The sequence below is a fragment of the Streptomyces sp. NPDC045021 genome, from assembly GCF_056432645.1.
The window spans coordinates 1-227897 of sequence record NZ_JBWKIQ010000012.1 but is presented as its reverse complement, the minus strand read 5'-3'; the positions used below and the strand labels follow the sequence as shown (position 1 = coordinate 227897).

At 68.5% G+C, this 227897-nt stretch carries 196 protein-coding genes and 25 pseudogenes (1 of these 221 running past the window's edge); 109 read left to right on the top strand and 112 right to left on the bottom strand.

Annotated features, from left to right (window positions below):
• The 3 genes from AC07DC_RS31665 to AC07DC_RS31655 all read left to right on the top strand — a co-directional run.
• Positions 1-335: the 3' portion of a flavin reductase family protein gene (locus tag AC07DC_RS31665; protein ID WP_478917918.1), read on the top strand. 151 nt of this gene lie to the left of the window's left edge; 335 of the gene's 486 nt are visible here — the last part of the coding sequence; the start codon falls outside the window, past its left edge; its stop codon occupies positions 333-335.
• A gap of 346 nt (positions 336-681) precedes the next feature.
• Positions 682-1686: an AI-2E family transporter gene (locus tag AC07DC_RS31660; protein WP_478917917.1), complete on the top strand. Its 1005-nt coding sequence runs from the start codon at positions 682-684 to the stop codon at positions 1684-1686.
• Between the two features lie 177 nt (positions 1687-1863).
• Complete coding sequence (locus AC07DC_RS31655; RefSeq protein WP_478917916.1) at positions 1864-2550, top strand: HAD family hydrolase; 687 nt, start codon at positions 1864-1866, stop codon at positions 2548-2550.
• A 70-nt stretch (positions 2551-2620) separates the two neighbouring features.
• Here the strand turns inward: AC07DC_RS31655 and AC07DC_RS31650 are convergent, their stop codons facing one another.
• The 3 genes from AC07DC_RS31650 to AC07DC_RS31640 are packed head-to-tail and all read right to left on the bottom strand — an operon-like array spanning position 2621 to position 6224.
• Positions 2621-4717, bottom strand: coding sequence for a xanthine dehydrogenase family protein molybdopterin-binding subunit (locus AC07DC_RS31650; protein WP_478917915.1), 2097 nt, complete (start codon positions 4715-4717; stop codon positions 2621-2623).
• 32 nt (positions 4718-4749) lie between these two features.
• Positions 4750-5733 carry an FAD binding domain-containing protein gene (locus tag AC07DC_RS31645; RefSeq protein WP_478917914.1) on the bottom strand — a complete coding sequence of 328 codons (984 nt, stop codon included), beginning with the start codon at positions 5731-5733 and terminating at the stop codon, positions 4750-4752.
• The gene (locus tag AC07DC_RS31640; protein ID WP_478917997.1) at positions 5730-6224 is read right to left on the bottom strand and encodes a 2Fe-2S iron-sulfur cluster-binding protein; all 495 of its coding nucleotides are present in this window, start codon (positions 6222-6224) and stop codon (positions 5730-5732) included. Before AC07DC_RS31640 ends, AC07DC_RS31645 begins: the two co-directional genes overlap by 4 nt.
• A 442-nt stretch (positions 6225-6666) precedes the next feature.
• Here AC07DC_RS31640 and AC07DC_RS31635 point away from each other — a divergent pair, with 442 nt between their 5' ends.
• The 5 genes from AC07DC_RS31635 (at position 6667) to AC07DC_RS31615 (ending at position 15253) form a co-directional block, all read left to right on the top strand.
• Positions 6667-7113, top strand: a complete 447-nt coding sequence (locus tag AC07DC_RS31635; RefSeq protein WP_478917913.1) for a hypothetical protein — start codon at positions 6667-6669, stop codon at positions 7111-7113.
• 356 nt (positions 7114-7469) lie between these two features.
• Positions 7470-8024 (top strand): type 1 glutamine amidotransferase domain-containing protein, encoded by a 555-nt coding sequence (locus AC07DC_RS31630; protein WP_478917912.1) that lies wholly within the window; start codon positions 7470-7472, stop codon positions 8022-8024.
• Positions 8025-8178: 154 nt separating this feature from the next.
• The gene (locus tag AC07DC_RS31625) at positions 8179-10071 is read left to right on the top strand and encodes a transketolase (RefSeq protein WP_478917911.1); all 1893 of its coding nucleotides are present in this window, start codon (positions 8179-8181) and stop codon (positions 10069-10071) included.
• A 200-nt stretch (positions 10072-10271) separates the two neighbouring features.
• Positions 10272-13355: an FAD-binding and (Fe-S)-binding domain-containing protein gene (locus AC07DC_RS31620; RefSeq protein WP_478917910.1), complete on the top strand. Its 3084-nt coding sequence runs from the start codon at positions 10272-10274 to the stop codon at positions 13353-13355.
• 83 nt (positions 13356-13438) lie between these two features.
• On the top strand, positions 13439-15253 hold the full coding sequence (locus tag AC07DC_RS31615) for a thiamine pyrophosphate-requiring protein (protein WP_478917909.1): 1815 nt from the start codon (positions 13439-13441) through the stop codon (positions 15251-15253).
• 609 nt (positions 15254-15862) lie between these two features.
• Here the strand turns inward: AC07DC_RS31615 and AC07DC_RS31610 are convergent.
• Entirely contained in the window at positions 15863-16138 is a 276-nt protein-coding gene (locus tag AC07DC_RS31610) for an isoamylase early set domain-containing protein (protein ID WP_478917908.1), read from the bottom strand.
• A 310-nt stretch (positions 16139-16448) separates the two neighbouring features.
• Between AC07DC_RS31610 and AC07DC_RS31605 the strand changes: the two genes are divergently transcribed.
• Positions 16449-17552, top strand: coding sequence for an enolase C-terminal domain-like protein (locus AC07DC_RS31605; RefSeq protein WP_478917907.1), 1104 nt, complete (start codon positions 16449-16451; stop codon positions 17550-17552).
• 96 nt (positions 17553-17648) lie between these two features.
• Here AC07DC_RS31605 and AC07DC_RS31600 read toward each other — a convergent pair whose 3' ends face one another.
• From AC07DC_RS31600 to AC07DC_RS31585, 4 genes are all read right to left on the bottom strand, one after another.
• Complete coding sequence (locus AC07DC_RS31600) at positions 17649-18641, bottom strand: SDR family NAD(P)-dependent oxidoreductase (protein WP_478917906.1); 993 nt, start codon at positions 18639-18641, stop codon at positions 17649-17651.
• A gap of 31 nt (positions 18642-18672) precedes the next feature.
• A complete protein-coding gene (locus AC07DC_RS31595) occupies positions 18673-19863 on the bottom strand; it encodes a zinc-dependent alcohol dehydrogenase (protein ID WP_478917905.1) in 1191 nt (396 codons plus the stop codon).
• A gap of 73 nt (positions 19864-19936) precedes the next feature.
• Complete coding sequence (locus AC07DC_RS31590) at positions 19937-20899, bottom strand: LLM class F420-dependent oxidoreductase (RefSeq protein WP_478917904.1); 963 nt, start codon at positions 20897-20899, stop codon at positions 19937-19939.
• Between the two features lie 195 nt (positions 20900-21094).
• Positions 21095-21700, bottom strand: a complete 606-nt coding sequence (locus tag AC07DC_RS31585) for a flavodoxin family protein (RefSeq protein ID WP_478917903.1) — start codon at positions 21698-21700, stop codon at positions 21095-21097.
• Between the two features lie 306 nt (positions 21701-22006).
• On the opposite strand from AC07DC_RS31585, the gene AC07DC_RS31580 reads away from it, so the two are divergent.
• From AC07DC_RS31580 to AC07DC_RS31560, 5 genes and pseudogenes are all read left to right on the top strand, one after another.
• Positions 22007-22561 carry a cysteine hydrolase family protein gene (locus AC07DC_RS31580; protein ID WP_478917902.1) on the top strand — a complete coding sequence of 185 codons (555 nt, stop codon included), beginning with the start codon at positions 22007-22009 and terminating at the stop codon, positions 22559-22561.
• A 332-nt stretch (positions 22562-22893) separates the two neighbouring features.
• Positions 22894-23952: an acyl-CoA dehydrogenase family protein gene (locus tag AC07DC_RS31575; RefSeq protein ID WP_478917901.1), complete on the top strand. Its 1059-nt coding sequence runs from the start codon at positions 22894-22896 to the stop codon at positions 23950-23952.
• Positions 23949-24710, top strand: a complete 762-nt coding sequence (locus AC07DC_RS31570) for a PIG-L deacetylase family protein (protein ID WP_478917900.1) — start codon at positions 23949-23951, stop codon at positions 24708-24710. Before AC07DC_RS31575 ends, AC07DC_RS31570 begins: the two co-directional genes overlap by 4 nt.
• A 26-nt stretch (positions 24711-24736) precedes the next feature.
• A pseudogene (locus AC07DC_RS31565) lies at positions 24737-25323 on the top strand (SAM-dependent methyltransferase).
• Positions 25320-26057 (top strand): glycosyltransferase family 2 protein, encoded by a 738-nt coding sequence (locus AC07DC_RS31560; protein ID WP_478917899.1) that lies wholly within the window; start codon positions 25320-25322, stop codon positions 26055-26057. The pseudogene AC07DC_RS31565 and the gene AC07DC_RS31560 overlap by 4 nt, the downstream one beginning before the upstream one ends.
• A gap of 110 nt (positions 26058-26167) precedes the next feature.
• On the opposite strand, the gene AC07DC_RS31555 is transcribed toward AC07DC_RS31560, so the two are convergent.
• Positions 26168-26518 carry a PRC-barrel domain-containing protein gene (locus AC07DC_RS31555; RefSeq protein ID WP_478917898.1) on the bottom strand — a complete coding sequence of 117 codons (351 nt, stop codon included), beginning with the start codon at positions 26516-26518 and terminating at the stop codon, positions 26168-26170.
• A 411-nt stretch (positions 26519-26929) separates the two neighbouring features.
• Here AC07DC_RS31555 and AC07DC_RS31550 point away from each other — a divergent pair, with 411 nt between their 5' ends.
• The 6 genes from AC07DC_RS31550 (at position 26930) to AC07DC_RS31525 (ending at position 31786) form a co-directional block, all read left to right on the top strand.
• On the top strand, positions 26930-27100 hold the full coding sequence (locus AC07DC_RS31550) for a hydrophobic protein (RefSeq protein WP_478917897.1): 171 nt from the start codon (positions 26930-26932) through the stop codon (positions 27098-27100).
• 486 nt (positions 27101-27586) lie between these two features.
• Positions 27587-28081 carry a DUF6328 family protein gene (locus AC07DC_RS31545; protein ID WP_478917896.1) on the top strand — a complete coding sequence of 165 codons (495 nt, stop codon included), beginning with the start codon at positions 27587-27589 and terminating at the stop codon, positions 28079-28081.
• A 66-nt stretch (positions 28082-28147) separates the two neighbouring features.
• Positions 28148-29434, top strand: coding sequence for a preATP grasp domain-containing protein (locus tag AC07DC_RS31540; RefSeq protein WP_478917895.1), 1287 nt, complete (start codon positions 28148-28150; stop codon positions 29432-29434).
• A 390-nt stretch (positions 29435-29824) separates the two neighbouring features.
• Positions 29825-30508: a HemK2/MTQ2 family protein methyltransferase gene (locus tag AC07DC_RS31535; RefSeq protein WP_478917894.1), complete on the top strand. Its 684-nt coding sequence runs from the start codon at positions 29825-29827 to the stop codon at positions 30506-30508.
• Entirely contained in the window at positions 30492-30758 is a 267-nt protein-coding gene (locus AC07DC_RS31530) for a CDGSH iron-sulfur domain-containing protein (protein WP_478917893.1), read from the top strand. Before AC07DC_RS31535 ends, AC07DC_RS31530 begins: the two co-directional genes overlap by 17 nt.
• Positions 30755-31786: an iron-containing redox enzyme family protein gene (locus tag AC07DC_RS31525; protein ID WP_478917892.1), complete on the top strand. Its 1032-nt coding sequence runs from the start codon at positions 30755-30757 to the stop codon at positions 31784-31786. Before AC07DC_RS31530 ends, AC07DC_RS31525 begins: the two co-directional genes overlap by 4 nt.
• 172 nt (positions 31787-31958) lie before the next feature.
• Here AC07DC_RS31525 and AC07DC_RS31520 read toward each other — a convergent pair whose 3' ends face one another.
• The 3 genes from AC07DC_RS31520 to AC07DC_RS31510 all read right to left on the bottom strand — a co-directional run bounded on the left by AC07DC_RS31520 (position 31959) and on the right by AC07DC_RS31510 (position 35534).
• On the bottom strand, positions 31959-32180 hold the full coding sequence (locus AC07DC_RS31520; RefSeq protein WP_478917891.1) for a DUF5133 domain-containing protein: 222 nt from the start codon (positions 32178-32180) through the stop codon (positions 31959-31961).
• A 376-nt stretch (positions 32181-32556) separates the two neighbouring features.
• Entirely contained in the window at positions 32557-33048 is a 492-nt protein-coding gene (locus tag AC07DC_RS31515; RefSeq protein ID WP_478917890.1) for a hypothetical protein, read from the bottom strand.
• Positions 33045-35534, bottom strand: a complete 2490-nt coding sequence (locus AC07DC_RS31510) for a molybdopterin oxidoreductase family protein (RefSeq protein ID WP_478917889.1) — start codon at positions 35532-35534, stop codon at positions 33045-33047. The genes AC07DC_RS31515 and AC07DC_RS31510 overlap by 4 nt, the downstream gene beginning before the upstream one ends.
• Before the next feature lie 658 nt (positions 35535-36192).
• On the opposite strand from AC07DC_RS31510, the pseudogene AC07DC_RS31505 reads away from it, so the two are divergent.
• Positions 36193-36339: pseudogene (locus AC07DC_RS31505) on the top strand (stage II sporulation protein E); the annotation flags it as partial.
• Positions 36340-36379: 40 nt separating this feature from the next.
• Here the strand turns inward: AC07DC_RS31505 and AC07DC_RS31500 are convergent.
• The 3 genes and pseudogenes from AC07DC_RS31500 to AC07DC_RS31490 form a co-directional block, all read right to left on the bottom strand.
• Positions 36380-36652 (bottom strand): annotated as a pseudogene (locus tag AC07DC_RS31500) (SRPBCC family protein); the annotation flags it as partial.
• Positions 36653-36941: 289 nt separating this feature from the next.
• Positions 36942-37277, bottom strand: a complete 336-nt coding sequence (locus tag AC07DC_RS31495; protein ID WP_478917888.1) for a DUF2795 domain-containing protein — start codon at positions 37275-37277, stop codon at positions 36942-36944.
• Between the two features lie 494 nt (positions 37278-37771).
• A complete protein-coding gene (locus AC07DC_RS31490; protein WP_478917887.1) occupies positions 37772-38158 on the bottom strand; it encodes a VOC family protein in 387 nt (128 codons plus the stop codon).
• Between the two features lie 745 nt (positions 38159-38903).
• Here AC07DC_RS31490 and AC07DC_RS31485 point away from each other — a divergent pair.
• Positions 38904-39242: a PRC-barrel domain containing protein gene (locus AC07DC_RS31485; protein WP_478917886.1), complete on the top strand. Its 339-nt coding sequence runs from the start codon at positions 38904-38906 to the stop codon at positions 39240-39242.
• Positions 39243-39399: 157 nt separating this feature from the next.
• Here the strand turns inward: AC07DC_RS31485 and AC07DC_RS31480 are convergent, their stop codons facing one another.
• From AC07DC_RS31480 to AC07DC_RS31470, 3 genes are all read right to left on the bottom strand, one after another.
• Entirely contained in the window at positions 39400-40158 is a 759-nt protein-coding gene (locus tag AC07DC_RS31480; protein ID WP_478917885.1) for a hypothetical protein, read from the bottom strand.
• 582 nt (positions 40159-40740) lie between these two features.
• Positions 40741-41403, bottom strand: a complete 663-nt coding sequence (locus AC07DC_RS31475; RefSeq protein WP_478917884.1) for a response regulator — start codon at positions 41401-41403, stop codon at positions 40741-40743.
• Positions 41400-42524, bottom strand: coding sequence for a sensor histidine kinase (locus tag AC07DC_RS31470; RefSeq protein ID WP_478917883.1), 1125 nt, complete (start codon positions 42522-42524; stop codon positions 41400-41402). The genes AC07DC_RS31475 and AC07DC_RS31470 overlap by 4 nt, the downstream gene beginning before the upstream one ends.
• Positions 42525-42755: 231 nt before the next feature.
• On the opposite strand from AC07DC_RS31470, the gene AC07DC_RS31465 reads away from it, so the two are divergent.
• Entirely contained in the window at positions 42756-43229 is a 474-nt protein-coding gene (locus AC07DC_RS31465) for a DUF6223 family protein (RefSeq protein ID WP_478917882.1), read from the top strand.
• Between the two features lie 149 nt (positions 43230-43378).
• Here AC07DC_RS31465 and AC07DC_RS31460 read toward each other — a convergent pair whose 3' ends face one another.
• The 5 genes from AC07DC_RS31460 to AC07DC_RS31440 all read right to left on the bottom strand — a co-directional run bounded on the left by AC07DC_RS31460 (position 43379) and on the right by AC07DC_RS31440 (position 49563).
• The gene (locus AC07DC_RS31460; protein ID WP_478917881.1) at positions 43379-43597 is read right to left on the bottom strand and encodes a hypothetical protein; all 219 of its coding nucleotides are present in this window, start codon (positions 43595-43597) and stop codon (positions 43379-43381) included.
• A 165-nt stretch (positions 43598-43762) separates the two neighbouring features.
• Positions 43763-44320 (bottom strand): hypothetical protein, encoded by a 558-nt coding sequence (locus tag AC07DC_RS31455; RefSeq protein ID WP_478917880.1) that lies wholly within the window; start codon positions 44318-44320, stop codon positions 43763-43765.
• 497 nt (positions 44321-44817) lie between these two features.
• Positions 44818-47280, bottom strand: coding sequence for a SpoIIE family protein phosphatase (locus AC07DC_RS31450; RefSeq protein ID WP_478917879.1), 2463 nt, complete (start codon positions 47278-47280; stop codon positions 44818-44820).
• Positions 47281-47845: 565 nt separating this feature from the next.
• Positions 47846-48901 carry a helix-turn-helix transcriptional regulator gene (locus AC07DC_RS31445; RefSeq protein WP_478917878.1) on the bottom strand — a complete coding sequence of 352 codons (1056 nt, stop codon included), beginning with the start codon at positions 48899-48901 and terminating at the stop codon, positions 47846-47848.
• A 239-nt stretch (positions 48902-49140) separates the two neighbouring features.
• Complete coding sequence (locus AC07DC_RS31440; RefSeq protein ID WP_478917877.1) at positions 49141-49563, bottom strand: ester cyclase; 423 nt, start codon at positions 49561-49563, stop codon at positions 49141-49143.
• A 127-nt stretch (positions 49564-49690) separates the two neighbouring features.
• On the opposite strand from AC07DC_RS31440, the pseudogene AC07DC_RS31435 reads away from it, so the two are divergent.
• Positions 49691-50071 (top strand): annotated as a pseudogene (locus AC07DC_RS31435) (DNA polymerase III subunit alpha); the annotation flags it as partial.
• A 214-nt stretch (positions 50072-50285) separates the two neighbouring features.
• Here the strand turns inward: AC07DC_RS31435 and AC07DC_RS31430 are convergent.
• The 3 genes from AC07DC_RS31430 to AC07DC_RS31420 all read right to left on the bottom strand — a co-directional run bounded on the left by AC07DC_RS31430 (position 50286) and on the right by AC07DC_RS31420 (position 52352).
• A complete protein-coding gene (locus AC07DC_RS31430) occupies positions 50286-51251 on the bottom strand; it encodes an LLM class F420-dependent oxidoreductase (protein WP_478917876.1) in 966 nt (321 codons plus the stop codon).
• Positions 51252-51643: 392 nt separating this feature from the next.
• The gene (locus tag AC07DC_RS31425; protein ID WP_478917875.1) at positions 51644-52036 is read right to left on the bottom strand and encodes a CBS domain-containing protein; all 393 of its coding nucleotides are present in this window, start codon (positions 52034-52036) and stop codon (positions 51644-51646) included.
• Between the two features lie 169 nt (positions 52037-52205).
• Positions 52206-52352, bottom strand: coding sequence for a hypothetical protein (locus tag AC07DC_RS31420; protein ID WP_478917874.1), 147 nt, complete (start codon positions 52350-52352; stop codon positions 52206-52208).
• 13 nt (positions 52353-52365) lie between these two features.
• On the opposite strand from AC07DC_RS31420, the gene AC07DC_RS31415 reads away from it, so the two are divergent.
• The 7 genes from AC07DC_RS31415 to AC07DC_RS31385 all read left to right on the top strand — a co-directional run bounded on the left by AC07DC_RS31415 (position 52366) and on the right by AC07DC_RS31385 (position 58832).
• Entirely contained in the window at positions 52366-52515 is a 150-nt protein-coding gene (locus AC07DC_RS31415; protein ID WP_478917873.1) for a hypothetical protein, read from the top strand.
• Positions 52516-53318: 803 nt separating this feature from the next.
• Positions 53319-53663, top strand: a complete 345-nt coding sequence (locus AC07DC_RS31410) for an STAS domain-containing protein (protein WP_478917872.1) — start codon at positions 53319-53321, stop codon at positions 53661-53663.
• A 32-nt stretch (positions 53664-53695) separates the two neighbouring features.
• Positions 53696-54346 (top strand): response regulator, encoded by a 651-nt coding sequence (locus AC07DC_RS31405; RefSeq protein WP_478917871.1) that lies wholly within the window; start codon positions 53696-53698, stop codon positions 54344-54346.
• 5 nt (positions 54347-54351) lie between these two features.
• Positions 54352-55485 (top strand): PAS domain-containing sensor histidine kinase, encoded by a 1134-nt coding sequence (locus AC07DC_RS31400; protein ID WP_478917870.1) that lies wholly within the window; start codon positions 54352-54354, stop codon positions 55483-55485.
• Positions 55482-55985: a response regulator gene (locus tag AC07DC_RS31395; protein WP_478917869.1), complete on the top strand. Its 504-nt coding sequence runs from the start codon at positions 55482-55484 to the stop codon at positions 55983-55985. The genes AC07DC_RS31400 and AC07DC_RS31395 overlap by 4 nt, the downstream gene beginning before the upstream one ends.
• A 555-nt stretch (positions 55986-56540) precedes the next feature.
• Positions 56541-58448 carry an arabinofuranosidase catalytic domain-containing protein gene (locus tag AC07DC_RS31390; RefSeq protein ID WP_478917868.1) on the top strand — a complete coding sequence of 636 codons (1908 nt, stop codon included), beginning with the start codon at positions 56541-56543 and terminating at the stop codon, positions 58446-58448.
• Between the two features lie 48 nt (positions 58449-58496).
• Positions 58497-58832 (top strand): hypothetical protein, encoded by a 336-nt coding sequence (locus AC07DC_RS31385; protein ID WP_478917996.1) that lies wholly within the window; start codon positions 58497-58499, stop codon positions 58830-58832.
• 355 nt (positions 58833-59187) lie between these two features.
• Here AC07DC_RS31385 and AC07DC_RS31380 read toward each other — a convergent pair whose 3' ends face one another.
• Positions 59188-59454, bottom strand: coding sequence for a hypothetical protein (locus AC07DC_RS31380; protein ID WP_478917867.1), 267 nt, complete (start codon positions 59452-59454; stop codon positions 59188-59190).
• A gap of 172 nt (positions 59455-59626) precedes the next feature.
• Between AC07DC_RS31380 and AC07DC_RS31375 the strand changes: the two genes are divergently transcribed.
• Together AC07DC_RS31375 and AC07DC_RS31370 are read left to right on the top strand one after the other, a co-directional pair.
• Positions 59627-60073, top strand: a complete 447-nt coding sequence (locus AC07DC_RS31375; RefSeq protein ID WP_478917866.1) for a LysM peptidoglycan-binding domain-containing protein — start codon at positions 59627-59629, stop codon at positions 60071-60073.
• A gap of 186 nt (positions 60074-60259) precedes the next feature.
• On the top strand, positions 60260-60382 hold the full coding sequence (locus AC07DC_RS31370; protein ID WP_478917865.1) for a hypothetical protein: 123 nt from the start codon (positions 60260-60262) through the stop codon (positions 60380-60382).
• Positions 60383-60882: 500 nt separating this feature from the next.
• Here AC07DC_RS31370 and AC07DC_RS31365 read toward each other — a convergent pair whose 3' ends face one another.
• Both AC07DC_RS31365 and AC07DC_RS31360 read right to left on the bottom strand, forming a co-directional pair.
• Complete coding sequence (locus AC07DC_RS31365) at positions 60883-61515, bottom strand: hypothetical protein (RefSeq protein WP_478917864.1); 633 nt, start codon at positions 61513-61515, stop codon at positions 60883-60885.
• Entirely contained in the window at positions 61516-62361 is an 846-nt protein-coding gene (locus AC07DC_RS31360) for a hypothetical protein (RefSeq protein ID WP_478917863.1), read from the bottom strand.
• A gap of 674 nt (positions 62362-63035) precedes the next feature.
• Between AC07DC_RS31360 and AC07DC_RS31355 the strand changes: the two genes are divergently transcribed.
• Positions 63036-63269 carry a hypothetical protein gene (locus AC07DC_RS31355; protein ID WP_478917995.1) on the top strand — a complete coding sequence of 78 codons (234 nt, stop codon included), beginning with the start codon at positions 63036-63038 and terminating at the stop codon, positions 63267-63269.
• On the opposite strand, the pseudogene AC07DC_RS31350 reads toward AC07DC_RS31355, so the two are convergent.
• Positions 63245-64409, bottom strand: a pseudogene (locus AC07DC_RS31350) (IS110 family RNA-guided transposase). The gene AC07DC_RS31355 and the pseudogene AC07DC_RS31350 overlap by 25 nt on opposite strands.
• Between AC07DC_RS31350 and AC07DC_RS31345 the strand changes: the two are divergent.
• Complete coding sequence (locus AC07DC_RS31345; RefSeq protein WP_478917994.1) at positions 64303-64860, top strand: GNAT family N-acetyltransferase; 558 nt, start codon at positions 64303-64305, stop codon at positions 64858-64860. The pseudogene AC07DC_RS31350 and the gene AC07DC_RS31345 sit on opposite strands and share 107 nt — an antisense overlap.
• Positions 64861-64881: 21 nt before the next feature.
• On the opposite strand, the gene AC07DC_RS31340 is transcribed toward AC07DC_RS31345, so the two are convergent.
• From AC07DC_RS31340 to AC07DC_RS31300, 9 genes and pseudogenes are all read right to left on the bottom strand, one after another.
• Complete coding sequence (locus AC07DC_RS31340; RefSeq protein WP_478917862.1) at positions 64882-65097, bottom strand: hypothetical protein; 216 nt, start codon at positions 65095-65097, stop codon at positions 64882-64884.
• A 93-nt stretch (positions 65098-65190) separates the two neighbouring features.
• Positions 65191-65688: a hypothetical protein gene (locus AC07DC_RS31335; RefSeq protein WP_478917861.1), complete on the bottom strand. Its 498-nt coding sequence runs from the start codon at positions 65686-65688 to the stop codon at positions 65191-65193.
• Between the two features lie 191 nt (positions 65689-65879).
• Positions 65880-66116: pseudogene (locus tag AC07DC_RS31330) on the bottom strand (lytic polysaccharide monooxygenase); the annotation flags it as partial.
• Positions 66117-66931: 815 nt separating this feature from the next.
• Positions 66932-67570 (bottom strand): nucleotidyltransferase domain-containing protein, encoded by a 639-nt coding sequence (locus AC07DC_RS31325; RefSeq protein ID WP_478917860.1) that lies wholly within the window; start codon positions 67568-67570, stop codon positions 66932-66934.
• Between the two features lie 514 nt (positions 67571-68084).
• On the bottom strand, positions 68085-70181 hold the full coding sequence (locus AC07DC_RS31320; protein WP_478917859.1) for a hypothetical protein: 2097 nt from the start codon (positions 70179-70181) through the stop codon (positions 68085-68087).
• A 289-nt stretch (positions 70182-70470) separates the two neighbouring features.
• Positions 70471-72390, bottom strand: a complete 1920-nt coding sequence (locus AC07DC_RS31315; RefSeq protein ID WP_478917858.1) for a TniQ family protein — start codon at positions 72388-72390, stop codon at positions 70471-70473.
• A gap of 3 nt (positions 72391-72393) precedes the next feature.
• Positions 72394-73677: an AAA family ATPase gene (locus AC07DC_RS31310; protein WP_478917857.1), complete on the bottom strand. Its 1284-nt coding sequence runs from the start codon at positions 73675-73677 to the stop codon at positions 72394-72396.
• Positions 73674-75857 (bottom strand): transposase, encoded by a 2184-nt coding sequence (locus AC07DC_RS31305; RefSeq protein WP_478917856.1) that lies wholly within the window; start codon positions 75855-75857, stop codon positions 73674-73676. Before AC07DC_RS31305 ends, AC07DC_RS31310 begins: the two co-directional genes overlap by 4 nt.
• Positions 75858-75916: 59 nt before the next feature.
• The gene (locus AC07DC_RS31300) at positions 75917-76738 is read right to left on the bottom strand and encodes a TnsA-like heteromeric transposase endonuclease subunit (RefSeq protein ID WP_478917855.1); all 822 of its coding nucleotides are present in this window, start codon (positions 76736-76738) and stop codon (positions 75917-75919) included.
• A gap of 278 nt (positions 76739-77016) precedes the next feature.
• Here AC07DC_RS31300 and AC07DC_RS31295 point away from each other — a divergent pair, with 278 nt between their 5' ends.
• Both AC07DC_RS31295 and AC07DC_RS31290 read left to right on the top strand, forming a co-directional pair.
• Positions 77017-80469 (top strand): DNA polymerase III subunit alpha, encoded by a 3453-nt coding sequence (locus AC07DC_RS31295; protein ID WP_478917854.1) that lies wholly within the window; start codon positions 77017-77019, stop codon positions 80467-80469.
• A gap of 5 nt (positions 80470-80474) precedes the next feature.
• Positions 80475-81485 carry a DNA polymerase Y family protein gene (locus AC07DC_RS31290; protein ID WP_478917853.1) on the top strand — a complete coding sequence of 337 codons (1011 nt, stop codon included), beginning with the start codon at positions 80475-80477 and terminating at the stop codon, positions 81483-81485.
• A 16-nt stretch (positions 81486-81501) separates the two neighbouring features.
• On the opposite strand, the gene AC07DC_RS31285 is transcribed toward AC07DC_RS31290, so the two are convergent.
• From AC07DC_RS31285 to AC07DC_RS31265, 5 genes are all read right to left on the bottom strand, one after another.
• The gene (locus tag AC07DC_RS31285) at positions 81502-82797 is read right to left on the bottom strand and encodes an MFS transporter (RefSeq protein WP_478917852.1); all 1296 of its coding nucleotides are present in this window, start codon (positions 82795-82797) and stop codon (positions 81502-81504) included.
• A complete protein-coding gene (locus tag AC07DC_RS31280; protein WP_478917851.1) occupies positions 82794-83330 on the bottom strand; it encodes an ArsR/SmtB family transcription factor in 537 nt (178 codons plus the stop codon). The genes AC07DC_RS31285 and AC07DC_RS31280 overlap by 4 nt, the downstream gene beginning before the upstream one ends.
• Before the next feature lie 363 nt (positions 83331-83693).
• On the bottom strand, positions 83694-83891 hold the full coding sequence (locus tag AC07DC_RS31275; RefSeq protein ID WP_478917850.1) for a hypothetical protein: 198 nt from the start codon (positions 83889-83891) through the stop codon (positions 83694-83696).
• A gap of 7 nt (positions 83892-83898) precedes the next feature.
• Positions 83899-84156 carry a hypothetical protein gene (locus AC07DC_RS31270; protein WP_478917849.1) on the bottom strand — a complete coding sequence of 86 codons (258 nt, stop codon included), beginning with the start codon at positions 84154-84156 and terminating at the stop codon, positions 83899-83901.
• A 19-nt stretch (positions 84157-84175) separates the two neighbouring features.
• A complete protein-coding gene (locus tag AC07DC_RS31265; protein WP_478917848.1) occupies positions 84176-84469 on the bottom strand; it encodes a hypothetical protein in 294 nt (97 codons plus the stop codon).
• Positions 84470-85089: 620 nt separating this feature from the next.
• Here AC07DC_RS31265 and AC07DC_RS31260 point away from each other — a divergent pair.
• The 7 genes from AC07DC_RS31260 to AC07DC_RS31230 all read left to right on the top strand — a co-directional run bounded on the left by AC07DC_RS31260 (position 85090) and on the right by AC07DC_RS31230 (position 90245).
• The gene (locus AC07DC_RS31260) at positions 85090-85581 is read left to right on the top strand and encodes a DUF2975 domain-containing protein (RefSeq protein WP_478917847.1); all 492 of its coding nucleotides are present in this window, start codon (positions 85090-85092) and stop codon (positions 85579-85581) included.
• Complete coding sequence (locus AC07DC_RS31255) at positions 85581-85802, top strand: helix-turn-helix domain-containing protein (RefSeq protein ID WP_478917846.1); 222 nt, start codon at positions 85581-85583, stop codon at positions 85800-85802. Before AC07DC_RS31260 ends, AC07DC_RS31255 begins: the two co-directional genes overlap by 1 nt.
• A 396-nt stretch (positions 85803-86198) precedes the next feature.
• A complete protein-coding gene (locus AC07DC_RS31250) occupies positions 86199-86483 on the top strand; it encodes a hypothetical protein (RefSeq protein ID WP_478917845.1) in 285 nt (94 codons plus the stop codon).
• Positions 86484-86669: 186 nt separating this feature from the next.
• Positions 86670-87485: a class I SAM-dependent methyltransferase gene (locus tag AC07DC_RS31245; RefSeq protein WP_478917993.1), complete on the top strand. Its 816-nt coding sequence runs from the start codon at positions 86670-86672 to the stop codon at positions 87483-87485.
• Between the two features lie 843 nt (positions 87486-88328).
• Positions 88329-89162 (top strand): PIG-L family deacetylase, encoded by an 834-nt coding sequence (locus AC07DC_RS31240; RefSeq protein ID WP_478917992.1) that lies wholly within the window; start codon positions 88329-88331, stop codon positions 89160-89162.
• Between the two features lie 238 nt (positions 89163-89400).
• Complete coding sequence (locus AC07DC_RS31235) at positions 89401-89640, top strand: hypothetical protein (protein WP_478917844.1); 240 nt, start codon at positions 89401-89403, stop codon at positions 89638-89640.
• A 227-nt stretch (positions 89641-89867) separates the two neighbouring features.
• Entirely contained in the window at positions 89868-90245 is a 378-nt protein-coding gene (locus AC07DC_RS31230; protein ID WP_478917843.1) for an RICIN domain-containing protein, read from the top strand.
• A gap of 21 nt (positions 90246-90266) precedes the next feature.
• Here the strand turns inward: AC07DC_RS31230 and AC07DC_RS31225 are convergent, their stop codons facing one another.
• From AC07DC_RS31225 to AC07DC_RS31215, 3 genes are all read right to left on the bottom strand, one after another.
• A complete protein-coding gene (locus AC07DC_RS31225) occupies positions 90267-91349 on the bottom strand; it encodes a LacI family DNA-binding transcriptional regulator (RefSeq protein WP_478917991.1) in 1083 nt (360 codons plus the stop codon).
• 640 nt (positions 91350-91989) lie between these two features.
• Positions 91990-94125 (bottom strand): beta-galactosidase, encoded by a 2136-nt coding sequence (locus AC07DC_RS31220; RefSeq protein ID WP_478917842.1) that lies wholly within the window; start codon positions 94123-94125, stop codon positions 91990-91992.
• 154 nt (positions 94126-94279) lie between these two features.
• Entirely contained in the window at positions 94280-97120 is a 2841-nt protein-coding gene (locus AC07DC_RS31215) for a glycoside hydrolase family 3 C-terminal domain-containing protein (RefSeq protein WP_478917841.1), read from the bottom strand.
• A gap of 286 nt (positions 97121-97406) precedes the next feature.
• On the opposite strand from AC07DC_RS31215, the gene AC07DC_RS31210 reads away from it, so the two are divergent.
• The 13 genes and pseudogenes from AC07DC_RS31210 (at position 97407) to AC07DC_RS31150 (ending at position 112852) form a co-directional block, all read left to right on the top strand.
• The gene (locus AC07DC_RS31210) at positions 97407-99089 is read left to right on the top strand and encodes a type 2 periplasmic-binding domain-containing protein (RefSeq protein ID WP_478917840.1); all 1683 of its coding nucleotides are present in this window, start codon (positions 97407-97409) and stop codon (positions 99087-99089) included.
• 31 nt (positions 99090-99120) lie between these two features.
• Positions 99121-100122: an ABC transporter permease gene (locus AC07DC_RS31205; protein ID WP_478917839.1), complete on the top strand. Its 1002-nt coding sequence runs from the start codon at positions 99121-99123 to the stop codon at positions 100120-100122.
• The gene (locus tag AC07DC_RS31200; protein WP_478917838.1) at positions 100119-101066 is read left to right on the top strand and encodes a carbohydrate ABC transporter permease; all 948 of its coding nucleotides are present in this window, start codon (positions 100119-100121) and stop codon (positions 101064-101066) included. The genes AC07DC_RS31205 and AC07DC_RS31200 overlap by 4 nt, the downstream gene beginning before the upstream one ends.
• Before the next feature lie 8 nt (positions 101067-101074).
• Positions 101075-101194 (top strand): annotated as a pseudogene (locus tag AC07DC_RS31195) (LacI family DNA-binding transcriptional regulator); the annotation flags it as partial.
• Between the two features lie 4 nt (positions 101195-101198).
• Positions 101199-101427: pseudogene (locus tag AC07DC_RS31190) on the top strand (hypothetical protein); the annotation flags it as partial.
• 104 nt (positions 101428-101531) lie between these two features.
• Positions 101532-102521 carry an acetylxylan esterase gene (locus AC07DC_RS31185; RefSeq protein ID WP_478917837.1) on the top strand — a complete coding sequence of 330 codons (990 nt, stop codon included), beginning with the start codon at positions 101532-101534 and terminating at the stop codon, positions 102519-102521.
• Between the two features lie 64 nt (positions 102522-102585).
• The gene (gene yicI / locus AC07DC_RS31180) at positions 102586-104868 is read left to right on the top strand and encodes an alpha-xylosidase (protein WP_478917836.1); all 2283 of its coding nucleotides are present in this window, start codon (positions 102586-102588) and stop codon (positions 104866-104868) included.
• Between the two features lie 50 nt (positions 104869-104918).
• Positions 104919-106949 (top strand): beta-galactosidase, encoded by a 2031-nt coding sequence (locus AC07DC_RS31175; protein WP_478917835.1) that lies wholly within the window; start codon positions 104919-104921, stop codon positions 106947-106949.
• Positions 106950-107046: 97 nt separating this feature from the next.
• A complete protein-coding gene (locus tag AC07DC_RS31170; RefSeq protein ID WP_478917834.1) occupies positions 107047-108546 on the top strand; it encodes a glycoside hydrolase family 43 protein in 1500 nt (499 codons plus the stop codon).
• A 152-nt stretch (positions 108547-108698) separates the two neighbouring features.
• Positions 108699-110453 carry a cellulase family glycosylhydrolase gene (locus AC07DC_RS31165; protein ID WP_478917833.1) on the top strand — a complete coding sequence of 585 codons (1755 nt, stop codon included), beginning with the start codon at positions 108699-108701 and terminating at the stop codon, positions 110451-110453.
• 515 nt (positions 110454-110968) lie between these two features.
• Positions 110969-111190, top strand: a complete 222-nt coding sequence (locus AC07DC_RS31160) for a hypothetical protein (RefSeq protein WP_478917832.1) — start codon at positions 110969-110971, stop codon at positions 111188-111190.
• A gap of 395 nt (positions 111191-111585) precedes the next feature.
• Positions 111586-111717: a hypothetical protein gene (locus tag AC07DC_RS31155; RefSeq protein WP_478917831.1), complete on the top strand. Its 132-nt coding sequence runs from the start codon at positions 111586-111588 to the stop codon at positions 111715-111717.
• A 286-nt stretch (positions 111718-112003) separates the two neighbouring features.
• The gene (locus AC07DC_RS31150) at positions 112004-112852 is read left to right on the top strand and encodes a hypothetical protein (protein WP_478917830.1); all 849 of its coding nucleotides are present in this window, start codon (positions 112004-112006) and stop codon (positions 112850-112852) included.
• Positions 112853-112856: 4 nt separating this feature from the next.
• Here AC07DC_RS31150 and AC07DC_RS31145 read toward each other — a convergent pair whose 3' ends face one another.
• Both AC07DC_RS31145 and AC07DC_RS31140 read right to left on the bottom strand, forming a co-directional pair.
• On the bottom strand, positions 112857-113477 hold the full coding sequence (locus tag AC07DC_RS31145; RefSeq protein ID WP_478917829.1) for a hypothetical protein: 621 nt from the start codon (positions 113475-113477) through the stop codon (positions 112857-112859).
• Positions 113478-113930: 453 nt separating this feature from the next.
• Complete coding sequence (locus AC07DC_RS31140; protein WP_478917828.1) at positions 113931-114533, bottom strand: TetR/AcrR family transcriptional regulator; 603 nt, start codon at positions 114531-114533, stop codon at positions 113931-113933.
• Positions 114534-114581: 48 nt separating this feature from the next.
• Between AC07DC_RS31140 and AC07DC_RS31135 the strand changes: the two genes are divergently transcribed.
• On the top strand, positions 114582-115301 hold the full coding sequence (locus tag AC07DC_RS31135) for an SDR family oxidoreductase (RefSeq protein ID WP_478917827.1): 720 nt from the start codon (positions 114582-114584) through the stop codon (positions 115299-115301).
• A gap of 422 nt (positions 115302-115723) precedes the next feature.
• Positions 115724-117112 carry a hypothetical protein gene (locus tag AC07DC_RS31130; protein WP_478917826.1) on the top strand — a complete coding sequence of 463 codons (1389 nt, stop codon included), beginning with the start codon at positions 115724-115726 and terminating at the stop codon, positions 117110-117112.
• A gap of 375 nt (positions 117113-117487) precedes the next feature.
• Here the strand turns inward: AC07DC_RS31130 and AC07DC_RS31125 are convergent, their stop codons facing one another.
• The 3 genes from AC07DC_RS31125 to AC07DC_RS31115 all read right to left on the bottom strand — a co-directional run bounded on the left by AC07DC_RS31125 (position 117488) and on the right by AC07DC_RS31115 (position 123222).
• Positions 117488-117928: a VOC family protein gene (locus tag AC07DC_RS31125; protein ID WP_478917825.1), complete on the bottom strand. Its 441-nt coding sequence runs from the start codon at positions 117926-117928 to the stop codon at positions 117488-117490.
• Positions 117929-118237: 309 nt separating this feature from the next.
• Entirely contained in the window at positions 118238-121960 is a 3723-nt protein-coding gene (locus AC07DC_RS31120) for a hypothetical protein (protein ID WP_478917824.1), read from the bottom strand.
• Positions 121957-123222: a P-loop NTPase family protein gene (locus tag AC07DC_RS31115; protein ID WP_478917823.1), complete on the bottom strand. Its 1266-nt coding sequence runs from the start codon at positions 123220-123222 to the stop codon at positions 121957-121959. Before AC07DC_RS31115 ends, AC07DC_RS31120 begins: the two co-directional genes overlap by 4 nt.
• Before the next feature lie 981 nt (positions 123223-124203).
• Between AC07DC_RS31115 and AC07DC_RS31110 the strand changes: the two genes are divergently transcribed.
• Positions 124204-124878, top strand: a complete 675-nt coding sequence (locus AC07DC_RS31110; RefSeq protein ID WP_478917822.1) for a DUF4232 domain-containing protein — start codon at positions 124204-124206, stop codon at positions 124876-124878.
• Positions 124879-125196: 318 nt separating this feature from the next.
• Entirely contained in the window at positions 125197-125847 is a 651-nt protein-coding gene (locus tag AC07DC_RS31105) for a helix-turn-helix transcriptional regulator (RefSeq protein ID WP_478917821.1), read from the top strand.
• A gap of 146 nt (positions 125848-125993) precedes the next feature.
• Here the strand turns inward: AC07DC_RS31105 and AC07DC_RS31100 are convergent, their stop codons facing one another.
• A complete protein-coding gene (locus tag AC07DC_RS31100; RefSeq protein WP_478917820.1) occupies positions 125994-126539 on the bottom strand; it encodes a hypothetical protein in 546 nt (181 codons plus the stop codon).
• Between the two features lie 655 nt (positions 126540-127194).
• Between AC07DC_RS31100 and AC07DC_RS31095 the strand changes: the two are divergent.
• A pseudogene (locus tag AC07DC_RS31095) lies at positions 127195-127866 on the top strand (ABC transporter permease); the annotation flags it as partial.
• A 268-nt stretch (positions 127867-128134) separates the two neighbouring features.
• Here AC07DC_RS31095 and AC07DC_RS31090 read toward each other — a convergent pair.
• Positions 128135-129340, bottom strand: coding sequence for a hypothetical protein (locus AC07DC_RS31090; RefSeq protein ID WP_478917819.1), 1206 nt, complete (start codon positions 129338-129340; stop codon positions 128135-128137).
• Between the two features lie 674 nt (positions 129341-130014).
• Between AC07DC_RS31090 and AC07DC_RS31085 the strand changes: the two genes are divergently transcribed.
• From AC07DC_RS31085 to AC07DC_RS31075, 3 genes are all read left to right on the top strand, one after another.
• Positions 130015-130545 (top strand): GNAT family N-acetyltransferase, encoded by a 531-nt coding sequence (locus tag AC07DC_RS31085; RefSeq protein WP_478917818.1) that lies wholly within the window; start codon positions 130015-130017, stop codon positions 130543-130545.
• Positions 130546-130686: 141 nt separating this feature from the next.
• A complete protein-coding gene (locus AC07DC_RS31080) occupies positions 130687-131379 on the top strand; it encodes a helix-turn-helix domain-containing protein (protein ID WP_478917817.1) in 693 nt (230 codons plus the stop codon).
• Entirely contained in the window at positions 131327-131665 is a 339-nt protein-coding gene (locus AC07DC_RS31075) for a transposase (RefSeq protein ID WP_478917816.1), read from the top strand. Before AC07DC_RS31080 ends, AC07DC_RS31075 begins: the two co-directional genes overlap by 53 nt.
• 152 nt (positions 131666-131817) lie before the next feature.
• On the opposite strand, the pseudogene AC07DC_RS31070 reads toward AC07DC_RS31075, so the two are convergent.
• Positions 131818-132373 (bottom strand): annotated as a pseudogene (locus tag AC07DC_RS31070) (IS5 family transposase); the annotation flags it as partial.
• Positions 132360-133028, bottom strand: coding sequence for an SDR family NAD(P)-dependent oxidoreductase (locus tag AC07DC_RS31065; RefSeq protein WP_478917815.1), 669 nt, complete (start codon positions 133026-133028; stop codon positions 132360-132362). The gene AC07DC_RS31065 and the pseudogene AC07DC_RS31070, both read right to left, overlap by 14 nt.
• Before the next feature lie 134 nt (positions 133029-133162).
• Here AC07DC_RS31065 and AC07DC_RS31060 point away from each other — a divergent pair, with 134 nt between their 5' ends.
• Positions 133163-134044: a LysR family transcriptional regulator gene (locus AC07DC_RS31060; RefSeq protein WP_478917814.1), complete on the top strand. Its 882-nt coding sequence runs from the start codon at positions 133163-133165 to the stop codon at positions 134042-134044.
• 277 nt (positions 134045-134321) lie between these two features.
• Here AC07DC_RS31060 and AC07DC_RS31055 read toward each other — a convergent pair whose 3' ends face one another.
• A complete protein-coding gene (locus AC07DC_RS31055; RefSeq protein ID WP_478917813.1) occupies positions 134322-134855 on the bottom strand; it encodes a hypothetical protein in 534 nt (177 codons plus the stop codon).
• Between the two features lie 179 nt (positions 134856-135034).
• On the opposite strand from AC07DC_RS31055, the pseudogene AC07DC_RS31050 reads away from it, so the two are divergent.
• Positions 135035-135599 (top strand): annotated as a pseudogene (locus tag AC07DC_RS31050) (transposase); the annotation flags it as partial.
• A 248-nt stretch (positions 135600-135847) separates the two neighbouring features.
• Here AC07DC_RS31050 and AC07DC_RS31045 read toward each other — a convergent pair.
• Positions 135848-136987, bottom strand: a complete 1140-nt coding sequence (locus AC07DC_RS31045; RefSeq protein ID WP_478917812.1) for a PucR family transcriptional regulator — start codon at positions 136985-136987, stop codon at positions 135848-135850.
• An 87-nt stretch (positions 136988-137074) separates the two neighbouring features.
• Here AC07DC_RS31045 and AC07DC_RS31040 point away from each other — a divergent pair, with 87 nt between their 5' ends.
• Together AC07DC_RS31040 and AC07DC_RS31035 are read left to right on the top strand one after the other, a co-directional pair.
• Positions 137075-138130, top strand: coding sequence for a ferredoxin reductase (locus tag AC07DC_RS31040; protein ID WP_478917811.1), 1056 nt, complete (start codon positions 137075-137077; stop codon positions 138128-138130).
• 7 nt (positions 138131-138137) lie between these two features.
• Positions 138138-139256, top strand: a complete 1119-nt coding sequence (locus AC07DC_RS31035) for a fatty acid desaturase family protein (protein WP_478917810.1) — start codon at positions 138138-138140, stop codon at positions 139254-139256.
• Between the two features lie 533 nt (positions 139257-139789).
• On the opposite strand, the gene AC07DC_RS31030 is transcribed toward AC07DC_RS31035, so the two are convergent.
• The gene (locus AC07DC_RS31030; RefSeq protein ID WP_478917809.1) at positions 139790-139996 is read right to left on the bottom strand and encodes a hypothetical protein; all 207 of its coding nucleotides are present in this window, start codon (positions 139994-139996) and stop codon (positions 139790-139792) included.
• Positions 139997-140294: 298 nt separating this feature from the next.
• Positions 140295-140813: a TetR/AcrR family transcriptional regulator gene (locus tag AC07DC_RS31025; protein ID WP_478917808.1), complete on the bottom strand. Its 519-nt coding sequence runs from the start codon at positions 140811-140813 to the stop codon at positions 140295-140297.
• A 445-nt stretch (positions 140814-141258) separates the two neighbouring features.
• Between AC07DC_RS31025 and AC07DC_RS31020 the strand changes: the two genes are divergently transcribed.
• The 4 genes from AC07DC_RS31020 to AC07DC_RS31005 all read left to right on the top strand — a co-directional run bounded on the left by AC07DC_RS31020 (position 141259) and on the right by AC07DC_RS31005 (position 146968).
• Positions 141259-142182, top strand: coding sequence for a TauD/TfdA dioxygenase family protein (locus AC07DC_RS31020; protein WP_478917807.1), 924 nt, complete (start codon positions 141259-141261; stop codon positions 142180-142182).
• A gap of 230 nt (positions 142183-142412) precedes the next feature.
• Positions 142413-143654 carry an MFS transporter gene (locus AC07DC_RS31015; RefSeq protein WP_478917806.1) on the top strand — a complete coding sequence of 414 codons (1242 nt, stop codon included), beginning with the start codon at positions 142413-142415 and terminating at the stop codon, positions 143652-143654.
• A gap of 54 nt (positions 143655-143708) precedes the next feature.
• Positions 143709-145412, top strand: coding sequence for an aldehyde dehydrogenase family protein (locus AC07DC_RS31010; protein ID WP_478917805.1), 1704 nt, complete (start codon positions 143709-143711; stop codon positions 145410-145412).
• A 68-nt stretch (positions 145413-145480) separates the two neighbouring features.
• Positions 145481-146968: a long-chain-fatty-acid--CoA ligase gene (locus AC07DC_RS31005; protein WP_478917804.1), complete on the top strand. Its 1488-nt coding sequence runs from the start codon at positions 145481-145483 to the stop codon at positions 146966-146968.
• 68 nt (positions 146969-147036) lie between these two features.
• Here the strand turns inward: AC07DC_RS31005 and AC07DC_RS31000 are convergent, their stop codons facing one another.
• Together AC07DC_RS31000 and AC07DC_RS30995 are read right to left on the bottom strand one after the other, a co-directional pair.
• The gene (locus AC07DC_RS31000) at positions 147037-149445 is read right to left on the bottom strand and encodes a SpoIIE family protein phosphatase (protein WP_478917803.1); all 2409 of its coding nucleotides are present in this window, start codon (positions 149443-149445) and stop codon (positions 147037-147039) included.
• 686 nt (positions 149446-150131) lie between these two features.
• A complete protein-coding gene (locus AC07DC_RS30995; protein WP_478917802.1) occupies positions 150132-150275 on the bottom strand; it encodes a hypothetical protein in 144 nt (47 codons plus the stop codon).
• Between the two features lie 401 nt (positions 150276-150676).
• On the opposite strand from AC07DC_RS30995, the gene AC07DC_RS30990 reads away from it, so the two are divergent.
• Complete coding sequence (locus AC07DC_RS30990) at positions 150677-151165, top strand: RICIN domain-containing protein (protein WP_478917801.1); 489 nt, start codon at positions 150677-150679, stop codon at positions 151163-151165.
• Positions 151166-151254: 89 nt separating this feature from the next.
• Here AC07DC_RS30990 and AC07DC_RS30985 read toward each other — a convergent pair whose 3' ends face one another.
• The 7 genes and pseudogenes from AC07DC_RS30985 to AC07DC_RS30955 all read right to left on the bottom strand — a co-directional run bounded on the left by AC07DC_RS30985 (position 151255) and on the right by AC07DC_RS30955 (position 157699).
• Positions 151255-152247, bottom strand: a complete 993-nt coding sequence (locus tag AC07DC_RS30985) for an AraC-like ligand-binding domain-containing protein (protein WP_478917990.1) — start codon at positions 152245-152247, stop codon at positions 151255-151257.
• A 311-nt stretch (positions 152248-152558) separates the two neighbouring features.
• Positions 152559-153938: pseudogene (locus tag AC07DC_RS30980) on the bottom strand (IS1380 family transposase).
• A 296-nt stretch (positions 153939-154234) separates the two neighbouring features.
• A complete protein-coding gene (locus tag AC07DC_RS30975) occupies positions 154235-154414 on the bottom strand; it encodes a hypothetical protein (protein WP_478917800.1) in 180 nt (59 codons plus the stop codon).
• A gap of 397 nt (positions 154415-154811) precedes the next feature.
• Positions 154812-155714 (bottom strand): helix-turn-helix transcriptional regulator, encoded by a 903-nt coding sequence (locus AC07DC_RS30970; protein WP_478917799.1) that lies wholly within the window; start codon positions 155712-155714, stop codon positions 154812-154814.
• A 42-nt stretch (positions 155715-155756) separates the two neighbouring features.
• Complete coding sequence (locus tag AC07DC_RS30965; protein ID WP_478917798.1) at positions 155757-156707, bottom strand: alpha/beta hydrolase; 951 nt, start codon at positions 156705-156707, stop codon at positions 155757-155759.
• Positions 156708-156776: 69 nt separating this feature from the next.
• Positions 156777-157244 (bottom strand): cupin domain-containing protein, encoded by a 468-nt coding sequence (locus AC07DC_RS30960; RefSeq protein WP_478917797.1) that lies wholly within the window; start codon positions 157242-157244, stop codon positions 156777-156779.
• Complete coding sequence (locus tag AC07DC_RS30955; protein ID WP_478917796.1) at positions 157241-157699, bottom strand: nitroreductase/quinone reductase family protein; 459 nt, start codon at positions 157697-157699, stop codon at positions 157241-157243. Before AC07DC_RS30955 ends, AC07DC_RS30960 begins: the two co-directional genes overlap by 4 nt.
• A 509-nt stretch (positions 157700-158208) precedes the next feature.
• Here AC07DC_RS30955 and AC07DC_RS30950 point away from each other — a divergent pair.
• A pseudogene (locus AC07DC_RS30950) lies at positions 158209-158919 on the top strand (ISAs1 family transposase); the annotation flags it as partial.
• Between the two features lie 380 nt (positions 158920-159299).
• On the opposite strand, the gene AC07DC_RS30945 reads toward AC07DC_RS30950, so the two are convergent.
• From AC07DC_RS30945 to AC07DC_RS30930, 4 genes and pseudogenes are all read right to left on the bottom strand, one after another.
• On the bottom strand, positions 159300-159992 hold the full coding sequence (locus tag AC07DC_RS30945) for a hypothetical protein (protein WP_478917795.1): 693 nt from the start codon (positions 159990-159992) through the stop codon (positions 159300-159302).
• Between the two features lie 343 nt (positions 159993-160335).
• A complete protein-coding gene (locus tag AC07DC_RS30940; protein ID WP_478917794.1) occupies positions 160336-162366 on the bottom strand; it encodes an alpha/beta fold hydrolase in 2031 nt (676 codons plus the stop codon).
• Between the two features lie 178 nt (positions 162367-162544).
• Positions 162545-163360, bottom strand: a pseudogene (locus tag AC07DC_RS30935) (HARBI1 family protein); the annotation flags it as partial.
• Between the two features lie 633 nt (positions 163361-163993).
• Positions 163994-164884, bottom strand: coding sequence for a LysR family transcriptional regulator (locus AC07DC_RS30930; protein WP_478917793.1), 891 nt, complete (start codon positions 164882-164884; stop codon positions 163994-163996).
• Between the two features lie 120 nt (positions 164885-165004).
• On the opposite strand from AC07DC_RS30930, the gene AC07DC_RS30925 reads away from it, so the two are divergent.
• Both AC07DC_RS30925 and AC07DC_RS30920 read left to right on the top strand, forming a co-directional pair.
• Positions 165005-165466 (top strand): carboxymuconolactone decarboxylase family protein, encoded by a 462-nt coding sequence (locus AC07DC_RS30925; RefSeq protein ID WP_478917792.1) that lies wholly within the window; start codon positions 165005-165007, stop codon positions 165464-165466.
• Between the two features lie 51 nt (positions 165467-165517).
• On the top strand, positions 165518-166159 hold the full coding sequence (locus tag AC07DC_RS30920; RefSeq protein WP_478917791.1) for a hemerythrin domain-containing protein: 642 nt from the start codon (positions 165518-165520) through the stop codon (positions 166157-166159).
• Between the two features lie 65 nt (positions 166160-166224).
• Here the strand turns inward: AC07DC_RS30920 and AC07DC_RS30915 are convergent, their stop codons facing one another.
• The gene (locus tag AC07DC_RS30915; RefSeq protein WP_478917790.1) at positions 166225-166824 is read right to left on the bottom strand and encodes a helix-turn-helix domain-containing protein; all 600 of its coding nucleotides are present in this window, start codon (positions 166822-166824) and stop codon (positions 166225-166227) included.
• Positions 166825-166901: 77 nt separating this feature from the next.
• Here AC07DC_RS30915 and AC07DC_RS30910 point away from each other — a divergent pair, with 77 nt between their 5' ends.
• Both AC07DC_RS30910 and AC07DC_RS30905 read left to right on the top strand, forming a co-directional pair.
• Positions 166902-167381, top strand: coding sequence for an SRPBCC family protein (locus AC07DC_RS30910; RefSeq protein WP_478917789.1), 480 nt, complete (start codon positions 166902-166904; stop codon positions 167379-167381).
• Between the two features lie 510 nt (positions 167382-167891).
• A complete protein-coding gene (locus AC07DC_RS30905; protein WP_478917788.1) occupies positions 167892-168122 on the top strand; it encodes a hypothetical protein in 231 nt (76 codons plus the stop codon).
• 147 nt (positions 168123-168269) lie between these two features.
• On the opposite strand, the gene AC07DC_RS30900 is transcribed toward AC07DC_RS30905, so the two are convergent.
• A complete protein-coding gene (locus AC07DC_RS30900; RefSeq protein ID WP_478917787.1) occupies positions 168270-169739 on the bottom strand; it encodes a competence protein CoiA family protein in 1470 nt (489 codons plus the stop codon).
• Positions 169740-169920: 181 nt separating this feature from the next.
• Between AC07DC_RS30900 and AC07DC_RS30895 the strand changes: the two are divergent.
• The 6 genes and pseudogenes from AC07DC_RS30895 to AC07DC_RS30870 all read left to right on the top strand — a co-directional run.
• Positions 169921-170080, top strand: a pseudogene (locus AC07DC_RS30895) (IS701 family transposase); the annotation flags it as partial.
• Positions 170081-170478: 398 nt separating this feature from the next.
• The gene (locus AC07DC_RS30890) at positions 170479-170631 is read left to right on the top strand and encodes a hypothetical protein (protein WP_478917786.1); all 153 of its coding nucleotides are present in this window, start codon (positions 170479-170481) and stop codon (positions 170629-170631) included.
• The gene (locus tag AC07DC_RS30885) at positions 170615-170779 is read left to right on the top strand and encodes a hypothetical protein (protein ID WP_478917785.1); all 165 of its coding nucleotides are present in this window, start codon (positions 170615-170617) and stop codon (positions 170777-170779) included. The genes AC07DC_RS30890 and AC07DC_RS30885 overlap by 17 nt, the downstream gene beginning before the upstream one ends.
• A 355-nt stretch (positions 170780-171134) precedes the next feature.
• Positions 171135-171902, top strand: a complete 768-nt coding sequence (locus tag AC07DC_RS30880) for a TetR/AcrR family transcriptional regulator (protein WP_478917784.1) — start codon at positions 171135-171137, stop codon at positions 171900-171902.
• A 105-nt stretch (positions 171903-172007) separates the two neighbouring features.
• Positions 172008-172334: a hypothetical protein gene (locus AC07DC_RS30875; protein ID WP_478917783.1), complete on the top strand. Its 327-nt coding sequence runs from the start codon at positions 172008-172010 to the stop codon at positions 172332-172334.
• Between the two features lie 15 nt (positions 172335-172349).
• A complete protein-coding gene (locus tag AC07DC_RS30870) occupies positions 172350-173426 on the top strand; it encodes a M14 family metallopeptidase (protein WP_478917782.1) in 1077 nt (358 codons plus the stop codon).
• Positions 173427-173576: 150 nt separating this feature from the next.
• Here the strand turns inward: AC07DC_RS30870 and AC07DC_RS30865 are convergent, their stop codons facing one another.
• The 4 genes from AC07DC_RS30865 to AC07DC_RS30850 form a co-directional block, all read right to left on the bottom strand.
• Positions 173577-174953: a hypothetical protein gene (locus tag AC07DC_RS30865; RefSeq protein ID WP_478917781.1), complete on the bottom strand. Its 1377-nt coding sequence runs from the start codon at positions 174951-174953 to the stop codon at positions 173577-173579.
• A 6-nt stretch (positions 174954-174959) separates the two neighbouring features.
• A complete protein-coding gene (locus AC07DC_RS30860; protein WP_478917780.1) occupies positions 174960-175733 on the bottom strand; it encodes a hypothetical protein in 774 nt (257 codons plus the stop codon).
• A gap of 15 nt (positions 175734-175748) precedes the next feature.
• Positions 175749-176012 (bottom strand): ABC transporter permease, encoded by a 264-nt coding sequence (locus AC07DC_RS30855; RefSeq protein WP_478917779.1) that lies wholly within the window; start codon positions 176010-176012, stop codon positions 175749-175751.
• A gap of 338 nt (positions 176013-176350) precedes the next feature.
• Entirely contained in the window at positions 176351-176509 is a 159-nt protein-coding gene (locus AC07DC_RS30850) for a hypothetical protein (RefSeq protein WP_478917778.1), read from the bottom strand.
• A 32-nt stretch (positions 176510-176541) separates the two neighbouring features.
• On the opposite strand from AC07DC_RS30850, the pseudogene AC07DC_RS30845 reads away from it, so the two are divergent.
• A pseudogene (locus AC07DC_RS30845) lies at positions 176542-176808 on the top strand (tetratricopeptide repeat protein); the annotation flags it as partial.
• Positions 176809-176843: 35 nt separating this feature from the next.
• On the opposite strand, the gene AC07DC_RS30840 reads toward AC07DC_RS30845, so the two are convergent.
• From AC07DC_RS30840 to AC07DC_RS30795, 10 genes are all read right to left on the bottom strand, one after another.
• The gene (locus AC07DC_RS30840) at positions 176844-177692 is read right to left on the bottom strand and encodes a hypothetical protein (protein ID WP_478918002.1); all 849 of its coding nucleotides are present in this window, start codon (positions 177690-177692) and stop codon (positions 176844-176846) included.
• A 76-nt stretch (positions 177693-177768) separates the two neighbouring features.
• Positions 177769-178200, bottom strand: a complete 432-nt coding sequence (locus AC07DC_RS30835; RefSeq protein WP_478917777.1) for an ester cyclase — start codon at positions 178198-178200, stop codon at positions 177769-177771.
• Positions 178201-178952: 752 nt separating this feature from the next.
• Positions 178953-179081: a hypothetical protein gene (locus tag AC07DC_RS30830; RefSeq protein WP_478917776.1), complete on the bottom strand. Its 129-nt coding sequence runs from the start codon at positions 179079-179081 to the stop codon at positions 178953-178955.
• Positions 179082-179274: 193 nt separating this feature from the next.
• On the bottom strand, positions 179275-179499 hold the full coding sequence (locus tag AC07DC_RS30825) for a hypothetical protein (RefSeq protein ID WP_478917775.1): 225 nt from the start codon (positions 179497-179499) through the stop codon (positions 179275-179277).
• Positions 179500-179679: 180 nt separating this feature from the next.
• Complete coding sequence (locus AC07DC_RS30820) at positions 179680-180792, bottom strand: alpha/beta hydrolase (protein WP_478917774.1); 1113 nt, start codon at positions 180790-180792, stop codon at positions 179680-179682.
• 213 nt (positions 180793-181005) lie between these two features.
• Positions 181006-181509 carry a macro domain-containing protein gene (locus AC07DC_RS30815; protein WP_478917773.1) on the bottom strand — a complete coding sequence of 168 codons (504 nt, stop codon included), beginning with the start codon at positions 181507-181509 and terminating at the stop codon, positions 181006-181008.
• Positions 181510-181955: 446 nt separating this feature from the next.
• The gene (locus AC07DC_RS30810; RefSeq protein WP_478917772.1) at positions 181956-182993 is read right to left on the bottom strand and encodes a hypothetical protein; all 1038 of its coding nucleotides are present in this window, start codon (positions 182991-182993) and stop codon (positions 181956-181958) included.
• Positions 182990-183505: a hypothetical protein gene (locus tag AC07DC_RS30805; protein WP_478917771.1), complete on the bottom strand. Its 516-nt coding sequence runs from the start codon at positions 183503-183505 to the stop codon at positions 182990-182992. Before AC07DC_RS30805 ends, AC07DC_RS30810 begins: the two co-directional genes overlap by 4 nt.
• Positions 183453-183842: a TniQ family protein gene (locus AC07DC_RS30800; RefSeq protein WP_478917770.1), complete on the bottom strand. Its 390-nt coding sequence runs from the start codon at positions 183840-183842 to the stop codon at positions 183453-183455. The genes AC07DC_RS30805 and AC07DC_RS30800 overlap by 53 nt, the downstream gene beginning before the upstream one ends.
• The gene (locus AC07DC_RS30795) at positions 183839-184015 is read right to left on the bottom strand and encodes a hypothetical protein (protein WP_478917769.1); all 177 of its coding nucleotides are present in this window, start codon (positions 184013-184015) and stop codon (positions 183839-183841) included. Before AC07DC_RS30795 ends, AC07DC_RS30800 begins: the two co-directional genes overlap by 4 nt.
• 392 nt (positions 184016-184407) lie before the next feature.
• Between AC07DC_RS30795 and AC07DC_RS30790 the strand changes: the two genes are divergently transcribed.
• Both AC07DC_RS30790 and AC07DC_RS30785 read left to right on the top strand, forming a co-directional pair.
• Positions 184408-185259: an IS5 family transposase gene (locus AC07DC_RS30790; RefSeq protein WP_478917989.1), complete on the top strand. Its 852-nt coding sequence runs from the start codon at positions 184408-184410 to the stop codon at positions 185257-185259.
• Positions 185260-185392: 133 nt separating this feature from the next.
• Positions 185393-185803 (top strand): hypothetical protein, encoded by a 411-nt coding sequence (locus AC07DC_RS30785; protein WP_478917768.1) that lies wholly within the window; start codon positions 185393-185395, stop codon positions 185801-185803.
• Between the two features lie 16 nt (positions 185804-185819).
• Here the strand turns inward: AC07DC_RS30785 and AC07DC_RS30780 are convergent.
• A pseudogene (locus AC07DC_RS30780) lies at positions 185820-186105 on the bottom strand (gamma carbonic anhydrase family protein); the annotation flags it as partial.
• Between the two features lie 311 nt (positions 186106-186416).
• Between AC07DC_RS30780 and AC07DC_RS30775 the strand changes: the two are divergent.
• Positions 186417-186572, top strand: a complete 156-nt coding sequence (locus AC07DC_RS30775; RefSeq protein ID WP_478917767.1) for an HNH endonuclease — start codon at positions 186417-186419, stop codon at positions 186570-186572.
• 172 nt (positions 186573-186744) lie between these two features.
• Here the strand turns inward: AC07DC_RS30775 and AC07DC_RS30770 are convergent.
• Both AC07DC_RS30770 and AC07DC_RS30765 read right to left on the bottom strand, forming a co-directional pair.
• Positions 186745-186840: pseudogene (locus tag AC07DC_RS30770) on the bottom strand (FHA domain-containing protein); the annotation flags it as partial.
• Positions 186841-187595: 755 nt separating this feature from the next.
• Positions 187596-188348 carry a hypothetical protein gene (locus AC07DC_RS30765; protein ID WP_478917766.1) on the bottom strand — a complete coding sequence of 251 codons (753 nt, stop codon included), beginning with the start codon at positions 188346-188348 and terminating at the stop codon, positions 187596-187598.
• Between the two features lie 177 nt (positions 188349-188525).
• On the opposite strand from AC07DC_RS30765, the gene AC07DC_RS30760 reads away from it, so the two are divergent.
• The 3 genes from AC07DC_RS30760 (at position 188526) to AC07DC_RS30750 (ending at position 190169) form a co-directional block, all read left to right on the top strand.
• Positions 188526-189185: an MSMEG_1061 family FMN-dependent PPOX-type flavoprotein gene (locus tag AC07DC_RS30760; protein ID WP_478917765.1), complete on the top strand. Its 660-nt coding sequence runs from the start codon at positions 188526-188528 to the stop codon at positions 189183-189185.
• 470 nt (positions 189186-189655) lie between these two features.
• Positions 189656-190018: a dihydrofolate reductase family protein gene (locus tag AC07DC_RS30755; protein ID WP_478917764.1), complete on the top strand. Its 363-nt coding sequence runs from the start codon at positions 189656-189658 to the stop codon at positions 190016-190018.
• 7 nt (positions 190019-190025) lie between these two features.
• Positions 190026-190169 (top strand): hypothetical protein, encoded by a 144-nt coding sequence (locus tag AC07DC_RS30750; protein ID WP_478917763.1) that lies wholly within the window; start codon positions 190026-190028, stop codon positions 190167-190169.
• A gap of 200 nt (positions 190170-190369) precedes the next feature.
• On the opposite strand, the gene AC07DC_RS30745 is transcribed toward AC07DC_RS30750, so the two are convergent.
• A complete protein-coding gene (locus AC07DC_RS30745; RefSeq protein WP_478917762.1) occupies positions 190370-190774 on the bottom strand; it encodes a hypothetical protein in 405 nt (134 codons plus the stop codon).
• 1035 nt (positions 190775-191809) lie between these two features.
• Between AC07DC_RS30745 and AC07DC_RS30740 the strand changes: the two genes are divergently transcribed.
• On the top strand, positions 191810-192136 hold the full coding sequence (locus tag AC07DC_RS30740; protein ID WP_478917761.1) for a MerR family transcriptional regulator: 327 nt from the start codon (positions 191810-191812) through the stop codon (positions 192134-192136).
• A 554-nt stretch (positions 192137-192690) separates the two neighbouring features.
• Positions 192691-192870, top strand: coding sequence for a hypothetical protein (locus AC07DC_RS30735; protein WP_478917760.1), 180 nt, complete (start codon positions 192691-192693; stop codon positions 192868-192870).
• A gap of 383 nt (positions 192871-193253) precedes the next feature.
• On the opposite strand, the gene AC07DC_RS30730 is transcribed toward AC07DC_RS30735, so the two are convergent.
• Together AC07DC_RS30730 and AC07DC_RS30725 are read right to left on the bottom strand one after the other, a co-directional pair.
• A complete protein-coding gene (locus tag AC07DC_RS30730) occupies positions 193254-193778 on the bottom strand; it encodes a F0F1 ATP synthase subunit B family protein (RefSeq protein WP_478917759.1) in 525 nt (174 codons plus the stop codon).
• Positions 193779-193996: 218 nt separating this feature from the next.
• Positions 193997-194485, bottom strand: a complete 489-nt coding sequence (locus AC07DC_RS30725; protein ID WP_478917758.1) for a DUF6882 domain-containing protein — start codon at positions 194483-194485, stop codon at positions 193997-193999.
• A 156-nt stretch (positions 194486-194641) separates the two neighbouring features.
• On the opposite strand from AC07DC_RS30725, the pseudogene AC07DC_RS30720 reads away from it, so the two are divergent.
• Positions 194642-195166 (top strand): annotated as a pseudogene (locus AC07DC_RS30720) (IS5 family transposase); the annotation flags it as partial.
• Between the two features lie 85 nt (positions 195167-195251).
• Here AC07DC_RS30720 and AC07DC_RS30715 read toward each other — a convergent pair.
• The 3 genes and pseudogenes from AC07DC_RS30715 to AC07DC_RS30705 form a co-directional block, all read right to left on the bottom strand.
• Complete coding sequence (locus AC07DC_RS30715; RefSeq protein WP_478917757.1) at positions 195252-196526, bottom strand: M23 family metallopeptidase; 1275 nt, start codon at positions 196524-196526, stop codon at positions 195252-195254.
• 435 nt (positions 196527-196961) lie between these two features.
• A pseudogene (locus AC07DC_RS30710) lies at positions 196962-197129 on the bottom strand (IS5-like element ISMra2 family transposase); the annotation flags it as partial.
• Between the two features lie 74 nt (positions 197130-197203).
• Positions 197204-197563: an Imm51 family immunity protein gene (locus AC07DC_RS30705; RefSeq protein WP_478917756.1), complete on the bottom strand. Its 360-nt coding sequence runs from the start codon at positions 197561-197563 to the stop codon at positions 197204-197206.
• Between the two features lie 177 nt (positions 197564-197740).
• Here AC07DC_RS30705 and AC07DC_RS30700 point away from each other — a divergent pair, with 177 nt between their 5' ends.
• A complete protein-coding gene (locus tag AC07DC_RS30700; protein WP_478917755.1) occupies positions 197741-197911 on the top strand; it encodes a hypothetical protein in 171 nt (56 codons plus the stop codon).
• Between the two features lie 292 nt (positions 197912-198203).
• Here the strand turns inward: AC07DC_RS30700 and AC07DC_RS30695 are convergent, their stop codons facing one another.
• Positions 198204-198437: a transposase gene (locus AC07DC_RS30695; protein WP_478917754.1), complete on the bottom strand. Its 234-nt coding sequence runs from the start codon at positions 198435-198437 to the stop codon at positions 198204-198206.
• A 457-nt stretch (positions 198438-198894) separates the two neighbouring features.
• Positions 198895-199182: a VOC family protein gene (locus AC07DC_RS30690; protein WP_478917753.1), complete on the bottom strand. Its 288-nt coding sequence runs from the start codon at positions 199180-199182 to the stop codon at positions 198895-198897.
• A gap of 85 nt (positions 199183-199267) precedes the next feature.
• Here AC07DC_RS30690 and AC07DC_RS30685 point away from each other — a divergent pair, with 85 nt between their 5' ends.
• The 4 genes from AC07DC_RS30685 (at position 199268) to AC07DC_RS30670 (ending at position 204092) form a co-directional block, all read left to right on the top strand.
• Complete coding sequence (locus tag AC07DC_RS30685) at positions 199268-199891, top strand: TetR/AcrR family transcriptional regulator (protein ID WP_385598651.1); 624 nt, start codon at positions 199268-199270, stop codon at positions 199889-199891.
• 18 nt (positions 199892-199909) lie between these two features.
• On the top strand, positions 199910-201616 hold the full coding sequence (locus AC07DC_RS30680) for a PEP-utilizing enzyme (RefSeq protein WP_478917752.1): 1707 nt from the start codon (positions 199910-199912) through the stop codon (positions 201614-201616).
• A complete protein-coding gene (locus tag AC07DC_RS30675) occupies positions 201613-202467 on the top strand; it encodes a PEP/pyruvate-binding domain-containing protein (RefSeq protein WP_478917751.1) in 855 nt (284 codons plus the stop codon). Before AC07DC_RS30680 ends, AC07DC_RS30675 begins: the two co-directional genes overlap by 4 nt.
• An 800-nt stretch (positions 202468-203267) precedes the next feature.
• Positions 203268-204092: an alpha/beta fold hydrolase gene (locus tag AC07DC_RS30670; RefSeq protein WP_478917750.1), complete on the top strand. Its 825-nt coding sequence runs from the start codon at positions 203268-203270 to the stop codon at positions 204090-204092.
• Between the two features lie 72 nt (positions 204093-204164).
• Here AC07DC_RS30670 and AC07DC_RS30665 read toward each other — a convergent pair.
• Together AC07DC_RS30665 and AC07DC_RS30660 are read right to left on the bottom strand one after the other, a co-directional pair.
• A pseudogene (locus AC07DC_RS30665) lies at positions 204165-204380 on the bottom strand (ISKra4 family transposase); the annotation flags it as partial.
• 243 nt (positions 204381-204623) lie between these two features.
• Entirely contained in the window at positions 204624-204815 is a 192-nt protein-coding gene (locus AC07DC_RS30660) for a hypothetical protein (protein WP_478917749.1), read from the bottom strand.
• Between the two features lie 533 nt (positions 204816-205348).
• Between AC07DC_RS30660 and AC07DC_RS30655 the strand changes: the two genes are divergently transcribed.
• The 6 genes from AC07DC_RS30655 to AC07DC_RS30630 all read left to right on the top strand — a co-directional run bounded on the left by AC07DC_RS30655 (position 205349) and on the right by AC07DC_RS30630 (position 211935).
• Positions 205349-206671 carry a lipase family protein gene (locus AC07DC_RS30655; protein ID WP_478917748.1) on the top strand — a complete coding sequence of 441 codons (1323 nt, stop codon included), beginning with the start codon at positions 205349-205351 and terminating at the stop codon, positions 206669-206671.
• A gap of 335 nt (positions 206672-207006) precedes the next feature.
• Positions 207007-207351, top strand: a complete 345-nt coding sequence (locus AC07DC_RS30650) for a hypothetical protein (RefSeq protein WP_478917747.1) — start codon at positions 207007-207009, stop codon at positions 207349-207351.
• Positions 207352-207577: 226 nt separating this feature from the next.
• Positions 207578-208588 carry a GlxA family transcriptional regulator gene (locus AC07DC_RS30645; protein ID WP_478917988.1) on the top strand — a complete coding sequence of 337 codons (1011 nt, stop codon included), beginning with the start codon at positions 207578-207580 and terminating at the stop codon, positions 208586-208588.
• Positions 208589-208596: 8 nt separating this feature from the next.
• Positions 208597-210297: a thiamine pyrophosphate-binding protein gene (locus tag AC07DC_RS30640; protein ID WP_478917746.1), complete on the top strand. Its 1701-nt coding sequence runs from the start codon at positions 208597-208599 to the stop codon at positions 210295-210297.
• Entirely contained in the window at positions 210269-210922 is a 654-nt protein-coding gene (locus AC07DC_RS30635; protein WP_478917745.1) for an SRPBCC family protein, read from the top strand. Before AC07DC_RS30640 ends, AC07DC_RS30635 begins: the two co-directional genes overlap by 29 nt.
• Complete coding sequence (locus tag AC07DC_RS30630; protein ID WP_478917744.1) at positions 210919-211935, top strand: 3-oxoacyl-ACP synthase III family protein; 1017 nt, start codon at positions 210919-210921, stop codon at positions 211933-211935. The genes AC07DC_RS30635 and AC07DC_RS30630 overlap by 4 nt, the downstream gene beginning before the upstream one ends.
• Positions 211936-212084: 149 nt before the next feature.
• On the opposite strand, the pseudogene AC07DC_RS30625 reads toward AC07DC_RS30630, so the two are convergent.
• Together AC07DC_RS30625 and AC07DC_RS30620 are read right to left on the bottom strand one after the other, a co-directional pair.
• A pseudogene (locus tag AC07DC_RS30625) lies at positions 212085-212297 on the bottom strand (integrase core domain-containing protein); the annotation flags it as partial.
• Between the two features lie 35 nt (positions 212298-212332).
• Positions 212333-212569, bottom strand: a pseudogene (locus AC07DC_RS30620) (transposase); the annotation flags it as partial.
• Between the two features lie 988 nt (positions 212570-213557).
• Between AC07DC_RS30620 and AC07DC_RS30615 the strand changes: the two are divergent.
• Together AC07DC_RS30615 and AC07DC_RS30610 are read left to right on the top strand one after the other, a co-directional pair.
• On the top strand, positions 213558-215315 hold the full coding sequence (locus AC07DC_RS30615; protein WP_478917743.1) for a cation:proton antiporter: 1758 nt from the start codon (positions 213558-213560) through the stop codon (positions 215313-215315).
• Positions 215312-216604 (top strand): DUF2254 domain-containing protein, encoded by a 1293-nt coding sequence (locus tag AC07DC_RS30610; protein WP_478917742.1) that lies wholly within the window; start codon positions 215312-215314, stop codon positions 216602-216604. The genes AC07DC_RS30615 and AC07DC_RS30610 overlap by 4 nt, the downstream gene beginning before the upstream one ends.
• A gap of 159 nt (positions 216605-216763) precedes the next feature.
• Here AC07DC_RS30610 and AC07DC_RS30605 read toward each other — a convergent pair whose 3' ends face one another.
• The 6 genes from AC07DC_RS30605 to AC07DC_RS30580 form a co-directional block, all read right to left on the bottom strand.
• Positions 216764-218587: a glycoside hydrolase family 15 protein gene (locus AC07DC_RS30605; RefSeq protein ID WP_478917741.1), complete on the bottom strand. Its 1824-nt coding sequence runs from the start codon at positions 218585-218587 to the stop codon at positions 216764-216766.
• Positions 218588-218608: 21 nt separating this feature from the next.
• A complete protein-coding gene (locus AC07DC_RS30600) occupies positions 218609-219340 on the bottom strand; it encodes a TnsA-like heteromeric transposase endonuclease subunit (RefSeq protein WP_478917740.1) in 732 nt (243 codons plus the stop codon).
• Between the two features lie 261 nt (positions 219341-219601).
• The gene (locus tag AC07DC_RS30595; protein ID WP_478917739.1) at positions 219602-220621 is read right to left on the bottom strand and encodes a methyltransferase; all 1020 of its coding nucleotides are present in this window, start codon (positions 220619-220621) and stop codon (positions 219602-219604) included.
• Between the two features lie 46 nt (positions 220622-220667).
• Positions 220668-221537: an alpha/beta hydrolase gene (locus tag AC07DC_RS30590; RefSeq protein ID WP_478917738.1), complete on the bottom strand. Its 870-nt coding sequence runs from the start codon at positions 221535-221537 to the stop codon at positions 220668-220670.
• 51 nt (positions 221538-221588) lie between these two features.
• The gene (locus AC07DC_RS30585) at positions 221589-222308 is read right to left on the bottom strand and encodes an alpha/beta fold hydrolase (RefSeq protein WP_478917737.1); all 720 of its coding nucleotides are present in this window, start codon (positions 222306-222308) and stop codon (positions 221589-221591) included.
• Between the two features lie 136 nt (positions 222309-222444).
• Positions 222445-225318 carry an ATP-binding protein gene (locus AC07DC_RS30580; protein ID WP_478917736.1) on the bottom strand — a complete coding sequence of 958 codons (2874 nt, stop codon included), beginning with the start codon at positions 225316-225318 and terminating at the stop codon, positions 222445-222447.
• Between the two features lie 293 nt (positions 225319-225611).
• Between AC07DC_RS30580 and AC07DC_RS30575 the strand changes: the two are divergent.
• Positions 225612-225758 (top strand): annotated as a pseudogene (locus AC07DC_RS30575) (transposase); the annotation flags it as partial.
• Between the two features lie 421 nt (positions 225759-226179).
• On the opposite strand, the gene AC07DC_RS30570 reads toward AC07DC_RS30575, so the two are convergent.
• Both AC07DC_RS30570 and AC07DC_RS30565 read right to left on the bottom strand, forming a co-directional pair.
• Positions 226180-226686, bottom strand: a complete 507-nt coding sequence (locus tag AC07DC_RS30570) for a hypothetical protein (protein ID WP_478917735.1) — start codon at positions 226684-226686, stop codon at positions 226180-226182.
• Between the two features lie 182 nt (positions 226687-226868).
• Positions 226869-227237: pseudogene (locus tag AC07DC_RS30565) on the bottom strand (helix-turn-helix domain-containing protein); the annotation flags it as partial.
• Positions 227238-227897: the final 660 nt, after the last annotated feature.

Here is a 227897-nt window from a genome sequence, read left to right as displayed (position 1 = left end):
CCAACCACACCTACCCGGTGGCAGAGCGTGCCACGTTTCTCGCGGTTCATCTGCTGGGTCGTGATCAGAGGGACCTGGCGGAGCTGTTCGGCGGTGAGACCGGTGATCAGGTGGACAAGTTCGATCAGGTCCGCTGGAGCCCCGGCCGGGACGGCGTCCCCGTGCTGACGGATGCCCGTGCCTGGTTCGTAGGACGTATCGGTGACCGTGCCGACTGGGGCGATCATGTCGGCTTTCTCGTCAGCCCTGTCGACGGCGACGCCCTGGCGATGCCGCGGGGCGCGCTGCTCCGGCTGAGCGATGTTCTCGACCTGTCGCCAGGGCATCCTGCCTGAGTCCCCTCGATGCCCGTCCCTGGTGTCGGCGAGAGGGAACCCCAGCCGAGCGCCTTTCGGTCTGCCGACCGAGTGACTCAGCATCGGGATGCGCCGCGCTCTGCTCATCTCGGGCGCCGCTTTCTTGAGTCTGGGTGCGGCGGCAGGGGGAAGGCGTCCTGGGGAAAGCGCCGTCGAAGGGCTACCGGTCACGGTGCGAGCGACCCGGTGACGGCACAGAGCGGAAGGGCATGACATGCCGGTTGAACCCGGAGATCAGGAGGATTCACTCGCCGCCTCCGCCGGTCGTCGCCGGTCACGGGCCCCCGTTGACGGAGGCGGTGGGTTGCGGCGCAGGTCATGGTTCGTGGTCGGTTTCGCGTTCACCCTCGGTGCCTTTCTGGCCTGGCAGGTGGCTCAGGCGGTTCTTCGCGCGAGCCAGGTACTGCTGCTGGTTTTGTTGGCGTTCCTCGTCGCGGTCAGCCTGGAGCCCTTGGTGGGGTGGCTCGTTGACCGGCGGATGCGCCGGGGGAGGGCGGTGCTGCTGGTGGTGACCGGGTTCCTGCTGGTCACCGTGGGCCTGTTGGCCGTGGTCGTTCCACCGGTCGCCACCGAGGTCAGCGCGTTGGTGCGGGCCGCTCCTGGGTGGCTGCAGCAACTCCATGACCATCATTCGACGCTGGGCCGGCTCGAGGACCGCTACCACCTGATCGACAAGGCCAAGAGCCAGCTCACCGCGAGGGGCGGTTCCAACCTGGTGGGCGGTCTCCTCGGGGCGGGCCTGTACGTGGTCAGCGCGATCACCGCGACGGTGGTGGTGGCCACCCTCACGGTGTACTTCATGGTCAGCATGCCCGGTATGAAGAAGTTCGCCTACCAACTGGTCCCTGGCAGCCGCCGTGAGCGGACTCGGGAGATCAGTGAGGAAGTCCTGCAACGCATCGGTCGGTTCATGCTGGGCAATGTCGCCACCTCCGCGATCGCCGGGGTGGCGACGTTCGCCTGGTGTGCGCCGATGGGTGTTCCCTATGCTGCGGCGCTCGGGGTCCTCACCGCGGTACTGGACATGATCCCGATGGTGGGGTCAACGATCGCGGGGGTGATTGTCAGCCTGGTGGCCTTGTCGGTCTCCTGGCCCGTCGCGGCCGCCACCGCGGGCTTCTACGTTGCTTTCCGGCTCCTGGAGGACTACCTGATCATGCCGAAGGCCATGCGCTTCGCCGTCGATGTCCATCCGGTGGTCACGGTGATCGCTGTGCTGGCCGGCGGTGCGCTGCTGGGCATCATCGGTGCGCTGGTGGCCGTGCCGGTCGCGGTGGCCATCGACCTCGTCCTTGACAAGATCGTCTTTCCGAAACTCGACGCTTCCTGATCGCGTGCGGCACCCGGACCGGGCTGCGGCCGAACTCGGGTGATCGCGGTAGCCGGTCGATTCGAGGACTGTCCGGGTGGTGTGGCGTTGTTGCCGTGAATGTGCGGCCACGGCCCGGGTACACGAGGGTGGGCGTCAGCGGGAAGCGCGCCCGGTTCGCCCACAACGGAGGTGGTCGTGGATCAGGTGCAGGCGCGGGGCGCCGTGCTGTTCGACGTGGACGGCACATTGATGGACACGGTGTACCTGCACACCGTGGCGTGGTGGGAAGCACTGCGCCAGAAGGGGCACCAGGTTCCCATGGCGTCGATCCACCGCTCGATCGGCATGGGCTCGGACCATTTGTTCGACCACTTGCTCGGGGAGGAACGGGACCAGGACGAGGACGAGGGACTGAGCGCCGCGCACGACGCGCTCTACGCCCAGTACTGGTCACGGTTGCCTCCGCTGGAAGGCGCGGCTGACCTGCTGCGCGCCTGCGCCGACCGGGGCTGGGCTGTGGTCCTGGCCAGTTCTGCCTCGGGTGCGGAGTTCCACGTCATGAAGGACGCACTGGGTGCGGACGACGCCATCGACGCGAGCACGAAAGCTGATGACGTGGACGCCAGCAAGCCATCGCCCGACCTGGTGCAGGTGGCTTTGGACCGCGCGGGCGTAGCGCCCGAGCGGGCTGTCTTCGTGGGTGACGCGGTCTGGGACGCACAGGCGGCACGACGGGCGGGAGTCCGCTGTCTCGGCGTCCTGTCCGGGGGGTTGTGCCGCCAGGAACTCCTGGACGCGGGAGCCGAGCAGGTCTACGAAGGCCCGGACGAACTGCTGGCGCGGATCGATGACAGCGTACTGAGCGATCCGACGAGGCTTTAGGAGCTGCCGTGAAGGCAGATGCCGGGTGAGGATCTGCAGCCTCGCCTTTTGTCGTCGATGAGTTGTGCGCTTAGATCAACCGCGAAAGGACCCGGTCCGGGGTCATGGGCAGTTCCCTCAGCCGGATGCCGGTGGCGTGGTGGAGGGCGTTTCCGATGGCGGCGGCGGTCCCGACCGTCCCGATCTCTCCGATGCCCTTGCTGCCCATGGGGTTGAGATGGCTGTCCTCCTCCTCGATCCAGTGCGCTTCGATGGCGGGTACGTCCGCGCAGGCCGGTACGTGGTAGGAAGCGAAGTCGTTCTCGGCGAAGTCCCCGAAGGTGGGGTCCAGGGTGCTGCCCTCCATCAGGGCCATGCCCAGGCCCATGGTCATCCCGCCGATGAACTGTGACCGCGCGGTGCGCGGGTTGAGGATTCGGCCGGCGGCGTAGACACCCAGGAGGCGTCGCACACGCACCTCACCCGAGGTGGTGTCGACCTGGACCTCGGCGAAGTGGGCTCCGAAGGCGTGCCGCGCGTACGGGGGCTCGGTCTCTGTTTCCTGCTCGGTGTCCGCGCGGACCGTCACCCCGGCTGGCGGCAGGTCGCCGGTCACCTCCTTCAGCCGGTCGATGAGGGCTCGACATGCTTTGTGGACCGCCCAGCCCCACGAGGCAGTGCCGGATGAGCCGCCGGCCAGCGGGGCGGGCGGCAGATCGCTGTTGCCGAGGTCGACGGTCACCGCCTCGATCGGCGCCTCCAGCGCGGCGGCGGCGATCTGGGCGAGGACGGTGCGGGCGCCGGTGCCGATGTCGGTGGCGTTGACGCGGATCCGGTAGGAGCCGTCGGCGGCCGCGTGCGCCGTGGCGCTGCTGGCGGAGACGAGGACCGGGTACGTGGCGGATGCGACGCCGGTGCCGAGAAGGAGTCTCCCCTTACGGCGGACCCCGGGTCGTGGGTCGCGTCGTGCCCAGTCGAAGCGGACCGCTCCCTCCCGCAGACACGCGATGAGGTTGCGGCTGCTGAAGGGATGGCCGCTGTCGGGCTCGGCGGACGGTTCGTTGCGCAGGCGCAGTTCGACGGGGTCCACGCCGGTAGCGAGGGCGAGTTCGTCCATCGCTGTCTCCAGCGCGTACATCCCGGGGGTTTCGCCCGGAGCCCGCATCCAGGAGGGGGTTGGCACGTCCAGGGCCGTGACCCGGTGGGTGGTCCGGCTGTTCGGCGATGTGTACATCGTGCGGGCGGGGACGGCGGCCTGCTCCACGAACTCCCTGACCGTCGAGGTCTGGGTGATCACGTCGTGTGCGAGAGCGGTGATGACACCGTTCTGGTCGGCACCCAGTCTGACCCGTTGCACGGTGGGCGCCCGATGTCCCACGACGGAAGCCAGATGGTGGCGGGGCAGGAAGAGTTTGACGGGCCGCCCGGTGTGCAGGGTGGCCATCGTGGCCAGTACCACCTGCGGGCGTGGCGTGCCCTTGGAGCCGAAGCCCCCTCCCACGTGCTCGGAGTACACGGTGACCTGCTCGGGCTCCAGCGCGAACATCGCCGTCAGGGTGTCGCGGACGGTGGTGGATCCCTGGCTCGAGTCGTGCACCGTCAGGTGGTCGTCGTGCCAGTGCGCGGTGGACGCGTGCGGCTCCATGGGGTGGTTGTGCAGCGCGCTGATCGTGAAGGTCGCGTCCACGCGGACCTCCGCCGCGGCGAAGGCGGCGTCGAAGTCGCCCCGCTCGCGGTGGGACGGGTGGCCGCCGTTGGCCGTGTCCGGTGTGTAGAGGCCGGGATGGTCCATGGTGAGCAGCACGTCGTGTGGGGAGATGGAGTACTCGACGGACACCGCGTCGGCGGCCGCGCGGGCGCCTTCGAGGGTGTCGGCGACGGCCAGAGCGACGTACCAGCCGCGGTGCGGGACGTGTGCGTCCTGAAGGACCGCGAGGGTCTCGTCGTCGGGCTTCTCCAGGCGCGGAGCATTCTCATGGGTGAGGACGGCGATGACCCCGGGCAGTGCCAACGCCTCACCGGTGTGGATGGCGACGACGCTGCCGCGCGCGATCGTCGCGGGAACCGGCCAGGCGTAGGCGCAGCGCGGCGGCGTGTGCTCGGCCGCGTACCGTGCGGCACCGGCGACCTTGTCGCGGCCCTCGCGGCGCACGGCGGGCGTGCCCAGCGGGGGGATCGAGTGGCTCATGGGCGGCTCCTCATGTCCTCGGGCGGGGGTACTCAGGAGCGGGCGGCGAGCTCGGCCAGCAGGCTCATGGTGAGGTTGCGGGCGAGTGGCACCTTGAAGCCGTTGTCACGTAGCGGCCGGGCGGCGGCGAGTTCGGCGTCGGCGGCCCGGGCGAACGTCTCCTCGGTGGCGGGTGCCCCGCGCAACACCGTTTCGGCCGTTCTGGCGCGCCACGGTTTGTGGGCCAGACCCCCGAAGGCCAGGGCGGCTTCGGTGATCGTGCCGTCGCGTACGTCGAGCACCGCGGCGATGGAGACCAGCGCGAAGGCGTAGGAGGCGCGGTCGCGGACCTTGCGGTAGGCGGAGTGGCCGGAGGGAGGCGGCGGGAGTTCCACACCCGTGATGAGCTCTCCGGGGCGGATCTCGCTGTCGCTGTCGGGACGGTCACCGGGCAGCCGGAGGAAGTCGGTGACCGGGACGGTGCGCTCGCCGTCCGGACCGAGCAGAAGGACAACGGCGTCCAGGGCGCTCAGTGCCACTGCCATGTCCGAGGGGTTGGTGGCCACGCACTGCTCCGAGTGCCCGAGTACCGCCAGGTCGCGGTGAACTCCTTCGCGGGCCGGGCAGCCGGTGCCCGGCGTGCGTTTGTTGCAGGGCTTGGAAACGTCCTGGAAGTACGTGCACCGGGTGCGTTGCAGCAGGTTCCCGCCGGTGGTCGCGGTGTTGCGCAGCTGCCCGGATGCGCCGGCGAGGATCGCATGGGACAGCACCGGATATCGGGTTCGTACCGTCGGGTGCGCGGCGAGGTCGCTGTTGCGTACCGTTGCTCCGATCCGCAGCCCGCCTCCGGGTTCGTCCTCGATCCGGTTCAGCGGCAGTCTGCCGACGTCAATGAGCGTGCCGGGGTTCTCCACGCCGCGTTTCATCAGGTCGACGAGGTTGGTTCCGCCGGCGAGATACCGGGCTCCGGGGTCCGCGGCGTAGGCGGCGATGGCTCCGGCGGCATCCGTGGGACGGTAGTAGGCGAAGGGTTTCACGGAGCCACGTCCTCGATCGCGTTGACGATGTTGGGATACGCGCCGCAACGGCAGAGATTGCCGCTCATCCGTTCGCGGATCTCCTCGCCGGTCAACTCCACCGCCTGTCCGGGAGGTTGATGGGGGTCGGTGACGTGGGAGGGGTGGCCTGCGGTCGCCTCCGCCAGGATGCCCACCGCCGAGCAGATCTGGCCCGGGGTGCAGTATCCGCACTGGAACGCGTCCCGCGCGAGGAATGCTTCCTGGACGGGGTGGAGCCGGTCGCCGTCGGACAGTCCTTCGACGGTGGTGATCGGGACACCGTCGAGGGTGACCGCCAGGAGCAGGCAAGTGTTGGTCGGCGAGCCCTCGACCAGTACGGTGCACGCACCGCACTGTCCGTGGTCACAGCCTTTCTTGGCGCCGGTGAGATCCAGGTGCTCACGCAGAGCGTCGAGCACGGTGGTGCGGTGGTCGAGCGTCAGCGCGCGCGAGGTTCCGTTGACCCGCATCGTGATCCGCGAGTGCGTCGCTGGCTCCTGGGCGCGTTCGGTTCTGCCCTCGTGGCCTGCCGTCGGCTCCACGTGTCGCACCCTTCATCCGCCGTTACGCGCTCGACCGCCGCCGCCTCGCGCACATATGGAGCCGAAGCTCCGCTCGCCCGGCCCGGGCCCGTCCGCCCAGTCTGCGCGGACGACCCCCCCGCCCGCGCACGGAGCACCCCCGACCGGGTGAAAGGGCGCCGGTGGTCGATGAACGGCTGATCACGACTTCTCCTTTCGTCCTGTCGGTGATCACTGATCCGGCCGACACGGTGTGGATCTGGGCTGCGTCCGAGGTGCCACCGTCGCAGGATTGTGGGTCGGCGTAGCGGGCAGATTCGCGAACGCAGGTAGTCGCGTCGTGGCCGAACGCCGGGAAGCGGAGCTCGCAGGCCCGGGGGAGGAGAACACCATGGGAATCGTCGGTCCGGTCGAGGTGTGCAGCGGGGCGGGCGAGTTCCTGGGAATCCGGGTCCGTGACCATACAGGGGCGCCGCCTCTGCGCGTGATCGCCGACGAGGCCCTCGACATCGAGGTGGACTACCTGCCGGTCACCAACCACGACCCGATACGTGTGACCGTGACGGCCGAGAGCGAAGAAGGCGATATCGAGGTGGCTTGCGCCGACGTCGGCTGTTTCGCGCTGGCCGAGGTGAAGGCTTCGGCGCGGCACCCCGTCGTCATTCCCCGCGTTCTCGCGGGCCGGCGAGTCACCCTGCGCGTCGAACTGGGTTCCGGCGGAGTGAAGGAGATCTGCGTCAAGATCCCCGCCGAGGTGACCTCCCCTGACTCGACCGTGCAACCGGCCGCATCCGCGTCCCCGGCCACAGGCGCTGGGTCCGAGCGGGCACAACCCTGAACCCCGTCGCGCCGGGGTGGCCGCGCGAGGTCACGCGGCCACCCGGGGCGACATCGGGTAATTCCAGCGGCGCCGCGTCTGGCCTGTACGCCGGCGACTTCATCTGAACTGGCCCCAGCCCATCGAGATTGGCGTCCGAGCGGAGCCCGTCGGCGGTCTGGACGCGCCGTGCCGTCACATCGGGCCTCGTTGCCACATCGCTGTCGGTGTGAGGCGGCTTCGCGCGCCGGCAGTCTCGTGAAGCGCGGGGCCGACGAGAGTGTGGAAGGCTTGATCCTGTTTGGGGCTGTGCGGCTGGGGGAGGCGCTTCGCTGAAGTTACCGCCGTACCGACACCGCACGAAGAGAGGTCGCCTCATGGTCACCTTGCGGGGCAAGACCATCGCGTTCCTGGTCGCACCCGAGGGCGTCGAGCAGGTGGAACTGACTGAGCCCTGGCAGGCGGTCCTGGAAGCCGGCGGTACGCCGCGTCTGGTATCCACTCAGAGTGGCAAAGCCCAGGCATTCAACCATTTGGACTACGGTGACACCTTCGACGTCGATGACGTGGTCGGCGATGTCTCCGCTGACGCGTACGACGCCCTGGTACTGCCGGGCGGCGTGGCCAATCCGGATGCGCTGCGGCTGGATTCCGCCGCGGTGGACTTCGTCGGATCCTTCTTCCACGCCGGGAAACCTGTCGCTGGTATCTGCCACGCACCCTGGATCTTGATCGAGGCCGACATGGTCCGCGGGCGCAGCCTCACCTCGTGGCCCAGCCTTCGCACCGACCTGATCAATGCCGGCGCGCAGTGGACCGACCAGCAGGTCCAGATCTGCACTGCCGGACCCAATGTCCTGGTCACCAGCCGTAAACCCGATGACCTGCCTGCCTTCGGCGAAGCACTGGTCTCGGTGTTCGCCGCGGCCTAGCGGGTAGCGGACCGTCATGGCCGATCACCTGCAGATCGAATCCCAGGACAACCACGAATACCTGGTCGACTTCGGGGCTGCCGAGAGTGACCTGGCCACAGGCTGCTGACCTGCCGCAACTGTCCGAGCAACCCTGAAGGGAGAGCCCGTCCCCATGGCCACGACTTCAGCTCCTCAGGTGAGTCCTACCTCCGATTTGGGTGACGTCTTCGAGCTCGCCCAGCAGCTGCGGGTGGACTCGGTGCGAGCCAGTACGGCCGCCGGATCCGGTCATCCGACCTCGAGCATGTCCGCCGCCGACCTCATGGCCGTCCTTATGGCCCGTCATCTGCGCTACGACTGGCACGACCCCGCGAACCTGGCCAACGACCATCTGGTCTTCTCCAAGGGCCACGCCTCCCCGCTGCTGTACGCGATGTTCACAGCAGCTGGGGCTGTTCCGGAGAAGGAACTGCTGACGACCTACCGGCGGGCGGGCGCCCGACTCCAGGGCCACCCCACTCCGGTCCTGCCCTGGGTGGATGTGGCCACCGGCTCGCTGGGTCAGGGCATCGCCTACGGCATCGGCATCGCACTGGCGGGCCGCGACCTGGAACACCAGCCCTACCGGGTTTGGGTCCTGTGCGGAGACAGTGAGATGGCCGAAGGCTCCGTCTGGGAGGCCCTGGACAAGGCCGGACAGAACCAGCTCGCGAACTTCACCGTCATTGTGGACGTCAACCGCCTCGGCCAGAGCGGCCCCACCGAATTGGGCTGGAACGTGGAGGCCTACGCCCGACGCATCGAAGCGTTCGGCTGCCGCGCCCTGATCGTCGACGGCCATGATCTGACCGCCATCGACGAAGCCCTGCGCGTTGCGGCGGACGGCCAGCGGCCGACCGTCATCGTGGCCCGCACCATCAAGGGCAAGGGCTTCAGCGAGGTGGAGGATGCCGAGGGCTGGCACGGAAAGCCCCTACCCTCCGAGATGGCGGACCGCGCCGTCGAGGAACTGGGCGGCATCCGGCACGCGACGGTACGCGGCCCGCGGCCCCCCGCGGGCCAGACGCCGGCCCAGCCACTGGACCCCGGCCCTGTGCTTCGGCCCCGGTTCGACATCGGCGAGGAGGTCGCCACGCGGTCCGCCTTTGGCCAGGCACTGGTGGCGCTGGGCGGGGCGCGCCCGCAGGTGGTCGCGCTCGACGCCGAGGTGGGCAACTCGACCCACTCCGAGGACTTCGCCAAGGCGTACCCGGACCGGTTCTTCCAGTCCTACATCGCCGAACAGCAGATGATCGCCACCGCCGTGGGTATGGCGGTGCGCGGGTTCCGCCCCTTCGCGACCACGTTCGCGGCCTTCCTCACCCGCGCCCACGACTTCATCCGGATGGCCGCCGTCTCCCAGGTCTCCATGGCGCTGTGCGGCACGCACTGCGGGGTGGAGATCGGACAGGACGGCCCGTCCCAGATGGGGCTGGAAGATCTGGCGATGATGCGAGCCGTGCACGGCTCCACCGTGCTGTATCCCAGCGACGCGACCAGCACCGCCGCCCTGACCATCGCCATGGCCGACCTGGACGGCATCTCCTACGTGCGTACCACTCGCGGCGCCTACCCCGTCCTGTACTCGGCGGACGAACAGTTCCCCATCGGCGGCTCCAAAACATTGCGCAGCAGCGGCGAAGCCGACCAGATCACCCTGGTGGGAGCAGGCGTCACCGTCCACGAGTGTCTGAAAGCGGCCGAGGACCTCGCGCAGCGGGGCATTGCTGCGCGTGTCATCGACCTGTACTCGGTCAAGCCGCTGGACGCCGAGACCCTGCTGCTCGCGGCCCGGGACACCGGCGCCCTGGTCGTGGCCGAGGACCATCACCCCCAGGGCGGAATCGGCGAAGCGGTCCTCTCTGCTCTGGCCGCCAGCGGTAGCTGCCCGGCGTTCGCGCATCTGGCCGTCCGCGACCTGCCTGCCTCCGGCACCCCGGCGGAACTTCTTGCCGCGGCGGGCATCGACGCGGAGAACATCGCCCGCGCGGCCAGGGGCCTGGCCGAAACGGCAAACAAGGGCTAGCCAACGGAAAGTGCGAATCGACGGGAGTCCCGGCAATTTTCTTGCAATCCTGCACACGTTTCCATCCGTGCGGAACGGGTTAGGCGATCGGGTGAGCGCAGGTCAGCCTCCTGCACGCGGGCCGAGTGTCTCCCGCACAGCTGGGCTTTGACGCTCATCGAGGTGGACTGTGGCAGGCCGCAGGAGAGGGATGAGGCTTTATGGAGACGGAGCCGCTTCCGCAGGCCGCCATCGGGAGCGCTACGGGTACGGCCCTGGACGTGGTCGGCTTGGAAAGGGCCCTGGGTCGCATCGACGCGGAGGTGCGCTTCGATGCGGGCAGCCGCGGTGCGTATTCCACGGATGGTTCGAACTACCGGCAGGTGCCGATCGGGGTGGTCATCCCGCGGACGGTCGAGGCCGGCGCGGAAGCGGTAGCGGTGTGCGCCCGGTTCGGGGCGCCGGTGTTGTCGCGGGGCGGGGGCACCAGTCTTGGCGGCCAGTGCACGAACGTCGCTGTCGTCATCGACTGGACCAAGTACTGCCACCGGCTGGTATCCGTTGATGCTGGGCGGAAAGTCTGTGTGGTGGAGCCCGGCATTGTGCTCGATGAGCTCAATCGACAGCTTGCCGGCCATGGCCTGAAGTTCGGCCCGAAGCCGTCCACCCACAGCCACTGCTCGCTGGGCGGCATGATCGGCAACAACTCCTGTGGCGGCTCTGCTCAGGCGTACGGCAAAACCGTTGACAACGTGCGCCGCCTGGAGATCCTCACCTACGACGGGACACGCTGCTGGGTCGGTCCCACCTCGAAGAAGGACTTCGAGGCCGTGATCGCCGCAGGCGGCCGACAGGCGGAGCTGTACCAGGGACTGCGGCAGATCATCGACACCTACCTCGGTGAGGTCAGGCGCGGTTTCCCCGACATCCCGCGACGTGTGTCCGGATACAACCTGGATTCCCTCCTGCCGGAGAAGGGCTTCGATGTGGCGCGGGCACTGGTGGGTAGCGAAGGCACGCTCGTCACGGTGCTGCGCGCCGAGCTCGACCTGGTGCCGGTCCCCGCCCACGAGGCCATGGTGGTGCTCGGCTACGACGACATCTGTGCTGCAGCCGATGACGTGCCGCGCCTGCTGAAGCACAGCGATCCAGAATTGTTGGAGGCCCTGGACGGGAGGATGGCGCAACTGATGCGCGAAGAGGGCTCCCACCTCGAATCGCTCGAGCAATTCCCCCAGGGCGAGAGCTGGCTGCTGGTGCAGTTCAGCGGCGATAGCCCGGAGAACGTGGATGAACAGGCACGCGGCCTGTTGCGGGCACTCGGCCGGGACGAGGACGATCCGTCGGTGTCGTTCTCGGACAACCCGGGACGTGAGCAGCAGATGCTCAAGGCCCGGGAAGCCGGCCTTGGAGTTACCGCCCGACCGCCGGACGAACGCGAGACCTGGGAGGGCTGGGAGGATTCCGCCGCCCCGCCGGAGAAACTCGGCGACTATCTGCGGGATCTGAAGAAGCTGTTCACCGAGTTCGGCTACGGCCACCCTTCGCTGTACGGGCACTTCGGCCAGGGGTGCGTACACACCCGCATTCCCTTCGCGTTGAGGACCGCGGAAGGGGTAGCGGAATTCCGTGCCTTCCTGTTCCGCGCCGCTGACCTGGTGACGTCGTACGGCGGCTCCCTGTCGGGGGAGCACGGCGATGGTCAGGCGCGGGGCGAGCTGCTGGAACGCATGTTCGGTGAGGCATTGGTCAGGGCGTTCGGCGAGGTCAAGGCGTTGTTCGATCCGGACAACCGGATGAACCCGGGCAAGGTCGTCTCCCCGTTCCGGGTCGATGAGAATCTGCGCTTGGGCCCGTTGTGGCGGCCGCACGCCCATGCGACGCACTTCGGGTACCCCGACGACGACCACTCCTTCAGCCAGGCGGTGATGCGCTGTGTGGGCATCGGCAACTGCCGTACTCACGAAGGTGGGGTGATGTGCCCTTCCTATCGGGCTACCGGCGAGGAGGAACATTCCACCCGCGGCCGGGCCCGGTTGCTTTTCGAGATGCTGGGCGGGCACGCGGATTCCCCGGTCACCGACAGTTGGCGCTCGACCGAAGTCAAGGAAGCTTTGGACTTGTGCCTGTCCTGCAAGGGATGCAAGTCCGACTGCCCGGTCGGGGTCGACATGGCCACCTACAAGGCCGAATTCCTCTCCCACCACTACGCGGGCCGCCCGCGTCCGGCGGCGCACTACTCCATGGGCTGGCTTCCCTTGTGGGCCCGCATGTCCCGGATCGCACCGCGCGTGATCAACGCAGCCCTGCGCGCCCCCGGACTGGCGGCCCTGGGTAAACGCGTGGCGGGCGTCGCCGCGCAGCGGCAAGCCCCGATCTTCGCGGAGGAATCCTTCCTCCAGTGGTGGCTCGCACGCGACCGACCCGAGCCCGACCCGGCCGATCCGCGGACCGTCGTGCTCTGGCCCGACACGTTCTCCACCTACTTCCACCCGCACGTCGCCAAATCTGCTGTACGGGTACTGGAGGACGCCGGCTTCCGTGTGGCCGTCCCCACGAAAGCGGTGTGCTGCGGCCTGACCTGGATCTCCACCGGTCAATTGAAGGCAGCCAAGCAGGTGCTGCGTCGAACCCTGGAGGTGCTGCGACCGTGGATCGAGGCCGGAACGCCCCTCGTGGGTCTGGAGCCCTCCTGCACCGCGGTCTTCCGTTCCGACGCGCCCGAACTGATGCCCGACGATCAGGACGTGCAGCGTCTGTCCCGGCAGTTCCGGACCTTCTCCGAACTCCTGCTCAACGACGCTCCCGAGGGATGGCAGCCACCCGTACTCGCCCGGGCGGCCACCGTGCAGACGCACTGCCACCAGCACGCGGTGATGAAGTACGACGCGGATCGCGAGCTCATGCGCTGGGCCGGACTCGACGCCAACGTCCTGGACGCCGGATGCTGCGGTCTCGCCGGGAACTTCGGGTTCGAACGCGGCCACTACGACCTGTCCATGGCCGTGGGCGAACAGGGCGTCCTGCCCGCCGTACGGGAAACCGCGCCCAGCGCGCTGGTGGTCGCGGACGGCTTCAGCTGTCGCACCCAGATCGAACAAGGAAACACCGGGCGCCAGGCCCTGCACTTGGCCGAAGCGCTGGCCCTCGGTCTCGACGACCACCCACCTGCCGACCATCCCGAAAAGCTCGCCGACCGCCCCGAACGCTCTCGTCGAGACGCCCGCCTCGTCACAATCGCGGTCCTGACCGCACTCGCAGCCACCGCAGCCGGCCTCTGTCAGAGGCACTGCCGCCGCAGATGAGGAGAGCAGCTGGTCCGCCGGATCTGCGCGTACCCGCGACCTCATCCATCGATCGGGCGGGCATCCCATCCACCCCCTACGCAATGAGAGGTATTTCCGTGTCGATCAAGGTCTCCGACTTCATCCTGCAGCGTTTGCGCGAATGGGACGTCGAGCACGTCTTCGCTTACGCGGGCGACGGCATCAATGGTCTCCTCGCCGCGTGGGGGCGCGCCGAGAACGATCCGATGTTCGTGCAAGCACGCCATGAGGAGATGGCGGCCTTCGAGGCCGTGGGTTACGCGAAGTTCTCCGGCAAGGTCGGCGTCTGTGCCGCGACCTCCGGGCCCGGTGCGATCCATCTCCTCAACGGCCTGTACGACGCGAAACTCGACCACGTCCCCGTCGTCGCGATCGTCGGACAGACCAACCGCAGCGCCATGGGCGGCTCCTACCAGCAGGAAGTAGACCTGCTCAGCCTGTACAAGGACGTCGCCTCCGACTTCTGCGAAATGGTCACCGTCCCGGAGCAACTGCCCAATGTCATCGACCGCGCTCTGCGCACCGCGTACGCCAAGCGCACGGTCACCGCGGTCATCATCCCCGCCGACGTGCAGGAGCTGGACTACTCCGCCCCCACGCACGCCTTCAAGATGGTGCCCTCCAGCCTCGGCATGTCCTCCTACGCCCCAGTACCGGCCGCCGCGGACATCACCCGGGCCGCGGAAGTGCTCAACGCGGGGGAGAAGGTCGCGATCCTGATCGGCCAGGGAGCGCGCGGCGCCCGGCCGCAGGTCGAACAGCTCGCCGAAGTCCTGGGCGCCGGAGTCGCCAAGGCCCTGCTGGGCAAGGACGCGCTGCCCGATGATCTGCCGTACGTGACGGGATCGATCGGCCTGCTGGGAACCAGGCCCTCCTACGAGCTGATGCAGGACTGCGACACCCTGCTCGTCGTGGGCTCCAGCTTCCCCTACACCCAGTTCCTCCCGAAGCTCGACCAGGCCCGAGCCGTACAGATCGACATCGACCCGAACTTGATCGGGTTGCGTTATCCCTTCGAGGTGAACTTGGTCGGCGACGCGCAGGAGACCCTCAAGGCGCTGCTGCCGCAGCTGAAGCCGAAGAAGCACGGCAAGTGGCGCGAGAAGATCGAGAAGGACGCCGCCCGCTGGTGGGAAGTCATGCAGCGCCGTGCCGCGGTGGAGGCCGACCCCATCAACCCCGAGTACGTCGTCCACGCTCTGGACGCGCTGCTGCCGGACAACGTGATCCTCGCCGCCGACTCCGGCTCCGCGGCCAATTGGTATGCCCGTCACTTGCGCATGCGCGGCACGATGCGCGGATCGCTGTCCGGCACCTTGGCCACCATGGGGCCCGGCGTGCCGTACGTCATCGGGGCGAAGTTCGCCCACCCCGACCGGCCGGCGATCGCCATCGTCGGCGACGGCGCCATGCAGATGAACGGCATGGCCGAACTGATCACCGCAGCCAAGTACTGGCAGCAGTGGCAGGACCCCCGGCTGATCGTGGCGGTGCTGAACAACCAGGACCTCAACCAGGTCACCTGGGAGATGCGTGCCATGTCCGGCGCCCCCCAGTTCCTGCCCTCCCAGGCGCTGCCGGATGTGCCCTATGCGGACTTCGCACGCTCCATCGGCCTCGCCGGCGTCCGGGTGGAGAAGCCGCACGAGGTGGAAGGCGCCTGGCGCCAGGCCCTGGCAGCCGACCGGCCGTACGTCATCGATTTCCGCACGGACCCCGCCGTGCCGCCGATTCCTCCGCACGCCAGCCTCGACCAGATCGAAGCGGCGGCGGCGTCGATCCTCAAGGGCGACAGCGACCGCGGCAGCATGATTCGCCAAGGACTGAAGGCGAAAGTACAGGAGATGCTCCCCGGCCACCCGGGCCGCGACGACTGACTCCGAGCGTGACCACGGCCGCAACTGGAGGCAGCCCGGCCGCAGGCGCGCCAGCCGGCGTCGGTACGTGACCAGTCCGCCCGGCGTTGTCCGTAGCCAGCCCTTGCGTCGAGAACGACCCGCACCACAGCATCGCCCTCCACCGCAATGATTCGGCGCAGGATCACTGCGTGGCGCCGGTCGCCGGGAAAGGCCAACGCCTCTCGGCATTCGATGATGCCGTCCTCGCCGACCCACCGGCTGTGCCAGATCAGGCTGCTGGCCTCGTAGTAGCCGCCCCAGACATACCGGTCCCCGGCAGGAGTGATCGCATACGTTCCGTCACCGCCGATGAAATCCGGCCTCGGCGGCGCACTATTCCCAGGCGTCTTGCAATCGGACAGATCAAGATGACCGAGCACCTCCCGCTTGCCGCTGCCTCCGGCATCGCGTTGAAGTCCACGGGACCAAGGGGGGCGTGTACCCCAATGCGATGGCCCCTATGCAGCTGCGCGACCTTGGCGCTCCTTGCGTTGGGGCGAGGGCTCAACGTGGACGCCGTAGGTGCCCCCGACCGCCGTCGGGGGCACCCGGCAACCCTCGCCGTCAGAGGGCGGCGGGAAGGGCGAGTCAGGTGTTCAGGTAGCTGTTGTGACCATCGTGACCATCGGCTTCGTCCTCGTCGAACCAGTAGTCGCCGTACGCGAGGTACCGGAAGTGGACGCGCCGGTCGGCGGGCAGGGCCAGGGTTAGGGAACGACTGCCGTCCTTCCGCGCCGTGAACGGATGAACGCCGGGCTGCCAGTCGTTGAAGTCGCCCACAACGCTGACCTCGCCGCACGGATGACCCGCAGGGAGGACGAAGGTAACCTCAGTGGCGTCCTTACGCCGGGTGCGCTGCAACATAGCTTTCCGCTCCTTGTGCAGGGAATGTTGAAACGAGCCTGGGCGCAGCGCAGCCGAAGTGCACGCCGAGCAGCCATCCGGGGTAATTCCGCCGATCGGGGCTGGGGAAGTGAACGGTCGAGGGGCAGTAGCGTACTGAGCTCGGTCACGGCCTCTTGAGAGGACGCGACGAACCAATATTTTGCTTGACGCAATAGTTTCGGTGTGAAGAGTTTTGGACGTCGCAGCATCGAGGGCCCGCGTGGGCGGACGCGCCGTCTCATGAACTGGTTCGGCGAGCTGAGCGTGGCCCACTGGAATGGAGGAGAGCGTGATCAATCAGCGGATCGACTCTGTTGCGGCCAGCACGTATGCCATCCCCACCGAAACCCCGGAGGCTGACGGCACCCTTCGTTGGGACTCCACCACCATGGTGCTGGTTCAGGCACGCGCCGGCGACATGGTGGGGATCGGGTGGACTTATGGGCCGGCCGCCTGCGCAAACGTGATCACCGACATGCTTGCCGGGGTCGTGACCGGTCGCGACGTGCTGGACGTAGGCGGCGCGTTCGCCGCCGTGGTCAAGGCGGTGCGCAACGCTGGGCGCCCCGGGGCGGTGGGATATGCGATTTCCGCTGTCGATGTGGCGCTTTGGGATCTCAAGGCGAGGTTGTTGGATCTCCCCTTGCACCGGTTGCTGGGCGCTGTGCGAAAGGAAGTGCCGGTCTACGGCAGTGGCGGATTCACCACTTACGATGAGCGGCAATTGCATGACCAGCTGGCGCATTGGACGTTCGAGCAGCGGATTCCCCGTGTAAAGATCAAGATCGGCGAGTCCTGGGGAACTGACATCGCACGCGACCTTGAGCGCATGCACCAGGCACGCACCCTCATCGGTGAAGACGTGGAACTGTTCGTCGACGCCAACGGCGCATATCAGCGCAAACAAGCGATCCGCGTCATGAACTCGGCGGCGGACCTGAACGTGCGCTGGTTCGAAGAGCCCGTCTCCTCCGACGATCTCGACGGGCTGCGTGAAGTCCGCGACGGGGTAGCGCCCGATGTGACCGCAGGCGAGTACGGGTACGACCTGACGTACTTCCGTCGCATGTGCCAGGCAGGCGCGGTCGACTGTCTGCAAGCGGACGTTTCCCGCTGCGGCGGTATCACCGAATGGATGCGGGTGGCTGCCGTCGCAGCCTCCTACGGCCTGGAAGTATCCGGGCACTGTGGCCCCCACCTGCACGCCCACGTGGCTGCCGCGACCCCCAATCTGCGCCACTTGGAATGGTTCCATGACCACGTGCGAATCGAGTCCATGTTCCTTGACGGCACCCTGGACCCAGCAGGCGGTTCCGTCCGGCCCGACCCTACGGCTCCGGGGCTCGGCCTTGCCTTGCGCCGTGCCGACGCCGAGCAGTACCGGATCGGATGAGCCGCAAATGAACACGCAGGGCGGGCCCGCACTGTCGGCGACCTCGTCCTCAAGGCCGGAGCCGAGCGGAGTTCCACTGCGAGGCGCAGTCCGCGCCTAACCGCGTGCGCCATCATCGCGTTCGTTGAAGCGGTCGGCTGCCCGCTCGTTGAGCCGGGTCCATCGCCTGCGCAGCCGTTCGCCCACGCCGGAGAGGCCGGCGCCTGCCATCGTGCCCTCGATCACCTGCCCGTTCTTCGAACGATTCTTTGGAAGCGCGCGCGCCAGGACTGCGTTCAGCCGTGTGGTCGTGACGGGCGCCGTTCCGTGCACAAAGCCGGCCGCGCGGGCCGCAGGGGTGAGGACGATTCGAGGCCGCCGCCGCTGGATGCCGGTCACGATGCGCTCGGCGGCTCGTTCGGCGTCCATCGACAGAACCGGCGTAGCGCCGAGTGTGGAGAACCAGGCGTACTCCTGAGCCGCGTCGCCACCGAACAGGGCGTGCAGGTGCGATCCGGTCCGCATCAGACCGGGATGCACTCCGGTGACGCTCACCCCCTGTGAGCGCTCCTCGGCGTACAACCCCTCTGCCAGAGCGGCTACCGCTGCCTTCGCGCACGAGTAGGGCAGAAGATGTGGCACGGCGAGAAGGCCGCCGACGGATCCGACGAGGGCCAGCCGCCCGCCGGCGGCGCTGCGCTTCAAATGCGGCAGGGCTTCCAGGGCGGTGTGCATCGCACCGGAGAAGATGGTGGCTATCGCGTCGTCGAACCGCTCGACACCAAGACCGTCCACCGGTCCCACTTGGATGATCCCGGCATTGCCGACGACGATATCGACACTGCCGACGCGCGCGGCCGTCCCGTCGAACAGCTCCTGCACCTGTTTGCGGTCGCGCACGTCGCATACCTGGGAATAGATCCTCCCAGGGGCGTGCGGGTCCAGGAGGGCAGCAGCCTCTTGGAGTTCTTCCGGGTCCCTCGCGGCGATGGTGACAGTGCATCCGCGGCGGCCGAGCTCACGGGCCAGCAGAAGGCCCAAGCCGCGCGAGCCGCCCGTGACGACCGCCGACAGGCCTGCGATGGACGGAGGGGCGCTCAGCAGTGCCATGGGATTCCCTTTCCGGAGGAGGGCTCGGTGATCACGGCTGGAACAGAACCTTGATCGCGCCGTCGGACTTCTTCTGGAACATCGTGTAGGCGTCGGCCGCGTTGTCGAGTGGCACGTGGTGGGTGGCGAACGCGTCGACTCCCAGCGGGTCGTCGTCGGTGAGCAGCGGTAGGATCTCGTCGCTCCAGCGGCGCACGTTGGCCTGGCCCATCCGGAACTGGAGCTGCTTGTCGAACATGGTGAGCATCGGCAGGGGGTCGGTCATGCCGCCGTAGACGCCGGAGATGGAGACGGTGCCGCCGCGCCGGACCATGGAGATTGCCAGGTGCAGGGCGCTCAGTCGGTCGACGCCGGCGTGTTCCATGAGCTTTTCCGCCCAGCGTGAGGGGAGGAGTCCGGCGGCCTGCTGGGCCAGCTTGCCGGCCGGGCTGCCATGGGCCTCGGTTCCGACGGCGTCGATGACGGCGTCGGGCCCGCGGCCGCCGGTCAGGTCTCGGACGGCTGTCAGCAGGTCGTCCTGGTTGTCGAAGGCATCGAGATCGAACACCTCGGCACCATCCCGACGGGCACGCTCCAGGCGCTCGGGCACGTGGTCGACGCCGATGACAGTCGCCGCGCCGCGATGCCGCGCGATGCGGCAGGCCATGGCGCCGATGGGCCCCAGCCCCAGGACCGCCACCGTGCTGCCGGGTTCGACGTCCGCGTAGGCGACGGCCTGCCAAGCGGTGGGCAACACGTCGGAGAGATACACGAAGCGGTCGTCCGCCGGCCCGTGCGGCACCTTGATGGGACCGAACTGGGCCTGCGGGACCCGCAGGTACTCGGCCTGCGCGCCCGGGACCTGGCCGTAGAGCTTGGTGTAGCCGAACAGGGCCGCGCCCATACCGTGTGCCCGGACCTGGGTGGTCTCGCACTGGGTCGGCAGGCCGGTACCGCACATGTGACAGCTGCCGCAGGCGATCTGGAAGGGCACTACGACCCGGTCCCCGGCTTTGAGGTTCGGCACGGCGGATCCGGTCTCCTCCACGATGCCGATGGGTTCATGACCAAGGATGTCGCCGGGTGTCATGAACGGCGTCAGCACTTCGTACAGATGCAGATCCGATCCGCACAGGCCGCTCGATGTGATCCGGACAATGGCGTCCGTCGGCTCCTGGATGACCGGATCGGGCACGTTCTCGACCCGCACATCGCGCTTGCCGCGCCACACGGTGGCTCGCATCAGAGATCACGTCCTTCGCATCGGGGGTTCCAGCGGCGGCGGGGGCGTGGGGCATGCCGTCGGCCGGCTGTTTTCAGCGGGCCTGGCGCAGGCTCGGGAGGATCTGGGTGCGGTAGAAGTCGAAGAACTGCTTCTGGTCGGGGCCGATCTGGTTGACGTACACCTCGTCGAACCCGGCGTCGGTGTAGGCCGTGAGGGCGGAGATGTGTTGTTCGGAGTCGTCCCCGCAGGTGGCGGCGTCCCGGACCATCTGCTCGGTGACCAGGGTGCTGGCTTGCTCGAAGTGTCGGGGGGTGGGGAGCACCTGCGCCAGCTCGCCCGGCAGCTGCTCGTTGGCCCACAGGCGGTGCACTGTTTTGACCGCTCGGTCACGGTCGGTGTCCCAGCAGACCTTCAAGCCCCCGATGACGGGCTTGTTCCCGCCTCCTGCGCGCCGGAACTGCCCGACCAGGTCCGCGTCGGGCGCCATGGTCACGAAGCCGTCCCCGATCCGGCCGGCCAGTGCGGCTGCCTGCGGTCCGAAACCGGAGACGTAGATCGGTACAGGGTGCTCGGGCAGGGTGTAGAGGCGGGCGTTCTGCACGGTGTAGTGGGCGCCTCGATGAGTGACCTGTTCACCTGTGAACATTTTCCTGATCACCTGGACGGCCTCTTCCAGCATCTCCATGCGCTGGGGCGCCTCCGGCCAGGCGTCGCCCAGGATGTGCTCGTTGAGGGCCTCACCGCTGCCGATGCCGAACCGGAAGTTGCCCTGGGTGAGGACGGCCGAGGTCGCTGCGGCCTGCGCGTTGACGGCGGGGTGCATACGAACCGTGGGGCACGTCACGAGCGTCGTCACGGGCAACGACGTCACCTGGGACAGCGCACCGATCATGGACCAGACGAACGCGCTCTGCCCCTGCTCGTCGTTCCAGGGATGAAAGTGATCGGAGATCGCCAAGGCCTCGAATCCTGCCTGCTCGGCCATCCTCGCCTGCTCCAGCAACTCAGACGGCGAGAACTCCTCCGAGGAGAGAAAGTATCCGTATGTGGTCATCCCTATCCGCCTCCTCCTAGGTGCAACTTCGAAGTCAGCCGTACCGACGAGAGCCGCCCGAGGCCTTGGGCAGCTACTGATGGTCGAGTGCTGCTCCATTCGGCTACCCGGACGATCTGCAGGCATGCTCCCCTTGGAGACCCCGTGAGCGCTTCGATGAATGCGAATCCTGGGAGGGACTTTCTGCGCGCCGGGTCACTCAGGTGGGGCCTGTAGAGGGTGGGCCGCCAACGCCTGCGCGACGGTGTGCAAATTCGCAGCCATAGTGCGGCCGGTCTTATGCGCCCAGTCGTGGCCGCGCTGATCTTCGAGGTAGTCCGGTCCCGGCCCCGGACCGAGGTGCCAATATGTCCACGCCTGGGCAGGGATGGTGTAGCCGATGTCGCCAAGGCCGCCGGCGATCTCGCTGATGACGTGATGTGCACCGTCCTCGTTACCGGTCACCACCACCCCGGCGACCCGGTTGTATGCCACCGGTCGGCCTTGCCCGTCGGTCTCCGAAATCAAGGCGCTGATCCGCTCAAGTACGCGTTGCGCGATGGAGGAGGGGTGACCCACCCAGGTGGGCGACGCGATGACGAGGATCTCGGAACTGAGAATCTGTTCACGCACGCGGGGCCAGTCGTCACCTGGACCCATATCGTTTTCCACACCTGGGAGAATGTTGAGATCGGCCGCCCGCACCGAGTCCACGCTAGCGCCACGAGCAACCAATTCGGCGGCGACTACCTCAGCCAGTGCTTCAGTGTTCGACGGTTCGGGCGACCGCTTGAGTGTGCAGTTGACAATCAGAGCTCGCATGATGGCACGCCTGCCCTACGAGGATCCTGGCCACACTTCCGTGTCGGTGCTGTCCCTCGAACGGCTCGCTCCTTCCACGACAGGTTCAACGCACCCCGAGCGGGTGAGTCGCAACCACCGCCACTCTGACGAAGCATCAGACCTATGGACTCCACCGGGGCCCGTGATCAGGACAAATGGAGAGCGACGACCGGAGTAGTAATCCGACCCGCGCCGACGAGTGGTTCGGATGCGATGGGGCCCGACCCACAGGACAATGGTGTGGGTGGCAGCGACTACTTGTGGGCTCTCGGTAAGGACGGTTCCATGCGCGACAACCCGAGCACTGCAGGCACCGCCGTCATCGTCATTGACATGATCAATACCTACGAGCATGAGGACGCGGACCGGCTCATCCCCGCAGTGCGTGAGGCTCTGCCAGGCATACGCGTCCTCATCGACCGGGCGCGCCAGGTCGGTGTGGACGTCATTTACGTCAATGACAACTTCGGTCGCTGGCGCTCGCACCATGACGAACTGCTGGACGTCGCACTGAGCGGCCGGCACGCGGACCTGGTGGAGCCGGTGCGCCCTGACGACGACTCGCTGTTCGTGGTCAAGGCGCGGCATTCAGTGTTCTATCAGACGCCGCTGGAATTCCTGCTGCGCCAACATGGTGTGGATCACATCGTGTTGTGCGGACAGGTGACTGAGCAGTGCATTCTGTACTCCGCCCTGGACGCCCACATCCGGCACCTCAAAGTTACCGTCGCCGAGGACGCCGTGGCCCACATCCACCCAGACCTGGCGGACGCCGCACTGCGCATGATGGAACGCAACATGGGGGCGACGGTGACACGCGCGGAAGGCGTCGCGCTGTAGGGGCATTCCGGGATGCTGAGAGGCCCTCCGTCTCGGCGCGTCTCGCATTTCGCGCGCGTGGCGCGGAATCTGCGGAGCTGTGCGGACGCTGACCGACGCCCGTTGGGAGCTGACAGCGACGCCTTGGGAGCGCTCCTGGGATGCAGCCGCCCGGCGGCCGGGTCAGAGTGGGACGGTACGACGGGACCGATCGGGCACAACCTCGGCCCGGGACCCCGTCGCGCTCGCCATGCCTGCTCGTGCCGCGCATCCGCTGCGGCGCGAGCGATTCGCCCTGCGCCGCACAGCCACCCACCGGCCGTCCGCGGCGTACAGCCGTCGAGGAGTTACTGATGCCGGAGACGACCTGCTCGGCGGCTGTGGCGCCGGCCGTCGCGGACCCGCAACCGCACGGTGAGACCCCTGCCGGATTCACTCCCCATGCCGCGCGCCAGGAGACGGCGGAGCGCTTCTCCCAGCTGGTCGAGTCACTCGCTGCGGGGGATCTTGAGTTTCCGTTGCCAGGATCGGGGCGCACCGGCGACCGCTTCGCCGCGCTCAGCTCCGTCGCCGAGCAGGATCTGTGCTTGGCACGGCTGGCGGAAGGACACGCCGACGCGCTGGCCATCCTCGCGGAGCTGGCCGGACCGGTGCCCGGTCCGGCCGAGCGGTGGGGAGTGTGGGCGGCGGAGCCGCCCGGTGGTGCTCTGACCGCAACCCGTGCGGCGGACCGCTGGGTGCTCGACGGGCTCAAGCAGTACTGCTCGGGTGCCCACAGCTGCACCCACGCGCTGGTGACGGCCGCGGCGGAGGACGGCCGCAGGCTTTTCGCGGTGAAAGTGCGGGCACCCGGCTGCGGCCCGGTGGAGGGCTCCTGGCCTGCCATCGGCATGGCCGGCAGCGACACCCCGGATGTGTGCTTCAGTGCGGTCCCCGCGGTGCCGGTCGGGGAGGTGGGAGCCTATCTGACGCGGCCGGGCTTCCAACACGGCGGCATCGGCGTGGCCGCCTGCTGGTACGGCGGCGCCCGCGCGGTGGCCGCCACGTTGCGCGAGTCGGCGGCCGGGCGTGGACCGGATCCGCACGCCGACGCCCACCTGGGTCACATCGACATGCAGTTGCACGCCGCGCAAACCGTCCTGGAGCGCGCCGCGGCCGAGATCGACCAGGACCCGCTGGACCTCGGCGGTGGGGCCCGGGTGCGCAGTCTGCGGGTACGAGCCCTGGTCGAGGCGGTCTGCACCGAGGTACTGACCCGAGTGGGACGGGCCACCGGAGCCGGCCCGCTCTGCCATGACGTACGCCATGCCCGCAACGTCGCCGACCTCACGGTGTACATCCGCCAGCATCACGCCGAGCGGAACCTGGCCGAACTGGGTGCGCTCATCGCACGCCCGGAGGAGTCCCGGTGACGCCGGCAGCAGGGGCGGCTGCGAACGCGATCGACGCGCCCGGGACCGATGAAGCGTTGTGGCGGTCCTGGCCCGCCCTGCGCTCCTTCCCCCGGGCGGACCTTCCGGAGCGGGGACGTGTCGTGGTCGTCGCGGCCCACCCGGACGACGAGGTGCTGGGTTTCGGAGGAGCAATCAGCCTGCTGGCAGCAGCTCACGTGGAACTGACGGTCGTGTCTGTCACGGACGGGGAGCGATCGCACCCGGACAGCCGGGTCGTCACCGCACCGTCGCTGGCCACGATCCGGGCCGCCGAGACCCGGCAGGCGCTGGCTGAACTGGGTGCGGACGCAGCCCAGGTGATCCGACTGGGAATACCCGACACCGAAGTGGCCGGCCATGAGGGCCGACTCGCCGCCGAACTCACCCATGTGCTGAACGGAGCGGCCCTGTGCGTGGCGCCGTGGACCGGCGACGTACACGCGGACCATGAGGCGGCAGGGCGCGCCTCGCTGCGCGCCGCGAATGCGGCAGGCGTGCCATGTCTGCTGTATCCGGTGTGGATGTGGCATTGGGCTCGGCCGGACGACACCCGGGTGCCCTGGGAGAACGCCGCTCGCATCGTCCTGCCGCCCGAGACCGTGGCCCGCAAGGCAGCCGCGGTCGAGCGGTTCGTCAGCCAGATCCGCCCCCTGGGACCGGGCCCGGGGGACAGGGCTGTCCTGCCACCGGAGGAGACCGCCCATCATCTGCGCGACGTGGAGGTGGTCTTCCGTTGAGTACGGCCGCGTCCTACTTCGATGACATGTACCGGGCCTCGGACGACCCGTGGAGTCTGAGGAGCCGCTGGTACGAGCAACGCAAGTACGACCTCACTGTCGCCGCCCTCCCGGCTCGGCGGTATCGATCGGCCTTCGAACCGGCCTGCTCCGTCGGCGAGTTGACCGCCCGGTTGGCCGAGCGATGTTCGGCACTGTTGGCCTGCGACCGGGTCGAGAGCGCGGTCGCGACTGCCGCTCTACGGACAGCGCACCTGGACCAGGTGACTGTCCGTCTCCTGGTCCTTCCCGAACAGTGGCCCGCCGGCAGCTCGACCTCATCGTGTTGTCCGAACTCCTCTACTACTTCGACATGCCTGACCTGACTCGGCTGCTGGACCGGGTGGTCGGAGCCCTGGAGGCGGGTGGCACGTTGGTGACCGTCCACTGGAACCATCCGGTGGCGGAGCACCTGCGAACCGGCGAGGAGCTGGCCCTGATCCTGGCCGGGATCCCGGAGCTGGCGCTCATGGCCGATCACCGTGAGGTCGATTTCGTGCTGCAGGTTTTCGGCCGTGTGGGCGCCGACGGCGTCCAGCCGGCGTCACCGGCCGCGCGGGAGGGCCTGCTGTGAACGTCGGGGCCATCGCCGTTGTCATCCCGGCGCACAACGAACAATTGCTGCTGCCCCGCGCCCTCAACGCACTGGAGGTGGCGTGCCGTCATTGTTCGGTCAGCGGTCTGCGGATGGTCACCGTGGTGGTGGCCGATTCCTGCCGGGACAGTACGGCCGCACTGGCCCGCGAGGCCGGTGTGGAGGTCGTGTCCATCAACGACCGTAGTCCCGGTGCGGCGCGTAGAGCGGGGGCAGCCCGCGCACTATTGAGCCTCGGGACACCGGCCGCGGAGACCTGGATCGCGACGACCGATGCCGACAGCGCAGTACCCCCCGACTGGCTCGCCCGACAGGCCGAATACGCGAACGAAGGGTGGGATGCGATGGCGGGCACCGTACGGGTGGAGAGCTGGCCACCGCACGCAGCCGCTGTCGGCGCCCGGTTCGAAGAGCTGTACGAGTCATCCCGGCCCGCTGACGGGCTGCCCTGGCGACATCCGCATGTGCACGGGGCCAACCTGGGTGTCGCCGCAGGCCCCTACCTGCGCGTCGGGGGGTTCTCCCCCCTGGCCGTGGGTGAGGACCGTGGTCTGGTCACCGCACTGGAACATGGCGGTCATCGGGTACTCAGAACGGCGGACTGCGCCGTTGTGACCTCGGCCCGCCTGCGTGCCCGAGCCAGAGGCGGGTTCGGCGACTACCTGATCGGGCTCTCGGCATCGGAGGCGGAAGGGGCCGAATCGGCCGGCTGAAACCCGACCCCGCCGGCAGTGGCGACTCTCAAGCCGCCACGCACGAGGCCCCGCCTCCCAAGATCTGAAACCTTGGGAGACGGGGCGCTCTGTGTACGGCGGAGCCGCGCTCAGCCGCGGTGAGTGCCGTAATAGCCCTCGACCTGCTGGTGATAGCCCAGATCGCCGGCGTGCTTGTCCTTGTCGAACTCCGGAGAGTCCTTGATCTCGTCCTTGGTGCGAGCGACGTAGATTTTCCGTTCCACGGTGTCGATGGACCGGACCGTCCCCGCAGGGAGCAGGACGTGCTTGCCGAAGATCCACACTCCGGTGTCGACAACGATGTACGCGGAGCCGACCTCATCGGAGTGCTTGTCGACCTTGCCGATACTGCCGTCGGTGGCCTCGACCTTGAACCCGGTCAGATCCGTTCCGGCCTGGTATCCCGACGCCGCCTCGTATCCCCACATGTTGTCAGTCACAAGAAGCCCTTCCGTCGTCGTTCGGTCGTGCGAGGGATCCCTTCCGGCTCTTCATTGGGGTAGCCCTCAAAACGCGCCTGCCCTACAACCTCGGGAGCACACTCGCTCACTTCGCCGCAGGACGACGTGGCTCGAAACCCCCGTCGTGGCGTGTCAGGTATGGGGCACACCGTGCGAGAGTCACGTCGCCCGTCGGCGACGCTTCTGCGGACCCGTCCTTCGCGTTCGGGACGCAGGTGGGCATGAGGTCTCCACCAAGATCGGTACGGTTGGTGCGTTCAGCCGCCAACCCACCCCCGCAGGATCGATGACGGCTTTAGCGGATCATCCATGGCTCCGCGCGGTAGCCGGGAATTTCGCGGGACTGAATGTTCCGCCCTGGGGCATCAGCTGGTCAGGAGGTTGATAGCCATGGGTCCGTTGCTTCTGGTTCTGCTGCTCGCCCTGATCCTCTTCGGCGCCGGCTTCGCGCTGAAGATCCTTTGGTGGGTCGCCGTCTTCGTTCTGGTGGTCTGGTTGCTCGGCTTCGTCATGCGGGGCACCGGTGCCTCCGGTAGCCGCGGTCGGTGGTACCGCTGGTAGGCCCTACTGCGACCGCTGGTGGGTCCTACCACCGCTCAGCATGCCCTGAGGCCCCGGAACCATCGGGGCCTCAGGCATGTCCGCCATGGTCGCCGCTGCACCTACTCTTACGGGCCAACGTAAGGCCCGTCTCGTTTCGTCTCACCTCACACGGGCAGGCGTGAGGCCGAAACAGGGGAAATAGAACTGGAGAAAAGGCTGTAGAGAGAGATGCGCCTCTCCTGTGGCTCCCGAAGGCATCGAGCAGGTCGAGCTGACCGAACCGTGGCATGCCGTCACCCATGCTGGCAGCAGGCCCCGGGCACCGATGGCCCCACACCCAGGTGACCAGCCGCAAGCCGGACGACCTCAAGGCGTTCAACGGGACCTTCCTGCCGTGTTCGGCGCCACCGCACCGCGGGACGGCGTCGACCGAATTTGCCCTGACCGTCGCGGTTGCGCGAGCTCCCCCCGAGGGGGCCGACGAAAGAGAGCGGGCGAGGACGGATGACTGTGCTCGGGGACAACGAGCCGACACGGCGCGGTGAGGACCCGGATCAGCGCGCGGACCGGCTCTGGATCGAGTTGCTGCAGGAGGTCCGGGTCGCCGAGACGGGTGTGCAGATCCTGCTGGGCTTCCTGCTGACCGTGGCGTTCACACCACGCTTCGCCGACCTGGACGGCCTCGACCGGAACATCTACCTCACGACGGTCCTGCTGGGCGCTGCCGCGACCGGCGCGCTCATCGCACCGGTCTCCCTGCACCGCATCGTCACCGGCCACCAGCTCAAGCCCGCAGCGGTGGTCTGGGGCTCCCGCTTCACCCTCGTCGGGCTGATTCTCCTGCTGGGCACCGTCGCCTCGGCACTCCTGCTGATCCTGCGCATCACCGCCTCCGGCACCACCGCCGCGGTGTGGGTCACCGTCATGGTGGCATGGTTCGCGATCTGCTGGTTCCTACCGGCCCTGTGGCTGCGCCACCCGGACCGCAGGAAATCGTGACGCGATGGCCCACCGCAGCGGCGAGTCGAGGGATTACCGGAGGCGGGGCAGAGGAAGGTCTGCGCCATGAATCCGACGCCTGTGGACGAAGGCCCCTTGATCATCCTTGCCAACTTCGCTTCTCCGGTGGCCGTGGATCTGAGGGAATACGACGTGGTGCGGAAGTGGGCCAGACAAGCGCCTCGCGAGATCTGGTTGGCCCACCCGGGTGACGTACTGATCACCCCGGTCCCGCTGTCCCATGCATTTGTGCGCTACGCCTGCGCATTGCTCGGCGTGCCTGACGACTCCATTCACATCATGGTCATCCCCGACGTTCCAGGTGTTCCGATGGCTGAGACAGTCCGAAGCAGTCCCCACGCGGGTCTGCTGCGGGACCTCGTCTCCCGCCGTACAGGAGCACGCTTGCTGCCCACTGCGATGGACAATTCGATGTTGGCTCTGGCGACTGACCTCGGCATCCCCGTTTCCCCTTACGGCCCCGGGCCGTGGAGACCCGGTTCGGACGCCATGCGGGCATCAGCGGTGGGCAATACGAAGTCGGGGTTCAGAAGAATTGCGGAAGGTCTCGGGATGCGCCTGCCGGACGGTCGGATCTGCCAGGGCCCGGAGCTTCCGGATGCCGCACGGGACCTGCTGAACTCTTACGGGCGCGTGGTCGTCAAACCGGACCGATCCGCCGGTGGTCACGGTCTGCGGATCGTTCCCCGCGCCCAACTGCCTCTCAGGCCGCATCCGGAGGAAACCTGGTGGGTAGTGGAGGAGTACGTCGAACACGCCCGGTCTATCAGTGCGCAGTTCCTCTCGACGAACTCCGGATCCCAATTCGTCTTCAACGGAGAGATGCACACCCGCCACGGCTCGTTCGACGGCTACCGTTCGCCCCTGCACGAAGTCGCCGGGGACACGTTGAAGGAGTTGGAGCGGTGGGGCCTGCAATTGGGTGACTATCTCTCCGCGCACGGATATCGGGGCCCGTACGACATTGATGCGGTCCTGACCCGCAGCGGAACGCTCTACGCGATCGAGAGCAACGTGCGGAGCACCGCCACGACCACGCCGCACGCAATGGTCGCGCGGCTCAGCGGGGCGACAGGAGATGCGATGCCGTCGTGGACGATCGGCACAGCGCTGACCCCTGCGCCCCGCACCTTCCCTGCGGTGTCCGAGCTCGTGGACGCGGCGGGTCTTGCCTACCGTCCCGCGCGCGGTGAGGGGGTGCTCCTGTACGCCGGTGAACCCGAGGACGGCGTCAGCTGGCGCTACGCGGTGATCGGAAAAGGAGCCGACCACCTTGCCGGTCTCCGAGCTGAGTTCCTCGCGGTTCTTGAGGTATCTGATCGGCTTCTCTAGTGCTGTGACTGCACAGGTTCACCGAACACCCACCACAGGGGAGGAGCACTGTCGAAGCTCGTGGAATCCTAGAAGGGGGAGTGGCCGATGGAGCGCCTGAGGATCTTTCCGGGGGTATGGATCTCGCTCCGTCGGGCAACCGACAGTCACAGCGGCTGCGAGGGCCGCGTCCTGGAGGGAGTCCGACATAGCGGCAGCCGAATCCGTAGTGCCCGGCATCCGGCGGAGCTGGTGTCCGTGGCCTCGCGCCGCATTGGCGCTTGCCCACTCCTGCTCGCAGCAGGGCGGTCACATTGCGTCATCGGTCGAGTGGTGGGGCGGACCGAACGCGCGGACAGTTGAATACGGCCCCTGTGTACCTGCGCGCCCTTCCCGAAGCGGAGGCGTCTCATGACCATCGGAATGCCGCTGCTGTCGAGTCCGGCCCATGTGGTGACTCTTCCCGGCGTGTACACACCCCAGTACGACACACAGTTCCTGCTCCGAGCGCTCAGCAGGGAGGGGGTCGGTCGCGGCACCGAGCTTCTCGACCTGGGCACCGGCAGCGGGGCACTGGCCATCCGCGCCGCACAACTGGGCGCCCGAGTCACCGCCGTGGACATCGCGTGGCGCGCCGTGCTGACCGCACGTCTGAACGCGTTCCTGTCCGGGCAGCGTATTGCGGTGCACCGCAGTGACCTGACTGCTTCCGTACCAGGCCGTTCCTACGATGTGGTAGTCAGCAACCCTCCGTATGTGCCCGCCCCTGAAGGTGCGCCACCGCGACGTGGGGCTGCCCGTTCCTGGGACGCGGGGACCGACGGGCGTGCTGTCGTCGACCGCATCTGTGATGCGGCCCCCGACGTGCTCCGCCCGCAAGGAGTGCTGCTCCTGGTGCACTCCGGCATCTGTGACAGCGACATCACACTGCGGCGGTTGTCCCAGGCCGGATTGCGAGCAACCGTGAGCGATCGGACACTCATCCCGTTCGGGCCCGTTCTGCGCTCCCGGCTGCCCTGGCTCCGCGCGCAGGGCCTGATGGACCACAGCCAGGACAAGGAAGAGCTGGTGATCATCCGTGCCGAACACGTCTGAACGACCGCGCCGCGTCACCATCGACCGAGAGGGTCCGCTCCTGGTGGAGGGCCCGGTGGAGGTGATCGGGGAGGACGGCACCGTCGTCACGTCGCATCGATTCGTCGTCGCGATCTGCACCTGCCGCCGCAGTCGGACCTACCCCTGGTGCGACACCAGTCATCGGCGGCGCGTCAGGCCGGACGAGGGGATCGACCAGACCAGTTCCTCGGATACCGGAGAAGATGAGGGGGACGGAGCCGCGAGATGACCTCCTATCGCGAAGCACGAACCGCGCGGCCGGCGCTTCCGACACCCCGCGGCGAGCTCTCCGCCGGAGTCGTCGCGGCGCTGGGGCTGCAGCGCCACCGTCTGCCGTCGCCGCAGGCGATCCTGGACGCTGCGCCCTACGGCGACGACCTCCAACTGGCGCTCTACATTCTGTACGAGATGCACTACCAGGGTTTCGACGGCGTAGACGACGATCTGGAGTGGGCCCCCGAACTACTGGGGTTCCGTCGTGCTCTCGAGCGACAATTCCTCGATGCCCTCCGTACAGACGTCCGACCCACGTCCGATACCGAGGAGGCGCTCGCCTCATTGTTGGTCGAACCCCTCCAAGACGATGACGCCGGCGTCAGCCATCACCTTCAGCGCCAAGGCTCGCTCGCGCAACTGCGGGAGTACGTAGCGCTGCGGTCCCTCTACCACCTCAAAGAGGCCGACCCTCACGCCTGGGTCCTCCCCCGCCTGTACGGCCGTGCCAAAGCCGCGATGGTTGCCGTCGAATTCGACGAATTCGGCGCGGGGCGCGCGGAAGAGATCCACGCCCGGCTCTTCGCCGACCTCATGGAGGACCTGGCCTTGGACACGTCGTACGGGCACTACCTCGACGCAGCTCCCGCTGAAGCGCTAGCGACCGTCAACCTGATGTCCCTGTTCGGACTTCACAGGGCCCTGCGCGGTGCCCTGGTCGGGCACTTCGCCGCTGTCGAGATCACCTCACCACCCGGATCCCGCCGACTGGCCCGTGCCATGCGCAGAACCGGAGCCGGGCCTGCGGCAGAGCGGTTCTACGACGAACACGTCGAAGCCGACGCCGTCCACGAGCAGGTGGTACGTCGCGACGTGATCGGCGGTCTCCTCGCCGACGAACCTCACCTCGAACCCGACATCGCCTTCGGAATCGAGGCCACCGGATTCCTTGAGGAACGCTTGGGGGCTCATCTCCTCCAGGCTTGGCGGAGCGACCGCAGTGCCTTGCGCAACCCCGTCGCGCAGCAACCTACCCAAGCCTGAGCCGGAAACACGGGAGCGACCACCTGTCACCCTGCTCGAATCCGGGGTGGGGCGCGCGAGGTCTCGGCTACGAGAGAACGCTGCCAACGCTTGGAAGCGCATATCTACTTTACTGCCGATAGATTTTGGTGCCGCAGCAGGTCAGGTATGCCATCCTTGATCCAGCAGCGCTTCAGGCCGCGGAGTCCGCTTCGTGGGTGGAAACAACGTGGCGGCGCGCGATGATCAGTGCTTCGGCGATGTCCCGGGTGCCCGTCGAGACGCACAGCGTGTACACGGCGTCCTCCAGCCGGCGGCGCTGTTCGGGAGTCGCGGCCCCAGTATCTTCAAGCGCTGCCAGCTCCTCGTAGTGGTCAATGAGTTGCTGCAGTGTGGCGGGGTGGGGCATCAGCATGGCGGTGTCTCCTTCACGCCAAATGCGAGTGCGGGTGATCAAGGTGTGTACTGCCCGACCGCTGCGCGACAACCCCGGTCAGCGGTCCCCATTCCGCAGGCGGTGACAAAGATGGTAGCCGCGTGATTCACGATTGTCTATCGCCGCCACTACAGATTTTATGCGCCATGGGAACAGGCTCTGGTCACGGGCCTTCGGCCCGCATGCAGGGCATTGGTGGGCCATGAGGCTACGGGCCCGCACTTCTGCCGGGAAAGACAAAGCAGTCCCGCGTCCGCGGGCTCCCGAATCGGAGGGTCTGGGTATGAGCGATGACGATCACCTACGGTCCGGGTGTGACCTGAGATCGTGACACGGCCGCGCCGCGCTCTGGCGTTCACAGGCTGGTCAGTATCTGCGGGCACAAGTCTTTGATCATGGTGTTGGTCCACCGCATCTGTCGCAGAGTCTGCGGATGGCAGGACGAGGCGAGCGTGAGGAGTCGCTGGTCCTTTGCCGCTTGCGCGGTCTGGGCCAACATCTCCCAGTGCACCGAGTTCTCCGTTGCTGCGAGGTGCAGGTCGCGCAGGTCGCGCAGTAGCAGCAGTCCGGGCTCCGGTCGGTGGCCGAGGGCTTCGGCCGTTCTTTCGCGGAGCGTTGAGAACAGGCCGGTGTGGAGCATGTCAGGAGCATCACCCGAGCTCACGCCGTAGTGGACTCCCACGTCCGCCAGGAGCTGGACGTGAGCAGCGGACCAGCGGGCCAAGTCGATGGCGACATGGTGCACTTCGTGTTCCGTCCGATGGCGTTCGGCGACGGCGAGGAGTTCCTTCGCAAGACAGTCTTCGCCGTGATGGAGTGCGCGCAGCGTCAAGGCGATGCCTTTCATCGGTGGCCCTCCTTCTGGCCGTTCCCGCCGTCATCGGCGGACTGTGTGGCGTGAGCCGAGGGGCCGCCCGCCGTGGCGGGAATGCTGCCCTGCTGTGCCGGAGCGGATGCTCCTGTGGTGGGCGCGGGGGAGTGCTGACCGTTGCCACGTTCGATCAGTGTGAGTGCTGCCGAAGCGCTCTTGAACAGGGGTTGTTTGGATGCCGGATCCCAGTCGGTGATGGTCGCCTCGTTGGCTGCCCGCCCCGGAGTGTTCCCGTCCGGTCCGCTTCCGGCTGCGGTGTCCCAGTAGCCGTAGTGGAAGGGCACGAACAACAGGCCCTGGCGGATGTCGGTGATGCGCAGCCGTCCTCGCAGAGCACCGCGCGGGGAGGACACCTCCACCAGATCTCCCTCACGCAGATCTCGTTCGGCCGCGTCGGTGACTGACGCTTCGACCCATACGTCGGGGGCGGCGACGTTCAGCTGCGGGGCACGTCCGGTCTTCGTCCGCGTGTGGAAGTGGTAGATCGTGCGTCCGGTGGTGAGTTGGAAGGGGTGGTCCTCGCTGGGCGGCTCGTGTGGTGGCAGGTAGGTGGCGGCTTTGATCATGGCCTTGCCGTCCGGGTTCAGCGAGCGGTACTCCACCACGTCGTCCGACGCGCCGGTCTCCAAGTCCTTGCCGTACGTCTCACAGACATCGGGATGAGCCCAACTGATGCCTTCGGTGTACAGGCGCGCGGTGCCCTCAGGCGCTTCCTCGTTGCAAGGCCACTGGATCCCGCTGGGCCCGCGCAGTTTGCCGTAGGTAAGGCCGGAGTAGTCGCAGGGACGGCCGGCACTGCACCGTTTCCATGCCTCGAACGCCGACTCCGGATCGTGCCAGTGGACCAGGGGGCCGCCGTCCTTGTCGCGGAAATCCATGCGGGCGGCATAGGCGAGGAAGATGTCCAGGTCCGGCTTCGCTTCCCCCGGAGGTTCGACGGCCTTGTCCGACAGGTGCACTGTGCGGTCGGCATTGGTGAAGGTGCCGGTCTTCTCGCCCCATGTCGCGGCGGGCAGGACGACGTCGGCCAACTGGGCCGTCTCTGTGAGGAACAGGTCCTGCACCACGACGAACAGACGTTCCTGGGTGAGAATGGATCGGACGCGGGACAGTTCGGGCAGCGAGACGGCCGGGTTGGTGCCACTGATCCACAGCAGGCGCAGCGAACCCTGTTCGGCATAGCGGAACATCTGCATGGCGTGGGTCGACGGGGCGAAGTGGGGAATCTGCTCGGGTTCGACGTTCCACACCGCGGCCAGGTCGGCCACGTGCTGGTCGTTCTGCCAGTTGCGGAAGCCCGGCAGATCCCCGTTGGCGCCACACTCACGCGTGTTCTGCGCCGTGGGCTGGCCGTTCATCTGCAGGACGCCGGCCCCCGGTCGACCGAGCATGCCGCGGATGAGGTGGAGGTTGTTGACTTGTACAGCGGCGGCGGTGGCTTGGTGGGACTGGTAGACGCCCTGCAGGACCGTGGACAACAACCGCTCGGCCCGTCCCAGGACTTCTGCCGCCTCCTCGATTCGGGCGGCCGGGACGTCGCAGATCGTCGCGGCCCACGCCGGCGTGCAGTCCTTGATCCGTGACCGCAGCTCGTCGAAGCCGACAGTGTGCGCTGCGAGGTAGTCGTGGTCAATGCGGTCGGTGCGGATGATCTCGTGCAGGAGCGCGTTGAGGAGTGCGACATTCGTGCCCCCGCGCGGCGCCAAGTGCACCGTGGAACTGCGGGCGACCGGTGTGGGGCGCGGATCGACACAGACCAGGCGAGGCGGGTCACTGCCTTCAAGGCGGTCCAGGATGCGCATCCACTGCACCGGCTGCGTCTCGGCGATGTTGTGACCGAAGAGTGCGATCACGTCGGCGTGGTCGATGTCGTCGTACGTGCCGGGCTGGCCGTCGCACCCGAAGGACTCCTTCAACGCCTCAGCCGCGGTCGACGTGCACAGGCGGGTGTTGCCGTCCAGGTGGTTCGTCCCGATGCCCGCCCGTGCCAGGACCGCGAGCGTGTAGTACTCCTCCAAGTACAACTGGCCGCTGGTGTAGAAACCGATTGCACCGGGGCCGCGCTCGCGGAGGAGTTGCTGGGAGTGGGAGACGATCCGGTCCATCGCGGTCGCCCAGTCGGCCTCGACCAGGCGTCCTCCTTCGCGGACCAGTGGCTGGGTCAGCCGGTCGGGGGAACCGTTGGCCTGCCAGCCGAAAAGGTCCTTCGGCCCCAGGCGGCCGTGGTTCGCGTGATCGCCCGTCCGTCCCCGAACACCGGCCATTCGGCCGTCCACGACGGCGATGTCCATGGCGTCCCCGTCGGAGTGCAGGATCGAGGCCGCCTGCACCCACCGCTGTACATCGCCCTCGCTGACGCCGTCGGCAAGAAAGGAATCGGTCCGTGCCGGCCAATGCTCGTGGCGACCGTAGGGAGTACGCGTGCCCCATGGTTGTGCGATGCGGTCCACTGAAGCTTCCACGCTGCGCTCCTCTATGACAAGCACCGACCGGCGGGAACGAGAGTCGTAGATTCCGGCTACCCACGAAGGTGGCCCGGACACGCCTGACGTGTGGCCAGCCGTCTCCGGAGTGTGTGGACGCAGTCCGCGGCTGCAAGGAGCGGCCATCCTCCGCCCCTGGTACTGCGGTGACGGCCTCACCTGGCCGGCTGGGTGGCGGAAAGGCTCAGCGCGCGTGCGATCGACGAAGAACGGCCGAGCCGAATGGGACGCGAAAATGCGAATGACGGCCGCCCAGCCCTACCACCGGCGCAAAAACACGTCTATGTGTTGGGGTGCCCGTGCCCGCAAAAAAGGATCACCCGAGGTGATTCTCGGGGTGGGCCTCGTTCTTCAGCGACCAGGAGGCTCCTGGGCAGCCAGTCGGCGGAGGCGGAAAGCGGTGCCCCTTCACGTCCGTGCTCCAATGATGGCCGGCTCCGCAATCGCACTCGTAGATTCCGCTGGCGGGCACGATCTCGCCCGGACGCCATGAAGACTTTTCCTCGCTCATGAATCCAGGTTTACAACGCCGTCCCTCGGACCGCGACCCGGATCCGCACGGTCCTTGCCGGGCTGGTTGCCGCTCGCGGCGGCGAGCGGAGGCCCCTGGATTGTCCAACCTGCCCCCGAGAAGGCTTTGGGGCTCGCCGAAACCCTCCGCCGCCTCATGCACGCCGTCCTGGATCGTCACCAGGGACGACTCGAGGAGGATGCCACCGTGCTGTTCTGCGAGTGGCACGGCGGTCGTGCCGGCCGTCGGCAGGCTGAGTACAAGGCAACGTAGGAAGCACTGTGCTGTCGTCCTTTCCCCACGGCCGGACCTCCAGCGCGATCCTCGACGTACCGAGAGGACCACGGTCCGCCTCCAGCTCCAGCCGGTTCGGCGCCTCGCAACGCCGGACGACGGTGCGTCCGTGGCCCTTCCACGGACCGAGCACCACCTCGTAGCTGAGGTCCGAACCGACTACCGGCCACTCGCCCCGGCCAGGCGCGGAGGCCTCTACGCCGACTACCCACTCGTCAAAACGCGTCGGATCGGCCAGCACAGCCCACACCTGCTGCGGAGGCCGTTCGATCAGTTGGTGCCGAACCGCCATCGCTCCTCCTGGAGCTTCCGTTTAGTGCGCAGGCTTCATGCCAGGATTTTGCCGAGGACCCACGGCGTCCCCGCGCGCCGCTCCTCTTCGCCATCATGAATGCCGGGGGCCGGGACCGCACAGTGTCATCTGCCGCAGACGGTGACAGCGAGCGCTACCGCCGGGAGAGCCTTGGTGGCGGGAGGTCCTGAGTGCGGCGGCACCGTTACGACGACCATGGGCTCGAGTCGAAACCGGGTAACTGCTCACCGCCATAGTCGTTGCACGAGCACCGTGGTGACTTCGGCGCTCAGACTCGGCGGTCTTCTACTCCGTAGCCGAGCGTTCGCATGACGTCCTGCACGTTCGTGTACTTCTCGTCAGCGGGCAGATTGCGTACGAGGTCGACGAGCGCGTCCGGTGCCTGGTGCCTCCGGAGCGCCATCAGCAGCCCGTCCCGGTCGGTGGGGAAGATGCTTCGTTCCAAATGACGGGCGAGCTCACTTCGGACGTCCACGTCCTGCGGCGTCATGCCAGGGGGCACACCGCCCTCCGGTCCGGCGGGAGGCTCCGCCATGAGCCGGTCCTCGCCGGCCGGCTCCGGCGCGTACGCCTCCTCGGGCCGCAGGGCTCGGGACGCTTTCAACGCGTTTTGCATCTCGCGCTTGAGCTCGTCATCCCGGGCAGACCCTGTTTTGTTGCTCCCCTGATCAGCCATGGCGTGTGCCCTTCTGCTGGTCGGTCAGTGTCGTAATGTCTGCCACTAACGCGTACCCGTCCGATCTCGTGACAATCCATGCCAAAGCCCCGCCCAAAGCGGGCGCAAAACCCGATCCGCCGGGCGGGAGCCTTCATTCTGCGGGCGGAGAGCCGACGCGCGTGCGCTGCCGCCCTTCGCAGCGGGCGCAGAAGGCCGCGGTCGACGGGCACCCCTGGCGGGTCGGTCAGGTGGTGCTGATCCGGCAGCCCGTCCGGCCGGGCAGCGCACGACCCGGTCTTGCGCGGGCGGGGGCGCAGTAATGGGTGAAACGGCAGGTCGATGCACCCCTTTGTGGATCAGGTGAGCTGGCTCGGCCGCGACTCCGCATGCGTCGGCCATGACCGAGAGGGACTCAGTCGCCTTCCGCCTCGCCCCGGAATTCAGGGGGTGGCGAAGAGACAGAAGAGGTTTCCGGCGGGATCCCGGTGTACCCGGACGTCGTCCTGAGGTTGGTGGTCGGTCGGCGTGGCGCCCAGACTCTGGGCGTAGGCGGAGGCGGAATCCAGATCGTCGACCAGAATGTCCAGATGAGCGGTCATCTGCTGGCTGCCGGGACGCGGCGGCCACACGGGCGGCGCATAGAGCTCCTCGCTCTGAAATGACAGGCACGTTCCACCGCCAGGAGGACGCAGCCGGGCCCATCCTGGGTCCTCCTCCGCGATCTCCCAGCCCAGGAGCCGCTGGTAGAACCACGCCAGGTCTTTGGCGTCCGGCGCCCCCAGTACGACTGCCCGCAACGACATCTGTGGCATGGGGTCCCGCTCCATCCCTGCCTCCTTGAGCGCGCAACGTGGTGAGAATCATCTGCCCCCAGCAGTGCTCAGGACACGCGCCGCTGCTGAGGCCGCCGGGACCACTGCCCTGGTTCAAACGGAAAGGCTGCTGATCGGTGCATTTGGCGTAGCTCCAGCCTGCGACGGCCTTGAATGGCGTGCACGTCGTGGCCGCGCTTACGGGCGTAGTTACCGGGATTGACCGGACCGAGTCGGCCCCGGGCTTCGCCTCCCGGGGCCGGCTCATCCACTTCGTATGGCCCCGCGGGCAATGCGCAAAGCCGCCACGGCGTCCCGGGCGCCCGCATCAGCCGGTTGCCGCGTGGACGCGCCCCCGGTCCGGGCTGTTCGGGTGAAGGGCGCCGCATGCCGCCGCTCCTGCGTGTTTTTCGGGGAATCCAGATCGGGTCTCGCCACCCACCACCTGGAGGAGCTGCGTCATGTTGGAGCGCACCCGGACAAAGGACACCACCACGGTCACCTTCGTTCTGCCCGCCGATCATCCGCACGAGCAGATCAGTGTCGTGGGGACTTCAACGACTGGCAGCCCGGCGCCCACTCGCTGGCGGCCCGTACGGACGGCACGCGCGCGGTGAGCATCGCGACGCCCGCCGAGCGGTGCTTTGGCTTTCGCCACCGCGCTGAGGGTGACTGATGGTTCGACGGCGAGCACGCCGACAGCCACGACGGCTACCTGCACATCTGACGCCCACCACCACCGAAACGGAACGTGACACGCATGAGCATGTGGGACTACACCGCCGCCGCGCAGTACACCTACGGCACGGATCTGACCGGTTACAAGGTCGAGGCCACCGACGGCCACATCGGCAAGGTCGACGAGGCCACCGACCAGGTCGGCGCCGCGTACATCGTCGTCAACTGCAAGCCCTGGCTCATCGGCAAGCACGTCATGATGCCCGCCGGCGTTATCACCCGCGTCGACCACGACGACGAGACCATCCACGTCGGCCGTACCAAGGACCAGATCAAGGACGCGCCCGAGTACGACCCGGACACCATGGCCGGCAGCGCCGACTACCGCAGCAGCCTCGGCACGTACTACGGCGGCCGGTGAATCACCCGGTGGGGGTGGGGTGGTCGTGCTGCCCCGCCCCCTTGGGACGGTTGTTGCGGATGGCCCCGGCCGCGCCGGCCCGTGTCGCAGTACGAGGGGAATCAAGGCCAATGATTCGCAGCGGCACAGGCACGGCAGTGGGACGCAATGGCTCGGGTCAGCGGCGCTGATGGCTCCGGCGGCGGGCAGTGAGAACGCCGACTCCGCCGACGAGCATGAGTGCTGCGGAGATCGTCGCGGGCATCACCGGGGACGCCCCGGTCCCAGCCAGCTCCTTGTCCGTGCCGCCCTGTGGCGCCGTGCTCGGCGCCACCGTCGGCTTCGCCGCCACGCTGGGGTTTGCCGTGGGCTTGGGGGTCGGCTTGGTCGTGCCGGTCGGGACGGGCGTCGGCTTCGTCGATCCCTCGACGACCTTGAAGCGGACGTCAGTGGTCCCCCGAAACTGAAGGCACCCGTGTTCCTTTTCCCGGGCCGGATCGGCGACGACTTCGGAACCGCCGGATGCGACCGCCACGTAGGTGCCGACCGTCGCCTTCTTGGTGGCGGTGACGCGGAGGTTGAACGTCACCTTCTGGCCCTTGTCGAATTGCAGGGTGGGCAGGTTGATGTCCTTGTTGGCGCCGAACCTCGCGGGTACCCACCCCGTCGGCGTCTGGAGCTCCACGGTCAGGCCGACGACTTTCCACCGGCCCATGTCGGCGTCGATGTACAGGAAGGTCTGGTAGTTCTTCACCTGCAGGCCGGAAGTGTTGTCAAAGGTGATCGCGACAGTCTGGGTGGCACCCCCGGCGGCCAGCCTGGCCTGAGGCAGGCCGGTGAACGTGACCTTCAGGGGGACGCCCTGCACGCCGCCATTGCACCTCAGGTCCTTACCAGGGGCTGCGGACGCCGTGGCAGCCGCGCCGAGCAGTGCCATGCTGCCCAGTGCCGCGACGGTGGCCGCTGCCAGGGCGCGAGGAATCCGTTTCACTGTGCACCTCAGTTGTTGTCAAGAGGGCAGAGAATGCCCCAGAGGGGCGACGCTAGTTGCCTGTAGGGATGCCGTGAAAGGGGTCGCGGGTCATAAAATTTGGCAGGTGATTCTCACCAGATCTGTACAACCAAATCCTGAATCCCGAATTCGACGACAGGAATCCGGGCCGTCCTCCCTCTCCATCTCGCGGGGTCGCGCTGAAGCCGGGCGCTGAGGCCGGTACAGACTCGACCGCGGGCATCGGGAGCGCACCGTTGGCGGCTGCCCAGGAAGAGCGGTGGGTGAGTTTGGGATGCAGCCGGTCCCAGGCGCGGGCCTTGGCAGTGCCGTAGAGATGTGTGTCGGTGACAGCCTCGGCGACCGTGATTGCCCATCATTCCCCGCGGTTTGCCGCCAGATCGGGGAAGCGAGGGAAACGCCGACTCGTTCGATGCCAGCTTGTGGCGGGACGGTCGCCGAGGTGACTTCGGTTGGTCTGCCCGCTGTCGGGCGGCGGAGTTTGATGGCGGCTGCCGGCCGTACGATTCAGCGGTTGCGTGGGGTGACCAGGCCGGATTCATAGGCGAGTACCACGAGTTGAGCTCGGTCGCGGGCGTGGAGCTTGGCCATGGCTCGGTTGATATGGGTTTTGGCGGTCAGTGGGCTGATCACCATGCGGTCGGCGATCTGGTCGTTGGACAGGCCCTGCGCGACCTGGGCGACGGCCTCGCGTTCGCGGTTGGTCAGCTCTTCCAACTCCCTGGCGATGCCGGGTTTGAGTGGCTGGGTGACGAATCGGTTGATGAGTTTGCGGGTGATCGAGGGCGCGAGCAGAGCGTCGCCGCGCGCTGCGACGCGTACGGCGTGGAGGAAGTCTTCCGGCACGATGTCTTTGACGAGGAATCCAGCAGCGCCGGCGCGCAGCGCGTCGAAGACGTATTCGTCCAAGCCGTAGTTGGTCAGGATGACGACGTGCACCCCGGCCAGGGTCGGGTCCGCGGCAATGAGTCGGGTCGCCTCGATGCCGTCGACGACCGGCATCTGGATGTCGATGAGCGCGATGTCGGGCAGGTGTTGCCTGGCGAGGGTCAGGCCCTCGCGACCGTCGGCGGCCTCGGCCACCACTTCGATGTCGTCTTCGAGGTCGAGGAGCGCGCGGAATCCGCTGCGCAGGAGCGGCTGGTCGTCGACCAACAGGACGCGGATCATGATGTTCCGTCCGCGGGGAGTTCAGCGTGGACGGTGAAGCCGCCCTCGCTGCGCGGCTCCGCGTGCAGTCGACCTCCGAGGGCGGTGACGCGTTCGCGCATGCCGAGCAGTCCGATGCCGGGCGTCGGGGTGGTGTCCGGCGTGGCCTCGCCGTCGTCAGCGACTCGTATGGTCAGGGCGTCCGGGCGGTAGCCGATGTAGACCGATGCGGTAGTGGCGGCGGCGTGTCGTGCGATGTTGGTGAGTGACTCCTGCACGATCCGGTAGGCGGTCCGGCCCACCGCAGCCGAAACGTCGTATCGTTGTCCGTCGATCGTCAGCGTCGTGTCCAGAGCGGTCGTACGGGACCGTTCCACCAGTTCCGGGACGTGTTCGAGCCCCGGCGGCGGGGTCTTGTCGTCGTCGCGCAGCACCTCCAGGGTGGCCCGCAACTCCCTGGACGCCTCACGGCCGGCCTCCCGAATCGCCAGCAACGCCTCCGGTACCTCGTCGCCACGCTTGCGGGCCACGTGGACGGCGGCTTCGGACTGCACCTTGATCACCGAGATCTGGTGGGTCAGCGAATCGTGCAGCTCCCGTGCGATGTGCAGCCGCTCCTCATCGGCGCGGCGCCGCGCGGTTTCCTCGCGGGTGCGCTCGGCCTCGTCCGCCCGCCGCTCGGCCTGCCGCAGCGCTTCCCCCGCGGCACCGGCTGCGATCAGCCAGGCGATCTCCAGTGCGCCCCGGGCCTGCGCGAACGCATCGCTCGTGTCGTGCAGGGCCGCCAGGGCCGCGAGGGGGAGAGTGGCCAGCAGGGTGACGGACGCGGCCACCGTGATGAGATGGTGTCCCGCCCGCATGGCGGCGTACACCGCGAACAGGTAGCCAACGGCCGGCACGTCGAAGCCCGCCGCCTGGTAGCCCAACGCGGACAGCCCGGTGACGGCCAGAACGACAACCGGAGCCCGGCTGCGCGCGGCCAACGCCAGACCGCCGACCGCCAGCAACGCGTAGCCGAGCAGATCGAGCCCCGTGGCGGAGTGTTCCTCGGACAACCCGGTGACCAGCAGCGCCGCCGCCACACCAACGGCGATCGCCCAGTCTCTGACATCGGCCCGAACACCGAACCGTCCTGTGGTCATACGCGGACCCTAGCCGGACGGCACTGCGGGCGAGTCCCGCTCGCGGATGAGCAGCCGACTACTGCGCACACAGTACTTTCGCGCCGCACCTGCGGCGTCCACGGCAGCCGGATGCACCATCGGCGGCAGCGCGAAGTGCCTGCGCCTGCTGGACGACCGGCGGCGCACCCGGCGACATGATCAGGCGACATCCAAACCTTGGAAGCGCGACACAGGAAAGAGGAGAAAGACATGAGCTCATCAGGAGCCCTGGGGCTGGTCCGACGTGTGCTTGCCGTGGTCGGAGCCGCCCTGCTCGGGGTGTTCGTGCTGGCCGCCCCAGCGACCGCACACGTCTCCGGCCAGCCCTACGCCGCCAATGTTTACACCATGAGCGCCGGGCGGCTCGGCGCCAGCTCGGCCGCCGTACTGGGGCTGATCGGCGTGGTCATCGGCGGGCTGGCTCTGGCCCGTCCCACGGGTCGTTTCGGCATCGACAACGGGCGGCTCGGAGCCAACGTGGCCTTGGCGGCGGGGCTGATCGCCATGGCCCTTGGCGGGCTGGTTGTAGCCACCTCCGACGGCGGTCTCGGCACGGGCAACGGGCTGGGCGGAGCCATCGTGGCCCTGATGGTGGGGCTGATCGCCATGGTCCTTGGCGGGCGGGCTCTAGCCCGCTTCCGCCGCAGCGGCCGGAGCCATGACGATCCGCAGCAGGCCCGGTAGCCGTCCTTCTCCAGACTTCGCTGTGTCTCATGAGACAGCTGCCGGTCGCTGCTCCCGTTCGGGAGGTGTGCTGCGGCGAGCCGCCGCCGGTTCAGGATGTCTCCGACCCCGGACCCAGCTCCGCCGGTTAAGCGAGGGATGCCGTCCTTTCAGTCGTCCTCGGACGTCGTCTCCGGTTCATCGTCGGCGCGGGACCGTTCTGAATCGTCCTCTTCGTCCACCAGATCGGCTTGGTCCGGAGGATCGCTGTTCCACGCGACGGGCGGCGTCGGTGCCGAGATCGTCTGCGGTTCATTGGAGTCCGGGTGCGTGCTCGGCTGGGAGCCGGGCGCGTGGGGTGCCTTCGTTTCGTCGTCGGAATTCGTCATGATCTACGTGTTCCCGATATTTCTCGTCTAAACGCTCCATAGCGCCCCATCCCGGTAAGGGTGGCAGGACGGCCCCGCAATCGGAACCGTGCGCTGGGAACGCGTGGCCGTCACGTGCGCCGGCACCGGCCGCGGCGAGTGAGCAGCCGACAGCGGAGCGGGCGCTCAGCCCGGCCTTCGGCCGGTGTCCGCACTGCCCGATCCGCGCAGGTAGTGCGTACGGAATCGGGCCCCGATGGCTGCGGTTTGCGCGCCGCGGCCGGATGAGGCCGGATTGAGCAGGGTGGCGAGTATCCCGGTGGCCTGCTGGAGTGCTGCTTCCACGGCGGCGGGGGAGCACAGGGTGCCGCTGTTGTAGGGCGGCACGAGCCATCGCAGGGAGCCGGTTGCCCGCTGAGGCGCCGGGACGGCAATCCATGCCCCGCGGCCGGCGTAGCGGATGCCGTCGCCGACCCAGCGACTGCGCGGATTCGGCGGGAGGAAGAAGCCCACGCGGTGGGCGGCGAAGTCGGCGAGGGTGGGGCCGGGTTCGTGCCGAGGGGAGCGCAGTAGCACGTCGAGGGCGAACAGGCCCAGGTCCTCCGGCACGCTCAGCACGTCCCAGAACCTGCCGGCAGCCAGTAATGCGGTGCCGGCATCCGATTGCCATTCCTTCTTGCAGGCCCGGGGGTCGATTGCGGCGGCGGCGAGCCATTCGACTGCTTGCTGGGCGTGATTTCTCAACTGCTCTCCTCTGCGGGGACGGTGGCAGGTGGACCGGAACCTGTGACAGAGCGCAAGATTGTACGAATTTCCGGTGGTGTGGTCGGATTCGCGTGCTCATGTTGGTGCATATTCCTACGTGGCGGAAGGGGTGGCGCGCCGTGGCGCTTTGCGCTGGCGCGACCGACTGCCGGGTGTCGGCGCGCCTGGCCACGGGGAGAGGCAGGCCCGGTGACGAAGTGCGCGGTCCACCGATGGCTTGGTCGGCTCCGCGTGCGGAGGCGCCGTCGTGGCCGGTGTGGATGGCGCGCTGCGGGTGGCCCACCGGCGTCGTTGGTGGAGTCGGCGCACCGCCTTGACTACGGGGCAGGCTGGTTCGGCACGCTGGATGACGATGACGATGACGATGACGATGACGATGACGATGACGATGACGGGTGGCCGTGAGCGCCACGCGCGATGTGGGAACGCACACCAGCCGTCGCGGGGCTCGTCAGGCGGAAGGCGTGGCCGACAGGTCAGTGGATGTACTGGGTGAGCAGCAGTGCGATGTCGTCCCTGCGGTTCGCCGCCTGGCGCGCGTCTCGCAGGAGGCTGTCGGCGAGGTCATCGAGGGAGTCGGTGGCGGTGTGGGCCAGGTGGGTGCGCAGCCGGTCGATGCCGACGCTGATGTCGGTGCCGCGGGTCTCGATCAGTCCGTCGGTGTACAGGGCGAGGAGGGAACCGGGCGGCAGGTGCAGCTGCGATTGCGGGTAGCCGGCGGTGCGTTCGACGCCGAGGAGCAGGCCGCCGGACAGGTCCAGGACCTCGCAGTCGCCGTCGGGCCGGAGCAGCAGGGGCGGGCAGTGGCCGGCGTTTACCATGTGCGCGGTGCCCGATTCCGGGTCGAGCTGGAGGTAGCAGCAGCTGGCGAGCAGGCCGGGGCCGAGGTCGATCAGCAGCCGGTTGGTTCCGGCGATCACCTCGCTGGGAGGGAGGCCGGCGGTGGCGAAAGCCCGCACCGCGCTGCGCAGTTGACCCATGGTGGCCGCAGCGGCGACGTTGTGGCCCTCGACGTCACCGATGACCAGCGCGAGGCCCTGCTCGGTGGGGATGGCGTCGTACCAGTCGCCGCCGATGTCCATCCAGCGGGTGCCGGGCAGGTAGCGACCGGTGACCAAAACGCCCGGACAGGTGGGCAGCCGGTTGGGGAGCAGGGCGTTCTGCAGGCCGTGGGCGAGGGCGGACTTGGCGTCGTAGAGCCGGGCCCGCTCCAGTGCCTGGGCGATCAGACCGCTCAGCGCGGTCAGCAGGCTGCGCTCCTCGCCGGGGAAGCGGTGCGGCTGGTCGAAGCCGATCACGCAGGCACCCACCGGGCGGCTGGAGGCGATCAGCGGCAGGAACACGAACGAACGGGAATCCGATCGGAGTTCGGGGTAGGCGCGCGCGAACTCTTCTTGTGTCTCGATGAACAGCGGGGCCCTGGAGGCCAGCGCCCCGGTCACCGGTCCCCAGGCGTGCTGCAGCGGTAGGCCCTCGAACCGGTCCAGAAAGCTCTCGCGGTAGCCGCGCTGCACCAGCAGGCGCACCCGCCCCTCGCGTACCACGTAGATCGCCACGCGGTCGCCGCCGAAGGCGGGCAGCAGCTGGTCGGCGACCACCCCGCACACCTCGCGCGCCGTGACCGCCTCGGTCAGCGCGCTGCTCATCTCCAGGACCCGATACAGCGCGCTCACATTGGTGGGCGCCGGCTGCAGGGCAACAGCAGCGGACACCTCGGGCGCAAAAGGCGCGGCTGCAGGCTCGGCTGTGGCGCCATGTGACTCTTCGGCCGGGGTCACCCATCCGGTCATGCCCTGGGCGTCCGGGCACAGGCGGAACACCAGCCCAGGGTCAGGGTGCGGGCCCGGGGCAAGGAAGGAGCCGGGCTGCTGTGAAACCTGGGCGGCGCGGAACCGGTCCTCGTAGGCGGGATCGGCCAGCTGGGGCAGCACGTCCCAGGGCCGGCGGCCCACCAGCTCACCCCGGCGCACGTGCACCAGCCGCACGAGACGGTGGTTGGCGTAGATGATCCGCCCCTCCCAGTCGAGCGCGAAGAATCCCTCCGCGAGCCGCTCCAGCGCCGCCACGGCGGCCATCCCGGATCCCAGTTCGAAAACCCCGCCCACCAGATGGGATGGTTCCTCCCGGCCGTCGCCCCCGTCCGGCACCCGACCCCACAGCTCGACGGTGCGGTACCCGCCGCCCGTCTCAGGGATGCGCAGGCAGCGGGCCAGGGGCCGGCCTTCCTGCACCGCGGTGCGGGCGGCGGCCCGCAGACCGGGACGGTCCGCCGGGTGTACTTGGGCCGCGAGCGTGGCCGCCCGTCCGTCGTACGCGTCCGAGGCCAGGCCGAAGATCTGGCACGCCGCGGCATCCGCGTCGAGTGCCCCGGTGGCCACGTTCCAGTCGAACAGGCCGACCCGCACCGCGGAGGCGGCCGGGATCGCCACCTCCACCGGCTGAGCATCCGCCTGGCTGCCCACTCCGGCGCCGAGTTCCTGCAGCCGGGCCAGCGAGGTCCCCAGACGGCTGGCGGTGGTGCGCAGGTGCCGCCGCTGCGCCTTGGACAGCCCTTGCCCATCAGGCCGGGCAGCCCAGACCACGGCCATTGCCCCGAGGCTCCGGTGTCCCGCCCTGACCGGAACGGAAGCCGAGCCGAAGGGGTAGGGCAGAGCCACGGCGAGCTGGGGAAAGCGCCGCATGGTCGCTTCGACGTCTGCCAGATGGACCGTCCGCCCCAAGCGGTGTGCCTCCGCCACCGGAATAGCGCTGCTTACCGCGATCCGCCGCCAGCCGCCCAGCAGAGAGGGCGGCATCCCGGCCGCCGCGGCCAGCACCAACGTACTGCCGTCGGGCGAGGCCAGGAACACACTCCCGGCATGGGCACCGGTCACCTCGACGGCCCTGAGCACGGCATCCACCAGCACATCGTCACGCTCCGCAGCGCCTTCGACGCTCATAGCACCGAAGGGATGCGCATCCAAGCCGGCACCGGTGGACGCCATGCTGACCCCGATCACTGCACTTCGCGGCGTGACACGCGTATCTGAGGTGTTCATCCAAGTTTACCCATCGGCCCCTTCACGTCACGGCTGGACCTCTTGCCACGACCGGCGAGCACGAACGGTCGCGCGTCTTCTGCGAGCACATCGGCTCTGCGCCGTATGGAGGGGTGCAACAGGCGCACGGCATCAGGCGGTCCGGCTGCCGGGCAGGGAGGTGAGCGGATCGGTGATGCGGGCGTCAACCTCGTCGCGGATGCCGCGTACGACGGCGATCGGGGCTCCTCGCGATCGACGACGAGCCAGTCCTGATAACGGCGGGACGGGCATGACGGGCAGGCATCGCCGCAGCCCATCGTGCCCACGACGTCGGCGGCCTGCAGGTCAGCGGCGTGGGGAGGCATCGGTGAGATCGACACGGCCGGCGTTGTGGCTGCCCATCGCATGGATCTTCATCCGCATCCGCCCAACGGAAGGATGAGTCCCATACTTTGTGCCGGCAGTAGGGCGGTGCGGATCCCGGTCAGGGCGGTCCGGTGAGCACGGAGGCGACGAGTTCACGCCGGCTGCGTACGCCGAGCTTGTCGAAGGCCGCGGTCAGATGCTCCTGGACGGTGTTGGCGGAGATGTGCAGCTCCTGGACGATCTGGCGAGTGGAATGCCCCCGGACGACCAGGCCGGCGACGCGGGTCTGTGCGTCGGTCAAGCCGTACGCGCTGAGCAGCAGGGAGCCGATGTGCGTGGGCGGGGCGGGTTCGACCACGACCCCGATCTGGGGTGTGGGCGGGCCGTGCAGGCGGGTGGCGTGCAGGGCGAGCCAGTGCCCTGACCGGCTGCGGAGCCGGACGGTGGGCGGTGGCAGCGGACCAGGAGGGGCCTGTTCGATGCGGGTCAGCCGGGCGGCCACCGCGTAGACAGCCAGCGGCAGTTCACTCGATCCCGGCCATTGGGTGTGGTCGGTCTCCGCCAGCCACTGCTGAGCCTCCGGGCTCATCGAAACGACGGTCAGGTCCGCGTCGAGGACGATGATGCCGGGTGCCCCGGGCTCCGGAGCGGCCTCCGCGACCGGGCCGAGAGTGACCGCGCGCCGCAGCCCCTCGGCCATGTGCGGGGCAATGCGCCGGATCAATCCGAGTTCCTGCTCGTCGAAGCCGTAGGAGGAGTCCTCTCGGTGCAGGCACATCACGCCCCAGCAGCCCCTCCCCGTGATGAGCGCGGCGCGCAGCTCGTCGCCGAGCCCGAGCGGGGCCATGATTTCCCGGTAGCGGGCACTGGCGGACCGGTCTTCGCGGGTGGCCCGGTCGAGCGAGCTGACCGGATCGGCGGACTCCGCCAACGCGGCGAATTTGTTGACGTCCTCGCGGCCGAATTCGTTGTCGAGGAACTGCGCTGTCACGGCGCCGAGCGGTTCGTCGGTGACCGCCGAGGTGAACAGCAGCGTCATCGGGTCGACGGTGGCGAAGAACGCGGCGTCCACCGGCACCAAGCGACGCAGCCGGCCGAGCACGTCCTCGCCCAGAGCGGTGGCGTCCAGCCCGGCGTAGCAGCGCCCGATGAGGCTGGCGACGTGACGTTCCATTACTGCTCCCGCCATAGGAACGACGCTACTCCTGCCCGTGGGCGAGTGCGCTGTGGTGCCGGGCGGCGCGTGCGGACGGCCGCATCGTGGTGGATGTGCTGAGGTGGCTCGGGCGCGCCGGGCGGAGCGCGAAGCGCCCGCTGGTGTCTGCGGCTTCCACTGTCACCAGCAGCGGCGGCGGCTCGCTCCGAAACCGGCGTCGGGGCCTGTTTCCCACATGAGGCCGTTGAGTACTCCGATCACGGGAGGGTCACCAGACCGAGCTGACGCAGCAGGCCGAGGTCGTCGAGACGGCCCCAGCGCTCGACGATGCGGCCGTCGCGCACACGGAAGATGTTGATCCCGGGAAGGCTGACCGTACGCCCCGTGGCGGGCACGCCGAAGATCTCGCCGTGCTGTGTGCCGCTGGCGGTGAAGTGCTCGACGACCAGGTCGGCCTCACCGATGAGGAGATCGGCGTCGCTGTGCCAGTCGGGGAAGGCGGCGCGGAACATCGCGCCCGCCCCGCGCATGCCTTCGCGGTCGGCCACCGCCCCAAACGGCGGGTCGTGGTCGACGAAGTCTGCGGAGAGGTAGTCGTCGACCGCGCCGAGGTCGCCCTTGGTGAACAGGGCTTCGATGAACGCGGATACAGTGCTCTTGTTCTGATCGATGGTGTTCATGACTCCAGTCTTCGACGGCCCGAAGGCATGCGGTACCCCAACAATGTGGGGTTTCCAGTGCCCGCGGGCGACGAAGCGCACGCAATATCTGCGCCCGGCCCGGAAGTGACCGGTGCGACGACCGGGTGGCGAGGGGCGCATCGCGGTCACCGGCGTGCCGGAGACGTACCGGACCCGCCACGCCTGCGCGACACCGCGATGGCCCTGGGCATCGTCCCGCACGTGGTGGACCGCATTGCGTAGTCCTTTCCGCACATCAGGGCTTGCGACATACTCAGCGATGGCCGAGCTGCCGGACTGCGGGAGTTGGCCGCGATGGCGGGCCAGTTCGGGCCGTTGCGGGAGCTCGCCGAAGGTCTGGACGCGCTGCTCCGCCGCATGGCGATGCACCCGTGCGGAGTCATCGTCAGCAAGGCCACGCCTCCCGGACCGCTTGTCGGTGCAGCCCACGCGCGGCGGATATCCGATGGTGCAGGCCGACAAGGAGGACGTCGATTCTCTGGGGGTCGAGGCTGTTGCCGTGGGATCAGGCCGCCCTTGCAGGAGATAACTGGTGGTTGCCATTCCCGGACCCGCCACCAGTGCGGGGCGGTGTCTCCGCCGGCGGGAGCGCCGCCGCCCGCAGGGCTTCGCGCCTGCGGGAGGATTTCCAGTCGCCGGGCCGTAACCGTGCTGAAAGTACTCCCGCCTCCGCCACCCCCTCGGCCGCGTCGAAGGATGGTTCAGAGTGCGCGCAGGGCCGGCAGCAACTCGCGCTCGGCCCACTCCAGGAAGGGCAGTTGCTGGTCGCCTCCAATCTGGACCAAGGCGATCTCGGTGAACCCGGCGTCCGCGTAGGGGCGGACGGCGTCGACGAACGCCTCGACGTCGTTCCCGCACGGGATGGACCCGGCGACGTCGTCGGGGCGGACGAACTGGGTGGCCGCGGCGAAGCCGCTGGTACCGGGCAGTTCAGCGTTGACCTTCCAGCCGCCCCCGAACCAGCGGAACTGGTCATGGGCGCGCTTGACCGCCGCAGATCGGTCGGGGTCGTAGCAGACCGGCAGCTGACCTACGCGTGGCTTGCCCGCCCCACCGAGCCGGTCGAAGGCTTCCAGCAGGTCCGCCTTCGGTTCGACGGCGATCACCAGGTCGGCCAGGTCGCCGGCAAGGGCGCACGACTGAAGACCTGAGACGGCGATGCCGATGGGGGGCGCCTGCTCGGGCACGTCCCACAGCTTGGCGGACTCGACGTCGAAGTGCGTGCCCCGATGGTTGACGTATCCGCCGGCGAACAGGGACCGGATGATTCCTACGGCTTCGGCGAGCATCTCCTGCCGTACATCGGCGGCGGGCCAGCCGCCGCCGATGACGTGCTCGTTGAGGTTTTCGCCCGACCCCAGGCCGAGCCGAAACCGGCCCTGTGACAACAGCTGCATCGTGGCGGCCTTCTGCGCGATCACGGCCGGGTGGTAGCGCATCGTCGGGCACGTCACATACGTCATCAGGGGGATGCGTGAGGTCGCCTGGGCGGCCGCTCCCAGCACACTCCACGCGTACGGGGCGTGCCCCTGCGAGTCGAGCCAAGGGGAGTAATGGTCGGAGATGACGGAGAAATCGAAACCCACCTGTTCCGCTCGCACCACATGCTGGATGAGGTCCCGGGGGCCGGCCTGCTCGGTCATCATCGTGTAGCCGATTTGCACCATGTCTTACCGGGTTCCCGCGGAGTGCACCGGATAACGCCCGCCTCTGGCAGTCACCCATTCGACCGAGGGGCCTGCCGCACGCGGCACGGCCCTTCGTGGGCCCCAGTCCATCGCGACGGAGTGCTGCCGTGCAGCAGGCGGAGTCACGCTGGGTGCCCTGCGGACCCAGGGGCCACCGGGCTGCCGTTGAGGTTCCTGCGCCTGACCGCAGTAGCCGCTGCGGCCCCTCGGACCCATACGGTGTCCATCGTGGGCAGGAGCCCGCCGGGAGCAGGCAACAGGCGGCAACCGCGCCGGGCCCCGTGCACGTCAGACACGAGGCCTGCGCGAGGCGGCGAAAAGCGCCGAAGACGGCCGGGGTGATCCGGGGCCATCGAGGGCTGCCGATCGCCTCAGTCCCGGGACAACGCGTCCAAAAGCTGGCCGACTTGGGAATGGGGCAAGGCGCGGGCCACATCGGCCAGGGCGACGATGCCGATCAGCCGGGTCCCGTCGATGACCGGCAGGCGGCGGACCTTGTGGGCGGTCATGGTGCGCAGGATGTGGTCGGTGTCGTCGTCCGCCCCGATGGTGACCACGTCGCCCTGGGCGAGCTCTCCGGCCAGGGTGACCGCGGGGTTTTTGCCCCGGGCCAGGGCTGCGACGATGTCACGGTCGGTAAGCATGCCCCGTACACGCCCGTCCCCGCTACAGATGGGCAGTGCGCCCACACGCATGTCGATCATCCGTCGCGCCGCGCGCAGCACGGTCTCGTCCTCGCCGATCCCGTGGGCGCCGGGCGTCATGAGCTGACGGGCAGTCCGATGCCCCGAAGGCTTGGGCAGATGCTGCGGGTTTGGCGTCATTTCGTACCCCGTCCGGTGTGGAAATCGCGGACCTGTTCTACCGGGCCCGCACTGGGGGCCAGGAGTTCGTCATCGGGTGGAGGTCCCGGTGCGGTGGGCTGCGGGTGGGTCAGAGGTGTCGTCTTCGCGCTGCGGAACTCACCAGTCCGTCGAAGCCCGGGTCGTCGGCCGCCAGGTGCGACAGGGCCGTCAGGAGTTCCTCGACCTTTCGGTGGTAGGCCGTCAGTTCCGTGATGACATCTGCGCCGTGACTCATCGAGCCTCTCGAGATGGACATGCTTTCCGAAGTTGCACACGCCGATGTCGACGACGAGGCAGGCGGCGTTGAGCTCATCCGCGTGCTTGTCGACCTTGCCGATACGTCCGTCTGTGACCGCGACCTTGTAGCTGCCCAGGTCGACTCCTGCCCCGTGGCCTGAGGCGGGCCCATAGCCCCACATGCTGTCCTTCATCGCGAACCTTTCGTGGCCCCACCGGCGCCGGGAGGTAGAGCGAGTGAAGGATGTCGCGGCTTTGGCTGAGCCGGGCCGATGACACGCGGCCGTGCCCCCTTTCGGCGGTGAAACCCCACCCGTTCGCCCCTCCGGTGGCAGGGGCGGTCCCGCGACCGCCCCTGGTGTTGGTCGCGATGCAGGTCAGCCGCAGTCCGTCGAGATCGGCGAAGCGCTCAACTGGGCGCCGGGTGGGGCCTGGAAGTCCGTGTGGACGGTTTTTGCCGTCGTGGTGGGGGATGACGTGCACGTCGCAGGCCAGGCTCTGGATCAGGGGCCATCCGCGACCGCCGGTCGGGACGGGAGTGCGGCGGCCGGGGGTATTCCCTTCCGCCGTGTGCTTCACCGATCGGGCGGCCCCCGCTGCCCGTCACCCACCGTGCCAACGGATGACCCCGCGACCCCGTCGCGCTGCCGGATCCTGGTTCTGTGAGCGTTCCCTCGCAGGACGTACGCAGCCCGTTCGTGCCGTTCACGTGTTCGCGTTGCCCTGCCGTCAAGGGCTTGTGCCCGCCTCGATTCCCCCTCGCGCGCCGACGTGTGGTGGCCCCCGTGCGCTGTGCGCCGATCCACCTGCTCGGCGGACTGATCCTTCCAGGCATTTTCGGCGATTCATCCCTGCTGGGTGAAGTCCCGTTGGGCGGAGCGGGTTTGCTTCTAGTGCAAATTCACTATCCTGTAGTGGTGTCTGTTGCCCAGTCAGGAGGTGGTCGTATGAGGAGGGACCTACCGTGACAGGCCCGTTGTTTCAGGTCAGCACCGTGCTCGATTCCGATGTATGTGCCTTGCGGTTGGTCGGTGCGTTGGACATGGATGGGACCGCGCAGTTGCGTGCCGCCCTCGCCGATTGCTTTGCGCGGCGGCCGGACCGTGTCGTGCTCGACCTGCGGAGCCTGCACTTTTGCGACTGCGCGGGACTGAACGTGCTGCTGGAGGCCCTGGCCACGGCCGGTAGGCTGGGCAGCGAGCTGTGCGTGGAGGGCGCCGGCGCGCAGGTGGCGCGTCTGTTCGCCCTTGCGAGCGTCGACGAGGTGCTCGCCGACACCGCGCCGCGACTACCCCCGAGGACCGTGTGATGCCGTCGAGCCCCCACAGCGCACCGGGCACCGTGCCACGTACCGCCGGTGGTCGTATCAGCATTCTGCTGGTCGAGGACCACGACATGGTGGCCGAGGCAATCCGGCTCGCGATGGACCGCACCGACGATCTGGAGGTGGTCGGCCGCAGCCTGTCGGTCCAGGACGCGCTGGCCGATGCCGCCCGGCTACGTCCTGCTGTGGTGGTGCTGGACCGGCGTCTGCCCGACGGTGACGGGATAGCCGCGATCAGCCCGCTCAAGGCCGCAGCCCCCGGCACCCGGGTGTTGGTGCTGACGGGGGAGGCGAGCCCATCCGTGGCCGCGCGCGTGGTTGAGGCCGGTGGGTCGGGACTCATCCTCAAGGTCGGTAACTTGGGTGAACTGCAGGACGGCGTGCGCCGGGTAGCGGCGGGCGACGTGGCTTTCAGCGAGGGTCTGCTCGGCGGGGCACTGGATCGGTTGACCGGTCGGACCGCCGATGTGGGCGCCACTCTCACCCCGCGCGAGCGGGAGACTCTCGGCCTGTTGGGCGAGGGTCTGGGCGCCGCGGAGATCAGCCGGCGGCTCGGCGTGGCTGTCAATACCGCCAGGAACCATGTGCAGCGGGTCCTGGAAAAGCTCGGTGTCCGCTCCCAATTGGAAGCGGTCGCCGTGGCCCGTCGGGAGGGTCTGCTGCGGTGAGTGGAATGAGCCCCGCCGAACACGGCGGCACCCTGGCCCCGACGGAGACGGCGTTCACGTTGCTGGTCACCAGCGTCCTGGACTACGGCATCTTCATGCTGGACCCCGGGGGACACGTGTCCACCTGGAACGCGGGCGCCGAACGCATCAAGGGTTACCGTGCCACGGACATCATCGGCCAGCACTTCTCAGTCTTCTACCCGCCCGAGGACATCGCCGCCCGCAAACCCCAATGGGAGTTGGAAGCGGCCATCGAGGAGGGCCGGCTGGAGGACGAGGGATGGCGTATCCGCAAGGACGGGTCCCGTTTCTGGGCCAACGTGGTGATCACCCCCCTGTTCGACGCCACCGGCGAACTGCGCGGCTTCGGCAAGGTCACTCGGGACATGACCGAGCGCCGCGCCGCGGAGCAGGCGCTCACCGAACGCCGCCGCCTGTTCGCTCACTTGGTACAAGCACAAGAGATGGAACGCCGCCGTATCGCCTGGGACGTGCACGACGACTCCATCCAGGCCATGGTCGCGGTCGGCATGCGACTGCAGCTCCTGGCCGAACGGGCCGGGGAGCCGCATGCCGGTGAACTCCTCGAACTCGACGCGTCGGTAGGCGAGGCGGTGGGCCGCCTGCGCAACCTCACCTTCCGGCTCCAGCCGCCCGGCATCGACCGGCACGGGCTGATCGAGTCCCTGTCGCAACACCTCAACGATGTTGTGGTCGGCAGCTGGGGCCTGGAGCCGTCTCTCGAGCACACCCTGGCTAACGAGCCGGCCCCCGAAACCGCGATCACCATCTTCCGCATCGTGCAAGAAGCGCTGCTCAACGTGCGCAAGCATGCCCGAGCGCGCACCGTACGCGTCAGCGTCGCCACCAAAAATGAGGGCCTGCTCGTGCGAGTCGTCGACGACGGCACCGGGCACGCGGCGATCACGCACCGGCGAAACGAGCACTTCGGGCTGATGGAGATGCGTGAGCGGGCCGAGACCGCCGGCGGCTGGTGGTTCTTGCGCAGTGAGCCGGGCACCGGCACCACCGTGGAGTTCTGGGTGCCCGACCTGCCCACCGCTGCGCTGGACGAACCGCTGCCCGGCGCACCCACCAAGAGCTTCGACGCCACCACCACCCCCCACGCGCCCTCATGACCCAGCTCACCACAACCCCGCACCCGTTGCGGGTATTGATCTGCGACGACAACGACATGTTGCGCGCGGTCCTGGCCGACGTCGTCCGCGCCCAGCACGACCTCACCTTGGTCGGCACCGCGGCCGATGCCGACGAGGCGATCGCTCTCGCCAGCGCCCACCGCCCGCACGTGGTGGTCCTCGACGTACGCTTCCCCGGCGGGGGCCCGTACACCGCCCAGCAGATCGTCCGTAGCGTCCCCGGCGTGCGCATTGTGGTGTTCTCGGCCTACGGCGACCAGGGCCCGCGCAATGAGATGGCTGCCGCCGGCGTCGCGGGATACCTCGTCAAGGGCATCCCCAACGCCCGGCTGCTGGCCGAGATCCGAACCCTGGGAGCCCAGGCTCTAGCCTCCCCGGCCTTCGCGGCCGAAGGGGCGGCTGGCATGCAAGAAGGGCTTCCAACAGGGAACCGACGCGGGCAAAAAGGCTCACCTGGTACGCCGCTTCCCCCACCATGATCTCGGCACTGCCGGACTGGCCGCACTTTGAGCTGTACAAAGATGTAGAAATGCTCGGGAGAATGAGCATCCGAGCTCCGTGAAGGCTCAGGGGCCGCGTTGTCGGGCGCCTGGTGCCCCGGTTCGCGGCACTGGAAATTGACGTTTGCACTACGGTGCATCCTCGGCGGGCCATACCGGGTTTGTGCCGGTAGGGCCAGGTCACGACAGCGGGCCCCTCGGTCATTCGTTCGGACGGCGCGCGGCCAACTGCTGTGCTGCGGCAGTCAGTCAGCGCTGTCGTAGGTATGGACACGCCCCGGGTGCTGTGCTGTCATTTGGCTGCTCGGTATTTACATCGTTGAACAGAGCCACTGCGATCACGACCATATGTCGGCCGACGGCCGGTCCAGTCCACGTTCGGCGGGTGATGTCCGCGGCACATCCCGCCGCCGACCTACCGGCGTGTCCTGACCGGCAGATACGCCGTCCTCTCCGGATCGGAGACCGAACGAGGGCCCAACGGTCGGCATTCGATCGAGCACAGCTCCCTTCCCCACTTCTCAGGAGCGTGACATGCAAAGACGCAGAAAAGCCGGCGCAGGTGCCATGGACGGCGCGACGGCACGCCCGCGCCCGGCTGCGCAGGGGGCCCATCGGTTCAAGAACGCCGTACAGTTCGCCCTGGTGAGCGTCGGCCTGCTGTTGGGCGTGCTGATCAGCCTGCCGGGCACGGCGCAGGCCGCCGGCTCCGCGCCGTGCGACATCTACGCGGCCGCCGGTACTCCCTGCGTCGCCGCACACAGCACGACCCGCGCGCTGTTCACCTCGTACAACGGCTCGCTATACCAGGTCACGCGATCCTCGGATGGTGCCAGGAGCGACATCGGCCTGCTGTCCGCGGGCGGCTACGCCAACGCCGGCCGGCAGGACGCCTTCTGTGCGAACACCACCTGCAGCATCAGCAAGGTCTACGATCAGTCGCCGCAGCACAATGACCTCAATCCCGGTCCGGCCGGCACCGCGGGTGCCGCTGACCGCGGCGCCGACGCGAGTGAACTGGCCGTCACCGCCGGCGGTCACAAGGTCTACGGGATCTGGGTCTCTCCGGGAGTCGGCTACCGCTCCAGCGGCGCAGCGAGGGGTGTGGCGGTGAACGGGCAGGCCGAGGGTGCCTACATGGTGGCCAGCGGTACCCACGTCGGCTCCGACTGCTGCTTCGACTACGGCAACGCCGAGAGTACGCCGGCCGACACGGGCAACGGCCACATGGACGCCGTGTCCATCGCCACCACCTGTTACTTTCAGCCGTGCTCCGGTTCGGGCCCGTGGGTCGAGGCCGACCTGGAGAACGGTATGTTCCAGGGCGACAACGGCTCCAACACGGCCAACAAGGGCAACGGCAGCGCCTTCGTCACCGCCGTGCTGAAGAACAACGGGCAGACGACGTACGCCCTCAAGGGCGGCAACTCGCAGTCCGGCGGGCTGTCCACCTGGTGGAACGGCGCACTGCCGACCAGAGGCGGCTACCGGCCGATGCAGCAGGAGGGCGGCATCATCCTGGGTACCGGCGGCGACAACAGCAACCGGAACATGGGTACGTTCTTCGAAGGAGTGATGGTTGCCGGCTACCCCTCCGACGCAGCCGAGAACGCCGTCCAGGCGAACATCGTCTCGGTCGGTTACAACGGCGAGACGAATGTCCCCAACGGCCCCCAGGGGACCATTGCCGGGCCCGGCAACCAGTGCGTCGACGTCGCCGCCGACGACACCGGCGCCAACGGCGCGGCCGTCGAGCTCTGGAACTGCCAGTCCTACGCGGAAGACCAGCACTGGACACACAACGCCAACGGCTCGCTCAGCACCCTTGGCAGGTGCCTGGACATCAACGGCAACGGCACCGCCAACGGCACGCAGGTAGAGCTGTGGGACTGCAACGGCGTCGGTGGCCAGGTCTGGAACCAGCAGTCGGACGGCGCGCTGTTCAACCCGCAGTCCGGCCGCTGCCTGGACTCACCCAACGGTGCCACGGCCAACGGCACTCGCCTGCAGATCTGGGACTGCAACGGCACCGTGGCACAGAAGTTCGCAGTGTCCGGCGGTGCTCCGATAGCGGGGCCCGGTGCCAAATGCGTGGACGTGGCGGCCGACGACATCGGGGGCAACACCGCGGCCGTCCAACTGTGGGACTGCCAGAGCTGGGCGGTCGACCAGCACTGGCGCCACAACGCCAACGGCTCGCTCAGCACCCTTGGCAGATGCCTGGACATCAACGGCAACGGCACCGCCAACGGCACCCAGGTGGAGTTGTGGGACTGCAACGGCGTCGGTGGCCAGGTCTGGAACCAGCAGTCGGACGGTGCGCTGTTCAACCCGCAGTCCGGCCGCTGCCTCGATGACCCCAGCGGGAACACCGCCAACGGCACCCGCCTGCAGATCTGGGACTGCAACGGCAGCGCGGCCCAGAAGTTCGCACTGAGCTGATCCGCGAGGTCCCAGGAAAGTCACAGCCGTGAAAGGGGCGGGGAAGGCATCCTTCCCCGCCCCACCCTGTCGCGGGAGGACCGCAGCGCGGCTACCGAGTCCGGCTCGGGACTTCCGCAGGGCGCCTTTCAGCTCGCAAATTCCGTCAGGATGAAGTGCTACGTCGGCGCCGGGCCGCCAAAGGGCCACGGGAGACACCGCTGCGTCTTCGCGGTCCTCGCCCTCGACACCGGGAGAGTCGAGATCGACAGGGAATCGACGCCCGCCTTGCTGATGTTCAACCTGTTCGGACAGGGCTGCACTCTTGGCCGCGCCTTCCTCACGGGCTGGTACGAGAGGTGGGCCCTGCTTTCGGCAACTCCGCAGTGTCACGGCCGACTATGACTGGCTCGGGATCCTCGCGCCATCCCGCCCTCGTCATCATCTCTCTTGAGGGCAACAACGCCGGCTTCTCCACCGTCGGTGCGGCGTGCCTCGATTTTGGCGACCGTCACACCCAGGAGTCCTTGTTCACAGGCAACCATGCATTCAAGGAGGCGTTGGTGAGGCCGGCGCAAGAGGTGGCCATCGCTCACCCGAAGAACTCGTGTGCAGACGCCTAGAGAGGTTGCGGCGCCGGCCCTGATCGAATCGCCTTGCCGCTCGAAGTCGCCGCCCGCTCGAAAAGGCCCGCTGAGCTCTTTGCCCGCGCTGCTTCCGTCGGTGACTCGGAATTCCTCATGCGTCGTCAGAAGACTGTTCAACCCTTGGTCGATTCGGCACTGTTGGACATCGCGCGGAGCCCGAAATACGCTGTGGTCATCGTGCTCACGGCGGTGAACGCGCTGGTGAGTATGGCAACGGACTGGGTGCCGTCCGTGCTGCTCACCCCCCATATGGCGGCAATCGCGATGGAGAGATCACCCAAAACGACGACCAGGAGGCCGGCCCAGGAGCGGGTTTTCTGTACGCTCGCCGTAGTTCGGTTGCCCGTTGAACCAACCGTCGGATTCTCTGTGTTCGCCATCAGTCCTCCACCTCTGACGACTGCCCTGATTCCAGTGTATGACGGCAATATCGCCCGAGCATGCCGGTGCGGAGAGCGTGGAGCGGCCGGGTGATATCGGGGCCTTCTCTCGTGTCTGCCGCGCCAGTTCGAGCACATGCGAGCCTCGCTGGATTCCCCTAGCATAGAAGGCATGAGCACACAAGAGAGAACGCAGGACATGTACTACACCGTCGTGGGAGGCGACACGCTTTCCACCATCGCAGCACGGTACGGAACCACCGTCGATCAGTTGCAGATCTGGAACCACATTCCGGATGCGAACATCATCAAGATCGGGCAAAGGCTCCTCGTGCGGAAAGGTGAGATGGGAGAAGGGCGATTCCTTGAGTTCCCGGGCAAGGATTTCTTCCTGAGCGGGCCGAACAGCCCCATCATCGGAATGATGGGCTATCGCCTGATCCAGGTGGGGTGTTCGTGTTACGGGCCGGACGGCCCCCAGACGCAGTGGAATGAGGAACACCGCGAGTCCTACGCCATGTGGCAGCGAACACTCGGTTACCGCGGCGCGGACGCCGATGGCATCCCGGGGCCCACATCGTGGGACCGGCTTGAAGTTCCCTACCCTGGCACGGACTGAGTCCGAGACCGCCGAGGTCCTGAAACCGAATTCCACCTCGGTTCACGCGCACGATGCATCACGCGTCGACAACGGTCGTTGGGTGGGCGATGAGGTGCCGCCAGACAGGCGGTCTCCTCCGCCTCGACGTCAGCGGCCAGCGGTCTCGGGCCGAAGCTGAGTTGAGCCGCAACCGTTGGAACGGTCATGACCGGCGCAGCGGATCGGCGAGCCGGCACGGGCAACTCGGTCGCCCTGTGCCTGTCGGATGGGATCCGAGCGATGCTCTTCCACACCGGCGCGCTGCTGACGCTGTGTGAGACCGGGTAGCCGGCTTGGCTGGCGCTGGTGGCCGGCGTCTTGAGGGATCGATCTTCACGGCGCGCATGGCTGCGCAGTGGGACGCGGTAACGGCCGGAAGGCGATGCCTCCCGGCCGTTACCGGGACCTGGTACTTGAACCCCCCTTGGCTCGCTCTCTCGCAGCACACGATCGATCTGCCGGCCGTGCTGTGGGGTTTCGTCCTGCCAGGGGGCAGAGCAGGATCGCAGCTGCCCACCGGCACCATCTCTTCGGTCGGACGACGCTGTCATCAACGCGAGGCACTCCCAGACGCGAGGCACTCCCAGAGCGGAGCACTGTGACGTCTCGAAGGCGGATGCGTGTGACTGCCAGATCGGCGGAATTGCGCACCCGGACATCGAGTTGGCGGTGGCCGAATCGAACGTCCTCAGCCATCCGCCCTTGCTGTCGCCGGCAGTCCTGCGCATCCCGCCCGGGGACTGGACCTTTCCGGGTGTCGTCTCGGGCAATGCACCAGGCGCGCCGTCCTAGGCCCGACGGGCGGACCTGGCGGGCCGCGCCTGCGTCTCCCCGGCGGGGAGGAGAGGCAGACCGGCCCCGAGCCCGAGCGCGCCGGGGAGATCCACCCGGCAGCGCCGGTGGGCCACGACAGACTCCTCCAGCGCGAGGCTCCCGGTCGCCGTGCACGTACCGCACCGCAGTGAGGCCAGCCGGGCCTGCCGGACGACGGCCACGAGCCCTTCGATGTCGAAGGCGACGGTGAGCGCCACGTTGAGGACGCCGACCCTGACGCCGTCCACGCAGAGGTCCACCGACGGACGGTGGCTCGACGTGATGCGGTGGGTTGCCAGGGCGACGAGCTCCTCGCTCCCGGGTGAGGCAAGGGTGCGACGAGCGGCCGCGGTCATCGCGGCGTGCTTGGACCAGCCGGCCACCGCGAGGTCGATCAGGTCGAGGCTCAGGAAGCCGTTCACGACCGTGGCCACCTCGCTCTCGACGGCCTTCCCGGCCGCGCCGGTGAGCCCGTGGACCTGATGCGCGATCATGGCGGCCACGCCACGGTCACGGAGCGACCCGGTGAGCGTGTCCTCCGCGCCGATCTCGTCTGCGCCGAACAACAGTTCGCGCACGGAGGCGGGTTGTGGCAGGACGTCGGTCATTCACTCCACCTCCTCGATGGTCTGCTTGCCCGGGTCTGACCGGGGCTCCACGCGCACCGTCCAGGTCGGCCCGGAACCACCGCCCGCCTCCTGCACTCCGACCCAGGCGGCGCCGGGTCGCAGAACGGGACGCACATGATCACGAGCCCAGTGAGGTCCCCGTCTGAAGCGGCCTCCGTAGACGAGCAGACCGACTAGGAGCAGGCCACCGAGCACCGCGACCCCGGCCGCCCACACGACACCCGGGGAAGAGCCCCCTCCGGAGGCCGGAACCGTCAATCCGGCCGGCAGTGACGAGGAGTCGGTCACGACGGGTTGATCGGACTGCGCGGGCTGTTCCGAATCGGGTGTCGCGGGGGGCGGCGGATCGGTCACCGCGGGCGCCGGCGAGGCGGGACTCACCACCGTGAAGGGCTTGGAGTCGTAGGCCTCGCCGTTGCAGTCCGCCCCCGCCTCGTGTTGCCCGACGGACGCGTCCGTCGGGACGGCCAGCCGGATGCTGAAGGCGCCGGCCGCATCGACCGGCGCGTATGCCGACTGGACGCCGTCCCAGGAGAGCGAGACCCCCGACGCCGCGCACGGGCCGAAACCCGTGCCGGACACGACGACCGCTGTTCCCGGGATCCCTGTGTCGGGTGCCAGAGACAGCACCGGCTGGGAGCGCGCGGTCGGGCTGGGGAGGGAGGTGGAGGTGGAGGTGGAGGTGGGCGTGGGGGTAGGGATGGGGGTGGGGCTCCCGCTCTGCGCGCGGCTCGGCGACGCACAGAGCATGAGCACCAGGGACGCGAGGGCGGCCAGAAGCCCCACCGGCCCGGCCAGCCTGTTCGACCACAGTTCCTCGGACATCGCCGCCCCGCTCACGGCACATGCTCCCGGGGTGGGAGCACATGCCCGATTGTCACCTTCGACCCAGTGGGCGCACCTCTCCGGCGCACCGACCCCCCTTGTCTCCACGGTCACACGAAGCACCGGACCCAGCTATCCGCAAGCGGCTGAACGGGTGAAATTGCCCAAGGTTCAGTGCAGGTCCGCGCGCCGCGCGGTGACCCCGGTTGATGGCAGCGGTGAAGGCCGTCCGATCGAGTCGACCCGAGGTCGGCATCGCCGACGGGGCGGGTGCCTTCTGCGAAGCCACCGTCGCTGCCGCGATGCCGCCCGCGCTGGGGCCAGCCTCTACATCCGGTACATCCGGTACATCCAGCGGACCGGCGTCACGAATGTCCAGTTCCACGAGCCGACCTGTGACAGGCCGCCGCGGTCATCATCGTGCTGCGGAGCTGGTCTTCGGGACGTCATTCCTTCTACGTGACACTGCCGGCGAGTGGCTCGAACCAGAGCTGGAGTCGACGTTGGTGAGCCAGCCCACCCAACGCATCGGATCAACCGCCGACTGCCGGCGACCAACTCCGACGGTCGATGAGGATCGCGATGCGTTGTGGGGGTGCCCCTACGTGTTTGGTCAAGGTCGAAGGCCAGTAGTTTCGTGTGGTCGAGAGTGGAGCCGAACCGTGGAGGTGTGCATGTGTGATAGCCAGGTGACGATCAAGCTCACGAGTGACGAGGCACTGGTGCTGTCGCACTGGCTGGAGGAACTCCAGATGACGGATCTCAGTCGGGTTGTAGATGATCCGGCGGTCTGGGCGCCGATCCATCGGATCTCCGGAACGCTCGACAAGGCGCTTCCCGAACTGTTCGCATCCGATTATGACCAGCGGCTCGAGGCCGCTCGTCAGAGGCTTCGGCCGGAGGACTGAACGAGCGGTCTGGACTCCTCACCTGGCCGCGGCGGGCTGGGTTCGTAAAGGGTTCCGTCGCGGAGCATGGCGAACAGGACATCGGCCCGACGCCTGGTCAGGCAGAGCAGAGCCTGGGTGTGGTGCTTGCCTTGCGCGGTCTTCTTGTCGTAGTAGGCCCGAGATGCCGGGTCGGCCAGGGCAGCGAACGCGGAGAGGAAGAAAGCTCGTTTGAGTGCTTGTTTCCCTTCCGGGAAGGCTGTTCGCCGCGGATCGAGGAGCCCGAGCTCCGGGTGGCCGGGGCGAGACCCGCGTAGGCGGGGAGGTGGCCAGCGGTCGGGAATGTGCTGCCATCACCGACCTCGATCAGGATCCTGGCACCGGTCCTGACGCCGACTCCCGGCATCGACGTCAGGACCTTGGAAAGAGGGTGAGCCTCTAGGAGTTCCTCGATCCGCCCGGCCAGCAGCTTGCGCTGGTCGAGGACGGCCGTCAGCGAGGCGGCCAGGCTCGGGACGATCAGGGCGGCCGCCTCAGTGCCCGGGATCGTCACGGTCTGCTCGTCCAGGGCGGCGAAGATCTCCTCGGTCACGCTCGGCCATCTGGCGCGCCTTCGGCCGAAGCAGGGTGACCAGCCGCCGTCGGCCGGCCTTGCGTATCTGGGCCGGTGAGCCGAACCGTTCCAGCAGGGTGAGGACGGCCGGGTGATGCAACCGTGGTCCCAGCACCCGTTCCAGCGACGGATGGATCTGGGTCAGCAGGCCGTGGAGCCGGTTCGCGACCCTGGTCGCTTCGCCAGCCAGGTCGTCGTCGAACCCGACGACCATCTCTAGCTTGGCGATTGTCTCGTCCTTCGCCGTCGATCGCCCGCAGCGTGTGCGGCATCGCGCGGGCCGTATCGGCGATGATGAACGCGTCTTTCGCGTCCGTCTTGGCCTCACCGGATCTGCTACCGCCGTCTTGCCAGGCAGATGGCCCCACCAGTCGTACCATATCCCGTTGCAGTGAGCCGTTCTGCGGGATATTCATGGCCGCTATGGGGCGGCCGAGACAGATCATCGAGTGCGGGGACTTCGCCCTGCGACGCTGGCGGGGACAGGGCGATCTCGAGGCGGCGTTCAGGTTGATCGAGGAGTCTTTGGACCACCTACGCCCTTGGATGCCGTGGGCGGCACGTCACAGCCAGGAGAGCACCCGAGACTTCCTTGCGAGGTCCCATGCGAAGTGGGACCGCGGTGACGCGTACAACTACGCCATCGCCAAGAACGACACGCTCATCGGCATGTGCTCAACCCGCCGGGCGGCCGAACCTCAGGGCCGGATCATGGGGTACTGGCTGCACCCCGCCGCCACCGGCCAGGGAATCGCCACGAGAGCGACAGCGGCCATGATCACCGAGGCATTCTCACTACCGGACGTGGAGTACCTGGAAATCGCGCACGACCTGGCCAACACCTCCAGCGGCGCGATACCGCAACGGCTGGGCTTCACCGAAGTCAGGCGCGAACAGGTAACGCCGCCCGCAGCCCCCTCAGACAGCGGGATCGACGTGGTCTGGCGGCTGAACCGCCCACGTCACCCCTCAACGGCACTGCCAGCCCTGAATACCTGAACCGATCGAGCCCAACTCCCATCACTTCAGCACCAAACGAGGCGACCTCTTAGCATCACCGCTTGTCCGCCCGGGCGACGGCGCGGCCGAGGCGCGCTCGCCGGCGAGCTGCTCGGCGAAGGCGAGTTCGTCCCGCTCGACCCACACCTCCGCCAGTCGCTTGGCCAGCTGTTTCGAGTTCGTCCAGTTCCACGCGCCGCGGGTGATCCGTTCCAGCAATTCGGGATCCAGATGCACCGGATCGTAGAGGCTTGACGAGCCGCAGCGAGTAAGAACCGGACAGTTCAGCTCCCTGCTTCTGCTGTCGGCCGCTTGCGCAGGGCCCGATCGCTACGAAAGTCGATTGTGCCCGGGCGGGTCGTACGCCAGACGCCGCGCTTCGGCCGTGACCTCGGCATCGAGCTGGGCCAACGTCCTGTTTCCGTACTCGACGATGTCGTACTCGTCATCGAGCTCGGCAAGACGTTCGGCCAGGTGCAGTTGATGACCGAACCGGTGGTGGATACGCAAGGCAAGCTCTCGCGGCGTCACCTTGCCCGCCAGCAGTTGGTGCGCGAGCGCCCGCACGGCAGCTTCCTGCACGGCCTCGCCGTCGCGCGGGTAGAACACAAGGTCCAGCTCATCGAGTACGACGGGAAGCAGTTCGGGTACGTCGTACTCCGCCTCGGCGCGGGTGCATCCGGCCAGAATGCGGAGTGTGGAGCCGTCGAGTCCGGCAACGAGTGCTGCGCAGGCGGCCTCAACGACATCGTGCGCGCGGGCCTCGCCAATACTCCAGAGAACGGCGAGGTCCTGCAGGTCATTGGCGGCTGCTTCGATCGGTGACACCCACACATGATCCCTTGCACGAGATGATCCTGCTCTTGCACATTTCGACCTAGGCGCGACCGTGCTGACGAACGATCTTCCCCGCGGACTCCCGCCGACGAGCAGCACGAGTACCCCAAGCACCGGTCACACCAGCCCTGCAGCCCAGAACCGGGCCAGGTCGAGAGGGGCATCGCTGTAGACGTCAGGTCGAGCTCGCCGCGGGTCAGGACTTGGAGGTTGTCCCAGTGGGTGTTGGTGAGGTAGGCGGCGACCCTGCGGATCTTGACTCCGCCGAACTGCAACTCAACGGTCAGCGGCTGGCCGCTGGTCACCGGGGTGGTGGGCCACTCGTTGCCGTACTCGTCCCGGATCCCGTCGAGCTTGGAAGCGAAGGGGTTGCTCGCGCTCGCCAGCTGTCCGTCTTGGGGAGACTCACGGTTGACGATGTCACTCGGCGCATCTCGGTCGCTGACTCCTCCGCTCTTCTCCGCGATGAACTTGCCGCCCGCACGCTGCTGACCTGGCTCGGCATGAGGTACCTCGCCTGCCGCGACTCCGGATTGATGAACGTCCGACCCTGACCCTCATAGATCTCCATGACGTCTCCTTCAGCAGATGCCATCCGACCTGCCGAGCAACCGTTCTTACAGGCCAGGTCGCCGCTCTTCCTGACGGACGGTAGCGATCAGACAACACACCGCACACCGCGATATGCGGATCTCGGCCAGACGGCAGCAGTCCCAGGCCGGAAACCGGCCCACCCGCACGCCACACACAAGTCGGACCAGGCAGCGCATCGGCGCTCGGCGGCCGCCCCGATGGCATGGAGGTTGTGTTCTTCGCCTCTGCTCGCCTCGCGCGCAGTCACGTGCTGTGGCTGAGCGCGACGCTTCGCCAGTGCGGCAACTCTGCGCTCCTTCGCCAACCGTCCAGCCCGGCCACAGCTGTGACCGTTCGCGGTTGTTGGCGATTGAGGCGGGGTGGCTTCGCTGCTCGCGCGGTTTCTGTTCACGCGGGTTGGCGGGTCTTGTTCGCGATAGCTGGCGGAGGAAGGGGCTTCTTGGGTCACGGAAAGTGTTTGGTCACGGAAAGTGTTGGATGCTCTTCCAGGGTGACCAAGGGCGATCAAGCCATGAGGCCGTATCCGTCCGGCCCGCTCGCACACATCGGCCTGACTTGTGACGGCGCGGCCACGTTGGATCGATCGGCCCCGCAGCACGATCAGGACGAGCTCGGCCACCCAGCTGGCGGCCCGTGCCACTCATCCCGCCAGCTCCGCCAGCCACGGATGCCCGGGATGCACGAGCTCCAGCCACCCACTAAGGACTTCCCGCCGCGCTCGGCCGAGCAGCGGCAGCACCCCGTGGAAGTCCGCCTGATCCTTGGGTCGTGGCGCCTGTGCTTTAAACAGCAGTACCAACTCCGGTACCAGGTACGGAACCCCGTCCGCCGTTCGCTCAATGATCGCGCCGTACGGTAGCCGCAGCCTCTCGTCCCGCCGGCAGATCCACGTCTCGCTCTCGTGCGGCTCGCGGAAGACGTCAAACAGGAACTGACCGCTCGCCGGATCCCGCAGCCAGGTCTGGTGCGTGGCCGCTAGCTCCTCAGCTCCCGCCCCCGGCCAGACCCGTCCCGACCCCACCGCGTCAAACACGTACTCGGGGAAGCGGTGCCGAATCTCCGGGAATCCCGCCGCAGGCACCGCGATCTCCAGATCACCGTGCGGCCGCGACTGTTTCCCGCGGAATAGATCCAGCGCCCACCCCGCAGCGATGAACCAGGGCGCATCGACCCCATCCAACCGCTCCGCGACTTGTTCCGGACGCCAGGCGTCCGCCCAGCGGGCCTCCAGTTCGTCCACATCGAGCACAGCGCCGCCCGGCGGCAGGGATTCGGTCATCGGCACAACTTACTGCCGCAACCTGACCCGGGTACGGCCTTTTGTAGGCACCGGAGCCAGGCCCACTACCACGACGGATACGACTTCGTTGCTTGATGGGTGCAGATCTTTTGAGGGTGTCTGGCGCGAGCGTGACCTGCGGGTTCTTGACGCACCACGGCTACACCACGTCAGTGGCGCCGGGCCATACGGTGCCGACACAGCCGAATGAGTGCCGGGGAGACAGGCGGGCCGGTCGGCCGCGACGGCTCCGGCGCAGCGATGGACTCAATCCGTACAAAATCGCAGGTGGATCAAACCCTCAAAGGATCTGCACCCCTGTACACCAACCGGTGATCGAGATGCGGCCGGAGCCCGCGGCAGTGCGGCTCCCTGGCTGCCTCAGGCCCTGGCTGGCCTCGTGCCTGTGGCACCGCCCGTGGCGCCCCGCTGTATATCGCGTTGAGCGCCGGGCTTGAGCGGGTGCTTAGGGGTGAAGCCGTGGATGCCGAGGTAGGCATGCTGAGCTACCGTGTCATTCCCTATGAACGAGACCGGTGTAACCGATGACGATGAGGGTTGTCAGCATGTAGCCCAGACCGGTGGCAATCCACACGCCGCTGACGTACAGCCAGCCATACGAGGTGGCTCCGTTGGGACGCCAGTTCTCCACCTGGCGCACATTTATGACAGGAACGAGCAGATCGGCGGCGTAAGCCGCCGGGTAGAAGCATGCATAGTCCTTGGTGCACTTCGACGCGGTAGGCGCAGGCGACAGCCTCGCGGTGTCCTTTGCGGGGACGATTGCGGTGTCGTAGTGCTGGGCCACCAACGAACCAAGAAGCACGAGAACGTAGACAGCAGCAAGCCCGGCAACCGCGCGCCATGTCTCGTAGCCGTACTTGATGGTTTTGTCCATCAGCCAGTTGAAGACCCGGCGGAGTAGGGTGAGGTCGCCGTACTTCCGCAAGTCTTGGCGACGGGCGATGGCGATATCGCGGGCATCATTGTCCTGCCCGGTCTGCCGGTAAACACGGGAAAGCTGCTCGTAGGGCTGGGAGGCGAAGCTCGCTGGCTTCAGTTGGCTGGCCGTCTCGTGGTTGCAGCGAATCCATTCCAGGCGCTGCTTCCCGCTTGCCGCAGAGGGGCCACCGAAGGTCTCATATGTGAAAGCAACCAGGCGCAGTTTTCCACGTGGTGGCCAGTGGGCGTTGGGGTGATCACCGTCCCAACAGTCCACAAGTCGGTGCACCGAGGCCCGTTCCAGATCGACCAGACCGGTCACCTGCGTTGCTGGCTTCCACCGAAATTCGTGGCTGACGTGCATCCCGGGGGCCACCAACGCATTCGCAGCGCTTAGTTCAGCGGGTTCTAGTAGGATGTGGCCATTAATTCTTGCCCCAGAGAGTTTCACGGTGCCCAGGGCTTTGAAGCCGTCATTGAATAGAACATGCCCACCGACAGTGATTCCGTCGGCAACGAGAGAATAGCTCTCAGCGTCCATGCCCGTGATCTCGGCGCGGGAACAGACTAGTTGACCGGTGATGTCAGCATCCTGAAGCCGCACCGCACCGGCAGCTTTGAACCCTCCGTGGAGGAAGACGTCGCCCCCGACCTTGATCCCGTCGGCTTCCAGAGCGTTGCCTTTGGTAGTGGATCCCGTGAGCTGGGCGCCGGAGAGGCTCAACTGCCCATCGATCACCGCGCCGTTCAAATGGACGGCGCCGCCGGCCTTGAAGTTCTCGTTGAGCAGTAGGTGACCGCGCACGTGGACGAGTTCGGCGACAAGTGCGCAATGCTCGGCATCCGTACCGTTGAGCTGGGCGCTAGAGCAGTTAAATTGGCCGGCGATGTCCGCGCCAGTAAACCGGACTGCGCCTGCCGCCGTGAAGTCTTTGTGGAGGAAGACGTCGCTGCCAACCTTCACACCCTCCGCGACGAGAGTGTTCCGGTCGATGTCTACACCCATCTGGGCACCAGAGCAGTTTAACTGCCCCCCGATAACTGCACCTCGCAGATTCACACCGCCGGTCGATGTGAAGTCATCATCGAGGAGGACATCGCCACCTACCGTCATCAGTTCGGCAAACAGCGCGTTCCCGCGGTCGTCAGTAGCCCGGACATCGGCCCCAGAGCAGGTCAGTCGACCGGCAATGCGCGCACCGCAAAGCCGCACAACGCCGGTGAGAAACCATGATCCAGAAAGATCGAATGATGTCGTGACGACGAGCATGTCGCCGGTAAGCCCCGCCAGGTTGCACCGGACAAAGCTCAGTTGAGAAGCAGTGGCGAACTTAAGATTGAGTGGTTCGGAGCAGCCCAGATAGCAGTCTTCCAGGACCAGGGGACAACGAAGGATGGCGGACTCGAGGTCGAGAGAGCCGTCGATGCGTGCCCCACGCAGCCGCACACCCTTAGCGTGTACAGGCTCTTGCTGTACGTTGACCAACAGGTCCCGCAGCACCGCTGCAGACACGGTTCGCTCAGGCCCCCAGGTATGCATGTCTCGCCTGTCCACCGCATTCCCCGGCTCGAGGTCGAACATCTCCCCGGACGCCGCGTGCCTACGCAGTTCTTCTTCCAGCGACGACCCTGAGACCCCATCATCGCCGCCGGGTGGGTTTTGCGTCATGAGCTGACGGTATGTCCAAGATGCCTGAGTCGCGAGTGGGATCCCGCATCGCCCACGTACTGCCCTCTGAGTGCACCAAGGCCACTGCTGTCGGAGAGGCGCGCTCTGCGTCCACCTGCGATTTTGTACGGATTGAGTCCATCGCTGCGCCGGAGCCGTCGCGGCCGACCGGCCCGCCTGTCTCCCCGGCACTCATTCGGCTGTGTCGGCACCGTATGGCCCGGCGCCACTGACGTGGTGTAGCCGTGGTGCGTCAAGAACCCGCAGGTCACGCTCGCGCCAGACACCCTCAAAAGACTTGCACCCTTGCTTGATCGCCTTGGTCACTCTGGAAGAGCCGCACCCGAAAGTGTTTGGCAGGGTTGCCTTCCTTGGCTGCGAGCCCGGTTGCGTACTCATCCAGGCGTGCTCCGAGGGACCGGACGTAGGGGTCCCGCCGGGCAAGGAGCCTCGTCATCGTCTCGCCCACTGGACTTCGACGGGCGAGCGCTGCTGCGGCGCCGACCGTGAGCGGGTCGATGGTGGGGGCGAGACGCCACTCACTGCCGGTCAGTTTCGACCAAACGAGTGCAGACGCGCACTCCTCCAGCCGGCTCCGAGTCTCGCTGAGGCCTCGGTGGGGCTTCGCCCCAGGCAGACCGCTGATCAGGTCCGCCCAGTCTTCGCGGGGCAGAGACCAGGACGCGAACCGCTCGCGAAGTTGCTTGTAGTCGACCGGATCAGGGGCCTGGCTGATATGCGAGGCGAGAGCTTCAAAGGCCCTGGTCAGATTGAAGGGGCCGGTGCGGAGATCCATGTTCAGCGGGGGCAGTTGTTGGCGTGGCTGGCCGTTGAACCAGGCGCCGGGGATCTGCAGGAAGCCGGCCGCTTCGGCCATCGACTGGCCGGTGGCGATTTGGACGAGTTGGACCGCGGCGATGCGGCGGAGCTTGAGACTTCGTGGGAGGGAGCGAGGAGTGGAGGCTTCGCGGAGGACGGCGAACCACTCCTCGGGCAGGTCTTGCGGAATGTGTTCTGGAAGGTAGCCGCGTGGCCGGGGAGCAATGACCGGCTCGTCGCCGGTAGGCATCCGTGGCTGCTGGGATTGGAATGCCTGCTTGATCTCGTATTCGATGATCGGCGAGTGCTTGCGGGACAGTAGGTTCCAGGTCCTGCCCCAGGCCGGATCCAGATTTGAGGGAGCGTGTTTGGCCAGGTCCTGGAGTTCTTTCCGCAGCTCTCGCAGGGGCAGTTTCAGCAGCTGGGTGGCGATGCTCAGCACCGCTGCCGTTGCTGGGGCAGAGGGCGGGGCGGAGTCCCAGCGGTGCTGGCCGGTCCTGCTGTCGGGCCCGAGCTGGGCCGGATGGCGAAGGTCCGTGGAGAGTGCCCTGGCCACGGCTGGCGAGAGGTCGCCGCGCCGGCTGTGGGGCCAGGTCGCGCAGATGATCGCTGACAGGTGACGCAGGTCTGACAGTCGGCCCAGGCTTCGGCTCGGATCGGTGGTGTCTTCCAGGAGAGCGAGAAGTTCGGGCTGGAGTCGTTCCAGCTCGGGCGGGAGTTCGATGCGGGGCGGGTCGAAGGAGTCCAGTCGGTGCTGGCAGACCGGGGCGTGGCGCGCTTCGATGGTCTTGCTTCTGCACTGGGCCGGGTGGAGTCCGGAGGTGCCGGGGCTGGCGATGAGCCGCGTGTTGATGCGGCGGTCGAGGCTGTCGCCGCGCTGGCGGCAGGCCGGGCAGCCGTGCTGCAGGAAGACCCGATGTTCCAGGCAGGCGAACACGATCGGCAGGTGCCATTGGAGTTTCCAGGCGCCGCCGTGTCGGCGTTGGATCCCGCTGCCGTCTCCGGCCAGGCACTTTGGGCAGTGGCGCGGGTTGGCGAACAGCAGCCACGTTGGCGGGATGAACCGTTGCCGCGGGTTCTGGCCGGGGTGGGCTATGGCCTCAGCGGTGGATGGGAGGGTGGCGAAGTAGGGCCGGAGGGTGAGCTGGTCGACGGTCTCGGGGTCCAGGCGAGTGGCGGCGGCGAATCTCTGCTGTTCGTTGGGGTCGAGCATGAGTAACAGCCGTTTCGGGGCGATACCGATAGATCGCCTGCCCGGAGTCAGGCCGGTGCGCCAGAGGATGTGGCCCGGTGCTTGGCCCAGGCGATGAGAAAGCCGCAGGATCAGCCCGTGCAGGCTCTCGCCGGGCAGTGGGATCAGGCTCCTGGGCAGCGGTTCGATCGGGGACATCGCTCAACTTGCGGCTTCATCGGAGTGCTGCGGACCGTGGTCGTCGAAGACTGTGTTCCTGCCGGCCTTGCGGGGCCTCGTCCGGTTGGTCGTCGGCCTGGGGGCTTCGGGTTCACCGGTGTCGTCCGGGGCTTGGCCGATCCCGTGGGCGGGATTCTCACGGCCGATGATGATCCCCTCGAGGAGTGCCTCGTCGATCTTCTCCTTGCCGCTCTGCATGGCTGCGATGGCGGCGTCCCTGACCAGGCGGCCGAGGATGCCGACGACGCCCCCGCATCGGCCGTAGAGGTACTCGGGCATGCTGCCTGAGGTGAGCATGCCGGGTTTGGCCTTCATCAGCCGCAAGTGGTCCTCGATCCCCTTGAGGTGGTTGACGAAGTGCTGCATTTCTGCGGGGGTTCCGTAGGGGAAGCGGTCCAGTTCGACCAGGTCGAAGCGGCGCTCGGTCTGGGTGACCTCCAGTCCGTGGACGCGGTGGGTCTCCAGCGGCGGAAGGACCCACTGCTTGGTCTTGCGGTCGTAGGTAGCCTCGCGCAGCAGGCCGGTGCCGGGGATGTTGACGCCAGACAGGATCAGGGTGATCCCGCAGCCCATCAGGGCCCGGATCATGTCCAGGACGTCCTGGTCGTCCGAGCGGTGCATGCGGAGCCGGTTGATGTCGTCCAGGATCAGGACCATGACGCCGTGGTCCCTCAACGAGTCGGCGACCTGCCGCAGCAGTTGTGGCAGCGTCATCTTGCGGATGTCGGGGCCGAAGAAGTTCAGGATCGACTCGCAGAGGCTCTTGGGGGTCGCGGTGACCGGCGTCGAGACGTAGGCGACGGGCGCGTGCAGATCCCAGGTGCCCTCGACTGACGCGGGATCGAGGTGGCCGTGCAGGTCCAGCCAGTAGTCCTCAAACGCGGCGGCCAGCGCGCAGACGGCGGCGGTCTTGCCGTGGTTTCCAAAGCCGCTGACCATGACCCCGGGCAGGGTGGCGTCGTCCTGGATGAACGGGTTGCTCAGCAGACGCCGGTCGATCACTTCGTTGACCTTGGTCAGCATCGGTGTCTGCTGGAGCGGCAGGTTCACGTTCGTCACCTGCCGGTAGAGGTCGTAGTCAGACCCGCGATCCAGGGGGATCGCCCTCAACTGGGCCGCTGTCAGCATCGGCGCGGGCACCAGCAGGCCGCGGGTGAGGCGGTAGTGCTCCCAGCCGGCGAACGTGTTGCGGTGCGGGTGCTTGCGCAGGATGAGCTCGGCGATCCGGCTCCGCGACGGCAGGCCAGCCAAAGGGTCCTTGCTCATCCGTGCTCCTCCGACCTGTCATCGCCGTCCCCGTTGGGCCTGTCTGGCAGCAGCAACAGGCGGCGGTGCCGCAGGGAGTCCACCAGCAGCGGCGGCGCGACGGGCTCGCCAAGCTGGGCTGCCTCCCGCCGCTGGCGCCGGGAGGCGTCGACGGCCTTCGCGACCGTCCGGGACTGCTCGCTCCAGGCCGCGGGCTCGGCGGCCCGATGCCCGGCCCGGTCTGCGGCGGCGGCCTGCGCGCGGCTGCTTTCGCGCGACCGCGCGGCGCGCTCCCGCTTCTGCGGCTGTGTCGGCCACTGGGAGACCGGTGTCGCGGAATTGAGGATCTGCAGCAGCACCGGCAGCAGGTCCTTGTCCGAGCGCGGCCCGAGCTTGTGCTCCTTGACATAGGCCAGCAGATTCGCGGCAGTCGTGTCCGAGAAGGCCGGGATCTCGCCCTCGGGCGGCAGACCGTTCCAGCGCAGGACATGCCAGGTGTCGTGGACGACGGGATCTTGGAAGAAGACCTGGCGCCGGTCCCTTCGGTCACTGCGGACCACCCACTTGCCCGCGTGTTTTCCGCCTCGGTCGGACGGGAGCTGGTAACGGGGCTCGTCGAGTACGTCTGCGTGATACCAGAGTCCGAGGATCTTGACCCCGCGACGCGGATGGATCTTCACGTGATGCTTGCGCAGGACCTTGTAGTAGAGCTCCGGCTCGGGGATCTGCAGGGAGAAGCCGCCCTGGAGCATCGACGCGGCGAACAGCGAGTTGGGACTGTGGTCCTCACCCGGCCCCCAGGCCGGCGCGTACTCTCCGAGTTTGCGGTTTTGCCAGATCTGGACGATCCAGCTCGCGATCAGGTGTTCCATCCTGGCCAGGGTGAAGACCGCATCGCCTTCCGGGTCTGCCCCGCGGTCGGCGACGTCGGTTCCGGTGAACCCGAGCAGGTGCTCGAACAGCAGCGTCTTGATCGAGGAGAAGGCGCGCTCGACGGCGAATTTGTCGCTGGCGCGAAGGGTGCGGGCGGGCAGGATGTTGCAGCCCAGCGCGCGTTCCGCGTCCACCAGGTCGTGGTTTTTGTAGGGGCTTCCGTGGTCGGTGGTCACGGTCTCCGGCGCGAAGAACGGCAGGGCCGCAACCCCACAGCCGGTGAACTCGGCGATGATGTCGGCCGGGACCCCGGGGTAGGGCCATTGCATCTCCTCGCCCCAGCCCTCACGCATGGGCAGGGGCAGCATCACGTCCCGCAGCAGCATCGCGACGTCCACCGAGGTGTCCGACTGCAGCGTCAGACGAAAGGCCGGCAAGGAGTGCGAATAGAGGTCCAAAGCCAGGGTCAGCGTCGCAGTGACCGCGTCCCCGAATACCGTTTCGCGTAGTTTCACCGGTATCGGAGTCGAGTCGAGGGCCAGCACCTGGCCCGGCCGGTGCACCACCACCCGCCCGGCGACGCCGGCCTCCTCAGCCTCATCCGCGGACCGCTCATAGCGCTGCCTGCCGCCTCCGGGACCGAACCACTCGTGCCAGACCCGCCACAAAGTCGGCCGCGACGGGATCTTCTCGGTCGGGAACTGCGGGAACTTCTCCTTCATGTACTGGTGCAGAAGGCGATGCTTGGCCGCCATGCCGATGCGGGCGCGGTCCTTGCACTCCTTCTTCACCGCGAAGATCGCCTCGCGGACCTCTTCGGTGATGCTTCGGTGGCCGCCGCTCCGGCGGGTCCACCGTCCGTCCGCGCAGGCCAACAGCAAGCTCTCGCCGGTCGCGGTTGACAAGCGCTCCAGCGTCCGCAGGCTCATGAAGCGCAGTCCCAGCATGTCCGCCTCCTGCGGAGGCATCGCCTTCAACTCGGCGACCTTCACAAGCCGGCGCTCGGTCAGATTCGTCCGGTCGGGGTCATAGGCTGGCCTCGGCTCGCCGGGCTGAGCCCGCGAGGGGTGGCCGCCGCGGAATCCCGTCATTGCTTCCAGGACGTGTTCAGCCCTGATCTGGGCGCGACTGTGTTGTTCCAGGGTGAGATCGGCCACGGCGCGAGGTTGGGTGCCGTGCCCTGAACCGACTGCCTTCACCTCCTTCGCCATCCGGGCGTCGGGATGATTGATCAGCCAGCGGATCGAGCGCGACTTGACCTGTCCGTCAGCATGGGACAGGACGAAGCGTCCGAGCTGTGGCTCGACCGACTCGACGGTCCACTCCACTGCGTTCAGCAGGATCCGGCAGCCTGGCGCCAGGCCCAGGAGCCCCCGTCCGGCCCCCACTACCCGCACTCCAGCGTGGCAGAGCCTGGCCAGACCAGCGAACGGTCTCCCAGCGGACAACCTAGGTCAGTCGCGAGCCGGCGATGCCAGAGCATGTGCGTGACGTGCGCGCGAGCCACCACCGGAAGGCTGGTCGACGCCGCCAGTTCCGCGAACGTCACCGGACCCGAGCCGATCACCCCCTCCACCTGCTGCTGCAGCCCGAGGGGGTCCTTCAAGGGTCGGCGCTGGGACGACAGATGATCCAGAACGCTGTGGACATGAGGGCGCCACTCGGTAACGACTGAGTAGTGCCAGCCGCAGGCTGCCGCCGCCTCCCTGGCGGCCGCGAACTTCAGCGCGTCAGATTCCTTGATCAGATTCCCCGGGCGGACGTCGAACAGCCACAGGCTGCCGTCGGGCAGTACCGCCAGGAAGTCCGGGATGTGCTGGCTGCGGCCCTGCCTATGCTCGAAGTCCAGGCAGAACGGCTGCGGCAGCACGTCCGATACCCCCAGGAAGTCCAACGCGAGCAGCAGCCTCTGTTCCTCCAGGGACTCGAACCCGTGATGCCGCCCCGTGCAGACCATGAACTGCAGCCCCGGACGGTGCCCCTGCCGAGCCCGCCACGTGAACTGCCGCACCGGCTGCGACGAAGACACCGGCACGGACCCCATGTCACGGACCGGCCATGACACCTCACCCTCACCAACCAGCCACGTCCCACTCCACCGGCGCGGCCACCCATCCCCGAGCACCAGCCGGTCACGAATGCAACCTTCGTCATAGGCCGCGATCAACTGCTCCAGCCCGCATGAGTCCGATCGGATCTTCGCCTTCATCACTCCGCGCATGGGTCAACAGGAGCACCGCCGTACCCGACGCTGGTGCAGATCACCACATCTGCTCGTTACTCAGCGCGACGTGATCGCTTGCGGCAAGAACTCGCCAACTTCGATGAACAACCGCCAACAAGCCTGGACGGTCACAACAGCCACCTCGACGCGAAAGCGACGACGGAGAGTATCAATCGAACGAATGTACGGGCCGGGGGTTATGGTGGAGATGCGACGGAGTGCATCCGGTGGGGAGGGCGTGTGGGTGAGGACTGGAGGTGCGGATGTCGTCGTTTACGCACCTCCACGCCATGTCGGGCTATTCGGCCCGCTACGGGGCCGCGCACGTCGATCACCTCGTGCGCCGGGCGGCGGAGCGCGGCATGAGTGCCTTGGCGCTCACTGACCGTGACAATGTGACCGGCGCCGTACGCTTCGCCAAGGCCTGCGACACCCACGGCATCCGCCCGATCTTCGGCGTCGACATCGCCGTCGCACCCCAGCACGAGGCCCCCACCGAGGCACGGCTTCGTAGTCGGACCCCCGTGCGCGGTGGTGCCCACGTAGTGGAGGCGCCCTTGCGGGTGACGCTGCTGGCGCAGCACGTCGACGGGTGGGCGCGCCTGTGCCGTCTGATCTCCACCGCGTACGCCGAGACGGTCGAGGGCTTGCCGGTGGTGTCCTGGTCGGCTCTGGCCCAGTACGCGGGGGAGGGGCTGACGGTTGTGCTGGGCCCGGTCTCCGAACCTGTCCGAGCCCTGACCGCAGGCCGTGAGGACCTGGCCGAGCAGCTCCTCGCCCCGTGGCGGGACCTGGCCGGTGACAACCTGCGAATGGAAGTGGTGTGGTTCGGTCTGCAGGGCACCGGTCCCGGTTCTCTGCGGTTGGCCGGCCGCACCCTGGCCCTGGCCGACCGGCTCACCATTCCTACCGTGCTCACCAACGCCGTCCGCTACGCCGACCGCGACCAGCACCGGCTCGCCGACGTCCTGGACGCCGCCCGCCTGCTGCGCCCCATCGACCGCCGGCACCTCGACACCGGGGAGCGCTGGCTGAAAGACACCGCATCGATGACCGCGGCCGCCGACCGCATCGCCGAAGCCGCGGGCGCCGGGCCGCAGCGTGCGCAGCGGCTGATGGCGGAGACCGCCCGCACGGCGGCGCAGTGCCGGGTCGATCCGGTGGCTGATCTGGGGCTGGGCACCCCGCACTTTCCCGAGCCGGCCGTGGTGGGCGCCGGGGCGGGCCCGGGGGAGGCGGCGGCGTTGCTGCGGGAGCGGTGTGAGGCGGGCATGGTCCGGCGCGGCCTGGACCGTGACCCGGCCGCGGTGCAGAGGCTTGAGGAGGAGCTCGCGGTCATCGCGGGCTTGCAGTACGACACGTACTTCCTGACCGTGGCGGCCGTGGTGGCCGATGTGCGGGAGATGGGCATTCGGGTGGCCGCACGTGGTTCGGGGGCCGGGTCGATGGTCAACCACGCCCTGTACATCGCTACGGCCAACCCGCTGGAACACCACCTGCTGTTCGAACGATTCCTCAACCCCCGACGTACCTCGCTGCCGGATATCGACATCGATGTGGAGTCCGCCCGCCGCCTGGATGTCTACGACCGCATCATCGAACGCTTCGGCACCGACCGCGTCGCGGTCACCGGCATGCCCGAGACCTACCGGGCCCGCCACGCGCTCCGCGACACCGGGATGGCTCTGGGTATCGCCCCGCACGTGGTGGATCGCATCGCGAAGTCCTTTCCGCACATCCGGGCCTGCGACATCACCTCAGCGATGGCCGAGCTGCCAGAACTGCGGGAATTGGCCGCGGTGGCGGGCCAGTTCGGGCCGCTGTGGGAGCTCGCCGAGGGCCTGGACGCGCTGCCGCGGGGGATGGCGATGCACCCGTGCGGCGTCATCGTCAGCAACGCCACCCTCCTGAACCGACTCCCCGTGCAACCCACCCCGGGCGGCTACCCGATGGTGCAGGCCGACAAGGAGGACGTCGAAGACCTCGGCCTGATCAAACTGGATGTGTTGGGGGTGCGGATGCAGTCCGCGATGGCGCACGCCGTCACCGAGATCCAACGCACCACCGGCCAACACATCGACCTCGATGACAACCAGCAGGTGCCGCTGGATGACTTCTTTGCGTTCAAGCTGATCCAGGCCTCCGACACCATCGGTCTGTTCCAGCTGGAGAGCCCCGGCCAGCAAGATCTTCTGGCCCGGCTGCAGCCCCGTGACCCGCAGGACGTCATCGCCGACATCAGCCTCTTCCGTCCGGGCCCGGTGGCCGGCGGCATGCCCGCCCAGTACATCGCCGCACGCCATGGCGCCGCTCCCCAATACCCGCACCCAGACCTCGAGCCGGTGCTCGCCGACACGTATGGGGTGACGATCTGGCACGAGCAGATCATCGACATGCTCGCGATCCTCACCGGCTGCGACCGCTCCCTGGCGGAGGTCGCACGCCGCGCCCTGGGCGACAAGAGCCGGCTGCCGAAACTTCGCGATTGGTTCCTGCGGGAGGCCGGAGCCCGCGGGTACACCCCGGCGGTGCTGGACGAGGTGTGGGAGATCATCGAGTCGTTCGGCGCCTACGGGTTCTGCCGCGCCCACGCCGTCGCCTTCGCGGTGCCGGCGCTGCAGTCCGCGTGGCTCAAGGCGCATCATCCGGCCGCCCTGTACGCCGGGCTGCTGGAGCACGACCCGGGGATGTGGCCGAAGCGGGTGATCGTCGCGGATGCCCGCCGCCACAACGTTCCTGTCCTCGGCGTCGACGTCAACCACTCCGGGGCCACCCACACCGTGGAGAAGACCGACAACGACATCTGGGGTGTGCGGCTGGCGTTCTCCGCGGTCAAGGGCATCAGTGACGATCAGGTGGCCCGGCTGGTGTCTGCCCAGCCCTATGCCTCGCTGCAGGACCTGTGGCAGCGCGCCCGCCCGGCACGGCCGACCGCGGAACGCCTCGCGGAAGTCGGCGCCCTGGACACCCTGCGCGGGTCGCTGACCCGCCGGGATCTGCTCCTGCAGATCGCCGAGCTCCACCGCCACGCCCGCGGCCACCAGGGCGACGGTCAGCTGCCGCTGCAGGACATCAGCACCAGCTCCACCCCCAGCGGCCTGCCCGAGATGACCGGCCGCGAAGCCCTCGGCGCGGAGCTGGAAACCCTCAGCATCGACGTCAGCCAGCACCTGATGGACTACCACCACCGGCTGCTGCGCGAAGTCGGCGCCACCGACGCCGCCCACCTGGGCGCCCTCGAATCCGGCCAGACCGTCCTCGTCGCCGGGGTACGCGCCTCGACCCAGACCCCACCCATCGCCTCCGGCAAGCGCATCATCTTCGTCACCCTCGAAGACGGCTCCGGACTCGTCGACCTGGCCTTCTTCGAAGACTCCCACCCCGCCTGCGCCCACACCATCTTCCACAGCGGCCTGCTCCTGGTCCGCGGCACCGTCCAACGCAGAGGACCGCGCCGCACCGTGGTCGGCACCCGCGTCTGGGACCTCGAAGCCCTCGCCGCCGCCCGCCGCGACCACGGCCCCGAAGCCGTCCTGCGCCTCCTGGGCGACACCACCCGACCCGAACCCACCCCCGCCCAGCCCCCGCAGCGCACCCTCGCCAACGGAACCAGCGGCGCCGCCCTGCACCCGTGGGCCGACCTGCAGCCCGCCGGCACCCGCTCCGCGAACCTCACCAAACTCGGCCACACCAGCCAGGGAAGCGCAGGCGGGTGACCCTCATGCAGCCAGTACAGCGCCACATCCTGCACGCGCACTTCCATGGCCGCACGCGTGACGACCCCGAGCTGTACCAACACCTCCTGGACCTCCTGCAGGACATCAGCCCTCGCGTGCAGGCCCTGGAACCCGACGGTGCACAGATGGATCTGACCGGTGCCCTGCGGTATTTCGACCGCAGCCCCCGCGACATTGCGGAACTGATCCGCCTACGGGTCGTGGCCCTGCACGGGGTTCAGGTGACGCTCGCCATCGCGGGCAATCGGCTGCTGGCCGGCATGGCCGCCGCCGTGACGCCGCCCGGCGACATCACCGTCATCAGCCACGATCCGCACGAGATCGCCATGTTCCTGCGCCCGCAACCCGTCAGTGCCCTGCCCGGCGTCGGGCCGGCCACCGCGAAGATATTGACCCGGCACGGTCTGCACCGCATCGCAGACCTCGCCGATGCGCCGCTGCTCACGACCCAGCGGCTGCTGGGAGCGACCACGGGCCGGGCCCTGTACGACCTCGCCCACGGCCGCGACCCCCGCCCCGTCACCCCACAACCGGTCGCCCGCTCCCTCACCGCCGACCACCACTTCGACCGCGACGAACTCGACCCCGACCAACACCGACACGTCCTCCTCCGCCTCAGTGACCAACTCGGCGCCCGCCTACGCTCCCAGGCCCAGATCGCCGGCGCCCTGTCCCTCACCGCCCGCTACGCCGACCGATCGACCACCACGAGAACCCGATCCCTACCTGAAGCCTCAGCCCATGGAGATGATCTTCGGGTGGCCGTGTACGGGCTGTACACCGCGCTCGGACTGCAGCGCGCCCGCGTGCGATCCCTCACCGTGCGCGCCGAGCAACTCCGCCCCGCCCACACCGCGACGCAGGAGATGAGCCTGGACCAGGTCCGGGAGAACCGCCTCGCCATCGAACCGGCCATCGACCGCGCCAACGCCCGCTTTGGCCCCGGCGCCGTACGCCCGGCCAGCCTGGCGCCCTCCCGGTATGGAGAGGGGTGACGCCTTGCGCGAAGCGTCACAACAACTCGGGTGCACGCTCCCGAACGGCATGCTCGGAATCCGGGTGAGCTGGGCAACCGGGCGCGGCAGCGCCGCGCAGTGCCGCATCGACTCGGCGGTTACTGGTCATGGTCGCCGTGACGACGGTCATGGTGAGGAGGAGGCCGGCGGCAGCGTAGAGCGGAGTGCGTAGGTCGTAGGTGGTGGCCAGCCAGCCGCCGAGGAAGGCGCCGAACGGGGCGGCGCACATGGCCAGCATGCGGGAGGTGGAGGCGACCCGGCCCATCAGGTGGCCGGGGACGATGGACTGCCGGAGGGAGGGCCCGAGCACCATGGTGGCGCCCATGCCGGCCCCGCAGACGGCGAGCGCGAGCCCGGCCACGTACGGGTTCGGGGCGGCGGCCAGCCCCAGGATGGCAAGTCCCTCGATCGCGGCCGTGCACGTCAGTGCGGTGCCGGTGCCGAGTCGTCGGCCGAGGAAAGTGGCGATGCCCGCGCCGAGCAGGCCTCCGGTGGCTTCCGCTGTGAGGAGCAGGCCGAAGCCGTAGGTGTCGATGCCGAGGCGGTCGTGCGCGAAGAGGGCGAGGACGGTCTCCACAGCGAGGAAGGCGATGTTCCCGAGCGCCGGGCGGAGCGCCAGCCCGAGCAGCAACCGGTCCCGGAAGACGTACGAGGCGCCGGCCCGCGCCTGCCGAAGCAGCGACTCGCGGACCTCCGGCACGGGCCGGGGCATGGCGGGCAGCGCGCGGACGAGCAGTGCGGAGAGCGCGAACGACACGGCGTCGGCGAGCAGCGGAATTGCCCGCCCGAGTGCGAGCAGCGCACTGCCTGCGGGCGGTCCCGCGAAGCCGGACGCGGCGGTCTGGCTGCCGCGCAGGCGGGAGTTGGCGCGCTCCAGGAGTGCGGGGTCGCGGCCGAGCAGATCCGGCAGATAGGCCGTGGCGGCCGTGTCGAAGAAGAGTCCGCCGAGGCCGAGCAGGAAGGCGACGGCCGCGAGCAGTGGAATGCTCAGCGCGTCGAGCGCGGCCGCGGCCGCGGGTATCGCGAGCAGCACCGCACGTGCCGTGTCCGCGACCCACATGGTGCGCCGGCGGTCCCAGCGGTCCACCAGCGCACCGCCGAGCACTCCGAAGAGCAGCCACGGCAGCGTTCCGGCGGCCGTGACGACCGCGAGCGCCATCGGGTCCTGCGTCAGCGTCAACGCGATCAGCGGCAGTGCGGCATGCGTCACCCCGTCACCGAGCGAGGAGATCGTCTGCGCGGTCCACAGCCGTCCGAACCCGGTCGGCAACGTCGGAACGTCTGAGGTCACTTGGCGCCCCCTTCGACCTGCTCGCGCGGTGTCGGGTGGAACAGTGCGAAGACGAGTGACGCGTCCGGCAGCGATGGATCGGACAGCTCCCGGTACTCGTCCGCCAGCGCCTCCAGCCGCGCCCCCAGCTGCGCGAACTGCTCCTCAGTGAGCCGCAGATGCGCCATCCGCACGTGCCGCTCCTGCACCGGCGACGCCTCCAGGTCCGCCACCGCATGGCGCATCAGCACATCCGGCCCTCCCTCGCCCGGATCCGGCAGCGCGATCGCCCGCGCGGCCATCGCGTAGTACCGCTCGGTGACACCCCGCACCTTCCGCGTCCGCACCACCTTCACCAGGCCGGCCCGCTCCAGCAGCCGCACGTGATAGCTGGAACTCCCCTTCGCGAGCCCCAGCCGCTCGGCGATCTGCGTGATCGTCGCCGGCTCGAAGCGGAGCACGGCCATGATCCGGTGGCGCGTGAGACTGGAGACGGCGCGTAGCTGCTCGTCCGTCGTGACGTGAAACGTCTCGGGAAGATCATCGGTAGGCATGAGCGCAATGGTCAAGGATTCTTGACCATTGCGCAAGGGAATGTGGCACCGAACATGACCGTGACCTCAATGCGGCTCGTGTGATCCTCGCCGCCGGACAGGCGGAGAGGCTAAACGCCCCCGGAGGGCCTGTCAGACCGGAAGCGGCAATCCCGCGCCCGGCAGGGCCCGTCGAACGGGGAACCCACCGGAAAGCCCAGCCGGTACTCACCGGCAGCCAACCGGGAATCTCCGCCCTTTAGGGCGGGGAGGATGTCAAGAAAAGCCGCCGGTGCGGCCGCAAGGGGGGAATGCGGTGACCGCACCGGCGGCTTCGTGCCGTCCGGCCCCACGGGGGGAGGGCCCGGACGGGGGATCGGGCCCCTACGCGGGGCGTTCGACGGCGAGCGCGGCGCCCGCGTGCACACGGTAGGAGCCGCCGTCGGTGAAGACCAGGACGATACGGGGTGCTGCGGGGCAGGAGAAGTCGTCGCGGACATTGTCGACCACGCGCTGTCGGCCGTCGAGGGTCACGACGTCGTTCTTCTTCACGGTGCACGCGGTGTGCGGCGCGGCGGCCACGGCGCCCTCACCTCCCCGGCGCCTGCAGAGCGTCGGCCGCGAGGTTGATGACCTCGGCGAGCCGGGACGCCAGTGACGCGCTGCAACCGCCCAAGGCGACATAACCGGTCCCATCGACCGGCATCCCGCTGTGCAGCGACGGCAAGACCAGGTCGACCCGGGCGAGCGCCGCCTTGAGGGCAGCTACGGCCGCATCTCCGGTCGCGCTCGCATGCTGGTCCCGCTTCGCGCGGGCGGCCTTGTCCTGGGCGGTGCGGGTAGTCATCGAATCTCCTTCGAGGATGTCAAGAGGCAGCTCTTTCGTGTGTGGCGGTGAGGGCGAGCAGGTGATGCGTGAGGCGGCGGACATCGACCAGGCGCAGTGGATCCGTGGTTCGAGGGGCGCTGATCCAGTGCGCCGAGACGCTGCGGTGGCCGGTGATGGGTATCAGCAGGTACCGGCCGGCGGACAGCACCCCAACGCCCGGGACCTCGGCGGAGGCCGGGCCGGTGCCTGGCGCGAGCATCACGTACAGCACATCCCGCAGCAGGTCGGCCAGGACCGGGTAGCCGCTGCGGGTGCGGACCCGCATCGCCACCAGCGCGTCCAGGCCGAGGGTGCATGGATCAATAGCTACCGCGTCCCACCGCCGGCCACACTCCGCCCAACCGGTGGCATCGGTGATCGGGATCGTTGAATCTGGCTCTGACCGCGTTTCCATGAATGATCTTGTCGCCGCCGTCACCGGCTCAGCAGCAGGTCCCGGACCGCGGCGGGCTGGGACAGGAACGGGTGGTGGCCGGCGTCGAGTGCGACGACGCTGCCGGCGGGGCGGGCGAACTCGCGCTGCAGGCGCGGCGGGGTACCGGTCCCGGGCGCAGACGAGGTACGTCGAGGGCACCTGCTGCCATGCGGCCGCCCCGACCGGCTGCCCGGTCACCTGCACGCCCTGCCGGGCGAGGTGGTCCGCCGCCTGACGCCCGCGGCGGCTTCCGCGGTGCCGATGCCCCCGTAGTTGTGGGCGACCACACGGTCGGCTCGTCGCTGTCCAGCAGCGCCTGCCGGTGATTTCCGGTGGTCGAGGCAGGAGAGCAGGGCCTCCTGTACGCGGCGGCGTCCCGCCACGGTGCGAAACCGCCGCCCATCCTCCGTTCCAGCCCTTGCCTAACCTATCGAAAATCGATAGATTCCCATCGCAACTCGATGGAGGGATGGGTCATGGGAAAGCTGGCAGTGGGTGCGCTGCGCGCCGTGCTCGTGGTGGTGCTCGCCGGCACCGTGCTGGTACAGGCGTTGATGGTGTGGACGCTGGTCAGCGGGAACGACCCGGAGGACGGGTCGGTCCCGCTGACCTCGCTGCGCGTGATCACGATCCTGGGGATGGTGTCGGCCCAGGTCGCCCTGGTCTGCGTATGGCGGCTGGTGGCGATGGTGCGACGCGGAACCGTGTTCTCCCACGCCGCCTTCCGGTACGTGGACGGCGTGATCGGCGCGATCGTGGCCGCTGCCCTCGTGTGGTTCGCAATCACGGCCGTCAATGCGCCGGGCCAGCGAGACGACCCGGGCGTCACCGTGATCATGGGCGGGATCGGCCTGGCCATCCTGGGGGTCGCGCTCATCGTGCTCGTGCTGCGAATGCTGCTCGCCCAGGCCGTGGTGCGCGAGGTCGAAGCGGCACAGATGCAGGCCGAGTTGGACGAGGTGATCTGATGGCGATCGCCGTCGACATCGACGTGATGCTGGCCAGGCGGAAGATGACCGTGGGCGAGCTCGCGGACCGCGTAGGGATCACTCCCGCCAACCTGGCGGTACTCAAGAACGGCCGCGCCAAGGCGGTACGCTTCGCGACGCTCGCCGCACTCTGCGAGGTGCTCAAGTGTCAGCCGGGCGACCTGCTGCGCTGGGAGGCCGAGGACGCCGCGGACGGATGACGTGCCCCAGGGCGGGCGTGAAAACGTTCGGCACCACAGGCCCGTGCCGCGGCATGTGGACCGCTTGACATCCTCACCCGCCCTCTAAAGGGCGAGGATTCCCGGCTGGTTGCCGGTGAGTACCGGCTGGGCCTTGCGGTGGGTTCCCCGTTCGACGGGCCCTGCCGGGCGCGGGATTGCCGCTTCCGGTCTGACAGGCCCTCCAGGGGCGTTTAGCCTCTCCGCCTGTCCGGCGGCGAGGATCACACGAGCCGCATTGAGGTCACGGTCTGTTCGGTGCCACAGCCACCGCAGGTCCACCCGCCGACGCGATGTCGGCGAGCAGGTGGACAGCACCCTGCTGCCGCGCTGGGCGGCACGGTCCGCCACCGCCGGCTGGACGCTGGGGACCGCGCGGTGCTGTTGCAGGTCGCCCTGCAACTGCGCTGGATCCAGGGCGACAGTGACACCGCCCAGCAGCTGCTGCTGCTCATCGAGTGCGGGGCCGCCTCGGTCGTCGCCGTCTCCGCACGGATCCCGTTCGGCGAGAGCGAGCGGACCACCGGCCACTGGCTGCCGCTGCTGCTTCTCGGCGCGGCCCTGCTGCTGAGCGGAGCCGCCGTCGGCGCCCTGATGCTCGGAGCCGTGGCCGCGCCGTTGCCGGCGGCGGGCTGGAGGCGCTGCGCAATGTCGCCGGCCTAGCGGGTGTCGGGATGCTCACCGCCGCGGCGCTCGGCGGCGCACTCGCCTGGGCCGGATCACTGGCCTACACCGTGGAGCCGAGTTCGCACTGTTCGAGGGCTGGAAAACCCCGCGGAGGGCCCCTTGGAAGCGATCATCTAGGCTGGCGCGGTGACTGAGGAGCAGGAGCCGGTGCAGCCGTCGGGAGTGTGGGCCACGGCGGTGGGGGTGGCCAGGGTGCGGGCGCTGGAGACCGAGCGGGAGAACGCGCTGTTCCGCGACCCACTGGCACAGGCCTTCGCCGCCGCCGGCGGCCTGTGGCCCTCCTCGCCGCCGCTGCCCGATGACGAGGCCGCGCGACACCGCCGGCTGGCCGTTTCGTTCTCCATCGTCATCAGGACGAAGTTCCTCGACGACCTGTTGCAGCAGGCCTCCGCGTCCGGGGTCCGGCAGGTCGTGCTGCTCGGCGCCGGTATGGACAGCCGGGCCTTCCGGATGGACTGGCCCGAGGGCACCCGGCTGTTCGAGGTCGACACCGCCGCGCCACTGGACTTCAAGGCCTCGGTGCTGCGCCAGGAGCGGGCCGTCGCGCGCTGCGAGCGGATCACCGTCGCGGTGGATCTGCGTGAGGACTGGCCAGGCGCGCTGGCCGCCGCAGGGCACGACCCGGCCGTGCCGACCGTGTGGATCGCCGAAGGACTACTGATCTATCTGCCCGAGGATGCGGTGGAGCTACTGCTGGCCCGGATCAGCACGCAGTCGGCGGCAGGCAGTCGGCTGGGGCTGACATTGGGCTCGCGCGGCGTGATCGAGCGCTTCGGCGCGGACGCCGCGCCGGGATCGGCGGCGTCCCTGTGGATCTCGGAGATGCCCGACGACCCGGTGGGCTGGCTGGCCGGGCACGGCTGGGAGGCCGACAGCCACACCCTGCGCGAGCGCGCTGCCGCCTACGGTCGCCCGATCAGCACCCCGCCGCAGCGCGAGGAGCAGCCCGGCGGACTGATCTCGGCCGTCCGCCGGTAGAGCGTCTCCCGGCTCCCTGGATGATCGATTCCAAGGGGGCCTGATGAGGGGAGCCATGTTCATGCGCGGCCAGCCAGTCATGCGCGCACTGACCGCCTACGACCACTAAACGGTGGCGAAAGAGTGGAGGCCGGGAGGTTCCTCGGCCCGCATGCTGACAACCCAGTCCCTCAGATGCTGGCCGGTGCGGGTTGTGAGGATGGCAGTGAAGCTGTGGACGAGACGGTGGGCCTCCGCGAGCTCCGGGCAACGGGTAAGGACCTCGGCCAGCTGTTTTCCCTCACTCTCCGAGAGCCGGTCAGGGTGACGCGTGATCCACATCGGTGATGTGTCGGAGTCCTGGTGGCGCGGGCTCGACCACGCGGATACGGCGTTGGCGTCGTGGCCGCAGACTGTCGCTGATGATCTGGTAGCGGCCGCGGTAGCCGAGGTCCTGGAGTTCGGAGCGGAGCTGGATCGCGTTGGTGAATCCTAGAGTCGCGGCCTGGGGCGGCGGCCGGCCAGTGAGGGCGTCTTGCTCGGGGGTCGCCGCATGCTCGACTACGCGGTGACTGGAGTCGGGGGCCCGAGCGACGACTACCGCGAGGAGCGCGCCGACGCCCTCGCATGGCGGTGCAAACGAACCGGCGGTAGCAACCCAACTGACCGGTCAGAGCCAGGAGACGGGGCCAGGTGGCCGCGCCGGGAACATCCAGTCCGGCCGGCATGGTTGCATCGACCGAGGGACCGGCGCCGCATGGGCGGGGAACACGGAGACCACAAGGTCACCCGCCCCGCCGGGATCCGGGCCCCGGGATCGCGGCATGCCTGCCGCGCACTCTATTTCTGGAGGAGGACTGTTTAATGACTGATCGGCCCTTGACGCTGATGGCAGTACACGCCCACCCCGACGACGAGGCCACCGGAACCGGAGGGGTCCTCGCGCGGTACGCGGCGGAAGGCATCCGCACGGTTCTTGTGACGTGTACCGACGGTGGTTGCGGTGACGGACCGGGGGGTGTCAAGCCGGGCGATGCCGGGCATGATCCGGCGGCCGTTGTCGTGATGCGCCGTCAAGAACTCGAGGCGAGCTGTGAGGTGTTGAAGGTCAGCGATCTGGAGGTGCTGGACTATGCCGACTCCGGGATGATGGGCTGGCCGAGCAACAAGGCCCCCGGGTCCTTCTGGCAGACCCCCGTGGAGGAAGGCGCCGCCCGGCTTGCGGAACTCATGCGGCACTACCAACCGGATGTGGTCGTCACCTATGACGAGAACGGCTTCTACGGCCACCCCGACCACATCCAGGCCCACCGCATCACGATGGCGGCGCTGGAGATGACCGCGCTGACACCGAAGGTGTACTGGACGACGATGCCCCGCTCGATGATGCAGCGGTTCGGCGAGATCATGCGCGAGTTTCATGAGGACATGCCGGAGCCGGATCCTGCCGAGGCTGCCGCGATGGCCGAGATCGGCCTCCCGGACGATGAGATCTCCACGTGGGTGGACGCCACCGCGTTCAGCGGTCAGAAGTTCGATGCGCTGGCCGCGCACGCCAGTCAGGGCGAGAACATCTTCTTCCTCAAGATGGGCAAGGAGAGGTTCGGCGAATTGATGGGCATGGAGACCTTTGTACGGGTCAAGGACGCCACCGGCGCGGCCGTACCCGAGAACGATCTCTTCGCCGGATTGCGCTGATCCGCCCGTACGACCGAGACCCAGGAGAGCTCATCGGGCTGCACGACGGGATCGAGCGGGTAACACACCCGGGGGCTTGTCCGCGCGAGTTTCGCTCGGGCAGCCCTCGTCCAGGCTGAGGCCGTCTGGTCCCCTATCGGCCAAAGTAGGTGGGGGAACCGGGCAGTCAGTTCCGAGTCGCGCGCGTCTTCGTGACCCGGGCCTGATGATCTGCGGCCGCAGCCCTGGGCCCCCGCCTGTGGCCAACCTGGCCGGACGTCGGCTCCAGTGGAACGCATACCACCGCGACGAGTTCATGGACTTCGCGGACTACCACTTCGCCGGCCAGACCTCTTCATGGGTCAGCGGCTCAGCTTTTGAGGTCTTGGTCTGGGACAGCACCGTTCACCGCCTGTGGACCGATGCGCCGAATTCCCTGTCCGCCTACGTCGGATTCAACAACAACGACCAGGACCGCTTCTTCGAAGCCTGCGCCTGACCCGTACGAGAAGGACGGGTGCCCCGGGACGGATCCACCCTCCCGGGGCACCCCGCCGTCACGGCCGTCGGCTCGTCTCTTCCGTGAAGCCCCAAACAGGCGCTCACCGCAGGAGAGCAAGGACGGTGCGGTGAGACCGAGCTTGACAGCGTTCCTCGTGAGCACTTGCGCGTGGCCTGACCCAGCAATCTGGCTGGGACCAGTCGTTCGGACGATGCTGCAACCCGATGGACTCGGACACCACGGAGGCCGCCGTCGTGCAGGCCACTATCGTCCAGGCCGGATACGGCAACAGCAGCGGAGGCTCGGGTGGTGCCGGTTCGGGCGCTCTGCACGCGGTCGGTGCGGGCCGCTGGCTGGACGACCCGAACTCCTCGGTTACCGGCGGGGCTCGGCAGCAGATCCGGGACTGCAGCGGGCAGCCGAACCAGACGTGGACGCTGGACGCCGACGGCACCGTCGTCGGTGTGCAGTCCGGACTGTGCCTGGACGTCACCAACGGCGCGACCGCCAACTACACCCGGTCGAACTGTGGACCTGCAACGGGCGGAGCAACCAGCAGTGGAGTCTCAGCTGACCAGCTGACCAGCGGCGCCGACGGGTGAAACGCACCCGTCGGCACCAGGCTACTTCGGCGCCGACTTACCCGTCCGGGGTGTGCCGCGCTTCGGCGGAGCCGTGCTCCCGCGGACCGTGAGGGTGGTGGCGATTTCGACTCCGGCCTGCGACACCTCCTCGCCGCGGCCCAGCGTGAGCGCCAGCTCTGCGGCGGCGACAGCCATCTCGGTCAGCGGTTGGTGCACGGTGGTCAGCGGCGGCTCGACCCAGGCGACGATCGGCAGGTCGTCGAAGCCGACCACGCTCAGGTCGTCGGGAACGGAAAGACCAAGTTCCCTGGCGGCCTGGTAGACGCCCAGCGCCTGCATGTCGTTGGTGGTGAAGATCGCCGTGGGCCGGTCGCTGCGGGCCAGGAGCTCCAGCGCGGCGGCATGCCCATGCTCACGGAGCAGAAAGGCCTGGACCAGTAGCGTCGGGTCGGCGGTCACGCCGGCCTCCGCCAACGCGGAGAGGTAGCCGGCCTTGCGGGTCAGGCAGACGGGGTGGTCCGGGCCGGTGATCATGGCGATGCGGCGGTGCCCCAGCTCCAGCAGATGCCGGGTCGCGGTGTGGCCGCCTCGAAAGTTGGTGGTGCCGACAAAGGGAACGTCGTCGGGGAGTTCGTCCACCGGGTCGAAGACGATCAGGGGAATCCCCTTGGCGTGCAGCTGCGCGCGTTCGGCCGGCGTCAGTTGGGCGACCGACACCACGCAGTTGGGGCGACGGTTGATGGTGTCGTCCAGGGTCGTGGCCTGGGCGTCGCGGGCGGCGAGCTCGGTGACCGTCAGACCGAAGCGGTGCTTGCGGGCCACCCGTTCCACGCCTCGGATGACCTCGGTCGCCCACATGCTCTCCAGCTCGCGGAACAGCAGCTCCACCGTATTGCTGCGATTGGCGATCGGCTTGCGGTAGCCGTGGAGGGTGATGAGCTCTTCAACCCGGGCGCGGGTCTGGTCGGACACCCCCGTGCGCCGGTTGAGCACCTTCGACACGGTGGGGATGGAGACGCCTGCGGCTTCCGCGATGTGGGCGATCGTGACCGAGCCGGACCCTTCTCCTTGCGAGCGCTGTTCGTCAGCCGCCGGTTCGCCCGCTCGGTAGTCCGTAGTCACGTTCACCCTTCCAGATTCCCTTGCGCCGCCGGGCTGCCCGGGGCCCGTCAGTCACGATGTCCCGGTGGCGCTCTTGGGGCGGCCATTGTGGCATCCCTGACCCGACCCGGGACTCCCGGTCACGGCCGACGCGAGTGGTGTCCGAAGCGTTGACCGTCCCATGACGGGAGACATCTTTCCAGGGAAACGAAAGGGAAGCAATATGGAAACTTTCTCTGAGGCCCCGCTGTGTGACCCCGGACCGGAGGTGACTCTGCGCGCATCTTGTATCATATGGGCTCAATCCGGTCATGGTCGGGCGGGTATCTCAGCTGAGGGAACCGGGGCTCAAGCTCACGCCCGGGCGTGAACGGGAGATGCCGCCCAGCATCGACACGGTTGCCAGCTTGGAGACGACTGCCTACGGCAGCAGGGTGTCCGTCGCGTCCGTGTCCACGGCGGAAGTCGAAGCGCAGTCGTCGCTCAGAGAGAAGGGTGTTCGCTTCCTGCGGTCAGGAGCCTTCCTGGAGGGACACGAGCACACCGCGAAACGACCCCCGCTCAGACCTCCACAGCCAGGGGGGCCGTATCCGAATTGAAGGCGGTGCTCTGGCCATGCACCGGGGCCGCCAACCAGCAGCGGACGCTGCTTGGCGGTCCGTCATTCCGCGGCGAACACCCGTACATCCCATGGCCCCAGCTCGACCGGCGCCCCTGCGGGGAGCGCTGCCTTCGCTGCCGGGTCGGAACCGTCGGCGAGGAGGTCCACCAGTGCGCAGGGGGCGGAGGCGACGGCCGGCTCCCAGCTCCAGTTGTGCACGATATGGACGCGGCGTCCGTCCGGAGCGGTGCCGGTCAGGGCGGTGACCGAGGCGGGCAGCTGCTGCCAGCCGCCGCGTGGCTCCGGGGCCAGCCACTGGGCCAGGGCGCGGGCGGTGTCCGAGTTGGGGACGGTGCCGACATAGGTCACCCGGCCCCGGCCGTGGGCGCGGCTGGTCATCGCAGGCCAGCGGCCGTAGTGCGGGTGCCGGTACTCGGCCAGCACCGTGGCATCGGACGGCATCAGCGAGTCCGCCCAGCGGGTGGCCCGGGCCTCGGCCGGCAGAGTCAGGGGGCTGCCGGCCGGGGTGTGCAGGGTGAGTTCGCCGGAGAGGTTGCTGAACTCCTCGTAACTGACCCCGGCCGCGCCGGTGAGCCTGGCCGGGGCGGGTTCGGGCCTTGCCCGGGCTTCCTCGTCGGCGTAGCCGGTGCGGGGGCCGAGCACCAGGTGGCCGCCCGCCTCGGCGTAGGCGTTGAGCCAGTCCAGGATGCCGTCCTCGGCCAGGTAGAGTCCGGCGGCGATCAGCACCGGGTGGCGCTGCGCGACCAGTTCGGGGCTCAGTCCAGCCGACGGGTCGGCCGGGTCGTGCAGTTGGCCGGCGTGCAGAATCCGCACCTGCCGCCGGGACTCGACCGCGCCTCGGTAGAAGGGGTCGAACAGTCCGTGGTACGAGCCGCCGTCGGGACCGCCGTCGGCGCCGGCCAGTGGCGGGTACTTCTGCATCAGCCACTTGCTGGGCAGCGAGTACACCATGGCGATGTCACAGTCGGGCTCCACTCCGGCGACGGCCTCCCCGGCCGCCGCGAACTCCGCTCCCAGGCGGGCGATCTCGGCGTAGGCACGGCCGGGTCGGCCGCTGTGCGGCAGCACGCCGCCCCAGTAGGTCTCAGCGCCGAAGTGCAGGGTGTGCCAGTGCCAGTACTCCACCATGCGCGCGCCGCGCGCCACCATCGCCCAGGCCGCCTGGCGCCACTGGCCGTCGAAGGGCGGGACGGTGTCGTAGGTGCCGCCGACGCTCTGCGCGTTGGTCTCGGTGACCAGGAAGGGTTCCTGGCGCGTGGCCCAGGCCCGGTCCGCCCCTTGGAGCAGCCCCCAGACCCCGCCGGCCAGCCAGGAGTGCGAGGGCCGGTCCAGGTCGGCGGGCAGGGTGAGCGCGTCCTGCATCTCGTAGTAGGGGTTGGCTGCGATCACGTCCAGGCTCTGCGCCAGCTGCTGGTCGTCCAGGGCCGCGTGGTTGTAGTGAAGGCAGGTGGTGACGAACTGGTCAGGGCGGGCGTACTCCCGGGCGATGTCGGCCTGCCAGGCGATGAACTCGCTGGTCTGCCGGGCCTGGAAGGCACGCCAAGCCACGTCGTACTGGGGCTGGGCGTTGCCGTCGGGCGTCCACAGGTCGGCCCAGTCGGTCAGCCGGTGCGACCAGTAGACCAGGCCCCACGCGCGGTTGAGCGTCTCCACGTCACCGTAGCGGGAGCGCAGGTCGTCGACGAAGCGCTGGAAGACGCCGGTGTTGTGCGGCAGTCGGCATCCTGGCTCGTTGTCGAGCTGGTAGCCGATCACCGCAGGGTGGTCGGCGTAGCGGGCCAGGAGGCGCCGGATCACGCGTTCGGCGTGGAAGCGGAAGGCGGGGTGGGTGAAGTCCATATCCTGGCGACCGCCCCAGTTGGCACGGCGGCCGGTGGCATCCTCGGCGGCGATCTCCGGGTACTGCCGGGCCAGCCACGGCGGGACGGCGTAGGTGGGGGTGCCCAGCACCACCGAGATGCCGCGGATCCGGGCGGAGTCCAGGGTCGGCTCCAGCCAGTCCAGGTCGAAGCGTCCGTTCTCGGGCTCCCAGGTGGACCACACCGACTCGCCGACGCGGATGAGGTTGAAGCCCGCCTCGGCCATCAGGTCGAGATCGGCCTCGACCCGGTCCATGCGATGGTATTCGGGGTAGTAGGCGGCGCCGAACAGGACGCGGGGCGGCAGTGCGGGCATCGGAGGGCCTCCGTGGACGCGGACGCGCGGGGGATTGTTTGAAGGGGGAGGCAACTCCGGTGCGGAGCCAGGGGAGTGGCTCCGCACCGGAGAGGTCAGGGGCTGCAGGTGGCGGACCGGCCTCGCCTCACCGGAGGTCGGGCCGCCACCGGCCTCAGGGGGCGAAGGACAGCGTGGTCAGACGCTGCTCTCCGGTGAGCACGATCCGCAGGTCGTGCACACCCTCGGCCTGCTCGGTGAGGGGCGACGTCACGGTGGTCCAGGCGTACCGCTCTCCAGTCGAGGGCACGGTGAAGGCGGTCAGCAGTCGCTCACCGGACCAGAGTTCGAGCATCGCGGTGCCGCCGGCGGTGCGGGACACCTCGGCGGTGACCGTCTGGGCGCCGCTCAGGTCGACAGTGCGGAACAGCAGCTCGCCGCGGGTGTCGTCGGGGGTGACGGCGTCGCCGTCGATGCGATCGGCGTCGGTCAGGACGATGTCCTGGCAATCGTCGAAATCAACCGCGCGCAGCGGACGTCCGAGCACCTCGCGCGGCTTGGGGGCCGGGCCGGTGACGGTCAGTCGGGCGCTGCCGACCGGGTTGGCAGCGGACCGGGCGACGAGCAGGTCGTAGTGTCCCGGGTCGACGGTGAACACGCCGGTGGTCACGTCCCAGTGGCTGAGCGCTTCCGCGGTGGGGAGCCGGAACTCCACCTCGGTGGTCTCCCCGGCGGCCAGCCGCACCTTCTGGAAGGCGATCAGCTTCAGCCGCGGCGCCGCGTAGCGGGCGCCGAGGGCCCTGGCGTAGAGCTGGACGGTCTCCACGCCGGCCCGCGTGCCGCTGTTGGTCAGGCTGACGGTCGCGGCGATCTCCCCGTCCTGGCCCAGTTCGCTTGCGACGGTCTTGAGCTCGCCGTATTCGAAGGAGGTGTAGGAGAGCCCGTGGCCGAAGGGGTAGAGCGGCGCGGCATGGTGGTACTGGTAGGTCCAGCCGGCCTTGATGATGTCGTAGTCGAGGCGCCCGGGCAGTTCGTCGTCGCCGCGGTACCAGGTCTGCGGCAGTCGTCCGGAGGCGTCGGCCTCGCCACGGAGCACCCGGGCCAGCGCGCGGCCGGTCTCCTGGCCGCCGTGCGAGGTCCACAGGACCGCTGGCAGATGGGCGTCGGCCCAGTCCACGGCGTAGGGGTAGCTGGACATGACGACCAGGACGGTGTCCGGCCGTACCGCGGCGACGGCGCGCAGCAGTCGCTCCTGGGCCGGGGGCAGCCGCAGTGAGGCCCGGTCCTCGGTCTCGCGGCCGTTGATGTGCGGGTCGTTGCCGAGGACGACCACCGCGACGTCGGCGGCACGGGCAGCCGCGACCGCGGCGGCCGTGCCGTCGACGACGACGCTGCGAGTGAACCGCAGTGCCTGGTCGGCGCTGTCCGCGGTCATGGTGATGACGCCGGTCCTGGCGTCGGCCTGCGCCCAGCGGCCGGTGAGCACGCTGCGCAGCAGTTCGCCTCCGCCCTCGGCGCGGTCCAGGGCGAAGGTCTCGTGGACGAACCACCCGCCCGGCTGGTCGCGGTCGGCGGCCACGCCCTGGTCCGCGCCGCGCAGTGAGACGTGTCGGCCGGTGGCGGCCGAGCGCAGGGTGAGCACCTCCTGGTCCCAGTCGAAGAGGTCGAACTGAGCGGTGAGGTCCTGGAGCTGGGCATCCGTCAGGGTGAGCAGGCCGTCCGTGCCGACCGCGGTGAGGGTGCGCCCGTCCTGGGTGTGCAGGGCGATCCGGTCCACGCCCTCGACGCTCTCGACGCCGAGTCCGTCGGCGACGGTGATCCGGTAGGGGTGGTTGCCGCTGTACCAGTCCTCGTAGAGGGTGCTGGCCAGCGGCCCGACGACGGTCACGCGGCGTTCGGCGACCAGTGGCAGCAGCCCCTCGTTCTTGAGCAGGACGACCGACTCGGTGGCGGCGCGCAGGGCGAGGTCCTGGTGGGTGGGAGAGTTGACGGCCTCCCAGGCGATGTCGGCGTATGGGTCGCGTTCCGGGTCGAACTCGCCGAGGCGGAAGCGGATCGACAGTTGCCGGCGGACCGCGCGGTCCACGTCGTCCATGGTGAGCAGGCCCCGATCGAGGGCGGTGCTGATGCGCTGGAACGTGGTCAGGGTGTCCGCATCGTTGTCGGTGAAGGAGTCGATGCCGGCCTTGAGGGCCGCGGCGTGGGATTCGGCGTGGTCGTCGAAGTAGTGCTCGGGATCGACGAGATTGGAGGGCGCCTGGGCGTCGGAGACCACGAAGAGGTCATGCCCCGTGGGCTCGGCCCAGCGGCGCAGCTGCTGCTCGATCAGCGGGCTGACGTGGCAGGGGCGGCCGTTGACCAGGTTGTACGCGGCCATCACGCCGGTGGCGGCACCGGTGGCGATGGCGAGCCGGAAGGCGGCCAGGTCGTACTCGTGCAGCACCCGGGGGCGCACACCGGAGGAGGTGGTGCAACGGTCGTCCTCGTTGTTGTAGGCGAGGAAGTGCTTGAGGACCGGTGCGGTGCGCAGGTACTCGGGGTGGTCGCCGGACATCCCGCGGCAGAAGGCGTTGCCGAGTCGGGCGGAGAGCAGGGCGTCCTCGGAGTAGCCCTCCTCGTTGCGACCCCAGCGCGGGTCGCGCAGGAGGTTCACCACCGGGGCCCAGCCCTGCAGGCTGATGCGGCCCGTTCCGATGGCCGGCGAGCGGTGGTGGTGGAAGGCCCGCTGTTCGACCGAGATGGCCTCGGCGACCGCGTGGATCAGCCCTTCGTCCCAGGTCGCGCCCAGGCCGACGGCCTGCGGGAAGGTGGTGGCCCGGCCCAACCAGGCGATGCCGTGCAGGGTCTCGGAGCCGGTGCGGAACTCCTCGACGCCCAGGCGGGGGATCGCCGGCGCGTACTGGTGCAGCAGCGCGATCCGCTCCTTGGGCGTGAGTCGGGAGAGCAGGTCCTCGACGCGTTCGCCCAGGGGGAGCCCGGTATCGCGGTAGGGCAGCGTGGGGGCAGCGGTACTCACAAGTAGTAGTCCCTTGCAGATCTCGGCAGACGGGGAATCAGCGTTGAAGCGCTTCGACGCTGGCATGGGAGCAGGACGCTGTCAAGCGAAACTTTCTAAGAAAAGTAACCCAAATTTCAGCCCGGCGTTTCCTGCCGCGTCTCTTGCGCCGGATGCGAGACGGCCCTTAACCTCTCGGCAATATTGAAGCGCTTCGACAACTCGGCCGGAACGAAACATCGTTCCCGAGCACCCCATCGGAACCGCCGCCCTACACATCACCTCAACCGGCGAAGGGTTGCCCACCATGAGCACCGAAATGAACCGCAGAACTTTCGTGAGCGGCGCCGCCGCCGTGGCCGGGGCAGCCGCCCTGACCCCGCTGCTGACCGCCTGCGGCGGCAGCGACACCACCGGCAGCAAGGGCGGAACCAGCAGCGAGAAAGGCCTGAAGGCCGCCCTGCCGACTTATGTGGCGGGCAGCGCGGCCAAGCCGGACATCCCCTCGGTGAACGGCGCAGTCGGGACGGTGACCGCTCCCGGCTACCTCACCTACCCGGCCAATCCGGTCAAGACGGTCTCCGGAGTCCCCGGCAAGGGAGGCAGCTACACAGCGATCACCCCGCTGTTCGGCTCGATGCCGGACCCGGGCAACTCCTTCTACCAGGCGATGAACCAGGCCCTGGGCGTCAACCTGAAGATGAAGCCCGTCGACGGCATCAACTACGGCACCATCATCCCGACCATGACGGCGGCCAAGAAGCTCCCGGACTGGATCCAACTGCCCACCTGGTACGCCAGCATCAACGTGGGCGGCCTGGTCGGCACCCAGCTGGCCGACCTGACGCCCTATCTGTCGGGCGACAAGATCAAGCAGTACCCCAACCTCGCAGCCATCCCCACCGGGGGCTGGACCGACGGGGCCTGGCAGGACAAGATCTACGGCATCCCCTGCTTCTCCAACGGCTTCGCGCTCCCCGGGGCCACCTTCTACCGTCAGGACATCCTCGACGCCAAGGGCATCACCGCAGACCAGGTGAAGTCCGCCGACGACCTCTACAACCTGGGTAAAGAGCTGACCGACGCCAAGGGCGGCGTCTGGGCCTTCGACGACATCTGGACCTATGCCAGCCCGCTCTGGGGCGTGCCCTACAAGTTCACCGTCACCGACGGCAAGCTGGTCCACAAGTACGAGATGGACCAGCTCCTGGAGGCACTGGACTGGCACTACAAGCTGTCCAAGTCCGGCCTCATGCACCCCGACGCGCTGGCGGGCAACAACGGCAGCGGCAAAACCCGCTTCTACGCGGGCCACACCCTGATCGCAGGGGACGGCCTCGGCGCGTGGAACCTCGGTGATGCCCAGACCGGGACCGCGGCCAGCAAGGGCTACCGCCGCGGCGCCTTCAACATCTTCGCGGCCGACGGCAAGTCCACGCCCAGCACCTTCCTCGGCGCCACCACCACCTTGGCCAGCTACCTGAACGCCAAGCTCTCCAAGGTCCAGATCCTGGAGCTGCTGGAGGTGGCCAACTACCTCGCGGCACCCTTCGGCTCGGCCGAGTACACCATGGTCAACTACGGCGTCGAAGGCACCCACTACACCATGGCGAACGGTGTCCCCACCGCCAACGAAGCCGGCAAGAAGTACGTTGCGAACTCGGGCTACTCGGCTCTGGCCAGCCCCTCCTCGGTCATCAGCAACCAGGGAGCGGACCAGGTCACCAAGGACATCTGCGCCTGGAATGCCGCCGCCGCCCAGCATGCGTACAAGCCGGTGTTCCTCAACATGAACATCGCCGTCCCGACGCGCTTCGCCGTCGCCAACGCCGGCCAGGCCGTCGAGGACGCCATCAAGGACTGCTACCACGGCATCAAAAAGGTGTCCGACGTGCAGGCCGCGATCTCCTCCTGGAAGTCCAGCGGCGGGACCCAGATGATCCAGTGGTACTCGGACAACGTCCTGGCCAAGTTGGGCACCGGGCAGTAGTCGACCGACCCGGCGAGGAGAGGAAGAAGCAGTGGCAGTATCACTCGCCACCGAGCCCGGCGCGGCCGAGCCGCGCAGGGGCAGGCGCAAGACAGCGCCGGACGGCACCGGGGCGGTGTCCGCCAAAATGCCCTGGCGGACCAGACTGCGCCGGGACAAGTCCCTGATCCTGATGACCGTTCCGGCCGTGGTGCTGCTGCTGGTCTTCAACTACGTCCCGCTGTTCGGCCTGGTCACCGCCTTCCAGTACTACGACCCGCTGGTCGGCGTCATGCACAGCAGTTGGGCGGGTCTCGACCAGTTCCAGATGCTGTTCCAGGACCCGATGTTCTGGGCGTCGATGCGCAACACGCTGTATCTCAGCCTGGTCCAGCTGGTGCTGTTCTTCCCCATCCCGATCCTGCTGGCGTTGCTGCTCAACACGGTGATCAAGGAACGGCTGCGCAACTTCATCCAGTCCGTGGTCTACCTGCCGCACTTCTTCTCCTGGGTACTGACCATCACGATCTTCCAGCAGATGATTGGCGGCGCGGGCATCCTCAACCAGTTCCTCCGCCAGCACGATGTGGGCACCTGGGACTTCATGACGAACCCGCACACCTTCGCGCTGCTGATCACCTCCCAGGCGGTGTGGAAGGAGGCCGGCTGGGGGATCATCGTCTTCCTGGCGGCGCTGGCCGCCATCGACACCAACCTCTACGAGGCCTCGGCCGTCGATGGGGCCGGGCGCTGGCGCCGGATGTGGCACATCACCCTGCCAGGGCTGCGCGGAGTGATCGTGCTGATGCTGGTGTTGCGGCTCGGCAACGCACTGAGCGTCGGTTTCGAGCAGTTCCTCATCCAGCGCAACGCGGTCGGCCACAGTGCGGCCGACGTGCTGGACACCTTCTCCTTCTACTACGGCATCGCCACCAACAACTTCAGCTACGGCACGGCGGCAGGGCTCTTCAAGAGCGTCATCTCGCTGCTGATGATCCTGGGCGCGAACAAGCTGGCGCACGTTTTCGGCGAAGACGGGTTGTACCGCAAATGAGCATGGCGACGACACTGCGGCTGCGCCGCAACCCCGCAGTGAGGACCTCCGGGCGCGCTCCGTGGGAGGAGCCGCCCAGCACGGTCGGACTGGTCGGCAAGGGCACGGTCATCTTCCTGATGCTCGCCGCGGTCCTGGTGCCGCTGTGGGTGGTGGTGCTGACCAGCTTCTCCACCGCCGGCGCCATCGGCCGGGCCGGCGGCCTGGTGATCTGGCCGGACGGCCTCACCCTGGACGCCTACACGCAGATGCTGACCAACTCGCAGATCGTCAAGTCCCTGGTGGTGAGCCTGCTGGTCACCGTGATCGGCACCGCCGTCTCCATGGTGGTCTCGGTGCTCTGCGCGTACGGACTGTCCCGGTCCGGGTCACTGGGCCACCGGCTGATCCTGCTGGTACTGATCCTGACCATGTTCCTCAGCGGCGGCATGATCCCCACTTATCTGGTGGTCACCGGGCTGGGCGGCTACGGCCAGTACTGGGCGCTGATCCTGCCGAGCGCGATATCGGTGTTCAACATCCTGGTGCTGCGCAACTTCTACGCCGGCACCTCGGCCGAGCTCATCGACGCCGCCAAGATCGACGGCGCAGGGGACTGGCGCACCCTGTGGTCGGTGGTCCTGCCCACCTCAAAGGCGGTCACCGCGGTGATCACCCTGTTCTACGCGGTCGGTTACTGGAACTCCTTCTTCAACGTCATGCTCTACATGCCGGTGGACAGCGAGAAGTGGCCACTGCAGTACGTGCTGCTGCAGTACGTGTCCCAGGGGATGGGAATGCCGGGCTCGGTCGACAACGGCGCCTCCGCCGGGCACGCCCAGGCCGCGCCGCTGTCCCTGCAGATGGCCGTGGTGGTACTGACGCTGGTGCCCATCCTGATGGTCTATCCGTTCATGCAGAAGCACTTCAGGGCCGGTGTGCTCACCGGTGCCGTCAAGGGCTGACCGGCAGGGTGACACTGGCCCAGGTGGCCGAGGTTGCGGGCGTCTCGCCGAGCACGGTGAGCTATGTGCTCAGCGGCAAGCGGGCGATCTCTCCGCCCACCCGGGAGCGGGTGGAACAGGCGATCGAACCCGGATGCCCGCGTCGTCGGCTGGTCGCGCTACGACGGCACCGGCGACACCTCGCCGACCACCGGCGACAGCGATGTGCCCCCCCTACGTCACGGGCACAGACGCGCTGCGGGACGGCTGGCGGCTGTTCCAGGCGTCGCAACTGCTACCGCCCTGCCCGGGCCATGAGTACGACGTCTCCTTCCTCAAGCACGAGTTCCTCTTCGAGAAGATCGCGCAGGTTGCCGGATAGGCAACCCCTCTGCCCCGTGTGGCCGTCGACCAGGCAACCTGACCCGTCGGGCTCGACGGCCACGCGGACCCGTCCCACCACAAACCCCGTCCTGGAGCAGACCCATGCCGCCGACAGACTTCGGACTTGATGAACTCGTCGACTACCGGCCGCAGTCGGTGGCGCCCGGCGACTTCGACTCGTTCTGGGAACACACCCTCGCCGACTCCCGGGCACGGGCCGGAGAAGTGCGGGTGCAGCGGGTGACCGAGCAGTTCCGGCTGCGGACCGTCGACGTGGACGACGTCCGTTTCCCCGGCTGGAACGGTGAACCGGTGGCCGGGTGGCTGCTGCGCCCGCGCGGGGCGGAGGGCCCGCTGCCGGTCGTGGTCACCTACCTCGGCTACAGCAGTGGCCGGGGACTGCCCACTGAGCACCTCTTCTGGTCGTCGGTCGGCTATGCCCAGCTGATCGTCGACAGCCGTGGCCAGGGCCACGACACCCCGGACCGAGGCGCGGGCGCGAGTGAAGGCACCCACTGGGTTGAGGGTCTGATGACCCGCGGCATCGAAGCGCCTGAGACCTACTACTACCGCCGCCTGATCACCGACTGTGTCCTGGCGGTGGACGCGGTGGTGGAGCTCCCCGGCCTCGACCCCGCCAGGATCGTGCTGGCCGGCGGCAGCCAGGGCGGCGGGCTGGCCCTGGCCGCGGCCGGGCTCTGCGGGGACAGCGTCGCGGCGGCCATGCCCGATGTGCCGTTCCTGTGCCACTTCCGCAGTGCCGTCCAGATCAGCGGTGAGGGCCCCTATGTGGAGGTCGCCAAGTACCTGCGCTGGCACAGCCGGCACCGGGTCGAATCGGCCTTCGCCACCCTCGACTACTTCGACGGCGTCCACTTCGCCCAGCGAGCCACCGCACCGGCCCTGTTCAGCGTCGGCCTGATGGACCCGGTCTGCCCGCCGTCCACGGTCTATGCCGCCTTCAACCACTACGCCGGCGAGGACCGCGGCATCACCGTCTGGCCCTTCGGCGACCACGGCGGCGGCTACGGATCCAACCCGCCCGCGCAATGGGGGTGGCTGGACGGGCTCGGGCTGACCCCGAAGCCCTGACCCCGAAGTCCTCCCCTCCGCTCTCCCCGATCACCGCACCGACCGCGAACGTGAGGAACCTGCCGTGAAGTTCACCGACGGCCACTGGCTGATGCGCCCCGGCTGCACCGCGCGCCATGCCGCCGAGGTTGCGGACCATCGCGCCGAGGAGCACCGGCTGACGCTCTATGCGCCGGTGAAGAACGTCCGCGGCCGCGGCGACACCCTGAACAGCCCGTTGCTGACAGTCGAGTGCTGGTCCCCGGCCGAGGGCGTCATCGGCGTGCGGACCACCCACCATGCGGGATCGCTGCGCCGCGGACCGGACTTCATCCTGCCCGGCGCGAGCGGGGCAGTCGGCAAGGTGCACCGCGACGGCGAGGTGCTGGAACTCAGCTCGGGCGAACTGACCCTGCGGGTGGACACCTCGCGGCCCTGGCGGCTGGAGTTCGCCGCAGAGGGGCGGGTGCTGACCACCGTCGGGGAGCGCGGCACCGGCTTTGTCACGGACGCCGAGGGGCGCCACCACATGGTCGGCCAACACGCCCTGGCAGTGGGGGAGATGGTGTACGGGCTCGGTGAACGGTTCACCCCGTTCATCCGCAACGGCCAGACCGTGGACATCTGGCAGGCCGACGGCGGGACCAGTAGCGAACTGGCCTACAAGAACATTCCGTTCCACCTGACCAACCAGGGCTACGGCGTCTTCGTCAACCACCCCGGCAAGGTCAGCTATGAGGTCGGCTCCGAGGCCGTCGGCCAGGTGCAGTTCAGCGTCGAGGACCAATCGTTGGAGTACTTCATCGTCTACGGGCCCACGCCCAAGGAGATCCTCACCCGCTACACCGCACTGACCGGACGCCCGGCGCTGCCCCCGGCCTGGGCGCTGGGCCTGTGGCTGACGACCTCCTTCACCACCGACTACGACGAGGCCACCGTCAACCGCTTCGTCGACGGCATGGCCGAACGCGGGATCCCGCTCAGCGTCTTCCACTTCGACTGCTTCTGGATGCGCGAGTACCAGTGGTCCGACTTCGCCTGGGACGCCCATACCTTCCCCGACCCGGTCGGCATGCTGTCCCGGCTCAGGGAACGGGGCCTGCGGGTCTGCGCCTGGATCAACCCCTACATCGCCCAGAAGTCGCACCTGTTCGACGAGGGCCTGCGCGAGGGCCACCTGGTGCGCCGCGCCGACGGCAGCATCTGGCAGTGGGACCTGTGGCAGCCCGGCATGGCGCTGGTGGACTTCACCAAGCCCGCCGCGCGTGACTGGTTCATCGGCCACCTGCGCGTCCTGCTCGACCAGGGAGTGGACTGCTTCAAGACCGACTTCGGCGAGCGCATCCCCACCGACGTGGTCTGGCACGACGGTTCCGACCCGGAACGGATGCACAACTACTACACCCACCTCTACAACCAGGCCGTCTTCGACCTGCTGCGCGAGGAGCGCGGCGAGGGCGAGGCCATGCTGTTCGCCCGTTCCGCCACGGCCGGCGGCCAGCAGTACCCGGTGCACTGGGGCGGTGACTGCGAATCGCACGCCAACGCCATGGCCGAGTCGCTGCGCGGCGGCCTCTCCCTGGGCCTGTCCGGTTTCGGCTTCTGGAGCCACGACATCGGCGGCTTCGAGGGCACCCCCACCCCGACCGTGTTCAAGCGCTGGGTGCAGTTCGGCCTGCTCTCCTCGCACAGCCGGCTGCACGGCAGCAAGTCCTACCGCGTCCCCTGGGACTACGGCGAGGAGGCCGTCGCGGTCACCCGCGAGTTCACCCTGCTCAAGCACCGTCTCGCCCCCTACCTCCAGCGGGCCGCCCAGCAGGCGCACCTCACCGGTATCCCGGTGATGCGCGCCATGGTGCTGGAATTCCCCGACGACCCCGCAGCGGCCACCCTGGACCGGCAGTACCTGCTCGGCGACGACCTGCTGGTCGCCCCGGTCTTCACCGAGGAAGGCACTGTCGACTACTACGTCCCCGCCGGCACCTGGACCAACATCCTGACCGGTGACCAGGTCACCGGACCGCGCTGGGTGCGGGAACTGCACGACTTCCACACCCTGCCGCTGCTCGCCCGCCCCGACGCGGTGATCCCCTTCGCCGCCGACGACCAGCGCCCCGTCTCGGTCTGGGCCGACGCGGTGGAACTGCACGTCCACGCTTTCGCCGACGGCGCGGAACGCACCGTGGTGATCCCGGACCCGGCCGGCCTGGGCGAGTCCGCCCGCTTCCGGCTCCGCCGCGAGGGCGACCGGCTCCAGGTCACCACCGACAGCTGCCTGCCCTGGAGCCTGCGTGTCGGCGGACCGGAAGGCACCCTCCACGTCAATCCGGCCGACACCAGCCGGATCGACCTGCCCTACCCGGCCTGACCGAACCCGTCCTGAACCGACCACTGACGCCCTGACCGGAGGACCGGACCATGACCACCCGCTCGCAGGCTTCCCGCTCACAAAGCGCCCGCCCGTCGGCCGCCGATGCGCTGACGGACCGTCTCGGCGGTCTCGCCTTCGGCGGTGACTACAACCCCGAGCAGTGGACCGAGGAGGTCTGGAAGCAGGACGACGAGCTGATGCGCACGGCCAGGGTCAACCTGGCCACCGTCGGGGTCTTCTCCTGGGCCCTTCTCCAACCGGAGGAGGGCCGCTACGACTTCGCCTGGCTGGACGCCCACATCGACCGCCTGCACGCCAACGGCGTCGCTGTGGACCTGGCCACCCCGACCGCCTCCCCACCGCCGTGGTTCTCGCTCGCGCACCCCGACGCCCTGCCGGTCCAGGTGGACGGGACCCGGTTCACCCACGGCAGTCGCGACACCTACTGCCTGGCCGCGCCCGCCTACCGCGCTGCTGCCCGGCGCATAGCCGGTGCACTGGCCGAGCGCTACGGCGACCACCCCGCGCTGGCGCTGTGGCACGTCCACAACGAATACGCGTCAGTGTGCTGGTGCGACCACACCGCCGAGGCGTTCCGGCTCTGGCTCCAGGCCCGGTACGGGTCCCTGGAAGCCCTCAACGAGTCCTGGGGGACGGCCTTCTGGAGCCAGCGCTACGGCGCCTGGCAGGAGATCCTGCCGCCCCGAGCCACGCAGTGGCACAAGAACCCCGGGCAGGCGCTCGACTTCCGCCGCTTCTGGTCCGACGAGACCTTGGCAGCTTTCCGTGAGCAGCGCGACGCGATCCGCGCCGCAAGCGACCGCCCGGTGACCACCAACCTGATGCTGCCCGGCTACCAGACCATCGACCTGTGGGCCTTCGGCCGCGAGGTCGACATCGTCAGCATCGACCACTACCCCGTCGCGCCGGGCCTGGACGCCGCCGCCGACACCGCCTTCGGCGCAGACAGGGCCCGCTCCTTCGCAGGGGGCGCCCCCTGGCTTCTGATGGAGCAGGGCACCAACACCGTCTACGCCGGCGACCGGATCCTGGGCAAGGAGCCCGGTGAGATCCTGCGCCACAGCCTGGGCCATATCGCCAGGGGCTCCGAGGGTGCGCTGTTCTTCCAGTGGCGCCAGTCCAGTGCGGGCGCCGAGCAGTGGCACTCGGCGATGGTGCCGCACGCCGGCCCCGACAGCCGGATCTTCCGCGAGGTCACCGGGACCGGCGAGGCCGTCGCCCGGCTCGGCGAACTCGCCGGCTCCACCGTCCACGCCGATGTCGCCGTGCTGCACGACTCCGACGCATGGTGGGCCATGGACGCCGACGGGCTGCCCTCCGCCGAACTCGACTACCACGGCACACTGCGCCGGGCCCACCGGGCGCTGTGGGACGCCGGTGTCACCGTCGACTTCGCGCATCCCATGCAGGAGCTGGACCGATACCGGCTGGTCGTGGCCCCGGCGCTGTTCCTGCTCTCCGACGCCGCAGCCGCCAACCTGCGCCGCTACGTCGAGGGCGGCGGCACCCTGCTGGTCCAGTACGCCTGCGCCTACGTGGACGACCGGATGCAGGGCCGCCTCGGCGGCTACCCCGCACAGCCGCTGCGCGAGGCGCTGGGCATCCGGGTCGAGGAGTACCGCCCGCTGGGACACGGCGGGCTGATCCAGCTGTCCGATGGCTCGCAGGCCACCGCCTGGAGCGAACTACTGCACACCGAGGGTGCCGAGACGCTCGCCGCATACACCGACGGCCTGCTCGACGCCAGTCCGGCGCTGACCCGCCACCGCCTCGGCAGCGGGCAGGGGTGGTATCTCTCCACACGCCTGGAGGACGCCGACTACAGCGCTTTGGTGCGCCAGTTGCTCGACGAGGCCGGAGTCACGCCCGACCTTCCCGGTCTGCCGGCCGGCGTGGAAGCCGTCACCCGGCACGCGCCCGACGGCCGCAGCTGGCAGATCCTGATCAACCACAGCACGGATGCCGTACGCCTGCCGAACCCGGCCCACGATCTGCTCACCGACACCATCGCCCACGAACTGCTCCCCGGCGGTTGCGCAGTGCTGCGCAGCTCGTGACTCCGCAAGTGCCCCGACCGGCCGAACCGCGCGCCGCCAGGCCTGACCGGCGCGCCCTTCCGCTGCGCATCTCCGCTACCCGAAAGGACCTCGTGGCGTGTCAGACACCCGCCCCACCAATCCCGTGATCCCCGGCTTCCACCCCGACCCGAGCATCTGCCGCGTCGGTGACGACTACTACCTGGTCTGCTCCAGCTTCGAGTACTTCCCCGGCATCCCCGTTTACCACAGCCGCGACCTGGCTCACTGGACGCAGATCGGCAACGCCCTCGACCGGCCGAGCCAGTTGAGTCTGCCGGCCGACATGCCGTCATCCGCCGGGACCTACGCCCCCACACTGCGTCACCACGACGGACGCTTCTGGCTGATCGTCACCAATGTGCGCGAGGGCGTAGGCAATATCGTCGTCTCCGCCACCGACCCCGCCGGTCCCTGGTCGGATCCCGTCCGGCTCCCCGGCGTACCCGGGATCGACCCCGACCTGGCCTGGGACGAGGACGGCACCTGCTGGTGCACCGTCGCCGGGGTCGCGCAGGTCAGGATCGACCTGGAGACCGGGGAGACGTTCGGGCCGCCGAGGAAGCTGTGGTCGGGCGCGCCTGGCGCCAAGGCCCCGGAGGCGCCGCACCTGTACCACATCGGGGAGTACTGGTACCTGCTCATCGCCGTGGGCGGCACCGAGCGCGGCCACGGCGTGGCGATCGCCCGAAGCCAAGCGCCCAGCGGCCCGTTCGAGCCGTGCCCCACCAACCCGATCCTCACCCATCGCGGCACCGACCACCCCGTGCAGAACACCGGGCACGCGGACCTGGTACAAGCCCCCGACGGATCCTGGTGGATGGTCATGCTCGGGGTACGACCGGGCGGTGGCACCCCCGGCTGGCACGTGCTCGGCCGGGAGACCTTCCTGGCGTCCGTGACCTGGGTGGACGGCTGGCCGGTCGTCGATGAAGTCGCCCTGGATCTACCGGAGTTCCCGTGGCCGCTGCTCCCAGGCCCCGTGGAGGAGCAGCGGGACGACTTCGAGCTGAGCGAACTGCGCCCGCTGTGGATCTCGCTGCGCGACCGCCCGGCCGATCACTTCACCACCAAGGAACGCCCGGGCTGGCTGACGCTCCGCGCCCGGGGCGCCTCCCTGGATGAGGCCGACGTCATTTTCGCCGGCCGGCGTCAGCAGCACCTGGCGTGCCGCGCGCGCACCCTCATCGACGCCTCGCAGGGATGCGGCGGTCTGGCCGTACGGCTGGACGAGCGGCACCACTATGCGATCGAGGCGTCCGACACCGAGGTGCGGGTCATCGCGCGTGTCGGCACCTTGCGCAACGTCGTGGCCGCGGAGCCCCTGCCCGAGGGGTCGGTCGTCCTGGGCATCACGATCACCGACCCGCCGCCTCCGCACGACGCCCGCACCGGACCCGACGCCGTCTCTCTCGGCTTCGAACGGCCCGACGGCACCTTCACCACGCTCGCCACCCTCGACGGCCGCTACCTGTCGACCGAGGTCGCGGGCGGCTTCACCGGCCGCGTCATCGGCATGTACGCGGCGAGCGGCACCACCCACTTCGACTGGTTCGACTACGAGCCCAACGGCCGCTGAACCAGTCGCTTGAGGGCGATCCCGCCGAGGGACGAGGCGGCTCCTCCCTCGGCGGGATCGTTCAGGACCGCACGTCACACTACGGCGGCCCCGCCGCACCATGAGCACCGTTCCGACCAGCATCCGCACGAGTGAGCGAAAGGTACGAACGCGTGAAGGACATACGGAAACCGGAGTACCACCGCGGCCGTCGCCGCGGGCGCCTGGCTGCCCTGCTGATGACGCTGCTCGTCGTCGTGGGCCTGTCCAGCAGCACCGCGATGGCCACAGTCAACAGCCCGTCGCACCAGGTCCAGTCCAAGGTGAGAGTTCCCGCCAACCCCATTTACGCCGTCGCCGCGATGCAGCCCAGCTGGAACCTGGGCAACACTCTGGACGCCTTTCCCGAGGAGACGTCCTGGGGCAATCCGCCGACCACCAAAGCGCTGTTCGACACCATCCGCCCGCAGGGTTACCGCAGCGTACGCATCCCGGTGACCTGGACCGACCACCAGTCGGCCACCGCCCCATACACCATCGACGCCGCGTACATGGCCCGGGTGAAGCAGGTGGTGGACTGGGCGCTCGCCGACGGCCTGTACGTCGTGCTCAACGTCCACCACGACTCGTGGCAGTGGATCAGCAAGATGTCCACCGACCACGACAACGTGGTCGCACGCTTCAATGCCTCCTGGACTCAGATCTCCTCGGCGTTCCGCGACGAGCCGCGCACCCTGCTCTTCGAGAGCGTCAACGAGCCACAGTTCGACAACGCCACTGACGCACAGAAGACCCAGTTCCTGAACGAGCTCAACACTTCCTTCCACCGAATCGTCCGCGCCTCGGGCGGCGGGAACACCAACCGTCTGCTCGTCCTGCCCACGCAGTACTGCACGCCCGACCAGAAGCCCATGGACGACCTGAACGCCACGATAAGCGCGCTGCACGACAGCAACCTGGTGGCCACCGTGCACTTCTACGGTTGGTACCCGTTCAGTGTGAACGTCGCGGGCGGCACTCTCTACGACGCCGTCGCCCAGAAGGACCTGGCCGACTCCTTCGCCCGCATGCACGACTCGTTCGTCGCCAAGGGAATCCCCGTCTACCTCGGTGAGTACGGGCTGCTGAGCTGGCCGGACGACAACCATCCCCCGCGCGTCGAGCGGGGTGAGGCGCTGAAGTACTTCGAGGAGGTCACCAACGCGGCGCGCACCGCCGGAGTCACGACCGCCCTGTGGGATCCCTTCTCCTACCTGAACCGCGCCACCATGCAGTGGCGCGACCCGGCCCTGTTCGCCTGGATCAAGTCGAGCTGGACCACCCGTTCGGGAACCGCATCCTTCGATAAGGTCTACGTACCGAAGTCGAGCCCCATCGCGGCCCAGACGCTCACGCTGAACCTGAACGGCACAGCCTTCCGGGGCCTGTGGCAAGGCGGCACCCAGCTCGTCGCGGGACGCGACTACACGCTCTCCGGCAACCGCCTCACCCTCACGGCCAGGGCGCTGACCCGACTGACCGGCAACCGCGACTATGGGGTCAACTCGACGCTCCAGGCGCGGTTCTCCCGCGGACTGCCCTGGAACATCGACATCGTCACCTACGACACGCCGGTGCTCTCCAACTCCACGGGAACGGCCGACGCGTTCACCATTCCCACGCAGTACCGCGGTGACGCACTGGCGACCATGGAGGCCACGTACGCCGACGGCAGCAACGCCGGCCAGACCTCCTGGACCCCGTATCAGGAGTTCAACCAGGCGTTCTCGCCCGACTATCCGGGCCGCACGATCATCCTCACCTCCGCCTTCCTGGCCGCGCTGCACGACAACGCACCGGTGAAACTGACCTTCCACTACTACAGCGGCGCCACCGTCATCTACCACGTGACCAAGTCCGGCGGTTCGGTAACCGGCACGACATCCTGACCGAACGGCCCCTCGCCCTGGTTGCCCGGCTCCACCGGGCAACCAGGCCATTTCCACGCCCGAAACGTTGCAGCGAAACAGATAATTGGATGGTGAAACACGGCAACCTCCGGTTGGGTCGGCGGCAACTTCACCAGGAGACACCGCCTGATCTTCCGGAACGGATGAGCAATGAAGAACCGGCGGGCCCCACAGCACCGCCGCCGCAGACTGCGGTGACCGTGGGAGGGCCGCTGGCGCGGGTCCCCGCGAGCACGCTGAACCTGGGCAACAGCCTCGACGCCGTCCGCCGCCCCCGCACTGTGGAGACGACCTCTGATCTGCTTAAACACTGTCGGGATGACAGGAATTGAACCTGGGACCTTTGACGCCAGCGTTCATTCAAGCCTGACGGACTGTAACCGCTGGTCCGGCGCAAGTGGCTGGATGGCAGGTCCGAGGGCGGCTTCACCCGGGCGCTGACGGGCGGAGGGGGTGCGGAGCTGCACAGTGAGGAGGCGAAGGCGTCCGAGGAATTGACGTACTGGCGCACCGTCATCGCCCAGGCCGAGGCCGACGGATTCAAGGTCTGGGGCAAGGCCGATTTCACCAAGGGTGATTGCGCCCGCTCCCGCGGGCGCTGGTACGAGGTCTTGCGCGTCAACACCAAGTCCCTGACCGTGCCCGGCGGACCGGACATCCAGCCCGTCATTGCGCCTACTGCCTGCGCCACCGCGACGGCCGTCAGGTGCGCCTGACAGCGAACCCCGACACGACCGGCGCGGAGTTGCGGGCGGCTCTTCCCCACCGGGCTCCTGCCGGAGAACCCGGATGACGTCGTGCCCTACACGACGGACATCCGGGCCGGGCGCATCACGATGGCCGGTACGAAGACCGCCCAGCAGATCGCAACCGACGTCACCCGCCGCCTGCTGCCGATCCTCACGACCGCGCACGCCATCTGGCACAGCAAGGTGAGGCGCCTGCGCGCCCATGAGGCGTCCGCAAGGCCGTCGCCGGGCAGTTCGCCGCGGTACCCGGCATGTCCGCCGCATCACGCAGCCGTTCGCACAACCGCTCACAGTTCGCGTGGCGCCTGGGATGGGAAGGCACGGACCGCGCACCGCGAGGAAACTCAGGGCGCGGCGCCACCGTGCCGCGCGCCCGGGTCGAAGTCGACGCCGCCGATGACGGCGAGTACACCAGGATCGAGTTGTCCGGGCTGTCCGGCGCCCAGGCGGAACGCGTGCTGCGCGCCCTGGTCGAGCAGGCGGCGGCGGGATGATGTCGAGCCGGGCTCGGAGGCCCAGATCGACTACGGCTTCCTGGGCAGTGGATCAACCCGACTACCGGGAACGGCACCGGATCGTTCGGCGGCAAGCCCCGCCCGGGCGGAAAGCATTCAGCTCCGCATGCCTACCGCACACGTTTCGTACGCCGTTCGTGCGCCTCAGCCGAGCGGCATGCCACCAGGTGCAGAGGAGGCTGGCGGCGGTGACACTGGGGGCATGTCCACCCCGCCGGAGCCGCCACCCAGCCCGGAGCCCGCGCGTTCGCCGGCGGTGACTCTCATGAGGAAGACGGCGTACATCGCCGCCCCGGGGACCATCGTCTTCGCGTTGCTCTACTACTTCGGCAGCCTCTACATCAAGGCGTACTACACCACTCTCGGCGTCTTCCCCGAGGATCTCGGGTTCTCGATCCAGGGCACCGTCGCCAACAGCACGGACGTGATCTTCCTGCCTCTGTGCATGTTCCTGATCGGTGGCCTGATCTCGTTTCTGGCGCTCGGCTGGCTGGCACAGCGGCTGGACGGTCCGAGGCGTGCTGCTCGTCGCCGCACGGCGATCAGCTGGCTGCTCGCCCTCGGGGTGGGGGTGGTACTGGTGGGTGTCGGGGCCTTCGTCTGGGAAGTCCTCCCGACGCAACGGGCACAGCAGTTCGTGCCGGCCCTGACGGTGGCCGTGGGGGCGACACTGGCCGTCTTCGCCGTCCACCTGCGCCTGACCACGAACGCAGGTGCCCGGAACCGGCCCCCGCCCGGCGACCGGATGTGGCTGGCGGGCGGCACACTCCTCCTGGCCCTGCTCACGCTGAGCCTGTTCTACGACATGACGCAGTACGTGGCGGCGGTCGGCCGCGGCGACGCGAGGTCGAAGACCGACGGGGGCTACCAGGGCACCCAGTGGGTGGTGGTCCACTCGCGGGTGCCCCTGGCCCACTATGCGCCGGGCATCACCCCCAGGGACCGCGGCCCCGGACTCGGCCCCTATCGCTACGAGTACCAGGGCTTCCGCATCATCGCGAAGGCACCGAACCGCTTCTACCTGGTCTCCCACACATCCCGATGGAACGACCGCGTCGTCGTCGCGCTGCCCGATGACGGCACCGTGTGGGTGGAGATCCGCGGCGTGATGTAAGGGCCTACGGCGTCGGTGTGTCGTCCTCGGTGGGAGGCGGCGGCGTGGTCGGGGGTTCGGAGGGGGTAGGTGACGCCGTCGTTGTGGGGCTCTCAGGGGTGGAGGTCTCAGAAGTGGGGGACTGCGTGGTCGAGGCCGTGTCACCGACCGCGAAACCGACCACGGGGTAGGTCGCGGTGGTGCCGTCCGCGTCCGTGATGACCAGTTCTCCGGAGTACGACCCCGGATGCTCCGGTGTGTGCTCGATGGTCGCCGCGCACGGGTTCGGCGGATGCGGGCCCAGGCAGTCCGTGCCCTTCATCTCCCCCTGCCCGTTGCTGTGGGCACTGTAGGCGAGGTCCTGCAGCGGCGAGGGCTGATCGCCGCCCCGCACCTTGATCGACACGTTGCCCGTGGCCGGCTGGTTCACCCTCGCCTGCGACATGTGGATCGTCGGCCCGGAGCCACCCTCGGCGTCACTGCCCGGGAAGACTGAGGCGAGCGTCTGTGCCGCCTCCGGCGTCCCCGTGGCGTTTCCGGTCTCCTGGCCACCGTCCGAACCCGAGTCCTCCTTGCAGCCCGCCGTTGCCGCCAACGCGGCGACCAGCACGGCGGCGGCAAGGCAACGGATCCCCGCTGAAGTCATGGCGTCGGCCCCTCCGCTCGCGGTCAGATCGGCCCTCAACCTCGCACACCCACCGCCCGACTCCCCCGCACCACCGTTCGACCACACCGCACCTTCACTCGAATGGCACCCGTTTCAACGCCGCGGCAAGTGCCCAGCCGAAGCCGCGCACGACCGGGTGGTCCGGCGCGACGGGCGCGAGCGGATGGGCTAGGTACAGGCGTACCCGTCGTGGCCTGGTCTGGTGGTGGCCTCGTCCAGATCAGGAAGGCGCACTACGCGTTCACTGTGAAGAAGAACCAGAAGGGCCTGCACGAGCAGCTTCGGACCCTGCCCTGGGATGAGGCGACGGCGAAGTTCTACGACCGATCCACCGCTCATGGATGCCTGGAGACCCGCGTGGTGCAGGCCCTGACCGTCACCGACTTCGGCGTCGACTTCGCACACGCCGCCCAGCAGATGTGTGGCGGGCGGTCAGGGGTGTGCGGTCTGGGTGAGGGTGGCCGTGAGCTCCTCGACGAGGTCGTCGTCCAGGGGGCGGCGGGTGGCCAGGAGGCGGTACCACAGGGCGCCGAACACGATGTCCAGGACGGTGGACGGGGCAGGGCGGGGCGGCAGGTCGCCTCGTGTCAGGGCCCGGTCGAGGACGACCTGGAGCGCGTCGCGCCGACGCTGCAGAAAGGTGTCGCGGAAAAGCCGGCCGAACTCCTCATTGATCTGGGCCTCCGCCATCAGGGCGCGCAGGATGTCGGTGACGGCCGGCCGGCCGCCGAGCCGGAAGGTGTCCTGCAGGAAGGCCCGCAGGTCGTCGGGGTAGGAGCCGTGGTCGGTGTTCGTGACGTACAGGTCGGCCTTCACCGCGAGCGCTTCGAGGAGGACGGCGGCTTTGGAGGGCCACCAGCGGTAGATCGTCTGTTTGCCGCATCCCGCGCGCTGGGCGATCCCTTCGATGGTCAGCCTCGCATAGGCGACCTCGCCGATCAGTTCGAACGCCGCGACCAGGATGGCCATCCGGCTGTGCTCGCTGCGCTTGCGCCCCGGGCGTGACTCTGAAGGAGGTTGCTCGTCCATGACCATGGGGCTTAGTGTAATACGAGACGCGACGGTTCGAATTGAGGAGACGCCATGTCCCAGCGCACTGCCCTCATCGTCGGGGGAACGTCCGGTATCGGGCTCGCAACGGCCCGCCTGCTCCAGGCGCGTGGAGCCACGGTGCACGTCACCGGCCGCACCAAGGAACGCCTCGACGAACTCGCCGGCACCGACGTCGGACTGATCGGGCACCAGGCCGACGCCGGGAGCCCTGATCAGATGACAGCACTCGCCGAGGCGATCGGCCGGGTCGACTGGCTGGTCCTGGCGGCCAGCGGGGGCGAAGGCATTGGGCCGGTGTCGGAGCTGGACCTGACGGCGCTGCGGCGGGCGTTCGAGGCCAAGTTCTGGCCGCACATCACCACCATCCAGGCGGTCCTACCGCACCTCGCGCAGGACGGCTCCATCACCCTGCTCAGCGCCATCACCGCGCGCACCGGCATGCCAGGCACCGCCGGCGTCGCCGCTCTCAACGGCGCGGTCGAGGCCCTGGTCAAGCCGCTGGCCGCGGAGCTCGCTCCGATACGGGTGAACGCCGTCTCCCCGGGGCTCGTCGACACGCCCTGGTGGAACGGCCTGCCGGAAGACGCCAAGCGGGAGTACTTCGCCCAGGTCGCGGCCGTTCTGCCGGTCCGTCACATCGCCTCCGCCCAGGAGGTCGCCGAAGTGGTGGCCCTGGCCGCCACCAACGGGAACCTCACCGGAACGGTCATCGAAAGCGACGGGGGAGCACGTCTGGTCTCGCTCGGCTGACCCGCGCCGCACCCCGCTGGCGGTGTCCGCGGCCCCGCCTCATCTCGTGCAGGTCGCGGACGAACCGTCGTCGGCGGGGGCGGGGTCGACGGGGACTGAGGTGGTTGCGGGTGCCGGCGACCGAGGCGCCAACCGGCTCCAGCGATGGCACGGCCTGGCCGTGCGAACGGACAAGCCTGCCATCGCCTACCCGGCCCGAGGCGTCCCCGGAACGTGGCCGGAGACCCCGATCAGCGGCCCCGAGGCCACCACGGCGTCGCCGAAGGCGCCTGCGCCCCCAGCCTCATGGACCTGATGGAAGCCCTGTGCCGGACCCTGGAACGCGGCAGGCCACCGGCCGGCGCTGGACCCCTGACTAACCCCTGCACTTTGCTGGGCTCGGGCAATGGTCCCTTGTCGGACGGTGTGGAAGCATCCTGCCCATGCGATGGGGACGCACGTCACGGGACCAGAATTCCAACGACGCACTGAGGGCGCAGGTGGCACTGCTGGAGGAACAGGCGCTCACCTTGTTTCAGCAGGGCCGCACGGGCGAGGCCGTGCCGCTGCAGGAACGGGCCGTCGAGCTTGTCCACGCGATCATCGATGCCCAGGCCGGGCCCACCCCCGACGACCTGGTGATGCTGGGCTCACTGCAGTACGGGCTGGGTTCGAGTCTGCGTGCGGTGGACCGTCCCGACGACGCACTGGCCGCGCTCGATGCGGCCGAGGAGGCCTACGGCGACGTGCTCGACGCCGGCAGGCGGGACATGGTGCAGCGGATTACGGATGTGCAGGTGCGCCGTGCCAGAACGTTCCAGGAGCTGGGCCGGGTGACGGACTCGATCCTCGAGATGGACGGTGTGGTCCGGGCGTCTGTGCTGGCGGGTCCGGACGGCGATGTGTTCGAGTTCGAGCTGGGGCTCAGCCGGCTGCTGTACACCAACGCCCTGGTGCTGGGCCAGTACGGCGACCCGGATCTGATCCTGAGCTCGGCGGACACCGTGGTGCGGCTGATCACCTCGAACGGCCTGAAGGTCAACACGCTCGAGGGCGATCGCGACTACTACATCGATGTGCTGCGCAGCGCCGCCACGATCGCCATGCGCGAGCACGCCGGGCAGGGGCGCGCCGAAATAGCCGCGTCGGCCGGGCGGATCGCGGTCGATACCTGGACCGAGGTCGAGCGGTCACAGTTTCCGCAGCTGATCCGCGACATGCGCGAGATGCCGTCCATGTACCGCGTCTCGATCGTCCGGGCCGCGGCGTACTACGGCAAGCTCACCGAGGCGCTCGGCCAGCAGGAACTGTCGCAGCGCTATCGCCACTTCGCGCGCGGCGTGGACGCCGACGTCGCCGGCCGCGCCGAGCAGAACTGGCTCGGGATCGGGATCGGACCGATGACCATGGGCACGGCACTGCACCAGGCGCGCAAGCTGCTCGGCGTCGGGCAGGTGCCGGACGAGGTCCTGCTGCTCGGTGGCCCGGACAACGCACGCAGCAGGTTCACCACCAACCAGCGCTGCCCGCAGTCGCAGTGGGCCGCTTCGGCCAAGGAACTGGCCCGGATCGTGGCACCGCTGGAGCGGCATCCGCAGCTGGTGGCCACGCTCGGGCTGGAGGCGCACCTGCTGTACGCGTCCTCACTGGCTCTCGCCGAGGACGTCACGGCGTGGCACGTGGCCAACTCACGCCATTGGATGTACCTGATCCGGGACCTGGTCAAGGCGTTCGAGCAGGCAGGCGACCAGGCCATGTGCCAGGAGCTGAAGCGCTGGATGGACGTCACCTGCGAGGTCATCAACCCCTTCCACGACCCCCACGGCCACTGACCGAACTGGAGGGTCCGCGGGGCGAACTTCGCCCACGAGACCAGGTGGTCGGCAGTGGGGAAGACGTGCATGTCCGGTCCGAGCCCAGCCAGCAGCACCTGGGCGGTCCGTAAGCCGACCCCGGAGAACCGATTTTCACGTCGGCGAGGCGTCCCGTCAGGGACATGGTGGACTGTTTGAGATGTCTCGTCTATGCCGGTTCGGGTGGTGTGGACAGTGAGGCTGTGACTCCCGCGCGGGCCAGCTCGTCGGTGATGATGCAGATCACTGTGCGGGCCATGGCCGGCAGGATGGCGTCCTTGCAGTTCAGTTGGCTGATCGGGCGGTTGAGAACCTCGATGATCTTGTTCGGCTGTATGGTTCGGTTCTTTGTTCTCAGCGCAGTTGCTCGGCCAGTCCGACGATGATGCCTTCCGGGCCGCGGAGGTAGCAGAGCAGATAGCTGTCCTCGAACCGGGCGATCTCGCCGACGAGTTCAGCGCCGTGGGGGCGCAGGCGGGCCACGGTGTCCTCGAGGTCGTCGACGGCGAACATGACGCGGTGCGTGCCGAGAATGTTGTGCGGCCGGTTGCGCGGCCCGGCGCTGATCGCCGCGGGGCTGCGGTATTTCGCCAGCTCGAGCCGGCTGTGACCGTCCGGGGTCCGGACCATGGCGATGTCACAGCGGACGCCGTCGAGTCCGGTGCACTGGTCGGCGACGGGGCCTTCGACCTGCGCCCTGCCCTCCAGCTCCATACCGAGTTCCACGAAGAACGCGATGGCGGCGTCCATGTCCTCGACGACGATGCCGACGTTGTCCATCCGCTGAATCGCCATGCTGGTTTCTCCTTCTTCCTCGCGCGGCCGGTGGTGGCCGCTGATGTCCCTGGGACGGAGCCGGTGGCACGTTCTCGACATCCGCAGACCGCCGAACTCCGAAAAATCTGGATCGCACCTCAGCACCGCTACGGCAGACCCGCGAGCCAGGCACCACCACCGAGGGTGAGTGCGGCGCAGGTGGCCGCCCCCATGAAGACCATCAGCCGCAGCTTACCGTCCCCGCTTTTCCATGCTTCCTCAACGACGCGCAGCGTGCGCGAGCGCGGCCGACGGCAACACCCACTTTCCGTGTGCACAGGTCGCGATTTACCGCACGTCCGGTGCGCTGTCGGTCCACTCCTTGGAGCACAGCAGGAGATGGTCCTCGTCGCCGGCCAGCGGCAGGTCCGTGCCCGTGAGTGCGGCGTGCACGAGATCTTCGATCGCGGTGGTCGGTGTGATGTCGAAGATCGACTTTCGACGCGGCCGGTCATCCGGAACGTGATCGAGCGTACGGAGCCGCGAGGGGGTCAGCAGCTCGAGGGCTTCGCGTTGAGCGGTGTCCGTCAGGATGCTGAAGATCCTCGCGACCTGACCCAAGTTGCTCCAGCCGACGTGGTCGAGGAGGCTGGGATGCAGGGCGACTGCCGGGTCGTTGGCCGGCTGGACGCGCAGTGCGACCAGCGGCCAGGGGCCTGTGGGCAATGCGACCAGCACCACCACTCGCGCGTACGCAGCCTCGAACGCCCCGCCGATGTTGTTAGGGTGATCCCGGGCGAGTTTCCACGCTGCGGTCCCTGACGCCGTACCGTCGCGCCGGATCGTCTTGCTTGCGGCCGGCCACAGCAGCCGGTGCGCCATCTCCTTCGGGAGGTACACGGTGTCCGGGATGGCGCTGTCGTTGGGCACCACCCTTGCTGCCCCGCTGTAGGCGACGTTCCGGGTCATGAGATGGTCGCGCAGGGATTCATGACGGGAGCGGGGGATCAGGCCGTCGGCGACAGACGCTGGTGCGCCGTCGGCTGGGGAGCCGACTTCCCCCAGGGGTTCGGAACCGAACAGGCTGTTCGCGGTCCGCTGGAACGAGCCACACCATTCCAGGCGGAATTTCTCGATGCCGAAGAATCCGGCTTTCCGCATGCTCGGGATCCTGCCGATGCGCTGAAGAACGGCGTTGTACCTCGCGTTCGCACCGGTCAGCGGCCCGTGATTGTACGGCCGCAGCCCGGCCGGGAGAACGGGGAGCGTACGGATGACGATCTGGGCGTTCGCCAGACCGACGGCGCTGGACGGATCAGCCCGGCGCGAAATGTCCAGAAGTGTCTCCACGGCCTCGCCGCCGGTCGGCAGCCGTGCCGAATCGTCGCCGTCATCGACGCGTACGTCCTCCGTCGGAAGGATCCGGCCGCGAAGAACCCCGAAATCTCTGCGGTCGGTGGCGACATACGCTTCGCACGCCACGACCGCTGCGAGCTCCTCGGGCGTGACACCGAGCCGTGTGGCCAGCTCCGCTCCGATGCCGCCGTGGAGCAACCAGGGGTGGACGATCGGAACGGGAAGGTCGATGTGGCCCAGCCTGGACATGCGCTCGGAGGCGGCGATGACCTTCTCGCCGCACCCCGTACACGTGCTCCCGATGGACCAACTGAACCCCCGCCTCCCGCACGCGCACTCATCACGTTCCGGGCCGAACACCCGCTTGTCGAAGAGGGGCTCGATGGGCGCTTGCGAGGGTAGCGGCGGACTCAGCGCACCGTGCGAGGCGGCGCGGACCTGCTCGTCGGTCATCAGATGCAGGCCGATTCCGGCCGGGCCGACACGTGCCCGGATTCTGGCGCCGGCAAGGAGCCGGTCCATACGGCGTATCGCCTGAGACGGGGAGTCGGACAGGCCACTCCATTCCTTGAGCGGAAGCCCGCTGGTGGGGAACGTGATTTCCCGGCTGTCGGACAGGATCGACTGGTAGAGCTCCACGCCCCACGGTGCCTCGCTTCGCGGCCCGTACAGCTCCAGGGCCAGCCATCGCGCACCGGTGGCGACGAGCCAGCGCAGCTGCCGGGCGGTGAGCGTCTGCGCCCCCTCCGTGAACTCGGTGGCAGCCATCGGCTGCCCGGTGAGCAGTGAGTGGGGGCCGGGGACAAGTGAGGGCGTGCCGTGGCCGGTCGGAGCGTACTTGTCGATGCGGACCGTGATGCGGCGGGTACCGCGCTCGCCGGGTGCCGGTGCCCACGGGTGATCGGACGCGACCACGACATCCGGTTCGTCGTCGAGCAACGTGGTGTTCCGCAGCGTCCAGCCGCTGCGGACCGCGCACACGACGACGGAGCCCTCCGTTTCTGCGGCGTAGATCGTGTCCCCGACCGACAGCGGGCGGTCAACGGCGACGGTCATGCTGATTCCGGTGCCGTACATACCGGTCCTGTCGATGCGACGACCGGGCGCGGGTTCGATGGAGCCCTCATCCTCAGCGCCGCCGGAAAGCGTGACACGCTGCGCAAGCACTCGCCCGCTGGAACGTCCGGCCATGCGCAGCGACTCGTCGCGCACCATCTCCTTCTCCGGGAAAATGGCACGCCGTAGCCGCTCTTCGTGGGACTGGTCGTCACTGTCGGTGAGGACGCGTTCGATGCCGGCGAGGACCTGGCCCGGTTCGGCCCTCGACCCCAGGCGTATCAGGCCGCCGCCGTCCAGCATCCGTCCACCGATGCCGGCGGGGGTCGGGGTGAGGCGTGATCCTGGAGTCACCGTGGTGTTGACATCCACCAGACGCGGAACGTTCACGGTCGCCGAGCCGGCGAACCGGCTGGACACCCAGGCGGCGTCGCCGCGAAGCGATGCGCTCGCGGCGACCGTGCACTCGGTGGTGGGGTCGATGAAGCGGAGCAAGTCGTTCGTTCTGCTGCCGCCGACGAGCCTGCTGCCGATGCGCAACTGGAAGGTCCGAGTGAGGTGGAAGTCGGCACGACGGACGGATCGGTGGTGGATCCGCCGGCGGAGGTAGTTGTGGAACCCGCGGTAGCTGTTTCGGCTGTCGACGCCTAGCAGCACCCGGCGGAACATCGACTCCAGCGCTCCGCGGGCCTCGGTCTGCCGGTCGTAGGCGATGGTGTCGGTCAGACTGAGAAAGCCCCCGGGGACATCGAAACCGTCGGCCGGCGGGATGTCCTCGAACCAGAACACGGCTGGAGCGCCGAAGACGATGGTGCCGTCACGGTCCCTGACGCCCAGCGGTATCGGGAGCAGCATGAGGGGCAGCGTGTGCCCGGTGCGGGTGCCGGATTCCTCGAGGAGGAGGTGGAGGGTGAGCGGGATCTGCAGGACTGACGGGTGGCCCTCGCCGTCGCGCAGCCGCCACAGGTTCTCCAGAGTGACGCGCTCACGGCACGAAGGGCACGTCCGGTACGTCGGAGGCTCTCCGCAGGATGGGCACGACGCAGAGTCGGGGGCGATCCTGCCAGTGCCATTCGCCGCCGCGCAGGCACAGGCGAAGCGATACCGTTCCTCCAGCCCGGTGAGGGCTCCGCAGGCGCAGCGCCACGTTCCCAACTCGTAGCCGTCCAGGGTGATCTGGGCGCGGCTGTCGGCTGACGAAGGTGGCAGCGCCGTGAAGAGACGTTGGAGAACCTTGTGGAGGCCGGCGGGCTGCCGCTCGTCGGGGGGCACGTCCAACTGCAGGAAGTCGGCCAGTCCCTGGCAGTGCTGCCGTTGGGTCGCCATCAGATCCGCATCGGTGGCCTCTTGCTCAGCCAACAGGATCTGCACGTATCGCAGCAGGTCCGGAGAGCGGGTGCTGAAGTAGTCGAGCCCGGTGCGGATGTCGGCGCGCAGCTCGTCGGTGCTGGAGGCTCTGCGCCGCAGGTCTCGGAAGTCCTCGTCCAGCAGGGTCGTGACGAGGTCGTGCCCCCGGCCGTCAGCGGCAGCGTCGCTGACGGCGTGGGAGACGGCGTACGAGGTGCGGACCTGCTTCCAGTTGCGGGAGTGTTCCCGCAGACGTGTGCGGGGGCGGCCGCTGGTCCAGAACGCCGCCACTTCCTCGCTGACCGATGTCACGCCCTGCACCGACCTGCTGCTTTGGCGCGAAAGTACTCTCGGAAGCGGCTGTGGCAGAAGCGGAAGTGCCCGTCGTGGACAAGGAGAAACCGCTGGATACCGGAGATCGTGTCGTCGAAGCTGAAGCCGTCCAGCCCGTCGACCAGCGCTATGAGGTCCTCGCGGGACAGCGCCTCGGCCTCCAGGAGGTAGCCGAGCATCTGCACGTGCTCGGGCCTGTGGCTGCTGCGCCGTAACTGCTCGAACTGACTGTCGAGGTATGCGGCCAGCCCTGAGGGCGTCTGTTCGACGTTGCCCGCGGTCAGGATGCCAGCCCCCACATCCTCCACCAGGAAGCGGAGGTAGAACGGGTCCCCACCGGATACGCCCACCAGCGTCTGCAGGAATTCGGGCCGGCCGGCCAGGCGGGCGGCGCCAGCCATCCGCAGCAGCGCTCCGACGGCGGGCTCGTCCAGTCCGGCGAGAGTCACTCTCAACGCCATGTCCCCGGGAGTCAGCCCGATGTCGCCGAGGTAGGTTCCGTCGCCACGAGTCCTGGCCGACAGGACGACGACCAGTCCCGACGGAAGCCGCTTCGGCAGCAGCCCATGGAGCTTGTCGTCCGGGCCGAGCTCGTCGATGCCGTCGAGCAGCACCACGGTCCTGATCTTGCGGGGCTTCTGGATGAGGCTGACGAATTCCTCCTCCAGGCTTCGCATATCAGTGCCGCGGATGTGCTCCGGGTTCAGTTGCTCGCACAGACTGTCCAGGATGTCGGCGCGGCGTGTGGAGTCGAAGCCGGCGCCGGGCCGCCGGTATGCCTGGCTGATGAAGTGGTAACGGAATTCACGGTTTCGCCTGGCCAGCTCGGCCATCAAGGAGGTCTTTCCGTATCCGGACAGTGCCTCGACGAACATGTATCCGGAGCTGTTGCCGGTGGCGAAGTCGAGAATCTGCGCCAACTCGGCGTCGCGGCCTGCGAAGAGGTGTGTGTGAGCGTCGATGAGGTGGCTGAAGAAGGCTCGGACGCCGCCTTCGCTCGTCATCCCGCGGGCACGCCGCCACACCTCCAGGTAGGGGACGGCATCGGCGTCGGAAAGGCCGGTCGCGTGGAGCAGGATCCGCAGTTTCGGCTCCGAAATGGTGCACCGGTCGCCGAAGAAGTCGCTGAGCGTGCCGCGTTCGAGGACGTCCCCGGCAGCCTGAGCAGCCCTGGTCAAATCCGCTTTCGACAGGTGCCGGCGTTCAGCCAGCTTCGCGACGGCGTCGCGTAACTCTGCCATGGTCTCAACGGTCGACACATCGGCCACGTCAGGCTCCGTCACTCCGGACCGCCCATCCGGACATCCCGGCGGGCGTAGCCATGGTGCCACGCAAAGCCGCGGACCATGCCCGTGACCGGGGTTGTCATGACGACGCCGATGGATCAGAGTCCGGATCCGCCTCCCGCCGTATCCGCCCTCTCGGGTTCGGCGGTTTCGTCGAGGTGCAGGGCGGGGCCGCGTGGCGCCCCGTCGTCGTCGACGAAGGGACATGTCATGGAAATCATCAGCGAAGTCGCCCCAGTGATCAGCGGAGCACTCCAACTGGCTTTGGCGCTGCTGAGGGTATGGGCTGACTACCGCAATCAACGACGCCCGCTCGGGGAGCACGACGGGCCCAGCGACCGAGAGCCGGCGACGCGGCGCACGTCCTGCCTGCGACGAGCCGCGCACGCGGATGCGGCTGAGCAAGGCCGTTGACGTGGACGTGGCAACGGCGGCGTACCGCGCCCCGTGCCACGGCTGGCTGGGCCAGGGCTCGGATCTGCTGGGGCGTGTGGTCGGCTCCTTCTATCGGTGCGGCAGCTCGCATCGCCTGATGAACCGAGCTGATCTGCTTGACAGCCCTTTGCGCTGGTCCAGGGACGTCCGGCCGGCGGGCGATTCAATCGCGCCGGCGCAGGTGGGCGTGATCACGTAGATCGGGCCGACGTCCGGGCAGGCGGCTCTTCTCACCCCAGCAGGAGCCGGCGGTCGGCTTCACTGAGCCGAACCGGGATGGCTGCCACAAGGCAAGCCTGTTGTTGCCAGGGCGCCGAACGGGGCGTACCGGGATGACCGTTATGCCCTTGCGCCGTGACGATGTCACCCGTCTGCTACAGCGGTGTCGTGGAACGACGCCGTCGGGATCCCCACGGTTCACAGCCCCCTCATAGTGATCAAGCAAGTACCGAGGAGCTGATAGTGCTTCGGCTTCAACTACTGGATACCAAGGGGTCTTACATGTTCGGCAACCGTCGCAAGGCGTTTCTCGTCTCAGCAGCCCTCGTCGGCGGCGCCATGTTGATGACGGCGTGCCAGGGCACGGACTCGGGCGCCGCGCAGAGCAGTTCGTCTGCCACTCCAGTCGACAAGACGGTCACCCCGTCGGGTTCGTCGACCGCGGGCAGCAATCAGGGCGGTGGGACGGACTCGACCGGGAAGGACTCCGGTGGGCAGGGCACGGCCGCCGGGACCGGTTCCAGCGAGAACGGCACGGTCGGAAAGTGCCGCACTGATGACCTGAAGATCACGGCGACGGACAACACCATCTCCGGCGACCCCGATGGCACCGTCACGGTGCAGCTGAAGAACAGCGGCGGCCGGGACTGTGCGATAACCGGGTACGCGGGCGTCGACCTGAAGACCAACTCGGGGTCGCTGTCCGCCAAGCGCAGTGGTGAGAAGGTCAACCCGATCATCCTCAAGAGCGGGAAGTCGGTGGCCTTCGGCGTCAACTACCCGGTCAACAGGTCGGGCGGCTCCGGCGTCCGTGTCACGGCGCTGCTGGTGACCCCGCCGAACGAGACCAAGACGGTCACCCTCCGATGGCCGGGCGCCGGCACGCTGCCCGTCACGGAGGACGGCGGCTCTCCGATGAAGGTCGGTCCGGTTGGAAGCGCCGGTCAGGGCGGATGATCTGCACGCCTTGGGCACTTGGCGAAAAGCGCGGCACTGATCACCACACCTGGACCTGCCCGGGAACCGTTCCGCCGGATCCTGCCGGCGTTGACCGGCGTGCTGGACACCTGCCGGGTCGGGCCTTCCAGGCCGACTTCGTCAGCTGGGGCTTCCATCCCGCGTCGCCCTGGCGCAACTACTGGCACCGGCATTCGTTCTATGACGTCTGTCTCGCCTACAGCAGGGCCGGACGGTTCCGTGTCTCCGCGGGAAGCCACGGCGTCGGTACCGGTGACGTCTTCCTGACCCGGCCCGGCCCGGCCCGGGCAGGTGCACGTGCACGAGATCGAGTCGAGTCACACCGACCCCCTCGGCATCGCCCACCAGGGCTTCACCCTGGGGACCGTGAACGAGGGCCCGCTCCCCGGGGAGCGGGGCTGGTGGTCCGGGCTCACCGACACCACCAGGCCGGTGGTGTCGCGGCGTATCGGATCGCTGGCGTCCCTCGTCTCCGCACTCGCTGACCACGCGGCCCCCGTCCAGTCGGGCTGCGAGACCGGATCGGCCGGCCTCGGGGCCGCACTCGTGGTGGACACCGGGCGAGCCTTCGCGGCCGACGACGACCTGGGCACGCAAGCGCCCGCGGCGCGCGGGCTCTCGCTCGCGGTGACGACGATGCAGCGGCACCTGGCCGACAACCTGTCCCAGCTCATGACGGTTCGGGACGTGGCGGCAGCCGTCCACCTGTCGGCACGGCATGCCGTGCGGCTGTTCCGGGAGGAGACCGGTGCCTCGTTAAGGGCTACGCTGCGCCACATGCGGCTCGACCTGGCCGCAGCCCTGCTCCTCGGCACCACCATCACGGTGATGGAAGTGGCCCGTTCCTGCGGCTATCTCGACGTCCGTGCCTTCAGCACCGCCTTCCGCCGCCGGCACGGCCACTCACCACTTGCGTACCGCGCTCTCAACGGCACGCCGCAGTTGTGACGACACCGCTGTTGCCTGATGCGGAGGTTGCCGGGACCCAGCGGGCGCGACGCCGTGGCGGCTGGTTCATCCCCGGAGGGGCCGTCTGTGAACGGACCGTCACCACCCGTGCGCTTTGCTAACGGGACGGCCCTTGGGCCGGATCCTCAGCGGCAGGGCAGATAGATGCAGTAGTGCTCGCTGGCTTCGTAGAAGCAGTAGACGGCGCCGTTCTCGAAGATCTCCACATCATTGCAGCCGCGATCGGCACTGCGAGTGGTAGGACGTGCTTCCTGGCAGGGGCTGCCCTCATTCGCAGAACGCCCCGCGTCCGAGCGACGCCTCACGATGACCGGCAGAGGTGCCGCGGGCTGCGAGAGACCGGCGAGGCTTGAGGCGTCGGAGGCTTTGACGCTACGGAAGGACTCGACGACCACCGACGCTTCCGCATCGATCGCGAACTCGATGAGATCGTCGCCGCTGGTGGTCCGCCGACCCGTCGCGGTACGGCCGCGGACCGCGGATTCGTCCACCCAGATGATCGGGTGGTCGTCGCAGGGGCACGGATCGGTCACACACACGCAGACCTGGATCGGCAGATTGCCGGCCTGTCGGAGCGGATAGTCGGCGGACACCTCGAGCGGTACGCCGGTGATGGCGGTGGTCGTGGCCTTGGCGAATGCCTGGGTCTTGGCGCTGTCGTAACTGGCCATAGTCACTCCCAGCTGAATTCGGAGCGGATTGCCAGCTCTGTGGGCCGGTCGGCCCTCAGCAGAGCGAGGCCGAAATGATGTGGAGAACCGCATCGCAACTGGGCCCGCGACGGGATCACCAATTCAGGCTAGCGCAGGGCCACGGCACCCGCCTGTCCGTACCGCGTCCCGGACTTCCTACCCGTCGACCAGGCCGCCGGCCCCACCCTCCTGACGGTGCAGCGGCGCACCGTCCCATGGGTGCCGCCCTCTGCCTGGTACCAAGGCCAGGGCAACCTCCGACCTGGTAGCAGTCTCGTCCGGAGCCGATCGGGTCCGGACGAGACTGCCGACCTCTTCGCCCCCCACATCTTCCTGCTCCTCCCGGAAGGCATGGGCCTGCGCATGATCGCGACCCGCGTACACCCCCGGCGTGCCCGAATGGGTGTCGCAGGCCTCGCTTGCGCGCTGCTGGCTCTCACCGCGTGCTCCAGCTCCAGTGGCGGATCACCGTCCAGCAGCGCGCCGGCTTCCCAATCCGCGGGTGGGGCGGCTCAGATCGTCATCAAGGACTTCCTGTTCAGCCCGGCCACGCTGACCGTCGCACCAGGTGCGGTCGTCACTTCAAGAAGGAGGACCAGACCACCCACACCGCAACAGCCACCGGATTCAAGGCGACGCAGTCCTGATGCCCGTCGTCTTCACCCTGCTCTTCGTGTACGTCTTCGACGGCGCCATCGGCCAGTCCCTCGGCGGCGGCCACCACCCGTACGTGCAGTACGTGATCCCCGGCAGACTCGCCATGACGAGCATGACCATCGCCCAGGGCGTGGGTACCGGCTTCAACGAGGACTTTCACAACGGCATCATGGACCGCTTCCGGACGATGCCCATCGGGCGCTCCTCCGTTTTGAACGCCAAGATCTCGGTGGAACTCCTGCGGATGCTGGTCGCCACCACCATGCTGATGATCGTCGCCGCCCTGGTTGACTTCGAGTTCACCAACTGGGCCGGCCTGTTTGTCGCCGTCGGGCTGGCCGGCCTGTTCGGCTCGGCCACGATGTGGATCTTCCTGGTGCTGGGCGTCACCCTGAAGAACGCCCAGTATGTGCAAGCCATGGGTTTCCTGGTCATGATGCCGCTGCAGTTCGGCTCCTCCATCTTCGCCCCGACCCGGTCGACGCCCGGATGGCTGCGCAACTTCACTGAGTACAACCCGATGTCGGGCCTGGCCGACGCGGCCCGCGGCCTGATGATCGGCGTCCCGATCGCCCAAGGCCTGGTGATCACGCTCGCCTGGACCGCCGGGCTCACGGTGCTCATGGCGCCCATCGCCATCCACAGGTTCACGGACCAAGAGCTGACGCGTGTCCTACACGGCTTCCCTGCCCGCAGATTGATGCCAGGTCGCGACGGATCTTTCCCGGAATTTCCGCGGCCTGGATAGTGAGGCCATCACTACCGGATCGCTGGAGGCCAGGGCCGCCCAGCACGAAGTGCCCGGTCTCGGGGGGACGTTCGTCCAGTAGCTCTCGGCGTCCCTGCCCTGGTCCCCGCCCGCACCTACGCTTGTGCCCCCTGCGGTCGTCAGGACCGCTGGGGGCACGGCGGCCGCGTCAGGGGTGGGTGCTCAGCAGCAATGGCCGGGGGAACTGCTCCTGCGGTGAGGAGACGGAGCCACTGACCGTCACATCACGCCCGGCGGTGGAGATTTTCCACGGCGAGTACCTCGTCCCGTCCGCTCCTGCGGGGAATCCCAGCGATGTCACGCGGGTGCCGGTGACCTGCAGTGCGTAGCCGTTGTCGCGGTCGTGGGTCATGCCGACGGCGACGATGCCGTCACGGGTGGCGGCCGCGCCGGTCAGTGGGCCGGCGTCGGCGGGCCGGTCCAGGAGTGTCCATGTCCGGCCGTTCCAGTGCATGATCAGTGCGTGGCCGCGGTCGTCCTCGTCCAGGAGGGTGCGGCCCACCGCCCACACATCGTGCGGGCCTTTGGCGATGACGTCGTTGAACTCGCCGTACAGGCCGCCGTACGGCGGTGTCGGCAGTGCGGTCCAGGAACGCCCGTCGTAGTGCAGGACGACCGGCCGGTCGTCGTCGCCGTAGCCGCTGCCGACCGCCCAGACGTCCTTCGGGCCGGATGCCGCGATCGCGTTGAGCCCCCAGTTCGCGTACTGCTTGGGCAGGGGCACACGGTGCCAGGCGTGTCCGTCCCAGTGCTCGACGAGGCCCTCGGAATGGTCGATGATCTGGGTCGGGCCGCCGTCCGGATCGGGGATCCGTTCGTCGAGGACCTGGGCCCAGCCCGCCGCCCACACGTTGTCCGGCGTGAGCGCGTCGACGCCCAGCAGGCCACCGCTGATCGAGTCCTGGGGCATGGGCGCCGGTTCGACGCGCCAGGTGTGGCCGTTCCAGTGCTGTGTCATGACGGGATCGCCCTCGCGGTCGGCGTCGCCGACCAGCCACCCGTCGCGGGCCGAGGTCGCCGCCAGGGCGTTGACCCGGCCGACTGCTTCGGGCGCGGTCGGCATCGCGGTCCAGGGCCCATTGGTGCGGTCGTCGTGCGTGTAGACGACCGGCTGGAACGAGCCGCTGCCGTCCTCGTCGCCCAGATGGAAGCCGGCCGTCCACGTGGTGTGTGCGTCAGGTCGGATCGAACCGCTCAGGACGGTGTCGCCGTCCGGCAGTTCGGCCGCACTCCAGCGCGGCGCGGCCGCGGCGGTCGCGGGGGCCGCTTCCGCGGTTGCGGGCAGCCCCCCGCCGATGACGAGCGCGGATACCGCGCCGATGAGCAGAGTTCCGACTCGTATGCCGACAGCCACGTCGTATCCCCCAGGCTCGGGGTGCGGCACCCCGTCCCTCTTATGACGCGCTGGCCGGCGGCGGATGTTACATCCTGCGTCGAGTCGTCGCCCGAGTGACGCGGAAGCGGGGCCTGCCGGACGACCGTCCGGCAGGCCCCGCTGCGTGTCGGGCGCCATGCCAGTGTGCCGGTGGGCAGTTAGGCACGGAGCTTACGACCCTCAGCACATCTTCCCGATCTCCAATGCTCGCGCCCGCTCTCCGATGTTCTGGGCGGATTCGCTCGGCCAGGCAGTGCCGGTGGGAGATGACGGTGTGGCTACCGGGACCGTCGTTGCTCCGCGAGTCCAGGACGAGGGCGTCTCCGCCTGGGCTCAGCGCGAACTGTTCGCCACGGAAGTCGCAGCCCCAGGCCAGCGACTCCAAGTCGGCAGGTCGGATGCTGAGCCGCACTGATACCGGCGGATGCCAGCGGTGGATTTGCTCAATCACGGCATCGATCTGTGAACCGATGGGTGGACCCCGGGTGGGCTTACGGCTCGGTCCGCGATTGACGGTGAGAGGAGCTCCGTCTCGGGGGCAGCCGATCTGGGGTGTGCGAGGACCGTTGACCAGCCCGGGGGTGTTGTGATGGGCGGTGCTCTGTCGGGATATTCGATGGTCGCCGCCTGTTGATGGTGGTCATACTGCCGCGATGGATCCAGTGACTCTCGAGACCGACCGTCTGCTGCTGCGGGCCTTCACGCCTGCCGACGTGGATGCGGTGTACGAAGCCTGCCAGGACGAAGACATCCAGTTCTACACCCCGGTGCCGGTGCCGTACCGGCGTGCGGACGCGGAGAAGCTCGTCGGCGAGAAGCTGCCCGTCCAGTGGGCCGAGGACAAGGACTACACCCTCGGCGCGTTCCGCAAGGAGACCGGCGCCCTGGTCGGCTCGTACTGCCTGACCCTCATCAGCCGCGGCGTCTGGGAGCTCGGTTACTGGGCGGTCAAGGATCAGCGCGGACGCGGGTACTCGGTTGAGGCCGCTCGGGCCCTGTGCGACTGGGGCTGGGCCACGCTCGATGTGCACCGCATCGAGTGGTGGGCCATGGCCGGGAACACCGGCTCGCGTGCCGTCGCCGAGAAACTCGGCTTCACCGTCGAAGGGACACTGCGCAATCGCAGCATCGCCAACGATGGCAAGCCGCACGACTGGTGGGTGGGCGGACTGCTGAGGCCCTGATGCTCGGGCCGATGCTTCGCCGGCTGCGTTTGCTCTTCTGCAGGGAAGTTCCCAGCTCGGACAGTTCCCGCTGAAGAGCCACACCCATTGATCATCGGCGGGCAGCCGTGACGTGGCAGTGGCCGCACGGATTCTTCGAGTGTGACCAAGAAGTGGGCCCGTGCGGCCTTGACCCATCCTGCCTTCTGCGGCGTCTCGCGTGCACATCTCGCCGATGTGATCGAAGCGTTGGCCGATGTGTGGCTCGCCCGGCGCGAGTCGGAGCTTCGTGAGCGGCGCGGTGCCGAGCGGCACCGGGAGGCCGGTACCGGCCCGAAGCACGACCTGGTCTTCACCGACCGCCTGCTCGTCACCCTGGTCCACCTACGCACCGGGCTCCCGCACGTCGCGCTCGCCGAGCTGTACGGAATCGCCCGCTCCACGATCTCCCGCGCCATCGGGGAGATTCGCCCGTTGCTGGCCGTGCGTGGCTTCGCAGTCCCCGACGACTCCGGCGTGCGACTTCGGACCCTGGCGGACGTGTTCGCCTACGCCGAGGCCGCGGGGATCCGGTTGCGGATCGACGGCGCCGAGACCCAGGTTCGCCGCCCGAAGGCAGGCAGGCCCGGGCGGCGGGCCTTCGTCTCCGGCAAGAAGGAGCAGAACATCATCAAGACCACCACTATCAGCGACGGCCAGGGCCGTCTGCTGTGGTCGGGTGCGGACCGCCCGGGGCCGCATGCACGACCAGACCGCGATGCGCACCGAGGGTATCGCCGAGCAGTTCCGGCTCCACTCGAAGGTGACGGCCGAGGTCGGCGAGGGCTACCGGGGGCTGGCCAACGAGTTCCCTGACCAGATCAGCGCCCCTCCGAAGAAGCCGAAGGGCGACGCGCCGCTCGGCGAGCAGTACGCCTGGCGGGAGATGCGCCGACGGCAGTCCTCGGAGCGGATCTGCGTCGAGCACGCCAACGCCGAATTGCGGCAGTGGTGCCCGCTCCAGCGCTACACCGGCTCACGCGAGGACTACGCCGCGACCCACCGGGCGATCGCTTCATTGGTTTCGGACCGTTCGGCTCGCCGACCGACCCGTCGCAAGCCGAGCACCGAGCTCGTGCTCGCCCGGCAGGCCGCCTGCTGATAAACCACCAGCCGACCCGCCAGGCCAGCACGCCCAAACCTCAACCGCGGACCAAGTCGTTAGGTGGGGCTATGCGTGGTATGCCGAGGTCGATCGCAATACCGCCGGGAGTTCGTCAGCGCTTGAGCGGCGCCCGTTTGGCTCGGGATGGGGTAGGCCTTGTCGGCCAGGACCCGGTCGGATGTGGTCCGGGGCGGCCTGCCCTTTCCCGTCCGGGGGATGCGGATGGTGTCTCAGGACCGCCTCGAGAGTGGTGGCGTCGTGGGCGTTGCCGGCGCTCAGCACGATCGACAGGGGCAGGCCGTGGCCGTCGACAGCAAGATGGATCTTGGTGGTCTGTCCGCCTTGGGACCGGCCGAGGACCTGCCGCGTCGCTGAGCGTTCCGGATCTTGCAGTTTATCCCCGCTGGTGTCGCCTCTTTTGCGGGCCTCGGCGGCGTGCTGGTGGGCCCGGTTGGCCGTGGAGCCGACCGATGCTGTCCATGCGATCCGGCGTGCCGCGTCGTCGCGTATCTGGACGTGCTCCAGCAGCCTGGCTCAGGTCCGGTCCGTTTCCCAGCGGGCGAACCGCTCTTCGGCGGTCTGCCAGGGACTGTACCGCTCGGGCAGGTTGCGCCATGGATCCCCGGTGAGCAGCCGCCACAGCACCCCGTTCACCACCTGGCGGTGATCCCGCCACGGACGACCCCGCCCGTCAACCCCCGGCAGGACGACTCTGTCGACTCATACGTTCCACTCTGGATCGCTGCGCCTGCGGATGGCTGAACAGCCAGGTGGTTCGGTCGGTGTGGACGGTGCCGGGTTCGACCGTGTTGATGGTGATCCCGTGCGGGCCGACCTGGTTGGCGAGGTTGCGGCCCAGCGTGGCCAGCGCCGCCTTGGACATCGAGTACGCCAGCTCGCCCGGGACCGAGATGCGGGTCACGCCGGAACCGATGTTGATGATCCGGCCGCCCTCCCCCATCAGCGGGAGCGCGCGCCGGATGAGGAAGTACGGCGCCCTGACGTTCACCGCGAAAAGGCGGTCGAAGGCTTCGGGGGTCTCGCCGTCACCGCCTTCGTCGACGGCCGCGTTGTTCACCAGGATGTCGAGTCGGTCGCTTCCCGTACGTTCCTGAAGCCCCGCCACGACCGCCTCGACGAGGGTGTCCGCGTCGCCGGGCACGCCGAGTTCGGCCCGCACCGCGAACGCCTGCCCACCCGAGGCCTCGATCGCGGCCACGGTCTCCTTCGCGGCGCCCTCGTCCCGTCCGTAGTGCACGGCCACCAGGGCACCGTCGGCGGCCAGGCGCTGGGCGATGCCCCGCCCGATGCCCCGCGACGCACCAGTGACCAGCGCGGCCTTGCCCGTGAGTACTGCCATCGGTCCCACTCCCCTCGGTTTGCCTCCGCGGTGTCGCGGCGCAGCCTCAGAATCCGCCGTCCGGCCTATGGCCATCAATGGCCGTCTCGGTACCGTTTCGTTAACCGAACGGTTCACAATCCAGGGGCGGGCACATGGAGTTGCGAGACATTGAGATCTTCCTGGCTCTGGCCGAGGAGTTGCATTTCGGGCGCACCGCCGAGCGGCTGCACGTCACCCAGGCCCGGGTCAGCCAGTCCGTGAAGAAGCAGGAACGGCGCATCGGCGCCTCACTGTTCGAGCGGACCACGCGCACCGTGCGGCTGACGCCGCTCGGCGAGCAGCTCCACCGCGATCTGTCCTCCGGCTACCGGCAGATCATGGAGGGGATCCACAGCGCGACCGCCGCCGCGGGCGGGGTGTGCGGCACGCTGTCGCTGGGCGTCATGGGATCCGAGACGCTGATGATCGGCCATGTCCTCGAACCGTTCCGGGCCCGTCACCCTGCCGTCGAACTGCACTACCGCGAGATCCAACCCACCACCCCCTTCGATGAGTTGCGCGCAGGAAAGGTGGACGCGGCGCTGGTCTGGCTGCCGGTCGACGAGGACGATCTGACCGTCGGACCCGTCACCCATATCTCTCCTGTGGTCCTGATGGTCAGCACCGGACATCCGCTCGCCGCCCGTGCCTCGGTCTGCCTGGAGGACCTGGGCGACTGCACCGTCCTGGCCTCGCCCTCACTCCCGTCCGGCATGGAGGAGGCCTTCCATCCCCGGCGCACACCGTCGGGGCGTCCCATCCGGCGTGGGCCCACTGCGTCGAGCTGGCACGAGCAGATGTCCCTTGTCGCCGGTGGGAACACCGTTTGCGCGGTGGTGGCCGAGGCCGCCCGCTTCTACCCCTGGCCCACCATCGCGTATCTGCCCATCCGTGACGCGCCACACTGCCAGTGGGCCCTGGTCTGGCGCACCACCGGCCACACGCCCGTCATCCGCGCTCTGGCCCGCACAGCCGCCGACGAGACGCCACAGTGAGCCAAAGGGCCCTCGCAGGACTCCAGGAGCGTCTGCGGGGGTCATACAGCGGGTTCGGCTTGACTCTCCGGTCGGTCGACAGGTCGTCGTGCGTTCAGGTTCGGTCTCGCTGGTGAGCAGGTGAGCAGGTGAGAGCCTGTTCGGTGGACAGGCGGTGGACAGACGCCTTTGTACGGGGCAGCACGGGGCGGCATGATCTGCCCGGGTGCACCCATTCTGATCAGCGGAGACGTCACTGTGCGGCAGGGCGCGGCACCGGGCGGGTCGATGATCGGGCTCATGACCCGGCGTCTGGGCCAGCCCCACCCTGCGCGAGCGTGAACCGGCCCGGACCGGCCTCGACCAGCCAGCCCCGCGCGACCAGGCGTTTCGCCTTCGAACGCAGGGCCTCCACCCGCGCCGGCACCACGTCCATCCCGAAGGCCGCGACCATCTCCTGGCAGGTCAGCGGCCCTTGATGGAGCCGGTGCCGGTCCGCGAGGGCCTGCACGATGCGCTGGTAGTCCACCGACAGCACCGACCGGGCAAGGCCTTCACGCCATACCGGGACCTGCGACCTGGGCTGGACCCCAGCCGCGGGCGGCGACGGCACATCCGCGCCCGGCAGATCCGAGGTGACCTCCGTATCGGCGGTGCCGGCGCCAGGAGCCAGTACCGCATCAACCCGTCTACGGGCGACCGTCCACTCCCGCCATTCCTCCTCGGCCGCGGCCAGCTCGGCCTGGATGCGGTCAACCTCCTCCCGCAGCCCATCGACACGACGACGAGCAGCAAGCTCGCGCTGTTCCAGCAGTCCGACAACCGATGGCATCCAGGCCTCCCCGGCGAGTGACAACCCGACAGGCCACACCTCCCACCGAACCACCGACCCCATGCCTGACCAGCGCAAACAACGCCCCCAAGTTCGGAACGACAACAGCGACTACGGTTTTGTTCTGGAATGCATCTCTGGCGAAGGCGGCGGCCAGCTGTGTTTTGCCCACCCCGCCCGGGGTCCAGCTCGTCGTCTCCGACGCCCACGCCGGCCTGGTCGAGGCGATCGGCGCCGCCCTGCCCGGCACCAGCTGGCAGCGCTGCCGCACCCACTACGCCCGCAACCTGCTGAGCAAGGTCCCGAAGTCCGCCCAGCCGTGGGTGGCCACGCTGTTGCGGACGGTCTTCGAACAACCCGACGCCGACGCCGTCCGCCACCAGATGGCCACCGTCATCACCACCCTCGACGACAAGTTCCCTGCCGCAGCAGAGCACTTGGACGCCGCCCGCGAGGACCCTCCTGGCGTTCACCGCGTTCCCGGGGGTGGTCTGGAAGTCGATCTGGTCGAACAACCCGCAAGAGCTGCTGAACAAGGAAATCCGACGCCGCACCGATGTCGTGGGCATCTTCCCCGACCGGCCCGCGATCCTGCGGCTGATCGGCGCGGTCCTGGCCGAGCAGACCGACGAATGGATCGAGGCCCGCCGCTACATCGGCAGCGAGATCCTCGCCCGCTGCCGCCTCCACCCGATCGAGGGAGAAGCCACCGACGAGATCAGCACGACAGCCCTGACCGCCTAACCTCAAAACGAATCACCGATTGGCCGTCGATACACCACGCCAACGGACGTGACCTCAGGGGCAGCGCGTCCCACCGGCGGCCGGTCTCACCGCGGGTGATCGCGATCTATTGGGGGAGTGTATCGACGGTGGGTGCGGATCCACCTGCGAAGCCACGCACGGCCAGCAACGGGCGAATCTCTCGCACCAGGGCGAGGCACGATTCCTGGACCGTTCGAGGACGCGGTCATGGACGGTCGAAGAGCCCGTCAGCCCACCCGGAGACCGACCGCCAGCGTCAGTTCGAGGACCCGGTGCGGGGACCCGAGGTCGGGAAACAGCTCCCGCACCTGTGACATCCGGTACCGGACGGTCTGGGGATGGACGAACAGCGCCGCCGCCACCTCGTCCCGCCTGCCCTGGTGCAGCAGCCACTCCCGCAACGTCTCCTCAAGGCGTCGCGCGGTCGCGGCAGGCAAGGTCAGCAACGGTGCGAGGGCTCGGGCACGCAGGTCTGCGAACGCGTCCGCGTCGGCGCTCAGTACCAGCTCGGGCAGGTGGTCCTCGGTGTCGCGGATGTCGGAGGAGAGCGAGCGCGCGCGTACGGCTCGTGCGTACGAGGCGGACGCACGCGTCCATGGCCGGGCCGGGCCGACCACGACGGTGCGGTCGGGCAGCTGCCTCAGGAGATGTGCTCGGTCGGCATCGGGGACGAGCAGCACGCCGGAGGCGTCCGGCAGATCGTCGAGGACGAGGGTGCCCGGGTCGAGCGCGCGGTAGGCGGGCCGGGCCTGGGCGGCGGGCAGCAGGACTGCGGTCAGCGAAACCGGCGGCTGCCACCCGGCCCGCCCGGCAGCGGCAAGGAGCGCGTCCGGGCTCGCGCCGGCGAGGAGGTCGCGGGCCAGTTGTTCAAGGTGGCGCTCGTGGGCGCGGCCCCGGGCGGCCAGTTCGTCGGCGTGGCCCGCGGCGCTCGCGGCGGAGAGCTCGTCGATGTAGGCGAAGGTCAGCTCGGCGAACTTGGCGACCTCGGCGGCGGGCAGACCTGCGGGCACGGCACCTGCGGCCAGGCCTCGCCAGGCCACGCGGGCGCCGACCCGGTAGGCGCTGAGCAGGGCGTCCATTGAACGGCCGTCGCGGACCTCGCCGCGGCCCAGCTCGTAGGCTGCGTCGCTGGCGTCGCCGCCCGTGGCGTTCCCGCTCGCGAGGTCCAGGTAGAGGCCCAGGGCGGTGCGGACGGCTCGGCGGATGGTGGAGCCCATGCGGCCCGAAAGGGCGTTGGCGTAGGGAGGGACCTCGTCGATGATCGCCTGGACGACCTCGTCGGCGGTGGTCCTCAGCGCGGCCCGAAGCGCGGTGACCGTCGTCTCGTCGAGGACCAGTTCGCTGGCCCTCCGGATTGCGTGACTCATGTTTTTGTTCCCTGCGAACAATTCAGCCGGCAAGATTCACATCCTACGGACAGGACTTTACCCCCAGGGGTGCATCAAGCTGGGGTCATGACGAGTGCAGCCCTCCGCAGTAGGGCGTGGAAACTGCTGGAGATGCTCACGACGCCGCTGCTGCCGTCGGACTACCTCGACCTGGTCAGCCCGCTGCGTGCGGGTGCCGACCTGCGGGGGCGCATCGAGGCCGTGCACCCCGAGACGGGTGACGCCGCGACCGTCGTGATCAGGCCGGGAAGGGGCTGGCGCGGCCACACAGCCGGTCAGTACGTGCGGATCGGGGTCGACGTCGACGGGGTGCGCCTGTGGCGTGCCTACTCGGTAACCTCGCCGACGGACCGCCGGGACGGCCGGATCACGATCACCGTGAAGGCGATCCCGGACGGCAAGGTCAGCAATCACCTGGTTCGCAGGGCGAAACCGGGCACGCTGATCCAGCTCGACCAGGCCACCGGTGACTTCGTGCTGCCGGAGGCCAAGCCCGCCAAGGTGCTCTACCTGACGGCCGGCAGCGGCATCACGCCGGTGATGGGCATGCTGCGCGACATCGAGTTCGACGACGTCGTCATGGTCCACTCCGCACCACAGCCGCACGACGTGATCTTCCGCAACGACCTGCACGACCTGGTCGCGGACAAGAAGCTGCGGCTCACCGAGCTGCACACCGACACGGACGGCATGCTCGACATCGCCCGTCTCGACGAACTCGTGCCGGACTGGGCCGAGCGCGAGACCTGGGCATGCGGGCCCGCTGGCCTGCTCGACGCCGCCGAAGAGCGCTGGACCGCGCACGGCGTCCCAGAGCGCCTGCACACCGAACGCTTCCGCCCCAGCATCGTCGTCGCCGGCGACGGTGGCGAGGTCACGTTCGGTACCACTGGCAAGACCGTCGACGCGGACGGCGCCACGCCGTTGCTGGACGTCGGCGAGGAGGCCGGCGTGCTCATGCCGTCCGGGTGCCGCATGGGCATCTGCTTCGGCTGCGTCACGCCGCTCACGGCGGGCGCCGTCCGCGACCTGCGCACCGGCGAGATCACCGAAGCCGAGCCGGGCGTCCTCATCCAGACCTGCGTGTCCGCCGCGGCGGGCCCCTGCGACATCGAACGGTAGGAGCGCCTTGACCGCCATCGACCCCACCGCCCACCTGACCGCGGAGCAAATCGAGGAGCTCGGCCGCGAGCTGGACGCGATCCGCGACGAGGTGATCTCCAGCCGCGGCGAGAAGGACGCCGCCTACATCCGCAAGGTCATCTCGGCGCAGCGCAAACTCGAACTGGTCAGCAGGGGCGTCCTGCTGTTCTCGATCTTCCCGCCCGCGTGGCTGATCGGCACCGCCGGCCTGTCCGTGGCGAAGATCATGGACAACATGGAGATCGGCCACAACATCCTGCACGGCCAGTGGGACTGGATGCGGGACCCGAAGATCCACTCCACCACCTGGGACTGGGATCACGTCTCGCCGGCCGAGCAGTGGAAGCACTCGCACAACGAGCTGCACCACACGTACACCAACGTGATCGGCAAGGACAACGACCTCGGCTACGGCATCATGCGCGTCGACGAGGACCAGAAGTGGTACCCGTTCCACCTCGGCCAGCCGCTGTGGAACTTCATCAACGCCTGCTTCTTCGAGTACGGCATCGCCGCCTACGACCTGGAACTCGGCAAGAACCTGGACAAGCGCCGCCGCAAGGACCCGGAGTTCCGCGCGCGGGCCAGGGCCGTGGGCCGCAAGATCCGCAAGCAGGTGCTCAAGGACTACGTGATCCACCCGCTCATTTCGGGCCCGTCGTTCCTCACCACGCTCGCCGCCACGTTCACCGCGAACCTGGTCCGCAACATCTGGTCCCACTCGGTGATCATGTGCGGGCACTTCCCCGAGGGCGTGCAGGTCTTCGAGCGCCGGTCGATCAAGGGCGAGACGCGCGGCCAGTGGTACCTGCGCCAGATGATGGGCTCGGCGAACATCAGCGGCAGCAAGGCCATGCACTTCATGACCGGCAACCTGTCGCACCAGATCGAGCACCACCTGTTCCCGGACCTGCCGAGCAACCGGTACGCCGAGGTCGCGGTGAAGGTGCGCGCGTTGTTCGAGAAGTACGAGCTGAAGTACGTCACCGGGCCGCTACCCAAGCAGGTGTACTCCGCGTGGCACAAGGTCTTGCGGCTCTCGCTGCCGAACAAGAAGCCCAAGGTCACGACTCCGGACCGTGAGCAGGAGCTCGTCGCGGCCTGACTCCCGGTACCGGTTCGGGCATCAGAAGTCGGAGCTTCACGGTGTGGAGAGACCTGCGCTGACGGCGGCGAAGGTACCTCGCAGGTCGGCGACCAGCGAGTGGAGGGCTGAGAGGTCGTCTGCAAGAACTCGCTCCATCCAGCGACGAATCGCGGAGATCCTGCCGCGCTGCGGAGGGACGCCGATCTCACGCAGGCGGACCGGGAGACTGACCGGGTTCATGGGCGCTTCCGGCTGGCGGCCGGGGAAGAGCCACTCGTCATGATGGCCGTGCAGCAGGCGAGGCTGGGACGGCGGGAACGCCGTGGCCGCCGTCGAGCGGCCTGGAGCGGGCGAGAAGTCCGAAGTGCGCTGGCCGCCATTGCCCGCCGGCCGAAGCTCGGCAAGCGCCCGAGCCGTTCCTTCCCGGCCGTGACGGTGTGAATCGGCCCCTGTCTCACGGTCCCAGGGGGCTCAACTGGCGGCTGCGCCGTCGGTTCGGCGCAGGCAGCCGACGCCTGTGCCGCCGTCGTTGTCGCACGCTGCAGGAGGCGTCACTGGGAGTCGGCCGCCTGCGGCGACAAGGAGAACAGCACCTCGGCAGCGCGCGCGATCAAAGCCCGCCCGGCTCCCACGGCACCGTCTTTGTACTGGTCGAGGCCGTCACCGGCCTCGTTTTCGATCGCGGCGGGCACAGCTTCGAGGTCTTGCGGCCAACCGCGCAGGCGAATGGCCTCGGGGAGGTCGAGGATGCGCAGCATCCAGGGATGCCACGCCTCGGCTGTGGGCCGGTAGCGGTGGAGGTCAACAGCCGGTGGACCGAAACGAGCCCACTACGCCGCGCTGCCCTAGTGCTGAATTCCTCAATTCGTGTGTATATAGGCACCGTTGGGGAGGGCATTAGCCTGTTTCGCCGACATCGGACATTTCGCGGCCCGCGGGCGTTTCGCGGACGGGGCGCCGTGGAGCCCGAGCAGCCGTCAGGGTGGTACTCATCGAACAGGGCCTGACCTGGGTGATCGGGACCGCGAGCCAGGTCGGTCGTGGAGGCTGCCCTGTTCAGACCTGGTGGGCGACGGCCCGGACGATGAACTCCACCATGTCGTCCACGAAGCGTGTGTCGAGCGGCTCGCGTTCCGCCAATAGGCGGTAGACCAGCGGCGCCGCCACGAGCGTGGCCGCGGACCTGATGTCGACGTCCGGCCTCACCTCACCGCGGGCCATCCCGCGCTCGAGAATGCTCCGGGTCTGGCTCATCACTCGATCGGTGTACGCGCTGTACTCCGCCGACGTGTCACTGTCCGCCGTGGCCGCACTGATCAGCTCGGCCAGCAGCCGGTCTGTCCCCGGCAGTCGGTACGACGCCAACCGCGCGGTGAACACTTCGCGCAGCTCGGCCCGGAGATCGCCGTAGTCCGGCACTGAGAGCGGTCCGACGCGGGTCTCGGCCGCCGCGACGATCAGGGCCTGTTTGGAGGGCCAGCGGCGATAGATCGCGGGCTTGCTCACGCCGGCACGCGCAGCGACCGCGTCCATCGTGACGGCATCGACGCCTTGCTCGGTTATCAGCTCGATCACTGCGTTCAGGGCAGCGCTCGTGACCCGTGTCTCCCTAGGACGCCCCGGTCCCCGCTCGGCTCTCCGCGCCGGTGTGCCAACCATGCTCCGAGCTTAAGGTCTGGTGCAGACACGGCAGCACCAGGAGTATCTATCGCTCGTGAGCGCCCGACGGTGGTCTGCCGTCCTGGCAGGGCGCAGGAATCGCTCCCTTGACCGGCCGACGGGTCCCGGCGGTCTGGGCCGGCAGCCCCAACTGGGCAGACCTCAGGCACAGTTCCGGTGTCGGCCGTAGTCAGCGGTGATCCGGGGCGAAGGGGCAATGCAGGCGGCCGTACGCCTCACGGGTTTCCGGGCGTGTGCATTGTGTGAGGGACGAAATTGAACCCCGCAGACCCTTGCCCGGGTGCCCGGCAATATCGATACTACCGGTAACGAATAAGTGATCGCCTCCTGGAGGTACTCCATGGCCACATCTGCTGCCGCGACCGCGTCCATCCTGGACAAGCCGCTGATCCACTTCGGGCGCCGTGTGCTGGACCGCACCGCGCTGGGCACCCCGAAGACCGTGTACCGGATCCTGGATGTCTCGCCGCTCACCCCGCACATCGGTGCCGAGGTCGCCGGTGTCGACCTGTCCCAGCAGATCGGTGAGGATCTCGCCGGGGAACTGCGAGCAGCGCTGCTCGAGTGGAAGGTGATCTTCTTCCGCGACCAGCACGACTTCGGACCGGAGCACCACCTGGCGCTCGCCGGTGTCTGGGGCGAGCCGGAGGCGAACCCCTTCTTCCCCAAGGCCGAGACCGCAGGCGTGTCCCGTCTGGCCAAGGACGAGATGGCTGTCGGCAACGAGAACATCTGGCACAGTGACCACTCCTTCATGGCCGCGCCCGCTCTGGGTTCCGTCCTGCGCGCCGTCGAGGTGCCCGCAGCCGGCGGCGACACCATGTGGGCGGACATGGCGGTCGCGTACGACAACCTCAGCGAGGAGATGAAGGCTCGAATAGCGGGGCTCACCGCGGAGCACGACTGGGTGCCCACCTGGGGTTCGTTCATGACGGTGGAGCAGATCGCCGCGCTCCGGACGAGCCTTCCGCCCGTGCAGCACCCGGTGGTCGTCCGCCACCCGCAGTCCGGACGGAAGGTGCTGTACGTCAACGAGCCGTTCACCACGCGGATCGTCGGCCTCTCCGACGCCGAGAGCCAGGATCTGCTCCACGAGCTCGTCCTGCAGGCCCGTATCCCCGAGTTCCAGGTGCGCTTCCGCTGGCAGCCTGACTCCGTCGCGATCTGGGACAACATCGCGGTTCAGCACTACGCGATCAACGACTACTACCCGCAGCGCCGCGTCATGGAGCGCATCGCGATCGCGGGAGTCCCGCTGTCCTGAGGTCACGAGCTCCACGGTGGCCCGGCAGCCGTGTCCAGAGCCGGGCCGCTGCGGCCCCGGTGCCATCCGACCCGCGGGCCGTCCGGCCCGCCGCGCGTGCTCCTCCCGCGTTGTCCACACCCCTGCCCAGCATCCTTCGGAGGACTCCAGTGACCGCCGCGGAAACCCCTGCCAGACCCTTCAGCGCAGCCCCAGCAGCGGATCGGGGATCAGGCGCTCGCGCCTGGCTCGTGACCGGACTGCTCGTGGCCTTCATGATGGTCAACTTCGCGGACAAGTCCGTGTTCGGACTCGCGGCCGACGAGATCCGTGCGGACATGGGACTGTCCGCCACTCAGTTCGGGCTCGCCAACAGCGCCTTCTTCCTGCTGTTCTCGGTTGCGGCCGTCGCTGTGGGACTGCTGTCCGACCGGGTGCGCCCGAAGTGGCTGCTGCTGTTCATGGCTGTGCTCTGGTCGGTGGCGCAGACGCCGGCGGCGCTGGGCGGCGGTCTGGCCGTGCTGGTCGGCTCGCGGATCCTGCTCGGGGCCGCCGAGGGCCCCGCTTTCCCGGTCGCCCAGCAGACGGCGCTGTCCTTCTTCCCCAACCACCGCCGGAACCTGCCCTCGGCCTTGGTGACTCTGGGTGTCACGCTCGGCGTGATCACCGCCGCCCCCGGCCTGACCTGGGTCATCGGACACCACGGCTGGCGTGCCGCGCTCTGGGTGGTCACGGCCGCCGGTGCGGTCTGGGCCCTGGCGTGGGCGCTGCTGGGCTCCGATGCCAAGCACCGGACCGACACCCCGGAACCACCTTCCGCCGAGTCCGCCCGATCCGTTGAGTCCGGTGAGTCCGCGGCGAAGCCCGCTTACCGCCGCATCTTCGGCAGCCGCACCTGGATCGGCGCCACCGCCGCGTACTTCACCAGCTACTGGTGCATCGCCCTGATGCTCGTCTGGATGCCGTCCTATCTGCGCGACGGTCTCGGCCACTCCGCCGCCGCCTCCGGAAAGCTGGTCGCTCTGCCCTGGGCGCTGGGCGCCGTCGTGCTGCTCGGCCAGGCGGCCCTCGCCGGCCGGCTGATGCGCCGGGGCGTCTGCAGCCGCTGGGCGCGCGGCCGGGTCGGCGCCGGCCTGCTGCTGCTTGGAGCCGCTGCCTGCCTGGCCCTACCTCTCGTGGACGGCGCCGTGGCGAAGACCGCGCTGCTGGTCGTCGGCTTCGGCCTGGGCGGGTCCTTCCCGACCATCGCGGCCACCACCATCGCCGAACTGGCCCCGCCCGCCCGGCGTGGAGGTGCCCTGGGCACGATGAATGCCGTGGTCACCACCGCGGGCCTGATCGCCCCGGCCGTCGTCGGAAAGCTGGTCGACAGCCAGGGCGTGACGGGTTATCAGACCGCCGTCCTGGCCTCGGGTGTTCTCCTGCTGGTGGGCGCTGTCGCGGCCTTCACCCTGATTGACCCGGCTCGCGACATCACTCGCCTGCACTGCTGAACCCCTGAACCGCCGCACCTGCCTCGACCACCCTGCTGCCCTAGGAGCGAACCCGTGACGGCCCCTGCCCTCGCCACCGAACTGCTGGACCGTGCCGTCGCCGAGCTGCGGGAAGGCGCCGGATCGTGGACCGCCACCCCGATCGGCGAGCGGATCGTGCTGCTCGAGCGGCTGATGCCGCGCATCGTCGACGGCGCCGAGCAGATGGCCGCCGCCGGCGCCCGGGCCAAGGGCTACGCCCCCGACTCCGCCTGGGCGGCCGAGGACTGGATCGGCGCTCCCTGGGCGCTCGCCCAGAACGTCAGCGCCTATCTGCATGTGCTCCGCCGGATCGCCACGGGCAAGGAGCCGGTCGAGCCCGGGGCGGTGCGCGAGGGCGACGGGCGCACCCGGGTCGACGTCTTCCCCGCCACCGGTTGGGACACCCTGCTCCTCAACGGCTTCAAGGCCCAGGTGTGGATACGCGCGGGCGTCAACGCGCGGCAGGTGCGGGACCGGGCCGCCGGCGAGTACCGCGGGCGGCCCGGACTCCCGGCCGTCGCGCTGGTGCTGGGCGCGGGCAACGTCGCGGCCATTACCGCCCTGGACATCCTGCACAAGCTCTATGTCGAGGGCCAGGTCGTCATCGTCAAGATGAACCCCGTCAACGCCTACCTCCGGCCGCACTTCGAGCAGGTCTTCGCCGACTTCATCACGCACGGCTGGGTGCGGTTCGTCGACGGTGGTGCAGCCGAGGGCGGCTATCTCACCGCGCACCAGGGCGTGGACGCCATCCACGTCACCGGCAGCAACCGCACCCACGACGCCATCGTGTGGGGGACCGACGAGCTTGCCGCGCAGCGCCGCCGCGAGGACACACCACTCATCGGCAAGCCGTTCAGCAGCGAACTGGGCGGCGTCAGCCCGTGCATCGTGGCACCGGGCCCCTGGAGCAAGGCGGACTTCCGCTTTCAGGCCGAGCACATCGTCAGCAGCAAGATGAACAACTCCGGCCACAACTGCATCGCCAGCCAGATCCTGGTCCTGCCTCGGGCCTGGGACGGCACCGAGCGGCTGCTCGCCGAGATCCGGGCGGTGCTGTGTGAGCTGCCGCCACGTACCGACTACTACCCCGGCGCCGACCAGCGCCTTGCTTCCGTGCTCACGGCCCACCCGGACGCCGAGAACCGCGGTGGCTGCCGGATTGTCGTCCCCGACATCACCGACCACGACGACGTGATGATCACCGCCGAGGTCTTCGCCAGCGCACTCGGCGTGGTACGCCTGCCGGGCGATACCCCGGAGGAGTTCCTGCGCCACGCCGTCGACTTCGCCAATGACACCCTCCCCGGCACCCTCGGCGCCACTCTGATCGTCCACCCGCGGACCGAGCGGAACCACCGCGCCGCGGTGGAAGCGGCCATGGCCGCGCTGCGTTACGGCACCCTCGGCGTCAACTGCTGGTCCGCGCTCGGCTTCCTGCTCGGCTACACCCCCTGGGGCGCCCACCCCGGACACAGCCGGCAGGACATCGGGAGCGGGATCGGCTTCGTCCACAACGCCTTCATGCTCGAGGACGTCGAGAAGACCGTGCTGCGCGCGCCGTTCGCGCCCGCCCCACGTGGACTGTTCACCGGTTCGCCTTCGCTGTCCCCCCGCCCGCCGTACTTCGTCACCAACCGCACCGCCCGGAGCACCGTCGAACGCCTCGTCCGCTTCACCGCCGCCCCCGGCATCGCTAAGCTGCCGGCCATCTTCGCCCTCGCCCTACGCGGCTGACCCCGCCGCCTGCACGCCGCACCTGCACCCCGTCCTCTGAGCCACCACCAGAAAAGGAGAGGCCGAAGGTGAACCTCGCCGAACTCCTCAGCCGTACCGCCACCACGCACGGGTCCCGTATCGCCGTCGAGCTCGGCGACCAGTCACTGAGCTACGCCGAACTCGACGTTCTCGCCGGCCGCGTGGCCGCGCTGCTCGCCGCCCGCGGCGTCGCTCCCGGCGACCGGGTCGGTGTGATGCTGCCCAACCTGCTGGAGTTCCCGGCCCTGTACTACGGCACACTGCGAGCGGGCGCCATCGTCGTCCCGATGAACCCGCTCCTCAAGGCGCGCGAGATCGCCCACTACCTGCGCGACTCCGGTGCCGTGCTGCTCTTCGCCCACGAGTCGTCCACACGCGAGGCGGCCGCCGGGTCTGAGAACACCGCCATCGTCCCCGTCGGACCGGGCTCGCTCACCGAGCTGCTCGCCGATTACCCCGAGCCCGCGACCGCGCGGACCGCCCAGGAGCAGGACACCGCGGTCATCCTCTACACCTCCGGCACCACCGGAGTGCCCAAGGGCGCCGAGCTCACCCACGCCAACCTGGTCCGCAATGCCGAGATCATCACGAAGTCGCTGTTCCGGCTCAGACCGGAGGACATCCTGCTGGGCTGCTTGCCGCTGTTCCACACCTTCGGCCAGACCTGCGCCATGAACGCCGCCGTGACCGCCGGCGCCCGCCTCACCCTGATGCCCCGCTTCGACCCCGCCCTGGCCCTGCAGACCATCCAGCGGCGGCAGGTCACCGTCTTCGAGGGCGTGCCGACGATGTATGCGGCCATGCTCGCCGCACACGCACAGCAGCCGGGTACCTACGACGCCTCCTCGCTACGACTGTGCGCGTCCGGCGGCGCCTCGCTGCCCGTGGAGGTCCTGCACGGCTTCGAGGCTGCCTTCGGCTGTCCCGTACTGGAGGGCTTCGGCATGTCCGAAACCTCACCCGTGGCCTCCTTCAACCACCCCGACCGCCCCCGCAAGCCCGGATCCATCGGCACCCCGATCGAGGGCGTCGAACTGCGCCTGGCCGACGAGAAGGACGGCGTCGGTGAACTCTGCGTGCGCGGCCACAACGTGATGAAGGGGTACTGGGGCCGCCCCGAGGCCACCGCCGACACCATCCTCGACGGCTGGCTCCGCACCGGCGACCTCGCCACCGTCGACGAGGACGGCTACTACTACATCGTCGACCGCAAGAAGGACCTGATCATCCGTGGCGGCTTCAACGTCTACCCCCGCGAGATCGAAGAGGTCCTCTACGAGCACCCCGCCGTCGCCGAGGCCGCGGTGATCGGCATCCCCCACCCGGCTCTCGGCCAGGAGGTCGCCGCCGCCGTGGCCCTGCTCCCGGGGGCCGAGGCCACCCCTGACGACCTGCGGGAGTTTGTACGGGCACAGGTCGCCCCCTACAAGTACCCCCGCCAGATCTGGCTGGTCGAAGCACTCCCCAAGGGCGCCACCGGGAAGATCCTCAAGCGCGAGATCCTCACCCCGACCCCGGGCGACCCCCGGCCCTGACAACGTTGGGGGTCAAGGACCCGGCAACGCCGACCGGTGCGAACGGGCAGCGGAGCACTTCGGGCGGCTCAGTTCTCAGGGAGGGCCTGTTCTGCCCAGATGGTCTTGCCACGGGCACTGAAGCGGGTGCCCCAGCGCTGGGTCAGTTGGGCGATGAGATAAAGGCCGCGGCCGCCCTCGTCGGCGAGATCCGCGTGGCGCAGGTGGGGGGCGGTGCTGCTGCCGTCGGTGACTTCGCAGATGAGGGTGCGGTCCAGGATCAGGCGCTGCTGGATGGGACCGGTGGCGTAGCGGATGGCGTTGGTGACCAGTTCGCTCACCACGAGCTGGGTGGTGAAGTCGAGGTCCTGCAGTCCCCAGGTGGTCAGTTGCCTACTGGTGAGGGCGCGGGCGGTGGTGACGACGGCAGGGTCGTTGGGGAGGGTCCAGGACGCGACCTGGTCGGTGTCGAGGGTGCGGGTGCGGGCCAGGAGCAGGACGATGCCGTCGTCGGGCGAGCTGGGATGCTGTGCGCCGACGGCGGCGTCGCAGGTGTCCTGCAGGACGGGGAGCGGGTTGGCCAGGAGGCGGCGAAGTCGGTCCAGACCGTCCTGGGAGGCGCCGTCGTGACGGTCGGTCAGGCTGGCGGAGAACATGGCGAGGGTGCTGCCCTCGGCCAGTTCCAGCTCGATCGGCTCGTGGGGTGGCTGACCGCTTCCCAGGGGCGGTCCGAGCGGGATGTCGGGGATGTGCACTGCTCCGTGGGGGGAGGCGATGACGGGGGACGGGTGGCCGGCGCGTGCCAGCGTGCAGCGCCCGGTGATCGGGTCGTAGACCGCGTAGACGCAGGTCGCGCCGACCGCATTTTCGTTCGGGCCCTGGGTGCCGGGGGCGGGTGGTCCGCTTCTGCCGGGGCCGGTGACCAGGTCGTCGAGAGCCGCGAGGAGTTCGTCGGGGGCCAGGTCCTGGGCGGCCAGGGTGTTGATGGCGGTACGCAGTCGGCCCATGGCCGCGGCGGCGTGCATGCCGTGTCCCGGTACGTGGCCGACCACGAGGGCCACGCGTGCCCCGGACAGCGGGATCACGTCGTACCAGTCTCCCGTGGCGGCGGAGGACACGTGGCGCTCGGCGACCTCGACGGCGCTCTGGTCGGGCAGCGTCTGCGGCAGCAGGCTGGACTGCAGGATGAGTGCGGCGGCGCGTTCACGGGTGTACCGGCGTGCGTTGTCGATGCACACGGACGCCCGTGCGCAGAGTTCCGCCGCGAGGGCGAGACTGTTCTCGTCGAACGGCTGTTGTGCCGCGGTCCGGTAGAAGCCGGCCAGGCCGAGGACGCTCCCGCGGGCGGTCAGCGGTACGAGCATGAGTGAGTGGGCCCCCAACCGGCGGATCAACTCGGCGCGCCGGGCGTCGTGGGTGACCCACTCGCTGTCGATCTCCAGATGCTGCACCAGCCGGGGCTGCAGATCGGCCAGGCACTCCCGGAAGGACCGGGGGTAGGAGACGTCGACCTCGCCCACACGGTAGGCGCCTTCCATAGGCGCTCCTTCGGCGGACTGGAACGCCGCACGCCGCAGGAGCGTGTGGGAGCTCACCGGGCCCAGGGGAAGGGCGTGTCCTTGGAGCACGTCGTCGAGGATGTCCACCACGGCGATGTCGGCCAGCTGGGGGACTGCTGCTGCGGCCAGTTCCCCGCAGGTCGTCGTGACGTCCAGCGTGGTGCCGATGCGCGTGCCCGCGTCGAGGAGCAGATCCAGGTCCGCGAGGGCGCGGTGCCGCTCGGAGACGTCGGTCGACGCCACCATCAGGCCGAGCACGCGCCCCACGGCGTCCTGGAGGCGGAAGAGCGAGACGGAGTAGACGTGCTCGTGTTCGGGATCGGACGGCGGCCGGCCCGCGTGCTCGAGGTCGACGACGGGTCGGCCCGTGTCCAGGACCTCCCGCATCTTCTGCTCCATCGCGTCGTCGAGCAGGCCCGGCGCCACCTCGCGTGCCGGTCGGCCGACGACCTCGTCGCGCGGCAGTCCCCGCAGGCCGGGCGCGGCGGTGTTGAACCACATGACCCGCAGGTCGGGATCAAGGACCTGCAGGCCGAGCGGGGACTGCGTCAGCAGCGCCCGCAATACCGCGTCGTCGAGGTCCGGCGGACCGGATCCGTCCGTCGGGGTCAACAGCATGGACCACACCATGCCGCCGCCCTCACCCACGGTGGGACGCACCTGGACTCCCACGTCCAGCCGGTGGCTGGAGCAATGGCGAGTCACCGCTCCAGCGGAGGGTGCCTCCGCTCCCGCAGAGTGCGCAGGCGTTTGCTCGTCGATTCCGGTCAGCAGGACCGTCACCGGTCGTCCCAGCACTTCCTCTGCTGAGTAGCCGAGCAGCGCCTCCGACTGCGGGCTCCACTCGACCACGATCCCGCGGCTGTCCACGGCCAGCCGGGCCCCTGGCGCTGGGTCCGCGCTGAGTGGGCGGGCGGCGCCGTCATTGCCAGTGCTCATCCGTGCCTCCTCGGGACCACTCCGAGCGGGACGACCCCAGGTGCACTGCCCCACACGTGTTCCGCGGCCCGTCGACCGTCGGCCCGATCCGCGGGGGAGCGGGTTCCTGCAGGTAGCGGCCGGGCGGAGCCAAGCCACCCCGGCCCGGGTTCACACCGGAACGGCCGCTACCGCGCGCCCGCAGCGGTTCCGGGCAGCCCACCAGGCTGGCGCGGCGGTCTCCGAGAGCACAGGATGGGTTCCGCCGGAGAACCGCGAAACGCCTATGACTTCCACTATGCACCGCCGCTGTGTTCCGCGCGGCGCAGCCGAAAGCAGCCCCGCTTCGCTCCGGTCGGCGCAGGCATCTGCCCTGCCGACTGCGCCGCCAGGGCCGCAGGCCCGACCCCGTGCCAACGGGCCGTGCTCGTCTCGGTGGCCTGCCGGTGGCCGGACGCCTTACAAGACAGCACGAACCAGCCGGCCGCACACTCTCTGATCAGGCACGAACTCACTCCGCGACACGAGGCGGCACCATGCCACATGGTCACTGACGGTCTCGAAGATGCGTAGGTCTCGGCTTCGAATCCCGAGGCGGCCGATGGTGAACTCCAGGTCTGGCCTCTGGCGCGTAAATAGATGCAGGTCAGGGTGGGGGTGGGTAGTACTGGGTGGCCGTTGGGTCACCAGGTGGTCGGGGCTGTTGGTCAGAGGGCGTCTTCCCGTGGGTTGAGAGTGACGGCGTAGCCAAGCTGGTTGAGTGCGTTGATGGCCCGGCGGGTGGCGCGTTCAGGGTCGCGCTGGGCGGAGTAGGCCCCGCCGAGCTCGTGGTAGGTGTTCTCGGTGAGCATGTGCCAGATCGCGGTGATGATCGAGTGCTCGACAGCGACCAGGGCCCGCAGTGGGCCTTGGCGAGCGGTCAGCCGCTTGTAGGGGGCCTGTAGATAGGTGTCCTTGGTTCTCGCCGCGCCGAACGCCGCCAGCCCGAGGGCGCCCTTTGAGATACGGATTGCCCGGGCGGACCGTGGTGTTCTTGGTGCGGCCGCCGGACTCGTGGTGTCCGGGGCAGACCCCTAAACCTCTTTGCACGCATCGTCAAGAAACCGTGCACGCAGGGCAAACCCGCGGGGACTTGCCCGGTTCTAGGCTCCGGACTCGAAGGTCAGATATCGATCATCCATCGGCGCGACACATACTCAAGAGGAATCCGGCAGACATGCACATAGCCCGAAAGTCCCCCTACCGAATCTTGTTGGCGCTGCTCGCCAGCGTTGGGATCACCTTGCTGACCCCGCTCACCTCGGCGTCAGCATATGAGTATGAGTCCGCCCACTTCGTCCTGACGAACCAGGTCAGCGGCATGTGCCTGGACGTGCCCGGCAACACGGGGGTGTGGGGTACCCAGCTCGTCCAGTGGCCTTGTAACGGCGGCGCCAACCAGACGTTCTACTTCGCCTACGTCAACAACACCCCTGTGCTGCGCAACGAGGCCACCGGGCTGTGTGCCGAGGTTCCGGGTTACTCCGGCGCCAACGGCACCGCCGTCGTCCAGTGGGGTTGCAACGGCGGCGACAACCAGCGCTGGTCCCTGGGTGGCCCCCAGAATGATGTCTACCACAATGTAGCCAGCAAAAAGTGCATGGAGGTGGCGGACTGGCGCATCGACGCGGGTGCGCCAGTCCGCCAGTGGGACTGTCACGGCGGCGCCAACCAGTCGTGGGTGTCGAGGATTGTGAGCTGACCGAATGGGCCAATGGGGCAGTGGGGACAGGCGGATGCCTCTCCCACTGCCCCGTCTGTTGCGGACAGCTGGTATCGGGCCGGAGCGAATCACGGCGATGCGCGGTCGGTGCAGGACGCCTTGAGGCTCTGTGCGCGGAACTCGGTGGGGCTGAGGCCGTACGCCTCGCGGAAGGAACGGCTGAAGACCGCAGGTCCGCTGAAGCCCCAACGGGCGGCGATGGTCTGTACAGGGTGAGTGAGGAGATCCGGGCGGGCGAGATCGGAGCGGCACCGCTCCAGGCGGCGTCGGCGGATCCGGGCATGGACGCTCTCCTCCTGGTCGTGGAAGAGCTGGTGGACACTGCGCACCGAGATGTTGTGGCGGGCGGCGATAGTGGAAGGGGTCAGTTCCGGGTCGCCGAGGTTGTGCTCGATGAAGGAGCAGATCCGCTGCAACAGGGCCTGCGCACGGGTTTCGGAGGGGAGTTGCTCCTCGGCGTCCAGGTGCTGGGCCAAGCAGGCGGCCGCCAGGTCGGTGGCTATCGTACCGAGATGGCGCAGCTCCGTCGGCGCGCACTGGTCGCCGTGGTCGACGAGGGTCCTCATGAAAGAGGCCAGGATTGCCGCCGTACCATAGCGACCCGGTATACGGCGGGCGAGGAGGCGGTCGAGCCGCTGAGGGCGCAATGGCAGGGCGCTTCGGGGAAGTTGTAGGATCACCAGCTCGCCCGGGTCACTGGCGGTGTGGACCCCGGCGTCGGAGGGCCGCGAGGTATCCCAGAACACCAGGTCCCCGACGCCGACGCTGCAATCGTTCCCGTGCTGGGACATCGACATGGAGCTCTTGCTCACCATCGCCAACTGGTACTGTTCCGGATCGCTTTGCCGGATCAGCGCGGGCGTACGCCGCGAACGAATGGGCGAGTAGGCGAGTCTCGACACACGGAGTTCTCCCAGATCCATGACGGCGGCCTCGGCCTGGAAAGAGGAGGGCTGCTCGCTGCTGATCGCAGTGGGCATCACCTCACGCGAGACCATGTCGGAGAACCAGTCGAAGCGTTCTGTTGCGGGTAGTCCGCTCGACGACACCATTGCCCACATCTCAAGTCCCCCGATTCGATCTTCATGGCCCGGTGCCAAGGATGCACCACTGTTCGTGGCCCGCCTGTCACGGGTCGGGGACCGGCCGGGCACCGCGGGAAACGGTGTTGATGCCGCGGCACCACTGTCAGTGGCTCTCGCTTCGATCGTTCATGAGTCTTCGTTGGTGTGCTGACGGGGACTCTGTGTTTGCGAGGTGCGGTCTTTTCGGTCTGGGGCGCGTTGGCGGCCCGGTTGTCGCGTCGGGTGGGCGCCGGGTTCCACTTTCCCGGTGTGGTGGTGCGGATCGTTGGGGCGGTCGGTGTGGCTGGTCAGCCGGGGCTCGGCACGGCATTGAGCCGGTCGATTGCCGGGTGATCTCGTCGGACCAGGGCCATCTCGTGGTGAAGCGGAGCCAGCGGCGGCGGCCAGTGGTGACCAGCGGGGCGGCGGCGGAGAACAGCCGCAGGCGGAGCTTCTTGGGTTCCCAGCGGCGGGTTTCTGCGGTCAGGGCGAGCATCGGCATCCAGGCGAGGAGGTCGAGTGCGATGGAGACGATCTCCAGCCAGATCCGGTTCTGCGCGGTGTCGTGCAGGGGCAGGTTGCGCAGGCCTGTGTCGCGGGTGCCTCGGATGCGGTCCTCGCAGCGGGCCCGCCTGCGGTGACGCAGTTCCAGGTCGTCGAGCTGGCCGCCCTTGGTGCTGGTCGCGAAGCACGTCAGCCGCAGCCCGTCGAGATCGGTGAAACGCAACTGGGCGCCGGGGTGAGGCCGTTCCTTGCGGACGATCAGCCGCATTCCCTTCGGTCAGGTGCTCAGGTCGGGCATGCTGGTGATCTCCGCGACCCAGGCGCCAGGCCGCTCGGTGCCGCCCGCGTCATAGGCCGGTGTCCACGCCTTCTTCGGGATCTTCAGGACGGCCTGGTGGATTGCGTCGGTGATGGTCATTCCGACGGAATACGACAGCCACCGGCCCGGCTTGGAGAGCCAGTCGAGGAAGGCGTGGGTGTCGCCGGCGGAATCGGTGCGGATCAGTGTCTGCCGGCCCCGCCGCAGGTGTTTGGGGAGCTGAGCCAGGGCGAGCCGGGTGGTTTCGATGTGATCGCTCGCGGTGTTGGAGCCTGCGTTGCCGGGCCGCAGCAGCGCGGCCACCGGCTCTCCCGACCCAGCCGCTCCCTGGTCGACGAACGCGACGAGCGGACGATGACCGAAGGTCTTCTTCCAAGTCGCGGTGGCGTCCTGTTTCTCGGAGTGCGCCAGGGACCAGCACGCCGTCGATGTCCACGATCACGTGACCGTCGGCGGCCGGACCGTTCGCCCCGGCCAGCTCCCAGACCCGCGAGCGTACTTCGGCCCGCGCCGACCGGGTCGCCGTGAGGGCCTTCGGGCCTGCTGCCGCGCGGGCATCGATGAGCCGGGAGACCGTGGGGTCCGACGCTACCGGGCCGAACACGTCGGGATCGGCCCGCAGCACGGCGACATCGGCGAGGCAGTCCCCGCCCAGAGCCGTCGCGAGCGCGACATCCAGCAGGACCTTGCCCGGGTCGTGCACTGCCCGCGGCTTGCGCCACGGCGCCATTGCCGCCGATATCGCGGTGTCCAGGCCGGACTTGCGGACCGTCTCGACCAGCAGCACCGCCCCGGCTTGCGAGACCACCCCGCTACCACCGCCCTCGACGCGGACACGCGGGTACAACCCGATACGCTTGCTCACCTGGAGAGTGCTTCATTCCGTGCAGCCAACAGGACCCTAGACAAGTCCCATCGTTGCAGGGCAGAAGCACTCTCCGCTGATTTGATCAAGGCATGGACGAGCACGCTTATGAAAGCGCGAGGTTAGAAGAGCTCGTAAATCTGAGACCTCAGCTGTGGTGCTGGACGCCAGCGTGGCAGCGCTGGTGACGCCCGGTCAAACCTCTTGGTCACGAGGCACGTCTCCTACAGTCCCGTCGCACCGTTCAACGCGGATCGCGAAGTCATGCCTTGTCGCCCCTGGTTCATCGAAGCGGGCTACACGCCGAGCTCGTAGTGGCTGACGCCGTGGAACACCGTCACGGTGCTGGCACCGTTCAAGGTTCCCCACGGCTGCTCTGGCAGTGGGCGGTTCAGGAACGAGGAACCGCAGCTCTCGCAGCAGTCCAACGAGTCCTGCCAGGCCATCGCGTCGCCCTCGGCCGTCGGATGACGCATGGTGCGCCGGTCATAGCCCTCGCGGTCCTCGGCCTCACACCGCTCACCGTGACCGCAGTCCGGTGTCCTGCACCGGCACGGCTGGTCGCATTCCGCCACTTCCAAGACCAGATCCTGGAGGCAGCTTGGCCCCCGGGCTTCGGCGTAGTCGCGGGTTGAGCGAGTTCGTCCCGATATGAGCCCGGAACGTAGGGCAGGCGCGAGCTTCCAAGATCATGTGGGTGTCGAGTCCAGTGATCCCTACGGAAGTCCGTGCCCGCCGTCGCATCTTCTCCGATCCCGCCCGTCCTTGACCAACTCCGTGATCAGCCTGACGCTGCCGAGGTTGAACTGCCCGGACTGCTGGCCCGGTTGGCCGAGATTCCGGCACATCGTCCTGAGCCTGGGATCGGCGTCATCAGCCGGGGCTGGAGATCTCTGACGTGGGGCGGCACGGGCTCTTGCCCGGCTGATGGCAGGCGGCACGCAGAGCGTTCATCTTCTCCGCGTCGGTGGTCTCGGCCTCGGCCGTGTACGTGACGATCCTGAGGTCGGTGCCGGCGGCCATCAGGACGTCGAGGTCGAGGGCGATGTCGCCCACCAGCGGATGTTCGATGGTCTTGCGGTCACCGACATGGGTGCGGGCGGTGCCGTTGGACCACAGGCGGGCGAAGCGGGGGTTGTTCCGCCGCATGTGGTCGACGAATGAGGTGAGTCGTCCGTCGTGGGGATGGGCGGCCGCTGTCACACGCAGGTCCGCGACGAGGTCCTCCTCCTCCACTTCGTCGCCCGCCCAGGACAGAACGGGCCATGCCGCGATCGGTTCCCGCGCTCGTCCACCGCTCGACCGGAACATCCCGGCGACGAGATTGCGCTCGTCCCAGCCGTACGTACGGGGATCGCCGACCACGGCGGACCACATCCCGTTCCAGCCCACGAGGGTCCAGTCGGCGGCGAAGACCGCGGTGGGGTTGTCTCCCAGTTGGCATACCAGTCGGTGCACCCTCGCGGGCACCTGCCGGGACACGTTCCCGGTGGCGGGCGGTGCGAGACGGGCGCAGCGGAACAGATGGTCACGCTCGGGCGGGTCGAGGTGCAGCGCTCTGGCCAGGGCGGCGACCACCTGGGCCGAGGGGTGCCGAGCGCGGCCCTGTTCCAACCGAACCACGTAGTCGACGGACAGCCCGGCCAGTCGGGCCAGTTCCTCTCGGCGCAGTCCGGGGATGCGCCGGTTCTCGCCCGCCTCCAGCCCGCTGTCCTGCGGTGACACGCGCTCGCGCCAGCCCCGCAGCGCGATGCCGAAGTGGTTCGTCGTTGCCATGCAGGTCATCGTCGTCCAGATGCCCTGGACCGCATGGTGCTTCTACTGCCGCACAACAGACTCTTTACTCGTCGGCAGCGCCTCGCCGGACGCGTCGTCGGTGGCGACCCAGTGTGCGCGGGTGAAGGCGGCGGCGGCCCGCAGCGCGGCGTCGGCCTCGTCGAGCATGGCGGCGAACGCCTGGAAGACGTGCGGTACTTGGGGCCAGACCTGCAGTTCGACGTGGACGTCGTGTTCGGCGGCGCGGGCTGCCAGCCGTACGGCGTCGTCCAACAGGATCTCGTGAGAGCCGACCTGGATGAGCAGGGGCGCCAGGCCGGTCAGATCGGCGAAGACCGGGCTGGCATACGGCGTGGCGGGATCCGTGTCCCGCAGATAGTCGCGGGCGCGTGTGCGCAAGCCTTCGGGGGTCAGCGCGGGATCGACGGCGGCCTTGCCGACCGCGCTGTCGCCGGACACGCTCAGATCGGCCCACGGGGAGAAGACCGCGGCCGACGAGGGTTGGGGCAGGCCAGCGTCCTTGGCGGCGACCAGCGTCGCGAGGGCGAGACCGCCGCCTGCCGACTCGCCGATGAAGGCGATGGCGGAGCTGGGAACACCGTCGTCGAGCATAGCGCGGTAGACGGCCAGCGCGTCGTCGACGGCTGCGGGGAACGGGTTCTCGGGGGCCAGTCGATAGTCCACGCACACGGCGCGTGCACCGGTGCGCCGGGCGACGTCCCCGGCCAGGCCCGCGGCGTCGGCCGCCGAGCCGATGGCATAAGCGCCGCCGTGCAGGTACAGCAGCACGGTCGCCGGGTCGTTCGCCGGTGTCTCCACGGTGACGACGGGCACGCCGCCCAACTCGCCTGCCGTGGTCGAGACGTCGGGGGGCAACGGTAGGGACGTCATCATGCCGTGGAAGACGGCGCGCTGTTCGGCGACGTCGCCTCCGACGTCGAGCGGGCCGTGCCGCAGCAGGTCGTCGAGGGTTTGGCGCTGTTGCCGAGACATGGCAGTGCCTTTCGTGGTTCCGGTAAGTGCCGTACGGCGGAACGGTGATCGCTGCGGACCTGCCGACGGTCAGCGCGGCGGCCCGACGATGATCTGGCCGTACATGTCGGCGGCTTCGGCCATGAGGTCCCGTGAGATCTCGAAGCCTTCGGGGCGCGGGGTGGCCAGGTCACGTCCGGCGTGGCGGAACATGCCTTCGATGCCGCCGGGGGTGCAGATCATCAGCAGGTCGGCGGTGTCGGAAGTGATCCGGTAGCCGTGGGGGACGTTCCGGGGGAGGTAGACGATGCCGCCCTCCGACAGTTCCATCTCCTGGTCGTCGCACCACAGCAGCGCACTGCCCTTGATCAGCATGAAGATCTCGTCCTCACGGGTGTGCGTGTGGTAAGGCGGCGCCTCGCCCTTGCCGACGGAGAACCGTCCGACGGTCAACTGTCCGCCGGTGGCCACGCTGTCCAGGAGTACGGCGAACTCGCCGCCGTCGAGCCATTCGAGCCTCTGCTGCTGCTCGGGCTGGGCGAGGTAGGCCATGGTCATGACGGTGTCCGTTCTGCGTGATCGGCGGACTCGGCGCCTTCGCCGAGGGGAATGAGCGCGATCACGGGGATGACCCACTCGGTCTTGCTTTGATAGCCGGCGAAGCCGGGAGAGCGGCGAGCCTGCTCGGCGAACGCCGTGTCGCGCTCCGTGCCCCGCAGTTCGACGGCGCGCACGGCGAGGATCGCGTCGCCCACCTCGATGCGTGCCTCGGGATGCGCGAGCAGGTTGTGGTACCGGTCCGGATTGCGGTCGGAGCCGGCCTGGGAGGCGAAGACGAGGAAGCGGCCTCTGTCGGCCAGGTACATCATCGGATTGAAGCGGGACCTGCCCGAGCGCGCGCCGACGGTGTGCAGCAGGAGTAGGGGCGCCCCGCTGAAACTACCACCGACAACTCCCTTGTTGGCACGGAACTCGTGGATGATGCGTGCGTTCAAGTCCGGTTTGCCAGTCATGACTGTCTCCGGTTCGGACTGTGCCGTGCCTGTGGCGCTGCGGACCCGGGCCGCAGTTCGCTTGTTCGATCGTCCTCTGGGCGATACGCCGACCGCCAGTCGCGAGGGTAGGAACAGCAGTACCACTCCCCTCGATTCGTCTTCTACGCCACCGTGCAGTTCGCCGCATGCGTGCTGTTCGTGCTCATGGTCCGGGAGATCCGCGGTGACGGCCTCTACCCAGAGTTTCGGCGTAGTCGCCTAACGCCCAGTTCGTGGCGAACTACCAGCTCAGCGGTGCTCTCGGAACGTGACAGGCACGGCTTCCGAGATCATGGAGTTCTCTACGCCCCGTGATTCAAGTGGAAGACCGTGCCTGCCGACGCATCATCTCTGATCTCGCCTGCCCTTGACCAACTGCGCGAGAATCCGCAGGTCGGACGTGAGGAGGTCCCGGGCCTGCTGGAGCGGCTGGCCGAGGTGCCGGACCCACGTGACCCACGCGGAGTGCGCCACCGCCTGGCGCCGTCGTGCTTGCTCTCACTGCGTGCGCGGTGCTGGCCGGAGCGACCTCGCTGCTGGCGGTCGGCGAGTGGATCGCCGATGCCCCCGGGTATGTGCTGGAACAGGTCGGTGCCGACCTCGATCCGCTTCTGCCGAGGCGGGTCCTTCCCGCCGAGACCACGGTCCGCCGGCTGCTGGCCCGCGTCGACGGCGACGCGCTGGACCTGGCTGTCGGGAGCTGGCTTGCCGACCGCCGACCGAAGGCGACCGGGCTGCGCGGTCTGGCCGTGGACGGCAAGAGCCTGCGCGGCGCGGCCAAAGCGAAGGGCCGCAAGATCCACCTGCTCGCCGCACTGGAGCACGCCACCGGCCTGGTCCTGGCCCAGCTGGACGTCGGCGAGAGGACCAACGAGATTACGTGCTTCCAGCCGCTGCTGGACACCGTCGCCGACCTGGCCGGCACCGTGGTCACCAGCGACGCGATGCACACCCAGCGCGAGCACGCCGACTACCTCCTCGCCCGGGGCGCTCACTACATCGTGATCGTCAAGGGCAACCAGAAGAAGCTGCGGCGCCAGCTCAAGTCCCTTCCCTGGAAGAGCATTCCGCTCCAGGGACGCACCCAGGGCATCGGACACGGCCGCTCGGAGATCCGCCGGATCAAGGTCGCCACCGTGAACAGCCTCCTCTTCCCCGGAGCCCGCCAGGCCGTCCAGATCAAGCGCCGGCGCACCGACCGCACGACCGGCAAGACCACCGTCACGACGGTCTACGCCGTCACCAGCCTGACCGCCGAGCAGGTACCGCGGCCCAGCTCGCCGAACTCGTCCGCGACCACTGGAAGATCGAGGCCCTGCACCATGTCCGCGACACCACCTTCGCCGAGGACGCCTCCCAGCTGCGGACCGGCAACGCACCCCGTGCGATGGCCACCTGGCGCAACCTTGCCATCGGAGCCCTCCGCACGGCCGGAGTGAAGAACATCGCGGCCAGCCTCCGCCGCAACGCCCGCGACCCTCGCCGCCCCCTGGCACTCCTCGGTCTCGGATGATCACGAACCGGACGTCACGCGACTACGCCGAAGCCCTGGCCTGGCCCCCGACACAACGACGGCTTCTCATTTCTTGGTGATCATAGGCATAGCCTTCCAGCTTGGAGGATAGCTGCCGTCCCAGGTTACCCCTTTCAAGCCTGTGACTGACGTGGTGTCGAATGGCTTGCCGTTGTCGTCGAGGGTCCAGGATCCCCTGGCTTCGCCGTCGACCCATGTCAGTACGGCATTCCAGGTGCATTCGCAGTGCTCCATCTGTACATCGATGAGGAGAGCCTGCTGATTTGCTGCCCTGATCGTGATCGGGAACATCAGTGGTGCGCGCTGGTACCAGGTCGGCAAAGCGTTCACTGGAAGCCAGTATGGCGCTGCTGTGTCGAAGTCCACTACTCCGTAGAGAGGGTCGCCTCCTCCACCGCATTGGCCCTGTCTGTTCAACAGCGATCCTTGCACTTGCGGTCGGCGGGACAGAACATGGAATGTCAGCCTCGTCAGGGTGACCGCATGGTCGGTCGGTGCGGTGACGGCAAGCTGTACTTCGGCGGGACTGGCCGGCACCGCACCGAAGAGTTCGGGTGCCGTATCCCAGGTCTTGCCCCCATGCTTTGGTCCGGTGCCCGGTTGCATCGACGTCGTAAGCGCAGGAGAGTCGGCGCTGGGGTACACGTCCCCGGCGTCCGGAGAACATCCCAATCCTTGATCGACCGAACCGCCGAACCTCAACCCGTCGGATTCGGTGTGGGCAAGGTTCGAATCCACGCCATCACTCGATGCGGGGGCTGATGCGGGCGCCGCAGAAGCCGAGCTGTTGGCAGCGCCGGAAGGCTGGCGCGTCGGCGAGGGGTCCGACGAAATGGGGCCGCCGCAGTTTGACAGCACGACAGCGAGAGCCGCCACGCCGAGAGCAACCCGAGACGTCGACAGGACCATAATTCGTCTAGATCTCACCTGCTGTCGTTGGCCTCCTAAATCCGCAGATATTTCTCTTTTGCCACCCCAGGTGTTCCCAGATCGGCAGCGCATTCTCATCTCATTCCTCTCGTTCTCCAAGTTGTGCGGGATGGAGGCGGCGGCGCACCGCTCGCGCGAGGCCGTTGCTCCTTCATGTCAGAGCCCACAGCCGTATGGTTCTGTCACCACTCGCGGTGGCCAACGTGCGGCCGTTGTAGCTGAAGGCCACCGAGAAGACGACGTGCGAGTGACCCATTAGCGGTCCTCCGATCGCAACCGGCCTGGTGGGATCGCTCACGTCCCACAGAAGAATTGTCGCGTCGTAGCTTGTGCTAGCCAGCGTGTTTCCGTCGGGACTGAATGCCACGGACGTGACGACAGCAGTGTGACCTTGCAGCGGCGGGCCCAGAGGCTCCGGCTGAACGGAGTTGTTCAGGTTCCACAGGCGCACAGTCTTGTCGCTACTGGCACTTGCCAAAATCAGACCCTTCGGACGGAAGGTCACCGCATTGACGATGTCGGTATGACCGGAAATGGGCTGCCCGGCCGGATTCGGTCCGGCGGACTTTCTCATGAACCAAAGGCGGATTGCTCCGTCCTCGCTACCGCTTGCCAGCAGATTCCCTTGCGGAGCGAAGGCGACGGAGCGGACAACATCGTTGCTACCGCGCTGGTTCGGCATGACGGACGGGGATGCGACGAGCGCTCGATCCGTCGTGTTCCATACGCGGACGGTCGTGTCGTCGCTACCGCTCGCCAACGTACGGCCGTCAGGAGAGAATGACACCGCGTTCACGGCACCGGCGTGCCCGGACAACGCCTGCCCGATCTCCGTGGTGTGCGCGGGGTCAGCCGTATTCCAGAGCCGGATGGTCGTGTCGTCGCTGCCGCTGGCCAATGTGCGGCCGTCAGGAGCGAACGCCAGCGATTCAATATGGTTCACCTGGCCGGTGAGGGAAGGCCCCAACGGCCGGGCATGCGTGGGGTCGCGCACATTCCACAGGCGGATGGTTCTGTCCCAACTCCCGCTGGCCAGCGTGCGCCCGTCCGATCTGAAGGCCAGCGAGACCACTAGGTCCGTGTGTCCGGTGAGCGGTGGTTCAATCGGAGCAGCAGAATGCACTGGATACGGAGTGACACTGCGAGGGCGCACAGACACCAGGTCCGATGGGGGTGATTTCCGATCGTTCTCCAGGAGGAGAAACATCCCTCCCGTCCCCGTGGCCAGGACTGCCGCCGCGGACCCGATCAGGAGCTTTCGCCGCGGCAGAAGGACTCTCGGCTGATCCGTAGCATCAGGAGGGTGACCTGGAGAGACCGCCTCGATGGCGCCCTTCACCGGCCTCGCTGCCGCATCGACCGCGCTCCCCGCTTGCTCAGCCACCAACGCACCTGGCGCCTCGGCGAACTGCACCTTCGCCACCGCCGGGGATGGCGACTGCGAGCGAGCCGGATCGGGACTCAGCGCCGAGGCCATGGGCGGGCCGTTGTCCGCTGCGGCTAACAGGAGGCGTTTGAGGGTGGTGTAGGAGCGGTGTGCCGCCGAGTCCGGGCGCACGATGGTGAAGTGGTCACCGGGCAGAACCGACGCATCGGGGAATGTGTCGCGCGCCGAGGCCGGAGTCACCACGCCGTCGCTCTCCCCAGCATAGACCGAAAAGGGAATCGGGCACGTCCGGTCAGAGATCTCGCGAGCGTTCACAATATCGCGCAATACCGTGCGCCGGGTATCGGCGATTTGCTCGTCAAAGGGCCTTAGCTGTCGCTCCTGAGGATTCGATCGCAACACACCGCGTCGGAGCAGTAGGCCCAGTTGTGAGCCGGTATTCGGGCAAGCCAGCAGCACCGCTCTCCGAATACGACCGAGATCTCGTCCACGCCCTTCAGCCAGCATACGGGCGAGGAAGCGCTGTACGACCAGTCCGCCTTGGCTGTGGCTGACCAACACGAGACTCTCGAAATTCCTGGCTTCGGTGTCCAAGAACTCCTTCAGGCTGTCGGCCACCGTGTCGAAGGATGGGATCCTTCGCAGAGGGTTCGGCTGTGTCAACTTCGTGGCATATCCGAACCGGAGGATCGCGACTCCGAACAAATCAGCGTCGGCGGCCATCAAACGCGTGAACGAGTCCCACATCCCCGGCGATGATCTGAAACCGTGAACGAAGACCACGCCCAGCACCACGCCGCCCTTCCCGCACATCCTTGCTCGCGTTCGGATACCCCAGACTACTGACGTCCGCAGGCAGGGCGCGTGCAACCTCCGAAATTCCACCGAGGAAGCTACTCAACTTGATCGGGTGATGTCGGGGCTGTTCGGCTGACAGTGAGCCTTCCCAGTAATGATTTTGCGTGATCGTTCGGATGGTGCGGTCGTACTCGAATTGGAGCAGGACGAGGGCTGCGGCGGCAATCTTCGGGATGCGGCTGGGGTCGAGGCCGACCGGCGCAGGGCCTTGAAGGTGGTCTTGAGCAGGGAGTTGGCGCGCACGCAGACGCCGCGGATGACCCTGTTGTAGGTCTACTGGACCTCGGTCAGTTCACCTCCGGCGGGCCTTCTGTGCGAGTGACGGAAGCCGTCGTCGGCGTTCTCGTAGCCGAGGTCGACCAGAGTCGGCATCTCCAGATCGGCGGCGATGCGGTCGAGGTGGTCGATGAGGCCGTGGTGGCGGGCGCAGGTGGTGTCGTGCTCCGTGCCCGGGCGGACTGGTGAGACCCAGAGCGGCCAGCCGTCCGGGGTTGCGACGACCTGCACGTTCCCGCCCCGGTGCTTGTGCTTTCCGGACCACCAGAGGTCTGCGCCGTGGGGGCCGGGGCTGGAGACGTGGTCGGTGCGGATGACGGTGCCATCGAGGTTCAGGCGCGTCAGCCCCCGGCCTCTTTCGCACGCTCCAGCGTGGTGGCCAGGTCAGGCACCCCGGCGGCCAGAACGGTCAACCCTTCGTGGAGATAACGATAGGCGGTGGCGGTCGACAGGCCGTTTTCTCCGGCGAGTTGAGCAAGACGTGAGCCGTCGATGAACCAGTGCAGGACGAGCAGCGCTGACGGAAGCAGCCCAGCGCCCGCTGGCCCTTGCGAGTCCTGGCCGCGATGCGGTGCTCGCGCAGCAGCTGGGCCAGGTGCTCGGCGGTGGACCGCTTCACATCGAGCACGGCGGTGCATGTGACACTGGTCGACATGTGAGGCCCCTCGGTCGGAACAATCTGTCGCAAGATCGTTCCTGCCAGGGGCCCTGCGCCTTCCCGGACTTGGTGGCCACACGGCCCGCAGCATCCCGATCACAGCGAGCGATGACCCATTACTGGGAACGGCTCGCTACCCCGGCCGATCGCGGCAACGGGCGTGATGGCAGACCTTTACGGCTGAGGACAGTTACCAGGCACAGCACCAGTGGGTACTTATCAGGTAGCGGCGACGGCGGCGGACCCGGCGCGGATTAGGGGCCTCATCGGGTACCCGTGCGCGTTGGCCGGCGCTTGAGGGGCATGAGGGTCGACGTCTTCGCGATGGCGAGCGACGGCGTCGACCAGCGAAAGTGACACGCGCGCCCCCGCACACTGCAGCCGTTTAGGTAACTGCCAAGCCCCAAGAGCTTGCCAGCAAGCAACCCGGGATCCTTCCCAAACGCCCGTACGAAGTATCTCGAGGGGACTGGACTGCGAACTGCGGCGCTTTGGGCATGTCGAAGTGAACAAACTTGTCGAATGCGGGCCAGAAACAAGATCATGAGGGTACGCCGAATAGCGACTACCTCATGTGACAGCACATCAGCGCCGTGTCTGGCACGACCGGCCGGGCGGTTCCTTCGCTGGTCATCGGGGGGTGTGTGGTCCGAGGTCTCGGACGGTTTGGGCGAAGGCGCGGATGAGGTCGGTTTCGGTGCTGGTGCGCCATATCGCTGCGTACGGCAAGGGATCCATGTCCCGGACGGGCAGGTAGGCGATGTCGGGCCGGGCCCAGTAGCGGAGCATGTGGTCGGGAAAGAGGTTGACGACCTCGCCCGTGCTGATCAGGGCGAAGATTTCCTCGGTGTTGTGCACGAGGGGGCCGCGTTTGATCGCGCGGCCTTGGTGTGTGTGGGACGGTACGAAGCCGTCGCACCAGTACTGCGGCGCGTCGATGTCGCAGTGTTGGAAGTCGGCGAGCACCTCCAGGGAGACCGTGGTGTGCCGCGCGAGTTCGTGGTCGGCGGCCACGGTCAGCACCCGGTGCTCGGCGAACAGGACGGGTCCCACGGTGAGATCAGGTTCCTCGACGGGCAGCCAGGCGACCAGGACGTCGATGTCCCCGCGGCGCAGACCGGCGAACGGGTCCACGAAGGATGCGTACCGGATCCGCAGCCCCCACTGCGGGTGACGGGAGCGGAAGGTGTCCCAGTAGGGGCGCAGGTCATGCGCGTTGATGGAGACCATGCCGACGCGGAGCACGGCGTCGACGCCACAGGCGGCCAGACGGGCCCGCTCAAGGCTGTCGCGCAGACTCGCATAGACCGGGCGCAGGTCGTCGCGGAGTTGCCGGCCGACGGGGGTCAAACGCACCTGGCGGCGGTTGGATCGGTCGAACAGGAGGGCGCCGAGGCGGCGTTCCTGCTGGCTGATCACCTGGCTGACCCGCGCCTGCGACACATGCAGCCGGGCGGCGGTCCGGCCGAAGTGCAGTTCCTCGGCCAGGGTCAGGAAGATCTCGATGTCGCGTAGTTCCATGGCCACCTACTCCGGTCTCATAAGCCGCGCATTATGGCGTTCATACGGGATCTGGCGTTGATGCAGGTAGTGCCGCCGCTGCAAGGTTGAGGACGTCCACACCAGTGAAGGAGAGCGATCATGCACGCGCGGATGACGAACCCGGCCTATGTGCTGCCCGACGGGATGAAGGGCATCGGTGCCATTTTCAAGGCCATTAATCAGGGCGGCATTTCCCCCGAACTGCAGGAGGTCGTCGGGCTGCGCGCCAGCCAGATCAACGGCTGCTCGGCGTGCGTGCACGCCCACAACCAGAACCTGGCGAAGGACGGGGTGAGTGCCGAGCGGATCGCGGCGATCGCCGCCTGGCGGGAGGCCCCGTTCTTCAGTGACGCCGAGCGGTCCGCGCTGGAGCTGACCGAGGTCGTCACCCGGCTGGCCGACCGTTCCACCGACGCCGTCAGCGAGGAGCTGTGGGACCAAGTCGCCGACCACTACGACGAGAAGCAGCTGTCCGCGCTGATCCTGCTGATCGGCGTGACCAACATGTTCAACCGGCTCAACGCCGCCATCAAGGAACCGGCGGGCACCACGTGGGGCTGACCTGAGCAGACCTGATACGACCGCGACCAGACTCGGCCTGAGGAGAAGACCGTGAGCGACACACTCGACATGACGGCGATGTATGCGATGCACGACGCATTGCGGCGAGAAGGCGAACACCTCGCCCGCATCGCCACCCGCGTCGACAGCGATCCCGCGACCGTCCTGCGCACCGCCGCCGGCTGGCACCTGTTCACCACGTCCTTGCGTGTCCACCACACCGCTGAGGACGACGCGCTGTGGCCGGCGCTGCGTCAGTCCCTGGCTCAGCGGCCCGACGAACTGGCGCTGCTGGAGGCGATGGAGGCCGAACACGTCGCTATAGACCAGGTCATCGAGGCGATCGACGCGGCCCTGGCGGATCCCGACTGTGCGCGGGGCCGGCTCGGCGACCTCACCGACTCCTTGGTCATCGGCCTGAACGGACACCTCAAGCACGAGGAGGACCAGGCCCTGCCCCTGATCCAAGCGGTCGCGACCCCGCAGCAATGGGCCCACTTCGGCCAGGTCCACGGCCAGCGGATCGGCCCCGACGCTCCCCGGATCCTGCCCTGGCTGCTGGACGGCGCCGGCGAGCAGAGCGTGGCTGCGATCCTCGCCCCGCTCCCCGAACCGGCGCGCGCCGCCTACACCGCCCAATGGCAGCCCGCCTACGCGGCCCTGGACCGCTGGAGCCCCGACAGCGCCACGTGAGAAACGGGGTTCCTTCGGTGGTAGGTGAGTGGGCCCGGGGGCTGCCCCCCCGGGCCGGCTTGCTGTCACGGGGCCGGAGGCGGTGCGTAGCGGGGGTCGCGGTCGCCGGAATAGATGACGGTCATGGTCAGGCGGGCGGGGCCGGGGCCGGGGTTGCGGTAGACGTGGTCGCGGTCGCCGCGCATGCGCAGGGCGTCGCCTGCTTCGAGGGTGAAGTCGGCGCCGCCGACCTCGACCTCGAGCCGCCCCTCGTAGAGGTGGAGCAGTTCCCGTGTCCCGGGGGGATGTGCGGGGGAGCCCATTTCGTCATCCTCGGCGATGAGGAAGTCCCACAACTCGATGAAGGGGGCTTGGCCGTCGTTGACGAGCAGCCGCCCCACGCCGTGTTGTCCGGCGCGGTGGACCTCGGCGTCGGCCGCGCGCACCACCTGGCCGAGTTCCTCGGGCGGCTCGACGAGACGGCCGATCGAGGTGCCCAGGGTGGCGCTGATCCGCGCGAGCGTGGCGACGCTGGGGTTGGTGCGGCCGGTCTCGATCTGCTGCAGCATCCCCCGGCTGACCCCTGACCGCGAGGCGAGGTCTTCCAGCCGCCAGCCGCGCGCCCGCCGCATCGCGCGCAGGTTCGCCGCCAGCGTCCGTCCGACGATCTCAGCCGGGTCCTCCATTGACACCACCTCCCAGTGCGTCCACTATACCGGATCAGAAACAAGTATATTGGTTCTGGCTCGATGGAGGCCCTGCCATGAAGACGATCTCCCACTCGATCGACATCAACGCCCCGGCTGCGGAAGTCTGGAAGGTGCTCACCGACCTGGCCGCCTATCCGGACTGGAATCCCTTCATCCGCGAGGCGTCCGGCGAGGTCGAGGTCGGAGGGCGGCTCAGCTTGAGGATGTTCCCCGTCGACGGGAAGCCGGTGATGTTCCACCCTCGCGTCCTGGCCGCCGACCCGGGCTTGGAACTGCGCTGGATCGGCCACTTCGTCATGCCCGGCATCTTCGACGGCGAGCACCGCTTCACGCTCACCACCACCGCGACCGGCGGCACCCAGCTCGTGCAATCTGAGAAGTTCTCCGGCCTGCTCGTCCCCTTCCTCGGCAAGACGATCTCCGCCACCCGGCAGAACTTCGCCGCCCTCAACCAGGCCCTCAAGGTCCGCACCGAAAGCAGCCCAAAGTCGAACTCCGCACCGCAGCCCACGACAGCCGACCGGCCCGTGTAGCGGGACACACGCCTACCGGAACGGCCGAGCAGGATCGATGCCCTGGGCCTGGCCACAGGCCGGGCATCGGTCCTGCTGGGCGGACTCGCTGTGCTCCTGATGGTCGAACCAGGCCCCCACATATACGCCGTTCCCGGGCGCCGGAGCGATCCGGTCCCGCCCTGCAGGACATCTTCCGGGTCGAGTCGGCGCAGCGCCTTGCCGTTGTCCTCCAAGACCAGCAGGGTCGCATCGTGCGCGGCGCGCCGGCGGGCGCGCCCGGCCGCGGGGCGGGCCAGTGTGGCGCGGGCCTGCTCGGCCGCCTCCGCCGGGGTGGCCGCGATCATCGCCAGCACCCGGCCCTTGGCGGACCAGCCGGCACGCGTACGCGGCGGCAGCCGTCCGGCGCGTTGGACCGGCCGACGCCGTTCCGCCTGCATTCCCGCAAGCCGGAGATTGCGTGGAGAACGCCAGTAGTTCCAGGCCGGCCCGCACCAACTGTTCCGGCGCCACGTTGGCCCGTCCGCCGGGTTGTCCTTCGACGCGACCTCGGCCCGAATCGCCTCCTCGGCCACCTTGCGGGCCCGCCCGGCGTCGTACGGCACCCCCACCCGCTCGCTCATCAGCGACCGCCTGCAGGCCGGCCCGCGCCGGGTCGGTGGCCTCTACCGGTTCGGCACGCACGGTGCTGTGGACGATGTCCTCGACATCGAGCGCGGACCGTGCCAGAAGTGGACGATCGGGCAGATCACCATCCGGTGAACCGCAGACGGCCGCGGCACCGCGCACGGCACCGGCTGGGCTCCCCGGCGGGGAAAAGCCGGGGAGCCGGCTCCGGCAGCCAAGGACGATCCACCATCAGTGGCCCGCGCCCCCGCCGCCTGCACCGCAGTGGTGCGGGCGGATCGGTCAGATTGCGCTGCGGCGCCACGGCTTGTCGTACGAGCCACCGCAGCCACGGCAGGTCGCGGTGTAGACGGCGCTGGCGGGCGTCATCTGCTCGGCGGGCTCGGCTGGGTGCGGCTGTCCAAGGATGACCGCGGTCAACTCCGGTTCCGCGCATGAGCACGGGCCGCCCGTACGCCGGGGCACCGGGCGGGCTCGGCGGGGTGCCGGCACTGCGGCTGTCTTGGCAGGCGCCGTCGACAGGTGTTCCATTCGCCAGCCCTCGATGGGGACCTTGCGCCGACGTCGGGTGTTGCGGTCGAAACGCTGCTGCTCGGCGGCCGTCTCGAACAGCAGCAGCATCCCCGCCAGCAGCAGGAAAGCCTCACGACGTACGAGTCTGGACACGGGGGACAGGACTGCGACAGGGGTGCCGTCCGGGCCGATCAGGAGCGTTCCGCCGCCCCACCGCCATTCGGTGGTGCTCATCGCGACCGCCACGTCGATGTGGTGCTCGCGGGCCATGTACTGCACGGCCTGCGCAACGCCGGGCCGGCGCATGAGTTTGCTGTGCCACTGGGCCCCGGCGGGCCCGAGATTCGCGCGGCGCGCATCCGCCTCGGCGGCAGCGGCCCGCTCCAGCGCGGCGCGGCGGGAAGCGGCGTTCCTCCGGTCGATCCCGGCCCGCTTGATCGCCGCCTTCTCCTGGAACCGTACCCGGCGCTCCTCCAGCTCCCGCTGCCGCTTCTCCTCCTCGACCAGGTAGGCCTCCTCGGCCACCGTGTACTGAGGTGCCGTCCATACCTGAGCGAGCTGACGCTGCGGGTAAGGCAGATGCCGACGCGGAGCGTGCGGGGTGACCTTGCCGGTGAACACCCAGCGCAGGAAGTCGGCGACGGGCACGTGCGGCGCCGCAACCCACCCGCCCTGGGCGAATTTCACCAGGCCCTCGGCGACGACGACACCGCCGTTCGTGGTGGCCAGCCGCAAGGAGGGCACGGTTCCCAGCCAGGGCGGGCGGGCCCGGTCGCTGAACCAGCAGCAGGTCACGCCGTGCGCGCGCATCCGCTCGGTGCGTTCGGTGATGTCCCCGGCGGTGATCGGTGAGAGCTGGGCTTCCAGCGCCATCCGCCACCTCCCGGCCGGGTCGCTCGCCAGCACGTCCGCCCGCCACGAGCCATCCGGCGCCCGCACCTCCAGCTCCGCGTGCGCTCCGGCCTGACGTGCGGCACCGAGGAGTTCGAGCTTGAGGAGGTGGTGGGCCTCGGACTCGCCCTGGCGGGCGATCTCGCAGTCGGGGGCCTGCGGGGCGTGGGCGAAGAAGCGCAGGCCCCGTTCGGAGATCTTCGCGTACATCGGGTGCCGGCACTCCACGCAGGCGATCGGGGCGGGTGGGCGAACCTTCCACACCGCCTCCCACGTCTGCCCGCACCCAAGGTCCGGCAGGTGCGAGAACACGGTTCCCCACTCGGCGTGCACGGCCCGGAATGCCATCCGCCCCTCCCCAGTCGGTGATCACCTCATAGTGTCGCGGTGGCCACTGACATTGCTACTCGTAGCGGGTTCCGCGCACGAAGCGGACTCGGATGATCGGGGCCAAGCGACAGCGGGTCGTGCTCTGCTCCACTCGAACAAGCCGCTGTCAGCCGCTGGCGAAGGCGGACAGGAGGACGCCACCGTCGCCGCGTTGGTTCGCGTGGCTGGCGCCCGGTGTGCCATCGAGGAGTGCTCTCGGGCCGCCAAGAACGAATGCGGCCTGGACCAGTACGAAGTCCGTCGCTATGTCGGCTGGTATCGCCACATCACCCTGGCCATGCTCGCGCATGCCTTCCTGGCCGCGATGACCGCCCACGCCCTCGAAATGGGGGCCGAACAATCGCTTCGAACGGCCTCGTTGCCCTCGCCGTGGCAGAAATCCGACGGCTCCTGGACCTTGCCCATCCCCCCGCAACCCGGCACCAGTCACCCACGGGCCGATTCCACTGGTCATGCTGGCGCCGACGCCACCAGGCCATCGTCCGGCGCTACCACTACCGGCGCCGCACGCGCCCCGATCGGATGAGTCACGAACCACCGCTATTCTGACGGAGCATCAGCTCGCTAGACTCCAAAAGAGCCTGCAACCAGGGCAAATGGAGGACCACGCCTGGAGTACTAGTGATCAACGAAGCCACCTCAACGCTCTTCGGTGTGCCGTAAGTGCCGTAAGCGCAATTGTGGTTGGGGGGCGGCAATGGCTCGAATTGTTGCGGTGCACGGTGTCGGCCAGCAGGTGCTGGGCGAAGAGGCGCTGCTGAAGGACTGGTGGCCCGTGCTGCATGATGGGCTGCGACGCGCGGGCGGCCGGCAGTTCGCCCAAAGTGATCGCGATGGCGTTCTATGGTGACGTCTTTCGTTCGCCGGCGCGGACGCTCGCGGTCGGTGAGCCGCCCACCGCCGCCGACGTCGCGCCGGGTCTGGAAGAAGAGTTGCTGATGGCGTGGTGGGCCGAGGCGGTCGTCGCCGCCGCGTTCGCCGCCTCCGCGAGCTGGTAGCTGCTGCTCGCCTCGGGCGGCGCGCTGCTGGGCCGCGCGCCGACCGGCCCGCGCGGCCGACTACTCACCGCATTCGGATCCTCCGCCCTGGTCGCCGGGCTCGCCGTCCGATTACTGGCGGGCTGACCAGCGGAAATCGTCGGAGCGCCAGATCGACGGACCAACACCCGTTTACGCCTGATTCCTACCTTGTATCCTGGTTCTGTATTCGCTGAGTTACATTCGCGACGGGTCTCTCCGCCACTGCGCGCGTCTGACCGCCACTGCGGAAAGAGCCGCCGCAGGGCCCCGCCGGTCCGCCCGACCGTCTCGGGCGCGGCCGACGACGTTGGCACCGACCGTGAGGTGTGCGGACATGGTTGAGCGGGACGGCACCGCGAGGCGGGGGCGGCTGAGCCGGCCGCTGGTGCTCGACGCCGCCGTGGCACTGGTCGACCGCGAAGGCCTGGCCGCGCTGACCATGCGCAGGCTGGCCACCGAACTGGGCGTCGAGTCGATGGCCCTGTATCGCTATACCCCGGGCAAGGAGGCCCTGCTCGACGGCCTGACCGAGGCATACGCCACCGAGGTCAACAGCCGACTGCGGACCAGCGCCTCGGACGACCCGCCCGGGCCCGGGCGACGCCGCCCGGAACAGCGTGCGACCGACCGGCGCCGGCCCGAGTGGCGGCTGGAACTGCGCCGGATCGCCCGGGCGTTCGCTGCCGTCGCGAACGCCCACCCGGAGATCCTGCCGCTGGTCGCGACCCGTCCGCTGACCGTCCCCGTGGCGCGGCGGCCGGCGCCGGTGCTCGAACTCACCGAGCACATCCTCGCCGTGCTCGGGCGAGCCGGCTTCGACGACGCGACCGCGCTGACCGTCTACCGCGCCTTCGTCGCCTGGAACCTCGGCTGCCTGCTGATGGACAAGCGCCAGGTGGTCGACAACCCGGAGGAGCCGGACCCGGCCCTGCGGCTGGGCCTGCACCGGCTGCCCGCCGCCGAGTACCCGCGGCTGCGCGCCCTGGTGCCCCGCTTCGCCGACTTCGACGGCGAGGAGGAGATGATCCGCGGCCTCGACAGCCTGCTGGACGGAATGCCGCAGCCGCCCCTTGACGCGTTCTATGGCGACGACGCATCCTGAGGATACGAGGTACATGTCGGACATATCCGTTCAGATTGGCGCCGCCGGGCGAGCCGCCGGAGACCGCTCCGGCCACGCTCTGACGGCGCCCGGAAGAAGCTCCCCATGTCCGCCGTTCCGAACGAACCGCACGACGACATCCTGCGCCTCCACGTCACCGCCAAGGACCTGGAGGCCCTGCGCGCGCTGCTGCGCGAGACCCGCTCCGACGTCGGCGGACGCCCGCACGTCGACAAGGACGGCCGCATCGGCATCGATGTCTACGCCACGGCCGACCGGATCCCGGACCTCGAACGCGAGGGTGTCACGGTCACCCGGACGGGCAACGCCAGTGAGGCCGGGCGCGCCGCCCAGGCCGAGGTCGGCAGCGGCGACCGGTTCGCCCCCGCCGACGCCGTCCCGCGCGGCCTGGCCGCCAAGCTCGCCGATTGACCCGGGAGGCCCGTCATGCCGTACCTGAACGTCATCGAGGTCGAGTCCGCCGTAGCCAGCCTGGCCGCCGCCTATCCCGACCTGACCCAGCTCGTCCAGCTACCCGAGAACTCGTTCGAGGACCGCACCGCCCACGCCCTGCTGATCGGTGAGCCCGCGGCGACCCCCAAGCCGTGCGTCATGATGATCGGCGGCGTCCACGCCCGTGAATGGGGCAGCTGCGAGATCCTCATCCATCTCGCCGCCGACCTGTTGGAGGCCCACCGCGACGGTACCGGCCTCGGCTACGGGGGCACCACCTTCACCGCAGGCCAGGTCAGCGGCCTGCTCCATCGGCTCGACCTGGTGCTCTACCCGTTGGTCAACCCCGACGGCCGGCACTACAGCCAGACCGTCCGGCCGATGTGGCGCAAGAACCGCAACCCGGCCAACGCCGGCGGCAACCCGCACCCGGACTGCGTCGGAATCGACCTCAACCGCAACTACGACTTCCTCTTCGACTTCGTCACCGCCTTCGACCCGAACGCCGACGCCCAGGTGTCGGCCGACCCGTGCGACCCGATGGTCTACGCCGGCCCGGCCGCGTTCTCCGAACCGGAGACCCGCAACGTCCGCTGGCTGCTGGACCAGCTCCCGCAGACCCAGTGGTTCGTCGACGTGCACAGCTACTCGCAGGACATGCTCTACAACTGGGGCGACGACGAGAACCAGTCGGTCGACCCCGACATGAACTTCCGCAACTCCGAGTACGACGGCAAGCGCGGCCGACCCAACGACCACCTCACGTACTCCGAGTACATCCCCAAGGACGACGAGGACGCCGCCGTGCAGCTCGCCGAGGCGTTCTGCCAGGGCGTCAACGGCGTACGCGGCCTCGAGTACAAGCCGATGACCGGCTTCCACCTGTACCCCACCAGCGGGACCAGCGACGACTACGTCTACTCCCGCAACTTCGCCGACCCAGGCCAGGGCAAGGTACTCGGCTTCACCGTCGAGTGGGGAACCGAATTCCACCCGCGGTGGGCGGAGATGAAACAGATCGTCCTCGACGTGGACGCCGGGCTGGTGCAGTTCTGCCTGGCCACCGCCTGACCCACCCCAAGCCACAGTAGCCACAGTGCCCGACAGCAGGGCGCCCGCCACGACCGGTCGTGGCGGGCGCCTTGGGCTGTGGGCACTGCGGGTCGGGTGCGTGCTGCGTGCTCAGGCAGCCCGGTGGAAGTGCTCAGGCCGTGTGCGTGCTCAGGCAGCCCGGTGGAAAAAGAACGGGTCGATGGACGGCGGCACTCGGGTCACGGTGTCCGTACTGAGCAGTTGGTGGGTGGTGAAGTTGGCGTTGCGCTGGTATGTCACGCCGACCGGGAAGTTGGCCAGGTCGGGGGTGTTGTTGCCGGAGAAGATCCCGTAGAAGTCCTTCCCGACGGTGATCATCCGCAGGTAGTCGCCGAGGAACGGCAGGTTGAACCCCGCCGGCGGGACGTCGCCCGGAGCCTGGTGCAGCACCTGCCTCTCCACGGTCGCGAAGTCGTCGCCGGTCAGCTCCAGCACGGTCGACCACTGGTTGTGGACCAGCTGCTGGTGGAGCAGCCCGACCAGGCCGTCGGAGTTGACCGCCAGCGCCGGGTTCTTGCCGTTGACGATGTCCTGGTGCGGTGCGGTCCAGGTATGCCCGCGGTTCGCCGAGTGCCGGATGTGCAGCACGTAGTCCGTGGGGGCGGTGCCGCCGTGATTGTCGCACCAGGCGATCCACGCGCTGTTGGAGTCGGTCTGGTCGACCGCGATCGCCAGGTCAGCCCCGGTGCGCTCCTGGCCCAGTGTCGGCACCCGCACATTGAACCGCACCCTCAAGCCGGTCTCCACACGCAGGCCGACCTCGCCGTCGCCCGGGTCCAGCAGGTCCTCGAAGGGCTTCTGTCCGATCCCGCCTTTGTCATCGCGGGTCACCACGACGTCGAAGGTGACGACTCCTCCCGTGAAGTCGGTCCAGCGCTGGTACGCGGTGTAGACCGTCCCATCCGGGTGGACGGCGATCCGGATCGGCGGCCCGTCGTGGACTGTGTCGCTGCGCCGGTCGAGCCGGACGGTCTTGAAGTCGGCCTGACCGGCGGCCGTGCGGCCATTCTTCGCCACATCCACGGTAGCGGGTTGGGGCTCAGCGGAGGCGTCGTTGTTGGCGACGTACACCCGGTCGCTGGTGACGCCATTCGCCGCAGCACTGGTGGCGACCACCCAGGGCTGGTCCTCGTCGCCCCGGTCGACGATCTCGGCCATCGAAACGGTCGCGGTGACGTCCGGCATCCGCAGGATCTGCAGGTCACTGGTCTCACCGTTGAGGATGCCGGTGTAAAGCGTGCCTCCATGCCCTCCGAAGCCGACGCTGATGTCCCCGGTGCCACGGCTGCCATTGCCCGGGACGACGCTGTTCAGCACCCAGGTGTCCCCGCCGTCGGTCGAGACGTAGATGGGGGCGAACGGGCCGCCCATCGGATCGGGGGTGAAGGCGCTCGCGACCATCTCCCTCGGATTCTCCGGGTTGACCGCGAGGCTGGGCTCACTGTCCAGGCTCCGGTCGCCGCTCAGCGCTCTGGGGGTGATGTTGACGACCTTGATGGTGGACATGTCGGCTCACGTCCCTTCCTGCAGCACGGCGAGCTTCTGCACCGGCTGGACGTCGTCGTGGTGGAGCAACCGGAACGGCGCGTACACGGCCAGCTCGCCCTCCGTCTCGTGCAGGAGCCACAAGGCTTCCTGCCCAGCCTGCGGGTTGGGCACCTCGCGCCAGCGGATGTCCATGCTGCTCGGATAGAGGAAGGTGCTCGGTCCGGCCTCGAGTACGCCGTGTTCGACGATCGAGATTTCGATGGCGGCCCGCCACCAGTGCGGGGCGTGCTCGGAGAAGTTCGTCAGGCCGAGATCCTCCAGTCCGACCACCGTGCCGACCACGACGGCGTCCGCCTCGGCAGCGTGCGCGGCGATGTCCTGGTTGCGGATCTTGCGCTGCACAGACGAGAAGGGCAGCTCGTCGGCGGAGGTCGCCGCCATCGAAATGTGCCGCAGGACGGCGCTGACCGGCAGCCGGGCCACTTCGACGACACCCAGGCCGTCACCGTAGACCATGCCCTCGGTGAAGAATGCGGCCGCAGCACCGACCTCCATCAGGTCGCCATCGGCCGCCAGTTGGACGGTGACCTCGCCGCCCGCGAGTTGCCGGAAGGCCTCGGGCGCGTGCAGCACCTCGTCCACTCGGACCACAAGCGTTCGTTCGTTGCGGGCCTCGACCGGGATGGCCGCGAGCGAGGTGCCACCGGCCCGGGTGACAGTACCCACGAAGCTCAGCGGGGCCCGCCGGACCAGTTCTGTCAGTTCGTCGTTCGACGATGCCCGTGTCGTATCCGTCATGACGATCTTCCTCCCTCACCGCGCGGCGCGGACCGAGGACGGGTGCGCCCGGCGCCACTCGATCCGGGCACCGAACACACAGGCGGCGGTGACGGCGGCCGCCACTGCGACCACGAGCCACTCCGCCGCGCCGCTGCCGGCGTCCGGGTCGAGGCCGAGGAGTGTCTCGATCCACTGCGGCCACACCAGGGTGAGCAGGAACAGCACTCCGGACAGCCCACCGAGGGCCGTCTCCAGCCAGAAGCGGGGCCGGACCGGATTCGATTGCTGGAAGGGCATCACTGCGCCTCCCCTTCTCCAACCGCCCGAGCAGCGCCATGACGCGGCGCGCGCCGTTCCCGTGCCGCCGCATTGCGGCGGCACGACCCAGCCGGGCCGGCCCGGGTCGGGGGCTGCTCCCGTCGGCGCCGCCGGTCGGGGGCGTGGTCGCCGCGGGAGGGGACTGCTTCGATCCGCAGTGTCGGACTGCGGTGGGAGTGCGCCGGAGGAAGGATTCGCGGGTTACCCTGCGTGCCGGTCCACCTACGCTGTACGCATACGAGGCACACGTACTTCGTATACGAGTCTGCTCGCACCCGGTGAGCAGGTCAAGGAGCCGGCCGCCGCGCCCGCCTCGATCAGCGCGCAGACCTCGCGCGGGTCTGTACGGCCTTCTCTACCGAGGCGGTGACCTCCAGAACCTTGGCCTCGCTTTTCATAAGGCGGATCGAGATGAGGAGGCCATAGAGGTCCTCCAACGCGGCATGGCAATCGTGCGACGCCTTGGCGACCGCCATGGCGAGGCAATTTACTGCAACATTTTAGGACTATGTCGCGGGACGGAAATAGATTCGGTGAGGCTGCGGCCGCCCACGAGGCAGCATATGTAATACTGCACAGCGTCGGCGACCAGCATGGTGAGGCCTCAGCCTTGAACAATCTTGGTTCGGATCTTCAAAGGATGAACAGGCTTGATGAGTCCGCCGATACCCACAGGGAGGCTGCGAAAGCATTTGAAGAGGTTGGCGATCACCACGGAGTGGGTCAGGCACGCTGCAACCTTGGCCTAAGCCTACTGGCGGCAGGGAGAGCTTCGGAGGCCGCAGACGCAGAAGTCCCGGCCGCAGCCTTCTATGCGGAGAGCGATGACCGTCGTGGCGAGAGTTTGGCCCACAACCGACTTGGCCTTTCTCCAACTCTGCTCGGCAGGTACGAACGGGCTATCGATGCCCATAAGAAGGCTCTGAATATATACAATGAAATCGATGATCCCCGCGGACAAGCCGCGCTCTTTTGCATATTGGCGCGCCACTTTGGAAGCTGGGACGGTTCGATGAGGCCGTAGACGCCTTCCAGCAAGCCGCCACCGCCGATTCCGTTGTCGTCGTAGCCCCACTCGCTGTCGCTGGCGAACTTGCCGACCCACGCGTCGCCGTCCGGCTGGTCGAGGGCGACGAGGGAGGTGAGGAGTTCGAAGCGGCTGCGGGCGGCCTGGTAGGGGCGGTCGTCGGGGGCAACGGCGCGTAGGGGTTCACGGATTTCGCGACGGAGCAGTTCGGAGTGCGGGTATTTCCACTTCTTGCCCGGGCTGGGGCGGGAGATCTCGTGGATGCCAGGCGTGTGAAGGACCCGCCAGGGGTTGAGGCAGTAGGCGGCGTTGAGCGGCCGGTTCGAGTTCGAGGGCGAGACGAAGACCGGGTCGGTCAGCAGGCGGTGCAGGAGGCCTTCGCGGCGGGCGAGGATGGCGGACACGCCGATGGTCCAGGTGGCGAGCAGTGCCGGGTAGTGCCGGAGCTCGTCCAAGTTCTCGTAGACCTGCCCGGTGATGGTGGTCTCGCGGACGCGCAGCAGCCGCTGTGCGGCGTTGATCCACTTGTTGTCGTGTGTGCCGTCGTCGTGGAAGACGCCGGTGGCCAGGAGGTGCAGCAGGGTGTCGGTGTCAGCGCGGTAGCCGCTCGCGTTCGCCTGAACGCGGACCACGGGGCGGATTGCGCCAGCATCCACACCGGCACCCCCCCGACCGCAGCCTCGGTGGTCTCAACGACCGATTCAGCGGCTATTCCGGTTGACCGCCAAGGGGTGGGAGCACCTCGAGTTGCTGCAGAAGGCGGAGGTTGTCCTTGTCCGACCACTTCTCGGCGAGGCGGCCGTTCTCGATGCGGTGAATCACCGTGGCTGTCATCTCCATCTGGTTGCCAGTGGCGGGGATCCCCGGGAGGTCGCCGTCTTGCCTACCTCGAGCTGTTAGCCGGGTGGCCACCTTGTCGCCCTCGGCGATTTGGTCCTCGATCTCGTGCGTGCCGGGGGTGGCTTCCCAGAACAGACGGAACGCCTGCTTGAGGCCTTCACGGCCTGGCGGGAAGGGGAACGGTGGAGGGGAGTGGTCGATGTAGTCCTCGGCCACCAGTTCGTCCATCGCGTCAAGGTTGCCTTCGTCGATCTCGCGATAGAAGCGGCGGACCAGGCTCTTGTTGTCCTCGATGGACATTAACGCCTCCTTGCAGGGGCCGCCCCTGGTGTTATTGGGACGAACATGTGCCTGGGGGTAGCATCACCGGTCGATTCCGGTGCCTGGCCCGGACGCGCGGACCGACAGGCTGCGTTCACCCGCATGCCGTATGAGCCGTCGTTGGCTTGACCGGGCCGAATGAGCAGGCTCCGCCCACGGGGTTGCACCCGAACGCCCCGGTCGCCTTGCCGCGCATCCGTTCCTGCCGTCGCATGGAGCGTGGGGTGAGATCCGACCCGGGGTTCGCCTGTGCCCGGCGGTGCGCCGTTCGGGTGCGCCGCCCGACGACGGGGATGGGCTACGTACGTTCGTACGATCTACGCGACAGGCGATCCGGCCAAGCTCCGGGGTGTCGTCGACACGCTGAGCACCGAAGGACGCGATCTGGTGTCGGGTGAGCCCGGCTTCCGCGGCATGGGTGTGATGGTCGACCGAGAGCTGGGCAAGCTCGCGGTGGGCACGTGGTGGGCACGTGGTGGGAGGAGAAGAAGAGCCAGGAGGCCAGTGATGAGCGCCTCCGCGAGCGTCGCACCGCGATGATCGCGCCGTTCGCGTCGACCACGGTGACCGACATCTGGAAGGCGGTGGTTTTCCGGGCCCCCGGTGACCCCGCTCCCCATTGGCGCGGCCTTCCGGATGGCCCGCCTGGAGTTCGATCCGTCCGACGCCGACCAGCTGGCGGACGCGTTCGAGAACATCGCCGCAGAACGTCACCCCGGCACACTCCAGGATCAGCCGCCGCCATCATCGTCCAGGGCGCGGTCCGCAACGTCGTCCAGCACCTGCTCCATGTCGTAGTCGAGCTCATCGGACAGCACGAGCACGACCACACCCGCGCCGGCCGGGCCGATCGGGTGCACCTGACACAGCTTTTCCGGGGCGACCCCTGATCCGGGTCGCCGCCACCGGTTGCGAGGGCTGCGCACCCATCGGACCCCGGGGCTTCAGGGCGACGGTGACGCGCTGGACGGGCGGTCCGACTGGCTCACCCCACACCTTGCGCGGGGCCGGGCGAGTCGCGACGACGCCATATTCTGCTCTACGACTCCGTTATCATTCATCGAGTTCGGGTGTCGGCTCCGGAAGCTTGTACCCGGCCAGATCAGCCTCGGTGACGAAAAAGCGCCTGCCGGTGCTCTGATCTTGCAGAATGGCGCCGCGGAGTATGTCATGCCCGGGCAGGAGGACATGCTTCTTGATCTCTATCGACTCGATCCCGTACATCCCCCTGTCGGGAATCACGAAGGTGTCCGATGTATGAGCAGTGATGTCACCCATGACGAACCTCTCTGAGAATCTCTCGGCCCAGCGAATGTCTTCGCTTGATGAGGACCTTGATGCGGCCTTCAACAGGATATGCCTTGATGCCTATCCGTGCTGTCCTGCGGGAGGTGCCGCCAGGACTTCGGCGGACAGCTCATCGATGTCCTCGAAAGACCGCCCGCACGAGGTAGTTGGCTAGGGCAGGTTCGTGTAGTTGCCGTCCACGTCGAGGGCGTAGCGGCCGCTCTTGTGGCCGGCGACAGCGGTGTTCTTGAGCCATTCCCGGGTCATTTGGTGCAGGTCCTTGGCGCGTTTCTCCCAGGGCATGCAGTGCCCGGCGCAGGCCACCTTGATCATCAGCTTGTCCACGCCGGCGATGGCGGTGTAGAGCGCGGGAACCGAGAAGTCGGTCAGGGGATTGGGCGACGGGTGGTTCGCCTGGGTGTCGAACTCCCCGTAGACGATGCATACGGGCACCAGCGTGCCCAGGGTGCTGTCGAACGGCACCGTGGTTTTGTTCCAGCCCCACCAGTAGGAGTTGCGGACCCGCGACACGCCCTCCGGCACGCCGGAGTGCAGCGGCCCCCACGCCTTGCCAATGGCGTCATTGTTCATGATGGCCGCCCACACTACGTCGACCATGCCGTTCTCGCGCTGGTCCGGACAGTTCACCTCGACGTCCCACGCTTGGGTGAACTCCGCTTTCATGGAGAGGTTCATCGGGAAGCCGAACTGTCGAGCCGGGGTTGAGACCGGGAGAGGGTCCGGCGCGCCGAAGCGGGTGGCGGGCTTGCTGGCCCTTCCTTGGGGCGGGAAGATCGGCGCGAGGAGCAGCAGGCTGCTCACTTTGTTGGAATGTTGAAGTGTGTACGGTCCCATCACGAACGAGGCCGCGGACCAGCCGACGAACGCGATGTGCCGCACGTGTCGTTGTGCTCTGATGTATTCGACGACCGCGTCCAGCTCGTCCCATTCGCTCTGCGAGTTACCCAGCTGGTGCGGGTAACTCGGGGGGCATGGGGCCGCCAGGGGGTTGGGGACCAGGGCCGTTTGCTGTTTTGCCGGGTCCGCGTTGCACGCATTGTCCATCGCTGGGCGCGGTGACCGGCCGGAGCCCTGAAGGTCCATGACGAACACGTCGTAGCCCGCTTGCGCCAGATTCTGGGCCCAACTGTACTTGCCGTGCTGGAGGTCGAACCCCGCGAGGGCAGGGGCGCTGCGGCCGTGCAGCATCAGGACGGCTTCAGTGTCGTGGTGCGGCTTGGTCCCGTTGTACTCGCGGACGAACAGGTTGACGTTCTCGTGCACATTTGCGGGGATCGTCGAGACATGCGGGACTGCGTGGTCCTGGGGAGGGATGCTGGGCATCGTTCGCCCTCCGAATCCGTCGACTCGGCCCGAGGCGGATGGCCGGGGCCATCTGAAACCAAGAATCCTTCAGAAGGGTGTCCGACGTCCATGCGGGGTACGCCATGCGGGTGACACGGTGAACCCTTTGCTCCGCAGTCGGGTCGTTTGGGGCTAGGAAGCGAGCGCCGCGACCAGCAGGTCATGTGCCTGTTGGTCGAAGGCCACGAGGCTGATCTGCTCGACGCCGGTCGACGAGGTCCTGAGGGGGGTGACAGCGATCTGCGCGGCCTCCTCAGCCGGGAACCCGTAGACGCCGGTGGCGATCGCGGGAAACGCGACGCTCTTGGCTCCCAGTTGATCCGCGACCTCAAGGCAACGGCGGTAGCAGGAGGCAAGCACCTCGGTCTCGCCGTAGTCGCCGCCCTCCCAGACCGGACCAACGGTGTGGATCACGTGCTTCACCGGCGGATTGAGATCGAAGGCCGGCGTCGCCATCGCGTCGCCCGGCTCGCAGGGACCGATCGCGGCAGCTGCGTCCGCGAGGCGTCGACCGGCCGCTCGGTGAATCGCGCGGTCTACGCCTCCACCGCCCATGAGCGACTCGTTCGCCGCAGTGACGATCACGTCCGTCTCCTGGAGGGTTATGTCACCCTGAACAACCTCGATCAGAGCCATGCCCTGATGATGCCACCAGCGCTCAACGAATACCGGCAGTCGCCCGCTAGCGCCGCAACAGCCCGAGGGCAGACCCTGAAGACCTCGCCGGAACGGGCCAAAGCTGTCCGGTCTCATTAGATCTTGCAGAGATAGGGGCGTTGACCTGCGGGGTGACAGATGGAAGTGGGGTTCGTGGTGGGAGCGCAGGGTGTCATCTGCGGTCGCGACTCCGTCGCCGAGCACGCGTCTCATCGATCATGGCCGTGCCGATGTGTCCTGAGCTGGGCTGTGTCAGGACGGTGGGACGGTTGCTGTCGGGGCTCGCACTGAAGGTGGCAGTTTCCGGGTCAGGACCGGTGGCTGGGCTTGGTAAGTGAGAACGGCCACCCCTCGTCGATCACTAGAACGTGAATGGTCCGCGAGAACTGACACCGCTCGTTGGACGAGGCGACGTTCTTCCTTCGCTATTCGGTGATCTTGGCGTTGCTGGTCAGGATGTCCTCGGTGGTCTGCCAGAGCCGGGGCAGGAACCGGGTGACTTCTTCGGCCCGGTGGAGGAGGTCGCTGCTGGAGCTGATGCCGAGGTCGGCGACCGCTGCCTGGAACGCTGGAGCGAGGGAGTTGTGCAGTTGGGGACCGTCGGTGGCCAGGATGGTGTGGCAGCGGGCGAAGGTCGCGATGATCCAGAAGACCGCCTCGCGGTAGTCGCCGGCATCGATGAGGGTCTGGCTTCCGTCGATGGCGATCGGCCGTGCGGTGGGGGTGATGTCGCTGCTGAAGAAGAACGGGGTCTTCGCCACCTGGGTGGTGGCGTCGAACGTCGCGGCGAGTTCGCGCAGATGGTGCTGGACGCGTTGTGCGGACAGGTGTGAACAGCCGAGGAGACCGAGGAGTTCGGGGTAGAGGCTGAGGTGGCCGTAGTCGGTGAGGGCCGTGCGTGCGGCTGGGTAGCGCAGGCGGATGGTGGGGTTGCGCAGGGCGGCGGCGAGAAGCACGTGGCAGGTCACGCCGGTGGGGAACAGCCAGGCGGTCACCTGCTCGTGGAACGGTGCCGAGGTGTCGATCGCCGCGAGGCGGGCTTCGACCCGGTGGCGGGCATCCTGGCATCGGCGGCGAACCCAGGGCCGGGCGGCGAACCGGGGCGAGATGTGTGCGTGCAGCTTGTGCAGATGGCCGGTGGGGTCATCGATGATCGTGTCGGTGCGGAAGCTGCCGGCCAGGTGGTAGGACGCGAGGACCTCGTCGGCGGAGGCGAGCTCGGTCCAGGGCAGGTAGCTGACTTCCAACAGGGCGCCCTGGTAGCTGAGCTTGCCCGGCTTGGCCGACGGGCTTTCGGCGGCGGTGACGACGAAGATGTCGACGTCGGAGGAGGGTGGCAGTTCGGCATCGTCCTGCAACCCGACGGTCGAGCCGCTGAAGTAGGCGCCCCGATAGCCGGCATCAGATTGGGCATGCTGGGTGACCCAATGGACCGCGGCGGAACGTGCCAGTCCGACCTTCACAGATAAATTCCCCCTGGTGGTGAGTGCAAGACCTTCATTCTTCCAGTGTGCTGTGGCTGGTGCGATGCGATGCCGAGTCGCCGTGCCGCTTCAGTGGGCAGTTGGGGGTGGTCTCGCCAGTGCGGCGAGGCGAACAGGCCGGTGAGAATGACGGCTTCGGGATAGGTGGCCAGTTCGATCCGGGCTTCGGAGGGGCGGTGAGGGTCACCGAACGGGTCCTCGCCCAGTACGTCGAGGCGACGGTTCCAACGCTGCAGAAGCGGCGGGCTGCCGGCCTTGTTGGTGAACCACTTGATCAGGCGGTCTCGGGCATCGACGTAGGCCAGCGTGGTGGAGGGATGGATGCCGCGGCGGACGATCCGCTTGTGCTGGCGGTTGGCGCGAGGCACCTCGGGCAGCCGCGTGGGGGCATGCTGTTCGTTCCCGAGGAGCCAGCGGTGGTGCCAGGGACAGACGCCTTCATGGTGCGGAGTGCTGCGGATGACGAGACCGCGGATGTGGCGGCGGGCCATGCCGGCAGGCCGGGCGGCGCCGCGGCTCGGTGACCTCCTCGGTGGCGGACGGCGGCAGCCGCCGGATCGGTTCGCCGATCGTGCCGAGCGGGGGCATCGCGTGTATCAGGGAGGCTGGGCTCCGGCGGGTCAGGGCGGCGAGTCGCACCAGCCCCTCAGAGGTCCAGTAGCCGACTCGGTTGTCGTCACGGCGGTGCTGACGCGACGGGCCGATCAGGCACGAAAGGTGCCCGATGGTGAGGTGGTTGGCGTCGGCGAGCCGGTTCAGGTAGGAGCCGATCGTCTCGCCGTGAACGGGCGGTGGCGTGAGCGGCAGAGCCCGCAGCCGGGTGGTCATGCGGTGCGTTTCTCGTTGCGGGCCCGGTGCCGGCGTGCGCGGGGGAGGTTCTGCTGCTCGGCGCTGTCGTCCAGGTCGACCCGCTCCAGCGACACCTTTGTGATTCTTTCGCTGCCGTCGAGGATGGCGTCCAGGGCGGCTTCGCGGACGAGGTGAGACAGACTGCCGTTCATGCCGCCGGTGCGGTCGTGCAGGTAGCTGCTGAGCTTAAGCAGAGTGCCCGGCCGGTGGGCGTGCAGCCGCAGCTCAGGGCTGGGACCTGAGCCACAGAACGTTAACCACGATGGCGGCGTGTCGGCCGACTTGGCGCGGGAGGCTGGCCGAGGCGTGCGGCCCATACCCGCGAGGTTCCCGGTTCGAACCTGGGGGACGAGCAAGGGGGCCGATGCGTGCCCGCAGGGAGTGCCGAGCGGTCATAGCGGCCGGGAACAGTGCTGCGGCACGGCTCTGGAAGATGATTTGTAAGAGCGTCCGCCAGTAGGTGATGAGGTGGGTGGCGGTAGCAGGGCAGGCCCGGCTCGCCCGATCATGGAGTTCTCTACGCTTCATGATCACCGGGGGATCCGTGCCTGCCGTCCCATCATGCATTCTCGACCCGATCCCAGACCAGTTTCTCGCCTTGCTGCCCGTACGGGAGGAGCGCCATCCGTGGGGCTGCCACAATCCGCGCATCAGTGACCAGGTGGTCTTCGACCGCTTGGTGCAGGTCCTGGTTTTCGGCTGCGGATACGAGCGGGTGGCCGATCACCTGTGCTCTGCCACCACGCTGCGTCGCCGCCGAGATGAATGGATCGCTGCCGGCGTGATGGAGACCTTGCGTCTGCTCGTGCTCTCCTGCTACGACCGCATGATCGGCGTCGAACTCGAGCAGCCCTCCGCCGACGGCTGCATCGCCAAGGCTCCCTCCGGCGGCGAAAGCGCCGGCAGGAGCCCCGTCGACCGGGCCAAACTCGGCGTCAAACGTTCGCAGTTGACGGACGGATACGGCATACCGCTGGTCACCGACCCCGCGCCGGCCAACACCCGCGATCACACCCTGCTGCCCGCCACCCTCGACCGCTTCACCGACCTGGAAGCATCCCTGGGGCCGCTGCCCCAGCACCCGCGACTGAGCCTGGACGCCGGATACGACTACAGCATGGTCCACCTCGACCTGAAGGCCAGAGGAATCACAGGCCAGATCGCCAAGCGCGGCGCGAATACCTCGATCCAGACCGGCGGACGGTGGGTGGTGGAGCGCACGAATTCCTGGATGAAAAGCTTCGGCAAGCTCCGCCGCTGCACCGAGCGACGAAGAGCCCCCGTCGAGTTCTTCATCGCCCTGGCCAGCACAATCATCACCGTCCGCTGCCTGATCCGACGTGCCTGGCCCCTCCATCGCTGGGAGACCCGCCCACGAAGCCCCCGCGTCCGATGACCCACTGGCGGCCACTCTTAGACGTCCAGTCAATACTGGCAGCACGAGGAGCCAAGCCGGTTACGAGAAGAGGGTGTTGCCTATCCGGCCGGAGCGGGGAGAGACTGCTTGCGAGCCGAGAGTAGGTGCGCCCGTGGCAGCAGCCGAACCGGAGCACGTCGCCTGGTTGGCCGAGAGGCAGCTGGCCCGAGCCTGGCCGATCATCCGGGCGAACTGCCTGCACGCCACCGCGAATGCCAACGGCGTCCGCAACAACCTCCATGTATCGCACTCCACTTGGGGCGAGAGCAAGTGGCGCACGTACCACCCCGCGGACGTCGCCCGGGTGGCCGGGGCGATCGCCGACGGCACCGCGGAGCTCCAGCCGCACTGGCGGAACGACACCCCCGAGGCCAAGCTGCTCGATCAGCGCCTCCGCAGGAAGAACCTGCCCGGTGCCATCGGGTGCGCCCTGCTCGTCGCCGTCCCGTTGGCGATCATCGTCATTCTCCTGGTCATCTCCTGGAACGGCTCCGGATCGTCTTCGCCCTCCTTCTGGCACTGACCCACAAAGAGTCCGCTCAGTCGAGATCCGTTTCGCCGCCCTCCGCGAACAGCTCCGAGTGCGCCTGGGCGAGCAGCAGATAGCCCTCGCTGATGGCCTTGATGCCCAGGCGCTCCCGCCTCCGTCAGCTCGCGCCTGACCTTGGCCGGGACGCCCGCCACCAGCGAACTGGGCGGGATCTGCATGCCTGCGGCACCACCGCGCCGGCCGCTTCAGCAACCGGCGCCCACCCGCGCCGTTGAGCCCAAGGCGTCCATCCCGACCAGCACGTCGTCCTCGATCGTGCAGCCGTGCAGCACCGCCGCCCCAGGCCAGCTACCTCGCCACTCTCGCGATCAGCCGGTTCGACCTCTGCAGATCTCGGGCAAGCCGCTCGGCGCGCTGCTGCACACCTGGCTGTTCACCGCCACCAAGCCCGAGCCCGACGCCCCGGCTCTCCGGTCCGCCGGCCTCCGTCTGATGGAGCCGCGATCCTGGCGGCAGATCCAGGCCACCAACCAGGTGCACACACGGTAGGGCCCGCCGCCGATAGCGGCCGACCGAACTCCCGCGCGTTCTACCTGCCCAGCTGCCTCACCTACTGGCGGACGCACTAAGGCGGGCTCGGCACGCTGTGCCTGCTGTGCCTGTCGAGTGCGTTGATGTGGACCACATACAGTCTCTGGCCCTTGGTGGGACCGACACGGACGGCAACGCTCAGACCCTCTGTCGTAGCTGCCATTGGCTCAAGACCCGCGAGGACTTTGGGGCTACGAACACCCCGTTCTAGCGGGTTGTCAGCCATGCCGTGAGGGCCTTGACCCGCCACACGTCCCCAGGGCCGCTAGGAGCCGTACGGGGATGCGCTGAAGGGTCATACGGAATCCGCCGATGCGGATGTCCAGTGCGGGGGTGTTCTGGTCGGCTTCCATGGGCTGTCCTCCCTCACGCTCTCTGCGGTACTGCGAGGCGTGGTGGACCGTAGCGCGGGTGGTGGGGTGCGCGTCTACCGCGATGCCGTTGGTGGATCCGAGATCCTGGATCGGCGAGGGCGGGCCGTCTCACTGACCAGCGAATGCGTGCCGCCGCAACGTTACTACCGCCCTTATAGCTGGTCAGGGGCTGCTGCTCCTCCCACTCGCACGCGCAGTCCCTGTCGTCCTCCTCTCGTAGGCGGCGAGGGCGGGCGGCGCCCGACCCGGAGATGGGGCTGGACCGGGCATCGGGTCAGGCGAGAGCCGCAAGGAGGTCGTCGACGCCGGTCACCCCCTGTGCTGCCCGGCCATGGCGCAGCAGTCGCGCGACGGCCTCGGGTAGCCGTGCGCGGTTGATGGCGATATCTGAAATTGGTTCTGACCGCGATTCCGTGAATGATCTTGTGGTCAGGCGGGCCCGCCGGGGCAAGTCATGCCGGTGTTTGTAGGTCTGGACGTCCCAGCATCTCAGCCAATGGGGTGCCCGTTCGTGCGGCTTCGATGCGGCGTGCTCGCAATTGTGCTCGGGTGCGGGGGCGGAACCTGGGTTCCTTTCCGCAGCCGCAGGGCTCCCGACCCTCGTAGCGCAATCCGGCATTCAGGACCGCGGCTACCACGGTCCATGCCTTGGTGTCTCGGCGTCGTGGTGCCGCGAAGTCGCGACCAGCACAGAGCATGAACTTGGAGCATCGGTGCTCCGCGAGGCCGGGATGCTGCTTGAACGCAACGCGGCATGCCACGCACGCATAGTGGAGTTTGTAGGACTTCCCGGCGTAGTAGCACACGGTACGAACCTATCTGGCGGTGTAGCGGCTGACGAAGCGTTATCGTCTCCCGGCTCAAGGTCGCGTGAGGATTCGGATGCGGAAGAGCCGGAAGGAGACCCACCCGTACATGGCTCTTGTGATGGTTTCACCCTGTTCACGTGTCCTTCGACGATGCCCGACGACCAGGGGAGGGTGAGTCCGGTGGTGACGGCGTTGATGTCGTGCCGGAAAGCCTGCGAAGGAGTGGACGGCTGCGGGCGCGTCACCTTCGGCTTCGCGGATCCACTCCATCAGCAGGTGGCCCAGGCGGTGGGAGACGAGGTCGTGGAAGGTGCGAGCAAGGTCGCAGGCTCGGGCGATGTCCGGGCAGGCGAGCCGGACGGCGAGGAGCTTCTCCTCCGCGTTGGCGGAGAGCTGGTCGCAGGGCCGCATGATCCACGATGTGATCTTCCGAGGGCTGGGGATGTCGGCTCGAACGGGGTCGGCGGTTCCGGTACGGAGCCCGGCGAGGTAGCGCCGGACCGGGAGCACACTGCCGGTGTATCCGAGCCGCTGGATCTCGTGGAAGAGCTGGGTTCCGCTGGTCGTTCCGGCGGTGAACTGGGAAGTCAGGTATGCCTTGAACGGCGCCAGAACCCCGTTGGGGCGGCGGTCGCGAGCCGTTGCCAGGAGTTCGTCGAGTTCGGCGTCGCGGATGTGCCGCACGGTCTTGCGGTCCAGGTTGAGGCGGCGGGCGATGGCGGAGATGGTCCATCCCGCCTCCAGTAAATGGTGGATGTCTGCGTACCGATCGCGTGTCCGAACAGAGATCTTCGTGGGCGGCAAGGCCGGTGGCGGCAAATCGATCACTGGCGGCGCTGGTCGCGGCATCTGCTCAGCCTCCGCGCGTTTACGCGCGGACCTGTTTGATCTTCACACACCAGACAACTCGCGAGGCGGTCTCTATGTCCCCGCACTCACCGACCAAGATCAATCGCAGGTCGGCCCATTAGGGTCGGGAGCATGACGACACCCCTTGCCAGCAGCGCCTTCGACTCGCTCCGACTCGACGCCGTGCCCGACCAGGAGGCGCTGCGCCGGGCCTACGAACTCCCCAGCGACGCGGCCGTGCGCAAGCAGATGACCGAACTCACCGACCAGACACAGCGGTTGATCGGCTGCTCATCGCTGGTCCTGGTCGCCAGCGCGGACGCCGAGGGCAACTGTGACGTTTCCCCGCGCGGCGGCCCCGCCGGGTTCGTCGCCGTCCTGGACACACGGACGGTGGCGATACCGGACGCGACCGGCAACAAGCGTCTGGACACCCTGCAGAACGTCATCGCCACCGGACGGGCCGGGCTGCTGTTCTTCATCCCGGGGCGCACCACGACGCTCAGGGTGAACGGCCGGGCATGCGTCTCCACCCGCCCGGACCTGCTGTCGCAGCTGACCGCCGTGGGCAAGCCGCCGGCCAGTGCGCTGGTTCTGGGGATCGAGGAGGTCTACCCGCACTGCCCCAAGTCGCTCCTGCGCAGCGGGGCCTGGAAGCCGGAGCAGTGGCTGCCGGCGGACGCCCAGCCGACCTCGGCCGAGGTGACGCTGGCCCAGCTGCGGATGTCGGAGCTGACGATCGCTGACATCGAGCAGGCGGAGGCGGATTCCCTGAAGTACCGGTACGAGTAACGGGCCGACCTGCGCTCGCTGAACCACCAGCCCGCCGAACCCCAGACCAGCACGCCCCAAGATCAATCGCGGGTCAGCCCGTTAGTGGGGCGGTGGCATGTCGGGTTCTTCTGTGGGACGGGCCGGGGGCACTGACGGGGCGCAGCGCCCCGGGCGGTGATGCCAGGCGGGGAAGGCAACAGCCGTGGCGCGGGTGCACGATGACCCCTGGGTGGCCATTGATACGGCCACCTGCCTCTGGCGTGATGATGGCGCGTCCTGGGTGGCCGCAGCGGCAGCGGACGCTTGTCTCGGTCGACGGTGGGAGTCCGGCGTCGACCCCTACACAGGCGAACCCGACCCATACTTCGGCATGAAGTTCGACTGACTGTGCCTCGGCACCTTGCCGACGACCGCGGCACCTCGCCGACAAACGCCCCGCTGGGACCACCCCAGTGGGGCGATCTTGTTCTCGGTGATCGGCACCTTCAGTGCCGGACCCGTCGGCATCTTCAGCATCGCCCAACAAGCGTTCACCGGCACTGTGCACCACCAGGGACTCGAACAGTTCGTGTCGTCCATACCGGGAAGGAAGCAGCGCATGGCCTCACCGGCCGAAGCCATCACGCAGCTCAAGCGGGAGCGCTCCGACGGATACCTGCTCGCCCACGGCGGCACGGTTCGCCCGATCGCCGGTCGAGACCGGCTTGTTCGACGAGTACCGCCTTGTCATCCACCCGGTCGTCCTGGGTGCGGGTGAGCGGCTCTTCCGCGCGCCGCTCACCATCGAGCCGATGAGCACCATCGTCTTCAGCGGCGGTGCCGTCGCCCACGCCTTCGCGGCGCACGCGTGAGGGGATCGTGGACGCGGTCCGCGCCGCGGACAGTCCCTGCGTCCAACACCTGCTGGACGACCTGACGCAGGTCGCCGAACCGGCCGCCCTGCTCTTCCTGCGCAGCCGCCTTCACCACGACCTTGACCCGCACGCGGCTGAGCCCGGGTGAGCGGCGCGTGAAAGACGCTGGCTTGCCCAGGCGAGGTTGGGCGCCTGGTAGCCCGCAGACCGCAGTGATAACCGGGCCCGGGTTCACCAAGCGGTGTCCGCAGGGTTCATTCCGGGGCGCAGCGCCGGTGCGCCAAGCCGCCGAGCAGCATCCCGGCGCGAAGCGGACCTCGACGCATGCCCGGCCGGCAACGTGAACCGTCAGCCCGGTCCGGGGGATCCCGGGTGGGGATCGGAGCCCTGGGCCTGTCGGGTGCGGTGCTGTTCCCAGGTCATGGCGCGTTGGATCTGCGGGTAGTCCAGCCCGGTGGCTGCGGAGAGGGCTTCTGTGGTGAGCCCGTCGGGCTGTTGCGCCAGGGCGCGCAGGATCTTCCCGGCCCATAGTTCCTCGGGGACGAACGGGCGGTTGCGGTACTCGTCGTGCAGGGCGGTGAGGTGTTCGGGGGAGCAGGTGGCGATCAGGCGCAGGCCGTCGCGTGCGGGGTCGCGGGCGTGGATCGCGGAGGAGTCCGGGACGACGGCCAGGTGGCATCCGTCGGTGAGGTGTCGGGCGCACACGTTGCAGATGTCCGTCTGCGGGATGGGCGGTGGGTGGTCGGGTCGCATGGGGTTGTCCTGCCCTTTCCGTGCCGTGTCGTGCCCCCGGTGCCTGCCGGGCGGGGGTCAGGATGCCTGTCGGCTGCTGCCCCGAAAATCTATCGCGTGTGAAGTAGACATTCGCTTCTGGGTGTGGGTAGTGTTCTGCTCGTAGCCAAGAAGGAAGCAGGGCGCGGCAGACATGAACTGCCGTGCAGAGCAGGTGGCACGGTGATGGAATCCGGCGGCCAGTGCAGTGCTGGTGGGTCGCAGGGTTGATTGCCGGGCCGGGCCGCCCCGGGAGGGGCCGCCGCGCAAGACCGCAGTAACGCAGTACGGCATGTGCAGTTCTGACACGCAGTATCCGCAGTTCAGCAGTTCAGCAGTACCGCATTACGCAGGACAGCAGTACCAGCAGTGCAACATGAGTGGTTTCTCGGTGAAGGCGTCGGGCTGCGGGCGCGCGTGCCGAGGGGTTCGGCAGTGGGGTTCTAAGCCAGAGTGGTTGCAGGATGGGCGACGGGGCTGGCTGCCGGACGGTGGTGTAGTGAAGGCCACCAGCAGTACCCGCACCACAGTGGTAGAGCAGGACCAGCAGTGAGTGGATCAGTGGTTTCTCGGTGAAGGCGTCGGGCTGCGGGCGCGCGTGCCGGGAGGTTCGGCAGTGGGGTTCTAAGCCAGAGCGGTTGCAGGACGGGCGACGGGGCTGGCTGCCGGACGGTGGTGCGGTGAAGGCCACCAGCAGTTCGCAGGACAGTAGTTCGCAGTACCGGTTTGGTCAGTGATTCGATGCAGAGGGAACGGAGGGGTTGAGCGCCATCGGGATCGCCCGGGCGAAGTTGTGGGCCCGGGTACCGCAGGACATCGATAGTGAGGTGGTCTCCGGTCACGCATTCGCGATCCCCGCACCCCCGAGTGTTTTCGGGTTGGGTGCGGACACAGTAGGCCGGCGCAGTACTAGGGCCGGCAGGTGGTGTTTTCCGTCCTTCGGGGCCCTGGCGCTATACGGCGCCAGGGCCCCTCCACACGTTCCCAACCCCTTTGCTTGTTTCCCAGTGAGGTGAGATGACAGCAGACGATTCCTTCGGCCGTCTTGATGACGAGGACTATCCCGCCTACACCATCGGCCGTGCCGCCGAGATGATCGGCACCAACCCCGGCTTCCTCCGCGCGATCGGCAAAGCCCGTCTGATCACCCCGCTGCGCTCCGAGGCCGGCCACCGCCGCTACTCCCGCTACCAGCTACGCATCGCTGCCCGGGTCCGTGAACTCGTCGACCAGGGCACCGCGATCGAGACCGCCTGCCGGATCGTGGCGCTGCAGGACCAACTCGAGGAAGCCTTGGCCCTCAACGAACAACTCCGCACCCGCGCCCACCACACCGCCGCCTGAACAGGGGCAATCGCGTGCGGCGGACCTGGCCCGCCTTAAGGCCGAGCGGGCAGCGCAGCGGGCCGTGGTGCAGCGATGGGCCGAGGACGAAGCAGCCGAAGCCAAAGTCGCAGCACCGACCGTCGCACCGTGTGCGACGGCGGACTGCGAGCGGCTGGTCGACATGCCGGTGGACTGGCCGATCGACATCGACGTCCTACCCGAGGACGGTGTCTACTGTGGCCCGTGTCGCCTCAACCGGGCCGCACGCAACCGCGGGCTACACGGGGAGCTGCGCCGGATGCGGAACGATCTGTAGCTGCCGCGCCGGATCTCCATCTGCTGCTCGGCCGCCGGGCGCGCTCGCGCTCCAGGCGGGCCGCGTCGGCGGCGCGCCGGTCCTCGCGGTCCTGCTTGCGGGGGACGGTGCGGAAGTCGGTGGCCGTCATCGTCGGCCGCCCTGTGCAGCACCTGCCGCCCGGGGGGGGGCTGGAAGCAGCCTGTTGGCTATGTCGTGGCATTCGGTGCTGGCGTGATCACGGAAGCGGCGTGGTGCCGCAGTGGATAGGAGACTCATGAGCACCGATGCATGGAACCCGGTCGACTCTTCCCTCGATGAGATCATCAGCATGGCCAACGGCCTCAAGAGCAAGACTGCCCAACTCAAGGCGGATGGCGCGAGTCCCGAAGAGGTGCAGGCCGAGATCGACGCGGTCAAGCTCCAACTCGGTGCACTGGACCCCGAGGGCAAGTGATCAAAAGCGGCGGCGCTGGTCGTTGACCGAGTCGTGAGCGGTCTCGGCTGCACGGTGTCGGACGCCGCAGCTCACAGAATCCGGTCGCTTCGGGCTCTGATCCGCTGGCCGTCTAACGTCACTGGCAATCGGTCAGGTTCGCTGTCACCGGATAGCACTGGGTGATCTGTAGCTGTCACGCCAGGTGTCACTACGAGCAGACGCCTGACCCGAAAGGATGCCCAGCATGTCAGCTGGTCGAAGGCGATCAGAACCTCCGGAGAGCCTCCGAGGCACTCGCCGGCCCTGAAGGATCGGGCTTGCCTCCGATGTCAGCTGACCGCCCACCCACACCAGTGGCCCCGGCGATGGGGCCACTGCCACGTTCATGGAGGTGAGAGAGCTCAGCTGTTGATGTTCTGTGGAGTGGCGGTGTCTTGAGTGTCGAGATCAGCGAAGAATTGGTCAACTACGGCACTGGTGCCGGCGGCGGCTTCGATCGGCTCACCGACAATCAAGCCTGCCAAGGAAGTAGCCAATGAGGCCACATCACCGCGGAGTTCGGCTTCGGCGAGGGACCGGTGCGCGGCGATCTGATCGTGCCCCGCGGCAACGATGGCCTCGCGCTCGCGCAGCCCTTCGGCTCGGATCTCAGCGATCAGCGCTGTCCCTTGCTCCAAGGCGTCCTGGCGCAGGCGGGCCGCTTCATGCCGAGCTTCCGTGGCCTGTTGCTGGTACTCGGCGAGAGTGCGGGCCGCTTCGGCAGCGATGTGCCCGGTTCGTTCGAGCCGGCCTTCGATCGCGTCGGACCGATCAGCGAGGACCTTGTTGATCCGAGGCAGCAGGACCTTGGCAAGTATCCCGAAGACGATCAGGAAGCCGAGCAGACCTATCAGGAGTTCTGCGGGCTTGGGCGTCAGGATTTCCATGCCCAGAGCTTATGTCGCGCACCAACTCCCCTAGTCGGCAGGGCAGCTGTCATCGTGCCGGGGTCCGTTGCCGCACTATCCCGAAGATGCCAAACCGCCCACCATCGTCGACTCAAGTAGGGCCCGATCACGCGACTCGCTGGGATCAAAAACAAGCTCTGAACTTGCCGTTTAACCTGCGACGGCCGGTATCGGCAGCCCTGGCGCCTGGGTGCTCGTCACCGTCCTTCAGCGCTGAGTACCAAGTCGTGGACCAGGAAGTGGAGCTGCCCGTCGTCCGTGGACTCCGCCCACAGCCCCTCGGCGTCGAGCACGGATGCTGCGACCATCCGAGCCTCGGCAACGAGTTCGGGGTCGTAGTTGAAGCCCGGCCACGGCAGGACGGGGTAGTCGTTCTCCTCGCCGAACTGCCGGACCCGCTCGATGTCGCCCAGGACTGCGTGCGGCAGTGACTCGTTCGCCCAGGACCACAGCCAGGACTGCTGGGCGAGGCTGACGCTGCCGATCATCGTGAGCCGGCCGGTGAGGAACACCTTCCCATCGCGCGACCACGTCATCTGCGCGTCGTCCATCGACCACTGGTACTGCACATCACCCGACAGAGCGAAGCGTTCGATCATCAGGGCCTGTCGAGCGCGGGCGCGGGCGCGAGCCGCGAGGACGACCTCGTCCCACCCTGAGTGGTCATGCGTCGAGCGGTCGTCCACGGTGCCTCCTGGCGCAGAACTGTCGGGAAGATCCTCCCATCGGGGTTGCTGGTCCAGGGCGCCGGGCGCTGGTTGCTTGTCGTGTTCGTCGCGGCTTGGTGCCCTTGTTGTGGTGAGCGGGTCGGGCGTATGCCTGACCGGTGGCGAGGACTGTGCCGACGTCGGCGCAAGCTACGGCTGAAGGCCGCCCTGCTCGGGCGCTCCACGGGCGGGCAGACCAGCAAGATCCATTGCGGCGGCGACCGGAAGTGCCGCCCGCTGGCGTTCGTCCTGACCGAGGGCCAGGCCGCCGACAGTTCGCAATTCATCCCCCTGCTCGAGAAGGTACGGGTCCGCGGACCGGTCGGCCGTCCCGGCACCCGACCCGACGCGGTCGCCGGCGACAAGGCCTACTCGTCCCGCGGCAACCGCGCCCACCTAGGGAACCGGTCCATCAAAGCGGTCATCCCGGAGATGAAGGACCAGGCCGCCAACCGGAAGGGCAGCAAGGGCGGTAGGCCTGTCAGCTATGACGCCGAGCTCTACAAGGAGCGGAACACTGTCGAGCGCCTGATCAACAAGCTGAAGGCTCGGCGAGGCATCGCCGCCCGGTTCGACAAGACCCCGGAGAGCTGCCTCGCCGGCCTCCACCTTCGCGCCTCGATGATCTGGATCGATGATCTCTTGCTGACCGCTGGCTGATCACAACATCTCACAGGCCTTAGGCGGGAGAGGGTGGGCCTGCGAGCGGCAACGGCGAGGCGCGCGGCAGAGCGGCGGCCGACGGTCAGAAGTCGACCACCTCGCGGTCCAGCGGGTACTCCGACCGGTGCACGCCGTCGTACGGCGAGGGTTGGATCGGCAGGACACCGGTCGGTTGCCGGCCGAGATTGTCATCCCAGAGCCGGGGCGCGACGTGTCCGGCGACCCGGAACTTTCGGAAGGTGAAGGGAGGGCTGTCGGTCGGGAAGAACTCGGCCGTCGTCAGCACCTGGAAGTGCAGGTGAGGGGTGGTGGAATTGCCGCTGTTGCCGATCAGCCCGAGGGTCTGGCCGGGTTCGACGCGGTCCCCCTCCCGAACGTTCAGCGAACCGGGATGCAAGTGGCCGTAGAGGAGGTACCGGCCGGGTGCGACCTCCAGCGTGATGTGGTTGCCCACGGTGTCCGCAATCGGCGGAACGGGGGGTGACACGGGCGGCGGGTTGTCCGGGAGACCGTCCTGGACCTCCACCACCCGGCCGCGTGCCGATGCCACGACCGGCTGGCGGTAGCTCAGGTAGCTGGTGAGCTGCGTGGGGTCACCCTCCCAGGTCTGTCCCTGCCCTCCGACTCGGTACCAGTCGATCGCGAAGCGCTGCGGCACGTAGAAGCGGCCGTTGATCGGCGCGAAACCGCGCCGGTGGTGGGTGTTGCCGCAGCACGACTCGCTGGCGTACCAGGTGCCCGGGAGGACCGGCGGGCGCAGGTCGAGCGGAGATGTGCGGGCGGTCGGGGTGGACTGCACCGTCTCTTCGAACGGCGACACGCCTGATGCGGTCAGGACAGCGCCCACCAGGTGGTGTTCGAGGACGTCGGGCACGGGCTGCCCGTGGTCGAGGGTCAGATCGATCCAGATGATCCACTGCTGGGAACCCTGGATGACGGTCTCTGTTGGCGGCGGTGGCGGCGGCGTGTACGCGTCCTCCCCCGGCAGGGGGTCGCCCACCGGGTTGGCGGCCCCGCCCAGTGCCGGTCCGCTCAGCGAGCCGATGACCTGGTGGGTGTTCGCGTCCTGGACGTCCACCCGGTCGAGTCGCACCTGAGCACTGCTGGGCAGCGCACTGGTGGTGAGCAGCTCGTACGAGAGGTGCACCTTGCCGTCGGTGGCGTCGAACGGCGCTGGCTTGGTCAGCACCGCTGCGGTGAGCGGGGTGAACTGTGTGCCGGGCGGCAGTGCGGTCAGTGCGGCTGCGTGCCCGGGCACGATCGCGGTTGCCGCCAGGATCGCTCCGAGCACGCCGCCGGCGAGCCCGCGGAGCAGTGCCCGGTGGCCGGTGGACTTGGGGGAGTTTCGGTGTGCCATGTGGTCCCCGTCGTTTGTCGAAGCCGGCAGCTCCGGGGGAGGAGCGCCGGTACGCCCCGGGGCCGAGACGCAGGCTCATGCAACGTGCTGGCGGCCCGATCCTGACGGATACCTCCTGGGTCCACGCCGAATTGCACCCGTCCGGGCCCACCGTCACCGGTCGATTCCCCTGTCGGGCGGTCAGAGCGGGGTGGTGACCTTGAGGATCAGCGGCAGGGCGACGGCTGCGTTCAGGACGGAGACGGCGGTGACCGTGGTCCCGGCAGCGGCGAACATGGTGACGAGGATGGCCGGGCTGTGGGCAGGGGGCCAGGTGTACGGGACAGGGGCGAGGAGAGCGGCCACCCGGCGGGGCCCGGGGCTGCGAAGGCCGGCAGGCCCGGGCCCGGGGCGGAGCACCCTCGCCCTCGACATCCTGCGCGCCGCCCACCGCGGGGTGGAGTCCACGCTGACCAGCGACAGGTCCACCGCGCCCCGCTTCGCGGCCTCCGCGTTCGGCCCCTCCAGCAGGGCCTCGAAGACACCGGCGTCCCTCCAGACTCGGAAGTGGCCGTATACGGTCGGCTTCCGGCCCCACTCTTCCGGTCTGAGATGGCGCCATTGAGAGGGATCTGGTGCTGTCGGAACGGCTTGCGGTGGCCCCGGGTTCCGGTCTGTTCTGGCCCCGCTCGCGGGTTCTATCGGTCGAGGAAGCGTGGGTCGGCCGTCTGGATGTAGTGGCTGAGGAGTTCGCGGTTGTGGAAGGCGGAGTGCAGGAGGACAGCCAGGTCCGTGAGGGCCTTGAGGTCAGGGCTTGTGACTACGAAGGTGCCAGCCTCTGATCCGAAGTGGAGCTTGTCGACGTTTTCGGGCATGTGGGAGCGGGCCAGTGACTCGGCCAGGCCTTCCCAGCCATGACCGTGGCTTTCGGCGTTGTGCTCCTCGAAGACTCCGGCGACCTGCTCCATGTCTCCGTCGAACAGATAGAGGCAGTGGGAGCCGTCGGATCCACTGCCTTCGTCCAGGTGGAACGGGGCCAGGGCTGATGCGTCAGTCATGCGGTGATGGTAGAGATCGCCATGTTCCGAGGCCGGTGTGGATGGCCCTTCAGAAGCCGTATCTCAACCGAACATGATCGTTTGATTTCCGCTCGTCAGGCATGGTTTCGGTCGGGGTGAGGGAGGGTTCCGGTGTCCGGTTGCTGCTTGATCGTCAGGGGTGTCGTGGTGGCGTCGATGCTGGGTTTGCTGGAGGCGCGGGAGGCGGAGGCCCGTGAGCGGGTCGAGGATCTGCGGGAGGAGGCGGCCCGGGCGGCTGCGGCACTGGAGGTGGCCGAGATCGAGCTGGACCGGCGGGTGATCGCGCGGGAAGAGCTCGGCGAGGCTCTGGCCGCGTCCGCTGCGTGACCACCGCCGTGACAGAGTCCGGGGGCGAGGAGAAGGCCCTGCCCGTGCCCGCGCCGTTGCCGGGGACGACCGTGCCGACCTGGCGGGAAGAGCTGCCCACGACGCTTCTCGCGCTGGACTACCAGCGGATCCTGGGCGTGCTCGTGGGCCGGCCGGGCCAACAGCCGGTGCGGGCCAAGGAGATCGCGGTGGTGCTGGGGCTGGAGCCGACGGGCGAAGGTCGAGGGGGTTCGGTCGAAGGCCAGGCGCCTGGCGGAGCGCGGGTAGCTGGTCCAGGAGGTGTCGGGGATGTTCAGCGCCGACCGGAAGCCGGCGGCCGGGCCAGGCGGCGGAAGAAGGCATAGACCCGGCCCCAGGCGGGGAAGTCCGCGGGCATCGCCCGCCAGGAGATCCCGCCCGCGACCAGGTAGCGGATCGCGTCGAGCATCTGGCGGTGGCAGTAGCCCTCGGGCTGCCCACCCCGCCCCTCCAGCCAGGCCGGCACCGGAACCAGCGGCCGCACCGCAGCCCACTCCGCGTCCGTCATATCCGAGGGGTACCGGCGCACCCGGTCCGGATGATCAGCCGCGTTCCCGCACACGTGCGCGAGGCAATCACACGATGGTGCGGCCGAGTTGATGTGAACGAGCGCGGGCGCGTACAACAGCGACAACAGGGCCTCCTGGAGCTGCTCGGATTGGTTCGCACCCCCGAGCTACCAAGAGGCCCTGCCTTCATGCGCGTACAACCGGAACATCACCCGACCAGGAACCCAGTTCGACCTGCACGTTCCAAGATCGGTTGAGATGTGGCTTCTGACACCAAACCTGCACATCGCAGGTGATCGTCGAGTAGTGGACCGGTAAGGAGGAACTCGACCTCCACTTCAGTAGGGACCGCCGGAGAACCGAGGCGGTCAGCCGAACTGGACCAGGCCGAGCAGGTTCCCCTCGCTGTCCTTGAAGTACCCGGCGCGGCCCACGCCCTCGAGCCGGCAGACGCCGTCAACCGTTCGGTAGCCCAGCCAGGTCGTACTCCTCGAAGGTGACGCCACGCGACTTGAGGGCCGCAACCTCGGCATCGATGTCGTCGACCACCCAGGATGCTTGGGTGGCCCCGTCGCTCTTGCCGTAGCTGGTGGCGAGCACGAAGTGGGCGCCGCCCGACTCGCAGGTCAGGGCGCTGCTGATCTCCTTGGCCGGCGTGAGGCCCAAGCGGTCGTGGTAAAAGGCCCTGGCCCGGTCCAGATCGGCGGCGGGCAGGATGGCGAGAACGGGATGTCCGTCCAACATCTCTCTCGGCCTCCATCCCTCCCTGGGGGAAGATTTATACCATTTCTTGACAGTTTGGCGTGAATTGGAGTACTGTCAACGTGCCATGAAAGAGAAGCGCGCGTACGAGAGTCCGCTGCGTGCCGGGCAGCTTGAGCAGACCCGGCAGCTGATCCTCGCCGCGCTCACCGAGGCCATCGCCGACGAAAGCGTCCAGGAGCTGACCATCCCGCTCGTGGCGGAGCGTGCAGGCGTCGCCGTCCGCACCGTCTACCGGCACTTCCCGACCAGGGAGGCGCTTTTCGCGGCCTGGAGCGGGTGGGCCCAGGAGAATCTGCACGTGCTCATGCAGTCCTATCCGGACACCTTGGACGGGCTGCGCCGCGTGGCGCCGGAGCTCTACCGCTCGTACGACGAGCACGCGCCACTGATCCTCGCCATGCTGAACTCCAAGGCGGCCCGGCCGCTGCGGGAGCAGGGCCGCAGGCACCGGTTCCACTCGGTGGAGGCGGCGCTGGCCGAGCTCACGGCCGAGGCCGACCCGGTAGCCCGCCGCCGCGCGGTCGCCGTGGTGTACCTGCTGGTGAGCGCCCCGGCCTGGCAGGCCATGCGGCTGCAGGCGGGGCTCGACGGGGCGGAGGCCGGCAAGGCCGCCGCCTGGGCGGTGCGGGTGCTCACAGACGAGCTGCGGCGAGACCCGGACGGCCCGCTACGCGACCCGGGCAGATGACCGGCGAGGAGGAGAGCCATGAGCATCGCCACGGAACGCACTTTCGCTCCACCGGGGCCGGGTACCTGGTTCCTGGACCCGACCCACTTCACCCGCCCGGTGACCAGGTTCCACGCCGAGATCTTCATCGAGGAGCTGCACCGCGGCTTCGGAGAGAGCCTCCGCCGGTACGGGTCGCTGCTCGAACGGCTGGACTGGGCCTTCGTCAACGGTTTCTGCTACTACCATCCCCAGCCGCTGGGAGCCCCGCCGGACGCCACAGACCACCCGCCGAGAGAGGTCTGGGAACGCCTTGCCGCCGATCATCCCGAGATCCGCACCAGGCTCGCGACCAGCGCGACCGTCTTCGAGCGCAAGCTGTGGCGCGAGGACCTGCGCCGCTGGGACGAGGAGGTCAGACCCGGGCTACAGCGCGAGCGGCGCGAACTACAGCAGGTCGAGCCCACTCTCCTCGATACCGGCAGTCTGCTCGCGTACCTCGACCGGTGCCGGGAGCACCAGCGCCGAGCCGGCTACCTGCACCACCTGTTCAACATGCCGGCACTGCTGCCGATGGGCGATCTGCTCGCACACTGTCAGGAGTGGACCGGGCGCACCACCGGCGAGATCCTGGCCCCGCTGGCCGGATCGAGCCCCGACCCGCTGGCGGACCGGGAGGAACTGTCCGAGCTGGCCGCCGCCGTAGCAGCGGACCCCCGGGCGAGCGAGCTGCTCGCCTCCCCGGCGCGACCCCAGGACCTGCTGGCGGCGCTGGGGGCCGTCGCGGGACGTACGAGTACCGCCCTCGCCGAGTACCTGGAGACGGCGGGCTGGCGCCCCGTCAATGGCGAGGACGTGGGCGATCCCTGCGTGGCGGAGTTGCCCGCCGTCGTGCTCGCGGCCATTCGCTCGGCGGTCTCCTCCTCGACGAGGCCCCAGGCGGACGCCCGCGCCGACCAGCGCGCCGACGCGGCGGCCGACCTTCGCGACGCCGTACCCGCATCGCACCGCTCCCGCTTCGACGAGCTGCTCGCCGAGGCGCGGCTGGTCTCCCGGCTGCGCGACGAGCGCGGGTCGTGCGCGGACCTGCCGGCCATCGGCCTCACCCGGCGCGCCATCCTGACGGCCGGCCGACGGCTCACCGAGCAGGGCCGGATCCACGCACCTGCCCACCTGGCCGAGGCGGGCTACGCCGAGCTGCGCGCCCTGGTCCGTACGGGCTCCGGGCCCGACGCCGCAGAACTCGCCGCCCGGGCGCACTACCGCGACCACGCCCGGTACGCGGACGCGCCGCCGATGCTGGGTCCACCGCCGGGCGACCCGCTGCCGCCTGATTGGCTGCCGCCCGCCGCGGCACGCCTGGAACGCGCCCTCGGGGCCATCGTCCTTGCCATGTTCACCAACCCGGCAGCCCGGACCGAGGGGCGGACCGTGCACGGGCTCGGCGCGAGCTCGGGCGTGTACGAGGGCACGGCACGGGTGATCAGCGGCGTGCCCGAGTTCGACCGCATCCAGCCCGGCGACGTCCTGGTCACCGACGCGACCACCACGGCCTTCAACATCGTCCTGCCACTGCTCGGCGCGATCGTCACCGATCGCGGCGGGGCACTCTCCCACGCCGCCATCGTCGCCCGGGAGTTCGCCATCCCCGGCGTCGTCGGATGCACGGATGCCACGGCGGTGATACCCGACGGCGCCTGGGTGCGGGTCGACGGCCGGGCCGGAGAGGCGGCGGTGGTCCGATGACGAGTCCGCTGTCGCCGAGCACGTGGTCCGTCCCCGTGCCGCTCCGCCTGGCCACCGACGAGAGCCGGTACGGCGGCAAATCCTCGCAGCTCGCGGCCGCCACCCGGGCGGGCCTACCGGTACCGGAAGGAATCGCTCTGGAATGGCTGTTCGTCGACGCCGTCGCAGCAGGCGACGACGAGACGCTCGCCGCCCTGCACGTGTCGACCGCCGACTTGCAGGGCAGCGGACTGGCCGTGCGTTCATCCGCGCCGGGCGAGGACTCGGCCGCGGCGAGCTTCGCCGGACAGCACCTCACCTGCCTCAACGTACGGGGTCCGGACGGGCTGACCGAGGCGGTCCGAATGGTGAGAGATTCGGCGCACTCGGCCGCCGCGCTCGCCTACCGTGAGCGTCTCGGGCTGCCCGGCCGGCCCAGAGTGGCAGTGGTGGTACAGGAGTTGGTGGTACCCGAGTGCGCCGGAGTCCTGTTCTCCCGAGACCCCCTCGACGGCTCCGACGTCCTGGTGATCGAGGCGAGTTGGGGCCTGGGCGAAGCCGTGGTCAGCGGCCTGGTCGTACCGGATCACTACCGGGTCCGCCGCGACGGCCGGGTGATCGAGCGCACGGCGGGCATGAAGGACCTGGCCGTGCAGCCCGCACCGGCCGGCGGAACGAGCCAGGTCCCGGTCCCCGCCGACCGAATCCACCGACTCTGCCTCGACGACACGCGGTTGGAGAGCCTGCGGGAACTCACCGCCCGCTGCGAGCAGGTCTTCGGCGGGACGCAGGACCTGGAGTGGGCCTTCGTCGCCGACAGTCTCCGTCTGCTCCAGCGCCGGCCGATGACCGGGGCTGTGCCCCCGCACTGACCCCTGCGTAGCCGCCCACCTCAGCTCGGGACGATCACGGACTGCTTGTGGTGGAAGATGTCGCCGGCGTCCCAGATGGGGCATACCAGAGAGGGTCTGTCAATCGATCGAACGGTGTAACCAGGGTGGTTGGGCTACTGACGGGCCGCTGAGAGTCGGCCGTCGAAGGTGATCAGGAACCCTGTTCGACCTACTCGTTCCAAGATCGGTTGAGATACGGCTTCTCAGGGGAGGCCCCGTTCCGGTGGTTGGTGTGCTCGCTTCCCTTCGGCTGTGTCCCCCTGATCCTGTTCCTGGTGTTGATGGAGGTGGGTGGAGGGGTGGTGGCCGGGGGTCGGGTCATGGGTGGGGGCTGCGCCAGATGTGGGGTGGGGCGTCAGCCAGTGGCTGACGGCCCGAGAAACGGACGCCGGCCCGGTCCGCAGCTACGCTGCGCCGCCAGTAGCCGGCTACGGGGTGTGGGGCGCCGGGGCCGTGCGGGTGGGTCCGGGCTGCTCGGCCGGGTGGACGCCTGGGAGTGCGAGGGATACCGGCGACCTGGACGCTGGCTTGTGCTGTGCGGCTGGCCGGTATGTGCCCGCAAAGACCGGACGCCTCGCCCGGCAGGAGCGTGCAGGGCAAGGCCGGTGGCTGCGGAAGGCGCGCCGCCGCTGCATTCAAAATGGGCCTGGTCATGGCCTGACCACTCTGGGATGAGCAGCGTTCGCGGGAACCGGCCCTATGGTCCAGGATCGATATGGCACCAGAGTCACATGATGTTCCGGCACCTCACCACATCGTGGAATCCGCGGAGGCGAACCATGGGCACGGTCACGACACCCGACGGCATCGACATCTTCTTCAAGGACTGGGGCTCCGGGCAGCCCATCGTCTTCAGTCACGGTTGGCCGCTGTCATCGGACGACTGGGACGCTCAGATGCTGTTCTTCCTGGGGCACGGCTATCGGGTCATCGCTCATGACCGTCGTGGGCACGGACGCTCCACCCAGAGCGGTGACGGCCACGACATGGACCACTACGCCGACGACCTCGCCGCCGTGACCGCGCATCTCGATCTGCATGACGCTGTGCATGTCGGGCACTCCACCGGTGGTGGCGAGGTCGCGCACTACATCGCCCGGCACGGCGAGAGCCGGGTCGCCAAGGCGGTGCTGATCAGCGCGGTGCCCCCGCTGATGGTGCGGACCGACGCCAATCCCGGCGGACTGCCCAAGAGTGCCTTCGACGACCTGCAGGCTCAGCTGGCCGCCAACCGTTCGGAGTTCTACCGGGCGCTGCCGTCGGGGCCCTTCTACGGCTTCAACCGACCCGGTGCGGAGCCCTCGGAGGCGATCATCGCGAATTGGTGGCGCCAGGGAATGATGGGTGGCGCGAAGGCACATTACGACGGCATCGTCGCCTTCTCCCAGACCGACTTCACCGAGGACCTGAAGAAGATCACGGTTCCGGTCCTGGTGATGCACGGTGATGACGACCAGATCGTTCCTTACGCCGATTCCGGGCCACTGTCCGCGAAGCTCGTGCAGAACGGCACCCTGAAGACGTACCCCGGATTCCCCCACGGAATGCCCACCACCCAGGCCGAGACCATCAACACCGACCTGCTGGCCTTCCTGCAGTCCTGACCGCCCTGCCGCTGGTGGCGTCCGCCGAACGCACGGCGGACGCCACCAGCGGCACGATCGGATGAGTGGGAATGCTGCCGACTTGTCTGCGGCCCCCTGCGCCTCGGCGCTGCCGGGTTCGTGGAAGGCATGCGCCGCCGCCCAGACATGTTCCGCGACGTGCACGAAGTCCAGCAGCACGGGTACGGTGACGCCCCGCCTCCCGGCCTCGGCGCGGATCGGATCGAGCTGGTGCCGGGCGCTGCCGGCCGACACGCTCCACGGACGCAGGCCGTGCGGATCGTGCGCTCAGGCCTGGTCGAAACCGCCGTAGTGCGCAGGATCAACCGGCCGCAGGGCAGCGGGAGCTGTACCGGGGTTGAGGCTCATGGATGCTCGGCTGCGGAACGTGGTGCCAAGCCGCTGCTCTCCCGCTCCATGGGCCGCGTTGGCCTCAGGCGGGAGGTGGTGGAGTGCGGGGAGCTTTGAGGGCGAAGTGGTTCAGCATGGTGGAGGCGACCATGAGGATCAGTGAGAAGGCCAGAACAGCCATCACCGCAGGCCGAAGTGCGGGGGGTAGATGCTCAGCATGGCGGCTCCGAGGAGCTGTGCCCATCCCCAGGGTTTCGGCCGCAGGACCCGGTGCCGGGCCCTGGGGGCCCATACACGGCCGGTGGTGAGAGCGGCGATGCCACAGCCGTATTCCGGGAGCGTCACCACGCCGAGCAGAACCCGAAGAGCCACGCGCACAGCGGTCCTTCCCCCGACTCTGAACCGACGGGCACGTCGGGGCACGATCATGCCAGGTTCCGGGCGCTGAGGGTGCCCGGTCATGCGGTCGGAGATGGCGCTGCTGCCGGGGGTGGATGATGTGCGTCGTGACGTCAGGGATGGTTCGCCCGCGGTGGCGGGTTGCGATGCGTAGTGGTGGGTTCTTCCTCGTGGGCGGTGCTCTGGGCATGCTGGCATATGGGTTGGTCGCGCACCGGCCTGTCGGGGCGCTGTCCTGGGGCGGGTTGTTGTTCGGGGTGGTGGTGGCGGCTACTGTCGCCGCACTGTTTCCCGGCCGTGACCGTGACCGGCGGTGAGCCGGGTGCCTGGGTGGGCGCGCCGGCCGGGTTGGTGCTGGGTGTGGGGAGCACGTCCGAAGGTGCGGCCGGGTGCCGGGTCGCTGGTCGGAGCCGGTGCGACACAAAAGGTATAAATAGTAACAGTTGGTGACATTGTGGTTTCTTCTCTCTAGTCTCTCGTCCGGCATCGAGTGAAGGGACTTGAGCATGAGACGACAGCTATCGGCGATCACCGCGGCCTGTGTGGCCGCGGTGATCGCGTTGGGCTGTGGCACCGCTGCCACCGCCACCACCGCGAGCACGAATCTGGACGGCGGCAAGGCAGCGAAGGGCCTGTGTGCCCCGGGCGTACCGATCGGCCCGGAGGGCGAGAAGTTCTACGACCCGCCGTCGCCGCTGCCCAAGGGCAACCACGGCGACCTGATCTGGGCCCGCCGCGTCGACGCCCCCAAGGGTGCGAGCGCCTGCCGGATCCTGTACCGCTCGACCCTCCAGACCGGTAAGCCCGTGGCCGTCTCGGGCATCGTGGCCTGGCCCGACGCCCCCGCGCCGCGCAGCGGCCGTAACGTCGTGGCGTGGGCCCACGGGACCGTGGGCGGACCGCGGCAGTGCGCGCCCTCCGCGGTGCCGAACCCGGCCACCGACCTGGTGGACTACTTCACCTACGACAGCCCCTGGGGCATCGACGTCGGCGTACCGGCCCTGACACAGTTCCTGCGCTCAGGTGACGTCGTGGTCGGCACCGACTACCAGGGCCTGGGCACCCCCGGTGTGCACCAGTACACCGTCGCCGTCACCGAGACGAACAACGTCCTGGACTCGGCCCGGGCGGCCCGCCGGATCACCGCCACCCACGCGAACCGCAAGGCGGCCGTCCTGGGCTGGTCGCAGGGCGGCGGCGCGGCGGCGTTCATCGCCCAGAACTACCGCGCGTACACCCCCGAGACCCAACTGGTGGGCATCGCGGCCCTGGCGCCTGCGGCCAACCTGGGACCGGACTTCAGGGGCCTGGTGCTACCCGGCCCGACCGATGCCACCTCGGCCGCACACAACGCGGCGCTGCGCACCAACGTCTACCGGGGCTTCCTCGCGGCCTACCCCGAGCTGAAGGCCACGGACGTGCTCAAGCCGGCTGGTCTGCAGGCGCTGCAAGGTGACGGGGTGGCGTGCATCGAGCACTTCTCGGACGTGATCCAGAACAACGTGGGCAACGTCGGCCAGCTCGACACCCTGTTCCAGCCGCTGACGATGGTGCCGGAGGCCTGGCACCAGCGCTTCAGCGAGAACACCGCGGGCCTGGTGGCCTCGGTGGCACCGATCCTGGTGATGCAGGGGACGGCGGACACCGTCATCAACCCGAACTCGACTGACGAGTACGTGAAGCGGGCCTGCAGCTTCAACAAGCCGGTCGAGTACACGAAGTACCAGGGGGCCACGCACCAGACGATCCCCAACGTCGCGGAGCCGGAGTACCTGGCCTGGATCGCGGACCGCTTCGCGGGCCGTCCCGCTTCGTCCAACTGCGCCTGACACGAGGCGGCGCAACTGCGAAGGCTCCCGGCCGGTAGACCATACCAGCCGGGAGCCTTCGTACGTCAGGGACCAGGCCTTGGGGTCAGAGCCCCCCAACAGACCGGTGCGGGACCGGCCGATGGACCACCGACGCCACCGGACCCCTGCCCCACACCTACGACCGCATCGTCGCGACCGTCGCCGTCAGCCCCATCCCCACCAGTTGGCTGGTCGCACTGCGGCCCAGCGGCCGGCTGGTCACCACCCTTACCGGCACCTCGCTGATCATCACCGCGGACAAGCAGCCCGACGGCGGAGCCCTGGGCCGAGTCGAGTGGGACCAGGCCGGATTCATGCACGCCCGCACCACCAACGACTACCCGCCCGGCCACGGCGAGCAGTTCGCCGCGGTGCGCGACCTGGACGGCGAGCAGATCACCACCGGCCGCTACCCCGTCCTCGACGTCGACAATGCCTGGGACGTCCGCAGCATGTACGAACTCACCACCCCGCACACCACCCACCACTACATCCAGGACCCCGATGGCACCCGCACCGCCTGGATCCTGCACCCCGACGGCTCCTGGGCCCGCGCCACCGGACTCCACCGCGACCCTCCCACCGTCCACCAGACCGGCCCGCAACGCCTGTGGGATGCACTGGAGCGGATCCGTACCCAGCGGATCGATGCACAGTAACGAGCCACCGCGGCCGGAAGCTGCGTGGTTTGATTCCTCGCAAGTCCTTGGACTCCGCGGGAGAGTCCTCCACGGGCGTGACCTGTCTCACCCTTTTCTGGCTGAAGCTTCGTCAGTTTCCTGTTCAGCGGCGTCTCGCCGGGTTTTCCCGGTGAGCCTGGCAGGATCCGTCAACAGACTGTCATTGCGGCCGTCCCCGCGGCGGATACAGGCTGTGACCGTGCTGATGCGACGTGTTGTGGTGATTGTCTATTCCGGGGTGCAGGCGCTGGACATCGCCGGTCCGATCGAAGTGTTCGACACCGTCAACCGGCTGTTGGCCGAGCCGGGGACGGGCTACCGGATCGAGTGGGTCTCCGCCCACGCGCCCTTGGTGCGCACCTCCTCGGGGTTGGTGATCCAGGCCGAGCCGCTGGACGCGGGCGAAGGCCCGATCGACACCCTCCTGGTTCCCGGTGGTTGGAGCTTGAAGGAGGCGTTGGCGGACCGGGCGCTGATCTCGTGGATCGGGCAGGCCGCCGCCCGGTCGCGGCGGGTCGCGTCGGTGTGCGGGGGAGCGTTCCTGCTGGCGGAGGCGGGGCTGTTGGACGGGCGGCGCGCCACCACCCACTGGGCGTACTGCGAGGAGATGGGCCGCCGATATCCGCAGGTGACGGTGGATCCGGGACCGATATTCGTCTGGGACGGCCGGTACGTGACCTCCGCCGGGGTGTCCACCGGTATCGACATGGCTCTGACACTGGTGGAGGCCGATCACGGAGCGGCGATCGCGCTGGAGATAGCCCGGTACCTGGTCCTGTTCTTCAAACGGCACGGCGGGCAGCCGCAGTTCAGCGCGATTCTGGACGCTCAGCTGGCCGACCGGGCGCCGGTGCGGGCCGCGCAGGAATGGGTTCTGGCCGGCCTCGATCGTCGGCTGCCGGTCTCCGAGCTCGCACAGCGGGCCAACATGAGTCCCCGAAACTTCGCCCGCGTCTTCCTGCGCGAGGTGGGCACGACACCTGGCCGGTACGTGACGCGGATGCGTATCGTGCGGGCCCGCGAACTGCTGGAGACCACCGATCTGCCGGTCGGCCACATCGCCCGCCGCTGCGGCTTCCCCAACGCCGAAACATTCTGCCGCTCGTTCGGCCGTGCGGTGGGGCCCACTCCGGGCGAGTACCGACAGCGATTCCAGGCCATTTCGCCGTCAGGTCTCATTGTCGAGCCGGACCGGGCCGAGAGGAGCGCGGTATGACAGCCCGAGTGCGCCTTGTCGACTACCTTGCCGCGGAGTTGGGCCGGATCGGTGTCACGTACATGTTCGGCGTAGGTGGTGCGAACATCGAGGACCTGTACGAGGCCGTCCATGGCGCGACGGAATCGGTCCGCGGCATTGTGGCGAAACACGAGTTCTCCGCTGCCACCATGGCCGACGGGTACGCCCGTGCCACGACGCGTCTGGGCGTCGTCGCGGCCACCTCGGGCGGCGGTGCGATGAACCTGGTGCCTGGGCTGGCGGAAGCGTACGCCTCGCGGGTTCCGGTGCTGGCGTTGGTGGGGGAACCGCCGACCGTTCTCGCCGGGCGGGGAGCGTTCCAGGACTCCAGCGGTCAGGCGGGCTCCTTCGATGCGCTCGAGCTGTTCGGGCCCGTCACTCGCTTCTGCGCCCGGGTCGTCGAACCGGACTCCATCATCTCGTTGTTGGCGCGGGCGGTCGCGGTGGCGCGGAGGGATCCCAAGGGACCGGCGGTGTTGCTTCTGCCCAAGGATGTGCAGCAGGCGTTCGTCACGGTTCCCGGGCCACGCGTGGCGGCGCACACCCCGCCGGCGGCGCTGCCGGAGGCTGCGGCCTTGGACCGTGCGGCGGCCGTGCTGCGTGGCGCGGACCGCGTGTTGCTGATCGCGGGTGAAGGGGTGGCCGCGGCCGGCGCGCGGGCCGAGCTTTCCGAGGTGGCGAGGCGGCTCGGCGCCTGGGTGGCAGTCACCCCGGACGCCAAGGACGTGTACGACAACCACGATCCCCGGTTCGTCGGAGTGGCCGGGGTGATGGGACATCCGAGCGTCGAGGACTGTCTGCGGCGGGCAGAGGCGTGTGTCCTTGTGGGTACCCGGCTGCCGGCAATGGCGCGTGGCGGATTGGACCGGGCGCTGGCAGACATCCCACTGATCTGCGTCGACCCCGAACCGCCGTTCGTGCCGGGCATCGCGCTGCACGGCAGTGTGCGCGACACCCTGCGTGCACTGACCCGTCGGCTGGAACCGGCTGCGCGCGCCTGCCCCGCGCACATAGACCCCACCCGGCTGCCACTGCCACTGCCGCCGGCCAACAGTGGCAGCACGTCCCACGCCGATGCGTTCGCCGCAATCGCTGCGGCGTTGCCGCAGGACGCGCATGTCTTCGTGGATGCCGGCAACACGGGAGCCGGCGCGATCCACCTGCTGCCCGCCCCACGGCATGGCCGCTTCGTGGTCGCGGTCGGCATGGGCGGTATGGGCTACACCTTCGGAGCGGGCATCGGCGCCGCGCTGGCCACCGGGCGGCGCACCTACGTGCTCGCCGGGGACGGGGCGTTCTTCATGCATGGGATGGAAGTGCACACCGCGGTGGAGTACGCCGTGCCCGTCACCTTCGTGATCCTCAACAACAACGCGCACGGGATGTGCGTCACGCGCGAGCACCTGTTCCAAGGCGGCGCCCGCGAGGACAACGTGTTCCTCCCGTCCGACATCGCCGCCGGCGTCGCCGCGATGTTCCCGACTCTCGACGTGACCCGGGCCCGCAACGCGGCGCAGCTGCGCCAGGAGCTGCTGAGGAGCAACACCGGCGGCGGTCCGGCATTCGTCGCCGTGGATGTCGACCGCCGCGAAATCCCACCGTTCCTTCCCTTCCTGACCGCCCCTGGTCGCAAGCCGATCGACACTGAGGAGACTGCAGATGAACGCGGACCGGTCCATGTTGGCTGATGTCCCCGGACTGATACGGGTGGAGAACACCAGCACCGAGCAGATGGCCGCCCGTTGCCTGGAGATGACCCCTGACGTCCACCAGCACCAACAGGTCTACGGGCAGTACTGCACCATCCAGGCGTACGCCGACTGCCCGCCGGAGCAGACCTACGAGTACCTGAGCCAGGGACACCACCTGGAGGAGTGGACCTTCAGCCTGCGCGGCTTCGCGCCGACCGAAACCCCGGGGCTGTGGGCCGGCTGGGACCTGCTGGCGCAGGACACCCGAATCTACTGCACGGTGGTGGCCAACCCCGAGGCCATGACCGTCGACTATCACTGTGCCTGGGACCAGGGCGACAAGCTCTGGATGATCTACCTGATGCGTGTCCTGCCCGCACCGCTGGTGCTCGACAAGCCGGGTTCGGTGATCACCTGGACCAACTGCCGGCACCCGTCCTACGACGACAACCCGCGCCCCGAACTCGCGCCCAGCGCGGACCGGCCATGGGTGGGCGACTACTGGGACCTGTTCTACGCCGGCCACACCGTGGAGATGGCGAACCTCACAGCGATCCTGGAGCACCGACACCGAGGCGGCCTGCCGGTCAGCGTGCCGCCGGGCAGGACGGTGACCCGGTGACGACGGTGAGCCTCATCGACGTCGCCGGCTATCTGCCCGGTGAGCCAGTTCCCGCCGAGTTCTACACCGGCTACCAGGGCGCGCAGGACACCCTCCGCGACAACCCGATGTTCCGGGTCCCGCCACTGCGCCACCACGTGGCCGCCGACGAGACCAACGTCGACATGGTCGAGCGTGCGGTACTCCCGCTGATCGAGCGGCACGGCCGGGACGAGATCCGGTCCGTGGACGTCCTCCTGGTGCACAGTCAACTGCCGGACATGCCGTTCGTGGGCGCCGGCACGGAGGTGGCACGCCGGCTGGGTCTGCATCCCGAGTGGCTGATCGACGTGGCCAACGCCGGCTGCGCGTCCTTCGTCTTCATGCTCGGACTGGCCCAGCAGATCCTCGCCACCACGGATGCCAGGACCGCCCTGGTCTGCAACGCGCAGAGCGCTGCCGGCCGGCTCTTCACCCAGTCCGAGGTGCGCGGCCTCGCCCAGGCAGCAGTCCCCGGCGACGGGTGCGGCGTGGGATATCTGACAACATCACACGCTGCCCCGCTACTCGGCGTGGAAACCCTGCACGTCGGCGAGTACGCGGGGGACATGACGATGGTGCGGGACGACGGCCGCAGGTACTGGGAACCCGGGCCGTCTCCGCTGCGGATCGGGTTCACCGAGGCCGGCCTCTCGCAGGTGCTGGCCCGCGGCAACCGGCTCGTTCCACAGGTCGTCACCACCCTGTGCGGGCGGCTCGGGAAAGCCACGACCGAGATCGACGTGCTGGTGACCAATCAGCCCAACCGGACCTTCCTGCGGAACTGGCGGGAAGCGTTGGAACTGGCCCCCGATCGGCACCCGGACACCTTCGACCGATGCGGCAACCTGTTCGGAGCAGCCATCCCGGTCACCCTGGACCACGCCATCCGCTCCGGACACGTCAAGGACGGCAGTCTCGTGGTGCTGGGCGGGTTCGCCCACGCCGGGGACTTCGCCGGAGCCGCGGCGGTCCGGTGGCACGGGCAGGGGTAGTTGATGATTCCACCTCGGCCCGCGGTCGGCCGCGGCCGGTGTCGGAGCCCTGACGGCAGCCGACCCGCCCGCAGTTGCTGAGCCATCGCCCAGTCAGAGCAAGGCTCAGTGAGCTTGTTCCGCTTTGACGGACACCCTCGGTGTGGTGGTCAGGCGGCGGTTGCGGACTCGTAGTCGGCGGGGCTGCGGTAGCCGAGGCTGCTGTGCAGACGGTGCAAGTTGTACCAGCCCTCGATGAAATCGAAGATCGCGGTGTGGGCGGCGGCCCGGCTGGGCCAGGCGGTAGTTCCGAGCAACTCGCGCTTGATGGTGGCGAAGAACGACTCGGCCAGCGCGTTGTCCCAGCACTGTCCGGTGCGGGTGTGTCAACTTGACGGCTGATCGTGGTTGTTGAGGTTCAGTTGTTGGTCGGCGTTAGCCGGCCCTCGAAGGCGATCTGGAAGGCGTTTAGGGGCGCCTTACAGCGCATCGTCCAGCGCTTGCGGCCCTTGCCGGTCGGATCCAGGCTCATCAGTGCCAGGTAGACGCACTTCAGGGCGGCGGCCTCGGTGGGGAAGTGGCCGCGGGCCCGGACGGCCTTGCGTATCCGCGCGTTGACGGACTCGATGGCGTTCGTCGAGCAGATGACGGTGCGGCTTGGTCAACTGCTGCAACAGCCCGCCCGCACCGGTCAGCGGGTGTGGGGGCTTCCTTGGTGATTGGCGTATGCCTGGCGGCGGGGCGCGCACCAGGGATCGCTCAGCTCGCGGGGAGCGTCATGCAAAGCGTGCGGTATTCCCGTCACTCATGAGCGCCGGGAATACCGGGTGGGGAACGTCAGCGGCCGTCGAGGCATCACTCGTAGCGCCATGCTGCCTCTAGGTAGTGCTGTTCGGCGGGGATGCCGGGCCGCGGTGGGCCAAGACGGCGTGCCGCTTCCATCGACGCTGCTCCCCGCGCGGGCCCGGGCACGGCTCGCGGCCGACCCCAGACGCACGCTGCTCTCCGCCTGCGCGGGGATGGACCCGCTGTCGTCGTGCTGACCAGTGCGTGCGTCATCTACTCCCCGCCCGCGCGGGGATGGACCCCAGGAGACCGGTGCGGGCGGCCGGACCAACCCTGCTCCCCGCCTGCGACTCCGGTCCGCAAGGGCGCAGCCCACGAGTGACTCAGTGGGTTCCTCATTCCAGAGCGGCCTCCGTGACCGCCCCGCGGCGCAGCGCGTCATGCGGCGCCGTCTTGGCGTCCTCGACAGCGAACGCGGTGACGCGAGCCGCAGCGACGCTGTGACCTGGGAGACCATCGCAGGCTGGGCAACATCCGCCGGCCGGGGCTGGTACCTACACCTCACGGGGCGGGGCCCGGCCCAGCCGCGTCTGCCTGTTGGAGTCCGTCACCTTCGGTTCGTCCACGCTCGGCACAGTACTCAGCTCATACGTATGAGCCGAGAGCTGTGGGGCCGCACGGTCGACGATCTCGGTCACCGCATAGCCGCGCCGACCGCCCCGGCCCCGGATGCCACTGAATGCCAGCAGAGCTGATCAGGTGACAGAAACCGTGTCCGGCCACGGCAGCCGGGTGCGGGAGCTGTGGACGCGGTTGAATCCCACCGGCCGCACAACGCACGGAGGAAGGGGACTGCCATGACCGGCGAGGACATCCTCCTGGGGATCGCCCTGACCGTCGCCCTCGCCACCGGCTCGCAGATCCTGGCGAACAAGCTGCACGTGCCCGCCCTGATCCTGCTGCTGCCGGTCGGCTTCACCGTGGGCGCAATGACGGACATCATCCATCCCGCGCGGCTCGTCGGGGCGGACTTCCCCGCGCTGGTGTCGCTGTCCGTCGCGGTGATCCTGTACGACGCCGGTCTGGGACTTGACCTGCGCAACCTCAAAGGCGAGACCCGCAGCATCGTGGGACGGCTGCTGAGCATCGGCATCGTGGTCACGTTCTTCGTCGTTGCGGGCATCGGGCCGGCGCTGTTCGGTATCCCACTGCGGGTAGCGGCGATGATCGGCGTGATCCTCGTCGTGTCAGGCCCCACCGTCGTGGGGCCGCTGCTCGAGTATGTCCGGCCGACGGAGAAGGTACGGCGCATCCTGATCTGGGAGGGCACCCTGACCGACCCGATCGGCGGCATCCTGGGGGCCGTGGTGTTCCATGCCGTGGCGACCAGCGGCCAGATCGACATCGGCCGGGGCTACCAGACCGGGCAGTTCCTCATCAGCATGGGCGTGGGAATCGCGGGCGGCGCGGTGGGTACCGCTCTCCTCTGGCTGGCGCTGCGCGTGCTCCGGCTCGGCGAGACGCTCGGCACTCTGGCGCAACTGGCCACGGTGGTCGTCGTGTCCGCCGGCTGTGACATCGCCCGTGACGACACCGGCCTCATCGCGGCGATCGTCACCGGACTGGCCGTCACCAACCTTCCCGGCTTGGACATGCCGGCCCGCAGGCCGTTCCTCGGGACGCTCGTCCAGCTGATCATCGGCCTGCTGTTCATCTCCATCTCCTCGGCCGTCACCCCCGCGTCGGTGGTGCCCGTGCTCGTCCCGTCATTGGTACTGATCGTGATCCTCGTCCTCGTCGTGCGGCCACTCGTGGCGTACGCCGCCGCCCGGGGATCCACTTTGACCGGTGGGGAGTGGGGATTCCTGGGATGGATGGCGCCGCGCGGTATCGTCGCCGCCTCGACCGCGTCCGCCTTCGCCGCGACCCTGGTGGCGAAGGGGCTGCCGGGCGCCGCCAAAATTCTCCCGATCACCTTCCTGGTGATCGTCGGAACGGTCCTGCTGTACGCCCTGACCGCCGCGCCCGTGGCCCGGCGGCTGGGCGTCGTCCGGCCGACGCGGACCCGGCCGCTCCTGGTGGGTGGAGACCCGTGGGTGATCGCCCTGGGGAAGGCCCTGGATTCGGCAGGGCTCGACGTGCTGATGTGGGCCGGGCTCGAGGAGGAACGCGAGCGGATCACCGCGGCCGGGATCGAACTCGCGCACGGGGAGATGCTCGCGACCGCGACCAACCCCCGGGCACGTCTGGAAGGCGTCACGGCGGTATTCCTCCTCACCAACGACGACGACTTCAACGCGCTCGCCTCGGTCGTGGTCAAGGACAACGTCCAGGGGCCCGTCTACCGGGTGGGCCCGCCCCGCGACAGCCACGGCGTGGTCGCCCCGTACACCGGAGGCGACATCCTCTTCGGCCGGCCGCTCGTCCGTCACCTCATCGCGGCACGCTACCAACGGGGCGCCCGCTTCCTGCTGCAGCCCGGCTCCCAACCGGTCCCGCCGGACCACGACATCCTCTTCGTCGTCCGCCTCGACGGCCGACTGGACCCGGTCACCGAGACGAGGACGATCACCCCGCTGCCCGACGACACCGCCGTCCTGCTGGGCCCCGCATGATGTCCTGGGCCACCCGCTTCCGGGTGCGGCAGTACGCCAAGGCGAGTCTGTGGATCGTCCCGCTGCTCGGGCTCGTGCTCGGTGTCGCCCTGGCCGAGGCCGCGGCCGCCGCCGACGGATCGTCCTGGCTGCCACGCACCTGGCAGTACTCGGCGACGACCGCCAGCAGCGTCCTGAGCTCCGTCGTGGGATCCATGATCGCCCTGCTCGGATTCGTCGTGACCATCGGCGTTCTCGTCATCCAGCAGGCCACCGGCACCCTGTCCCCGCGCTACATGCGGCTCTGGTACCGCGACCGGCTGCAGAAGGCCGTCCTCGCCACCTTCACCGGCACCTTCGCGTTCGCCTACACCCTGCTGCGGAGCATCGAGACGGACTCCGTTCCGAACCTCGGTGTGACCCTGGCGGGAGTCGCCGTCGCCGTCAGTCTTCTTCTGCTGCTGATCTATCTCAACCGTTTCACCCACAATCTGCGACCGGTGGCCATCGCTGACATCGTGGGACGCCTGGGCGAGCGGGTCCTCGTCCAAGTCGCGGCCCGCCTACGGGGGTACGCGGGTGAAGCGGAGGAAGCGGGGACCGGTGGGCCGGAGCGGCCGGCCGGCCCCGTGACCCGTATCCGGTCCGAACGCGGCGGTGTCATCCAGGCGTTCAACGCGCGCGGGATGGTTGCACTGGCGACACGACACGGCTGTGTCCTCGTCCTGGCCGCGTCCGTGGGCGACTTTGTGCCCCCCGGAGCCACCATCGTCGAGGTTCACCACGGTGGATCCCCGCCCGACCCTGGCCGGGTGACCGACCTCCTCGCCCTCGGGGCCGAGCGGACCATCGAGCAGGACCCGGCCTTCGCCCTGCGCATCCTGGTCGACATCGCCATCCGCGCGCTCTCGCCCGCCGTGAACGACCCCACCACCGCCGTCCAGGTGTTGAACCACATCGAGGCGCTCCTGCACGCCGTCGGCCATGCCGGCCTCCGCAGCCGATATGTGCTCGCCGACGACCGTGGCCGGCCACGCCTCGTGGTACCCGGCCGAGCCTGGGAGGACTATCTCGATCTCGCCGTCACCGAGATCCGCGATTACGGCGCGACGTCCACCCAGGTGTGCCGACGACTTCGGGCTCTATTGGACGGCCTGCTCACGGCGCTGCCCGAGGAGTACCTGCCCGCCGTCCGCGCCGAGCTCGAACTCCTCGACGACGCGGTCGCACGGGAATTCACCGACTCCGCCCGGAAGAGCAGGGCCCGGACCCCCGACCCTCAGGGCATCGGCGGCGGACGGCGCCCGTAGGGCGCACCACCCGCCACTCTGCCGTTTGGGATGCCCGGCCCGTAGGGAGGCGGACGCCCAACCCGTCTGCGACGGGACTCTTGCCGGCACCCTTTCGGCCGTTCCGCACCGAGGCGTCACAGAACGCCCATGATCACCTCGATCGTTGACGGCGTCACCTCACTGCCGCCCACGCTGCCGCTCAATCGCCTCGTCCAGGGTCGACGCCGCCATGATGAGCGACAGGTGAGTGAACGCCTGCGGGAAGTTGCCGAGCTGCTCACCGCTGGGGCCGATCTCCTCGGCGAACAGGCCCACGTGGTTGGCGTAGGTGTGCATCTTCTCGAAGGTGTACCGCGCCGGACGGATGCGTCCGGCCCGCGCCAGGGCATCGACGTACAGGTACGTGCAGAGGCTGAACGTACCCTCCGAGCCACGCAGCCCGTCCGGGGACGCTGCAGGGTCGTAGCGGTACACCAGGCTGTCCGAGACGAGCTTGCGTTCCATCGCGTCCAGGGTCGACAGCCAGCCCGGACTCTTCGCGGCGAGGAAGCCGACGCGCGGGATCAGCAGGAGGGAGGCGTCCAGGACGTCGCCGTCGTAGTGCTGCACCAGGGCCTGTTCGCTCTGGCTCCAGCCCTTGTCCATGACCTGATCGAGGATGTTGTCGCGCGCCTGGCGCCAGCGCGGGATGTCCGCGGGCCGACTGAGCTCGGTGGCCAGCCGCATCCCGCGGTCGAAGGCGACCCAGCACATCACCCGGCTGAAGGTGAAGTCCTTCCGGCCGCCGCGCGTCTCCCATACGCCCTCGTCGGGGCGGTCCCAGTTGTCAGCCAGCCAGTCCAGCGTCCGGGCCAGCCCCTTCCACCCGTGATAGCCCAGCTCCACGCCGACATCCATGCCTTCGGCCATCGCGTAGAGGGCCTCCCCGTAGATGTCGAGCTGCAGTTGGTCGGCGGCGGCGTTGCCCGCCCGGACCGGTCTCGATCCCCGGTAGCCCTCCCAGTGGTCGAGGATCTCCTCGGTCAGGTGCGGGTCGCCGTCGACCCGGTACATGATCTGCAGCCGCTCACCGGGCAGGTCCGCCCGGTCATGCATCCGGTCACCCAGCCACTTGGTGAACGCTGACGCCTCCTCGGTGAACCCGAGGTCGAGCAGCGCCCGTACCGACAGAGCGCCGTCCCTCACCCACGAGTACCGGTAGTCCCAGTTGCGCTCCCCGCCGACCTGCTCGGGCAGGCCCATGGTGGCGGCGGCGACCGGTGCCCCCGTCGGGTGGTAGGTGAGGAGCTTGATCGTGATAGCGGAGCGGTTGACCATCTCGGCCCATCGGCCACGGTAGTGCGAGGTGTGCAGCCACTTCTGCCAGAAGTCGACCTCCTGCCACAGCTTGGCCGTGATGTCCTCGACCGTGAGGGGAGGCGGCGCCCCACCGTTGGCGGCGGACGTGGTGAACACGGCGGCGGCGGTCTCCCCGGCTTCCAGGGTGATGCTGCCCTTCACGTCCTTCCCGTCCCGCTCGAGCGGGAAGCTCGCCTGCAGATGGCCGGCGATCCTTGGACCGCGGAAGACGGCCCCCTCAGGTCTCAGATCGAGTTCATGCTCGGCCCGCCCGTAGTCGAACCGCGGCCGGCACTCCAAGGTGAAGCGCACGGTGCCGCGCACCGCCCGGATCACCCGCATCAGGCTGTGCCGGTCAGTTGGAGTGCGGCTCGTGTTCGCGGGCATCCAGTCGAGGACCTCGCCCACGCCCTCGGGTGACATGAACCGCGTGACCAGCACCCCGGTGTCCGGGTAGTAGAGCTGCTTGCACGACACGTCCGAGTGGACGGGCGCCAGCCGGAAGTACCCGCCGCGGTCGTGGTCGAGCAGCGAGGCGAAGACGCTGGGCGAGTCGAACCTCGGCGAGCAGAACCAGTTGACCACGCCTTGCGAGGACACCAGAGCGGCGGTCTGCAGGTCTCCCACCAGTCCGTGGTCAGCGATCGGCGGATAGCGGTCCATGAGCGTCCAATCGTGGGAGTGCTACTGCACGTCCACTATCCGACACGCCGAGTCACGGGACACGGACAACTCGCCGCAAGCAAGGCAATCGGGCAACTGTCGCAATCGGCCGTCGCCTGACTGCTGCCTGCACGACGGTGCGTCGTGCCTGACACCGCGGCCGATGAACACAGTGACACACGCGGGAACCAGCCCGACGGGCACGAACAGGCGGCACCGGCCGCCTTGCTGTCGTCGACCCACAGCGGGTGGGCGATGAACTGATCTGTGGCGCCACCAAGGGCGAGCCCGGCCGGCCGTGGTGCCGGGGGAGACCTGGACCCGTTCGTGCAACGGGATGTCCAGGCAGACATCCAGCAGTCCGTGCCATAGGGCGTGGAAGAGCGCGGGTAGGACCTCGATCGGGTCGCCGACCGCCTGAACCCTCTCGATCAGCGGCCTGGGTGAAGCGAACGTCTCGAGGACGGCGGCTGTCAGGTCCGGGTGGCCGTTGTTGCGGGGGTGGCGGTAGCCGGCCAGCCAGCGCAGGTTCGCCTGCGGGACCGGGTCCAGGGGTTGCAGGCGCCGGTAGCTCCGGCCGACCTGCGTGCACGCGGCGCTCAGCGTGGCCGCGGCGGCCGCCGCCCGTGGGCCGCCGGCGTCCAGGTGGCTGGGGCAGTCGGCCAGCAGGCCGGTGCCGTCGGTGTACCGGGCGAACAGGTAGGGCACCCAGGCGCGCACCTCACCGAGGCCGGTGCGCCACAGCACCCGCACCGGCCGGGGAACGGACGCCCCTTCCCCGGCCGGCTTTCAGCTACCAGGTGACAGTGTCGAGTTCGGCGCGCGCGGGCGCCTGCACCACCTGCAAGGGGGAGGGCAGGGCCGTCCACGCACAGCGCACCTAGGTCAGGTCCCCGCTGGCATCAAGGACGGGCGGAAGGTCCGGATCAGGCAGCGGGCGCGTCTGGCAAGAACGGTCAGGCCATATGGCTGGACCTCCGGTCGGAAGGTCCAGCCATATGGGTGAGTGGCGCGTCAGCGCAGCGTCGCCTCGATGAACGAAAACGGCGTCGGGCGTGGCACGATGCGGTCCATGGTGAAACCGGCCGAGTCCAGGAGTGCCCGGTACTCCTCGGCGGTGCGCTCGCGTCCGGTCAGCATCGCCAGCATCGTGAGGTCGATCACCTTGGCTGGGTGCGGTACGTCACCGGGCGGGATCACGGCCTCGACGAGAACGACCCGGGCGCCGGGCTTGGCCGCTTCCGCGATGCTGCGCAGGATCTGCCGGCAGGACTCATCGTCCCAGTCGTGGAGGATGTAGGACAGGACATATACGTCCGCGGCTGGCACGGCCTGGAAGAAGTCGCCGCCAACACCCTGGACGCGGTCGGCCAGGCCGTGGGCGGCCAGGGTCTTCTGCGCCGCCGCCACGACCTCCGGACGGTCGAACACGATGCCGCGCCGGTAGTCGTCGGCCAGTAGCTGTGCGAGCATCGAGCCGTCCGCGCCGCCGATGTCGGCGACAACGGCACCCTCCGGCAGTCGGTACCCCTCGAACATGGCGGCCCTCAGGCTGCTGGTGACGTTTGCGAAGGCACGATTCTGCAGTTCCACCTTCTCGGCGTTGGTGGAGATCCAGTCGAAGAACGGCTGGCCGTAGTATCGCGTGGCCGCGGTCTCCCCGGTCAGCGCCGTATGCAGCAGGTCACCGAACGGCGCATAGTGCGTCTCCATCCAGTAGAGCGCGCCGTACCGCACGGAGTCGGGACGGTCCTCGTTCAAAGTCGCGCCCAGCTCAGTGATTTCCACCTCCTCAGCGTTGGTGCGGAAGACACCGAGCGTGGCCAGGAAACGGATGATTCGCCCCAGCGCGTCGGCGTTGGCGTGCGTCTCGGCGGCGAGCTGGTCGACCGTACGCGGCCCGCCGCTCAAGATGGTGGCGATGTCGAGCTTGGCCACCACGTACAGCGCCTGCGAAACCTGGAATCCTGCTATCAGCTGCAGCATCTGAAGCTGCGCGGGGATCGGCGGCGGCACGTTGTCGGTGGTGCTCACGAGATGGCCCCTGTCCTTCGTAGCGGTAGTAGTTGATCCTTCATCGTCAGTGGCGAAGGCTCGTGGCGGCGGTCTCGATCAGGTCCGCGACCGGCTTGGGGTCGGTGGCCATCACCAGGTGTGGTGCGTTCACCTCCACGGTGTGCGCATGGGCGCGGGCCGCCATGAATCGCTCCAGGTTCGGGGCGATCGACCGGTCCTGCTTCGCGACCAGGTACCAGGAAGGGATCGACTTCCAGGCAGGTGAACCTGAGGTCTGCGTCACCGAATCCAGGCTCAGTGGCCTCTGCTCCACCGCCAGCGCCTGCTCCTGTGCGCGGGGCAGTTCGTTGTCGAGGAACACCTCGCCGTACTTGGCGGGGTCGATCGTCAGCTCGGTGCCCTTGGTGCCGTCGTTCTTGGGGTAGCTGGTGGGGGTTGCGGGAACGGCTGGGATCTGGGTGCCGAGTGCGCTGCTGTTGAGGCTCTGCAGCGAGTCTCCCTTGTCTGGCGCGAAGGCTGCGATGTACACGAGCGCCTTGACGTTGCCGTTGCCGACGGCAGCGTTGGTGATGACCGCGCCGCCGTAGGAGTGGCCAACGAGGATGATCGGGCCGGAGATCTGGCTGAGCACGCTGGAGATGTAGCCGGCGTCCGAGGCGAGCCCGCGCAGCGGGTTGGGGGGTGCGACCACCGGATAGCCGTCCTTCTGCAGGCGCTTGGCTACGCCGGTCCAGCCGGCCGCGTCCGCCCACGCGCCGTGCACGAGCACCACGGTCGGCTTCACCGCCGGTCGGTGGGCGGCAGCGGCGGGTGGCTGGGCTGCGGGGGTGTCGCGATGGGCGCTGGCAGGCGTGGCCCAGGCGACCAGCGACAGGGCGGCGGCTGATGCCGCGGCGAGAGGGAGGGCACCAGCGATCCACTTGATGTGCTTCATGAGGAGCTTTCCTTTGGGTAGGTGGCGGCGCTCAGGGGAGCGCGGTCACGGTTACAGGGCGCGGAGTGCCGTCGTGATGAAGTCGGCGGTGCGCACGGGCTGGGCGATGAAGGACGCGTGGGAGCCGTTGACCTCCTCCACTGTCGCGTTCATCCGCTTGGCCATGAAGCGTTGCGCATCGGGGGAGATCGCGTTGTCGTGGTCGGCCACCAGGTACCAGGAGCGAAGCGTCTTCCATCCGGCGGCGGTGGCGTTCTCGGTGAGGGCGGCGACGGCCAGGGGCCGCTGGGCGGAGTACATGATGCGGGCCAGATCGGTGGGGACGTCGGCGCAGAAGGTCGCACGGAATGCGTCCTCGTTGATGAACAAGTCCGGTCCGTGCTGGGCGCCGGGTGCGTCGTAGGGCGTGGGCTCCGCGGTGGCGGCCAGCATCGAGGCGGGGAACGGTGCCTGGACGCTCGCGCAGCTCTCGCCGACATCGGGGCTGAAGGCGGCCAGGTAGATGAGGCTGACCACGTTGGGCAGCGACGCCGAGGCTTGGGTGATCACCGCGCCGCCATAGGAGTGGCCGACGAGCACGACGGGCCCCTCGATGGCGCTCACGACGGCGGCGATTGCCGCAGCGTCGCCGGCAAGGCCGCGCAGCGGGTTGGCGGGGGCGACCACCCGGTATCCGGCGGTGGCCAGTTCGCGGATGACGCCGCCGAAACCGGAGGCGTCGGCGAAGGCGCCGTGCACGAGCACGACCGTGGGCTGGAGTGGCTGAGACATGCTGGGTTCGGGTTTCCCGTCTGCTCGTTGCCAGGCGATGCCGGCGGCGGAACGTTGACGGTTCCCATGCTGTTCGTCGGGGTGGCCCGGGCACATCCGGGACTCCCGGGCGCAGATGCCCAGTGCCTGGGCAGCCTCACCCCAGTGAGGCGCCCAGCTGGGTGCGCGAGGTGATGCCGAGCTTGGTGAAGACCTTCCCCAGGTGGTACTCGACAGTGCGGGCGCTGATGAACAGCCGGGTGCCGATCTCCGGGTTCGTCAGGCCCTCTCGCGCCAACTTCGCGATCTGCTGCTCCTGCGGGGTGAGTTCCCCGTGATCTGCCGCGCGACGCTGAGCAGCGCTCTCGCCGGTCGCCCACAGCTCACGTCTGGCGCGCTCGGCGAACGCGGCCATGCCCATCGATTCGAGCATCCGGTGCGCCGTTCTCAGCTCGTCGCGGGCCTCACCGCGTCGACGCTGCCGGCGCAGCCACTCGCCGTAGACCAGGTGGGCGCGGGCCAGCTCGGCCCGAACGCCGGTGCGCGTGAGGCGCTCGATTGCCTCGCGGTAGTGGCCGTCGGCGTCCGCTCCCGGCGTGGTCAGTGCGCGGGCCCTGGCGTAGACGCCGATCGCCCAGTTGGTGCCGCTGCTGTGTGCGGCGTCGCCGAGCTCGCGACAGGCGTCCTGCGCCGTCTCGGGGTGCCCGCTGTGTACGGAGGCCTCGACCAGTTCGGCGAGGGCCCAGGGCCGGACGGCGACGCTGTTGGGGTTCTCAGCCGCCCGCTGCGCCGCGGCCTGTGCCGCCTGGGGCAGGCCGAGGCCGTTGTGTAGCACCGCGTCCGCCCACGCACCGATGGTCTGTGCGATCCCTTCCCCGCGTGGGCCGGCGTCGCGGAGCAACGGCTCCAGCAGGGCGGAGAGTTCGGCCGCCTGGCCGCGGAACGCGGCGACGATCACCGGGCCGTACGAAGCCAGGACGCGGGTCCCCCCCGCGCTGTTCGAGGTGACGATCAGCTCATCGGCCATCACCGCAGCCGCATCCAGGTCGCCGCCCCACGCCAGCAGGGCCACACGGGAGATCAGCGCGATCGGCAGCTCGGCTGCTGCCCCCTCACGGCGGCAGAGCTCTACCAGGCGGTCGGTGAGGGCTGCCCAGCGGAGTTCGTCCCGTGCGCCGGCGGCCGCGGCCATGGCCAAAGACAGCCACCGGATCTCTGTCCCAAGGAGCATGCCAGGGCCGCTGAGCCTGCTCAGGGCGCCGGTGAGCTCCGCCAACGGGGCGACCATGCCGTCCATGGGCGGCAGGAGTTCGGCGAGCCGATCACGCTGCGGCTCGTGCGCGCCAGCCGGAGGTGCGAGGTGGTGTGGATGATCTGGCGTCCAGGCACTGAGCGGTCCGCTGCTCTCGGCGGCGCGCGCCGCCGCCGGGACATTTGCCTCCGGTGCGGCGGCGGTTCCTGCGAAGAGGGCGGCGAAGATCGCGTCCAGGTGCGTCATGCGGGACAACTCGGGGTCGAGTGGCCGGAGCCGCCGCGCGAGGTCCAGGAGCCTTGCCGATACTTCGCCGCCCCAGCTCACGTGTGCGACCAATCGTGCCCGCACCAGCTCAGCGCGAGCCCGGTCCGCTGGACTCATCGGCCCCGACTCGGCGATCGTCAACAGATCATGAGCCGCTGAGGGGTCGCCTGCAGGGACCTTCGTGCGCGCCGCTTCGAGTGCCCTTCGTGTCCGCTCCGCCGGGTCCGGGGTGAGCAGCGTCGCCTTCTCCAAAAATGCGGCCGCGGCAGTCATGCCCCCGCGTGCCCTGGCCCGATCCGCGGACCGTTCCAGTTCCCCTGCCACTTCTTCATCCGGCCCCTCAGCCGCCTGTGCCCTGTGCCACGCGCGGCGGTCGGGGTCGGTGTCGGGGTCTGTCGCCTCGGCGAGAGCCGCGTGGGCCTCGCGCAGTTCGCGGGCCGTCGCGCAGCGGTAGGCGGCCGCGCGCGCCGTTGGGTGCCGGAAGCGCACGCGGGCGCCGAACTCCATCAGGCCAGCCTCCGCGATCGCCTGTGATGCTGATGGGTGGATCCCCATCCGTGCGGCGGATCGCCACAGCAGGGTCGAGTCCCCTTGCGGTTCGGCCGCGGCGAGTACCAGGAGGAGCCTGCTCTCGGCGGGCAGGGCATCGCTGCGGCGGCGGAACATCTCCTCCGCGCTGTCGGGCAGGTCTATCGCTCCCGGTATTCCGAACCCACCCGCCATCCGGCTGGCGGCGATGTCCTTCGGCAACTCCACGAGGGCCAGGGGATTGCCCTGGGTTTCCGCGATGATCTGATCTCGCACGCGCTCATCGACCTTGCCGGAGACCCTTGAGTCGAACAGGGTCTTTGCGTCCTGGTCCGACAGACCCGCGAGTTCCAGATGCGGGAGGCCGGTGAATTCGGCACTCACAGTGCGGGAGGTGAAGACCAGCCCAAGGGCTTCGGTTCCGAGGCGGCGTGCGACGAAGGCCATGACCTGGGCGGAGGCACGGTCCAGCCAGTGAGCATCGTCGATCAGGCACAGGAGCGGCTGTTGCGCGGCCGCCTCCGCGAGCAGACCCAGCACCGCCAAGCCAACCAGAAGGCGGTCGGGAACGGGACCGACGCTGACCCCGAAGGTGACGCGCAAGGCCTGCGCCTGCGGCTCGGGCAGCTCCTCTAGCCGGCCAAGGAAGGGAGCACAGAGCTGATGCAACGCGGCGAACGCAAGCTCCATCTCGGACTGGACGCCGGAGACAGTCACCACGCGCAGGTCACCGGCGTTCGCCTTGGCAGCGTCCAAAAGCGCCGTCTTGCCGACACCCGGATCACCCGCTAGCACCAGAACCCTGCTCTCCCCGGAGCGAACGGCACTCAGGAGCTCGTCGAGAGCGGCCCTCTCGGTGTCCCGACCGATCAGGCGCCAGCGCCTCGGAGGCAGGCACCCAGGTGTCGCGGCGGAACTGGCGTCCGCCCGGCGCGCTCCGAAGGAGACGTCGCTGTGAGGTGCCCGTGTATTGCCGGTGTTCATCAGCAGCCCAGTGCGTCAAGCATCGTCATATGTGACATGGTACTACTCGGAGCGAGGAGCATCCTGGGCGCTCAAGAACGCCCAATCGGCCGTGCGTGTGCGAGCCCTGCACCAAGGGTCGACGTCCACCCAACTGTGATGGGCAAGCTGAATGTGGGTCTCGCAGGAAGCGAAGAGGTCGCGGGCGTTAGTGGGCGGTTCGCGAGCCTTTGAGGCGTTCTGTGGTCGCCTGATGGTGTGGGGTGTGGGCGGCATCCACGGGATCGCGGTGCGGGGTCTGCTGGGGTTGGGGGGTGAGTGAACGCAAGCCGCATCCCAGCGACTTATCGGCCAAGCAGTGGTCGTTGATCGAGCCGGTGATCACCGCGTGGAAGGACCGGCACCGCTCGGTGAGCGGTCATCAGGGCGCCTACGACATGCGGGAGACCGAGAACGCGATCCCGGCGGCAGTACTCCTCCGGCCGCCCGCCGTTGCCGTCCAGCGACGTCGGCCACGGCAACTCCGCCGCGATGACCTGCCACTCCGTGTCCGTGGTGTCCGAGGTGTAGCGGCGGGACCCGGCCGGATGACGGCGGTCGTGACCGAACCGGCAGGTCAGGCACGGGTAGTCGGCTTGCCTGTCCGGGGCTACAGCGGGGGTTGCAGGGGCGTATCACGGCACGACAGGACTTCTTGGCGCGACTGGGCTTCGACACCGCAGTTGCTGCCAAGAGGTCCTGGCCGTGCAGGTCACTTCGCCGATTCCCACCCGTCCTCGACGATCAGTTGTTTAGGGGGTTGGAGTGGCGGGGCAGAGCATTGTGCGCGACCGCTTTTCCTCGCGACGGGGCCAGCAGGGCCCTCGTTGCGTCGCGGAGTGGTCAGTAGTGTGTGCCGTTCCAGGTCCATCGTCCGACCTCGATGCCGGACTGGCCCCAGGGGGTGGAATAGACGGCATCGCCGTTGGCCGAGGTGCGCAGGTCATTCATCCCGCTGTAGGTCGAGAGTTCGTTGTAGTCGCCGTTCCACAGCTGCCCGGCGTTGAGGGCGCTGTCGCACGGGCTCAGCCACACGGCGTTCGTGGCGGTCTTGTCGTCCGTGGTGAGGCACTTGCCGGTGGACGAGCTCTTCAGCTGGCGGTAGGTAATCCCGCTGGGGTAGGCGGTATAGGAACTGCCCCAGTTCCAGTAGGTGCCGGGCGACTGGTCGCAGGGGCCCGACCAGACGTTGCTGGTCGTGGTGGAGCCGGTGAGGCAGTTGCCCTCGTAGGCGTTCTTGTACACCCAGTCGGTCGCCGCGAACGCACTGGACATCGAGCCCGCCACGGTGAGCATGAGGGCGGCGAACATCATGGGCAGGGTCAGTCTCAGGGTCTTCCGAGATTTCATGATCGCGAGGATTGAGGACTGAAGCGATAACCATGTGAATCGAACATGAACATGCCGTGTCGCGATGGTCACGCTCTCGGCATGCACGCGTCAGCGAACCTCCGCACTCCGGCGTCGACAACGAGCGGCCTCACGCTCCACCACCGCCAGACACCGGAAATGATCAGTCTGTTCACAGGCTCTTAGGGGCGGAAGGTGCGGCGGTATGTGTCCGGGGGGACGCCGACGGTCCGGTGGAAGTGGCGGCGCAGGGTGGTGGCGGTGCCCATGCCCATGCCGGTGGTGGTGGCGGTGGTGTCGTCGGTGGTCTCCAAGAGTTCTTGGGCGTGGCGGATGCGTTGGGTGTGGAGCCACTGCAGCGGCGTGGTGCTGGTGAGTGATTTGAAGTGGCGGCACAGGTGGCGCGAGCTCATCCGTGCCTGCCGGGCCAGGTCTTCCACGGTGAGCGGCTCGTCCAGGCGTTGGAGGGTCCAGGGAAAGAGCTCGGCGAGCGGGTGGTTGCCGGGGTTGGGCACCGGGGTGGAGATGAACTGGGCCTGCCCGCTGGTCTTTATCTTCCGTCCGCGTCGTAGGGCGGGGACGGAAGGTTCCAGACGGAGTCTGACCGGCTGACGATCTTTCGAAGTTCGCGGGCGCTTCGTGGCGATACAGCCTGCATCACGGTGTCGAGGAGAACTCGGGCTTCGAGAGGGTCGCCGCAGCAGTACCAGTGCACGTTGCCCCACTCGTAGTCGTGCCACAGAGCACGCTCGGGCTGGCGGACGTAGTCCTTCCACAGGCCGACAGCCGTGCTGACGTCGCCCGGTTGCAGATAGTTTGGGGTGCGCTCGAGTCCGATGATCTCGGACAGCGCACGTGAAGACGGGCCGTCGATGACCGGCCGTGCACCCGTTGTCCGGTGGCTGCCGGCGGCGCCGTCACGGATCCGTCCTGGCCGCCTACGCGGCATGGACCTTTCGGTTCGTCGTCATGCGGTCCATGGCGCCACGGTCTCGAATGGCATCTCGAACGGATTCGCTCACCTGGGTATTCGCCGGACGTGGGGGGACGTGAGCTGGCATTGAGGTCCGCGCGAACATGTGTCCCATGAACAGTGCGTCGGAGGTTGAGATCGCAGGTGACCGGATCAAGGTGTGGTTCCGGTTTGTGCCTCGTGAGGGGTGGTTCCCTCAGGACACCGAAGGCCTGTGGGCAACCAGGCTCAGCGCGGA

What these genes read in the sequence shown, in the direction of transcription:
- AC07DC_RS30875 (WP_478917783.1), top strand. Translation starts at nt 172,008, where the DNA reads ATGTCCGCCGTTCCGAACGAACCGCACGACGACATCCTGCGCCTCCAC.
- AC07DC_RS30685 (WP_385598651.1), top strand. Translation starts at nt 199,268, where the DNA reads ATGAAAGAGAAGCGCGCGTACGAGAGTCCGCTGCGTGCCGGGCAGCTT.
- AC07DC_RS30675 (WP_478917751.1), top strand. Translation starts at nt 201,613, where the DNA reads ATGACGAGTCCGCTGTCGCCGAGCACGTGGTCCGTCCCCGTGCCGCTC.
- AC07DC_RS30705 (WP_478917756.1), bottom strand. Translation starts at nt 197,563, where the DNA reads ATGACTGACGCATCAGCCCTGGCCCCGTTCCACCTGGACGAAGGCAGT.
- AC07DC_RS31185 (WP_478917837.1), top strand. Translation starts at nt 101,532, where the DNA reads ATGCCGCCGACAGACTTCGGACTTGATGAACTCGTCGACTACCGGCCG.
- AC07DC_RS31550 (WP_478917897.1), top strand. Translation starts at nt 26,930, where the DNA reads ATGGGTCCGTTGCTTCTGGTTCTGCTGCTCGCCCTGATCCTCTTCGGC.
- AC07DC_RS31590 (WP_478917904.1), bottom strand. Translation starts at nt 20,899, where the DNA reads ATGACCACATACGGATACTTTCTCTCCTCGGAGGAGTTCTCGCCGTCT.
- AC07DC_RS31480 (WP_478917885.1), bottom strand. Translation starts at nt 40,158, where the DNA reads ATGGCACTGCTCGGCGCGGCTGCCACGGCGTCCGCAGCCCCTGGTAAG.
- AC07DC_RS31220 (WP_478917842.1), bottom strand. Translation starts at nt 94,125, where the DNA reads ATGCCCGCACTGCCGCCCCGCGTCCTGTTCGGCGCCGCCTACTACCCC.
- AC07DC_RS31600 (WP_478917906.1), bottom strand. Translation starts at nt 18,641, where the DNA reads ATGGCACTGCTGAGCGCCCCTCCGTCCATCGCAGGCCTGTCGGCGGTC.
- AC07DC_RS31620 (WP_478917910.1), top strand. Translation starts at nt 10,272, where the DNA reads ATGGAGACGGAGCCGCTTCCGCAGGCCGCCATCGGGAGCGCTACGGGT.
- AC07DC_RS31240 (WP_478917992.1), top strand. Translation starts at nt 88,329, where the DNA reads ATGACTGATCGGCCCTTGACGCTGATGGCAGTACACGCCCACCCCGAC.
- AC07DC_RS31140 (WP_478917828.1), bottom strand. Translation starts at nt 114,533, where the DNA reads ATGGTCATGGACGAGCAACCTCCTTCAGAGTCACGCCCGGGGCGCAAG.
- AC07DC_RS31380 (WP_478917867.1), bottom strand. Translation starts at nt 59,454, where the DNA reads ATGGCGAACACAGAGAATCCGACGGTTGGTTCAACGGGCAACCGAACT.
- AC07DC_RS31520 (WP_478917891.1), bottom strand. Translation starts at nt 32,180, where the DNA reads ATGCTGATGCCCCACCCCGCCACACTGCAGCAACTCATTGACCACTAC.
- AC07DC_RS31580 (WP_478917902.1), top strand. Translation starts at nt 22,007, where the DNA reads ATGCGCGACAACCCGAGCACTGCAGGCACCGCCGTCATCGTCATTGAC.
- AC07DC_RS30590 (WP_478917738.1), bottom strand. Translation starts at nt 221,537, where the DNA reads ATGAAGCACATCAAGTGGATCGCTGGTGCCCTCCCTCTCGCCGCGGCA.
- AC07DC_RS30885 (WP_478917785.1), top strand. Translation starts at nt 170,615, where the DNA reads ATGGCGTTCTATGGTGACGTCTTTCGTTCGCCGGCGCGGACGCTCGCG.
- AC07DC_RS30655 (WP_478917748.1), top strand. Translation starts at nt 205,349, where the DNA reads ATGAGACGACAGCTATCGGCGATCACCGCGGCCTGTGTGGCCGCGGTG.
- AC07DC_RS30900 (WP_478917787.1), bottom strand. Translation starts at nt 169,739, where the DNA reads ATGGCATTCCGGGCCGTGCACGCCGAGTGGGGAACCGTGTTCTCGCAC.
- AC07DC_RS31400 (WP_478917870.1), top strand. Translation starts at nt 54,352, where the DNA reads ATGAGCCCCGCCGAACACGGCGGCACCCTGGCCCCGACGGAGACGGCG.
- AC07DC_RS31450 (WP_478917879.1), bottom strand. Translation starts at nt 47,280, where the DNA reads ATGAGCGTCGAAGGCGCTGCGGAGCGTGACGATGTGCTGGTGGATGCC.
- AC07DC_RS31375 (WP_478917866.1), top strand. Translation starts at nt 59,627, where the DNA reads ATGAGCACACAAGAGAGAACGCAGGACATGTACTACACCGTCGTGGGA.
- AC07DC_RS30825 (WP_478917775.1), bottom strand. Translation starts at nt 179,499, where the DNA reads ATGGGTGACATCACTGCTCATACATCGGACACCTTCGTGATTCCCGAC.
- AC07DC_RS30925 (WP_478917792.1), top strand. Translation starts at nt 165,005, where the DNA reads ATGCACGCGCGGATGACGAACCCGGCCTATGTGCTGCCCGACGGGATG.
- AC07DC_RS30585 (WP_478917737.1), bottom strand. Translation starts at nt 222,308, where the DNA reads ATGTCTCAGCCACTCCAGCCCACGGTCGTGCTCGTGCACGGCGCCTTC.
- AC07DC_RS30615 (WP_478917743.1), top strand. Translation starts at nt 213,558, where the DNA reads ATGACCGGCGAGGACATCCTCCTGGGGATCGCCCTGACCGTCGCCCTC.
- AC07DC_RS30605 (WP_478917741.1), bottom strand. Translation starts at nt 218,587, where the DNA reads ATGGACCGCTATCCGCCGATCGCTGACCACGGACTGGTGGGAGACCTG.
- AC07DC_RS31545 (WP_478917896.1), top strand. Translation starts at nt 27,587, where the DNA reads ATGACTGTGCTCGGGGACAACGAGCCGACACGGCGCGGTGAGGACCCG.
- AC07DC_RS30760 (WP_478917765.1), top strand. Translation starts at nt 188,526, where the DNA reads ATGACGACACCCCTTGCCAGCAGCGCCTTCGACTCGCTCCGACTCGAC.
- AC07DC_RS31490 (WP_478917887.1), bottom strand. Translation starts at nt 38,158, where the DNA reads ATGGAGCGGGACCCCATGCCACAGATGTCGTTGCGGGCAGTCGTACTG.
- AC07DC_RS31425 (WP_478917875.1), bottom strand. Translation starts at nt 52,036, where the DNA reads ATGACGCCCGGCGCCCACGGGATCGGCGAGGACGAGACCGTGCTGCGC.
- AC07DC_RS31040 (WP_478917811.1), top strand. Translation starts at nt 137,075, where the DNA reads ATGACGAGTGCAGCCCTCCGCAGTAGGGCGTGGAAACTGCTGGAGATG.
- AC07DC_RS30955 (WP_478917796.1), bottom strand. Translation starts at nt 157,699, where the DNA reads ATGACTGGCAAACCGGACTTGAACGCACGCATCATCCACGAGTTCCGT.
- AC07DC_RS30995 (WP_478917802.1), bottom strand. Translation starts at nt 150,275, where the DNA reads ATGCTCACCGAGAACACCTACCACGAGCTCGGCGGGGCCTACTCCGCC.
- AC07DC_RS31045 (WP_478917812.1), bottom strand. Translation starts at nt 136,987, where the DNA reads ATGAGTCACGCAATCCGGAGGGCCAGCGAACTGGTCCTCGACGAGACG.
- AC07DC_RS31310 (WP_478917857.1), bottom strand. Translation starts at nt 73,677, where the DNA reads ATGAGCAAGGACCCTTTGGCTGGCCTGCCGTCGCGGAGCCGGATCGCC.
- AC07DC_RS30715 (WP_478917757.1), bottom strand. Translation starts at nt 196,526, where the DNA reads ATGGCACACCGAAACTCCCCCAAGTCCACCGGCCACCGGGCACTGCTC.
- AC07DC_RS31210 (WP_478917840.1), top strand. Translation starts at nt 97,407, where the DNA reads ATGAGCACCGAAATGAACCGCAGAACTTTCGTGAGCGGCGCCGCCGCC.
- AC07DC_RS30580 (WP_478917736.1), bottom strand. Translation starts at nt 225,318, where the DNA reads ATGAACACCGGCAATACACGGGCACCTCACAGCGACGTCTCCTTCGGA.
- AC07DC_RS31100 (WP_478917820.1), bottom strand. Translation starts at nt 126,539, where the DNA reads ATGGCCAGTTACGACAGCGCCAAGACCCAGGCATTCGCCAAGGCCACG.
- AC07DC_RS31360 (WP_478917863.1), bottom strand. Translation starts at nt 62,361, where the DNA reads ATGTCCGAGGAACTGTGGTCGAACAGGCTGGCCGGGCCGGTGGGGCTT.
- AC07DC_RS31585 (WP_478917903.1), bottom strand. Translation starts at nt 21,700, where the DNA reads ATGCGAGCTCTGATTGTCAACTGCACACTCAAGCGGTCGCCCGAACCG.
- AC07DC_RS30800 (WP_478917770.1), bottom strand. Translation starts at nt 183,842, where the DNA reads ATGACCACCCGGCTGCGGGCTCTGCCGCTCACGCCACCGCCCGTTCAC.
- AC07DC_RS31255 (WP_478917846.1), top strand. Translation starts at nt 85,581, where the DNA reads ATGGCGATCGCCGTCGACATCGACGTGATGCTGGCCAGGCGGAAGATG.
- AC07DC_RS30870 (WP_478917782.1), top strand. Translation starts at nt 172,350, where the DNA reads ATGCCGTACCTGAACGTCATCGAGGTCGAGTCCGCCGTAGCCAGCCTG.
- AC07DC_RS31030 (WP_478917809.1), bottom strand. Translation starts at nt 139,996, where the DNA reads ATGCTGCGCATCCTCGACCTCCCCGAGGCCATTCGCCTGCGCGGTTGG.
- AC07DC_RS31325 (WP_478917860.1), bottom strand. Translation starts at nt 67,570, where the DNA reads ATGACCGAATCCCTGCCGCCGGGCGGCGCTGTGCTCGATGTGGACGAA.
- AC07DC_RS31440 (WP_478917877.1), bottom strand. Translation starts at nt 49,563, where the DNA reads ATGAACACCATCGATCAGAACAAGAGCACTGTATCCGCGTTCATCGAA.
- AC07DC_RS31175 (WP_478917835.1), top strand. Translation starts at nt 104,919, where the DNA reads ATGACCACCCGCTCGCAGGCTTCCCGCTCACAAAGCGCCCGCCCGTCG.
- AC07DC_RS31060 (WP_478917814.1), top strand. Translation starts at nt 133,163, where the DNA reads ATGGAGTTGCGAGACATTGAGATCTTCCTGGCTCTGGCCGAGGAGTTG.
- AC07DC_RS31065 (WP_478917815.1), bottom strand. Translation starts at nt 133,028, where the DNA reads ATGGCAGTACTCACGGGCAAGGCCGCGCTGGTCACTGGTGCGTCGCGG.
- AC07DC_RS31295 (WP_478917854.1), top strand. Translation starts at nt 77,017, where the DNA reads ATGTCGTCGTTTACGCACCTCCACGCCATGTCGGGCTATTCGGCCCGC.
- AC07DC_RS30910 (WP_478917789.1), top strand. Translation starts at nt 166,902, where the DNA reads ATGAAGACGATCTCCCACTCGATCGACATCAACGCCCCGGCTGCGGAA.
- AC07DC_RS31610 (WP_478917908.1), bottom strand. Translation starts at nt 16,138, where the DNA reads ATGTTGCAGCGCACCCGGCGTAAGGACGCCACTGAGGTTACCTTCGTC.
- AC07DC_RS31370 (WP_478917865.1), top strand. Translation starts at nt 60,260, where the DNA reads ATGACCGGCGCAGCGGATCGGCGAGCCGGCACGGGCAACTCGGTCGCC.
- AC07DC_RS31525 (WP_478917892.1), top strand. Translation starts at nt 30,755, where the DNA reads ATGACCTCCTATCGCGAAGCACGAACCGCGCGGCCGGCGCTTCCGACA.
- AC07DC_RS31475 (WP_478917884.1), bottom strand. Translation starts at nt 41,403, where the DNA reads ATGATCCGCGTCCTGTTGGTCGACGACCAGCCGCTCCTGCGCAGCGGA.
- AC07DC_RS30700 (WP_478917755.1), top strand. Translation starts at nt 197,741, where the DNA reads ATGCTGGGTTTGCTGGAGGCGCGGGAGGCGGAGGCCCGTGAGCGGGTC.
- AC07DC_RS31430 (WP_478917876.1), bottom strand. Translation starts at nt 51,251, where the DNA reads ATGGTGCAAATCGGCTACACGATGATGACCGAGCAGGCCGGCCCCCGG.
- AC07DC_RS30645 (WP_478917988.1), top strand. Translation starts at nt 207,578, where the DNA reads ATGCGACGTGTTGTGGTGATTGTCTATTCCGGGGTGCAGGCGCTGGAC.
- AC07DC_RS30745 (WP_478917762.1), bottom strand. Translation starts at nt 190,774, where the DNA reads ATGCGACCCGACCACCCACCGCCCATCCCGCAGACGGACATCTGCAAC.
- AC07DC_RS30975 (WP_478917800.1), bottom strand. Translation starts at nt 154,414, where the DNA reads ATGCGTCATCCGACGGCCGAGGGCGACGCGATGGCCTGGCAGGACTCG.
- AC07DC_RS31540 (WP_478917895.1), top strand. Translation starts at nt 28,148, where the DNA reads ATGAATCCGACGCCTGTGGACGAAGGCCCCTTGATCATCCTTGCCAAC.
- AC07DC_RS31260 (WP_478917847.1), top strand. Translation starts at nt 85,090, where the DNA reads ATGGGAAAGCTGGCAGTGGGTGCGCTGCGCGCCGTGCTCGTGGTGGTG.
- AC07DC_RS31355 (WP_478917995.1), top strand. Translation starts at nt 63,036, where the DNA reads ATGTGTGATAGCCAGGTGACGATCAAGCTCACGAGTGACGAGGCACTG.
- AC07DC_RS31230 (WP_478917843.1), top strand. Translation starts at nt 89,868, where the DNA reads ATGGACTCGGACACCACGGAGGCCGCCGTCGTGCAGGCCACTATCGTC.
- AC07DC_RS30890 (WP_478917786.1), top strand. Translation starts at nt 170,479, where the DNA reads ATGGCTCGAATTGTTGCGGTGCACGGTGTCGGCCAGCAGGTGCTGGGC.
- AC07DC_RS31390 (WP_478917868.1), top strand. Translation starts at nt 56,541, where the DNA reads ATGCAAAGACGCAGAAAAGCCGGCGCAGGTGCCATGGACGGCGCGACG.
- AC07DC_RS31145 (WP_478917829.1), bottom strand. Translation starts at nt 113,477, where the DNA reads ATGACTTCAGCGGGGATCCGTTGCCTTGCCGCCGCCGTGCTGGTCGCC.
- AC07DC_RS30670 (WP_478917750.1), top strand. Translation starts at nt 203,268, where the DNA reads ATGGGCACGGTCACGACACCCGACGGCATCGACATCTTCTTCAAGGAC.
- AC07DC_RS31625 (WP_478917911.1), top strand. Translation starts at nt 8,179, where the DNA reads ATGGCCACGACTTCAGCTCCTCAGGTGAGTCCTACCTCCGATTTGGGT.
- AC07DC_RS31055 (WP_478917813.1), bottom strand. Translation starts at nt 134,855, where the DNA reads ATGCCATCGGTTGTCGGACTGCTGGAACAGCGCGAGCTTGCTGCTCGT.
- AC07DC_RS30570 (WP_478917735.1), bottom strand. Translation starts at nt 226,686, where the DNA reads ATGAAATCTCGGAAGACCCTGAGACTGACCCTGCCCATGATGTTCGCC.
- AC07DC_RS30915 (WP_478917790.1), bottom strand. Translation starts at nt 166,824, where the DNA reads ATGGAGGACCCGGCTGAGATCGTCGGACGGACGCTGGCGGCGAACCTG.
- AC07DC_RS30795 (WP_478917769.1), bottom strand. Translation starts at nt 184,015, where the DNA reads ATGAACGGCAGTCTGTCTCACCTCGTCCGCGAAGCCGCCCTGGACGCC.
- AC07DC_RS31365 (WP_478917864.1), bottom strand. Translation starts at nt 61,515, where the DNA reads ATGACCGACGTCCTGCCACAACCCGCCTCCGTGCGCGAACTGTTGTTC.
- AC07DC_RS31535 (WP_478917894.1), top strand. Translation starts at nt 29,825, where the DNA reads ATGACCATCGGAATGCCGCTGCTGTCGAGTCCGGCCCATGTGGTGACT.
- AC07DC_RS31420 (WP_478917874.1), bottom strand. Translation starts at nt 52,352, where the DNA reads ATGAGTCACGGCGCAGATGTCATCACGGAACTGACGGCCTACCACCGA.
- AC07DC_RS30970 (WP_478917799.1), bottom strand. Translation starts at nt 155,714, where the DNA reads ATGGCAACGACGAACCACTTCGGCATCGCGCTGCGGGGCTGGCGCGAG.
- AC07DC_RS30835 (WP_478917777.1), bottom strand. Translation starts at nt 178,200, where the DNA reads ATGTCCATCGAGGACAACAAGAGCCTGGTCCGCCGCTTCTATCGCGAG.
- AC07DC_RS31290 (WP_478917853.1), top strand. Translation starts at nt 80,475, where the DNA reads ATGCAGCCAGTACAGCGCCACATCCTGCACGCGCACTTCCATGGCCGC.
- AC07DC_RS30850 (WP_478917778.1), bottom strand. Translation starts at nt 176,509, where the DNA reads ATGGCGGTCGCCAAGGCGTCGCACGATTGCCATGCCGCGTTGGAGGAC.
- AC07DC_RS31615 (WP_478917909.1), top strand. Translation starts at nt 13,439, where the DNA reads ATGAGAGGTATTTCCGTGTCGATCAAGGTCTCCGACTTCATCCTGCAG.
- AC07DC_RS31650 (WP_478917915.1), bottom strand. Translation starts at nt 4,717, where the DNA reads ATGAGCCACTCGATCCCCCCGCTGGGCACGCCCGCCGTGCGCCGCGAG.
- AC07DC_RS31630 (WP_478917912.1), top strand. Translation starts at nt 7,470, where the DNA reads ATGGTCACCTTGCGGGGCAAGACCATCGCGTTCCTGGTCGCACCCGAG.
- AC07DC_RS31315 (WP_478917858.1), bottom strand. Translation starts at nt 72,390, where the DNA reads ATGTCCCCGATCGAACCGCTGCCCAGGAGCCTGATCCCACTGCCCGGC.
- AC07DC_RS31020 (WP_478917807.1), top strand. Translation starts at nt 141,259, where the DNA reads ATGGCCACATCTGCTGCCGCGACCGCGTCCATCCTGGACAAGCCGCTG.
- AC07DC_RS30650 (WP_478917747.1), top strand. Translation starts at nt 207,007, where the DNA reads ATGCACGCCCGCACCACCAACGACTACCCGCCCGGCCACGGCGAGCAG.
- AC07DC_RS31575 (WP_478917901.1), top strand. Translation starts at nt 22,894, where the DNA reads ATGCCGGAGACGACCTGCTCGGCGGCTGTGGCGCCGGCCGTCGCGGAC.
- AC07DC_RS31300 (WP_478917855.1), bottom strand. Translation starts at nt 76,738, where the DNA reads ATGAAGGCGAAGATCCGATCGGACTCATGCGGGCTGGAGCAGTTGATC.
- AC07DC_RS31085 (WP_478917818.1), top strand. Translation starts at nt 130,015, where the DNA reads ATGGATCCAGTGACTCTCGAGACCGACCGTCTGCTGCTGCGGGCCTTC.
- AC07DC_RS30730 (WP_478917759.1), bottom strand. Translation starts at nt 193,778, where the DNA reads ATGGAAATCCTGACGCCCAAGCCCGCAGAACTCCTGATAGGTCTGCTC.
- AC07DC_RS31150 (WP_478917830.1), top strand. Translation starts at nt 112,004, where the DNA reads ATGAGGAAGACGGCGTACATCGCCGCCCCGGGGACCATCGTCTTCGCG.
- AC07DC_RS30865 (WP_478917781.1), bottom strand. Translation starts at nt 174,953, where the DNA reads ATGTCCACCATCAAGGTCGTCAACATCACCCCCAGAGCGCTGAGCGGC.
- AC07DC_RS30610 (WP_478917742.1), top strand. Translation starts at nt 215,312, where the DNA reads ATGATGTCCTGGGCCACCCGCTTCCGGGTGCGGCAGTACGCCAAGGCG.
- AC07DC_RS30960 (WP_478917797.1), bottom strand. Translation starts at nt 157,244, where the DNA reads ATGACCATGGCCTACCTCGCCCAGCCCGAGCAGCAGCAGAGGCTCGAA.
- AC07DC_RS31115 (WP_478917823.1), bottom strand. Translation starts at nt 123,222, where the DNA reads ATGGCAGAGTTACGCGACGCCGTCGCGAAGCTGGCTGAACGCCGGCAC.
- AC07DC_RS31270 (WP_478917849.1), bottom strand. Translation starts at nt 84,156, where the DNA reads ATGACTACCCGCACCGCCCAGGACAAGGCCGCCCGCGCGAAGCGGGAC.
- AC07DC_RS31415 (WP_478917873.1), top strand. Translation starts at nt 52,366, where the DNA reads ATGGACATGCTTTCCGAAGTTGCACACGCCGATGTCGACGACGAGGCA.
- AC07DC_RS30680 (WP_478917752.1), top strand. Translation starts at nt 199,910, where the DNA reads ATGAGCATCGCCACGGAACGCACTTTCGCTCCACCGGGGCCGGGTACC.
- AC07DC_RS31515 (WP_478917890.1), bottom strand. Translation starts at nt 33,048, where the DNA reads ATGAAAGGCATCGCCTTGACGCTGCGCGCACTCCATCACGGCGAAGAC.
- AC07DC_RS31485 (WP_478917886.1), top strand. Translation starts at nt 38,904, where the DNA reads ATGAGCATGTGGGACTACACCGCCGCCGCGCAGTACACCTACGGCACG.
- AC07DC_RS31465 (WP_478917882.1), top strand. Translation starts at nt 42,756, where the DNA reads ATGAGCTCATCAGGAGCCCTGGGGCTGGTCCGACGTGTGCTTGCCGTG.
- AC07DC_RS30740 (WP_478917761.1), top strand. Translation starts at nt 191,810, where the DNA reads ATGACAGCAGACGATTCCTTCGGCCGTCTTGATGACGAGGACTATCCC.
- AC07DC_RS30965 (WP_478917798.1), bottom strand. Translation starts at nt 156,707, where the DNA reads ATGTCTCGGCAACAGCGCCAAACCCTCGACGACCTGCTGCGGCACGGC.
- AC07DC_RS30805 (WP_478917771.1), bottom strand. Translation starts at nt 183,505, where the DNA reads ATGGCCCGCCGCCACATCCGCGGTCTCGTCATCCGCAGCACTCCGCAC.
- AC07DC_RS30880 (WP_478917784.1), top strand. Translation starts at nt 171,135, where the DNA reads ATGGTTGAGCGGGACGGCACCGCGAGGCGGGGGCGGCTGAGCCGGCCG.
- AC07DC_RS31635 (WP_478917913.1), top strand. Translation starts at nt 6,667, where the DNA reads ATGGGAATCGTCGGTCCGGTCGAGGTGTGCAGCGGGGCGGGCGAGTTC.
- AC07DC_RS31445 (WP_478917878.1), bottom strand. Translation starts at nt 48,901, where the DNA reads ATGGAACGTCACGTCGCCAGCCTCATCGGGCGCTGCTACGCCGGGCTG.
- AC07DC_RS31135 (WP_478917827.1), top strand. Translation starts at nt 114,582, where the DNA reads ATGTCCCAGCGCACTGCCCTCATCGTCGGGGGAACGTCCGGTATCGGG.
- AC07DC_RS31000 (WP_478917803.1), bottom strand. Translation starts at nt 149,445, where the DNA reads ATGAGCACTGGCAATGACGGCGCCGCCCGCCCACTCAGCGCGGACCCA.
- AC07DC_RS31320 (WP_478917859.1), bottom strand. Translation starts at nt 70,181, where the DNA reads ATGACGCAAAACCCACCCGGCGGCGATGATGGGGTCTCAGGGTCGTCG.
- AC07DC_RS31130 (WP_478917826.1), top strand. Translation starts at nt 115,724, where the DNA reads ATGCGATGGGGACGCACGTCACGGGACCAGAATTCCAACGACGCACTG.
- AC07DC_RS31280 (WP_478917851.1), bottom strand. Translation starts at nt 83,330, where the DNA reads ATGCCTACCGATGATCTTCCCGAGACGTTTCACGTCACGACGGACGAG.
- AC07DC_RS30735 (WP_478917760.1), top strand. Translation starts at nt 192,691, where the DNA reads ATGAGCACCGATGCATGGAACCCGGTCGACTCTTCCCTCGATGAGATC.
- AC07DC_RS30815 (WP_478917773.1), bottom strand. Translation starts at nt 181,509, where the DNA reads ATGGCTCTGATCGAGGTTGTTCAGGGTGACATAACCCTCCAGGAGACG.
- AC07DC_RS31125 (WP_478917825.1), bottom strand. Translation starts at nt 117,928, where the DNA reads ATGGCGATTCAGCGGATGGACAACGTCGGCATCGTCGTCGAGGACATG.
- AC07DC_RS30985 (WP_478917990.1), bottom strand. Translation starts at nt 152,247, where the DNA reads ATGTGGGCAATGGTGTCGTCGAGCGGACTACCCGCAACAGAACGCTTC.
- AC07DC_RS31595 (WP_478917905.1), bottom strand. Translation starts at nt 19,863, where the DNA reads ATGCGAGCCACCGTGTGGCGCGGCAAGCGCGATGTGCGGGTCGAGAAC.
- AC07DC_RS30930 (WP_478917793.1), bottom strand. Translation starts at nt 164,884, where the DNA reads ATGGAACTACGCGACATCGAGATCTTCCTGACCCTGGCCGAGGAACTG.
- AC07DC_RS31200 (WP_478917838.1), top strand. Translation starts at nt 100,119, where the DNA reads ATGAGCATGGCGACGACACTGCGGCTGCGCCGCAACCCCGCAGTGAGG.
- AC07DC_RS31640 (WP_478917997.1), bottom strand. Translation starts at nt 6,224, where the DNA reads ATGCGGGTCAACGGAACCTCGCGCGCGCTGACGCTCGACCACCGCACC.
- AC07DC_RS31460 (WP_478917881.1), bottom strand. Translation starts at nt 43,597, where the DNA reads ATGACGAATTCCGACGACGAAACGAAGGCACCCCACGCGCCCGGCTCC.
- AC07DC_RS31395 (WP_478917869.1), top strand. Translation starts at nt 55,482, where the DNA reads ATGACCCAGCTCACCACAACCCCGCACCCGTTGCGGGTATTGATCTGC.
- AC07DC_RS31470 (WP_478917883.1), bottom strand. Translation starts at nt 42,524, where the DNA reads ATGACCACAGGACGGTTCGGTGTTCGGGCCGATGTCAGAGACTGGGCG.
- AC07DC_RS30855 (WP_478917779.1), bottom strand. Translation starts at nt 176,012, where the DNA reads ATGCCCTTCCAGCAATCGAATCCGGTCCGGCCCCGCTTCTGGCTGGAG.
- AC07DC_RS30860 (WP_478917780.1), bottom strand. Translation starts at nt 175,733, where the DNA reads ATGACGGATACGACACGGGCATCGTCGAACGACGAACTGACAGAACTG.
- AC07DC_RS30690 (WP_478917753.1), bottom strand. Translation starts at nt 199,182, where the DNA reads ATGTTGGACGGACATCCCGTTCTCGCCATCCTGCCCGCCGCCGATCTG.
- AC07DC_RS30635 (WP_478917745.1), top strand. Translation starts at nt 210,269, where the DNA reads ATGAACGCGGACCGGTCCATGTTGGCTGATGTCCCCGGACTGATACGG.
- AC07DC_RS30695 (WP_478917754.1), bottom strand. Translation starts at nt 198,437, where the DNA reads ATGACGGACGCGGAGTGGGCTGCGGTGCGGCCGCTGGTTCCGGTGCCG.
- AC07DC_RS31110 (WP_478917822.1), top strand. Translation starts at nt 124,204, where the DNA reads ATGTTCGGCAACCGTCGCAAGGCGTTTCTCGTCTCAGCAGCCCTCGTC.